The organism is Paenalcaligenes hominis (assembly GCF_041359055.1).
GTDB lineage: Bacteria > Pseudomonadota > Gammaproteobacteria > Burkholderiales > Burkholderiaceae_B > Paenalcaligenes > Paenalcaligenes hominis_A.
The window spans coordinates 1-230,686 of record NZ_JBGJKZ010000002.1; the positions used below are offsets into that span (position 1 = coordinate 1).

A 230,686-nucleotide genomic window follows, 5' to 3' on the forward strand; every position below is an offset into this window, starting at 1 on the left:
GAACAGGACAGTGAAACGCCTTTGCGCCGATGATAGTGGGCTGTGCGCCTGTGAAAGTAGGTCATCGTCAAGCTCTTATACTAAAAACCCCTGTTGGTGATCCAACAGGGGTTTTTTTTCGTCTTTTCCGTATTTTTTCCGTCTTTTCCGTCTTTTTTCTGCTTTGTGCTACGCGCTAACCGTACTGGGCTCGGGCGCAGCGTGCCGCAGCTAAGTCCCAAGCGGCACAGCCAATGGTTTTATACAGCAAGGGCGTGTGGTGCTTGCGGTGTGACTCATCTTGATGCAGGGCTTGCACAGCGGCCCAATTGACGCGGGCTTGAATTAAATCCCCGGCCTCTTGGCGGGCGGCGTCATTATTATCAACAAAAATCTGGCTACCTTGGACCGTACTGGGATGAATTTCTGCCATGTCAGGGGTATACGCACCGACAGCAATGACGAGTCGGTCAAGTAATGCACTTTCATTGTAGACGGGCTCTGAGCTACTGGTAACGGTAATGACCACATCTGAGTCGGTAGGAACTGCTTGCACGAGATGCATGTTGTTAGGGGAACCTAAGCGTTCTAGTAATGCCTGTGCTTTGCTTGGATTGCGCGCTAAAAGAGAAATAGTAGCTTGAGGGTACAGGGTTAGTAATGCGTCAGCATGACCATAGGCTTGTACCCCTGAACCGATCAGTGTGATGTGTTTTGGTTGTTGCCATAACAGCTCAATTCCCAGCATAGATAGCGCAGCAGTACGCCGCTCGGTGACCGTAGGCCCATCTAAAATAAATAATGGTGCGCCTGTATGGCCATCGTAGACGCAGACTAAACCTTGGATTACTGGCTCGCCCTGATCAGCATTATGTGGCATAACATTGACGAGTTTGTGCGCCCCTATGTCGTGAGCTGTTGCAGGCATAGAAAGCATGGTGCCACCGTTAGGGAAGGCCAATGCCTGACGTGGTGGTGTGCTAATTTTGCCTTGTGCTTTTTCTTGAGCAGTATGAATAAGAGCTTTAACTAAGGCGGGATAGGGAAGTACTGCAGCCGTTTGGGCTCGGTCTAAGGTGGCTAAATGAGCTGTCATAACATTTCCCTTGTAGAGTTATTCAATTAAGTCGGGTTTAGTACTAATCCACAACACAGTTGCGTCTTCATCGGTATGATTTAATACACGGTGTTGCATCCGGCTATCAATATAAAAACAATCGCCAGGATTTAGTACGGCGGGTTGGTAAAACTCGGTGTGCAGTTCAATTGAGCCCGTTAGCACATAGACGAACTCCTCGCCGGCATGGTGGCTCCAACCTTCGTCTTTCTCTAAGGTATGGGCTTTGATGCGACTAATAAAAGGCATCATGCGTTTATTAGCTAGTTGCGAGCACAACACTAGATGCTCGTAAAGTGGCGTTTCGTGCAGTTCCCCTTTGCCTTTACGCTCTATAGTGCGTCGGCCTGCCCCCATATGTTCTTGTGCTGGCGCAAATAGCTCAGCAACATCTAACTCAAAACCCTGAGCTAAACGTAGCAATACGTCGTAAGTGGGTGAGCTGAGTCCATTTTCTATTTTAGATAGGCTAGAAGGGGCTACCCCGCAGGCTTTGCTGGCTTGATCTAAAGTCCAATTGCGCTCTGTGCGTAAAGAGCGTAGACGTTTAGCCAATACAGATGCGCTCGATTTAAGGGTGTTAGTTGTCACTGTTATATCCTAAGAAGTCTAGGGTAATGCCGTACACGTTTGAGTTGGTTTTCTGCCCCCTAAATACGCATCACGAACTTGGGGGTTAGCTAAGAGTTCGGCACCACTACCACACATTGCGATGCGCCCATTTACCAGCACATACGCTCGATGTGCTAATGAAAGGGCGTGGTACGCATTTTGCTCAACTAAAAATATGGTTTTACCCAGACTAGTAATGTCTTTAAGAATGTCAAAAATTTGTTTTACTATCAGCGGCGCTAGACCTAAGCTAGGCTCATCAAGCAATATTGTACGAGGTCTGGACATCAAAGCACGAGCCATAGCTAGCATTTGCTGTTCGCCACCTGATAATGTGCCGGCACGTTGGTTACGTCTTTCTTTTAAGCGCGGAAAAAGGGCAAACATATCAGCTTTGTCTTCTTCCATGTGCTCCATACCAATGGGGAGGGTACCAATAAGTATGTTTTCTTCTACGGTCATACCTGAAAAGATACGGCGTCCTTCGGGTACCTGCGCAATACCGTGTTTAGCAATTTCATGAGGTTGCAACTGGTCTAGACGAATACCGTCGTACATGATTTCCCCGTGTGTGATTTTAGGGTCACCAAAAATACTCATTAATAAGGTGCTTTTGCCTGCACCATTAGCGCCGATTAGGGTTACGATTTCACCTGCATGGACTTCTAGGCTGACATCGTGCAGGACCTGAATTGACCCATAGCCGCTACAAATATGACGAATATCTAATAAAGGTGTTGTCATGTAATAATCTCCGTACCTAAATAAGCGGCAATAACGTGGGGGTCTTGACGCACCTCATCAGGTAAACCGTCTGCAATGACCTCGCCGTGGTCTAAGACAATCACGTGCTCGGATATATCCATAACCAGACTCATATCATGTTCAATAAGCAACACAGTGACTTGATACTCATCACGTAATGCATAAATTAACTCGGCTAGTTGTTCTGTTTCTGCTGGGTTTAGACCTGCAGCAGGTTCATCTAAGCAGATTAAACGAGGGTTTGTACACATAGCGCGCGCGATTTCTAAGCGGCGTTGACGGCCATACGGCAAGGAACCAGCTAATGCGTTTGCATCCGCGCTAAGGTTTAATCGCTCTAGCCATTGCATAGCGCGATCAACGCCAGCTTGTTCTTGTTCTTCAAATCGAGAGCTGGCTAACATGCCTCGGAATAAATTAGCATCCAGTTGTAGGTGTTGGGCTACCAGTAGATTTTCTAGTACTGTCATGTCTTGAAAAAGACGGATATTTTGAAAAGTCCGAGCAATGCCAGCACGAGCCACTAAATGAGAGCCACCTGTAAATGGACGAGTAAGCAGTTTGGCAATAGTATGTTGTTTTTGCCCGTTGTCATCATAAAGATGGATATTTCCTGCTGAAGCATGATAGAACCCAGTGACACAGTTAAACACAGTGGTTTTGCCGGCACCGTTAGGTCCGATAAGTGCTGTGATGGAGTTCTGGTAGACGTTAAAACTGATGTTGTTATTGGCTATGATGCCGCCAAAGCGTTGAGTTAGGCCGTCGACCTCAAGTAATATTTTTTTCATGGTTCAGAGCCTTTAAAGCTGGGGCGACGACCGCGAATTAACCCATGGGGTCGCCAGATCATCATCATAATCATGAGTAAACCAAACACCAACACACGGTAATTGGCAAAGTCACGTAATAATTCGGGCAGCAACGTCAGCACTAAGGCGGCGATAATTACGCCTAACATGGACCCCATTCCTCCTAAGACCACAATAGAAAGAATAAGTACAGACTCAAAAAAATTAAACGAAGTGGGGTTGATGAAGCCTTGGTAGGTGGCAAAAAACACACCGGCTACACCCCCTGCGACCGCACCCATCATAAACGCAGACAATTTAACGTTGACATGATTGATTCCCAGTGAGCGGCACGCAATTTCATCTTCGCGTAAAGCCTCCCACGAACGGCCAAGCGGCATATAACGCAAGCGGTTAAAAAAACGCAATGAAATGGCTACGATGACAAATAGCACCACATAAATCAGTAGCGATTTATAGTCATTGCTATAGGGAATACCAAAAAATTCGTGGAATGGTTCGCCACCTTTGGTAGCGCGGCGTGAAAACTCTAAACCAAACAGGGTGGGGCTAGGTGCTGCAGCACCATTGGGACCGCCGGTGACTTCGACCCAGCTCGTTAAAATTAAACGGATAATTTCCCCAAAGCCCAAAGTGACAATAGCTAAGTAATCACCTTGCATACGCAGCACGGGAAAACCTAAAAGAGCACCGCTTAGTGCTGCAAAAATCGGTGCAAGTAATAGCGCTGTCCAAAAGCCCATATCAAAGTATTGGTAACCTAAGGCCAGAAAGTAAGCACCCACAGCATAAAAAGCCACAAAGCCAAGGTCTAATAAACCAGCCATGCCCACTACAATATTCAAACCCAAACCGAGCAAAACATAAATTAATGCAAGTGTTAAGTTGTCTAGCCAAGTTTTAGGAAGTAGCTGGAAATAATTAAGCAAGATGGGTAGGCTGAAACCCAATATAAAAAGTAAGGGGACTAGATAACGCCAGCTGTTAACTTGATGTTTGATTTTGGGGATGCTGATACCATAGGCAAACAGCACAAATAGCAGCATTAAAATTAAGGCAGAAGCCGCGCCCAAGGGGATATAGCCTAAAAAACCAAGGCTAATCAGTACCACACAAGCACCGCTCGTAAGGGCAAGTAAACCAAGTGTTTTAGACAAGGGTGGGGCAGAGCGTGACTCAACCTGCACATTGTGAGCATTGGAACGTTTGAAGTGGTTTAGAAAACGAATACCGCCAGGTGTTTGCGCTAAAGCCGCCACTACAAATCGACCTAGGCAAACCAATAAAGCAATAGCAATGCCATTGACAGCTAGTGGTTGACGCCAAGGTAAGAACACAAAGTCATATTGCTTTAGCACCAAATTGGTAATGGGGCCAAGGACCAGTAACGTTAATACCCCTGCTATCAGCGCCTCTTTAAGCGCATGCAGCCAATTGATGGAAACGGTGTTTTGCTGGGCTTGAACTGAGGATTTATGCGTTAGCGTATTCATCAGACTTTCTCCACCGCAGGTCGGCCTAATAAGCCACTGGGTTTAAAAATGAGCACCAAGACTAAAATACTAAATGCAAAAACGTCTTTGTAATCGCTGCTGACGAGGCCAGAGAAAATGGACTCCAACACACCCAACAATAAACCGCCCAGCATTGCACCTGGCAAAGAGCCAATGCCCCCTAATACCGCTGCACTAAAGGCTTTGATGCCAATAATAAAGCCCACATAGAAATCAAATGAACCGTAATTGAGGGTGACTAAGACGCCAGCAATGGCGGCTAAGGCTGAGCCAATTACAAATACAGAAGAAATAACACGGCCCGTATTAACGCCTAACATCGTAGCCATTTTTCGGTCTTGTTGAGTGGCGCGCGATTGACGACCCATGCTGGTGTTTTGAATAATCCACGTCAATACAGCCATAGCAAGTAGGCTAGCCACAATAATAATAAGACTCATGTAGCGCACTTGAATGAACTGAGTGGCATTGCCTAAGCGAAAGCTTCCTGCGATTAAGGTAGGTACGCCTTGAACATTGGGGCCTTGTGCTAGTTGTACATAGTTTTGTAAAACCAATGACACACCAATAGCGGTAATTAAGGGAGCTAAACGAGTGGTACCGCGCAAAGGTCTATAGACGGTACGTTCAATGCTCCAACCGTACAGGCCCGTAATAAACATGGTCACAATCAGTGTAGTGATCAAAGCAAAAGGCACAGATTGAATACCAAAGTAACTAATTACCGCTAAGGTAATTGCGCTGATATAAGCACTGACCATGTAGATGTCACCATGGGCAAAGTTAATCATGCCAATAATGCCATACACCATGGTGTAGCCGACGGCAATGAGGCCATAAATGGAACCCAATGTTAGGCCGTTAATTAACTGTTGCCCTAAAATATAGCTATCCATGGGATACGCCTCCTGTTTCCGGTACTGCTAAGTGCTACGCCGAAAATCGGCGTAGCAACGAGTGCAAGATGAGTTAAGGAAGTTCGTTGTAACCGCCGTTACTGTCCCACTGATACATCACATAGTCCGGTTCTTTTAGGTCACCTTTGGCATCCCATTCTTTAGGACCTAAAACGGTATCAACGCGATTCTTTTTCAGCCATTCGGCTAGCTCTGTGCCACTGGTACTGTTTGCTCCTGCTAGAGCGGCAGCTAGGGATTGAATGCCAGCATACGCATAGAGCGTAAACCCATCGGATTTTTGACCGGCTGAGCTCAGTTCTGCAATCACGTCTTTGCTGGATTCCATATTGCGTGGGTCACGAGGAAAACCCATGTAAACGCCTTTGGCGTATTGATTGCCTCCGGCAGCGGTTACGAAAGCAGGGTCTACAATGCCATCATCGGATACATAGGGCATTTCCAAACCTTGCTCTCGGATTTGACGCACTAGGGTACCGGCTTCGGCATAAAGCCCACCAAAAAATACGGCATCTACGTTTTCACCACGAATTTTGGTAACTAAAGCGTTGTAATCCCGCTCGCCTCGGTTCACGCCATCAAAAAGCACGGTTTCGGTGCCGTGTGTTTTCGCCACGTCACGCGTGGCTTCTGCTAAACCACGACCGTAGGTGTCTTTATCGTGCACCACAGCAATACGTTTAGCGCCAAGGGTATTAGCGATAAAATCCCCAATGACGGTGGCTTGTTGATCGTCTCGACCGCAAATACGCGTCATGGTTTCCAAGCCTCGCTCGGTGACGTCGGGGTGAGTAGAGCCAGTTGCCATGGAAATAATGTCGGCGTTGTCATAAATTTCTGATGCTGGCAAGGTGCTGGATGAGCAAAAGTGCCCTAGCACTGCAGCGACTTTGTCCTGATCAACAAGGCGGTTCGCCACGGCAACGGCTTGTTTGGGTTCGCACGCATCATCGGCTTTGACCAAAATGAGCTCTTTGCCATTTATGCCTCCTGCGTCATTGATGGCTTTGGCGGCAGCGGTAGCCCCAATCCAAAGTTGATCACCAAATGCAGCATTAGGCCCAGTAAAAGGACCTGCTACGCCAATTTTTACTACCTCCTTCGCTTGCAACCCAAAAGGCAGAGTGCAAGTTAGTGCTACAGCAAGTACATGTAAACGAAATCGTTTGTGCATGTTTGTCTCCTTGTCGTAATGGAACCGTTTGAATCGCTAGAAGTTATGATGTGGATTCAAACGAGTGAGGTGCAGAGCTTAAACGATATTGAGTTCTACAATGGGTTTGCGCTCTAGGATGCGATCCCAACCAAGTCGGCTTAGATCTAAACTACGAAATTGACCATAAACAATCAGTTCGCTTAATGCCCGTCCTACTGCGGGGGCTTGCTGCATGCCATGACCACTAAAGCCATTCGCAAACAACACATTATTGATTTGAGGGTGAGCGCCGATGATGACATTTTGATCTAACGTGTTCATGTCGTAATGACCAGCCCAGCTACGAATTAAACGTAGGGCTTCAAACGCAGGTACGCGCTCGGCCAATAGCGGCCATAATAGTTCATCGAAAAGCTCGTGTTGCACATCATAGTCGGTACAGATGGGGTCTTGATCGGCGGGAGGCGAAATGCCAGCAATAAAACCATCGCCTTCAGGGCGAAAATAGGCTCCGCTTGGATCAATGGTCATGGGACAATGAGGCAATTGTGCGGGGCTTTGAAAGTAAAACACACAGCGTTTTTTTGACTCTACAGGCAGCGCTATGCCCATTTTCTGCGCTAAAGCGGTAGCGCCTGTGCCGGCTGCATTAATCAGAGCATCACACGTTATGGTTTTTTGATCATCTAAGACAACTGCGGTGATAGCAGTGTTTTTCTTGATTAGGTCAACCACTGTGCCTTGATGATAATGTGCACCTAGAGCAATAGCTTTGCGGCGCATGCCTTGCATCATGCCATAGGCATCTAGCCAACCTTCACCAGCTAAACCTAATGCCCCGGCGGTTAAGTCCGTGGTATTCATCCAGTTAAAACGTTGATGAATTTGCGCAGGCGTAAGCAGCTCTATTTCTGCACCAAGTTGAGTTTGGGTGTGATGATTTTGTTCTAGGCTATGTTTGCCTTCAGCCGTACTAGCTAAAAACAAATAGCCACCTTCGTGAAAGGCCGGATCGGGTGCGTCATCATTTACTTTCATGGTGTCAGCAAACTCACGAAGAAACTGCGTACCAAACTGGGACATTTGGATGTTTTCTGGGGTGGTGAACTGGTGACGAATAGACGCGGCCGATAAGGTAGTAGCGCAATATTGATAGCTTAGGTCTTTTTCAATGACCAAAATAGAGCCAGTGAAATGAGGGTTAGAGGCTAAAAAATAGGCTGCAGCACTACCTACTGCAGCACCACCAACCACAATAACATCATAGTGGGAGTTCAACATGAGACGCAGACTCCTGAGTGTGAAATAATTAAGGTGACCGATGCGTGTTAAGCATAAGTTGGCTTATTTACATTATTTTCATAATTCAAAATAAAAGCGCTTGGTGTTTTCCCTTGGGCAATAAATTTCTTAAAAGAAAGGTGTTAACCTTAAAGTGAAAATTAGCGTGGTAATGGAAAAACAGGATGTGAATTTATTCAGCCTATAGTGAACCCACTAAGGAGTCGGTATGCAAATTGAAGAGTTGTTGAAACGCTTAGGAGTGGACCTGAACCAGCATGTTGGATCACAGTTAGTGGTTCACTCTCCTATTGATGGTGCTCAGCTAGCCACCTTAGCAACGCAGGGTATAGAGGAGGTGGATGCTGCTGTAGAAAGAGCGCAACAGGCGTTCAATGAGTGGCGCACTGTACCTGCTCCACGTCGTGGAGAACTAATCCGGTTGTTAGGAGAAGAGCTGCGCAAAGAAAAAGACGCTCTGGGGCGATTGGTATCCATGGAGGCCGGAAAAATCCTAGCCGAAGGTCAAGGCGAAGTCCAAGAAATGATTGATATTTGTGACTTTGCAGTGGGTTTGTCGCGTCAGCTGTATGGCTTAACAATTGCTTCCGAACGTCCCGGGCATCGAATGATGGAAAGCTGGCACCCGCTGGGTGTGGTAGGGGTCATTACGGCTTTTAATTTTCCGGTGGCGGTGTGGTCATGGAATACCGCTTTAGCTATTGTGTGTGGTAACCCCGTCATTTGGAAACCATCAGAAAAAACACCTTTAACCGCTTTGGCATGCCAGGCGTTGTTCAAGCGCGCCTTAGCTCGATTTGATGATGCGCCAGCGTATCTGTCTCAGGTTCTAGTGGGAGAGCGAGATGTAGGAGAGCGACTGGTTGACCACGAGGGGGTAGCATTAATTTCTGCTACGGGCTCTACACGTATGGGGCGTGAAGTTGGCCCACGTGTGGCTGCGCGTTTTGGTCGTTCACTGCTAGAGCTAGGTGGAAATAATGCCATTATTGTGACGCCTACGGCGGATCTGAAACTCGCTGCTCGAGGGATTTTATTTGGTGCCATCGGTACTGCAGGACAACGTTGCACCACAACGCGTCGATTGATTGTGCATGAAAGCATTGCCGATGAGCTTTTAGAGCAGTTACGCAGTGCTTACCAAAGTGCGCAGGTGGGTAATCCATTGGATGCCTCTACGCTAGTAGGGCCGCTTATTGATAGTGACTCATTTGAGGCCATGCAAAACGCATTAGAGCAAGCTAAAGCACAAGGTGGCACGGTATATGGGGGCGAACGTTGTCTGGAAGACCATTACCCCCACGCTTGGTATGTGAGACCTGCCTTAGTAGAAATGCCAAGCCAAACCCAAGTCGTAAAACACGAAACCTTTGCGCCAATTTTGTATGTAATGCGTTATCGTGATTTTGACGAAGCCATTGCCATGCAAAACGATGTGCCCCAAGGCTTGTCTTCGGCTGTATTTACGAATCATGTGCGCGAAGCAGAGCTGTTTTTATCCGCCTCGGGTTCGGATTGTGGTATTGCTAACGTCAATATCGGTACCTCAGGGGCAGAAATTGGGGGGGCGTTTGGTGGTGAAAAAGAAACAGGGGGTGGTCGTGAGTCAGGCTCAGATGCGTGGAAGGTCTATATGCGCCGAGCCACCAATACCATTAACTACTCTACTGAGCTACCTCTTGCACAGGGCATTCAGTTCGGTAATTAACTAAATTGATCTTGGCCCCGTTACCCAGTGACGGGGCTTTTTTATTATAAAAAACTAATAAAAAAAGATAATTGATAGGCTGTGTTAATATGAAGTCCCATTGACTCATAGAGATTACATGTCTAAATCCACTCCTTATCAGACTCAATTACGTACTATCCAAATTCGTGGTCAAGAGCCTTTAGAAATCTATACCTTATTAGACCGCCAACAATACTACGACCCCAAAGGGGCCGCAAAACGCTTAGGCATTTGTTCGGCATCATGGCCTTTATTTGGCATGTTATGGCCGTCGGGTTTACAGCTAGCTAAAAAAATCGTGCAGCGTCCCGTGCAGCGCGATCAGAAATTATTAGAAATAGGCTGTGGTTTAGGTTTAGCTAGTTTAATGGCGCACCGTTTAGGTGCGAATGTCACTGCCAGTGACAGACACCCATTAGCCCAACATTTTTTAAGCAAAAATGTAGTTAAAAATTTTCTACCAGAGATTAACTATCGCCATGGTCAGTGGGGCTTAGACCATGCTGTAAGTCTTCAAGATACAGGCGCACCCCTGATTTCTGAGCGGTATGATTTGGTGATGGGCAGTGATTTGCTGTATGACCCAAGCAGCCCTAAGCAAGTGGCTGGATTTATTCATGAGGTAGCAGCGTTAAGCTCTGAAGTGTGGGTAGTAGACCCAAACCGAGGGTATAGAAATCAATTTAGTCGTGCTATGGCGGAGTATGGGTTTAGTTTGGCTCGTGATAAAAAAATCCAACGTCCCTTTGCTTATAGCTTAGAGGAAACACCGCAACCGTATTCTGGGCGATTCTTAATTTATAAGCGGGATCTTAGATTAAGCGAATAACTGTTGCCTAGATCGCAACAGTGTATTGCAAATGAGAACGATTGCTATTTATTGGCTCTCTTGTTACATTGACTGTACATAAAAGCAGTTTATACAGAGAGAGTTTATGACCCAAAATACCCATTCTTTAGAAGTAGAGCGAGTGCGCCACCCTATAGTGGTGCGCACCCTCACGGTGTCCGCTATTGAATCATTAAGCCCAAATTATGTACGCATGTGTTTTACAGGGCCCGAGCTCGAAGGCTTTGTTTCGATGGGCTTTGATGATCATGTCAAGTTGTTCTTTGCCGCTGCCGTGGGCCAAACCCCAGTCATTCCTCAGGTCACAGAAACAGGCGTAAGCTTTCCAGAGGGCAGTGAAAAACCACTAGCACGCGATTACACTCCAAGGCATTACGATGCTGAAACAGGGGTATTAGAAGTTGATTTTGTATTGCATCAGGACGGGCCAGCAGGTAGTTGGGCCCAGCAAGCAAAGGTAGGAGACAGTATCACCTTAGCAGGGCCACGTGGCTCCATGGTTATCCCCAAAGAGTTTGACTGGCATCTGCTTATAGGGGATGAGACCGCATTTCCTGCCATTTCACGTCGTTTAGCTGAGCTTCCAGCACAGGTGATCCCTATTGTGGTGCTAGAACTTGACCACGAGCAATTAGTAGATTTTTTACCTAAACACCCATTAATGCGTGTGCAGGTGGTGCCGCGCTCAGAACAAGGGCACTTATTGACCAAAGCCATTCGTGCTTTACAGTTGCCTACCGGGCAGGGTTATGCGTGGGCAGCCGCCGAATCTGCCGTAGTTAAACAGGTCCGAGAAGCTCTAGTGCAAACGCACGGTTTAAGCAACAAACAAATAAAAGCCTCAAGCTACTGGCGTAGTGGTGCTGCTGGTTTTCATGAAACATTAACGGACTAAACCAAAGCCATTAACTCATCGTACTTATGTACGGCTGCAGTGGGAGTATTGCCTATTTGTTAACTGTGTTTAAATGAGAGGTTTGGTTTTGTATTTACAGTAAACCTTTTGGGTTTATTTCGCATTAAGGGAAACGGGCATGCAACCGCTCAACACAGTGACACGAGTTAAACAGGGTTTGGTCTTGGGTATGGCTTTAGGGATGTGGGGGTTAACAAGCCAAGCGCAAACCACTATTGGCATAGGTACCGGTATCATGCCTAAATACGAGGGAGCCAAGCAATACACCTCGCGCTTTTATCCGGTACTCAATCACCAAAACGGTACTTTTTTCATTGCCCCTAAAGCTGAAATGCCCGCGTTAGGGTTACAAAATGCCCTCACAGACGATTGGAAAGTGGGCGTTTTTGCTAGTTATCAATGGGGGCGTAAAGCCAGTGATGCGCATAGGCTTACCGGCACCGATAAAATTGATAATTACGCAAACATAGGGGTGTTTAGCCAACACCAGCTTGGGGATTTACGTGTAGACCTAACGCTGTATCAGGCACTGAAAAAGGATTATGGGCTTGGCGTGCAGCTAGGGGCTTCGTATCCTATTTGGCAAGAGGGGTTAAGCCGTTTGCACATCGGAGCAAATCTTGCGTTTATGAATACAGATGCCATGCAAACGCATTTTGGTGTAAAGCCCCATGAAGTCGCAGCCAGTCAAGGGCAGCTACGTACCCATAATGCTTCTGGCGGTCTAAAATCCATGACAATGTATGGTTTATACAGTTATCGTTTAAGCCAGAGCCTAAGCCTAAATACGGCCGTGGGTGTAAAAAACCTGACAGGCGATGCCAGAAACAGCCCACTTACCGAGCATAAAACCAGTGTGTATGGTTCAGTGGGTGTGGGCTATTCCTTTTAAATCCCTAGCGACCTAGAGCGGGCTGGTTTTTTTCCAGCACGCTTTTTAATGCAATAGTGATCAGGGCCATGCTAGCTAATAGCAGCGCTGCGCTAAAGGCACCCACTACTTTATGATCATCGCTAAGCTGTTCTACTAATAAAGCCAACGTTAAGGTCTGTCCCCGTATTGCTCCAGAGACCACAGAGACGGCACCAAATTCTCCAATGGCACGGGCATTACATAGCACAACCCCATAAAGCAGTCCCCATTTGATTTTAGGCAGGGTCACGTGATAGAAAATTTGCCAACCCGTTGCGCCTAAAGTAAGCGCTGCATGTTCTTGATCAGAGCCTTGTTCTTGCATAAGCGGAATTAAGAGTCGAGCAATAAATGGGCTAGTCACAAATAGTGTCACCATCACTATGCCAGGCCAAGCAAACATAAGTTGAATGTCGTGGTCGGCTAACCATTGTCCAAAATAGCTTTCAGCGCCGTAGACCACCAAATAGCACAAACCTGCTACCACCGGAGAAGTGGCGTAAGGAATATCAATAAGGGTCATAAGCAACTGACGACCCTTGAAACGGTAATGCGTTACACACCAAGCTAACAGCACACCAAATGCTAAATTAATTGGTACGGTTAGAACAGCAACCAATAAGGTCAGGCGAATGGCATGCTGCATGTCTGACTGAGAGAGAGCTTGCCAAAAGCCGCTGAGCCCTTGACTAAAGGCTTGACTGAAAATAAGGACCAGAGGCAAAACTAACAAAACAAAAACCAGACTGACCGCCAAAGCAATCAGCCCTCGTTGGGTAGCAGTTAAGCGTGTTTTCATAATGGTTAGTGCTTTTTAGTAAAAAGATGGTTTTGCATGAGCTGTAAACCAAAAAGTAGCAGTAGCGAAGCAGCTAACACCACCGAGGCTATGGCGGCAGCTGAAGCATAGTCGTATTCGGCCAAACGCACGAAAATCATCAATGAAGACACTTCAGTTTGGTAAGGGGAGTTGCCCGCTATAAAGATAACAGCGCCAAATTCACCTAAACAGCGAATAAAAGCTTGAGAAGCACCCGTGATTAATCCGGGGAGTAAAATGGGTATAACAACCAGATAAAAACGTTGCCAAGCGGTAGCGCCCAAGGTGTCAGCGGCTTCCTCTAGAGAATAATCTAGGTTTTCAATTAAGGGCTGCACAGAGCGCACAATGAATGGCAGGCTTGTGAAGCTCATGGCAAGAACGATGCCATACCAGCTAAATGCAATTTTAATGCCGAAAGGGGCTAGTAATTGACCCATCCACCCGTTGGGTGCAAACAGGGTGGCTAGCGTCAACCCAGCCACAGCAGTAGGCAAAGCAAAAGGCAAGTCAATCAGGCCATCAATAAATCGCCGCCCAACAAACTCATAACGGCTTAATACCCAGGCAAGCAATAATCCTATAAGGCTAACCAGTACCGTTGACCAAAACGCCGCGCTGAGAGTAGTGCGATAACTGGCTAAAACGCGTGGATGAGTAATAGCTGCCCAATACTGGGAGGCGCTCATGTCGCTGACGTAAACAAACAGAGCCGACAGAGGCAATAAAATGACAAGGCTTATATAAAGAACACTGACTCCCAGACTTAATCCAAAGCCTGGGAGCACAGCTTTTTGCTCTATAAAACGCCAGTTAAAAGTGGTACTGGACATAATGCAAAGGGAAAATTATTGAGCCAAAAGCTGATCTAGGATGCCGTCACTACCGAAATGCTGGCTTTGAATGTCGTTCCACGAGCCTAAAACCTCATTTGGATTAATTAAGCGCACAGGAGCTAAATCCGTTTTGACGCTTTTGTCATGAATACGGTAGTTATAGCGGCTTAGTAACTCTTGAGCCGGTGTGGCGTATAAGTAATTCAGATAAGCCTTGGCTTGTTCTGTGCTTTTTTGGCGCTCAGCCACCCGTTCCACAACAGCGACAGGGAACTCGGCAAGCACACTGACAGGAGGTACAACGACCTCGAACTCGTGGTCTTTGAACTCATCGCTGTTGGCAATGTTGATGACTTCGGATTCAAAGGTTAGCAAAGCATCGCCTTGGTTGTTGTTGGCAAAAGCAACAGTAGCGCCACGGCCACCAGTAGGGAAACTTTCTACGTTATGCAGCAGTTTTTTAACAAAATCTTTGGTTTGTGCCTCATCGCCATTGAATTGTTCGTTGGCAAATAACCATGCCCCTAAGTAGCTGTAGCGGGCATTACCAGACGTTTTTGGGTTAGGGAACACGACTTTAACATCATCACGTACTAAGTCTTCCCAGCTTTTAATGTTTTTTGGGTTGCCTTTGCGTACTAAAAAAGCAATGGTGCTGTAATAAGGTGAGGCGTTGTTAGGAAATTGTTCCTGCCAATTTTTATTTACAAAACCTCGTGCTGCTAGCACATCGATATCGGGTACCTGATTGAATGTGACCACATCCGCTTTAAGACCCTGCAAAATGGCTTGAGCCTGACGTGAGGTGCCAGCGTGAGACTGTTCTACAGATAAGGTTTGTTGGTGTTCTTGCTGCCAATACTGCTCAAACAAAGGGTTGTATTCGGCAAACAGCTCGCGTGCAATATCGTAAGAAGCATTTAATAATTTGTCGTTATTTGCCGCTACAGTAAATGGTGTCAACGCAGCAGCACTAAATAAACTAATAGAGATGAGGGTTTTTTTCATTAGACTGGACTCGATGTAGTAAGGGTGAATGAGCCTATTTTCCCCACTGTCCTTATACACGTAAACGATAGTTTTTCTGTTTACTTATTCCTAATTGATCTATTTCTATATTCCATTTTAGTATAAGCGCATTCGCTCTTATGCTTTAAACTCAAATCATTCCCCATTTTTATCGATTTGCCATGTCCATTACTGTTCAACATATTTCGCGCCGTTTCGATGATTACCAAGCCCTAAGCCGTATTTCTTTAGAAATTGCTTCCGGAGAGCTGGTGGCATTATTAGGGCCATCGGGATGTGGCAAAACCACGTTGCTCCGTATTATTGCGGGGCTAGAGTCGGCTGACGATGGTCAGATTTTTCTTGATGGTACCGAGGCCACTCAAACACCAGTACGAGAACGAGGCATTGGGTTTGTTTTTCAAAACTACGCCTTATTTCCCTCTATGACAGTGGCGGATAATATTTCCTTTGGTTTGCGTGTATTGCCCAAGGCAAAACGGCCTAACAAAGCCGCCATTAAAAAAACGGTTACCGAGCTACTCGAACTGGTTCAGCTTGGTGCTTTAGCCGATCGTTACCCTGCACAGTTATCAGGGGGGCAGCGTCAACGTGTGGCATTAGCTCGAGCATTAGCCATCAAACCTAGGGTTTTATTATTAGACGAACCTTTTGGTGCCTTAGATGCCAAAGTGCGTAAAGAGCTCCGTCAGTGGTTGCGCACTTTGCATCACGAGCTAAAAATTACGAGTGTATTTGTTACGCACGATCAAGACGAAGCCGTAGAGGTAGCGGACCGTATTGTGGTCATGAACAAAGGCCATGTCGAGCAAATGGATACGCCTGCCCAGTTATTTGCGTTTCCGGCCTCACCGTTTGTGAAAGAGTTTTTAGCCGCGTAGTCGAGTTTTATACATTTAATAATTGGCGCAAGTCCTGTAATAGGTCTTGCGCTTTTTGCTGTTCGTAGGGCTGTGTTGCAAGATTTAACCAGGCCGGTTGAGGCCAAGCTGGGTCAGTATGATGCCGAGCAATAAGATGCAGATGAAGCTGAGGGACTTGATTGCCAAATGCTGCTATGTTCATTTTATTAGCGGCACTGTAACGGGCTAGTTTTTCGCTGACTTGATTGCACTCAGTTGTTAATTGATGTTGGTCTGTAGGGCTAAGCTCGTAAGTCTCGCGAATACCCGCACGGCGTGGGACTAAAATCAACCACAAATAGCTGCTATTATTATTGAGCAATACGTCGCATAGCTCGAGCTGCCCTAGAAAAAAAGTGTCTGCTTGCAGAGTGGGGTGGAGTTCGAACATAAATCACTACCCTTTAGAGATAAAAATTACAATGAGTCAGTCTAGTCTAGTGCCGTCAGCACATATAGCAAAACGTTATGCTGCTGGACAACGTCCCCAAATTCTAGACCTAAATAATTTAACGGACCCAGTGCAAACCGATAGCATCGTCTGGTTAAGTTTAATTCATCCAACTGAGGACGAGTTGTTGCAAATTTTACCGCACTTCATTGGCTCTCAGTCGCGCGTGTTGGACGAGGTAGTTGTTAAACATCGACGTCCTAAAGTGGTAGAGTACGACGCCGTTAGTTTGGTCGTTGCCATTACTTACAAAGTGGATCATGGCGTATTGCGTTTTGGTGAGACGCAGATTCTTTTTGGGGCGGGCTATATTATTAGCATTTGGAGCCATACCGCCATGACAGATGCGGAAAGTCGTGCCGAGTTTGAGGCCAAGCCCGAGCTACTTTTACGTGGTGCCGATTACATTGTGGCCGAGCTTCTAAATAGCATTACAGATAGTTATGCCAGTCAGTTGTTAACGTTAGAGCACCAAGTAGAAAAAGTAGAAGCCCAGTTTTTTGGTGGCCGCTTTCTGCATAAAGACATAGAAAAAGCGTATCGGTTACGGCGTACTTTATTGCGTATTCAAAGCAGTATCGGCCCCTTGGCAGAACTTTCCCGCCGTTTTAGTCGACAGCCTGCTTTAGTCTATGTGGGGCCATCTAGCCAAGCGTATTTTTCAGAGGTGGCTGACCGCATTGCCCGTTTATCTGAATTGATTGGCGTATTGCGAGACACTACGGCTTTTGCTTTTGAGGGGGGTATGATGATTATTCAGCTTCAGCAAAACGACATCAGCCGCAAGCTTGCTGCCTGGGCCGCTATTTTGGCTATACCGACGGCTTTAGCAGGTATTTATGGTATGAACTTTAAGTTTATGCCTGAACTGGAATGGAGCTTTGGTTACCCAATGGTGCTTGGAGTAATGGCTTTGGTGTGCAGTGGTTTGTATTACCGGTTTAAGAAGATGCAATGGCTATAACACCCTAGGGCAATACCAGCGTAGCCCTAGGAGAAAACCGCAATTTAAAACGACGAGTTTGGCCCTTTAAGAAACTCTAGCTCAGCCGCTGTGGATAAGCGTCCTAAAATAGCATTGCGGTGGGGATAGCGTCCGAACTGATCTATGATGACTTTGTGACGAACCTCGTAGTCAATAGTAATGTCGTCGGTGTATTTTTTAAATAATTCAAGGGCTTGGACGTGAATTTTTTTAGACTCTGAATGCATAAAAGGCATCAAAATAAACTGCCTTTCACGCTGACTAAGTTGTGCAAACTGCGGTTGCCGTAGGGCCTCTTGAGCTAAAGCTAAAGCCATCGGGTCTTGGGCAAAGGCACGCGGTGTGTCGCGCCAAATATTACGTGAAAACTGGTCTAGTACGATGATTTCAGCCAAACGCCCATGCAAACTATGACGCCAATGCGCACATTCACCCTGGGCAACCGCTTCGGTTGTGTGTAGAAATTGCTGAGTAATACGTTGGTCAAACTGGGGATCTTTGGTGAACCATTGCTCGGGTGTTGTGGCATGAGCCCAAAAATGTAAAACAGCTTGAGGGCTAAGGGTGGTAGACATAGCAGTCCTCGCAAGAATTATTGCACTAAAATTTTATTTAAGAAATCTTTGGTACGGGCTTGGCGTGCATCAAGATTACCAAAAAACTCACTGGTAGGGCAGTCTTCAAGAATATGCCCACCTACATCCATAAAAATGACTCTGTCACTGACGCGTCGCGCAAATCCCATTTCATGCGTTACGCACATCATAGTCATGCCTTCGTGCGCCAGACTAACCATAACATCTAAGACCTCGCCCACCATCTCTGGGTCTAGGGCTGAAGTAGGCTCGTCAAAGAGCATTACAATTGGGTCCATGCTGAGCGCACGAGCAATAGCGACCCGTTGCTGTTGGCCGCCTGAAAGCTGACCAGGAAATTTATCTTTATGCGCTGAAAGACCCACACGCTCTAGGTATTTTAGACCATGAGCATAGGCATCGTGTTTGTTGCGCCCAAGAACCCGCATTTGTGCGATGGTTAGGTTTTCTGTAACAGAGAGATGAGGGAAGAGCTCAAAGTGTTGGAACACCATGCCTACACGGCTACGTAATTTAGGCAAGTTGGTTTTGGGGTCGTGTACAGGCGTTCCTTCGATCCAGATTTCGCCTTTTTGAAAAGGCTCTAGGGCATTAATGGTTTTAATTAGGGTGGATTTACCCGAACCGGAAGGGCCTGCAACCACCACCACTTCGCCTTTATTCACTATGGTGGAACAGTTGGTGAGTACTTGAAAGTCCCCATACCATTTAGAAACATTTTTCATTTCAATCATTGTGTATTCCTTAGCTTAGCGAATGATGGCGATTTTTTTATGCAAACGTTTAACTAGCCACGAAAGTGAGTAGCAAATAATAAAATAAACCACGGCAGCACCAATGTAAGCCTCGATAGGGCGACCAAAGTTCTTGCCAGCCGTTTCGAAGCCTTTGAGTAAGTCATACGCGCCAATGGCATACACCAATGAGGTGTCTTGAAAAAGAATAATGGTTTGGGTCAAAAGCACAGGCAACATATTACGAAAGGCCTGAGGCAAAATAATTAAACGCATATTTTGCCCGTAGGTCATGCCCAGTGCTTGACCTGCAAAGACCTGTCCCCGGGGTATGGACTGAATCCCAGCTCGCATAATTTCACTAAAGTAGGCCGCCTCAAAGGCAATAAAGGTAACAATGGCAGAGGTTTCTGCCCCCACAGCCACACCTAAAATCATGGGCATTAACAGAAAAAACCACAGTATCACCATGACTAATGGGATGCTGCGCATGCCATTCACATAAATAGTGGCGGGTAACACTAACCAAGATCGACCCGATAGACGCATTAGGGCTAAAAGCGTGCCAAAAACGACCCCACCTAAGGTAGCTACTACAGTGAGCCACACGCTAAAATAAAGTCCTGTAAGCACGTAGTCGCTGAGCAGGCTCCAGTTATAGAACGTCGCATCAAATTGCATATTAGTGTCCCCCTTGGGTGCTGCTAATGAAACCAGGGATTTGTGCGCGTTTTTCAATAAATGCCATGACGCGATTAATAGCAAAAGCGGTCAAGATGTAAAGCGTGGTTACGGCTAAATAAACTTCTATCCCCCGTGACGTTTCCTCTTGGGCTTGCATGGCAAACATGGTGAGCTCGGCAATAGACACTGCAAACGCCACAGACGAATTTTTAACTACGTTCATGGATTCGCTAGTGAGTGGCGGAATAATAATACGAAAAGCCATAGGCAAGAGTACATAGCGATAACACTGTGCCGTAGTAAACCCTAGGGCCATGCCCGCATAGCGCTGTCCTTTAGGTAAGGATTCGATGCCAGAGCGGACTTGCTCGGCAATACGGGCCGAGGTAAATACGCCTAATGCGCATACGACGAGCACAAAGCCTGAGACATCACGCAAGAAAGGCACAAAAGTGGGGGCGACATGATACCAAAGGAAAATTTGTACCAAAAGGGGAATATTACGGAACAGCTCGACCCAAGCATTGCCAAGCCGAACCAAAATAGGGCTTTGGGGCAAGGTGCGTATGGCACCCACAACAAAACCTAAAATCAAAGCAATAGCTAACGATGCTAACGAGACAGAAATAGTCCAACCCCAGGCAGAAAGCATCCAATCTAAATAGGTAGTTGAACCGCCATCCCCGAAACATCCTTTAACCACTTCCATGTCTAGGTCATCTCGACAAAATACTTGCCAATCCCAAGTCATGTGATCCCCTGATAAAATGACAGTAATAATAAATAAATGGGCTAAGGGTACTCGAGCGAATCAACAACAAAACCCCTTTAAAAGGGGTTTTGTTGCAAAGTCAAAATGCGTAGCCCCTAGAATTTGTAGTCTTCCATGGGTTTGTCATTGGGGTTTGCCCAAGCGTCTTTGGTGGCTTGGGATAGCTCTAGACCAATAACTGTGCCTGCTGGAGGCGTAGGTTGTAAGAACCATTTATCCCACAAAGCATTGAGTGTGCCGTCTTCGATTTGGCGCTGAATACTTTTGTTAATAGCCGCTTTAAGCTTGTCATCATTTTTACGCAACATGCAAGCGATAGGCTCTACATTAAGTGTTTCACCCACAATTTTAAAATCAGCGGGGTTGCGAGACTTGGAGATATTAGCCGCTAGAATTGAGCCGTCCATTACGAACACATCTGCACGGCCGGTTTCAAGTAAAAGAAAACTATCGGCGTGATCTTTGCCCATAACCTCTTTGAAGTTAATGCCCTCGGCGCGTTTGTTGCGTCTTAGGGTTTGAACTGAGGTGGTACCGGTTGTAACGGCAACCGTTTTGCCATCAAGGTCGGCGATGGAGCTAATGCCTGAGTCAGCCTTGGTCGCCATGCGGACTTCTTCAACGTAGGTGGTATTTGCAAAATCAACGTCTTTTTGGCGGGCTTTATTATTGGTGGTTGAGCCGCATTCGAAATCAACGCTGCCGTTTGTCACAAGTGGAATACGGTTTTGTGATGTGACAGGTTGATATTTAATTTCTAAGTTTTCTAAACCGAGATCTTTACGTAAGTCGTCTACGATATTTTCTGCCATTTCCGTATGGAAACCGACAAACTTGCCATTTCCTAGGGTATAGCCTAAGCCTGAGGATTCTCGCACACCTAAAGTGACAGAGCCAGAATCTTTAATTTTTTGTAGTGTATCTGAAGCTTGGGCAAAAGCACTGCCCGTTGCAAGAGCAAAAACAGCAGCGGCGATGAAATGTTTTTTCATACAGATTCCTTGAGTTGAACTACCAAACGATAATTAACTACTCTTAGGGCTAACTAAGTGATTCGATTCTAGAAGCAATTAATTACAATAGCTAGTAGGTTTATACCTATATACGGCTCACTGTATGAGAAATTTCAGCTCTAAGCCATCAGACTTAGGTAAGAGATAGCTAAAGAAATTAGTTAAAACGCACCTCATCCAGATCCAGCTTTTGCACTAATTCCCGAGCTAGTTCATCAGAAATTTTGTGTTCTTTAGCCAGTTGGTAAATGCTGGCTCGGGCTGTATTAATAATTTTCAGGCGTAATAAGCGTTCAGCATAGTATTTTTTGTAATCAATACTATTGCTGTCTGTATGAAGTGCAAAACTATTACCAAAATCAGACAAGAGCTTGTTTTTGACTTCGTCGTAATAGGCTTGATCTAAGTCGTTTTTATCTAGACTGGCTATGAGTTCATCAATATGTTGTGCAGCTAAGGTTTGAGCGGTTTGAATAGCTATGTGTTTTTGTTTTTCATGAGACGCTTTGGATGCGCCAGTGGGGACTAAGTCTTTTAATAACCATGGCAGCACAATACTAGCTAAGATCAAAGAAATAATAATGACGGTCGCTGCTAAAAAAATAGCCAAATCACGCCCTGGGAATTGGGCTCCGTCTGGCAGCAATAAAGGCAGTGTTAATACGCCAGCAAGGGTTACTGCACCGCGCACACCTGCAAACGATAGGATTAGTATGTGCCGCCACTGGGTAGCGAGCGTTTCGGGTTTGCGTGCAAATAAACGCATTAAAAATAATGAGACGCTGACCCACACAAAGCGCAATGCGGTCAGGCTTAAACAGATCACAAACGCATAGACCACTAACCACCAAGGGTTGTGATGCCCTGTTTGCTGAACCACGAGCACGGCGTTATTAAAAATGCCCGGCAGTTGCTCGCCAAGCAAGACAAACATAATGCCGTTTAAGGTGAACTGTAAGGTATCCCAAAGGGCGGTGCGACGGACGCGAGTGAGCGGGGAGATACGGCCAGAAAACTCAATGGTGCTCATGGTCAAGCCTGCTGCTACTGCAGCTAAAATACCTGAACCACCAATTTTTTCAGCTACGATGTAGGCAGCAAAAGGGGTTAGGATACTTAATAGCAGCTCAGAGCCTTGTTCTTCACCAAAGCGATGAGTAAAACGCTCGCGTATGAAAGAGAGTCCCCATGTGACTGCGGCACCGGTAATAAGACCTGCTAAAGCTACCCAGACAAAGGATGAGGCCGCTTGAGTCAAAGAAAAAGCCCCTGTCATGGCGGCAAGAACAGCCATTCTAAAGGCGACTAAACCACTGGCATCATTAAATAAGGCTTCCCCCTCAAGGATAGACATAAGTCGTTGGGGTACAGGTAAGCGACGGGTGATACCCGCAACAGCTACGGGATCAGTGGGGGAAACAATAGCAGCAAGTGCAAAACTAACGGCCAAGGGCATTGTAGGGATCATCCAGTGAATTAAATACCCTAAACCAAATACCGTAATAAAAACCAGACCAAACGCCAGATGGAAAATACCGGCTTTATCGCGCATTAAGGCGTCTTTAGGAATACGCCACCCATCTAAAAAAAGCAGGGGAGGGATAAAAAGTAAAAAAAACACCTCGGGATTGAGGTTAATGCCTTCTTTAAAAACACCCGCAATCACAATACCAAACACAATCTGAATGAGGGGGAGGGGTATGCCCCAGGGTAGAACTCGTCCTATTACGCCACTAAGCAAAATGGCAACAAGCATGGTAAAAATTAACCCAACGCTTTCCATAACCCTCTCCATGTAAATGTCACGGCTGTGATTTTATTTAAGTGTCTCAAAAACAACATTAAAATTTTAAAACATAATGCTATGCTAATGGGATGGAATCCAGAGTAGGACTTGGATCTGCCGTGCTGTTTTTGAATTCAACTATCAGATGCCCCAGGAGGAGTAAGATGAATTTAATAGATTTGAAACGGTTTGGTATTAGTCTTGATTACCCCTATAAAAAACGATACGAGAACTACATAGGAGGTAAATGGGTTGCACCGGTAGCAGGAGAGTATTTTGAAAATATAACACCTATTTCTGGAGAGGTGTTTTGTGAGGTAGCACGCTCAAATGCTGATGATGTGAATGTGGCGCTTGATGCAGCCCATGCCGCATTCAAAGGCTGGGCAGACACACCTGTAGCTGAACGCTCTGCTGTGTTGTTGCGTATAGCGGATAGGATTGAGCAAAATCTAGAGCGATTAGCCGTGGCTGAAACCCTAGATAATGGCAAGCCAATTCGTGAGACCATGGCCGCAGATTTACCTCTAGCGGTAGATCACTTCCGTTACTTTGCTGGTTGCTTACGGGCACAGGAAGGTGCTATTTCAGATATAGAAAAAAATACGGTGGCTTATCACTTCCAAGAGCCGATTGGGGTGGTGGGGCAAATTATTCCTTGGAACTTCCCGTTATTAATGGCTGCGTGGAAACTGGCACCTGCATTGGCAGCGGGCTGCACCGTTGTTATGAAACCCGCCGAGCAAACGCCTGCTTCCATTATGGTGTTGATGGAAACCATAGGTGATCTTTTACCTCCAGGGGTGGTCAACATAGTTAATGGCTATGGCAAAGAGGCGGGTGCTGCCTTAGCCTCTAGCCCACGTATTGCAAAAGTGGCTTTTACGGGGTCTACGCCTGTAGGTCAACAAATCTTACGCAATGCGGCTGACACATTAATCCCTGCTACGGTAGAGCTAGGCGGTAAAAGTCCTAATATTTTCTTTGAAAACGTCATGTCGGCTGACGATGCCTTTTTTAATAAAGCCCTTGAAGGGGCTGCTATGTTTGCCTTGAACCAAGGCGAGGTATGCACCGCTCCTTCTCGTCTTTTGGTGCAGGAGTCTATCTATGAGCAATTCATAGAAAAAGTAGTAGCTCGGGTCGAACAAATTAAAAAGGGTCACCCGCTTGATAAAAACACGATGGTAGGGGCACAGGTCTCACAAGCACAACTTGATCGTATATTGGGTTATATCAACTTAGGACGTGAAGAAGGGGCCACTTGCTTAACCGGAGGGGAACGCAACCGCATGGGTGAAGGGTTAGACGAAGGCTTTTTCGTTAAACCAACCCTGTTACTTGGTAAAAATACCATGCGTGTATTCCAAGAGGAAATTTTTGGCCCTGTGGCAGCGGTTACTACCTTCAAGGACGAAGAGGAGGCCTTAGCGATTGCAAATGATACTATTTTTGGCTTAGGCGCTGGGGTCTGGAGTCGCGACGCTTCCCAAGCTTATCGCATGGGGAGGGGGATACAAGCTGGACGCGTTTGGACTAACTGCTATCATATGTACCCAGCTCATGCGGCCTTTGGCGGTTACAAGCAATCAGGCATTGGGCGTGAAACACATAAAATGGCGTTAGCTAATTATCAACAAACCAAATGCTTGCTGGTAAGTTACAGCGACGAAGCGCTGGGCTTTTTCTAATTACTTAGGCTTGGTTCTGTACCCCACTCTGTATGAGTGGGGTTTTTTTTAGGGTTTTATGCACGGACTGCGGCGGGTCGTGCCAACCAAACCAAGCCTAATAACACTACAAAAATAATAGCAGAGGCATAGAAAATATCGGTGGCGGCTAAGGTCTGAGCTTGTTGGGCAATGATGTCATCAATTAGGCCAAGAGCCTGCTGTGAGGTTAAGCCTAGCTCGTGCAGTTGATCGGTGTACCAGTCAAATGCAGGCTCTCCCGGACGTGCTAGCTCCGTCATTTGTGCATGATGCAAACTTGTTCGGTCGCTCCATAATGTAGTAGTAATAGATGTACCAAATGCGCCTGCTAATAATCGGGCAAAATTGGATAAACCCGCTGCTGCAGGGATCCGGTCTGGAGCTAAGCCGGACAGCGTGATGGTTGTTAACGGTGTAAAAAAGGTAGCCATGGCAGCCCCCTGAATAAAGGTAGGCAGCATGACGGTATAAATGCTGACATCGGTGCTGAATTGCGACCGCATATAGCTGGTTAAGGCAAATACAATAAAGGCAAAACTAATGATCCAGCGAGGGTCATATTGCGATAAAAGACGGCCCACAATAGGCGATAAAATAATCGCTAATATGCCTACAGGTGCTAACGCAATACCTGCCCAGGTTGCCGTGTAGTGCAGTGTACTTTGCAACCACAAAGGCACCAAAACCACGGCACCAAAAAACACCCCATAAGCAACAGAAATCATAATAACTCCCGAGCTAAAGTTGCGTTGTTTAAATAAACTTAAATCAACAATGGGATGGGTTGCGGTAAGCTCCCAGATCAAAAAATAAACAAAACCGACTACGGTGACCACAGCCAGAGCAATAATAAAAGGGCTTGCAAACCAATCGAGTTCTTTGCCTTTATCTAATAAGATCTGTAACGCCCCTACCCAGACTAAAAGCAGCGTCAATCCTATAATATCTATAGGCAAACGACGCCGTTCTGAGTCACGATCTTTGTAGATATGCCAACAGACCCATCCTGCTACTAGGCCAATCGGCACATTGATATAAAAAATCCAAGGCCAACTGTAGTTGTCAGAGATCCATCCCCCCAGCAAAGGACCTGCAATGGGGCCAACTAAAATAGTCATTCCCCACATGGCAAGAGCCATACCGGCCTTATCGCGAGGGTAGCTGCCTAGCATTAGAGCTTGCGATAAAGGAATCATCGGACCTGCTACAGCCCCCTGCAAGACTCTAAAAAACACCAATGATTCTAAGGACCAAGCTAAGCCGCAAAGCCACGAGGCTAAAACAAACAGCAGCATAGACAGTACAAAGAGTCGTACTTGGCCAAAACGTTGAGTTAGCCAACCGGTTAGCGGTACAGTCACAGCATTGGCTACCCCAAAAGATGTAATGACCCAGGTGCCTTGAGTCGTGCTCACGCCTAGGTCGCCCGCAATCGTGGGAATAGACACATTAGCAATCGACATATCCAGCGCATTCATAAACACGGCAATGGATAGGGCGATAGTCCCAGCGACCTTAGCTTTGCCTTCTAGGGGTGGATACGATTTGGATGTGGTGGATTTAGAGGCACTTGAACTCATGAAGCTATGTTGTCCTTAATTAATGTAAGGATGCGTTGCTCCAACTGCTCTGTATTTGAACTGACTGAAATATGTTGAGTGTGAGGGGCGGGTTTAAGTGTTTGCACGGGTGCATCCAAAGCGACCTTGGCATGCATAGATAAACCTGCTCGTAAAGGAAAGCGAGCCAATTCGTCTGGGTCTAATTGGATACGTACGGGGACGCGTTGAATAACTTTAATCCAGTTGCCGCTGGCATTTTGTGGAGGCAATAGTGAGAACACCCCGCCAGTGCCGGCTGAAATGCCCTCAATAACACCATGAAACTGTTGCTTTTTACCGTAATAGTCTGAGTACAAACTGACGGGGAGCCCGGGCTTAACATGCGTGAGCTGATTTTCCTTAAAATTCGCCTCTACCCAAAGTTGCTCTGGCGCAATCACACTAAAAAGAGGTGTGTTCACGCCTATGGGTTTACCCAGTTGAGCAGAGCGTTGTGCCAACACACCACTAATGGGCGCGCGTATAGTAGTACGCTCGATTTCTAACCAAGCTTGACGCACAGCCTGGGCCGCGCGAAGTACATCAGGATGTTGTGTAACATCGGTTTGAGCGGTCAGCGCTTGATTGGTTTTTAGCTTGGCTTGGGCAGCCTCAAGGGCAGCCTGAGCTTGTGCGACGGCAGCTTGGGCTTGAGCTTGGGCGGTACGAGCATGCAAGAGTTCCTCGCCACTTACCCCACCTGCTTTGCCTAATGTTTGACGGCGCTTTAGGTCTTGGTTAGCACGAGATAGCTCGCTTTTTGTCGCTTCTATATTGGCTTCAGCTTCAAGAATACTAGCTTTAAGCGCATCGGTTTCCGTGTAGAGGGTTTGGGTATGACGAACCACTTGAGCTAATTGAGCCTCTGCGGTTTGCAGAGCGAGCTGATAGTCTGTGTCATCGAGTTGAACGATTACATCGCCTTGTTGTACGGTTTGTGTTTCATCTGCGTACAGTGCTATTACTGTTCCTGGAACACGACTGCTGACAGGAACTAAATTGCCGTGAACATAGGCATCCTCAGTGCTTTCAAATTGCGCGGCAAAATAAAACCACCAAATGGCATAACACACACCAACAACAATAAAGAAAAATGTCGCAAAACGCAGCAACGGTTTGCGTTTAGGGTGAACGGAGGTTTCAGTTGAGCTCATGATAGGGGGTAATAGGGTGAAAAGAGGAGTTAAGCGTTGGAGTGAGGCACGAAATCAGGGTTGTGCGTTCCATTGGCAATAATGCGTTGTAAAAAATGCAAACAGAGTTGAACTTCCTCTGGGCTAAAGCCAGCGACGTGCTGATTTAAACTGTCTGCAACCAAGGGCAGAATAGCCTCACACACCTTTTCTCCGGCTGGACTAAGTTTAAGTTTCATGACACGGCGGTCTATGAGACAGCGTTCTCTATAGAGCAAGCCTTTTGCTTCAAGCCGGTCAAGAGTGCGTGTCATGGCACCCGTATCGGTGTTTTCGCGACGTGCTAACTCTCCTGCTGTTTCTAAGCCAGCATAACGAATTAAGACTAGAGGCCGCCATTGAATAGCTGTTAATCCTAGAGGCGCACTTTGCTCGTTAAGCATGCTGTTAATGCTGGCTAAGGCTTGTCTAAGTAAATAGCTGAGATTGTTATTGGCTTGCAATGAGTCAGGCGTGGGTAGGTAGTAGATAGAGGAGGGCATAGGTCTCTAAACAAAATCCAATAAATGGCTATTTTGCTCTTAAATAGCTGCTTAGGCAACTATTGTCTAGGCAATTAGGGGGACGTGGTGTTTGGGTATGAGCTCACCACCTAGGTCACGGGATGGCTTTGGATTGGGTTTAAACGTCCCACAAAAAATGGGTAGCCTCAGCAGAAAATACTCCCGTTTTGCATTTATTTTAAGACCAAGAGGGTTAACCCTAGTTACTTTTAAGGTGTAACCTGATTAAGTTTGCAGTTAACTATTTGAATCATAAAGTAGCACCTATACATAACAGGGCTGGATGTGGTGCAGGCTAAGCATTCATGCGGCCTAGCTGCAACAACAAATTATTTTATTAAAGGAGAATCCATGACTAACAAAAATAAAGCCATGGAGGCAGTACCTAAAGCCGCACACAAACGCGTGCTCCTAGCTAGCTTGACAGGCAGTTCTATCGAGTGGTTTGACTTCTTTTTATATGCCACCACGGCAGCTTTGGTCTTTAATAAGCTGTTTTTCCCTACTGATGACCCAGTAGTGAGTTTGATGTTGGCGTATTTGTCGTTCTCGCTCACTTTCTTTATCCGTCCACTAGGTGGGTTTATTTTTGCCCATATTGGCGACCGTATCGGGCGCAAAAAAACCTTAGTCATCACCTTGTCATTAATGGGAGCGGCTACGGTATTAATTGGTTTGTTGCCTACCTATGAGATGATTGGTGTTTGGGCACCCATTTTATTAATTGCATTACGCTTAATTCAAGGGATGGGTATTGGTGGCGAATGGGGTGGTGCGCTGCTGTTGGCGTACGAATACGCACCTGAAAACCGTAAAGGGTTATTTGGCAGCGTGCCACAAATGGGTGTCACCATTGGTATGTTGCTAGCGACTTTAGCTATGGCGCTCATGAGTCAATTGCCAGATGAGCAATTTATGAAGTGGGGCTGGCGTGTGCCTTTTGTGGCTAGTGCAGGGTTGGTATTACTTGGGCTGTGGATTCGTAATGGCATTGATGAAACCCCCGCATTTAAAGAGGCAAAGCGAACAGGGGATGTGTCTCGTCTCCCTTTAATTGAAACGCTTAAAACGCATAAACGCGAGGTACTCATTGCCGTAGGTGCCAAGGTAGTGGAAACCGCACCTTTTTATATTTTCTCTACCTACGTTGTCAGTTATGCCACTGGAGCATTAAGCTTTAGTCGTATTGAGGTATTAAATGCCGTCACCATTGCGACTTTAGTCACCACACTATGTATTCCATTAATGGGCTTATGGTCTGACTACATTGGTCGTAAACGTTTGTTTATTATGGGTGCCATTGTTATGGCTCTGTATGCGTTCCCCTACTTCATGCTGTTAAATAGCGATAGCTATGCGCTTTTAGTACTTGCCACAGTATTAGGTTTAGGTATTATTTGGGCCCCCATTACAGCAGTATTGGGTACTATGTTCTCTGAGATCTTTGCGACTCGAGTGCGATATACCGGTATTACCTTAGGCTATCAAATTGGTGCGGCACTGGCTGGTGGAACAGCCCCATTAATTGCAACCTGGTTAATGAGCCGTTATGACGGGTCTTGGGTTCCGGTGGCAGTTTATATTATTTTAACGGCTATTATTTCTCTATTTGCTGTAGCCACAGTACGAGAACAAACTCCTGCGAGGTAAGAATGATTGTTCTGGACCAAACTACCACCAACGAATTATTGCCATTTGAGCAGTTAGTGCCCACATTGCAGCGTGCATTCCAGGCAGACATTACTGTCCCTTTGCGCCATAACCACAGTATTGAATGTGGTGCGGAAAAAGGCATAGTGTTGATTATGCCTGCTTGGGATCAACACCAGTACATGGGGATCAAAACCGTCAATATTTTTCCTAATAATAAGGAAAAAAATTTGCCGGGTCTGCATTCCACTTACTTGTTATTCGATGGCACCACCGGTAAGCCTCTTGCCAATATCGATGGTAATGCTATTACATCTAGACGTACTGCTGCTGCCTCTGCATTAGGAGCCAGTTATTTAGCTCGTACTGATGCCAGCCGTTTGTTGGTGGTGGGTTCAGGGCAGGTTGCCGCCTATTTACCTGCGGCCTACGGAGCAGTGCGTGACTTAACTGAGGTGCTGGTATGGAATTACAACCCTGAAAGTGGTCATGTTTTAGTAAAACAACTACAGCAGCAGGGCGTGAATGCTCGGTGGGTTGATGACTTAGAGCAAGGGGTACGCTCGGCAGATATGATCAGTTGCGCAACGCTCTCCGAGCAGCCCTTAATACATGGCAGTTGGTTGCAAGCAGGTCAGCATTTGGATTTGATTGGTAGTTTTACTCCGACCATGATCGAAAGTGCTCCAGACTGCTTTAGTCATTCTTCTGTCTTTGTGGATACCGATGAGGCTCCGATGAAAGCGGGTGATTTACTCGAAGCCTTTAAAGCAGGGACGTTGCAGGCCGAAGCCATTCAAGCCACTTTATTTGATTTGTGTTCGGGGCGTCACCCTGGGCGTCGCTCTCAAGACGAAATTACTGTTTTTAAAGCCGTAGGCAATGCGCTTGAGGACTTGGCCGCGGCAGTATTGGTATACGAAAGCTACACACGCAACTAGCTCGTTTCCTTGCTGTTTGTCTAAATATGGCCTCTTTTTTTAATCAGAGGCCATTTTTTATTAGGTGCTTTGGTTGTGGCTAGGGATAATTAATAAAGACAAAATTTAAGGAGTCGTATTATGGTGGAATGGATTTTGGTTGGGGCAGCTGTTTTGCCTTTGATTGCCGCTGTCAGTGCCAAAGCGGGTGGTTCACAGTTTAATAATCATGAGCCTCGGGTTTGGTTAGAGCACCAAAGTGGTTGGCGTGCGCGTGCTCATGCGGCTCAGAAAAATACCTTTGAAGCGTTGCCACTTTTTTATGCTGCCATTTTATTTGCTCTTTACAAAGGAGTAGATACCGATGTGATTGTTCAATGGGGCTGCATTTGGTTAGGTTTTCGTTTGGCGTACATTTGGATTTATATTAAAGATTGGGCGCTGGCACGTAGCATTGTCTGGGGGTTGGCTTTTTTAGTCAGTATTTTTATTTTGTTTTTATAAAAAAAGGACTGAGGTTCAGTCCTTTTTACTCAAATGCGTGGAATGCCTCGTGGTTTAGAGCGAGGAAGGTAGTAATGTTATTGCTTGGGCTTGGAGGGGGGGTGTAGGCTAATGGTGGCATGTTCAATGGTTTCAATTGAACCTGCGTGCATTTCGATATGATCTCCCTCTAGCATCTCGTCTTGACGCTGTATCGCAGACGGGAACAGGTCCCAACATGCCATAAAAATGGCAGCAATCAGAGGCCCGATCACAAAGCCGTTTAATCCAAATAAAGACAACCCACCTAAGGTGGAAATTAAAATGATGTAATCAGGGATTTTAGTATCTTTACCGACTAGCAACGGACGCAATACGTTGTCGACCAGTCCAATGACAAGTAAACCATAAGCTGTCAAGATAATGCCTTTAACTAATAAGCCGGTACTAAAATAATAAATGGCTACTGGGGCCCAAATCAGTGACGCCCCTACAGCAGGTAGTAACGACAGCACGCCCATCAGTACGCCCCAAAATAAAGCACCCTCAACACCTAATACCCAGAAAATAATACCACCTAGCGCCCCTTGGGTGGCAGCCACGGCTATATTGCCTTTAACAGTGGCGCGAACCACGGTAGTGAATTTTTTAAACAAATGAGACTTTTGGTCTTCACTTAGTGGCACTAGCGAGCGGCAGTGTCTGGCAAGATCTGAGCCATCTTTCAAAAGAAAGAAAAGCAAATACAGCATAATCCCCAAGCTGATAAGGAACTGGAAAGTATTCGATCCAATATTGACGGCTTGTTTGGTTAGAAATTGACCTGCAGTCATCGCAAATTGGGAGAATTTAGCGCTGAGATCCTCTAAGTTTGTAATACCTACTCGTTGTAACGAGTCAGTGACAAAAGGAGGTAATGAGGCAATTATTTGCTCTAAATAATCAGCCATATCAATTTCACCGTTATCCATGCGTTTATAGAGCATGCCAATCTCTTGCGCTAAAGCGCCAGTAAGCAAAATAACGGGAATAATAACTATTAAAATAATGAAGACTAAATTCATTAATGCGGAGATCGTACGCCGGCCTTTAGTAAACACCAATAAACGCCGCTGTATGGGGGCAAAAATAATCGCTAAGATCACCCCCCAAAAAATAGCGCCATAAAATGGTAGTAAAATCCATATAAAAGCAACAGATACTATGCCTAGCAAAATAATAAAGCTACGAAAATAGAGACGGCTTTTTGTTGACATATGGACCCTTTAAGCTAAAACGATGAATGCCACGATTATATTCAAAAGCTTTGACCCTAAGGGACATATGTTTGCGACCAGAAGTACAAACAACGTAAAATAGCAACATTATTGCTATATCCTTATTCAGTCAGAAGGTCTTTTATGGTTTTGAAAGCGTTTAGAAATGGCTTGGGCAACATGATTGCTTGTGTGGAAACATTAACTCGGCCTGCCAAAAAGCAGCGTAGCGCCGAAGCACAAGCGCGAGTTGATCAAGAGGCCATGAACCTATCCTTGTATCAGTTTCATGCCTGTCCTTTTTGCATCAAAGTACGCCGTACATTACATACCTTGAATGTGCCAGTAGCGTTAAAAGAGGTGCAAAAAGATAAGGTTGCCGAAGCAGAGCTAATACAAAAAGGGGGTAAACGCCAAGTTCCCTGCCTGCGTATTATTGAAGATGATGGTCAAGAGCGTTGGCTTTATGAATCTAAAGCCATTATTGATTACCTAACAACACGCTTTGGTGATATGTAGTTTAAATTATGGCATAGTTCTAACCCCAGCATTAATGCTGGGGTTTTTTGTGTTTTAAAGAATGGCTTCGGGGGATTCGGGTAGAACCTGACCGCCATCAACAACAATGCCTTGACCTGTAATAAAACGGGCTTCTTTAGAGGCTAAAAAACAAACTGCATAACCAATGTCTTGGGGCTTGCCTAGAGCTTTGACAGGAACGGCTCGCGTCATTTGCTCTAAGTAGGCATCGCCTTGATCCGCTAAGCCTTCGGTGAGAATATTGCCAGGCATCACGGCATTAATAGTGATGCCGTATTGAGCATATTCTAAGGCGGCACTACGCATAAAACCTAGTTGTCCGGCTTTACTGGCCCCGTAGTGGCTCCAGTTTGGATAACCGGTGATGGCCCCAGTAATGGAAGAGGTGATAACAATGCGCCCGTAGCGTTGTGCTTTCATGGTGGCTACCACGGCCTGAGTCATGAAAAACGTGCTTTTTAAATTCACGGCTTGCATTTGATCCCACTGGGCCTCGGTCATTTCCTCAAGACTGGCTTGGGGGAAGATGCCTGTATTCGAGCAGAGAATATCGATGCGACCCCATTCAGCTACCACTTCTTTGACCAGCTGCTGGCAGGCGCTTTGCGATGTAACGTCTAAGGGTTTGAAGTGGCAGTTAAGCTCAGCAGCGGTGCTAGTCCCAGCTTTGGTATCAATGTCTGCAACGATAACTACTGCGCCTGCTTTAACTAGGGTAGCGGCAATCCCTTTGCCAATACCTTTGGCACCACCTGTTACTATAGCGACGTGTTGGTTTAAGTCGAATATAGTCTCTCCTTACGGTTTAATGCAAACTAGACTTGTAGTATACGTAATACCTAACTGAAACAGGGCGAGGACGGGACTTTTGTTAATCTAAATCAAGGTTCTAGACCTTCGTGGGTCTCGTCTGTGACACGGTGCGAGAGATTGGTTTTTTCTACTGATGGGTAGCGCGACGAGGCAAAGCGGACTACTAAAACGGCAATAGCCAACAGTAAAATAGCTCCGGATATATACACCACACCCATATTGGGATCATTGTGATGAGAAATATCAGAAATCATTAAACGGGTAAGAGCAGTGATTGCGACATAGATTAAAAAGCGTACTGGCATATGATTAGTTTTGAAATAAATGCCAACCATGGCTCCTAGCTCTAAATAAATAAAGAGCAGCAAGATGTCATCAATAGAAGCTTTACCTTTGAGGAAAATCTCGATGGCTGTTAGCGTACCGGCCCAGACGGTTATACCGCCGATGGCAAACAAAGCCAGATAGTGAAATGCTTCAACAAGCAAATTGCCGACCGATTCGGCGTAATCATGTAAACAGCCGCGCCATTTTTCTGCTTTGTTTTTGTGCATAATGGGACCTTAAAATAGAAATAACCCAAAAAATTTAGTCATTTCTAATAGATTAACAAATAGAAAAGATGAATTGTAATCATCCCTTAGGCACTACGCTATGGGTTTTTAATTAGAGGGAGAACAAGTAATGCGCAGAAAAACAGCAGACAAGTGTTCTATAAGCCATAAAAAAGGCTTTAGCAGTTACGCTAAAGCCTCGATTTATAAAGTCATGCTCAATACAGAGCAGACTTAGCTTACTTTTTTAAATGCTAGCGACATAAAACCTTCTAGGCTGTCGTCTTTGATTTCTAACCAAGGGCGAGGCAGCTGTGCTGCCATGGTACCAGTGATGGTCGAGGCATAAGATTTATTACGGAAGCCCATAATATCGGTTTGTTTATCTTGTAGCCATTGTTTGAATAGATCCGCTTGCTGGTGTACAGGGAAACTAGGGTAGTCGGTGACTTGAATCAGATCATCAATATAACTGGCTTGAAAATCAATGGATTTAGCATCGGTATCCAGTTGCTCGTGGCGGGCGAGCCAAGCATCTATGTCTTGACGTCGTGATGCAGCGTCGGGAAGTTGGATCTTGCCCATGATGACATCACGCACAAACCACGCTTGCGCATCAAACATATTAAATGTGAACCATTGGTCTTGCATCCCTAAATACATCAGTTTGGGGTTTGATTGAAACGCCACACCTTTATAGAGGTTGTCAGGGTATAAGCAGTTGTGAGTTTCTAGACGTAGATCATCTGGTAGGAACGGGAAATGGAACAAATAACCGGTACACATAATAATGGCATCTACATTTTGAGAGGTACCATCAGTGAAGTGAACGGTATTACCGTCTATGTGATCAAGACCCGGTTTTTCATTGATGGCATCAGGCCAGTCGTACCCAAAGGAGCCACCACGATGGCTGATGGTTATGGATTTGGCACCGTATTTATAACACTGTGAGCCAATGTCTTCGGCAGAGTAACTACCGCCTACAAGTAAAACGTCTTGGTCTTCGAATTCGAGCGCATCCCGAAAATCATGCGCATGCAGTACTCGGCCGGGGAACTGCTCCATGCCTTTGTAGTAAGGCATATTAGGGGTAGAGAAATGCCCTGTAGCTACAATTACGTAATCAAACTCTTCGGTTTCTTGCTCGCCCGTTTTGTGGTTCATCACCGTTACGGTAAAGCGTTCAGTTTGTTCATCAAAGGTCACCCAGCGTACTGGACATTCAAAACGAATGTAATTAAAAATAGCCCGTTTATCGATGCGCCCCATAATGTAGTCTTTTAATACTTCACGGGGTGGGTACGAGGGAATAGGCTGATTAAAGTGCTGATCAAAACTGTAATCAGCAAACTCTAAACACTCTTTGGGGCCATTGGACCATAAATAGCGGTACATACTGCCATGCACTGGTTCACCATTGCGGTCTAGGCCAGTACGCCAGGTGTAGTTCCACATGCCACCAATGTCGTTTTGTTTTTCGTAACAGGTAATTTCAGGTAAGTCGGTTACGCCTGCTTTGCGCAAGGCTTCAAACGCACGCAACTGTGCCAATCCACTAGGGCCTGCGCCTAGTATAGCTATCTTTGTTTTAGCCAAAATAAAACTCCGTTTCTTTGTTAGGCGCTAGCAAGGTGAGCGCTCTTTTTTTAATAGTTTTTAATGAAGAAAGGCCGTTTTTAAGTGTTCATACCTTTGGGTATTGAGCTTAAAAAATGCCCTCAAGCCCATCTTGGGTAGATGGAAAATAGATGGTCAAGAGGGTCATTGTACCATATTTTTGGAATTGGGTCTATTGGTGCTAACGGTAGGTGTTTGAAATCATTATGGATTTTTATTTTTGCTTTAAGCGTATACATACAAGCAAGGATTTTTCCTTGCCCATTAAAAAAGAAATTCTAGTAAAAAATAAAGGTTAACTGGACATTAACTAGGTCCAAAGCCGAATCCATAAACTCGTTAAATAATGTCCACCTACAGTGTTTTGATGCGTATATAACCAACTGCCCACACCAAACAATGTAAAGACTGCCACCATCATTTTTTCATTTTCTCCCGAGCGCCAAAGACCACCAAAAAAAGTAATGCGTTTATGGGGTAATACCCATGGAATACCAAGCGGGTTAGGGGCATCTGCAAAAATGTGAGCTAAAGCGCCTAGGCTGATGCCTAACAAAGCACATGCGTAGTAGGGGTCTAAATAGTGATATGCAAAATACATTAAGCCCAACCACAACGGGGGCCAATGAGTGATAGTGCGGTGGGGGATAAGCGTTTTTGTACGCACACCCCGCTTATAAATAGGAATTTCTATTAAATCGGGGAGTGTGGTAGAGCAAGCGGCGGCAAGTGCTGCAATGGCCTCTGCGCTATAGGAAAAACCTAGAGCATGGACGAATGCTGCAGCAAAAAAACCTGCGCCGACTCCGGTTAGTCGATGTCCTTTGCCCGTCATGTGTTTCTACTGCCTTAGTAATACTGGAAAAAAGACCAGTACCCTATCATAGCTGCAATCTAAACGCCAGAGGTAAAGAAATAACCCATACTATGGCACTCAAATAGCAGAGTCTAAAAGCCCTGTTTTTTTGAGCTTTAAGGTTTTTAGTTGGATGATGTCCATTGAAAGAGACTAAGGAGGATAAAGTCCCTTGACTCACTCATACTAAACAAAAGTTGAGGGTATTATGGTTGGCGTGGAAAACAAAATAATAAATTTAAACATTTATTTATTTGTCTATTTTTTGCCCTTATTTATATTTATGTAATGCGTGGTATATGTTGACACCCTCGTCTGAAACAGATGCTTTTATTATGCAAGGTAGCCGTGAATACAAACGTGCTACTTTTGCTTTATTTTGTGCAGGTTTTGCTACGTTTGCTTTGCTTTATTGTGTGCAGCCTTTGTTGCCTCAATTAGCCGCGTATTTTTCCATTACGGCAGCAAACAGTAGTCTAGCGTTATCAGTGACCACATTCAGTTTGGCAGCAGGGCTACTTATTTCAGGGGCTCTCAGTGAAAGCTGGGGGCGCAAACGCGTCATGGTAGTTGCGCTGTTAGGAGCATGCGTTTTAGGTTTAAGCACGGCATGGATAACGAATTGGCATCTATTATTACTATTGCGCACGCTACTTGGCATTATGCTGAGCGGCCTACCTGCTTTAGCAATGGCTTACATAGTGGAAGAGTTCGACCCGAGCTCGTTGTCCGTTGCTATGGGTACATACATTAGCGGCACTGCCTTAGGTGGTTTGTTAGGGCGGTTGCTTACTGGGATACTTAGCGATTGGGGTGGATGGCAGGTGGCTTTAGGTGGTATTGCTGCATTAGCGGTGGTGGCCTGTGGTTTGTTTATTTGCTTACTTCCGGCCTCAAAACATTTTGTTGCCCAACCTCTTTCATTAAAAGGGGTGGTGCAAAACTATATCCAACATATATCTCATAAAGAGCTACGCATTCTCTTTTGGTTACCCTTTTTATTAATGGGTAGTTTTGTCGCTTTGTTTAATTACATTGGCTTTTATCTGTCTCAAGCTCCTTTCACTTTATCGAGCAGTGTCATTGGTTTTTTATTCTTAGTGTATTTGTTGGGTATATGGAGCTCAAATATTGCGGGTAAGCTGGTTGCGAAACGAGGAGCACGCCCCGTATTGTTAAGCGCAATAGGCGTAATGTTTGTTGGCGCTTTGTTGTGCCTGACGTTTCAGCTCAGTGTGATTATTGTGGGGTTGGCGTTATTTACAGCCGGTTTTTTTGCTGCTCATTCTGTGGCTAGTGGACTGGTGGGGCAAACGGCTACCAAGGCTCGCGCGCAGGCGTCGGCGCTTTACCTCAGTTTTTATTATTTAGGCTCCAGTGTATTGGGGTATGCCATCGGGTGGTTTTGGTTACATGGAAACTGGTATTGGGTAGTCGGTGTTATCAGTCTGGTTTTAATGGTGTCCTATCGTCTGGCGTTACGCATTACTAAGTAGATGGCACCTCTAGTCTGATACTCACCCTATGTCTCAGCACTTCTTGGGGCCGTTTTCATATAGATACGTATTGTAGCGTTTGTATCAGTAGAGCCGACTATGATGATGCCTCTAATAACAAACTAATTGAGCAGGTTGCGCCTAGGTTTCATAGCACATCTAGAGCAAGCTGCTTAGAGAAAAGGAGTCTCGAGTGCTAGCTGCAAAAACACGAATCAAATGGAATGTCATGATGGCAATAGGCACCCTTTACGCGCTTCCCTCTTTCGCACAATCTGTGCCCAATCCTCATGCAAAAGAGGAAATTGGGACAGTGCAACAGGTTTATGATGGCGTGCTGTTGCCCGATATTCAGGCTAATACCTTTCGTAATATTGATCGGTTGTTTGCAACGCGAACAGTAAAGCACGATCCCAATCATATTTATCCTTTGCCTGAAAGTGAAAAAAAACTAACTCAAATCGAGGTTAAGGCACACGATAAAACTTACGATTTAGTGGATTACATCACCATTAATCGAGTAGCAGGGTTGTTAGTACTGAAAGATGGAAAAATCGCTTACGAAACTTATCAGTTAGGTAACACCGATCAAACCCGTTGGATGTCTATGTCAGTGGTTAAATCCATTACCGCCACATTGATTGGCGCAGCCATCCAAGACGGTCATATCAAAAGTATTGATGACCCCATCACCGATTACTTACCCGAGCTTAAACAAAGTGCTTATGATGGGGTAACGGTACGTCATTTATTGCAAATGGCCTCAGGTGTGCGGTGGAACGAAACCTATACGGATCCTAAATCCGACCGTCGTGCCATGCTTGAGGTTCAACATGCCCAAGAACCGGGCGGTGTGTTAAAACTGATGGCATCTTTACCGCGGGCGGCAGAGCCCGGCACAAAATGGAATTACAGCACAGGTGAAACTCAAGTGGCAGGCGCTTTAGTGAAAGCTGCTGTTGGCAAACCCGTAAGCGAGTATTTGTCTGAGCGTATTTGGAGCAAGCTCGGTATGGAGTCTGACGCTACATGGTGGCTTGAGTCCGATGATGGCTTAGAGGTAGGTGGCAGTGGTTTATCTGCCACTTTGCGTGACTATGGGCGTTTTGGTCAGTTTTTATTAAACGACGGCGTAATTGACGGCGAAGAAATATTGCCCAAAGGCTGGGTTAAAGAAGCCGGCTCACCTAAAGACATTAGTGGCGAGCGCATCAACTATGGGTATATGTTGTGGCCTATTCCCAATGCAGAAGGCACTGTACACGAAGGGGCTTTTGAAGCTCGCGGCATTTTTGGTCAACATGTGTATGTGAACCCAAAACACAATGTGGTCATCGCAGCGTGGGGGGCTTTGCCTAAACCACAAAATAAAGCCACTGTGCCTGATAACGACGTGTTTGCCGCTATGGTTGAAGCACTACAGTAAATAATGGTTTTACTTTAAAAAATGCGCTCCTATTTAAAAATAGTGAGCGCATTTTATTTTGTGACTACGAGTCGCTAAGCAGTATAAAAGGGCGTAAAAGTAAAAGGCTTAGCTTAGACGCTGCCGGTGTTGAAGGTCTTTAAATGCCATCCATAAAGACAAACCCATAATAAGCAAAATTGCAAAAAAACCGATGATCACTGCTGTGGTCCAAGAGGTATGGGGTTGTAGACTAAATACCAACGCTGTAATGACAGCGATACCCACAGAGGTGCCGATACGTTGTCCGGTTTGCATAATAGCCCCCGAGCTGCCGGCGTAATTAAGTGGGATCTCAGCTAGGGTTAAGGTTTGATTAGGACTAATCGTAGCGCCTTGGCCCAGACCAAAAAAACCAAGACTTAAAAGTAGCCACCAAATGCTAAGGCCCATGTAGTAATGCAACACAATAAATATAATGCTTAAAACTAACCCCAACATGGCCATACAAAGACCGCCAATAACGACTTTGCGCCCATAGCGATTAATATGTCGTCCAGACCAGTTCGAGGCCAGTGCTGAAAGCAATGCCGACGGAATACCAATCAGGCCTGCCTCAAAAGCAGTAAAGCCAATAGCTTGTTGAGTATAAATAGGAATCAACACCCACACACTGGTCATACCTAAAAAGTACAGCGCCATAATTAAACTGCCATTACGGTAACTGGTAATGGAGAAAATTTTTAAATCCACCATAGGGCTATAACCACGACGCATATACCAGTTTTCCCATTGCACCCAGAGATAAAAAAGTAAAAGACCTAATGGAATCAGCAGCCAAATTAATGACGAAGACTGCGACTCCACAAACGGAAACAGTACGCTTAGTACGCCTGTTCCCAGTAATAAAGCACCTATAGGATCTAAAGAGCTTAAACCGTGGTTTTTTTTCAATTCAGAAAAGCTGACCAAAGGACGAGGAAACCAACGCCACGCTAAAAACAAAGTCAGTATGCCTATAGGAACGTTAATTAAAAAAGTTAGCCGCCACCCGATATCAGGCCCGCCTAACTGTATAAGTAGCCCGCCTAACACAGGCCCAATGGCAACTGATACCCCGACCGTAGTTCCAAATAACCCAAAAGCACGCCCTCGTTCAGGCCCTTTGAAATACTGCTGAATCATGCCTACCCCTTGGGGGTTAAGAAGACCAGAACCAACCCCTTGCACAAAGCGCGCAATATTTAGTGAGTGCGCATCGGGAGCAAAGCCTGCGGCAATAGAAGATAAAGTAAAAATACTTACCCCCACCATAAATAAACCGCCTCTGCCGATCAGGTCTCCCGCCCGTCCTGCACTCACAAGCACTACACCAAAAGTAAGCGCGTAGCCGGATAAGATCCACTGCAAATCAGAATGACTCGCTTGCAAACCTGTTTGCACGGCAGGCAAGGCCACGTTGACCACGCTGACACTCATCAAGGACATAAAAATGGCCCCGATAATAACTATTAATAGACGCCAACGCATTGCATTAAAGGAGGAGGATGAGGAGGGAAGAGCAGAGTTTGATGCAGAGGTGTGAGGAGGGGTAGGCATAGGCGACTAGATTTTTGAAAAGTATAAGAGCTTATACAATACAACATCAGAGCTAAAAAGGCTGGGCTCCTATGCACGACAGAGGAGGCGTGGGCATATCCAGACGACCTAATGTATAGCCATAGCCGCATCCATTTTCATCGTGCTTTGCTTAACTCGGCTCGATAAAGCATGCATATGGGTGGGAGTTGTCTAGTTATTCAAAATGAAACGCAGCCAAACATGCCATTAATAAAAAAGAGCAGAGTTACTTTAGGGGTTGATGCAGTTATCTGGGTGGTGAAGCTCAGGATGATCCTCATACATTTTATGTACCAAATGTTGCATGGCTTCGATATACCATGAGTTGTCTTTTTTGCGGTGACTGAAAATGATGGGGGAACTAACATCCTCGTCACGAATTAAGCGATAGGAAATGTCTTGACGGATTCGGGCAGCGGTAGGAATGACACAAAACCCTTCGCCGGCAGACACTAAACCTAAAGCGGTCTGCAAACTGAGAACCTCTTGAATATCAGCGGGATAGATGCGTTTATCGTGCAGTGCATTTAATACATAGTCCGCAAAGCTCGGCCGAGGCTGAGATGGGTAAGTGATTAAGGTCTGGTTGCTTAAAGCGCTTAGACAAATGGGTTCTGTTTGTAAAGCAAAAGGGCTGCTTGAATCCATCGCTAAGGCGAGCCGTTCTTCTCGAAGAGTGATTCTTGCAATAGCCGGGTCATGGACTCTGACACGGCCAAAACCAATATCAATGCGCCCTGATTTTAGAGCTTCAAGCTGCTCGGTAGATGTTAGCTCTAAAAACTGTAGCCGTATATTTGGGTACGTTTTTCTAAAGCTTTGAATCAAAATTGGCAGTCCGCCATATAAAGAAGAAGCAACAAAACCAATAGTCAGGCGCTGCTGATAGCTTTGGCCTAGGCGGCTGGTGGCTAACTGCATATGCTCAATACGCAACAGTATTTGTACACTTTGCTCGTAAAAAAGTCTTCCCGCTTCGGTTAGTTGTAAAGGGCGGCTATCGCGCTCAATAAGCTGGACCCCTAACGACTGCTCAAGCAACTGAATCTGCCGACTGAGTGGAGGTTGAGTTATGTGTAATTGTTCGGCGGCTAGGGTAAAACTACGGGCCTCTGCAACTGCGACAAAATAGCGAATTTGTTTTAGATCCATGGTGTCCAGAGTACTAGTTTAGTAATGGTTATTTTAATAAAAGAGCATGGGGCTATCTTTTGGCTGATGAGAATGCCGCATCAATATGATCCCTAATTAAAGCCTTTCTACTGCTAAAGCCGTGTCTAGGGAAAACCATATGTTTTTGCTTTATTCGTTTTTATCTTTTTGATTTTATTGCATTTTTTTCTGATTATACCTTATCTGAATAAAGCTAGGTAGAGAAGGTATTGGACGCTTAAACGCCCTGGTCTTTAAATAAAAAAACAGACAAAGACATATCTTTACAAAGGGTTTAGGTGAAATGGTAACAATCGATCGGGTGGAGACACTACTGCTAGATTTGCCCACTATTCGACCTCATCAGCTTTCTATGACCACCATGCAAGGTCAAACGTTGATGATTGTGCGCATCTATTGTTCGGATGGCTCGGTTGGAATAGGTGAAGGCACGACTATTGGAGGTCTTGCGTACGGGGCAGAGTCACCTGAAGGGATGAAGCTAGCTATTGATACGTATTTTTCTCCTTTACTACTTGGGCAGCGTGCCGATGATGTGTCTCAGTTAATGCAACGTTTACAGCTAGCTATAAGAGATAACCGTTTCGCAAAAAGTGCAGTGGAAACGGCTCTTTACGATGCACTAGGACATCGTCGCAACTTACCTGTATCTGAGCTATTAGGAGGACGTGTTTGTGATCGTTTACCTGTGGCTTGGACATTAGCTTCGGGTGATACAGCCAAAGATATTGATGAGGCTGAGGCAATGTTGTCTATGCGTCGCCATCGCATATTTAAATTAAAAATTGGTAAACGTACTGTAGCTGAAGATGTAGCGCATGTCGCAGCCATAAAAAAAGCATTGGGTGATCGTGGTGCTGTTCGTGTGGACATTAATATGGCTTGGAGTGAGCTAGATGCCCGATATGGCATTCCCGCCTTGGCTGATGTGGGATGTGAGCTCGTCGAGCAACCCGTAGCAAGCGCTGCAGCGTTAAAGCGTTTATCAGGAAAATATCCTATTGCTGTGATGGCGGACGAGTCCTTAGTAGGGCCAGAATCCGCTTTTGCCTTGGCACAAGCTGAGGCCGCTGATGTGTTTGCAATCAAAATTGAACAGTCAGGTGGGCTACGTGCGGCACAAAAAGTCGCTGCGATAGCAGAAGCTGCGCACATTGAACTTTATGGTGGAACCATGCTGGAAGGCAGTATAGGAACGGTTGCCTCAGCTCATGCTTTCTCCACCTTTCATGCTTTGGAATGGGGAACGGAGCTATTTGGTCCCTTGTTATTAACCGAAGATATCGTAACAACCCCTCTGCTTTATAAGGATTTTGAGCTTCAAGTTCCACAAGGAGCAGGGTTAGGCATTGCGCTAGATGAAGAGCGGGTGCAGTTTTTTAATCGAGAGCAGCGCAAAAAAAGCGTGAGTTTAGCAGCAGTCAATTAACAGGCTGTATGTGAAAAAGCCGTTTTTTGACTATTTACATTTAAAGGGAGACATCATGAGTGTAAAGCTTTTTGACACAGAAGAAGTCCAAAATTTTCTTAATTTAGCCTGTGGGTTGAGCTACGAGGGAGGTAATCCACGAGTTAAAGAAATTATTCACCGTATCGTCACTGATTTGTACAAAGCTATAGAAGACTTAAATATTACGCCAGATGAGTATTGGGCTGGTATTGCGTATTTAAATCGACTTGGTGAACGACAAGAGGCAGGTTTATTGTCACCTGGACTTGGCTTTGACCGCTATTTAGATATGCGTATGGATGCTGAGGATGAACAGTTAGGTGTGACAGGCGGTACGCCTCGAACCATCGAGGGTCCATTGTATGTAGTGGGTGCTCCCGTCGAGCATGGCTATGCCCGTCTGGATGATGGCAGTGATAAGGACGGTCATCCTCTTATTATGCATGGCACTGTGTATGGAGCAGATGGTCAGCCTCAGCCTGGAGCCAAAGTGGAAGTATGGCATTGCAATACCAAAGGCTTCTATTCTCACTTTGATCCGACAGGTGAACAAAAGCCTTTCAACATGCGCCGCACTATTATTGCCGATGATCAGGGACAGTATAAGTTTCGCAGTATTGTGCCAATGGGCTACGGTTGCCCACCTGATGGCCCCACACAAGAACTATTAAATAACCTAGGCCGTCACGGAAACCGTCCCGCGCATATCCATTTTTTTGTTACAGCAGATAACCATCGCAAATTAACTACGCAAATCAATATTGATGGCGATCCACTTGTTAATGATGACTTCGCTTATGCAACGCGTGAAGGGTTGGTGCCACCATTGACGGAGTGTACTGATGAGGCACGTATTAACGCAGAGGGCTTAGACGGTCCATTTGCTGAAATTCAGTTTGATATACATTTGACTCCTTTGGTTGACAGTAAAGACAACCAAATTGTAGATCGTCCTCGTTTAGTTGGTGCCTAACCCCACTGAGCCGTTTGTTTTTCACAATGGTTTGTGCTTGCTGCCGTACTACGGATTGATCGTAAGTAGGCACAAACTAACGTATTGGAAAGGATAAGTCATGGATAAGCTTTATGACGTTGAGCAGCTTTTAAATACAGCAATGCAGGTCGATGAACAAGCGGGTATTTACCGCTGTCGTCGTGATGTGTTCACAGACCCAGATCTCTTTGAGCTGGAAATGAAGTATTTATTTGAAGGTGGATGGGTATATTTGGCGCATGAAAGTCAAATCCCTGAAGTGAATGATTATTTCACGACCTATATTGGACGACAGCCGATTGTAATTACCCGAGGCCGGGATCAACAGCTTAATGCCTTAATAAATGCCTGTGCCCACCGTGGAGCAACATTGTGTCGTCGTAAACGGGGAAACCGAGGCAGCTTTACCTGTCCTTTCCATGGTTGGACATTTAGTAATACGGGTAAGTTGCTTAAAGTAAAAGACGAGAAAACCACCCAGTATCCAGAGCAGTTCAATACCAATGGTTCGCATGATTTAACTCGTGTCCCTCGTTTTGAAAGCTATAAAGGGTTTTTGTTTGGCAGTCTCAATCCTGACGTGCCCTCACTTGATGACTATCTCGGAGAGACAAAGGTGATTTTAGACCAGATTGCTGATCAGTCTCCTGAGGGCATTGAGGTCATTCGAGGTAGTTCAACCTACGTATATGACGGTAACTGGAAACTGCAAATGGAAAATGGTGCAGATGGCTATCACGTCAGTAGCGTGCACTGGAACTATTTAGCAACCATGGGACGTCGTAAAGAGGGTGGTACCCAAGCAGTAGATGCCCAAGGGTGGAGTAAGAGTGTCGGCGGTGTATACGGATTTGAAAATGGACATATTTTGTTATGGACCAATACGTTGAATCCAGAGGTGCGCCCAGTGCATCAGCAACGAGAAATGCTTGAGGAGCGACTTGGTGCACAGCGTGCTGAAATGATTATTAAGCAAACGCGAAATTTGTGTCTCTATCCAAATGTTTACATTATGGATCAGTTTTCCACACAAATACGTGTAACGCGTCCTATCAGCGTAGATAAAACAGAAGTCACTATTTATTGCTTTGGTCCCAAAAATGAAAGTGCAGAAAATCGTGCGATACGACTGCGCCAATATGAGGACTTCTTTAATGTGTCTGGAATGGGGACAGCAGACGATTTAGAGGAATTCCGTGCTTGCCAAGAAGGCTATAGCGCGCTTAATGCTCCCTGGAACGATTTAAGTCGTGGTGCGCCTTTGTGGGTTAAAGGGCCGGATGAGAATGCGAAGCAATTGGGGATTAACCCTTTACTCAGTGGGGAGCGCAGTGAGGACGAAGGCTTATTTGTGTGTCAGCACGAGTTTTGGCTCAGTGTAATGAAAAACGCATTAGAGCAAGAAAAAATTCAGTTAGAGCAAAAAGATCCGCAAGTGGTGGGGGTATAAATCATGGATTATCAAACGGTTTGCACTTTTTTGTATCGGGAAGCACGTTATTTAGATGATAGAGAGTGGGATGCTTGGTTAACGTGCTATGCAGAGGAGGCTGAGTACTGGATGCCGTGTTGGGACGATGATGATCAGCTCACAGAGGATCCTCAAAGCCAGGTGTCTTTAATTTATTACGCGAATCGCAATGGCTTAGAGGATCGTGTATTTCGTATTCAAACAGAACGGTCTAGTGCTTCCACGCCTGAGCCGCGCACAAATCATATGTTAAGCAATATAGAAATACTTGAAGCACGAGATGGCGAAGTGGATGTTCGTTATAACTTCCATACGCTTAGTCACCGTTATCGCTCTACAGATCATTACTTTGGCACAATTTATGTCACTTTAATGAAAAAGGATACTGACATAAAAATCAAAAAGAAAAAAATCGTCTTAAAAAATGATTATATCCGACAAGTGATCGATATCTATCATATCTAAGTAGTAAAGAGGAGAGCGAGATGAGCAGTTACCAAATTGCTTTAAATTTTGAGGACGGAGTGACTCGATTCATTGAGTGCGGATCGCAGGAAAAGGTATTAGATGCGGCTTACCGTCATCGAATTAACTTGCCTATGGACTGCTCAGATGGCGTATGTGGCACCTGTAAATGTCATGCTGAAAGTGGTGAGTATGAGCTGATTGATGACTACATTGATGAGGCATTAACTGAAACAGAAGCCCAAGAGGGGCTAGTGTTAACTTGTCAAATGATCCCGCACTCTGACTGTGTAATTCGAGTACCAGTTGATTCCAATATGTGTAAAACCGGTATCGAGGGTTTCACAGCATCTGTAACAGAAGTTTGTCGGTATGACGATGCTGCCTTTGAGTTAACCCTAGCTGTTAATGACAAGCAGCCGTCTTTTCTACCTGGACAGTATGTCAATATTACTGTTCCGGGTAGTGAGGAGCACCGTTCTTATTCGTTTAGTTCCGCGCCCGGAGAGCAGGCCATGAGCTTTCTGATTAAACATGTTCCTAACGGTTTAATGAGCGGGTGGCTAGAGCAAGCCAAACTAGGACAAGAGTTACAGGTAGTAGGGCCTTTGGGTAGTTTTTATTTGCGCTCTGTAACTCGTCCTTTATTGTTTTTAGCGGGTGGAACCGGTTTAGCGCCGTTCCTATCTATGCTAGAGGTTTTGGCACAAAAAGGATGCGCACAACCCATTCAAATGATTTACGGGGTGACACGAGAGCAAGACTTGGTTTTGGTTGAGCAGCTCGAAGCTTATGCTGAGCGTCTAGCTAATTTTTCTTTCATCACCACAGTCGTCGATCCTGAGTCCCAGCACCCACGTAAAGGTTATGTAACACATCACTTGGAGCCCACCATGCTGTATGAAGGCGATGTAGATGTGTATTTATGTGGCCCTCCCCCAATGGTTGATGCGGTCAGTGATTACATGCGTGAGCAAAATATGACGCCAGCGCAATTTTATTACGAACGTTTTATTCCTAGCGTATAACGCACCTCCTCAGCTTTGACATCACCTCCAATCAAAGTAGAAAGATTGTGATGAGGGCTGAGGTTTTATTTCTAAGAGGAAAACATGAATCAAGAGCGCTTTCGCAATAAAGTGGTATTGGTCACAGGAGCAGCTCAAGGTATCGGACGCAGAGTGGCAGAGCGATTAGAGCAAGAGGGCGCAACCCTTGTTCTGGTTGACCGCTCTGAGCTTGTGCATGAGTTGGCTAATGAGCAAGTCGTAACCTTAACTGCAGATTTAGAAACCTATGCGGGGGCAGAGAAAGCGGCCGACACTGCATTAACCCGCTTTGGACGTATTGATGTATTAATCAATAACGTTGGGGGAACGATTTGGGCGCGTCCTTTTGAGCATTATTCTCCTGAGCAAATAGAGAAAGAAATCCAACGTTCCTTGTTTCCAGCTTTATGGTGCTGCCGTGCAGTATTACCCACTATGTTGGCACAACAACAGGGTGCAATTGTGAACGTTTCATCAATTGCTACACGTAGTGTAAATCGTGTCCCCTATGGAGCAGCCAAAGGGGGGGTCAATGCGTTGACAGCCTGCTTAGCATTTGAGACAGCAGACCGAGGAGTACGAGTTAATGCTGTTGCCCCAGGGGGTACCGAAGCCCCTCCACGAAAAATTCCACGCAATACAGAACAACCAACAGCTCAAGAGCAAGAGTGGTATCAGCAAATTGTGGATCAAACTGTACAGAGCAGCTTGATGAAACGCTATGGCAGTTTAGATGAGCAAGCAGCAGCTATTTTGTTTTTAGCTTCAGATGAAGCGTCTTATATAACAGGAACTACCTTACCCGTTGGCGGAGGAGATCAGGGCTAACTGGGAAAGAGGTACCACATAAAAAAGAGAAATAGGGTATGAGAAAAATTGACATTAACGAAGTAATAGACCAAGCGAGTTTTAATCGTTTTCATTGGTCTGTTATATGGGTCTGTGCGTTGTTACTTATTTTCGATGGGTATGACCTTTTTATTTATGGTGTGGTTTTGCCCGTTTTGATGGATGAGTGGGGACTGACTCCTGTACAAGCCGGAGCATTAGGCAGTTATGCCTTATTTGGCATGATGTTTGGCGCGTTTATTTTTGGTCCACTTGCAGACCGAATTGGACGAAAAAAAGGGGTCATTATTTGTTTTGTAATTTTTAGCTTTGCGACTTTTTTTAACGGTTTTGCAACTAGCGTTACAGAGTTTGGCATTTATCGTTTTATAGCTGGCTTAGGATGTGGTGGCCTTATGCCAAATGCGGTGGCGTTAATGAATGAGTACTCGCCTCGTCGTTCACGCGGAACTCTGGTAGCGGTGATGTTTAGCGGTTACTCATTGGGTGGGGTGCTATCGGCGGGGATGGGTATTTACATGTTGCCTCGTTTTGGTTGGCAGTCTATGTTCTTTGCAGCAGCCGTACCTTTGCTTTTGTTACCACTACTTATGTGGAAACTGCCTGAGTCAGTCGGCTTTTTACTGCGCCAAAATAAAGAAGACACTGCGCGCTGTATGTTAACTAAAGTTAATCCTCATTTGGATTTAGCTAATGTTCAGCTAACTCAGCCAGTGCAGAAAGCGGCTACCGTGCCAGTATTAGATCTATTTAAAGATGGGCGCTTACTCGGTACGTTAATGATTTGGTTAGCTTTCTTTTGTTGCCTATTAATGGTTTATGCACTTGGGTCGTGGCTACCTAAATTGATGGCGAATGCAGGTTATAGCTTGGGTTCTAGCTTGTCTTTCTTATTAGCTTTGAATTTTGGCGGAATGTTTGGTGCCATTTTAGGTGGTTGGATGGGGGACCGATTTGGTCTACCTCGTGTTATGGCCTGGTTTTTTGTATTGTCGGCCGTCTCTATTGGTTTACTCGGCTTTAAGAGCCCCATGATAGCGCTTTATGGGTTAATTATCGTGGCGGGAGCGACCACCATCGGTACACAGATTCTCTTATATGCCAATGCGGCTCAATACTATCCATTAGCAATGCGTTCATCAGGTTTAGGCTGGGCCTCAGGTATTGGTCGCACGGGGGCAATTGTAGGACCTTTTTTAGGGGGGACCCTAATGGCCATGGCATTGCCGTTAAAAATGAATTTCTTGGCCTTTGCAATACCCGGAGTGATCGCTGCGCTAGCTATCGGTGTATTCATTATTTCAGTTCAACAGCAAGCTAAAGGGCAGCGGCTAACTGCAGTTGCAACCTAAGGAGTACGACACAGTGATTGATAAAACCGTAGCCAATGTGGCAGAAGCTTTAAAAGATGTACAAGATGGTGCCACGATTCTAATCGGAGGGTTTGGGACAGCAGGTATTCCAGAAGCACTCATTGAGGGGTTGATTGAGCAGGGGGCTACCGATCTAACTGTTGTTAATAACAATGCAGGAAATGGTGATCAAGGTTTAGCCGCTTTGTTGAAAATAGGACGGGTACGAAAAATTATTTGTAGCTTTCCTCGCCAAGTTGATTCGTATGTTTTTGACGAGTTATACCGTAGTGGGAAAATTGAACTCGAACTAGTCCCCCAAGGGAACTTAGCAGAACGGTTACGAGCAGCAGGAGCCGGAATAGGTGGGTTTTTTTGTCCCACTGGCTATGGCACCCAGTTGGCAAAAGATAAAGAAACCCGTTTTATTGATGGTCGTTGGTATGTGTATGAAACCCCTATTCATGGCGATGTAGCGTTAATTAAAGCGGAAGCGGGCGACCGTTGGGGAAATCTAACGTACCGTAAAGCGGCACGGAATTTTGGTCCTGTGATGGCAACAGCGGCTAAACAAACCATTGCTAGCGTGTACGAGTTGAAAGAATTAGGGGAGCTGGATCCCGAGAGCATCGTAACCCCTGGTATTTATGTGGAAAAGTTAGTGAAAGTTCCGCGAGTTGTAACACAAGCCGGCGGTTTTTGAGTCATTTGAAGGAGATGTAGTGATGAGTTTGTATCAACCCCGTACTCGTGATGAGTTAGCTGCTCGTGTTGCACAAGATATTCATAACGGTGCTTATGTCAATTTGGGGATTGGTATGCCAACAATGGTAGCCAATCATTTGCCCGATGGATTTGAGGTTGTTTTACACAGTGAAAACGGCATTTTAGGAATGGGGCCCGCTGCAGCAAAAGGAACAGAAGACTATGACCTAGTTAACGCAGGCAAACAACCTGTAACTCTGCTTTCAGGAGGTGCTTATTTTCATCATGCCGATAGCTTTGCCATGATGCGTGGAGGTCATTTAGACATTTGTGTTCTGGGAGCATTCCAAGTTTCAGCAAAAGGGGATTTGGCTAACTGGAGTACAGGCGAACCTGGAGCGATCCCAGCGGTAGGGGGCGCTATGGATTTAGCTATAGGGGCTAAACAAACTTGGGTCATGATGAGCCTGTTAACGCGTGATGGGAAAAGCAAGTTGGTGTCTGAGTGCACTTATCCGTTAACGGGAGTTGAGTGTGTGAAACGCGTGTACACAGACTTGGCCACATTTGCCTGCTCGCCAGAAGGGTTACATGTTATTGACCGAGTTTCTAATCTTACGCATGAAGAATTAGAGCGTTTAGTAGGAATGCCGTTGCATTCGTAAAAGAGATGATTCATACATGTGTAACTAATAGGAAAAAAGATGAGTGATTCTGTTTTTATTTGTGATGCTGTGCGTAGCCCTTTTGGTAGATATGGTGGCGGGCTTGCCCCTGTGCGTCCAGATGATCTAGCAGCGGCAGTCATTAAAGAGTTAGTACAGCGACAGAAACAACTCGATGTCAGCTTAGTAGATGATGTGATTTTAGGGTGTGCAAACCAAGCGGGTGAAGATAACCGAAATGTGGCCCGCATGGCGACACTATTAGCTGGACTACCTTTAAGCGTACCGGGCAGCACAATCAACCGTTTGTGTGGTTCGGGCTTAGACGCGATTGGAACTGCTGCGCGTGCAATTAAGTCGGGTGAAACGCAACTAATGATAGCGGGCGGAGTAGAAAGCATGAGTCGGGCTCCCTTTGTTATGCCTAAAGCGACTCAAGCTTTTACACGGCAAAATAGCATTGAAGACACGACAATTGGATGGCGCTTTATTAACCCCTTAATGCGCGACATGTATGGGGTAGATACTATGCCAGCGACTGCAGAAAATGTAGCGCAGCAGTTTGCAATTAGTCGAGAAGATCAAGACCTTTTTGCTTTAAGAAGTCAGAAAAACTATGCCGCAGCTCAGGCCAGAGGCTTTTTTCAGAGCGAAATAGTTCCTATTGAGGTAGCACAACGTAAAGGTGACCCGATCATTATTAGTGCAGATGAGCACCCCCGGGAAACCTCTTTAAATGCTTTGGCGCAACTTCGTCCAATTGTGCGTACTGACGGTAGCATCACAGCGGGTAATGCCAGTGGGGTAAATGATGGTGCTGGTGCTGTGCTTTTAGCTAATGAAAAAATAGCGCACCAGTTTAATTTAACGCCTAAAGCCCGTGTTATAGCGATGGCTACATCGGGTGTTGAGCCTCGAATCATGGGAATTGGTCCTGTATCAGCAACGAAAAAAGTATTGGAAATTGCTGGTTTAACCCTTGATCAGATGGATGTGATTGAGCTTAATGAGGCTTTTGCAGCCCAAGCGTTAGCTGTAACCCGAGAGTTAGGCTTAGAGGATGATGATTTACGTGTGAATCCTAACGGAGGCGCAATTGCTATAGGTCATCCTTTAGGAGCAAGTGGTGCAAGGTTAGTGGCAACGGCGATAAACCAATTGCAGCACAATCAAGGCAGATATGCTCTCTGTACTATGTGCATAGGTGTAGGTCAAGGTATTGCGCTCGTGCTTGAGCGTGTCTAGGAGTAAAAAAATGAACCAACTTCCTTTTCAGCTGGATACGGCTCGAGGTGTATTCAGAGTCATGGTGGAAGGAGATGCGCACGCGCCAACGTTATTATTAAGTAACTCGCTTGGGACCACTTTAGAGATGTGGGATCCCCAAATTAACGCGTTAACAAAGCAGTTTCGGGTTGTTCGTTACGATACCCGTGGGCATGGAGGAAGTGATATTACCCCCGGCCCTTATAGTTTTGAGCAGTTAGGGCTTGATGCTCTTGCTGTTTTAGATGCTTTGCAGATTGAAAAAGCAAGTTTTTGTGGCGTGTCCATGGGTGGACATACGGGGCTTTGGTTAGGTATCCATGCTGCAGAGCGTTTTGAAGCCATTGTTGTATCTAACAGCGCAGCAAAAATAGGCACTGAAAAAGGGTGGGAAGAGCGTGCTGCGCTTTTAAGACAGGGCGGCCAACAATCGATGCAGGAGCTTGCACAAACAGCGCCTGAGCGTTGGTTTACCCCTCAATACATTCAGCATCATGCTGCTACTGTGCAAGAGGCTCAAGCGCAATTAGCACAGCAAAAAGCAGAAGGGTACGCTGCCTGTTGTGATGCTCTGGCGCAGTCTGACCTACGAACCGATTTACATCGTATCGCAATACCGACTTTATTTATTGCTGGTTTATTTGATCCAGTTACTACGGTTGAAGATGCAAAAAACATGCAAGCGGCCGTAATAGGGTCTGAACTAGTTGTTTTGGATGCTTCACATCTTTCAAATATTGAAGTGCCTCAAGCTTTTACTGATGGCTTGGTGTATTTCCTAAACTCTGTGCTGAACCTAGCATAGGGAAGTGAATCTTCTCGATTTTTTTCAAGGATAGAACTCCATGTTATTTCTGGTACATATGATTGTCGATATTCCTAAAGATTTGCCACAAGATGAAGTGCAAAGGATTGTGGCTAAAGAAAAGGCGTATTCCCAAGACTTGCAACGAACAGGTAAATGGCCTCATTTATGGCGTGTGGTTGGTGAGTATGCGAATTACAGTATTTTTGAAGCGGAAAGCAATGATGAGTTGCATGACATGCTAAGTCAGTTACCTTTATTTCCTTATATGACGATTAAAGTAACTCCACTGGCTAAACACCCTTCCGCAATCTAGTTACAGGCGCTCTGTAACTTTTTACGCTCAACATCTACTATAAAAAGGGGGCGGGATGCGAGACTGGTCCGTCACAGCATGGATGACAGGTTTTCTAGCTGTGCTTATTTCTTATAGTGGCCCTTTGGTTATATTTATTCAGGCGGCACAGGCTGGTGGGATGTCAGCAGAGATGTTGAGCTCTTGGATTTGGGCTATTTCTATCGGTGCGGGCATTAGCGGTATTGTTTTAAGTCTATGGTTACGCGCACCCATAATTACAGCGTGGTCGGCACCCGGTACTGCTTTATTACTGAATTTATTTCCTGCTATTTCGATGGCTGAAGTGGTTGGCGCGTATTTAAGTGCCGCGGTGATCACGACAGTCATTGGACTCAGTGGGTATTTTGAGCGAATTGTTCAATTTATTCCGCGTGGCATTGCGGCTGCAATGATGGCTGGTATTTTGCTGCAATTTGGGCTAGAGGCATTTGCTGCGATGAAAGAGCTGCCCTCCGTCGTTTTACTGATGTTTATTGTGTATTTACTAAGTCGACGGCTACTTCCAAGTTTTAGCATTATTTTAGTGGCCTTAACGGGTTTTGCCAGTGTCTATTTTTTAGGCAGTACTGAAATTGCTCCAATTCATTTGTCGCTAGCTACGCCAATTTTTACTTGGCCTGAGTTTAGCATGGCGGCCTTCTTTAGTTTTACTGTACCGTTAGTTGTAGTAAGTCTAACGGGGCAATTTTTGCCAGGCTTGGTAGTGATGCGGTTGGCCGGCTATGAGTCATCATCGCGTGCCATTGTTAGTGTGACAAGTCTGGTGTCAATCGGAGTGGCTTTTTTTGGTGGGATTTCAATCGTGTTGGCGGCAATTACCGCAGCATTATGTACAGGCAAAGAAACCCACAAAGATCCAAACAAGCGTTACGTAGCAGGTATAGCAAATGGCGTCTTTTATTTAATAGGCGGCACTATTTCAGGCACATTGGTTCTGTTGTTCGGTGTTATTCCTTCTGCTGTGATTGCCGCTTTAGCTGGCTTAGCGCTTATTGGTGCCATCCTATCAAATATCAAATTACTTAGTGCTGATTCTGCCTATGTAGAGCCAGCAGTGATTACTTTTTTAGTCACCGCTTCTAACATGAGTTTAGGTGGTATGGGGTCTGCTTTTTGGGGCATTGTGTTTGGGATGGTTTCCTATTGGGTATTAGGCCAAAAAGCTGAAAAAAAAGTTAACCCCTCTTCTTCATAGCAGGGGACTGTATCCCTAACCGATATAGTCAAAGGAGAATTAATAATGAGTAGTACAAAACAGTTGGCAGATAAAGAGGTTGTTTTAATGGTGCTGCCACAGTATGAAAATAAAGTAAAACGATTAGAGGTATTACTCCATAATGAAGCACCGGTAGTAACTGTTTTAGGTAAATATAATCACGGCAAAAGCCGCTTACTTAATGAGTTGATTGGTTTGCCTTGCTTTGCTGTTGCAGATAAAAGAGAAACCATTGCATTGCAGCGAGCGGAGCACAATGGAGTGGTATGGTTAGACGCTCCGGGTTTGGATGCTGATGTGGATCAGCAAGATGATCAGTATGCTGAGCGCGCGCTTTGGGTTGAGTCTGATATACGTTTGATGGTGCATGCTGCAAAAGAGGGGGAGCTAGATGCAAGTGAGCTTGATCTGTTCGCCCAGTTAGAGCTGGATTGTGAACAAACCCAGCGTCAGTTCGTTTTTGTATTGACTCAAATTGATCAAGTGGCAGATGAGCAGACTCTCGACCAAATTATGCATCAGCTACGCCAGCAACTAGGAAAAGTGACCATTCATCCGGTATCTGCAGAGCGTTACCGAAAAGGGCTTGATACAGAGATTTCTCTATTTGTAGAAAAAAGCGGTATTCCTGCTTTAACAGAGCATTTGGCCGCAGTGCAAAAAAAGGTAGTTAGTGCACGTCATTTTGAGCAAAAAAGCTACCTAACACAGCTGCAGAAATCATTGTCCCAAAAGCAAAAACATCATCACGGACAACTAGAGCACTATAGTGAAAAAGCGCATGCTGAAGAGATAAATTTCAGCAAGGATTTACGACGGACTCTTGAAAAAATTGCTGAGGATTTGTCGGATATTATGCAAGAGCCAGAGGTGGATCATGCATTAGATACTGATACGATTCAAGACGTTTTCAAGGTGACAGCTGGCAAATTAGAACGATCACGTTTACAAATAGCGTATTCACGGGCCTGTATACTCATTCGCAGTGTGCTGACCCAATATGGTGTAGTGCATTTACCCAAAACAGGGCAAGTGGGTGCTGCTAGCCTAAATACTGTAATGATAGCGGTGTTAGGAATCTCGGTAAAATATCGTGCAGATTTGCGTAGGCTATTCGGTAAAGAGGAAGGGCGAGATCGTTTATATCAAGATTTTAAAGTTCATTTTGACGCATCAGAGAATCGTGTACAGCTCTTTAGCGAAATTGCCCGTCAACATACCATATTAGAGCAGCTAGAGTCAGCATCGAAAGTAGTACAAAGTTGGGAGAGCAACTGATGTCGCAGGCTTATCATAGAGAGCAAAGCTGGATTGAGCACTTACAGGATGTGGATTTTTTAAATCATGACATGACTGAGCAACAAGGCAGCCTAGATTCGTGGTTAAGCGAGCTAGAGAGTGCTCTAACTGCCCATACTGTCTTGTCTTGTGGTTTAACACCGTGTCATCCGCTAGCTCAGGTATTACAAAGCCTTAAACAGCATCTGGCTGTGTATCCACAGCAATGGCACCTAGCAAGACAAGCATTAAAACCAGCATTAGACTTAGCCTATCATTTTGACAACAGCATAGTATTACTCGTTTTTGGAAAATTTAATGCGGGTAAGAGTTCTTTTTGTAATTTAATTGCGGAACGCTTTCTATTTCATAAACAGTCGGTGCGTTATTTTGTCTGGGACAATGGAGAAATCCAATATCACAGCGGTCCTTTCCAAGAAGGAAGCACCGAAACGACTGCTCAAATTCAAGGTGTAATCCTGGCGGATCGCTTAGTATTAGTAGACACACCGGGCTTGCACTCAATGACGGGCGAGAATGCACAATTAACGCAGCAGTTCTTAGAGAGCGCAGATGGAATGTTGTGGTTAAGTAGTTCCACTTCCCCTGGACAAGTGCAAGAGTTAGAAGAGCTTACCCAAGAGTTGAAACGTAATAAAACACTCCTGCCTGTTATTACCCGTAGTGATTATTTGGACGAGGTGGTGGTAGGGCAGACTATTCAGAAAGAGCTAAAAAATAAATCGGATGAAAACCGTGAGTTACAAGAAAAAGATGTGTGGGAACGAGCGCAAAATAAATTACAAACAATACAGCTCGATCCGCAATTGGTAGCTGCTCCTATTTCTATCTCTGTCTATAGTGTACGACAACAAGGAAATACAGATCAGGCGTTAGAGGAAGCAGGAATCTACCGTTTATACGACGCATTGTTAGGCATAATTAAACCTGTAATTACATATAAAAAAAATAAACCTGTAGAGGTTTTTTTTCATTACCTGGAAGAAACCGTCCTTGAGGATGTAAAAGCACTCGTACAGCGGGTAGAGGAAATACTGGCTCAGCTTAGTATCTATCGACAGGAAGCAGAGGGAACGGCTTATCAGATAGCGCAACGAGTTTGGCAACGGACTATGTCTACTGTTCCAACGTTATTAGATAAACACCTATCTCGTGAGCAGGGTGCAAGCTTATTAAAGCAAGCATTAACCCAAATGGTTTTGGACTCTTGGGTAACAGCTCTTGAAACAGATTTTTCACACTATAAGCTAGACTCTAAAGAACTCTTTTCAGAAGACCCTGTAATGATTAGTACGTCAGTCGTTCCGTGGGGAATAGAAAATTACGAAACTATTTATTTAAGTATTGAGACGCAGTTAGAACAGCGCTTAAATGACTTAGCTAAATGTGTGATTGAGCCAATTCAAGATGATTTATTGCTTATACGCCAAAGCTTGGAGAACTTGATTATTTTGCTTCAAGAAAAAACATCACAGCTAGGTGCGCTTAAAGCTACCTAGGCTATAGGGTTATATGTTTAATTACCTTGATTTTTTCTCACCCTATATAGGGAAAGCCTTATGTATTTTGATAAAAAGCTAGTTGAGAGCAATAGCTGTGCTATTAATAATTAATGATCTATAGCTAGGGATTAATCTTTCATTTGACATGGACTCAGCCTCGCATCGGGTTATACTGGCACGCGTATACTTAAAAAGAGTGTATCTCATACCGTAATCACTGTGCTCTAGGTGGAGCGCTCTTATAAACGTTTATGCAGCGATTCATTAGAAATCTTTTCGATTAAATCGGATTGCTGCTAAATCGAGGCATTTTTTAAGAGTGTGATACGTAGCTAGGGTTAATGTGACCTTGACGAGTGAAACAACGCTTACATACACTCAAAGACTATTTTGTTTCACTTAGATAAGTAAATAATAAGAGGCAACGAATGGACTCAACCATTCGTTTAATTAGGAGAGGTTTACTGATGAAAGTAAAAAAATCACTTTTACACTTCACAGCGGCTAGTGTCGTATCCATGTTTGCTGTTTTTAGCTCTGCAGAGGCAGCACGCATCGCTATTGGGCCACCAGCCAGTGAAACCAACTCGGTATCCAAAGTTATTCTAGATGCTTATGGCATCACTGATTACCAAGCTTTTCAGGAGGGTTTTGGTAACGCTGCTGATCTAGTTCAAGACGGCAACATTGACATTTCTTTTGGTATTCTTGGTGTACCTGCAGGCAGTATTGAAAGTTTAAATGCGTCAACAGGTGACGTGGTTATGCTTGGCTTGTCTGACGAGGTTATTGCAAAAGCTGAAGAGTCCAGCGGTTACAAAGGTTACAATATCTCTAAAGACGCATACGGCTTTTTAGATGCAGATGTACCCACTATCGCAGCGTTTGCTGTTATGGTCGCCAATAACGACACCATTGACGAAGAGCTAGGCTATCAGCTTGCCAAGATCATGGTGGAAAACGCCAAGGAAATTACTCACGCCCAAGGCGCACAGCTTACCTTGGAAAATGCACTTAATGGCGCAGAGGGTATTCCTATTCATCCTGGCGCAAAACGTTACTACGAGGAACAGGGTTTAACCGTCGAAGGCCCTGTGGCTGAGCTTAAAGCCAAGGCCGACAAGCGCAAGGCCGAGTTTACTCTGGGTTCAGGTAGCCAAGGCGGTACCTACTATCCATTAGGTGGTGAAATTGCCAATATTTGGAACAAGCACAGCGATGGCAATTTTACAAACGTAGAAACAGGGGCTTCTTTAGAAAACTTAGCCAGCATTGGCCGTGGTCGTATGGACGTTGGCATGACAGTGCATGTTCCTGCTCTAGACTCAGTCAATGGCACAGGTCAGTTTAACGGCCGCAAAGTAGAAAACATGTCCTTTATAGGTCATGTTTATCCCGAAGTGGTTCAAATTGTGACCCGTAAAAGTACTGGTATTAACAGCCTAGCTGATCTTGCCAAGTAATTAAAAAGCAGAAAGGACTTTTAAAGTCCTTTCTGCTTTAATAGATTTTCTCAGTGCTATAACTAAAAAGTGGTGTTTCTATGGTTGACACATATAACAAGTTAACCCCGGCTGAACAAACAGCAAAAGCTGAGCAAGACGCAAAAGCCTTATTACAAAAATACGACCGCGAAAGTAATTTTCGCGAGGAAATTGGTGTCTGGGCCTGGGTAGTAACTTTCTTAGGGATATCACTCACCGTATTCCATGTATATACCGGATACTTTGGCACATTTCCCTCGCAAAAACAGGGGGCAGTGCACTTAGGTACGGCCTTAGGTCTTATTTTTCTTTTGTTTCCCTTAAAAAAGGGACAGCAAGTCTTTCAAAAGACGGTGCCTTGGTATGACGTGCTGTTGGCTTTTTTAGCCATGTATGTCACCTATTATAAAATTATTAACTTTGATTCCCTCATTCAAAGTATCACTTGGGGTTACGATCAATATGATACGTTCCTCTCTGTGATTGGGGTGTTGTTGCTTTTAGAGGCAACACGTAGAACCGTTGGGGCACCTATTGTGATTGTAGCGGCCGCCATGATCGGCTACGCGCTGTATGGTAACTATATTCCTACCGCTACGTTATCGCACCAAGGGTATGACTTTACAGATGTCACTACTCGACTCTGGTACAGAGACAGTGGTGTGTTTGGCACGCCATTACAAATTTCGGCCAAATATATTTATTTATTCTTATTTTTTGGCGTGATTTTGGTTAATACCCGTATAGGGCAGTTTTTTAATGACTTGGCCTTTGGTCTGACAGGGCGGTTTACAGGGGGTACAGCCAAAGCTGCTGTGGTCGCAAGTGCACTCCAAGGCATGGTTTCAGGCAGTTCGGTAGGCAATACCGTTGCTTCAGGCTCCTTTACTATTCCCATGATGAAAAACTCAGGCTTTAAGCCCGAGTTTGCCGCTGGTACCGAAGCTTCGGCTTCTACGGGTGGGCAAATTATGCCACCTATTATGGGGGCGGCCGCCTTTATTATGATGGAGTATTTGGGCGTATCCTATGCTGTTATTATGGCAGCTGCGGTAATCCCTGCTACCCTTTATTTCCTTGGTATTTTTATTGGCACTCACTTTGAGGCCAAGCGCCTTGGTATTTTGGGTTTACCCAAATCAGAACTGCCCGATATAGGGCAGCAAATGAAGCAATACGGTTACATGTTGCTCCCTCTGATCGTTATTATTGGTACGGTCATGGTAGGGTACACGCCACAGCGTGCGGTGATTTATGGTATTGCTGTTGCTTTCCTAGTTAGCTACATTCGTAAAGAAACACGCTTGGGCTTTAAAAAGTTTTTTTATGTGCTCGAGCAAGGGGCGCGAGTCGCCTTACCCGTTATTGCGGCAGTTGCCACTGCTGGCATTATTGCCGGTGTAGTCAGCATGACAGGTTTGGGCGCTAAATTTGCCGCTAGCATTATTGCATTATCAGGTGGGCATTTATTCCTCGCTTTGTTCTTTACCATGATCGCATGTTTGATCTTGGGTATGGGTTTGCCGACCACAGCTAACTATGTAGTAACAGCAACTATTGCAGCGCCAGCATTAATCAACGGTTTTGATTTAACGCCTTTATCTATTCACATGTTTGTCTTTTACTTTGGTATTTTGGCAGACATCACTCCGCCTGTTTGTTTAGCAGCGTACGCAGGCGCGGGTATAGCACAGGCGAATCCATTCAAGAGCGGGGTTACTGCAGTGAAGTTAGCCATTGCGGCCTTTATTGTTCCCTATATTTTTGTATATAGCCCCATCTTGGTTATGGAAAACGTAACGGCTTTGCCGTTAATTGCTACCATTATTACCGCTATTCTTGGCATGGTGGCCGTCAGTAGCTCTATGGTTGGTTTTTATATTCGCTACTCACGGTTTTATGAACGCCTCATTCTTTTTGTGGCGGGCATCATGTTGATTATTCCAAATGTCATAGGCGCGGTAATTGGCATTCCATTAATGGTCTTAGTCTGGTTCTTGCAGAAACAGCGTGCTGATGATAGTGGTTCAGCTGCTAAGGACACGGCAGCGGTTTAATTCAACCAAACCATAGCTAAGCGCAACTTCAGGCCTCTATTTTTTCTCTAGTCATCCTAGACTAAAGACAAAAATAGAGGCCTGATTTTTTATTGCCAGAGCCTAATAAAAGTATGTGTTATCAATGTGGTTTTAGCGTCATTTCTTTCTGTGCTTGCAGGGCTTTAGGGGGCCAGCTGCTTTTAATGTAGGCTAATACAGCCCAAATTTCCTCATCCGATAATATTGAATTATAGGCTGGCATATCACTTTGATAGCCTGCAGGTGCGGTTCTGCCCGGTACCAAACCGTTTTTAATAATATCTATCAACAAGCTATCTGAATGGTGCCACGTATGTCCCGTCACATCGTGGGGTGGAGCCGGCAAGCGGCCATTAGACAGTCTTACTCGCCAGTTAGGTTGGCCTTCTAGGTTAGCTCCATGGCATGAGGCGCAGTTATTGGCATAGATTTTTTTACCCTGCATGACAAGAGTTTGATCAGATGGATCGATAAATGTAGGGGTTGACGCTGGCTTGCTGAAGAACCATAGACCTGAGATAGAAATAAAGCTAATTGCTAATCCTGCTAAAAGGTATTTTTTATTGACCATTATGCAGTGACCTCTAGGTTAGCCATCATACCTAAATCTTCATGTTCTAAAATATGACAGTGCAGCATGCGTACCCCTGGCAGGGATTGTTTGACATGAAAAATGACGGTCTCATAGGGCTTTAGGTTAATGGTGTCACGCCAAGCCTTAAAGGGTTCAGGGCTTATTTTTCCTTTTAGTTCTCGCTGCACAACTTGAAACTGTGTGCCATGTAGATGGAAAGGGTGATCCATATGCGAGTTATTAAAAACTCGCCACTCTTCCACTTCTCCGACTCGGCTACGTAAATCAATGCGTGTCATATCGAAGGTTTTACCATTTATAAAAAACATATTGTGCATCTGTTCCATCGACATGGCATGGTCATGATGATTCATTGGCGCTTCACTGAACTCTACGGTTTTATGCGCTACGGGAGTGTCTAAATTAGCGAAGGGTCGTAAAACATGAGGTAGACGGAGTGGTTCTTTTGATTCTATTGTTAGGTGCGCTAAGGTAAGATTAACGGGCTCTTCCTTTACCATCATTTTTTCACGATCATAATACCGGCTGATAAGAGTGGTGCTGTGATTGCTATTAGCAATTAACAACACTTCAATGCGTTCGGCCGGTGCTAATAAAATTTCATCTACGGGGGGCTGGGCTGTTTCTAATAGCCCTCCATCTGTACCAATCAGCTGCCATTGACAACCAGGAATCGCTAACTGCAAATACCGAGCGCTACAATTATTCCAAATACGTAATCGGGTATGTGTAGTAAGGCTTATACGTGGTTCCCGTTGCCCATTAACCAGCACAAACTGTCCTTCTCTGCCGTTCATCCAATCAAGCATCGTGTTTTCTGGGACTTGGGCTTGGTGATCCAAGCGCAAATCAGTGATCATCCAGTGCTGCTCTGGCAAGTGCGCTAAGGGATCATCAGCCGCACGCACCACCAGCGTACCAGCTAAGCCTTTAGCGACTTGGGTAGAAGTGCGCCCATGTGGATGAGGATGATACCAATAGGTTCCTGCGCTACCTTTAGGAAGAGTAAAAAGGTAACGTCGCTCTTCACCTGACGGAACACTATCTTGGGGGTTGCCGTCTTGGTCGGCAGGCACAGGTAAACCATGCCAATGTATTGTAGAGGCTTCGGGTAATTGATTTTTAAATAGGATTTCTACGGTATCGCCTTCGTTAACCGTTATTTGTGGTCCGGGTAGTTGGCCGTTATACAGCCAAAACTCGGTTGGTTGACGTCCAGCTATTGTGAGTTGGGTGGGTTTAGCTACAAGCGTGGCTTGAAAACGGTGCGGTTTTTTACTTGTGTTTTTTAATTGAGGTAATGCAGTAAGAGGCTGCTTTGAGGGCATTTGATCTAGTGCTAATAAAATGGATTGAGCATGGTTGGGCATCATAGTATGCTCACCCCCGTTGCCAAGCCCCATTTTATTGGTAGGTGAATCATGGTGCATATGAGCACGAGCTAAAGGATGGCCCATGATTAAACCTAGAGCGCTAAATTTTAAGAGGTTTCTACGATTAGACATTGTTATTACCAAGTAGTGACGCGTTATTGAGCGAGAGTGTACTGAAATAAGTATGTCGAAGAGGTGACGCAATAATGACAAATTTGTAATCCATTTTTTTCTTTGAAAAGTATGGATAATTGGCAGGAAGCAAAACGGATGCATTCCAGATAGAGGAAGAGGAAATGAAAATACTGGTTGTTGAGGATGAGATTAAAACAGGGGACTATATACGCCAAGGGCTAGAGGAGTCAGGGTTTAGGGTGGACTTAGCTCGTACAGGGCTGGATGGACAGCATTTGGCACTGACTGGCTCATATGATTTGATTGTTTTAGATGTCATGCTGCCGGATGTCAGTGGTTGGCGTATTGTTGAATCCTTGCGTGATGTAAAAGCTTCCATTCCTGTTTTGTTTCTTACCGCAAGAGACAGTGTAGAAGACCGGGTTAAAGGCCTAGAGTTAGGGGCGGATGATTATTTGGTTAAGCCGTTTGCTTTTTCTGAGTTTGTTGCACGGGTACGGACGTTGCTACGACGTGGTGCATTACCTTCGTTAGATGCTCAGCTTCAGATAGCCAACTTAGTGCTCGATATTCCCCGACGCCAAGTTTTACGTAATGGTCACCGTATTAATTTGACGAACAAGGAGTTTGCGCTATTAGAGTTGCTTATGAGGCGGCAGGGCGAAGTTCTGCCTCGATCTCTGATTGCCTCACAAATATGGGATATGAATTTTGATGGTGACAGCAATGTGATTGATGTGGCAATTCGGCGCTTACGTGTGAAGATTGATGATGATTATGAACCAAAGCTAATTCAAACCATACGAGGGATGGGATATATGTTAGATCTGCCCTACACCATAGAATAAATCATGAAAGTCTTAGGTCCTGTTTCTCTGGCTACTCGCTTGACTGCGTCGATCGGAATAATCATCACAGTTTTATTATTGTTATTTGGTTGGATGGCCCAGCGCTCAATTAACGAGCACTTTATTGAACAAGATGTTGATGAATTAAACGCAGTTGTTCAAGCGTTAACACATGCTATAAGCATGATGCCCGTAAATGAAAATCGTGAAGCCATGGCGGTTCGTTTTGCTGAGGCTGTTTCAGGGCACCATAATGTGCAATACAGTGTGTGGTTAGCTGACAATACCCCCATTTTTTCTACTTTTGTGCCGGCTTTACAAAAAGAGGTAAGTTTGGCTCAGCCTCTTGAGCAGATCGCTGTTAATACTGTTTATGTATGGCAAACCCAAACAGAGACATTTAGAGGGGGAGTCTTAAAAATCAACGCAGGTAAAAATACGCTTACTGATTTTTTTATAGTGATGGTCGCCACACAAATTGATTTTCATTTGCACTATTTGACTAGTTTTCGTAAGCAACTTGGCGCTATTACTATTGTTGGATTGGTTTTGGCTATTTTGGCTACCCGCATTGCCGTTTATCAAGGGCATGCGCCAATACGAAGAGTTAGCTATCAGTTAAGAAAAATCCGATCTGATCAACTTCATATCCGCTTAGATCTTAATACTGTACCAACGGAGTTGATTGGTTTGGCTATGTCTTTTAATGAAATGTTAGATGGAATTGAGGCAGGGTTTCAGCGTTTATCTCATTTTTCAGCGGATCTTGCACATGAAATACGCACGCCCATTACGAATATGAAAATCCAGACTGAAGTCGGATTATCTCGAGCTAGAAACATCGAGGCCTATAGAGAGATTCTGTACTCTAATCTTGAAGAATATGAACGCATGGCAAAAATGGTAAACGACATGCTGTTTTTAGCGCAAGCAGATAATAATCTTTTAAATCTAGAGCCTGTGGCATTGGATGTAAGAGCAGAAATTAGTGCATTATTTGAATACTTTGAAGCCTTTGCCGAAGAGCAAGATGTACGTCTTATGCTAGTTGGAGAGTCTATTCAGATAATAGGGGATCGCCTAATGTTCAGGCGTGCACTAAGCAATTTATTGTCTAACGCCATACGTTACACGCCTGCGGGTAAAACTGTTTCCGTACATTTAACGCAAGCGATCGAGACACTACAGATTAGTGTAAAAAACCCTGGGTTTACGATTCCTGAAGAGCATCTATCACATATTTTTGAACGCTTTTATCGCATGGACGCGTCGCGACAACGCTGCAGTGAGGGGGCTGGGCTGGGCTTAGCCATTACAAAGTCAATTATAGAAGCACACCACGGAAAGTTGACAGTGAGCTCTTCTAATCATGAGACGGTGTTTACGATTTCCTTTCCTATAAAAAAGGCTTAAATAGTGCACTAGGGGCTTTGTTATGTAGCATTTAGGTTTTTAAATCAATGGCTTGTCGTGTAGGCTTGGAAGTAAGTCTAGTGATTAAACGCAGATCAGAGCAAACCAACCTAATCCAACAACTAAACGGAAGGGGGTCAAATGTCCACACAGCCTGCTAAAAAAACCGCTACTCTTTATCGAATGGTGATGCCAAAACATATTTGCCCTTTTGGCCTTAAATCTAAAGATATATTAGAGCGCCATGGTTTTGAAATAGATGATCGCTGGTTAACTACGCGTGAGCAAACCGACCAGTTCATGGCAAAACACCACGTTAAAACCACTCCGCAAACATTCATAGACGGCAAACGTATTGGTGGCTTTGATGAGTTGGCGGTGTATTTCCACGAAAAAAAGCCTAAAGCATTACGTAGCGACACCTCTTATCAACCAGTGATTGCCATTTTCAGTATGGCATTATTTATGGCCGTCGCTTTAACTTGGTATAACTGGCAAACGTTATTTGTTCTACAGACTTTTGAGTGGTTTATTGCCCTTGCTATGTGCTTGCTTGCACTACAAAAACTCCAAGACATCGAGCAGTTTTCTACCATGTTTCTTAACTATGATGTATTAGCTCAAAAATGGGTGCGCTACAGCAAACTTTACCCCTTTGGCGAAGCGTTCGCGGGGGTGTGCATGATAGCCGGGGTTTTTATGGTGGTTGCAGTGCCAGTTGCTTTGTTTATAGGCACAGTGGGGGCTATTTCTGTAGTAAAAGCGGTCTACATTGAAAAGCGTGAATTGAAATGCGCTTGTGTTGGCGGCAACAGTAAAGTGCCTCTAGGTTTTGTCTCTTTGACCGAAAATCTCATGATGATAGGGATGGCGGTGTGGATGGCATTTAAATAGCGGTGAGTTACAGCACGCGTCGGCTTTGTTCTAAGTGATTAGGCTGCTTTCCAGTAAGCGGACTGCTTTTGGGGCTCAGACACTAGCGACGCCAATAAGCTTGTCGAGCCTGACTTGGTGGGGGTAAGTTGGATTAAATAACGACTCTACTGTAAACCGTGCTTGAGTCTATATGAACGTTTTCTTTCCAAGTGTTTGGCTTTAATAAGAATAAAAAATATTTTAATACTATCTTATAGCGCTCTTGTCACTTTGAAGGGCAAGGACTTCTACTACAGTTAGATTGGAGCCTGAACCACTCTGTTGAATTATTACTTGAGTGGGCACTCTAGCTGCCTCTTTTCTCCAGAGTTCAAGCATGTGTTATAGCTAGCGGGTTACAGCTTTCATTAACTATACATTCGCTGCATAGCTCTCTGTCTACTACTCTAATTGATGATGTGATTGGCAATTTTTTTCGCAATGTAGCCACAGGAATCACGAGTTGTACGAGTGGTTAAGGTTTTAATTTTTTTTACAGAGTTACTGTGCTCAAACAGAAGGAGTATTCAGATCTGTTTTGACCGTTTATGAAAATGTAGATTAATTATTGTATAAGCTCATCGATATAAAAAATTGATAATTAAATAAAAATATTTAAAGAGTCATCCAAATATTAAATAGGAATGGCTTTTTAAAGAAAATAGATGCAATAAGCTCCTAAGGCTCGCTTTATGACGCTAGCTTTTCTAAGAATATTTGCCTGCTAGGGTTTATACCTAATTGATAATAAAGATAAAAAAATACTCCTGTTTTATAGGGTTCTCTTAGCTACCATGCCTAAATTGTATAGTTTTAGAGTTAAATGGTCTTAGACGAAACGGCATGAGTAATATAAAAATCAACCTAGAATGCAAAAAAGTACACCTTAGTTACAAAGATTATGGAGACAAATATGAAAATCAAAACGGCTTTGCTTGTAACTGCGCTGACATTGGGAGTGAGTCATTCTGCATTGGCTGTGGTTAAGGTTGGTTTTATGCTGCCTTATAGCGGAACTTATACGGCTCTAGGTCAAGCGATTGAGAATGGTTTTAAGATGTATGTGGATGAGCAGGGGGGAAGTCTAGGTGGTGAAAAGATCGAGTTTTATCGTGTGGATGATGAGTCTAACCCTGCTAAAGCGTCTGATAACGCAAACCGCCTGATTAAACGGGATCAAGTAGATGTATTAGTTGGTACAGTCCACTCTGGTGTTGCTATGGCATTAGCAAAAGCTGCTCAAGATACAGATACTACACTGATTATTCCTAATGCTGGCGCAGATATGTTAACTGGGGCTTTGTGTGCGCCTAATGTGTTCCGTACTTCTTTTACGAATTGGCAACCAGCCTACGCCATGGGGCATGTGGCACGCGAAAAGGGCTATGAAAATGTAGTTAGCGTGACATGGAATTATGCCGCAGGTAAAGAGGCTATTAATGGTTTTAAACAAGGCTTTGAGGAAGAGGGCGGTAAAGTAGTAAAAGAGCTTTTGTTGCCTTTTCCTGATGTGGAGTTTCAATCTATCTTAACTGAAATAGCCGCTTTGAAGCCCGATGCCGTCTTTACTTTTTTTGCTGGTGGCGGAGCTGTGAAATTTGTTCAAGATTATGCTAGTTCAGGTTTAGGAAAAGAGGTTCCTTTACTTGGTAGTGGCTTTCTAACTGATGGAACACTAGAGGCTCAAGGTGAGTCCGCACAAGGATTATTAACCACGTTGCATTATGCGGATGGTTTAAATACAGAAAAAGACAAAGCTTTCCGAGAGTCATACTCAGAACGTCATCCGAATATGGTGCCCGATGTCTATGCTGTACAGGGCTATGATGCGGCACAGTTATTAGATGCTGGCTTAGCTGCTGTTAACGGAGATAAAAGTAATAAAAAAGAGCTACGTAACGCAATGCGTAATGCCACGATCGATAGTCCCAGAGGGACATTTACTTTATCTGCAGCAGGAAACCCTATTCAGGATGTCTATTTACGTGAGGTTCAGGGTAAAGAGAATATTATGGTTTCTATAGCCAGAGAGAAGTTAGAGGACCCAGCTTTAGGTTGTCGTTTGTAATTTAACGAAAAGAGGGATTTTGTGGAAATAAAAATTTTCCTCATACAAAGCTTAAATGCTGTCCAATACGGCTTGCTACTTTTTCTAGTAGCAAGCGGTTTAACACTGATATTTGGCATTATGAATATCATTAATTTGGCACATGGTAGCTTTTATATGATTGGGGCCTATATGGCCTTTGCTTTGCAGCCAGTAGTTAATAATTACCTAGGTGGAGGATTGTTTACTGTCCTATTGCTATGCACTTTATTAGCGGTGTTAATTGGTTATTTATTAGAGTGGGCTTTCTTTAGTTACTTATACCATCGAGATCACTTACAACAAGTATTAATGACTTATGGCTTAATTCTGGTTTTTGAAGAGCTTAGAAGTTTACTCGTCGGTAATGATGTGCATGGAGTCACCGTTCCAGCTTGGTTGAGCGGCACTGTCTCTTTAGGAGGGGTAATGACTTATCCCGTTTATAGGCTATTTATTTCTGCAGTTTGTCTTTTACTTGCAGGGGGTCTGTATTGGGTTTTAGTGCGGACTCGACTAGGGATGAAAATCCGAGCAGGTGCTTCAAATCGTGAAATGATAGGTGCTTTAGGGATTGATATTAATCGGCTGTTCAGGATTGTATTTGCTATGGGGGTTGCGTTAGCTGCATTTGCAGGTGCTGTGGCTGCTCCAGTAACTTCTGTGTATCCAGGGATGGGACACTCTATTCTTATTATTTGCTTTGTGGTTGTAGTGATTGGTGGGATTGGCTCGATTAAAGGGGCTTTTATTGCTGCAATGCTAGTTGGATTTGTCAGTACATTTGGACTGGTGTTTTTCCCAACTGCTTCAGGCATGTTGGTGTATGTATTGATGGCCATAGTTTTACTATTAAAGCCAGACGGTTTGTTTAAACAAGGGTAATAGGTATGGAAAGCAATACGAGCAAAAATTATATCTTTTCAGCTTTGGTCATTGGGTGCGCCTTTTTATTCCCCTTATATGCAAATAGTTACTACACAGGTTTGGCTTTAGAAATCATTATCTATGCAATATTTGCGTTAGGGCTACAGCTTTTAGTAGGTGGAGCAGGTTTGGTGAGCCTTGGACATGCCGCATTCTTTGGTTTAGCTGCTTATACAACAGTATTAGTTGCACCTGAAATGGGTCCAGCTAACCTATTTGTGGTGTTGTTTGCTTCAGTGGTAGTGACTGGAATTTTTGCTTTGGTAACAGGAGCTTTAGTGCTTCGAACCACGGGGATTTATTTTATTATGGTCACGTTGGCTTTTGCGCAAATGGCCTACTTTATATTTCATGATACTAATTTAGGTGGGGGCAGTGACGGAGCGTATCTATATTTTAGGCCAGAAGCAAGACTAGGAGACACAGTTCTTTTCAGTATTGGCAATAATCTGCATTTTTTCTATTTTTCTTTAATTTGCTTGATCATTGTCTGGTTTTCACTTTATTTAGTAATGCGATCACGGTTTGGCGCGGCTTTAACAGGTATCCGTCTTAACGAACAACGCATGAGATCTGCAGGCTTTCCCACTTACGCGTATAAGCTCGTCGCGTATGTCATGTCCGGAGTTATTGCTAGTTTAAGTGGACTGTTATACGTGGTTAAAGATGGTTATGTTAACCCTGAGATTTTGTCTTGGGAGCAATCAGGGTTAGTTTTATTAATGGTGATTCTGGGGGGGCAGTTTAGATTATGGGGGGCAATAGTAGGTGCTGCTGCGTTAATTTTGCTTCAGGAGCTATTTCAATCCCACGAGATTTTCGGGAACTTCGCATCACATTGGAACTTGAGTTATGGCCTAGCGATTATGGCGCTAGTGGCTTTTTTACCAGAGGGTATTGCTGGGATAAAAGTACGCTTCACAAAAAACAAAATAACTAGATTGTCAGAGGCACAGGATTCTATATGACTAAACAAGTTCTATTATCGACTAAAAATATTAAGCGTAATTTTGGTGGCTTACAAGCTATTAAAGGTGTTTCCCTAGATCTATGTAAGGGTAGAATCCATGCAGTGATTGGTACGAATGGTGCAGGGAAGTCCACTCTAATTAATATTATCTCTGGTGAAATTCCGCCCAGTGAGGGGGCTATTGAGCTTAACGGTCAAGACGTGACTAGCTGGACGCAGCCTAAGCGGGCTCAAGCCGGATTAGGGCGGAGCTATCAGCGAACCACTATTTTTTCGCCTTTAACTGTACATGAAAATTGCAGGCTGGCAGCTCAGGCTACACGTCAAAATGTATGGAGTTGGCTACCAGCGAAAAGGTGTAAATATAGTGTGGAGTTAGCTGATGAGTCTTTAGAGCTTGTGGGTATGTTAGACGATAGAAATTTAATCGCGGGAGAGCTTTCTCATGGGCGAAAACGTCAATTAGAAATAGCAATGAGCTTAGCAACCAAACCTTCCGTGCTGTTATTAGATGAGCCTTTGGCTGGTATGGGGGCAGAGGAAACAGAAAGGCTTTTGTGTTTATTAAATGATTTACGTTCATCAAGAGCCATGATGTTGGTTGAGCATGATATGGATGCCATTTTTAGAATAGCTGACGAAATTACTGTGATGGTGAACGGCGAAGTCATAGCCTATGGTAATCCCGAGGCTATTCGTAATAATGCTGAGGTTCAACGGGTTTATCTTGGGGAGGATGAAGAGTGAGTGCATTATTGCGAGCAGAGGACATTCATACGCATTATGGTGAAAGTCATATTTTACATGGTGTGAATATTGAAATTAGATCGGGTGAGGCAGTAGGGCTATTAGGACGGAATGGAATGGGGAAGTCCACCTTAATTCGTACTATGCTTGGTCATGTCAAAGCGACGAGTGGGAAAGTGTATGTGCGAGGCCAAGATAAAACAGGTGTAGAGCCCTTTAAAATTGCACGACTAGGTGTGGCATATGTACCGGAAGGCAGGGGAGTTTTTCCCAACCTGACGGTACAGGAGAATTTAATGGTTGCTGCTCGTCCTGGGTATAGCCAACAAATGGATTGGGATTATGAGCGCGTAATAGAGACGTTTCCGCGTTTAGCTGAACGGCTTAGTCATGGGGGGCAGCAGCTTTCAGGGGGGGAGCAGCAAATGCTTGCAATAGGCAGGGCTTTAATGACGAACCCAGATGTGCTGATTTTAGACGAGGCGACTGAGGGGCTAGCACCTATTATTGTGGCGGAGATCTGGAAAGTAATTGCTACTGTAAGCGCTACTGGAATGGCAATTTTAATTGTAGACAGGAATTATAAAAAAGTATTGGCACATACTAACCGTAGCGTAGTCTTAGAAAAGGGCTTAGTTGTTGAGGCTAATGATAGCGCTACATTGCTAGCGAATCCAGAATTGCTTACGCGCTATTTGGGTGTTTGAGCAAGGTTCGTCTTCTTAATTTGATCTGCTAGATTAATTAAGAGGACGAGCAAATTATTCCGAAAGATAAAGATAGTAACTTTATATGCAAGACTCTACTGAGCATGTCTTATATCTCGTCTTTTTGGGGCTAGAGCTTTTTCATTGGTAATCCGTAGCGCTACTGAGACCATGCTCGCGACAAATAATGATTGCCCTATATGCTCTCCGCGTCCTTAGGCATTAAAACCATTATGTATGGTTTAGCTCTGGTCGTGCCCACGCGCTATCTGAGGGACTGACAGCAATTTTATCGAGTAACGAGTTCGACCCTTTGCATTGAGCCGAAGAGGGTTACGATTTCTTTATTGCGACCCCTATGAGTCGTAGTCAAGGTCATTAATTAGTGTGCGGTAAATGGTGTGACAGAACCAGGTTTGAGCACTAAGTTCCTCTAACTGATTTTTCCAAAAAATGCCGACTTCGAAAGTAGGGATATCTATTGGTAAAGCAAGCACACGTAAGTTGTCGTGTTGCTTTGCATAGAGTTGGGCGACTCGGGTAGGCAAGCAAGCAATCAAATCACTGTCTGCAATAAGATTAGGCAATACCGCATAGTGTGGAACTTTGAGCGAGATTTTAGATTCGGATTGAATTTTATTAAGAATGTGGCTGATGTGTAAGTGGCCTGTGCTTTGAGAGATCTCTACGTGCTGCTCTTGGGCAAACTGCTCAAAACTAAGGTGTTCTTTTATGCGTGGGTGATGAGCGCTGATTAAGCAGGAGTAGTTTTCGTCCATGATTTTTTTAGACTGGAGTCGTTTTTTGAGAAAACCAAGATTGCCGACAGCAGCATCAATCCGCTCGCGTTGAAACCAGCTTTCTATTTCCTCCACTTCACTTGAAATTACCTCCAGACGAATTAAGGGGGCCTCTTTTTTGAGCGCTCTCATGATCTTAGGTAGAAAATAGACTGTGCCTAAGTCAGACAGAGCGAGCTTGAAGGTGCGGTTAGATTTGGTCGGGTCGAATTTTTTTGTAAAAGCTAAGGCATCTTCAATTTCATTAATCGATTTAAAAAAAATGGGATAGAGCTGATCTGCCACTAGGGTGGGGACCATACCTTCTCGAGTGCGCGTGAATAAAGGGTCATTCATCTGCTTTCGTAAACGAGCGAGCGCATAGCTAATTGAAGGCTGCGTTAAGTGTAGACGGCGTCCTGCTTCGCTGACGCTACCTCCTTCATAAATTGAAAGGAAAACTTTAATTAAATTTAGATCCGTTTTAGATGTCATGGCGAGAAGAAGAACTGTAGATGAGATGACTTCATAATATAGATGATATCTATATTAAAAACAAAAAAATATCGATTGGATTAATAAGACGGGGGGTGTTAATTTAAATGGAAGATAAATAATTATGGAGATAAGCAATCATGTCAGCAGCAATGCCTACCGTTCGAGAAATGGTCTATGAGTTACTGCGTGAGCAGGGCATAAACAAGATTTTTGGTAATCCTGGATCAAATGAAATCAATTTTTTAAAGGATTTTCCTGAGGATTTTGAATATATCTTGTGCTTGCATGAGGGGGTTGCGGTAGGGATGGCTGATGGTTATGCCCAAGCGTCGGGTAAAGCTTCTTTTGTGAACCTACACTCTGCATCAGGTACGGGTAATGCGATGGGAGCATTAACGAATTCGTACAATGCGCATAGTCCCGTCGTGGTTACGGCAGGACAACAAGCGCGCAGCTTGGTTTATACCGATCCTTTGTTAAAAAACACGGCAGCAAACTTATTGCCCATGCCTTTGGTTAAGGTGAGCTATGAGCCATTAAGCCCAGAGGAAGTGCCACATGTGGTAAGCCGTGCAATGCATGCCGCTATGGCTCCTGCGCGGGGACCTGTATATGTCTCTATTCCATACGATGACTGGGATAAGCCGGTGACCCGCGATTCTTTGCCTCTGCCTCACCGCTTGGTACAGCATTGTGGTGAGGCAAGTGCCGAGGTGGTAGAGCGTTTGGTGTCACAATTACAGCAAGCTAAAAACCCTGTTTTAATATTTGGTCCTGAGGTGGATCAGCAACGAGCGAATGCAATTGGGGCGCAATTAGCGGAGAAGGTACAAGCACCGGCTTGGGTGGCTCCCTCTGCTCCTCGTTGTCCCTTTCCTACTACGCATCCTTGCTTTGCGGGCATTTTGCCAGCAGGTATTGCCAGCCTTAGTCAAAAGCTAGAAGGGCATGATTTAGTATTGGTCTTTGGTGCCCCTGTATTTCGGTATCATCAAAATGACCCAGGAGCACATCTACCCAAAGACTGTGAGTTGATTCTTGTTACAGGTGATTATCAAGAGGCAGCACGAGCCCCAGTGGGTAATGCTATCGTAGCCAATGTTGGGTCGGTGCTAAAAGATTTAGTGCGCGTCTTGCCAGAAAAAAGTAGAGAAAAAGTGAATTACAATCCGGTGATTCAACGCCATACGGTGGATGATACAGCGCTTTGTAGCGAGTCAGTTTTTGATATTGTTGAGGCGCTTAAACAGGAGAATACTGTTTATTTAAATGAGGCGACGTCAACGATAGCTACTCTATGGGAACGGGGGGGAATGACGGAGCCTGGCAGTTATTATTTTGCGGCCTCTGGGGGACTTGGTTTTGCGATGCCTGCCGCATTAGGAGTGAAGTTGGCACAGCCAAATCGTCCTGTCGTGGCTTTTGTGGGTGATGGCTCAGCTCACTACAACATTACAGCACTTTGGACGGCGACTCATTACAACATTCCTGTTGTTTTTATCATTATTAATAATAAAGGCTATAAAGCCTTACAGCAGTTTGTTGAGTCTTTTAAGGTAAATGAAATCCCGGGTTTAAAAGTGGACGGGGTGGACTTTGTAAGTCTAGCTAAAGGTTATGCAGTTGAGGCATGCCAAGTTAAGACAAAGCGAGAGTTCAAAGAGGCCTTTGAAAAAGCATTACAGCATAATGGACCTTTTCTCATCGATGCCCAAGTTGAGGCGATTTAGTTCATAACGAGGGGCAGAGGATGACAAAGATCTATGAACTCAGGGATCAAGCTAAAAAACGTTTACCGCGAATGGTATTTGATTATTTAGAAGGCGGGGCTGAGGATGAGATTACATTAGGGCGTAATAAAACGGATTATGATCGCTGCCAGTTGATGCCACAACGACTGACAGATTTATCGTCTGTTCAGACTACCACTACATTATTTAACCGTTTGATCTCTTTTCCTTGTTTGGTAGCCCCGACGGGGCTAAACGGTTTGTTTTGGCCTAACGGTGATATTGCGCTAGCCCGTGCTGCAGAAAAAACAGAGGTCCCTTTTGTGCTTTCTACGGCTTCGACTAATTCGATTGAGGAAGTGGCAGCTCAAGCAGGGGGGCAGCTGTGGTTTCAGTTATATGTTATCGAACGCAGCTTAGCTAAAAGTTTGGTACAGAGGGCTTTGGCTGCTGATTACGAATGTCTGGTGTTGACAACGGATGTGGTCGTCAATGGTAAACGTGAACGTGATATCCGTAATGGATTTGGCTTGCCTTTTCGCTATACCTTGAAAACCCTTTTGGATGGGATGAGGCATCCGCGTTGGAGCTACGATTTTCTAAAGCACGGTGCACCGGGTTTGGGAAACATGAGCTCATCAGAAGCACATACTCCACAGGCTAAAGCAGCACTTTTACAGCGCTCTATGGAGTCTTCGTTTAACTGGGAAGATTTAAAAAAATTAAGAGAGCTTTGGCCTAAAAAGTTGGTTGTGAAAGGGGTGTTGAGTGCTGATGACATTAGAAAGTGTGTGGAGTGTGGTGTGGATGCGGTGATTTTATCCAACCATGGTGGCCGTCAACTGGATACCGCTATTTCCGCCTTTGAGGCATTACAACTACTGTCTTTTCCTCAGTCTATACCTATTTTAATGGATGGTGGGATACATCGAGGTAGGGATATCGCTAAAGCTGTTGCTTTAGGGGCGACGTCTGTGTTGAGTGGGAGAGCTGTTTTGTATGGTTTAGCGTCTCATGGTGAGGATGGGGCAATTGAGGCCTTACGGATTTTAAAAGATGAGTTTTGTAACAGTATGACACAGCTAGGGTGTGACTCAGTTAAGCAACTGGGCGCACAGCATGTGTATACAAGAGAAGTTTAATAAGTAGTACATATATTAATGGAGACAAACATGAAAATCGTTGATGTAAAAGCAACTGCAGTAAATATCCCCGCTACGTTTGATTTTTGTAATACACAACGTAAGGCTTCCTTAGGGGTGTGTATTGTGGAGATTACAACGGATGAGGGTCATGTCGGTGTGGGTATGACAGCCATTACGGAAGAGGAGGTCATTGCTTACTCTATCAATCAGATTATGGCCCCAGCTCTTATTGGAAAAGATCCTCTTTGCAACGATAAGATCTGGAATCAAATGTACTGGTTGATGACACCTAGGGGGCAGTCAGGCTATGCGCTGCATGCGATTGCTGCGGTGGACTTAGCGTTGTGGGATATTAAAGGGCAGGCGCTATCACAGCCTGTATGGAAGCTCTTGGGTGGGGCTCGATCCAGTGTGTTGACGTATGCGACGGTTGGTTTTGACTTTTTTGATCGAGAGCAATTGGTTGCAGTCGCTAAGGATTGGGAAAATCAAGGGTTTAGTAAATTTAAGATGGTGGTGGGACATGGTGGTCTAAAAAGAAAAGATGAGCCTAGACCATTATTAGAGTTATTACGCGAAGATGTGATGCGAGTGAAAATGTTACGGGAGGCGATTGGTGAACAGGCAGAGCTGTTTATTGACGCAAACTGTAATTTAGATCTTTATCATGCTGCTTGGCTCGCTAAACGCATTGAAGAATATGATATTTCATTTTTTGAAGAGCCTATCAAAGGTAATGATCCTCATGCATTAAGTGACTTGCGACGTCAAACTAGCATCCCGTTAGCTGGAGGGCAAAACGAGGGGCAAGCCAGTAAGTTTAAAGATCTTTTATTAAATCGTTCGTTGGATGTATTACAGCCTAACGTTGCCATTACAGGCGGTTATACACAGTGCCAGAAAATTGCAGGCATGGCTGAGGCGTTTGGTATTGGGATCGATAACGGAGGAGCGTGGCCTTTCCATAATATGCATTTACATGCCGGTTTAAGCAATGGAGGCATGGTTGAGTACCATATTTTCGCGGTGCAATGTTTAAAACAGATTTTTAATGACTTGCCAACTCCTAAAGACGGTTGGATTGAGATGCCCACTGCACCAGGCTTAGGATTTAGCTTAAATAAAGAGGCGTTAAAAGAACTAGCTAAACAACCCACCTCTCGTGGTCTAGGCAAATAAAGAATTAAACAGTAATAAATAAAATTCAGGAGACAAAAAATGAAAAAATTCACATTACGCGCTATTTTTGCAAGTCTAGCGGTTATGGTGAGCTTACCTTTAGCAGCGCAAGACGCTTTCCCTAAGAAGCCTATTCGGTTGGTGGTGCCATTTGAGGCAGGAGGAGGATCGGATGGGTTAGCGCGTGCTATTCAGTCAGAAATTGAGTCGCAAAAGCTCCTTCCTGTTCCACTTGTGGTTACGAATGCCACTGGGGCGGGTGGGGCTGTGGGCTCTAGACAGGTATTAAGAGCAACTCCAGATGGGTATACCATTTTACAAATTCATCAGGAGCTATTAGCCGCCGCAGCGTTAGGGCGTGTGGACTATACCCCATTGGACTTTGAGCCGGTGATACAGGTTAGCGAAGCGTGTTTGTTTATAGGCGTATCGGCTGACTCGCCTCTCCAGACATTCGATGATTTTCTTGAAAAAGTAAAAACGGATGGGGCGAGTTTCCGTCAAGGAGATGAGATAGGTGGAGCAACGCATTTTCCTTCAGTGCGCTTAATGAATCTAATCGATACGGAATGGGTGGTTGTTCCCACAGGAGCGACCTCTAAACGCTTTACGGCCTTAAAAGGTGGTTTTGCTGATATGGCTCTTATGTCTCCTTTATGGATAGAGCGAAGCGGAGGAGAGATCCGACCCTTGGCAGTGCTCGGAGAGGAGCGTTATGAGCAGGCTCCGGATTTACCGACAACGAAAGAGTTAGGGTATGAAGTTAAATCTTGCTTGAATCGTCGCTATTGGGCACCTAAAGGTACACCAGAGCAAAATATTGCTGTATTGGCTGATGCCATTGAAGCCGCTGCTAATTCCGAGCGTGTACAGAGTTACTTAGATCGATCTGGTGAAAAGCTAAAGATTGTACGAGGGGAGCAACTAAAGCAAGAGATTGCTGCCGAGTATGAAAGTTTTATTGAAGTAGCAGATGCTGTTAAAGGTGAGTAAGCCAATTAAAAAGCAGGGTTACTGTTTGTCTTTAGGAGATAGCGGATTATGGCTAAGTACATAAGATATCGTTATGAGTTCTTTGTTAGTCTGGTTTCCTTGGTGCTTTCCATTTTAATTTATTATGGTGTTCATAGCATTGCTAAGACTAAATTTGAACTATTAGGCTCAGCAGCTATTCCAAAGGTTATAGCGGCTGGTTTGTTTTTTTTAGCCTTAGTTAAGGTTTTTCAAACAATTAAATTATCTAACGCTGCTGTGGAATATAAAGCAGAAGAATCTAGCAATGCCTCTAGATCTTTGTTTTTGTTTTTATTGGTAGCTGCTTTTATTTTTTTTGTTTCTTATTTAAATATAAAGTTTTGGATTGCCACTTTATTTTTTATATTTATATCTACTTGTTTTTTAAAAAAACCAGATGATTTTTTAGGCGTAATAAAGATTATTGTTTTTTCTTTATTGTTTTCTTTAGGGGTAAGTTACCTTTTTACTAAGGTTTTTTACTTTGGTTTGTAAGATAAATAAAGGAATAAATAATGTTCGCCTCATATACAGAAGTGTTTTCTTTCGGAGGGCTCCTTTGGGTCCTCTTAGGCAGCGTAATAGGTATTTTTGTTGGTGCAATACCGGGGCTGTCAGGAGCGATGGTGATTGCTCTTGCTCTTCCAGCTACGTATTTTATGAATGCTTATGATGCTTTAATTTTACTTATTGCAATTTACATTGGCTCAACCACAGGAGGCTTAGTAAGCGCAACGCTCATGCGAATGCCGGGTACAGAGGCCGCAATTATGACTACCTTAGATGGTTATCCTATGGCACAACGTGGAGAGCCAGCCCGAGCTTTAGGTCTAGGGGTGGGGGCTTCATTTTTGGGCGGTATGTTAGCTTGGGTGGTATTGGCTACGTTGTCTCCGGCGTTGTCTCGATTTGCCGTACAGTTTGGGCCTTATGAAATCTTTTCTATGACGTTAGTTGCCTTAGTATTAATCGCAGCTATTTCTAAAGATGGGTTTACAAATGGTTTAATTGCAGCAGCGTTAGGTGCCTTGTTTTCATTACCAGGAATTGATCCTGTTTCAGGCTCTTTGCGATTGACTTTTGGTTTGACCTCACTAGATAACGGTTTTACGTTGTTGCCAGTGATGCTTGGGCTTTTAGTCTTGAGTCAGGTGTTTATAGAGGTGGGCGGTAAAGCCAATACAAAAACTGAAACACTATCTACCTCTGCCAAAATTGCTTTTAAGGTCAAAGACTTTAAAGACAATGGTTGGAATTTAACGCGCTCTTCAATTATTGGTACATGGATAGGTATTTTGCCCGGAATAGGAGGGACAACAGCTTCCATTGCTTCGTATGGTGTAGCAAAAGCAACATCTAAAAACTCAGATCAGTTTGGTAATGGGGCAAGTGAAGGAATTGTGGCTGCAGAGTCGGCAAATAATGCGGCAGCGGTCGGTGCATTGGTACCACTTATCACTTTGGGTATCCCTGGTTCTGTAATTACTGCTATGTTGCTAGGGGCAATGGTGATTCATGATTTAAACCCTGGTCCTTTATTATTTGTGCAAACACCTGAAATTGCGCATGTAATTATAGCTGGTGCTTTAGCTGCCAATTTGCTTGTGCTTTTGGTTATGTGGTTCTCAACCCCTCTGCTAGCCAAGCTGATGTATGTTAATAAATCTTATTTGTTGCCACCTATTGTTATTTTCTGCTTTATTGGGGCTTATTCTGTTTCATCAAACATGTTTGATGTGGTTGTCATGATGGGGTTCTCAGTTTTAGGGTATTTGCTAAATAAAGCAAAAGTTCCTATCGGTCCATTCATTATTGCATTTATTTTGACCCCTCTCGCTGAATCGAGCTTGAGATCAGGACTTGTTGTATATGGAGATAGCTTCCTTCCTTTGTTGACACGTCCTATTAGCTTGTTTTTTATAGCAATTGCTGTGCTGACATTATTTATGGTGGCTTTATCTAATTTTAAGAAAAATCGTTTAACACATTAGAGGAGAGGGTAGATATGAGTTTATTTTTTAACCCCAAAGAGTATGAAGAAAAAATCTTTTTAGGTACTTGGAGTGAAGGACAAGCGCTCATTCATGACACCATAGAGCCAGCCTCTGGAGATCTGCTGTTTAAGCTCGGCATGGGTTCACGCGAAGAGATAGATAAAGCTGTTTCAATAGCAGCAGAAACCCAGGCTGCTTGGGCTGACTTAGCTTTTGATCAACGGGCTAGAGTTATCCGACGTGCGGCAGAGCTTTTGCAGACTCATGCAGATGATTTTATTGAGTGGAATGTCAGAGAATGTGGCTCTACGTATTTAAAAGCCCAGTGGGAGTTAAATGCTACGTATGAGCAGTTAAATATGGCAGCTGCTTTGCCGATGCAACCGGATGGAATGACATTTCCTTCGAGTATGCCACAGCGTCGTAACATGTGCCGTCGTGTTCCACTGGGGGTGGTAGGTGTAATTGCGCCGTGGAACTTTCCTTTGCTGCTGAGTATGCGATCTGTAGCTCCAGCTTTAGCTTTGGGGAATACGGTGATATTGAAACCGGATATTCATAGTGGGATAACAGGGGGACTACTTATCGCACGTCTTTTTGAGGAGGCAGGTTTGCCTGAAGGGGTGTTGCATGTTGTGCCTGGTGGTGCCGACACAGGGGATGCGTTAGTTCGCCATCCTAAAAGCGCGATGATTTCATTTACAGGTTCAACGTCAGTAGGAAAATCCATTGGCAAAATTTGCGGGGAAATGTTGAAAAAGGTGGCGTTAGAGCTAGGTGGGAATAATGCTTTTGTCGTATTAGAGGATGCGGATTTAGATGCAGCAGCCTCAAATGGTGCCTGGGGATCCTATTTGCACCAAGGGCAAATATGTATGCAAGCAGGTCGTCATTTTGTCCATGAAAGCGTAGCAGAAGCCTACGTGGAAAAGCTGAGTGAGCGTGCTCGACAGCTGAAAGTCGCCGATCCTTTTAAAGATAAAACGGCAGCGATTGGTCCTTTAGTTAACATCAAGCAGCTAGAGCGTATCGAGGCTATTGTCCAATCAAGTATAGAGCGAGGTGCAAAACGCATAACGGGTGGGCGAGGCGAAGGGTTGTTTTACCATCCTACGGTACTAAGCGATGTGACGGTGGAAATGCCTGCTTTTTCTGAAGAGCTTTTTGCACCGGTAGCGCCTGTGATTACATATTCATCAGAAGATGAGTTGGTCGAATTAATTGCTCAATCACCGTATGGCTTGGCTGCAGCAATTCAATCAGCCTCTGTGAGTCGAGCTATGCATCTTGCACGACGTATTAAAGCAGGAATGATTCACATTAATGATCAGACTGTTAATAATGAGTTTCATGTGCCGTTCGGCGGAGTAGGAGACTCAGGAAATAGCGGACGTTTTGGTGGGCCTGCCAATCTAGAGATGTTTACTGAGCTGCAATGGCTAAGCGTTATGGATAGTCCAATACATTATCCATTTTGATTTATATGTGACCAACTTACGTTATTAGGAAGTAGTTTTATCTATGAGAGTAGCCCAAGGGTAGTGTAATAATTAGCCTTGGGCGTTTTTCAACGCTCAGATGTATATGTTAGGCCGGGATGACCACCAATTGACGATTATTGCGTTCGGGTATCATTATTATTTAGTTTAACGCGTCAGAGAAAATTACACGAATTAAGTGTTATTGATGGAGAGCTATTCTTAGTGCGTACAATAGGTGGAGTAGAGGATAAAATCTGGTTGGGACTCAATTTGCTGCAGAAAGCCTCAGGGGGATCTGTTATTTAGTGGCAATCGAACTGATTCAGAGAGGCGCTGAAAACCCCAGTCTATCTGTCGTAATAATTTTAATTTTTAAAGAAAGTATTGTATTTTTTTCTCTTCAGTTAAACAGTGTAGGGAGTGCTCAAGCCAAGGGTGTTTCTCTTTATAAGTTTCTATTAGCAGATCAAGCATGAGCTCTATTATTTCTGTATTATCATTGGTTCGGTAATTTAGAATAATAGGGGTGGTTAGACTTTCATCACCTAAAAGTCTATAGCAGAGGTCTGAACGCAAACCGTTTATAGAGCTTGGAGCAATACATATCCCCATATTCGCAGATACTAAACCTAACGCGGTTTGTAATTGGCTTACTTCCTGTATTTTTTTAGGTTGAAAATTGTGATCCCGTAGCATAGAAAGTACGCTGTCCCCAAAATTTGGACGATGTTCTTTGGGGAAAAGAATTACATTTTCTCTTTCTAGTTGGGTCAAAGCGATAGGTGAATCTTCAGGACCAGCTAAGGGGTGCTCTTCAGACGTGGCTACCATTAAACGCTCTTCTCTTAATACTAATCGAGAGATGTCAGGAAAATTGAGCCGTAATCTTCCAAAGCCCACATCAATAAGACCTGTTCGTAAAGCTTCTGGTTGTTGGGAAGACAATAATTCAACTAAATTAATGCTGAGATGTGGGCGTAATATACGCAACCTTTTAACTAGCGTAGGTAGGCCTCCGTAAAGCATAGACGGCACAAACCCTAAAGATAAACTATGCCGTTCATTTTTTCCTACTTGTTGTGTAGAGCGCTTCATTTGTTCGATACGACTGAGTATTTGAACGGCTTGCTCATAAAACACTTTGCCAGCTTCTGTTAATCTTAAAGGGCGACTGCTTCGCATAAAAAGTCTAACATCAAGCGCTTCTTCTAAAAGTTGAATTTGTCGACTAAGGGGAGGCTGAGAAATGTGAAGTATTTCAGCAGCTCGAGTGAAGTTCTTTTCTTGAGCAACTATTACAAAATAGCGAATTTGTCTTAGGTTCATAGTGGCTTGGTTTTGGCTCCAGTTGTGTTTTTATGAACCGATTATACCTTAACGGTATTGTTTTAATATAAAAGAAGTCTAGGTGTTATCTTTAGTTTTTTGAGAAATAATAAAATAGACGGTGTTTGGATAGTTACGTATTTTAAAAATTATTTTAGAAGCTTTAGAAATATATTAATAATTGTCATTTCTAATAATGATTTTTCTGTTATGGTGCAAGTTCATTGTCAACTGTATAAGTTGTAGCAAATGCTGAGTTTTTTGTGAGCTAAGAACACAAAAAAAGTAGCATAGAGTAAAAAGGTTAATAAAATTAACCTTTCTTACTAAAAATTTGGGCCAAAATTGATGGGGTTGGAAATAGATAGATGAGAAGTTTGAAGGTCTGCTAATAAAAATATTAAATTTTATTTTTTATTTGTTTTTGAAGCATAGCTAACCATTTTTTGAATAAGTTTAAGATATTATTCATAGGGAAAGATGAGGGAAGGTGGTTTTTTCTTAAATTTATTTGGTTAACTATGCGTGCTTTAATTTTTTATTATTTCCAGTTTAGTTGCTTTTTTGCTTCAGAGAGATCGGTGTCCATATTATGATTCCATAACCAATCGAATCGATCTGTGAGTGTTTTTGAGAGTAAATCTTCTTGTTTACCGATTAGAGGGTCTCTAAGTTCATAGAGCTCACCTGCTTCCCATGATGTGCGTTGGACACGAGAGGCTCGAGGTCTGCGAACAGCATCATATACATTAAGTATTTTTTTAAGGTCCGTATTAAGTATTTGGGGATCACCAAGAAGACGAGTTAGCAACCAAGCGTCTTCTAGTCCTTGGCCTGCACCGGCACCTTGATGAGGCAGCATGGCATGGGCAGCATCACCCACTAAGCCCACGCGCCCATAATTATAGCGACTCAATTCTTCTAGATCGTGTAATGCCCAATAGGTGGGTTTGGGAATGCATTTGAGCAGTTCTGTCACAGCATCCCCCCAGCCTAAAAAGTCTTTTAGCATTTGCTCTTGTGACACAGTGTGAGTCCAAGGTGTATCTTTAGGCCAAATAGGATTTGGGTTGTTTCGGTTGGAAACAAAGGCTACTACATTGATTAGACGCCCTTGTTTTACAGGGAATGTGAGAACATGGGCATCAAGTCCTAAGTACATTTGTGGGACTTTGATTAAGTGCTCATCTATTCCTGCTGCACGGTAAGAGTTGTATAGCTGTTCACTATCTACAAGTCCTCGATAAGCACAGGTGCCACTGAATCTGGGCATTGTTAGTGGCTCAGAGAGGTTGTGAAGTACGTAGTTACGGAGATTTGACTTAATCCCATCGGCACCAAGAAGTAAATCACATTGATAGTTTGTCCCATCTGTAAAGTTAACTGTTACTTTTTTCTCATTTTCATTGACGCTACATGCTCGCTTACTAAAACAAATGATATTTTCTGGTAACTGCTGTGCTAATAAATTTAAAAAATCAGCCCGGTGCACTGAGGATTGTCCAACACCAGGTGCAATGCTGACAGCAAGGTAGTCAGCATTGCTTCCTTTGCGCCATTCAAACCATACATCCTGCCAGGGGGCTGGGGTCTGATCTGCTATTTTTTCATAGGCTGAGCTCATGCATAAATCTTGGATTACGCGTACCGCATTTGCACCAAACGAGACACCGGCACCGACTTCACCAAGTGCAGAGGCTGATTCAAATAACTTAACCTTTAGGTGGGGAAAGCGGGAAAGCCCAAGCGCTAATGCGACCCCAGTAATACCACCGCCGATGATGCCAATTTCTATCGTTGAAGGAGAGCTATTCATAAGGGACCCTTTATCTAATATGTCATGCTTTTAAGCATAGTTATTTACAGTGCGTTATAGAATAGCTAGAAAATGATAGTAACTATTGCTCTTGTGAATAGTCTGCCTTGTAATCGTTTCATTGTGAGTTGCTTTTATGCGTTTGCGTGATCTTGATCTTAATTTACTTATAATTTTTCATCAAATAGCAGTTGATAAAAGTGTTTCGGGCGCAGCTGAAAACCTTGGTTTAAGTCAGCCAGCGGTTAGTAATGCATTAAAACGTTTGCGAAAAACATTTAGCGATGATCTATTTGTACGCACTAGTCAAGGGATGCAGCCAACACCGTATGCGACTCTGCTAATTGGTCCCATAGCGCAAACAATTGATTTATTAAATACTGCCATTAACCAACAAGACTCGTTTGATCCTCTAAAAAGCAAAAAATGCTTTTTTGTAACGATGACCGATATTGGGGATATTTATTTTCTTCCTCGACTCGTTGATATTCTGCTTAAACGATATCCAGGAATATCAGTGAAAACGCTACGAAGTCATACGGACCTTGCGACAAATCTAGCTGAGGGGAAGGTTGATTTGGCTATTGGGCTACACCCAGAACTCCAGGCAGGGTTTTATCAGAGGCGTCTTTTTCATCATCGTTATGTCTGCTTATGTCGTAAAGATCATCCGCTCAGTAAGCAGCCAATGACGCGAGAAAGCTTTTGTAGCTATGGCCATATAAAAATTACTTCGCCTAGTACCGGTCACGGAGAGATAGATGCGATTATGCAGCATGCGGGTCTAGACCGAGACATTCGTCTGGAGATTCCTCACTTTATAGCTGTTGCTCATATTTTACAAAGTACAGATTTGATTGCGACTGTTCCAGAGCGTTTTGCTAATAGTTGTTTAGGTCCTTTTGATCTAATAAGCTTACCCTTGCCTATCGATTTGCCGGAGATTGCTATTAATCTATTTTGGCATAGTAAATATCATAGAGACACTGCGAATAAATGGTTTAGACAGCTTGTATTTGATTTATTTTCTGACTAAGTTAAACAGCAGAAAATAAATTACTAAAAATAGTTATTTTGCTTAACCGAATTAGTAATTTTACGGGCTTTAATAAGAGTTTTTTAAGTAGCTCAGTTCAGGGCCAAGTCAGAGCTAGGGGCTTTAAACGTAGTGCAAAATTCTGTGGCGTGGCTGGAGATCTTACTATTTTTGCTAGGCTAAGCGTTAGGTCCTAGCATAATAGTTTTAAGTGTAACTTAACAATGCTCTTATTTTTGATATTATTCAACTATCCAAGTATAGTTGAAATGATGTTGTCTTCAAGCACTGACTAACGGAGAGCTTATGAATGCGCCTCAGGTGTTCCCTTTGAATGTTTTGTTTTTGTGTACCCATAATTCTGCGCGTAGTGTTTTGGCGGAAGATTTGCTTAATGACTTAGGGCGGGGGCGTTTTAAAGCCTACTCGGCGGGCAGTAGTCCTAGCGAAAATCAAAAAACGAACCCGTTTGCTTTACATGTGTTGCAGCATGGGGGGATATCTACTAAGGGGTTATGCAGTAAAAGACCGCGCATTGGGGGACTCAGATCCCTCTAACGTAGGCGGTTCAGAGGATGAAAAACTAGCAGCGTTTAACCAAGCGATGCTTATGATCCGATATCGGTTGGAGCTGCTCATCAGCCTTCCTAAGTAAAAGTTAGAGCGCACTTATTTACAGCAAAGTGCAAGAGATCTGTCTGGTTTATAGCTGGCTCTTTTTTGTCAGTTAACTGTATTTCTTAACTGAAAGAGTTCGTTTTAGGATTTTATCGTGCTAGTTGCTATTTTGATTTTTGTTTTGACCTTGACCTTAGTGATCTGGCAGCCCCGTGGCTTGGGTATTGGCTGGAGTGCGTTAATAGGGGCTGCGGTTGCTCTTGCTTTTGGGGTGGTGCAATGGACGGATATTCCCGTGGTTTGGGGGATTGTCTGGAACGCAACCGCAACGTTTATTGCTGTCATTATTATTAGTCTGCTCTTGGATGAGGCCGGCTTTTTTGAATGGGCGGCACTTCATGTGGCGCGCTGGGGGAAGGGGAGTGGCATTAATCTGTTTGCGTTAATTATTTTGCTGGGTGCAGCCGTCTCTGCTTTATTTGCTAATGATGGAGCCGCTTTAATTTTGACCCCTATTGTGATGGCGATGTTGATGGCAATGGGCTTTTCTGCGGCAGCAACGTTGGCTTTTGTCATGGCCGCTGGCTTTATTGCGGATACCGCCAGTTTGCCACTTGTGGTGTCTAACTTGGTCAATATTGTCTCTGCGGATTTCTTTTCTATTGGCTTTAAGGACTATGCGGTAGTCATGGTGCCAGTTAATTTGGTGTCTGTTTTAGCAAGCTTGTTTGTGTTGGTTGTGTTTTTCAAGCCAGACATTCCTACCAACTATAGCTTGGCTCAGCTACCACAGCCGATTAATGCGATTAAAGATCCGCTAACTTTTAAAGCCGGTTGGGCCGTGCTGGTGCTATTGCTGATCGGTTTTTTTGGGCTAGAGCCTTTAGGTGTGCCTGTTAGTGCCGTGGCGGCGATGGCAGCGGCGTTGTTACTGGCGGTCGCAGCACGTGGAAAAGTAATTAGCCTAAACAAAGTTTTGCGAGGTGCACCATGGCAAATTGTTGTTTTTTCATTAGGTATGTATTTGGTTGTGTATGGCTTACGTAATGCAGGCTTAACAAACCATATTGCATTGCTGCTAAATGAGTTTGCTAAAGGGGGAATATGGGGGGCAGCGTTAGGAACAGGGATACTTTCCGCGGTGTTGTCTTCTATTATGAATAATATGCCTACTGTGCTAACAACTGCGCTCTCTATAGATGCTTCGACTGCGAGTGGCTCTATTAGGGAGGCCATGATGTATGCCAATGTGATTGGTAGTGACTTAGGGCCGAAATGTACGCCTATTGGTAGTCTAGCTACCTTATTATGGTTACATGTTTTAGCGAAAAAAGGCACCGCAATTAGTTGGGGGTATTACTTTAGAGTGGGATTGATTTTAACAACACCTGTTTTGTTGATCACTTTAATGGCATTGGCTATACGTTTAGGTGCATTGTCTTAGAACAAAGGATTGCTTAGGCGTTTATGAAAGAGGATATGAAAGTGTTGCGTTTAGATTTACCCAGCCTTGATGAGTCGTTATTAGAAACCCCTGATTTAAATCGATTATTTCCCAAACAAACCACATTACACCCACCTCGTATTGTATTGCTCTATGGCTCTATTCGAGAGCGCTCATACAGCCGCTTTGTAACAGAAGAAGCAGCCAGAATATTAAATCAACTAGGTGCTGAGACTCGAATTTTTGATCCTCGGGGTTTACCGCAGCCCGATGGGGCGACAGAGGATCATCCAAAGGTTAAAGAGTTACGGGATTTAGTGCTTTGGGCAGAGGGGATGGTTTGGACATCTCCAGAGCGCCACGGGGCGATGACGAGCATTTTAAAAGCACAGATTGATTGGATTCCTTTATCCATGGGCGCTGTGCGTCCTACTCAAGGTAAAACTTTAGCGGTGATGCAGGTATCAGGTGGCTCGCAGTCTTTTAATGCCGTCAACCAAATGCGGGTTTTAGGGCGTTGGATGCGGATGATTACGATTCCTAATCAATCCTCTGTGGCTAAGGCGTATTTGGAGTTTGAAGAAGATGGCCGAATGAAGCCGTCTTCGTACTATGATCGTATTGTTGATGTAATGGAAGAGCTCATGAAATTTACGTTATTGACTCGTGTATGCGCTGACTATTTGGTTGACCGGTATAGTGAACGAAAGGAAAGCGCCGAGGAGCTGTCCAAGCGAGTGAATCAGCGTAGTATTTAGCTTCTATTCATTTTTGCAGCATTTTTCCCTGAAACTGAATGGATAAGACATGGATAAAAAAGAGGCAGTCAGTAAATTTGATGCCTTAGCTTCCGAGTTAAGGTTGGATATTGTGAAACTATTAGTACAGTTTGGTGAGGACGGCTTGGTAGCCGGGGAAATTAGCTCGCAGTTAGCTATTCCTCCAACTAACTTGTCTTTTCATTTAAAGACTCTGACGCACGCTGGTCTTGTTTATGTAGAGCAAGAAGGGCGGTTTCAGCGTTATCGTGCTAATACCTCAGCATTAGTGGATCTAGTAGGATACTTAATGGCTGAGTGCTGTGAGAAACAAACCAATCCAAAAACAGGGATGTGTTAATGGCAGCAAAACTTCGTTGAGTTGCTGCCATGACAACGCAGAGAGTCCTTGGCGGTGAAACGTAAAAAGTGCCTACATGTCCACCCTTAACAGGGTGCTTTTTTATGGGGAAAGTTTAACAAATGGGAGCAAGTAGGCGTGTTGCCCAGATCACAAAATTAGTTTGAGGGCGTAATAGGTGTAGGATGGGACATTAATTTATGTGCCTGATTGCGTTGTGGCTAAATATCAGGCCATGTTGTGAGGCATAGTAAAAACAAAAAGCCCAGCTAAATACATAGCTGGGCTTTGGAATTTTGGCTCCCCGAACAGGGCTCGAACCTGTGACCTGCGGATTAACAGTCCGTCGCTCTACCGACTGAGCTATCGGGGAATTGCTAAAAAATCTACTATAACATGTTTTTTAAAATTAAGTCAAATTATTTTAAAAAATTAATTAAATGAGACTTTTTGTTTCTTTTTTGGACTGCTTTTTATTGCTGTGTCCGCCAAAGAAATAAAACTATAACAAGGATTTTTGAAAAGTGCAACATTATCGTAGAATATTTTTTTGATTTGACGAGGTGGTTATGAACTCAGCGCGTCGTACGTTCTGGATAGGCTTTCTTTTAGCGGGTTTAGGCTCGATTTTGTTTTCGGCTAAAGCCATTGTGGCGAAATTGACTTATATGCATGGGGTAGATGCGCTAACGGTGATTGGGTTTAGGATGCTGTTGTCCTTGCCGGTGTTTTTAGTGATAGCGCTGTGGCAGGCATATAAAGCGTATCAGGGCAAGCTACCTGCCTTATCGGCCAAGCAGCGCTGGCAAGTGGTGGTGCTGGGGTTTATTGGCTATTACTTAGCTAGTCTATTGGACTTTTTGGGTCTGCAATACATTACAGCGGGTTTAGAGCGTTTGATTTTATTTTTGGCTCCGACTTTTGTTTTATTGTTCTCTGCGTTTTTTTTAAAGAAATTGATTTTGCCAAAACAGTGGGTGGCGTTGGCGCTGTCTTACTTGGGGGTAAGCTTGGTTTTTATTCAAGACTTGAGTCTAGAGGGTGATCATGTGCTGTTGGGGGCGGGCTTGGTGTTGGGGTCTGCTTTGACGTATTCGTTTTATTTGATTGGTTCGGGCGAGTTATTAAAGCAAATAGGGTCTACGCGATTGGTGGCCTATGCCATGGCAACATCGGCGGTTTACACTTTAATTCACTTCTTTATCGTACAAGGGTGGGCGGGGTTGGATCAGCCTAAAGAGGTGTACGGCTTATCATTGATTCACGCCACCTTAAATACGGTATTTCCTACTTTTATGATTATGTGGGCGGTAGAGCGTATTGGGGCACCGATGGCGGCGCAGTTAGGGTTGATTGGGCCGGTCTCTATTTTGTTTTTAGCGTATTGGTTTTTAGATGAGCCGATTACCTTGTTACAAGTAGGGGGTACGGTCTTAGTTTTAACAGGTGCTGTGGTGTTGAGCCGAAAAAAATAACAGTGCCGAAAATAAATCATTTCGTTTAGGGCATTAGTTAAAAGAGCTGATACGATTCGTGTTTTGGTGGATTGGCTCCGTTTTTTTATGGCTTTGGTGTAGATGATTGGGCGTTAGTGGTGTTATCCAGTCTAGCTGTGTAGTTATATAGCCAGACTGGTAAGCAAAGCATGCAAGTATTTTCATTTAATAAAGCCCAGCGTTGGGTGGGCTTTGGGCTTAATTGAAGTAATTCAAAGGGATTTTTAAGTACGCTACCTGGTTGGCTTCAGCTTGAGGCAGATGGCCGGCTTGAATATTGATTTGCAGTGCAGGAAGCATTAAGCGAGGTAGCCCCAGTGTGGCGTCACGCGCTTGACGTAGTTGTACAAACTGCTCTTGGGTAGTGTTATTTTTTAGGTGGATGTTGTGGGCTTTTTGATCAGCCACAGTACACGCATACTGAGGTTCTCGGTCGTTGGGTGGGTAATCGTGGCACATGAATAAAACGGTGTCATCAGGAAAGCTCAGTAGTCGCTGCATGGACTGATACAGTTTGGTGGCGCAGCCGCCGGGGAAGTCGCAGCGGGCTGTGCCTACATCGGGTAAAAACAAGGTGTCGCCCACAAAAATACCTAGACCTTTGATGTGATACGCCATATCGGCGGGGGTATGTCCAGGCACATGTAAGACTTGGACTTCGAGAGGGCCAATATGAAAAATGTCGCCGTCGTTCCACAGCACATCAAAGGGGGTACCGTCTGTGGGTTGTTGGGGGCCAAGATGGTAAATGTCTTTAAAGCAGTGCTGAACGTGTTTAATTGACGCCCCAATAGCAATTTGCCCGCCCACAACCTCTTTCAACCAAGCGGCTGCAGATAAATGATCGGCGTGAGCATGGGTTTCCAGTATCCATTGCACTTCTAGGCCGTGGGCTTGAATATAATCCACCAGTTGTTGTGCTGAGTCTGTACTGGTTTGCGCAGCAGACGGGTCATAGTCTAAGACAGGGTCAATAATGGCACAGGCAGATTGCCCAGGCTGATAGACTACGTATGAATAGGTAGAGGTCTGGGGATCAAAAAAAGCCTGAGCATGAGGTTGGGACATAGTGACTCCTGCTGTAGTTCTAAGGTTTTATAGTATATAATTTAGTATATTAAAGCCATGTAAAAAAGACAATGATGACAGATAAAGCAAATGCTCTACTTCAATTAAATGCTGTGGCCGATGAGGCGGCTAGCTTGTTAGGGTGCATGGCCAATCCCGACCGGCTTATGTTGTTGTGTATGTTGGTACAAGGCGAGCAAAATGTTTCCGAGCTACGTAACTTAACCGGCATCGAACAACCCACCTTATCACAACAGTTAACCGTGCTACGCACCGAGGGGTTGGTTCAAACACGTAAAGCGGGTAAATACGTGTATTACCGTTTAGGTAATGCAGATGTATTGCGTGTTATGCAAACTCTGTACGATATTTTTTGTGCTCCAAACACCTCGCCCCCGACCCAGCTGTAGGGTAGCGCAGCCCATACTGCTCATTTACTAAAACGCGCGGAAAGCTTCGTCGTTTAGGGCGAGGAGGATGTCAAATGGTGTGAAAGAGCTCAAAATTATGCTCTGTGTTTGATATAGCTCAGTAAATGGTCAGATTGGGTAATTACGGAGTTGTTATTTCATGGCTTTTTGCTAAAGTCTAACGTGGTGCCAGATCTTATCCATTTTGGTTTAAGCTCTGCTATGAATTCATTCAGTGCACTGCACAAGCTTTGGGCTCTTGCCCCGCCGCAGATGCGACTGTTAACGCAGGTGAACGATCTGTGTGTAGTACCTTAAACACCCTCCGGGGTGTTTTTTTTGTGCTGTTTGTTTTAGCCTAGGTGAGTTTCATTTTCGGGCAAGGGGTTCATATTACTGATTTGATCCAAAATGCCGCAGGCTTGCGCTGGGTTTTCGTGGGCGCAAGCAGCCTTGAGCTGCAAGAGTTGTTGACGTAGTTGGGTAAGCTCTTGAATACGCACATCCACATGCTGTAGATGATCAGAAATTACGGCCGTGACAGGCTCGCAGCCTGATTCGGGTTGAGTAATAAACTGCAGCAAATGTCTAATTTCCTCGTGGGTCATGTCAAGACTACGGCAATTACGGATAAAGCGTAATCGCTCTACATGCACAGGCCCATACTGACGGTAATTATTATCTAAGCGTTGGGGCTGAGGGAGTAAATCAATTTTTTCGTAATACCGAATGGTTTCTGCGCTACAGTTTGTTTGTTTTGCTAATTCACCAATCTTCATGAGGGACTCCTTTGCTTGACCTTGTAGTTACTCTAAGGTGTTTACTACTAAGCATACAGGTTTTTTTATGAAGGTGGGTGATGAAAGTGGAACGATATCAAGGTGATCAAGACGCTGCTAACGAAATAACTAGCAGCTCTTCATGTTGCGCAACGCATACCCATGATCACGAGCATAATCAAAACAACCATGCTGTTTCTAAGGCTGCCCAGCTCATACCGCAGTCCGGTCAAGAGTTAACGCGGTTTTATATTTCGCAAATGGATTGCCCTGTGGAAGAGCAGTTAATCCGCAGCAAATTAGAACCCAAAGAGGGTGTGGCGCAATTGCAATTCAATTTGATGCAGCGCCGTTTAGAGGTCGTGCATAGCCAAGGCTTAGGGGCAGAGATAGAGCGAGATTTAACCAGTTTGGGTATGGCCCCGCAGCGTTTAAATGATGAAGTCCAAGAGCCTACGCCTTCGGAGCAAAGCTCACCGTTGCCTAAGATTGTTATGGCGGTGGGGCTAGCGTTGGCTGCAGAGGTTATGACATGGCTAGATGTATCTGCGGTTTGGGTATTGCCCGTGGCGTTTGTAGCCTTATTCCTTAGTGGGCTCGGCGTGTACAAAAAAGGGTGGGTCGCCTTAAAAAATCGCAACTTAAATATTAATGCGCTAATGAGTATCGCGGTCACAGGGGCAGTGTTAATCGGAAGCTGGGCAGAGGCGGCGATGGTGATGTCCTTGTTTGCCTTGGCCGAGTTGATTGAAGCACGCTCTTTAGATCGGGTGCGTCATGCCGTGGACGGGCTCTTAAATTTGGCTCCCGAGCAAGTTGAGGTTATGGGCCCAGACGGTCAGTGGCGTATGCAGTTAGCACAACAGGTGCCGCTGGGGGCCGTGGTGCGCGTAATGCCTGGGGCGCGTATTGGTTTGGATGGTGTGGTGCAGTCTGGGCGTTCCGTAGTGAATCAGGCTCCTATTACAGGCGAGAGCGCACCCGTGGATAAACAGGCGGGTGATACCGTATTTGCTGGCTCTATTAATGGTTTTGGTGAGCTGCAATTTGCTACACAAGGTGCTTACGATGATACGTTATTGGTGCGTATTGCCTTAGCTGTACAAAATGCTCAACAAGGCAAAGCCCCTGTGCAGCGGTTTGTGGATCAGTTTTCGCGGGTTTATACCCCTATTGTGACACTGGTAGCGTTGGCCTTAGCTTTATTGGGGCCCTGGCTGTTTGGTGGGGCGTGGCTAGATTGGGTTTATAAAGCGTTGGTGTTGTTAGTGATTGCATGTCCGTGTGCATTAGTTATTTCAACACCCGTAGCTGTGGTTAGCGCTTTAACGCGCGCAGCGCGCATGGGTTTACTCATCAAAGGGGGGGTGTACCTAGAGCAAGCACGTCATTTGCGTTATTTGGCCTTAGATAAAACGGGCACCATTACACTGGGTCAACCGCAGTTACAAGACCATTGGGTCGCACCTCGGGCTGACCAAGCGCTTGAGCTTGCGTACTCTTTAGCACAGCGCTCCGATCATCCTGCATCGGTGGCCGTGGCTCAAGGGTTAACGGGGCAGGTACAGCAAGCCTTGCCTTTAGCTCAGTTTGAAGCCATTCCCGGGGCAGGGGTACAGGCGGTTTGGGACGCTACTGTCTGGCAGCTAGGAAAGTTAAGCTGGATGCCTACTGCGGCTGAATTGCCAGCAGATTTACACGATTGGGTACGCCTACAGCAGCAGCGCGGTGCTAGTCTAGTCTTTTTAGGTTCAAGTCAGCAGGTCTGGGCTGCGTTTGCGGTTTTAGATCAAATCAAACCAGACGTACCCGAGGCTTTACAGCAGTTACAAGCGCTTGGGGTGCAGGTGGAAATGTTATCGGGTGATAACAATGCTGCGGTGCAGCATGTGGCGCAACAGGTAGGATTAACGCATGCCCAAGGCGATCTACTGCCTGAAGACAAGCTGCGTATTGTTACAGCGCAAACACAGCGTGGGGTAACAGGAATGGTAGGCGATGGCATCAACGATGCGCCGGCCTTAGCTCAGGCTTCTATTGGGTTTGCGATGGGGGCCCTAGGCACGGATATGGCTATTGAAACCGCAGACGTAGCCATTATGAATGATGATTTACGCCAAATTCCTCATACCATGCGCTTATCTCAGCGTTTGCATCAGGTCTTAGTGCAAAACATTAGCGTGGCCTTGGGTATTAAAGCGGTGTTTTTGATTATGGCCTTGACTGGAAATGTCACTATGTGGATGGCGGTGTTTGCTGATGTAGGTGCCAGCTTGTTAGTGATTGTAAATAGTTTGAGGTTGCTAAAGTTGCGAGTTAGCGCTTAAATAAATAGACATAGTTTATTAATAGCACATAAAGGATAGCTAACTGTGATCGCATTGCTTGAAGCAAAGCGAGCTGGGTTGCTGGCTCGCAATCATTGGATCAGAAACTGTATTGCGGGCATTATTGTCGGGGTCGTAGCATTGCCATTGGCTATGGCATTTGCTATTGCCTCTGGGGTGAAACCAGAACAAGGTATTTATACCGCTATTATTGCGGGGCTGGCGGTGTCCTTATTTGGTGGCAGTCGCGTGCAAATTGCGGGGCCTACTGGTGCCTTCATTGTGATCCTTTCCGCTATTGTGGCGCAACACGGTATAGAGGGTTTGCAAATTGCCACGCTCATGGCGGGTGCCATCTTGTTGCTGATGGGTATTACTCGTTTAGGGGTAATTATTAAATACATACCCGTGCCGGTCATTATTGGTTTTACCGCTGGTATAGGGGTAATTATTTGGGTGGGGCAGTGGCAGTCATTTTTTGGTTTGCCAGCCCCTACTGGCATTAATTTTCATGAAAAGCTATGGCAGTTACTTAGTGCTTTTCCTCAGTTAGATGGTGCCACAACAGCTGTAGGGGTGCTGTCTTTATTTTTGGTGTTATATACCGCTCGCATCCCGTTATTGAAAAAAGTGCCAGGGCCGTTAATTGCTCTGATTGTGTTAACGGTTGTGCAAAGCATTTTTCAATTTCCTAGCGTGGCTACGATTGGCACAGCCTTTGGTGAGATTCCACGGGGCTTACCTTCTTTGCAGCTGCCGCACCTAAGCCTATCGCGCATGATCGAGCTGATTGGGCCGGCGTTTGCTATTGCTATGTTAGGTGCTATCGAGTCGTTATTGTCAGCCGTGGTGGCAGACAATATGGCCAATACACGGCATAACTCGAACCAAGAGCTAATTGGTCAGGGCTTGGCTAATTTATTAACCCCATTGTTCGGGGGCATTGCCGCCACGGGTGCCATTGCTCGTACGGCTACCAATATTCGCAATGGTGGCAACAGCCCTATTGCCGGCGTGGTGCATGTGCTTGTGTTGGTGTTGGTGTTGGTTTTGTTAGCGCCGTTGGCGGTTAACATTCCGTTGGCTACCCTAGCAGCCATATTATTCGTGGTGGCATGGAACATGAGCCAGCCACAGACAGTGATCCGGCAGTTAAAAACAGCCCCACGGGCTGATGTGGTGATTTTGCTAATCACCTTTGCTTTAACGGTGTTTGCAGATTTAGTCGTAGCAGTAAATATAGGCGTGGTGTTAGCCATGTTGCACTTTTTAAAACGTATGGCAGACAGCGTAGAGGTTCGACGTCAAACTAGCCAACAACTAAAGCGCGAGTTTGCACTAGATAATCTGCAGTTTGCGGATGATGTGGTCGTGCTTAGTGTGAATGGGCCGTTTTTCTTTGCTGCACTCGACCCCCTTGATGCTGCATTAAACGAATTAAACCCGTCTGTACGTGCTGTGATATTGCGTTTAAATCAGGTGCCTTTTGTCGATGGTACCGCACTGGGGGCATTAGACCGTTTTGTGCATAAAGCGCACACTAAACATATTAAAGTGTTTTTATCCGAGGTGAATCCGGCGGTCTACAAGACCATTACCCGTATGGGCTTAACTAAACGTTTAGGCGTAGAGCGTATTTGTGATGGCATACCTACGGTAATGGCCATCCTTGATCGTGAGGCGGGGGCTGCTGGCTCAGCACCTGCTGCAGCGCCTGCAAAAAGTCTGTAGCCTCTAAGCCCAGACGCGCTAAGCTACAAATTTTATCAGCTGCATAGCGTCTGGGTTGGTGCAAAAGCTGTTCCACTAGATTGGTTTTTAAGGTCAGGGCTTTTTCATTAATATCCATAAGAATTACGGCATGAACCAAGCCTACATGCCAAGCTGTAGGGTTACCCGGCTGGCGAGGGTGGTTGGCATAGTGGGGTGGCGGAGGTGCTAGACGCCAGATTTGGGCGGTACCCACTATTTTTTGATAGGGCCCGCGGCCTACTGCTAGATTGAATCGACCATCGCAAAACGATCCCTCTACGGCTTGTGGCGAACTTTCTATTCCGCATTGCTCAAGCGCTTGCTGCAAAATACGGCAAATAAACGGATAAGCAGACTGAGCCAAGTCGAAGGGCTTACCGTATTGACGCCAGCTTAGACTTAGATTCCAAACACCAGGGCCTTGGGGAACCACGCCGCCGCCAGACTGACGTACTTCTATAGGCCAACCAGCGTCAGCAAGTGCTTGTTGGCTAGCACTAAAGTTTGGGTTGCGCTCATAAGTACGTGGAACGACTAAGCCTTGAGAGCCTTGCCAAATCAATGCCTGAGGACCGTGTTCTAAGACACGGTCTAGCAGCAGCATATCGCTGGTATTTGCTTGTGGTGTTTCTAACTGGGTATGAATTTCAAAAGTAGTGGGGCTCATAGGCGCAGCATAAACTCATCATCGCTCATCAACGCATAACGAAGCGCATCAATCCAACTTAAAATGACGCTAAGCGGGGCAAATAAATAAAGCAGCACTAAATACATGAGTCCCCAACCCAACTGCCCTAGATAAAAACGATGGATACCTGCCCAGCCTAAAAAGAAAGCCAGAAAAATAGCTGTTTTGCGTTTAGAGAGACGTCGCGATGCAGAACGGTCTCCAGACTGATGTTTGCGACTGAGCCAGTAGCTAATAGGTAAAGTCAATATTAACGCTAGGGCCACTTTGCCCCAATTCAGATTTAAATACTGTTGGATGCTGTGAATGACGTCTTGTAAGTTATTGAATGCTAGACCAGTTAGGTAAGACAACCAGTGAATCAACTCGGTGCTAATGCGCTCACCAAAGCTTAAACTGATCAGCAGCACAATAAATACACCTACTGCTAGAGCTATGTTCTGCATACTTCGTTTTACTCCGTACAGGTTTGGCGGATGGCCTTTTGCCACTGAGCTAAGCGCTCGTCCGCTATGTCACGCGATAGTTGGGGCTCAAAAATACGATCAACGCGCCACAGGGCTTCAATTTCAGTTGAATCCGCATAGATGCCGCAACCTAATCCCGCCAAATAGGCCGCGCCCAAGGCTGTTGTTTCAATCAATGTGGGCCGGACTACAGGTAAGCCAAGTAGATCGGCTTGAAATTGCATCAACAAGTTATTTTGACTGGCACCCCCATCAACACGCAGCTCTGACAGTGCGGGTGCACCGGTTTGAGCGGCGTCCTTGATCATTGCTTCGAGTAGGGCACTGCTTTGAAAGGCTATGCTTTCCAGTGCGGCCCGAGCGATATGAGCCATGGTGGTGCCTCGGCTTAGTCCTGTAATAGTACCGCGTGCGTTGGCTTGCCAATAGGGCGCGCCTAAGCCTGTAAAAGCGGGCACAAATGTCACCCCACCTGCATCTGGTACGCTAAGTGCCAATTTTTCAATTTCAGCGCTATGGGTAAAAGCATCTAAGCCATCGCGTAACCATTGCACCACAGCGCCCCCCACAAACACGCTGCCCTCTAGGGCATAAGCTGGCGTATTATCGATTTGCGCAGCACAGGTACTGATCAGACCGTTTTGGGATTGCTCAATGGTAGACCCAGTGTGCATAAGTAAAAAACACCCTGTGCCATACGTGTTTTTTGCCATGCCCGCCTTAAAACAAGCTTGACCAAATAGAGCACTTTGTTGGTCGCCTGCGACACCGTATATAGGAATAGCATGCCCAAAGTGTTCAGCATCAGCATGGGCAAATAAGCTACTTGAAGGTTGAACCTGAGGAAGAAGATTGGCAGGTATATCAAAAAGTGCTAAAAGCTCATCATCCCATTGCTGGGTGTGAATGTTATAGAGCAAAGTGCGTGATGCATTACTGGTATCGGTGCAGTGAACTTTGCCGTTTGATAGTTGCCACAGTAACCAGCTGTCGATGGTACCAAAGGCTAGATGCCCGTCTTCAGCTAACTGGCGTAGCGCAGGCTGTTGTAGTAGCCAGGCAATTTTGGTGGCTGAAAAATACGCATCAAGGCGTAAACCTGTTTTTTTTAAAATGCTAGCCTCATGGCCTTGCTCACGTAACTGAGCACAAAGCGGCTCAGAGCGTCGGTCTTGCCACACAATTGCATTGTGTACTGGCTGACCAGTACGCCGATCCCAGAGTACGGTGGTTTCACGCTGATTGGTAATGCCGATGGCTTTGATCTGTGAAGCACTAAGATTGGCTTTTTTTAGCGCTTGTTGCGCAGTCTGCAATTGACTACGCCAAATCTCTAGAGGATCATGCTCTACCCAGCCCGACTTGGGGTAAATTTGGCTAAACTCCTGCTGTGCAGAGCTAATTGCTTGACCTGATTGGTCGAAAATAATGGCACGAGAGCTTGAAGTGCCTTGGTCTAGTGCAAGTATGTAGTTCATAACACATAAATTTATTTTTGAATGCCTAAGTTTACCTGTAGCTTGAATTAAACTATAGGCTACGTTTGTTTTTTTATTGGTTTTTCTCAATGACATCAAGAATTTCTCCCCTCCTAACTGACAGGCCGCAACTTTTAGCTGCTCTAGAGCGAACTCAACAAGTTGATATAGTGGTGATCGGAGGCGGAGCTACAGGGTTAGGTGTGGCTCTAGATGCTGCATCACGTGGTTTGTCTGTGGTGCTGCTCGAGGCCGAAGATTTTGCCAAGGGCACCTCATCACGAGCGACTAAACTGGTGCACGGTGGGGTACGCTACCTTGCTCAGGGGAATATTTCACTGGTGCGCGAAGCGTTACACGAACGTACCGCCTTATTGCGCAATGCGCCCCATTTGGCTGCACCTCTAGGTTTTGTGATGCCGTCTTATAAATGCTGGGAAACCCCTTTTTATGGGGTAGGTTTAAAGGCTTACGATGCACTGGCAGGTAAAGACGGGTTAGGTTCTACACGGTTTTTAACGAAGCGCCATGTTGAGTCTGCATTGCCAGGGGTACGTACACAGGGCTTAAAAGGTGGGGTGATGTACTGGGATGGCCAGTTTGATGATGCGCGCTTAGCATTGGCTTTGGCACGCACGGCAGCACAGCATTCAGCGCTATTAGTTAATTACTGCCCCGTATCAGAGCTGCTTTATACCAATGATCGCGTCACAGGTGTAGTTTGTCACGATGCGGAAACAAAGCAGAGCTTTCAAATTCAAGCTCAATGCGTCATTAATGCCACGGGTGTTTGGGTCGATCATTTTCGTGCTCAGGACGACGCGCACGCAGGCAAGCCCTCTCAACCTCTAGTTAGTCCTAGCCAAGGGGTGCATTTGGTAGTGGATCGCGACTTTTTACCAAGTGAACACGCGTTGCTTATACCGAAAACGGCAGATGGGCGCGTTTTATTTGCGGTGCCGTGGTTAGGTAAAGTTATCTTAGGCACAACGGATACACCACGTCATGATTTAGCCTTAGAACCCACCCCATTTGAAAGTGAAATTAACTTCATTTTGACCGAGGCAGCTAACTATTTAGCAAAAAAACCAACCCGAGCTGATGTGAAAAGCGTATGGGTAGGGCTGCGCCCCCTGGTTAAAGCCACAAACACCGAGGGCAACACCAAAAAGCTCAGCCGTGAGCACACAATTTTAAGCAGCAACTCTGGACTGGTTACCGTAACAGGCGGTAAGTGGACCACGTATAGAGCAATGGCTGACGATGTGTTGCAACATTGTGCCGAACAAGGGCTGATTGATCTTAAAACCAAACCCTCTGTTACAAAAACTTTACGTTTAGTTGGTGCTCCAAACGGAAACCATTGGCGCAATTTGCATGCACAAGCTGACGAGGCGGCTTATGGGACTGAGACCACGTGGGTCCAAAGTCTAGAGGGGGCAGACAGTGAAATTTTGCCAAGCTTAACCCAAGCCATGGTGCGTTTTGCCGTGCGTTACGAATACGCACGCACTGTAGAAGACATGCTGGCTAGACGGTCCCGTTGGTTGTTCTTAGATGCTCAAGCCGCCGCAGGGGCAGCACAAAGCGTTGCAAACATACTACAAGACGAAGGTGTTACAACTCCGCGCCTAGAGGAATTTTATGAGCTTTGTCGACACTACTCTTTAGCCTAAGCCTGATAAATTGATATATATCAGTATTTTTTAGCGAATTTACTGTTTTAATAACTAAAGCCGTGCGTTGCGTAACGGGTCTACCGTTACTGAATGTATAATCCTGTAGTTATCTGCATATAGATGACACAATTTTGTTATATTTATGTTGGCACATATATCTGTTAACATTTATTAAATAATTTAACATGTGTCATTTTGCTGCTACATATGCCAGATAAACTTTCACTGGCTTTTGTTCGCTAACTCCCTATTTACAGTTGTCGAGGGTCCACCTCAGAGAGTTGGTCGAATTTCGTTTCGAAAACATCAAGGAGGGGCGTATGCCCGTTTCAGACAATACGTTATTGGGTGATATTCAAGAGGTCAATTTATCTTACCTGCTTCTAGCTCAGCGCCTGTTACGCGAAAATTTTTCGGCTGGCATGTACCGCTTGGGCTTTGATCAGGATGTGGCAGAGACCGTCTTAAACCTGTCTCCTGCTCAGGTTATACGTTTGGCCTCATCCAATACGCTGTTGTGTGCATTTAGGCTCAATGATTATGAGTTGCTTTCAACCTTAACCCAAGATGTGCTGGGGGGTGTTTTGCAACAGGCCCATTCCACTATTTTATTATCTCAACGCGCTGTTGTTGCTGCCGAGCTGGCGGATACGCCCGCTCTAGATGGATAGTATGGCTACACGCAGTGTTTCTCAAGAAGCCAAGGATATCGAACTCGCGACCCAAATGATTCGTTTGGGTGCGCGTCTACAAGTGTTACAGGCCGAGACCGCCCTCAGTTATGACCGTCTTGCACGTTTGTACCGCGAGGTGCGTGGTTGTTCGCCACCCAAAGGCATGTTGCCTTTTTCCGTTGATTGGTTCACCACTTGGCTCCCCAATATTCATTCCACTTTGTTCTATAGCGTCTATTGCTATATGGACAAGTTAACGCCTGCGCATAAGGTTTATGCTCTTATCGAGGCGTATAAGCTCTATCTAGAACAAGCCTGCGCGGGGCGAGTCGAGGGCAGGGGCGAAGAACCTGTGCTTAGTTTTACTCGCGCTTGGATGCTCATTCGTTTTTTTGAAAGTGGCATGTTGCAACTGACTGAGTGTGAGCGATGCACGGGTCAGTTTATTGCTCATGCGCACGACCCAGAAGCTGGTTTTGTTTGTGCTATTTGCAAACCGCCGCCCCGAGCAGGAAAAACGCGCTCCAGTAAAAAGGTGCGTGCGGCTAAAGCCACTAAGAAAAGTGTTAGTGCCAAAAAAACGACCCAACCAAAAACTCAAAAAGTAATAAAGGAAAACTCAACCACAGCTAAAGCTGCAAAAATAATCGCTAAGCCTCAAGTTAAGGACTAAAAAGCCGCCTAAAGGTGGTTTTGGCTTGACATGAATCAAGCGACTATAAAAGCTGTGTCAGAGTACAGAATCAAGGCTGAGCCGTGTTTATAATTCTTGGATATTTAATTGTTTTTTTCTCGGTCTTCGGTAGTTACGTAGCACTAGGTGGATCGCTTGGGGCTTTGTATCAACCGTTTGAGTTGTTGCTGATTGGCGGGGCTGCTTTCGGGGGCTATTTTGCAGCCAGCAATGGGCGCTCCATCTCTATGCTTTTTAAAGCCATAAAGGGGGCTATGAAAAGCTCCCCCTACAACAAAGCCTTGTATATGGAGCTGATGAGCTTGTTGTTTGCGTTGCTTACTAAAGCGCGCCGTGACGGCATGATGGCGATTGAGGCTGACATCGAGGACCCAAAACAAAGTGCTATTTTTACTGCCTATCCTGCTATTTTGCGTGATAACTTGCTGATCGAGTTCATTTGTGACTATTTGCGCATTATGATCAGTGGCAATATGAGCGCCTTTGAAATCGAGGCCCTCATGGACCAGGAAATTGATAGCTTTCACGATGAGCGCTCCATTCCATCTAATGCCTTACACGTAGTGGCCGATGGGTTGCCTGCTTTTGGTATTGTGGCGGCCGTTTTAGGGGTGATTAAAGCGTTGGCTTCTGTGGATCAACCACCTGCGGTGCTTGCTGATTTAATTTCTAAAGCCATGGTGGGGACGTTTCTAGGTATTCTTTTAGCCTACGGTTTTGTGTCTCCACTTGCTAATGTAATGGACAGCCGTAATGCCGCAGCAGTCAAGGTATTGGAGTGCATTAAAGTCACGTTATTAGCCAATTTGAATGGCTACCCACCACCTGTAGCGGTTGAGTTTGGACGCAAGGTATTGTTCTCAAGTGATAGGCCTTCGTTTATTGAGCTTGAAGAGCATGTTCGTCAGTCACGTGCTAGTGCAAACAAGTAAAGCGATAGCTCATGAGTAAAGACAGTATTATTGTTGTTCGCCGTAAAGGAAGGCGTTCAGAGCGGCGTCATGCTGGAAGCTGGAAAATCGCCTACGCGGATTTTATGACCGCGATGATGGCGTTTTTTTTGGTGATGTGGATTCTATCGCTTGTGCCTCGAGAAGAACTCAAGGAAATTGCGGATTATTTTCGTATGCCCTTGATGGAGGCTATTACAGGTGGGGCGCGGTCCGAGTTTTCGCATAGTGTGATTCCTGGCGGCGATCCAAGTATTGTGCCTCAATCGCATCCTTCGGGGGGGCAAGACGGCGAGCGCCCACGCGATATGGAGCGCCTAGAAGACCTTAAATTCGAGCTTGAAGCGCTTATTCAGTCCGACCCCGAGCTAAAGCAATTTCACCCTCAGCTCTTGTTGAATATGACGGAAGATGGTTTGCAGATCCAGATTGTTGACAAGCAAAACCAGCCTATGTTTGCTATGGGCAGCGCCAGTGTGTTGCCTTATATGCGTACTATATTGCGTTCAATTAGCTTCTTGCTAAATGAAATGCCCAATCGAATCCGCATTGCGGGTCATACGGACTCGGTGCAGTATGCCACGGGTGAAAGAGAATACAGTAACTGGGAGCTTTCTGCTGATCGAGCCAATGCTGCGCGTAAAGAGTTAGTGGCTGGGGGGCTTAGTGAGGACAAGGTAAAACAGATCATTGGCTTGTCATCTACCGTCAGTTTAGTTAAAGAAGATCCCGCAGCTGCCGTGAACCGTCGTATCAGTATTACAGTGCTAAGCAAAGCGGCTGAACAGCGTATTGACGCAGAAAATGAGGCTGCCTTGACAGAGCAAGAGCTCGAGCTGCTTAGTCAGGACACACCACTGTACGAGCCGCCACAGATGAATGTGCCTACGCCTAGACCAGAGCAAGAAAGTGAGGCTGAAACAGTCACCTCACCCGAGTCCGAGGCAAATCAGAACTCTGATGCAAATTTAACGAGTTCACCGTAAATATATGTTATACATTTTGAATTCAAATTACATTTAGCAATAAAAAACACAAATACGCGATATCTATAGCTCGATTTAGGGTTGGGATAGATTGTAATGGGGTAGTTATGTTACTAAGGACGCATGTATGAGCTCCGGGGTAGATTTAAGTCAATTTTACGATACCTTTTTTGATGAGGCCGATGAACTGCTCGCCGATATGGAGGGTTTGTTGCTCGAGCTGGATATCGATGATCCAGACAGTGACATGCTGAATGCCATTTTCAGAGCGGCGCATTCTATCAAAGGGGGTGCTGCAACATTCGGTTGTTTTGGGCATCTAGCCGAAACCACGCATTTACTTGAAAATCTGTTGGATTTTGTGCGTGATGGCGAGATGGATTTACGCCAAGACTTAATAGATTTGTTTCTGGAAACCAAAGACATTCTTAGTGATCAGGTTTTGGCATACCGAAACGAGGACGATCCCGATGATGAGGCTTTTGAGCGCATTTGTGTACAACTACGCCAAATAGCAAAAGACCATGTTGAGGGTAACCTTAGCACTGCGGCTGACTCACAATCTATGGATGACTTATTAGCAGAAGCGGTAGAAAGCCAAGAGCCAAGCGTAGCACCACCCCCAGCGCCTACCCCTGCACCAGAGCCCAGTGCTAGTACTGACGGTCCTTTAGCTTTGTGTGTAAACGTCAGCAATGCCTCAGACAAAGACTTAGCTGTTTTGCGCGATGAAATGGCGCTGATGGGCGATATTTTGCACGAGCAAGCCGCCCCAAATGCGTTAACGCTTTGGTTAAATACCACAGCCTCTGCCGGCGACATTGAAGCCGTGTGTTGTTTTGTGGTGAATGAAGATCAGCTTAGCATCACTTACGAGGCTGTGCCCACAGCGGCTACCGTATCTGTGCCGCCAGCAGTCACAGCGCCAGCAGCTGTCGAACCTACACCAAGCCCTGTACCAAACCCTGTGCCTGAATCCGAGGCAAAACCATCCGTCGCCGCACCTGCTGCAGCAAAAGAAAAAGCCGCGCCTCGTGCTGCCAAATCCAATGGGTCTTCAGCACGCAGTGAATCCAGTTCACTTCGAGTTGGCGTAGAAAAAGTGGACCAAATCATTAACTTAGTAGGCGAGCTGGTCATTACTCAAGCCATGTTGGTGCAAACGGCGTCTACACTAGATCCGGTTATCCACGACAGATTGTTAAACGGTATAGAGCAACTGGAGCGCAATGCGCGTGATCTCCAAGAGGCCGTGATGTCGATCCGTATGATGCCTATGGATTACGTGTTCAGTCGCTTCCCACGGGTGGTGCGTGAAAACGCGGCCCGCATGGAAAAAGAAATTCGCCTTGTTACCAAAGGTGCTGGTACAGAACTAGACAAGAGCTTAATTGAACGCATTATTGACCCCCTAACGCATTTGGTGCGTAACAGTATTGACCACGGTATCGAGTCACCTGAGCAGCGTGTGGCTGTAGGGAAGAAAAGCGAGGGCACGCTTACGCTATCAGCCCAACATCAGGGTGGTCACATTGTGATTGAAGTCGCAGACGATGGCGGTGGGTTAAAGCGTGACAAAATTCTAAAAAAAGCCCTGGCTAACGGTTTGATTACTAATGAAAACATCTCGGACGATGAGCTTTGGCAGCTTATTTTTGCCCCCGGGTTTTCTACAGCTGAAGAAGTCACGGCTATTTCTGGTCGTGGGGTGGGCATGGATGTGGTGCGTCGCAATATCCAAAGTATGGGCGGTCATGTACAGATTTTCTCCTCGGCTGGCGAAGGCACAACCACTCGCATTGTATTGCCGTTAACCTTAGCCATCTTAGATGGTATGTCTGTACAGGTAGGCCAGGAAACCTTTATCTTGCCACTTAGTCATGTAACCGAGTCCATGCAGCCCACCGAAGAGCAGATGCGCAATATTACCGTTGGGGATCGCGTCATGTATGTACGTGGCGAGTATTTGCCCGTGGTCTCGCTAGGGGAAATTTTTGGCGTAGATGGTTATCAGACCAATCTCAATGATGCTATTGCCGTTGTGCTGCAGGCAGAGGACATGCGTTTCGCCTTGATTGTGGATCACTTAATTGGTCAGCATCAGGTTGTGGTCAAGAACCTAGAGGCCAACTACCGCAAGATTCCTGGTATTTCAGCCGCAACCATTTTAGGCGATGGTAGCGTAGCGTTAATTGTGGATGTGTTTGCTTTGCATCGTCTTACGCGTGAGCGCGGGCAAGTCAGTGCCACTACGCTAATAAATTAATAAAAATACGGAGTAATCATGAGCAAAGATTTAGTTGCCGATGTTGAGCAAAGCAATAACAAAGAATATTTGGTTTTTATCTTAGCAGAGCAAGAATACGGCATTGATATTCTTAAAGTACAAGAAATCCGTGGTTATGAAGCCCAAACCGTAACGCGTATAGCTAATGTGCCTTCTTTTATTAAAGGGGTGACTAACTTACGTGGGGTGATCGTTCCTATTGTTGATTTACGAATCAAGTTCAATTTAGATCAGGTCTCTTACGATCATCAAACTGTAGTGGTGATTTTGAACCTTGAGTCTCGTATTGTGGGCGTGGTGGTAGATGGCGTGTCAGACGTATTGAATCTACAAAATAGCCAAATTAGCGATGCGCCCCAGTTCGGCAGCTCAGTGCTGTCCACAGAATACTTAACCGGCATTGGTACAGTCGATGAACGTATGTTGATATTAGTTGATATTGAAAAACTAATGACTAGCGAGGAAATGGCTTTGGTAGATAGTGCCACGCTATAGGTTTGCATTATCTTTCACAAACACACTGATTAAGCATCAAATAGCGGGGACAGCATGAACTTAGCAAATTTGAAGGTTAGAACCAGTTTAATTCTTGTTCTTTTGTTTTTTATTTTTGCCTTAATCGGTGGGGCTGCATTAGGGATTTTGTCGCTAAAGCAAAATAATTATGCTTTGCAGCAAATTATGCAACATCAACGCGCTATGGTTATGTTGAATGCGGCCATTGATTCCTATAAAGACGGTCAAAACTACCTGGGTCGTGCTCTAGCTAGCTATGCACAAAATATTGGTGCTAATGATTACACCACGTCTAGCTCATGGGTAGAGGACGGTGCCGGTACAGCCAAAACCTTAGATATCAGCACCACGCATTTGTTAGAACAAGCCCGTGCCCAGTTCAATGGTTCAGAGCAACGCTTTGAGCGCTACAAAGAGCTAGGGCAAGCAATTCCCGATTTAGGTGAAGATTTTGGGCGCATTGTGGTGGCTTATGATGAACTCATGGCCGACGGTGTGCCTCCTTTGTTTGATTATCTGCTTAAAGGGGATACCACTGGCTTTAACCATCATTTAATGGGGGTGACACATCAGTTGGAAAATGAGGTCACTTCATTAGTCATGCAGCTTTCTATTCAGCAGCAAGACGTGGTTGAAGGTCATGCTTCACGCGAAGAAAAACAATATGGCTTTGTGTTGAAGCTTGTGGGGCTGGGCATGGTGGCGGCAGTCCTAATCTCGGCGCTGGCGTATTGGTTCCTTAATCGCATGGTGTTGTCACCATTACGTCGAATTGACGGTCATTTTGCACAAATTGCTCAAGGCAACCTAACAGACCCTATTACGGTAAACTCCACGAACGAGCTGGGGGTAGTGTTCCAAGGGTTGCATGCTATGCAAGCTGAATTACGTCGTATGGTTTTAAGCGTACGCGAAGGGGTGGACTCCATCCGTTTGCATGCTACGGAAATCCACGCGGGTACCGATGATCTTAGTAGCCGGTCTACTCAACAAGCAGCAGCGTTGCAGCAAACCGCAGCCAGTATGGATGAGTTAGCCAGCACAGTACGTCAAAATACCGACAATGCGCAACAAGCGAGTGGCGTGGCAGAGCAAAGCGCCAAAGTCGCCCAAGAGGGGGGCGGGGCGGTGAGCTCAGTGGTGCGCACGATGGAAGATATTTCTGCGGGCTCGGCCAAGATCTCGGATATTGTGAATGTTATTGATAGCATTGCTTTCCAAACAAATATTTTAGCTTTGAATGCTGCCGTAGAAGCAGCACGCGCCGGTGAACAAGGTCGAGGCTTTGCCGTCGTCGCCGGAGAGGTTCGCTCTTTAGCTCAACGTAGTGCTCAGGCAGCACGTGAAATCAATGAGCTAATTACGCAGTCTCAAACGCAGGTAGAAAAAGGTGTCTTACAAGTGGACCAGGCTGGTAAGGTGGTAGGAGAAGTAGTACAGGCCGTTTCAGGCGTTTCTGTTTTGATGAGTGAGATTTCAGATGCTTCCCACGAACAATCGATGGGCATTGATCAAGTAAACCGAGCTGTTATTGAAATGGATGCGGTGGTGCAACAAAATGCACAGCTAGTAGAAAATACAGCTTTGTCTGTAGAGGCGCTCGAGGACGAGGCCAGACGATTGACGCAGTTAGTGGCGGCCTTTAGAGTGCATGACCATGACGTCGTCGCATCGGCCCAGCCCCTTGCCCTTGAAGACGAGTCGGCTGGCTATGATGCTGCAGATTCAACCCCTTATTTACTGGAGAGCTAATTAATAGCTGTTATATGACGCAGTTAACTGAATCACCCATTGCGTTTGCATTGCCAGGCATGCCGACAATGACGGCGGCGGATTTTGAGCGAGCTGCTCGTTTAATTAAATTGAGATCAGGTATTGTTTTAGGTAGTCACAAAGAAGACATGGTGGCTCGCAATCTAGGTTTATGTACAAAACGATTAGGCCTAGATCGAGTGAGCGATTACTTAGATCATCTGGATAAGCACCCCGAGTCCACCGAATGGGATAAATACATTTCCATTTTTACGATTAACCATACCGCATTTTTTCGAGAGCAGCACCATTTCGATATACTAGGTCGTTTTGTTAAAGAACTAAAAAAGCCTATTTCTATTTGGAGTAGTACGTGCTCTACAGGTGAGGAGGCGTACTCCATTGCAATTACTGTACACGAGGCGTTAGGTGCCTTAGATAATGGTGTGCAGATATTGGCTACAGATATCGATGCCGAGGCGGTAGAGCGGGCTCAAAAGGGGGTGTTTACGCTTGATCGAGTGCAACCTGTTCCACAACCGTTATTAAAAAAATACTTTTATCGTGGTACAGGAGCGCATGAGGGTAGGGCAAAGGTGAAGCCCAAACTACAGCAAGCTGTCGAGTTTGGTGTTGCAAATCTGGTCTCCGAGTCTGGTTGGCCTCATGGGCGTCAGTTTGATGCTGTTTTTTGCAGAAACACCATGATTTATTTTGATAAGCCAACACAAACAAAACTGTTAAGTCGTTTTGCCCAGTCCATGAAGCCCGGCGGCTTGCTGTTTGTCGGGCACTCAGAGAATTTCTCTCAAATGACAAACGATTTTAAATTACAAGGCCAAACCGTCTACGTGCGTGTTTAGCCACATACCGATTGATTGATTTTTTAGTATTGTCATGAAGAAAATACGTGTTTTGTGTGTGGATGATTCGGCATTAGTGCGCAGTCTAATGGTGGAAATCATTAATAGCCATGATGACATGGAGGTAGTTGCTGTTGCTCCAGACCCCATTGTGGCTCGAGATCTAATAAAACAATACAATCCCGATGTGTTGACCTTGGATGTGGAAATGCCGCGCATGGATGGGTTGGATTTTCTCGAACGTCTTATGCGTTTGCGGCCAATGCCGGTGGTTATGGTTTCGTCGTTAACAGAGCGAAACTCAGATATTACATTGCGTGCGCTAGAGCTAGGCGCGGTGGATTTTGTTACCAAGCCACGATTGGGCTTGCGTGATGGTTTAATTGAATATTCCGACATTATCGCGGAAAAAATTCGAGCAGCGGCTATGTCCAGACCACGTCGTCGGGTCGCTCTAGAGGATCAGCCCACCACCCCGCGCCGCGTCTTAACTCAAGGTTTTTCCACTACGGAAAAATTGATTATGATTGGTGCCTCTACCGGCGGCACCGAAGCCATTCGCCAAGTGTTAGAGCCTTTGCCTGCGAATAGCCCAGCCATCATGATTACCCAGCATATGCCGGCTGGGTTTACGCGTTCATTTGTGCAGCGGCTTGACTCGTTATGTCAGGTTCAGGTGCACGAGGCGGAGCATGGGCAACGCGTGTTGCCAGGGCATGTGTATTTGGCCCCCGGCGGTATTGCGCATATGAAGTTGGCGCGTTCAGGGGCGAACTATGTGGTAGAGCTAGAGGACAGCGAGCCCGTAAATAGGCATCGTCCTTCCGTTGACGTACTGTTTAACTCGGCAGCAGAAATAGCGGGAAAAAATGCGATAGGCGTTATTTTGACCGGTATGGGTAAAGACGGCGCCCAAGGCATGCTAGCCATGAAAAAAGCAGGGGCAATGACTTTTGCCCAAGATGAAGCCAGTTGCGTGGTGTTTGGTATGCCGCGCGAAGCCTTGGCGATTGGGGCTGCAGACCATGCAGTGCCTTTGTCAGAGATGAGTGAGCGAATTCTCGCCAGCGCTGGGTCTTTCGGTCATCGCGTATAAGGCGCGAGACTCAGTGTCTATTATTTGTTATTGGAGAGTACCTGAATGACCAATAAAAATCTAAAGATTTTAGTCGTGGATGATTTTCCCACAATGCGTCGTATTATTCGTAACCTATTAAAAGATTTAGGTTATGAAAACGTAGACGAGGCCGAAGATGGGGTAATGGCCTTAGAAAAATTACGAAATGGCAGTTTTGACTTTGTGGTCTCAGACTGGAATATGCCTAATTTAGACGGCTTGGAAATGCTGAAACAGATTCGTGCCGATGGAAATTTGAGCTCTTTGCCCGTACTGATGGTTACAGCCGAAGCCAAAAAAGAAAATATTATTGCGGCGGCTCAAGCAGGTGCTAGCGGTTATGTGGTGAAGCCATTTACTGCAGCTACGCTTGAAGAGAAGCTCAATAAGATTTTTGAGAAAATGGGCGCTTAATCAGTAAAAGGAGGGAAACGCATGACTGTTTCTGATCAGATTCCGGGGGATACGCGAATCCAGCAGCCATCAATGGATGTGGTGCAGCGTATAGCTCGTTTAACTCGAATGCTGCGCGAAAGCATGCGCGAGCTAGGGCTTGACTATGCAATTAAAGAAGCGGCTCAGTCGATCCCTGATGCGCGTGATCGTTTGCGTTACGTAGGGCGTATGACAGAGCAAGCAGCAAACCGTGTCTTGAATGCTGCCGAGCAAGCTCAACCCTTGCAAGATGAACTCACCGCAGATGCTAAATCGCTGCAAGAGCGCTGGAACCAACTGGATCAAGGGGTCTGTAATGAAACACAAGCGGACTTGATCGCAGACACTCGGCAGTTTATTTTAGATATTCCAAATAAAACGCAGCAAACCCAAGATAATTTAATGGAAATTATCATGGCCCAAGATTTTCAAGATCTAACCGGGCAGGTCATTAAAGGGATGCTTAGCGTAATCGGTACGCTTGAAACGGAGCTGGTGCAGGTGCTGATGGATAGTGTGCCGGCCGAAAAGCGTGAAGATGCAGAAAGTTTATTAAACGGCCCAGTAATAGATACCACCTCCGATAGTGTGGTCAGTGACCAAGATGAGGTAGATGATCTGCTTTCTAGCCTAGGCTTTTAAGCCGAGTTTGAACAACGCGGTTTTTACGCCGTTACTCCATGATTTAGTTCAGATGCTTTGTTTTAGAATAATTAAAATTAAGCAGTCTTGTGCGCTTTTAAAGCTCAGCTACTGCTGAGCTTTTTAATTCATCGACAAAAGACATGGCTGAAGAAAGTGATGTAGAAAAAACCGAACCGGCGTCGCCCCGGCGGTTAGAGAAAGCAAAAGAAGAAGGGCAAGCGCCTCGGTCCCGAGAACTCAACACCTTTATGCTGTTGATGGTGGGGGTATCTACGCTTTGGTTGATTAGCCAAAATTTATATAGCGCGCTAAGCGGAGTGATTCGATCCAGTATGTGGTTCGAGCCAGCGTTAGCGCATGATGACAGCGTGATGGTTACCAATGCGGCTTTATCGGCTTGGAATGCATTGCTGGTCATGTTGCCCTTATTAGGGGCGCTGTTTGTAATTGCTATTGCCTCATCGGTGTTATTAGGCGGCTTAATTTTTAGTGCTAAACCATTGCAGCCCAAGCTAGAAAAGCTGAACCCATTAAAAGGGGTTAAGCGCATGTTCTCAGCGCAAACTGGCATTGAGCTCTTTAAAGCTTTGGGTAAAGCCACCTTGATTGGCACCGTGTCAGTAGTGGTTATGTGGCATTTCAGAGATGAAATGTTGGGGCTGATGCAGCTGTCTGCTACCGAAGCCATGGCAAAGGGGTTAAAATTAGTTGCTTTATGTTGCTTATTGATTGTTTCAAGTTTGATTTTAATTGTAGCTATTGATGTGCCTTGGCAGATTTACTCGCACCACAAAAAGTTACGCATGTCTAAGCAAGACCTCAAAGAAGAACATAAGCAAAGTGATGGTGACCCCCATATCAAAGGTCGTATTCGAGCCCAGCAACGAGAAATGGCGCAGCGGCGCATGATGGCAGCTGTACCGCACGCAGATGTGGTGATTACCAACCCCACGCATTATGCGGTGGCGTTGAAATACACCGAAGGCGAAGGCGGTGCGCCCAAAGTGATAGCCAAAGGCAAAGACCTCATTGCACAGCGCATTAAAACGCTTGCTACAGAGTCCAGAGTGCCTTTATTTGAAGCCCCTCCCTTGGCGCGTATTTTGCACAAACATGTAGAGTTAGACCGTGAAATTCCCGTCGAGTTGTATTCTGCAGTAGCTGAAATTTTAGCGTGGGTTTTTCAGTTACGAGCGTGGGAACAAGGTCAGGGGTTTATGCCTGCCACACCGACTCACCTAACAATTCCTGAGGGCATGGATCCCCTTGACACCAGCGCAGCTGGTAGACCCTAAGTATGAACAATTTAATTGCATTTTTTCGGACATCAGGCGGTGAGCAGGCCAAGCTACTAGTTGGGCCAGTACTGATTTTGATGATCTTGTCCATGATGGTGCTGCCTTTGCCGCCCTTTATCTTGGACTTGCTCTTTACCTTTAATATTGCGCTTTCCATTATGGTGCTTTTGGTGGCTATGTTTACCAAAAAAGCCTTGGATTTTGCTGCTTTTCCTTCCATTTTATTGTTTACTACCTTGTTGCGCTTGGGCTTAAACGTGGCCTCAACGCGGGTGGTATTACTAAAAGGCCACGAAGGCCCCGCCGCTGCTGGGCACGTGATTGAAGCCTTTGGTCAGTTCTTAGTGGGTGGGAATTTTGCCGTCGGTCTAATCGTGTTCATGATTTTAATTATTATTAACTTCATGGTGATTACTAAAGGAGCAGGGCGTATTGCAGAGGTAGGCGCACGGTTTACGCTAGATGCCATGCCTGGCAAACAAATGGCTATTGATGCTGATTTAAATGCTGGCCTAATTGGCGAAGACGAGGCCCGCCGTCGTCGCACCGAGGTCTCCCAAGAAGCCGATTTTTATGGTTCTATGGACGGGGCCAGTAAGTTTGTACGTGGTGATGCCATTGCAGGCCTGTTGATTATGGTGATTAACGTGGTGGGCGGCTTGATTGTGGGTGTGGGTCAGCACGATTTGTCGTTTGCAGAAGCCGGCCATGTGTATACCTTGTTAACGATTGGTGATGGCCTGGTAGCACAAATTCCTGCATTGATTATTTCCACGGCAGCGGGGGTAGTGGTGTCGCGTGTTGCTACCACCGATGATAACGATGTGGGCTCACAAATGATGGGGCAGTTATTTACTAACCCAAATGTGATGTTTTTAACCGCAGGCATTTTAGGCATTATGGGCTTAATTCCTAATATGCCTCACGTGGCGTTTTTGGCTTTGTCCGCTATGCTAGCAGGCTTGGGTTGGCATACATTGAAGCGTCAACAACTAGGCCCTGTACAAGCTGACTTATCCAGTCCTGATGCCGTGGCCGAGGCTGCCGAAGCGGCGGCGGCCGAGGCCAGTTGGGATGATGTGTCTTTGGTTGATCCTTTAGGGCTAGAGGTAGGTTATAGATTGATTTCTCTGGTTGATCATGCACAAAACGGCGAGTTGCTCCATCGTATCCGCAGTCTCAGAAAAAAATATGCCCAAGATATCGGTTTTTTACCGCCAGTTGTGCATATACGCGATAACTTAGAATTAAAACCCAATGACTACCGCATTCTGTTGCATGGTGTAGAGGTCGGGCAGGGCAGCGCCTTGCCAACCCAGTGGTTGGCTATTGATCCAGGTGGTGTTTCCATGAAACTGCCAGGTTCACCTACTACAGACCCTGCTTTTGGTTTGCCGGCGTATTGGATTGATGTGAGTTTGCGCGAGCAAGCCCAAATTGCAGGTTACACCGTGGTCGATGCCAGCACCGTCATTGCTACGCATTTGAATCACTTATTACATCGTTTTGGTTCACAGTTGTTGGGTCGCCAAGAAGTGCAGCAGCTACTAGACCGCGTGGCGCGTGATTTGCCTCGTTTGGTGGAAGACTTGGTGCCCAAGGTCGTCACATTGGGTCTATTGCACCGCGTGTTGCGTGGTTTGCTCGAGGAAGAGGTGCCCATTCGTGACATGCGGACTATTCTCGAGTCATTGGCAGAAAATGCGCCGCGTTTACAGCAACAAATTCAGTCGGGGGTTCAACTGGATGAAGGGGCTGAGCTACTATTATTAGTGCGTATTGCATTAGGGCGCGCTATTACTCAACAGTGGTTTCCAGGCGATACTGAAATGCGTGTTATTGGTTTAGAGGGGCGTTTAGAAAACGTATTAACGCAGGCTTTAACCACAAGTGGAGCGTTGGAGCCAGGTTTGGCGGAAAGCGTGCTGACGCAAGCACAACAGGCGGTGCAGCAACAAGAGTCCATGGGAGACGCGGCCGTATTGGTGGTCAGTCCCGCTTTGCGTGTACCTTTATCGCGCTTTTTACGTCAGCATATTCCCCAGCTGGGTGTTTTATCTACCCAGGAAATTCCTGAAGAGCGCGTGATGCGCGTGACAGCTGTCATAGGTAGTTAACAATGAATATCAGTCGATTTTTTGGTTCTACTAGTCGAGAAGCCATGCGCCAGGTGCGTTTAGCTTTAGGGCCGGATGCGCTTATTGTGTCCAATAAGCGAGTTAATGGTGGGGTAGAGATTTTAGCTACCGATGGCACCGCCGAAGCCGAGGCACTGCCCGCTGCAGCCCCCGTCACCCCAGCCGCAGCAAAATCCATGTATGAAAGCATGCGTGCCGAGCCAGCCGCCACTGCAGCCTCACCAGTCGAGCATCCGACTAAAGTGCCGCCGCTACGTCAACCGGCTCCTGCTCCCGCAAACGAGTTAATGACGGCCATTAGTTCTTTAAAAGGCTCGCTTGAGGGGCGTATTGAAGAGCTTTTATGGAGCAACGAGCTGCGAGCCAACTCGAACCAATTAACCTTATTTCAAAATTTGTTGGCGTTTGGTTTTAGCACCGCATTATTGCGCGCCATGTTAAAGCGGCTGCCTGCCAATTTGTCATTACGGGCAGCGATGCAGTGGGTACGCAAAGAGCTAGACAATCACTTGCCTGTCTTAAAAAATGAAAACCATTTATGGCAGCCGGGTTTGGCTTTAGCCTTAGTTGGGCCTACAGGTGTAGGCAAGACCACTACTTTGGCAAAGTTGGCGGCTCGTGCTGTACGGCAATTTGGTGCAGAGCAAGTGGTGTTGATCACCACAGATACCTATAGGGTTGGTGCGGACACACAGCTTAAAATTTATGCTGATTTATTGCATGTCCCCATTCATGTAGTCCGAAATGCGCAGGAACTACGTCAAATTATGTTAGGATTGCGCGCTGACCAGGTAATTCTGATCGATAATGTGGGGGTTAGCCAGCGCGACAAATACGTTCAGGATCAAGCGGCTATGTTGGCTAGTGCCGGGCGTCGTATTCAACGGCTTTTGGTGCTCAATGCGGCTAGTCATGGTGATACCTTAGACGAAGTGGCGCGCACGTACAGTAAAGATGGCGGCACACCATTGGCGGGCTGTGTGATCAGTAAAGTCGATGAGGCCAGCCGTTTAGGTGCGGCGTTAGACGTGGCGCTACGTTATCAGCTACCTATTCATTACGTCTCAGATGGTCAGCGTGTGCCTGAGAACCTACGTTTTTTAAATGCATCGCAGTTAGTCGATATGGCGCTAGCAAAAAGTCCCAATAGTCGGGTTTTATTTGCTCCAACCACGGCCGATTTAGCGGCGCTGGTGACCGCCTCCGACGTACAAGAACAAGCCCAACATCAACATGCTGCCAATCAAGATCACATGATTAAACAAGTATTAGCTCTGAGTAGTCTCGCCGATGAAAATGTCGATGTGTTAAGACAAATCGTAAGTATGATGGATCAGCACGCTATGAGCGCGGCTGCTTTTGATTTTTGGCGTGAAACCAAACAAAATCAAACCTGGCCAGATTTAGCGCAGTGGGCTCAAAATCAATTGCGTACGGCTGTGTTAGAGGCTAGCGAGCAGGCACCCGAGGCCCCAGTTTTGGTACACCATATTAAACAACGCTTAACGGGTGCTCAGTCTCAGTTGTATGCATCCGTTGTGGGCGCAAACACAGGCCAACTCTTAGCCTTGTCTTTGTTGCAGCTAAGCGATAAAAAGACATGGTATACCAACAGCGGAGAGCATAAATCTGCGCCGCAAGCCTCCCGCTTTGAATTAGCGCATGCTATGCAATGGGTCCAAGACCACACACCCCCTGCCCAATTAGTGCATTGGGTCGAAGAACACAACAATCAATTGTGGGGGCAATGGGCGCAACATCACACCAATGTAATGGCTTTGGTCGCACCTGCTACCCGCTGCTGGCACATAGATGGGCATACCACGCCAGCGGCTATCAGTAAAAACATAGAGCTTTATGCGTTAAATTACCCCAAAATGGCTTTGCCGTATCAACTATTGGCGGGTATGTCAGGCACAGCAGTTAGCTTCTGGTATGCCCAAGCCCCAATCGAATTACGCACTCGTGGTGGCAAAACACAGCATTTAACTCTATTTATTTTGCAGGCGTTGGATGCGCAAACACTAAAAGAAGTGAAAACTTTTTATAGTTTTTGTTTGCTAGACCGCCATTTGCAGCCCACCCCCGAGCAATTGGCAAAGTGGGTGTTGCAGCATGCTGAAACGAAAAATCTTTTGCGGGCGGTGGGGCGTGCTTATCACAATAGGCCTTTGCAAAATCACAGCAAGCAGCATCAACTTCCTGCTGCTCATGCTTTAGAGCTGGCCGCTTTATTTGGGGCGACGGCGTGGGAACTAGAGCAGTATAAGGAATTGGCCTCGGTGCGACGTGTGCTGGAGCAGCTAATTGGCCCTAATGCTTTAAACCAAAGTCAAATTCCGTCATCGTTATTAAAGTTGTGGAATTTAAAAGACTTGCTGCAAACACAAAACCAATAGTGTCAAGAAACGACCGGCCCTAGGCTTGGATATAACCACGTCTAGCGGCTAAGCCCGTTTGTTTTTTGCCCTGAGCGTCGTATACGTCTTGGTTGGGCGGGGTGGCGGCCTGACCAAAAGCGGAAAGTGCTTCGGTAGTGTAGTTTAAATAGGCCTGAATCAATACGCCATTTTTTTCATTAAGCGTTTTGGCGTGTTCGGCCAAAGTTAATAATGTGTCGACTGCCTTGGCGATGGCTGGGTCAAGCTGGCGGGCTTGTGTTAGACCGGCGCGCCCGTTGGGAAGATTGAGCTGCTGTAATAGTCGTTCACGCTGCTGAGCGGCGTTATCTAAACGTTCAGCGTATTGGTTTTTAATTTCAGTTAAATCAAAGAGCTCATCATTGCTATAGCTGCTTAATAACGTCTCGTGTTCTTTTTCTAAAGTGAAAATGAAATGCTCGATGAGTTCGAGTTCAGATTGAATTAGAGTTAGTAAAGCAGAAGAGGTCATAGAGAGAAATTATTTTAAAAGGTCGCGCGCAGTATGAATGAGACGATCGGCAATGCGAGAGGTATCGATTTCAAGTGTGCCATTAGCGAGTGCAGTACGCAATGCATTAACGCGATCTAGATCAATATCGTTGTGATCAGAATGCAACTGTTGCAGTTGGCGTGCAGCAGGGCTGAAGTCTACCGAAGCACTGCGCGATGGGTTGGTGGGCTCTGTTTTGGTTTGAGTGCTGGACTTTGACGTGGTGGCGCGGTCGCTGACTGCAGGGCGGTAATCGTTAGGTGTAATTTTCATGATGGGCTCCGGTCTAATTTTTCTCTATGTGAGTCATTAACGGCGAACGGATAAATTAGTTTAGGGGGCTAATTGCAAGCAAACGTATTGACTTACATCAAAACCTGAACGGTTTGTGCATCGAGCACGGTGCCGGTAATGATTTGACCCGAGCTGACCCGGACTTGGATTTGAGTGCCAGGTGAACCGCTTTGGAGGGCTTGGCCCTCGCCAGAAGCCACAAAACCTGCGCCACGCGCAAGAGTACGAACCGTTTGTCCACGTTGAATGGACTGAGGATCGCGCAAAGCGCTGCTGCGGATCACGCTACCAGCATTAATACGCTGAGTGGCTATGTAGCCAATAGCTAGACTTGGATCAATGATGGTATTTGGCGCTAAGCGTAGAATATCGCCTTCACGACCAATTAAGTCATCCATGCCCAGTGTATCACCGACCTGTAATGTGCGGTTGCTCACGTAGTAAAAACCTTGGATGGTGATTTGTGCCTGCACATGAAGGCTCCAAGGCTGTGGTGCTAGACAGCGCACCGTTATGGTTTGTCTGGAGCGTAGTCTGGGCCCCGAGGACAAGGTGGGTTGTAATTGTTCGCATTGCGTCTGATTGCGAATAGTAGGTGGGCTAATATGCACACTGGCAAGCCCAGGGTAAGCCGCGGCCTGCTCGAGTAAAAATTGCTCTGCGACTTCGACCACCTCGTCTGGGTTTTGTAGGCTTTGAGCACATACCAAGCTAGGTAAAACCAGAGCAGCAATAAAAAAAGGAAGACGTTGTAGAGTCATGGGGGTTATATAAGTCGAGGCCTTAGCCCATTCAATAATGAAACTGGAGCGCTTTTAGTCGCTTGTTTCATAGTTTAACCGTAATGACTAAGGGTTACTATCACAGTTACTGTGTCATAAAGTCACAATTTTTCACTTTTTCTCATTGCGAGCTGGCAGTGATACATCGTTATGGTTGATCGTCTTTCCCAACATTTTGCGTTCCATCAAACTGCGTTGGCCTTACGCCAACAGCGTCAAGAAATTCTTGCGTCGAATATTGCTAACGCCGACACGCCTAACTACAAAGCGCGTGAAATGGATTTTAATGCGGCTTTAAAGCAAGCGATGGGTGGTACTACGCAGCCTTTGCCTCCTACTCAACTTGCTTTAACCTCCAGTCGTCATATTGCTGGGGCTGCTATGCCGCCACCTTTACAGTCCAATGTGCTCTATCGCCAGCCGCTACAGCCGGCCTTAGATGGTAATACGGTAGATATGGATGTGGAACGCATGGCGTTTGCCGATAACACCATGCAATATCAGACCAGCTTGAATCTTTTGTCACAGCGTATCAAAGGCTTAATAGCTGCAGTTCAACAATAATGGATAACCCATGAGTAGTTTTTCTATATTTCAAATTGCAGGCTCCGCACTGACAGCACAATCACAACGTTTGAACGTGTCAGCAAGCAATATAGCCAACGCCGACAGTGCGGTGGGCCCCGATGGTCAGCCCTATAAAGCCCGCCACGTGGTCTTTCAAATGACGCCTTTAAACAACCCCGCAGCCCAGACGGCAGGGGTGGGTGGGGTGCGCGTATCCCAAGTAAGCCAAGACAATTCTCCAGGGCGTTTGCAGTATGACCCCAAACACCCACTTGCAAACGAAGAGGGCTATGTGTTGATGCCAAATGTGGACGTGGTAGCGGAAACGGTAAATATGATTTCTGCTTCACGCTCGTATCAGGCCAACATCGAGGTGGTGAACTCCACCAAAAACCTAATGATGCGCACTCTGACTTTAGGACAATAATCATGAGCACCGTAGACTCCGTTCAAAATCCCGCCGGCGCAGCGTTGGCTTCAGCCCGAGGTCGGGTCGATTTAATGGGCGATACCCAAGACCGTTTTTTAACCATGCTGATTACGCAGCTGCGTAACCAAGATCCACTTAATCCCATGGAAAACGAGCAAATTACGAGTCAATTAGCTCAGCTATCCACAGTTCAAGGCATTCAGCAGCTCAACGATACGTTATTAGCTTTGTCTGGTCAGATGGATGTGTCTCAATCAATGCAAGCCGCCAATTTAATTGGCAAGCCTGTATTGGTACCAGGGTCAAAAATCTCATTGGGTTCTGATCCCGCTAATCCCGAGGTCAAAGTGGCGACTCCATTTGGGGTGGACCTGATGGGTACGGCTGACAAGGTCACGGTCAATATTCTCGATAACAGCGGTAGTGTGGTGCGTGAAATCGAGCTCGATATTCAGGAGGCCGGTGTGTACTCCTTCGAGTGGGATGGTCGTGACAATACCGGACAGGTACTTCCCGATGGGGCATACAACGTAGAGGTAAAAGCATCTTTGGCAGACGCACCCGTTAGCGCCGAGGCGCTGCGTTATGGTGTGGTCGATAGCGTCGCTTACACCACCAAAGGCTTGCGCTTAGATTTAGGTCTAGCAGGGGATTACTCGCTGCTAGATATTCGCAAAATAATGTAATTTTTGGCAGGCAGGCCAACAGTATCCGGCTGCCGCACTATTCGGACTGAAAGAGGAAAACTATGGGTTTTGGACAAGGTTTAAGCGGACTCAATGCCGCTTCCCAAAATTTAGATGTCATTGGTAATAACATTGCTAACTCCAGCACAGTAGGCTTTAAAGCCTCCACTATTGCCTTTGCCGACGTATACGCAAGTTCACGTGTGGGCTTGGGGGTTCAGGTAGCAAATATTAATCAACGGTTTACGACAGGCAATATTAGCGTTTCGGGTAATCAGTTGGATATGGCTATTGATGGTGCCAAGGGGTTATTTCGTCTTGTAGATAACAATGGCGCTGTGTATTACTCGCGCAATGGTCAATTCACCGCAAATAAAAACTTTGATGTGGTGAATGCGCAGGGGCAAAAACTAACAGGGTTTAAAGCAAATCCAGACGGCACCATTACAAACGAGCTGACTACTATTAAAGTACCTGTGGGCAACATTGCTCCCCAAGCCACGACGACGGTGTCGTTACGCACTAACTTAGACTCACGCTCAGAGGAAATTCAAGGTGTAAGCGATGGGTATTCGGCGATTACAAACCCCGATGGCACCACCTCTTATCGTCCTACTTTTGATGTTACCAAGCCTGAAAATCACACGCACACTTTACCCATGACCGTGTACGATTCCTTAGGTAATCCGCATCAGTTAAATCAGTATTTTGTCAAAGTGGCAGAAAATGATGGCAATAGTGAGTGGGAGGTGTATTACGCATTAGATGGTGAGCTTTTGCATGGTACAGATGGCAATGCCAGCCTAGAAGACCCAACCGCTAGCTCGAAGTTGATTAAAAAGACCCTTAGCTTTGATGCGGCGGGTCGATTGGTAAATGCTGACAATCCCGACTTACCACCCCAAGATTTTAATTTAACGGTTTCAGGCATGGGTGGCGCATCGCCTGCTGATCCGTTGGCGATCGAGATCAGCTATAACGGCTCTACCCAATTCGGTGGTGAGTTCAGCCCTTCTTTTGCTCAAAATGGCTTCACAACTGGCGAATATTCCAGTATGTCCATTGCTTCCGATGGCACTATTGTTGCTAACTACACCAACGGTGAAAGTCAAATCATGGGTGCTCTGGCATTGGCCGATTTTAATAATATGAACGGTTTACAAGCCGTGGGTGGTAACGCTTGGGTAGAAACGGGGGCGTCTGGTCAGCCTGTTTTAGGCCAACCCGGAACCAATGGTTTTGCCAGTGTTAAAGGCCAAGCAGTCGAAGAATCTAACGTCGACATGAGCCAAGAACTAGTCAATATGATCATTGCGCAGCGTACTTATCAAGCCAATGCGCAAACCATCAAAACCCAAGACCAAATTTTACAAACCCTAATTACGCTACGTTAATTAGGGCACTAAATTACGGATACTCAGCATGGATCGCATTGTTTATACCGCTATGAATGGTGCCCAGCGCTTGCTTGAGCAGCAAGCTACGGTCACTAACAACATGGCTAACATTAATACCACTGGCTTCAGAGAACAGCTTGCTATTCAGCGTGCTGTACCGTTGCAAGGGGGCGCTCTGTTTCCCACTCGGGTAGGCAATGCAACCGTTACACCAGCGTCTAGCCATACTCAGGGTGCATTAGCAGAAACCGGTCATGCCTTAGACGCGGCGATACGGGGCGATGGCTGGTTTGCGGTTATGACACCCGCCGGTGAAGCCTATACACGTGCAGGCGATTTTGCAGTTAACCAAGATAACCTGTTGGTTAACCAACAAGGCTACCCTGTGTTGTCCGCCGATAACGCTCCCATTGAAGTGCCTGACCAAGGCGCAATTACTTTTTCCACCGACGGTCAAATTACCGCCTTAGGAGCAGGTGATAACCCTCGCGACATTCAGGTAATTGGTCAGTTGAAACTTGTGAACCCAGAAAATGATCAATTAGTACGTGGTGATGATGGCTGGTTCCGCTTGGCAGACGGTGCCGTGGCTCAACCTAGCCCCGAGGTCACCATAGCCCCAGGTTTTTTGGAAAAAAGTAATGTGAATCCTGCTGAGGTAATGGTGGCGCTTATCAACAATACACGCCAGTTTGAAATGCAAATGAAAGTCATTTCAGATGCGAGTCAGCGTGAAGAAAAAGCAAACAGCATCCTTTCTACTAACGGTTAATTAACCCGCTCCTTTTATCTTTAGGTTTTATTATGATTCGTTCACTTTGGATAGCTAAGACGGGTTTAGAAGCCCAGCAGACAAATTTGGATGTGATTTCCAATAACTTGGCTAACGTTAATACCGCAGGCTTTAAACGCAGTCGTCCTGTGTTTGAAGACCTAATGTATCAAACACTGCGCCAGCCCGGAGCTCAAGTCGGTGCGGCAAACCAACTGCCTACAGGGCTACAAATTGGTACGGGGGTACGCACCGTCGCTACCGAGCGCATTCATAGCCAAGGCGGGTTAAACAACACGGGTCACTCGTTAGATGTAGCCATCCAAGGCCGGGGTTACTTTCAGGTTGAGATGCCAGATGGAACCTTTGCCTATACCCGCAATGGTCAGTTGCAGCTTGATCAAAATGGTCAGCTTGTGACGGCTGGTGGTTATCCTATTCAGCCTCCTATCAACATCCCAGATAACGCATTGCAAATTGAAATTTCACGTGATGGCACGGTGTCAGTGACACAGCCAGGCGCAATTGGTGCCAGCATAGAGGTAGGTCAGTTGCAACTCACCACTTTTGTAAACACCAGTGGTTTGCAAAGCGTAGGTGAAAACCTATATGTGGAAACGGATGCGTCTGGTGCGGCTAACTTTTTACAACCCGGCATGGACGGGGCAGGGCTAGTCTTACAGGAATACACCGAGACCTCTAACGTCAACGTGGCCGAGGAGCTTGTGAATATGATCACAGCACAGCGCGCCTACGAAATGAACAGTAAAGCCGTGCAAACGTCCGATCAAATGTTAGGTCGTTTAACGCAGATCTAATACAGCTCAAGGTAAGTCATGATGGGGTTCACGTTCAGTAGGTTGAGTGTCATAACACTCGCGGCATTGATTAGCGCTTGTGCTATGGTTCCACCCGAACCAGTTGTGGTTGGGCCGCTGAGCGCGCCGCCGCCGGCACCTTTGCCACCACAGGCGGTAGCAAATGGTGCTATTTATCAGCCTACTGCATACGGTAACTATCCTTTGTTCGAGGATAGAAGACCGCGCAATGTGGGGGACATTGTCACTATTGTGATCCAAGAAAAAACGAACGCTGCTAAAAGTGTATCCACCAACACCGATCGCAATAGCGAGGCGGGAATGAATATCGGTCTTTCACCTGGTATTTTGCCTAGCGAACTCGGCACTCGGCAAAATTTTGAAGCCACAGGCTCGAACAGCGCTAAAGGCTCGGGAACCAGTCGCGCAGACAACATGTTTTCAGGCACGTTAACCACCACCGTGATTGGGGTCATGCCCAATGGCAATCTTCAAGTCGCGGGCGAAAAGCAAATTGCTATCAACCGTGGTAGTGAATACATGCGCTTTTCTGGTGTGGTGGACCCACGTTCTATCTCTGGCTCAGGCACCGTCGTTTCCACTCAGGTTGCGGATGCACGCATTGAGTTTCGCAGCAAAGGCGTGATGGACGAGGTGCAAACTATGGGTTGGCTGCAGCGTTTCTTCTTAAATATCTCCCCTTTCTAATTATGAAAAAACAAGCAGTCTCTTTACGTTTTTCTGCATGTGCCGCCATCGCTAAAACGCTATTGGCCGCGCTCTTGGTCTGGCAGCCTTTGACGGCTCATGCAGAACGCATCAAAGATTTAGCCTCTATCCAAGGGGTACGAGAAAACCAGCTCATTGGCTATGGCTTAGTGGTGGGTTTAGATGGCAGCGGTGATCAAGTGCGCCAAGCCCCATTTACGCAACAAAGCTTAACCAATATGCTGTCACAACTAGGGGTGACCATTCCTCAGGGCAGCAATATGCAGCTTAAAAACGTAGCCGCCGTAATGGTAACGGCACGTTTACCCGCTTTTGCACGCCCAGGCCAAGCCGTGGATGTGGTGGTGTCCTCAATGGGAAATGCCAAAAGCCTACGGGGTGGTACCTTGCTAATGACTCCTCTAAAGGGGGCAAATGGTCAGGTCTATGCTATTGCCCAAGGTAACTTATTAGTGGGTGGTGCAGGTGCCGAAGCAGGGGGTTCCAGTGTGCAGGTCAACCAATTAAATGGCGGTACTATCCCAAGCGGTGCCATTGTAGAGCAAAGTGTGCCCACGACATTTATTTACGATGGGGCATTAACGCTAGAGCTCAACAGTACCGATTTTGGCACGGCGCAAAACATGGTGGCAGCGATCAATCAACGCTTCGGTGGCAATACTGCAACAGCATTAGATGGGCGCGTAATACGTGTTCAAGCACCACTTGAGCCCCAAGCCCAAGCCGCTTTTCTGTCACAGATAGAGAACCTAAATGTACAAGTACCTCCGGCGCGAGCACGGGTTGTGGTGAATGCACGTACCGGATCGGTGGTAATGAACCGCACGGTAACCATTGACGAGGCCGCTATTGCGTATGGCAATCTGTCCGTGGTGATTAGTTCGCAAACGGGCGTTAGTCAGCCTGATACCCCCTTTGCAGGTGGGCAGACGGTGGTTACAGACCGCACAGATATTGAAATGCGCACAGAGGAAGGCAGTTTGCAGCGCATTACCACCAGTGCGAATTTGGCGGATGTGGTGCGGGCTTTGAATGCTTTAGGTGCTACGCCTCAAGATCTGCTGTCTATTTTACAAAATCTAAAAAGCGCAGGCGCTTTGCGCGCCGATTTGGAAATTATTTAAGCAAGGTATTTAGACGTGTCGGCTCATTTTTTTCCTCGCCCAGGTTCTGCACCTCAAGTTTCTATTTTCGATACAGGCCAGTTAGCTTCGTTACGTAAAGCGGTGACGGGGGCACAGGTTGATAGTGAAGCCCAAGAAAAAGTGGCGCATCAATTTGAAGCCTTGATGATTCAACAGCTATTAAAACAAGCGCGTCAAACCGCAAGCGGCAATGGCTTGTTTGATAGCGAGGCCGTGCGCATGTCGCAAAGTATTGGCGATGAGCAGTTAGCCTTGAACTTATCAAACCCTGGTTTTGGTTTTGCTCAAGCCTTAATTGATCAAATGAAGCAAGCCCAAGGCTTGCAAAGCCAAGCTTTGCCGGCCCGCACCTTGCCCGAGGCAGCCTCGACGCGTTTACCGCAGTTGCGTTCTCATGTGGGCGAAGCAGGGCGCATTATTGATGCGCCTTCGTTGACGGCGCTGATTAAAAAGTTGAATGGGCCTAAGTCCGTGGATGCCATTGCTTCGGCGATTCAAGGGGCACCTAAACACATTAGCTCTTTTGTCAGCAAAATGCGTGAAGCGGTGCGTGTTGCCGCAGCCGAGTCTGGACTGCCAGAAAAACTCATTATGAGCCAAGCCGCTTTAGAGTCTGGCTGGGGTAAACGCGAAATTCTGTTTGAAGACGGCTCAACCAGTCATAATTTATTTGGTATCAAAGCGACATCCGGCTGGAAGGGCAAGGTGGCGCATGTGATGACCACCGAATTTATTGATGGCAAAAAAGTAAAAGTGAAGCAGCCTTTTCGGGCCTATGATTCGTACCAAGATTCTGTGGCTGATTACGCCCGATTATTGAGCCAAAACGAACGCTATGCTTCGGTGCGTGAGGCAGGTTCAGCAGAAGAGGCGGCCAAACGGGTTCAAGCCTCTGGTTATGCAACAGATCCCAATTATGCGGATAAGTTAATTTCCATTATGGCGTATTTCGATTCCAGCGCTGTGCGCTAAAGATTACCCACAACGGGTCGTTAATAAAGTGAATAAGCTATTGAGTGAGTGTGGCAGTAGGTTGCTACACAAATAAAACGGATACTTTTATGAATTTATATGGCCTAGGTCTTTCAGCGCTAAATGCCGCCCAAGTTAATCTCATGACGACTGGGCATAATATTAATAATGCCGCTGTAGAGGGATACAACCGTCAGTCGGTGCTACAGCAAACAACCGGTGCACAAGCTACTGGGGCCGGCTATATAGGCCGTGGTGTGCAGGCGGTCACCGTGCAACGTGCGTACGACAGCTTTTTGCACAATCAGCTGGTGAAATCCCAAAGCCAAGGGGCAGCATTGGTAGCCTATGGCAACGAGATTGCCCAGCTAAATAATTTATTCTCTGATCGTACTGCCGGCGTAAGCCCTGCCATTCAAAAATTCTTTGAAAGCGTTCAGGCGGTAGCGTCTGCGCCTGCAGATCCGGCCGCTCGTCAAGAAATGCTAGGGCGTTCTGATAGCTTGGTGACTCAATTTAAAGAAGCCAACCGCTTTATTGATAACCAGCGTCATGACATTAATACCCAGCTCAGTACGGTAGTTTCTCAGATCAATAGCTATGTCAGCCGTATTCATGACATGAACGAGCAAATTACTAAAGCCCGTGCTTCAGTAGGTGGTGCACATGCGCCAAACGATTTATTAGACCAGCGTGATCAATTAGTAGCCGAACTAAATCAACTGGTTGATGTAAAAGTCTACGAGCAGGACGGTAACTTCAATCTGGCCTTAGGCTCAGGCCAAGTCTTATTAGGTGGGCCTACTCAGTTTCCGTTGGTGGCGGTACCATCACAAGCTGATCCTACCCGTCATGTGGTGGCCTATACCTATGGTTATACCAATGGTCAGCCAGACCTAGCTGAAATTGATGATGCCAGTTTTTCTGGTGGGCAGTTAGCCGGGTTGTTGCAATACCGTATAGACACCTTAGACCCAGCCCAAAATGCGTTAGGGCGTCTTGCTGTGGCAATTTCCACTGAGTTTAATGCAATTCACAACACAGGCTATGACCTAACAGGGGCCAAAGGCGGCGATTATTTTTCCGTACAAATTGGTCAACCAATGGCTTCAGATAAAAACAAAAGCACGGCCAGTTTACGCGTAGAGCTAGACTCAGCAAACGCATTAACCGGCCAAGACTATGAGTTTTTGATGGATGGCTCCGAGCTGAAATACCGCACGTTGCCAAATGGTCAGTTTAGTGCTCTACCCGCTGCCAATGACGAGGGTGAGGTCATTATCGATGGCTTGAAAATTGATCAAAGCGCCATGGCAGGGGCTAGCGATGGCGACTTATGGCGCTTAAACCCAACTCGAAATTCAGCCGATAGTTTTGCGGTCGAGATCCAGCAGCCGGGTGATATTGCTGCAGCCGGCCAAGATGCCGACGGCAATCCATTGGGTTCAGCAGACGGCAGCATAGCGCTTAAATTAGCCGAATTGCAAAACAGTAAAACCATGGGCAAGGGCAGTTTAAGCTTTAACGATGCTTTTTCTCAGCTAGTAAACCGAGTGGCAGTGAATGGTCAACAAAACACCACAGCAGCCAAAGCACAAAAAAACTTAATCGAACAAAACTATTCAGCACAACAAGCCCTATCCGGCGTGAATCTCGATGAAGAATACTTAAAGCTTAACCAGTATGCGGATCAGTATCGGGCGGCCTCACGTTTGATTGATGTTGGCACCAATTTATTTGATACGCTTTTAAGCTTGCGTGCCTAGAGTGATTGAGTAAAGGAACACCAGAATGCGTATTAGTACAGCCTCTTATTTTCAAACCGGTCTCAATTCTTTAAATCGTCAGCAAAGCGAATTAATGCACGTTTTCCAACAAGTCAGTAGTGGAAAACGCATGATTACACCGGCCGATGACCCACTCGCGGCGGCGCAAAGCTTAACATTGGCGCAAGCCAGTTCCATGAACAGTCGCTTTGCTGAAAACCGCCAAGTTGCTGTGCGCAACTTGGGCGAGGAGGAAAACGTACTGATGTCATTGATCCCACAGGTAAATGGTGCTAAAACGCGTTTGCTTGAGGCAGCCAATGGCACCTTGTCTAACTCCGATCGCGAAGCATTAGCTACTGTGTTCGAGGAAATGCGTGACTCTATTGCTAATCTTACGAATGCTCAGGATGCTAGCGGTCAATACATTTTCAGTGGTTCCCAGGGCACTGTACAGCCGTTTAGTAAAAATGCAGACGGTAGCTACACCTATGTGGGCGACCGCTCCGATCGTAATGTTCAGGTGGATCAAACCCGCCAGTTATCCAGCAGTGATCATGGGGTGGATGTATTTCTACGTGCCACACCAGGCAGCCTTGTGTTTTTAACATCGGGCCACTCGGCTAACAGCGGCACCGGTGAAATAGGTGGTGTGTCCATAGCGGATTCCAGCAAAGCAACTCAAGTACAAAGCATCGACATTGCTGTTACAGCAGGTACTACGCCCGATAGCCCTAATCTTATTATTACCACTCAGGTTCTGAACGAGGCTGGCGAGTTAGAGGAAGTAGTAAAAACCGTCGAGTACGAGGCGGATGCAACCACGTTGGACTTGGGCAATGGCTTAACGGTGGCGCTGAATGGCACACCTAAAGCAGGCGATAGCTTCTCGTTAACGAATTCTCAAAGTCAGTACGGCAACGACGAGTTAAACCTGCTCAACACCTTAAATGATGTGGTCAATGCATTGCGCTTAGATGTTGATGGCAACCCAGCGAATAAAGCCACTATGCAAAATGTTTTGAATCGCGCTATGCAACACACCGATTTAGCCTACGACAATATTTTAACCATACGGGCATCCGTTGGTGCACGTATGAATGAAGTGGAAGCGTTGTCGCATGTAGGCTCTATGCAAGCGCTGCATTTGTCTTCAGAGATTTCTCGTATCGAGGACTTGGACTATTACTCGGCCTCAACCCAACTGGAAATGCGCACCTCTGCCTTAGAGGCCGCCGCTATTGCGTTTAAAAAAATACAAAGTACTAACCTATTTGCATTGAATGCGCGCGGGTAAACTTCTTTATTCTCTATTGGTGATGATTCATGTTGAATAACCTCAAGCTAAGAAACCTCTTTGCTCTATTAATGGTGCTAATCGTAGCAACGACTACGCTAATCGTTGCCGTGGCTATCACACAAATGCAAGCGGTATTAAGTCAGCTCCAAACTGCAGCCGTATCTAAAGGGGTGCTAGGGGCAGTGCAGGCCAGCTACACCACCACATTGGCAGTCGCTGGCATAGCACTCGTTGTGGTGGTGGTATTCAGCGTAGCAGCGTTTTTGTTAATTAACGGCCGTGTACTGAAGCCGTTAAATTTTCTAGCGGCCCATTTTGAAGCCATTGCTAATGGCGACTTAACACAACGCATTGCACGTAAAAGCAACAACGAAGTCGGTCAGGTGTTTGGTAGCTTGCAGCGCATGCAAGAGAGTTTGATTAAAACCTTTGGTCATATCCGTTTGAGTGCAGCCCAACTACACGCAGGTAACGAAGGCATTGCAGAGGGCAACTCAAGCCTAACGGAACGTATCGAAGAGCAGGCCGCTGCTTTACAACAAACGGCTACCAGTATGGAGCAGTTATCCAGCACAGTGCGACAAAACGCGGACAATGCACATCAGGCCAATCAATTAGCTGTTACCGCCTCTAATGTGGCGCAGCGTGGTGGTCAGGCGGTGGGCGAAGTGGTGAGCACCATGCAAGGCATTTCCGCGAGTTCTAGCAAAATTGCCGACATTGTGGGCGTTATTGATAGTATTGCTTTCCAGACAAATATTCTGGCTTTGAACGCAGCGGTTGAAGCGGCGCGTGCAGGTGAGCAAGGTCGAGGCTTTGCGGTGGTGGCCTCAGAGGTTCGCGCTTTAGCTCAACGCAGTGCGCAAGCAGCACGTGAAATTACCGGCTTAATCGATGACTCGGTGTCCAAAGTGAACGAAGGTTCAGGTCAGGTTGAGCGTGCCGGAGCCACCATGCAAGAAATTGTGGATTCGGTGAAACGCGTTACAGACATCATGGGTGAAATTAGCGCGGCTACCATTGAGCAATCCAGTGGCATTGATCAGGTCAATTTAGCCATCAGTTCCATGGACAGTAGCACCACTTACAATGCCGAGCGCGTTGAGGAAACCGCACGCTCAGCAGTAGAAATGAGTAAGCAGTCTCAAGCCCTATACGATGCATTAAATGCGTATCAATTACCTGAATCCTATGTAATTGATATTGATGCACAAGTAAAAAACCAGCGTGCTCACATTCAGAAAAAAACGCAACTTCAAAGTCCTGCTAAATCCTTAGCAGATCAACGTCCTACATCGCCTAAAGTGTTGAATGGTGCGGCAAGTGCATTAACGACCTCTGTGAAAAAGAATCAAAATCCGGCTGAAATTCCAGGTATGAACGCCAGTTCGGGCACAGGTAAAGACGCAAAACTCTTACGCCCCGATCTAAGCGGCACAAAGAAACCTCAGTCCGAGGAAGACGATTGGGTGGAGTTCTAAACCATCATGCCATTTTTTATGCGTTGTTTGCTTATAGGGTTGATCAGCCTGCTTAGTGCTTGTACTACTACAGGCAACTACTTTCATTTAAGTGGGATTCATCAATTGCAAGTAGGGCAAACAACGCAGCAGCAAGCCATAGCGCTATTGCAAGCAGAGCCAGTGAATTATTATCATCAATCGAATGGCACTTATTTGGCTCTTTGGCGCTTTACGCGATCAATGCTAACAGATGCTATTTACATTGACCGCGAGCTGTTATTGGAGTTTGATGCCAATCAACGGTTGCTGGCTATAAAAAAACAACCGCCTGTTTATGATTCAGAACGACAGGCCGTCTATTCGGGCTCACAACATTAATCATTATTCTTATAAAGCGTCTTTTAAAAAAGACGTTTTTTTTATGTGTTGTGTGCAATTAGAAATAAGAAATAAAACCATCAGGATAATTACTGAAATTAAGTCTCAGTAACAGTATCAACACATTATGGTGTTTGTGTTAAATTCGGTAATAATCTTAAATAAGTGTAAAAATCAGTGGGGGACCTATGTTTAAAAAAGTCATTGCCATGTTAAATCGACTTCGAATTAGTACCTTGTTAATGACCGTTATGGGCTTGTCCCTACTCGTTGTTGTGGTGCTGGGTGGTACGGCTTATCATTTTCTTAATCAAAATGGTGCAATGGTACAAGAGCTTCGCGTACAGAATCAGCGCCAGGTACAAATCATGGAGCTCAATGCGGTTACCGCCGAGGCTCGTGCCACCTTAATGCTGGTGGCACATCAAATGCGCGAGGCGGGTTACAGGGGCGACTCCGACCTGCTTGGTTATGCCGATCAGGAACTAGAAAAGGTCAAATACAGCATTGACTTAGCCGATTTTGAATACAAACGTTTTAGCAGTATACGTGCTGCCACAGATGAAGAGGCCGCGTTACTGGAAAAGGTAAATAGCCATTATGTGCGCTATATGGACGAGGTGTTGTTTAGCTTAATTGACGCCCTCGAGGAACGCAATTACACCCACTTTTATGAAATTAATGAAAATATTGGTTATGTGCGCGCCGAGGAATTCCAAACCACACTGCGCGCTCTTAGTTCTTATATCCAAGAGCAAACCAATACTTTTATCCAACAGGCCGAAGACCGAACACAGTTAGCCATTCTCATTATTATCAGCAGTGTTGTATTGGGGTTGTTGTTTACACTGCTTATTCGTTATGTGATTCAACACAGCATTATTCGACCTGTACGCGATTTAGGGGTGTTATTTGACCATATTGCAAATGGTGATCTCAGCCGTCAGGCTCGCTTTGATGGCGATAACGAGATTGGCTTTCTGTATGCTTCGTCGCAGCGTATGCAAAACAGCTTGCAGGCCATGGTGTTACAGGTGCGCCAAAGCGCCATGCAAATCCACAATAGTGCGCTTGAACTCTTTAGCGGCAACACAGAGCTCAATTCGCGTATGGAGCAATCAGCCAGTGCCCTACAGCAAACTGCTAGTACCATGAGCGAAATTGCCATGACCGTGCGGCACAATACAGACAATGCCAATGAAGCCGATCGTGTTACAAAAAAAGCAGCCGATGTGGCAGAGAAAGGGGGCGTAGCGGTGCGTACCGTGGTGGATACCATGGAAGACATCCATAAAAGCTCAGACCAAATTACAGATTTTGTTAACGTTATTGATAGCATTGCGTTTCAAACGAATATCTTGGCTTTAAACGCTGCAGTCGAAGCCGCTCGCGCTGGGGAACAGGGGCGCGGTTTTGCGGTGGTGGCTTCCGAGGTTCGTGCCTTAGCGCAACGTAGTGCTCAGGCCGCGCGCGAGGTCAAAGACTTAATCGATGGTTCAACACAGCAAATCAAAGCGGGCTCCGATCAAGCCGCCAATGCTGGTCAGGTTATTACTCAAGTTGTTCAAGCGATTAACTCGGCCTCCACCCTTATGACTGACATCAGTCAGGCCTCAGATGAGCAAAGCGATGGCGTTAACCAAGTCAATATTGCTGTTACTCAAATGGACAGTGTAGTGCAGCAAAACTCTGTGTTGGTGGCACAGCTTACTGACTTGGCAGGCTCGTTGCAGGATCAGGCTCAGCATCTCACGGCGGCAGTGGCGCAGTTCACTGTGACCGAAACCGAAGAGCACTCCCACTTTGTGAACCACAGCACAGCTACTACACCGGTGGGCTCGCAGTTAGCCTATCAAACCGACTAAGTTGACGGTTTCCTGGTTCTAAACGCCAAGGTTTTTCGCGCATTTTGTTAAATAAAAAAGGCACTAGCATAAATAGGAACGGTCCCAGAACCGTGTTGGATAGCTATCCAGCGTAGTGGGGCAATTCAATGCTAGTGCTTTTTTTGTGCTTTTATTGGTAGCTGTAGACTTCTACGTAGGTGGTAATTTTGATCAGCCCGTGTAATTAATTTGTACTCAATGCCTGCATGAACCGCATCATGGTTTCATAGCCAGACTCAAATAGCTGCATTAAAAAAGGTGCTGTTTGGGGGATGACCAGAGTCAATACCACCAAACCTGTCATCAAGGTAATAGGAAAGCCCACTGCAAAAATCGTAATTTGTTGGGCGGTACGGTTTAGAATCCCAAAGGCTAAGTTCATGGTGAGCAAAATAATAATTAACGGCAAAGCCAACAACATTCCCGATAAAAATAGCTCGCCACTCCACTCTAAAATAACACCCCAACCATTAATATCTAAACTACCTGTAGCAATAGGCAATACCTCAAAGGTGCGTATAAACGCATGCAACATGACTAGATGCCCATCCACCGTTAAAAAACACAGCATGGCTACAATATTCAAAATGCGGGACACGACCGCGGTTTGAGCACCCGTGCCGGGATCAAAAAAGGAAGCAAATGACAGGCCCATTTGAAAGCCAATGAATTCACCGGCCAAGATCACTACGGCAAAAGCAATACGCATAATAAAACCTAGCGCAAAGCCAATTAAAACCTGCTGCGCCGCAAGCCACAGTGCTGGCCATGATCCGGTAGGTAAATCAGGCATGGGCAAACCCGGGGCGATAACCAAGGTAATTAAAATGGCGGCCCCAATTTTGACATGCAAACTAATGCTGGATTCACTAAAAAGAGGAGCCGTCATGAATAGGCCCAGCACTCTAAAAAGCGGCCACAGAAAAGCGTTAATCCAAAGATAGAGTTGGTCTAAGGTGAAATCAACCATCGCCTAGAGGCTTACATTGCTAGACTGGGGATTTGATTGAACAGGCTTTGCATGTAATCCACCATGGTGGTGATCATCCACGGCCCAATTAAAATTACCACGATCACAATGCCGGCAATTTTAGGAATAAAGGTTAAGGTCATTTCATTGATTTGGGTGGCCGCTTGGAAAATACTGACCAGCAAACCTAGGATCAATGCCGTTAATAAAAAAGGACCGGCTAGGGTTAGTGCCATTTTTAACGCAAGATGCGTCATGCTCATGACGGTTTCTGGAGTCATTGGGTATACCTATTGGTAAAAGCTGCGTGCTAACGAGCCCAACAGCAGATGCCAGCCATCGGCCAACACAAACAGCATGAGCTTAAAAGGCAAAGAAATCGTGATGGGAGGCACCATCATCATCCCTAAAGCCATCAATGTGCTGGCGACAACCAAATCAATAATTAAAAACGGAATAAAAATGGTGAAGCCAATTTGAAACGCTGTTTTTAGCTCGCTGGTAATAAAAGCAGGCATTAGTACGCGCAGAGGTAGCTCATTGGGGCTTTGTATTTCGCCTATATTGGCCATTTCTGCAAATAGCTGCAAATCGGTTTCACGGGTTTGATGTAGCATAAAGGTTTTAAATGGCTCTGCCCCCACGGCTAATGCATCCTGAAAAGAAATCTCGTTTTGCACTAAAGGTTGATAGGCGAGCTCGTACACCTGATCAAACACCGGTGACATAGCAAAAAAAGTCAAAAACAATGCAATACCAATAAGCACCGGGTTAGGAGGGGAGTTGTTCGTGCCCATGGCATTGCGCAACAAGCCCAGCACAATAATGATACGGGTGAAGCCGGTCATCATCATCAGCATGGAAGGCAAAAAGGACATCATGGTAAGCATGACCAAAGTCTCTATATTTAGAGACCAGGTTTGGCTACCGTCCGAGTTGGTGTTGCTCTGGATGGAGGGCAGTTGAATGAACTGTTGGGCTTCGGTTGCAAAGGGAGCCAAGAGCAACACGAGTGCGGTCAAACAATAAAAAAGATTAAGACGCGTTGTTTTCACTTGAGGACTGCTGTTGTTGAGCCGTTACGGCCTGATCCAAAGTGGTTTGGAATTCGTCCTGAGCCGGCAGTATATGTAACAGGTTGACTTGGTGAGGGCTCACACCTAGCACCAGTTTTTTTTGCTCGACTTCGACTACGACCACACTGGTTTTATTACCGAGTGGGTGCGAGGCAATGAATTTAATGACCTGTGAGTTAGAGCGCATGAAACCACTGCGGCGTGCGAGCCACGCCACCAGCAATATCAAAAGTACGACTACCACTAAACTAAGCGATAGTCGTAGAAGATCGGCCTGAGTCATTAACGACGATTGTTTAGACGATGAATGCGGTCAGAAGGGGTGACAATATCGGTAATACGAATGCCGTATTTGTCCTCTACTACCACGACTTCGCCTTGGGCAATAAGGTAGCCATTAACGAATACATCTAAGGGCTCACCGGCCAAGCCATCAAGCTCTACCACCGAACCTTGGCCCAATTGCAAAATATTTTTTAGGGTAAGGCGAGTACGGCCTAGCTCAACAGAAAGCTGAACGGGGATATCCATAATCATATCGATATCGCTGCGACCAGCATCGCTAGTTGGTTTGTTGAGCGGCTGAAACACGTGCGGCGCAGCAGTTTCCGCTGTGTGAGACTCGCTGGTCTCGTTTGCACTGGCTTCACTTGCTGTGGTTTGCTCTGCTAGAGCGCTAGCCCAGTCATCATCGCTGACGCTGCCTAGGCCATCGGCCTGAGTGCCTGAGTCAGCTGCGGATTGTTCACCTGCTTGTTGCTCCGCCATGGCGGCGGCCCAATCGGCTTCGAAGTTAGCGCTTTCTTGGTTGTCGTTCGCGTTATTTGGATCTGTCATGGCGTTTAGTCTTAAGAAAATCAGGTTCTGGTTGGGTCAAGAATTGTTGAATACGTACCGCATATTTATTGTTTAGGCTGCCGTAGGTGCCTTTCAATAGGGGAACGCCATCGACATTCGCTGTTACGTGCTCTGGTATGGCGATGGGCAATACGTCGTTGACTTTTAATTTGAGCAAGTCACGTACTGACATATTGATCTTAGCAAAATCCACACTGAGTTCGACTTCGGCACTGCGCACTTGGCGTGTGAGCTGTTGAGTCCAACGTTGATCAATGGCGTCGCCGCTTGTGTCTTGTAATGGGCGTGTAAGCAAGTCACGTACCGGCTCAATCATGGAATAAGGGAGACAAATATTTAAATTGCCGCCTTGGGCACCGAATTCAATATTGAACGAGGTCACCACCACCAAGTCATTGCCCGAGCAAATGTTAGCAAACTTAGTGTGCATTTCCGAGCGAATGTATTCCGATTCGATTTTATAGACGGGTTCCCATGCGCTGCAGTAACTGTCTAGGGTTAGGTCCAACAAGCGCAAAATAATACGCAATTCGGTAGTGGTGAAGTCACGCCCTTCGATGCGAGTGTTGTAACGACCATGGCCTCCAAATAGGCTGTCAATAATTAAAAACACCAAATTGGGGTCAAAAGTAAACAACCCAATGCCACGCAAAGGTTTAAACGTGACCATGTTCAAATTGCTAGGAACAGGCAGATTTCGCTCAAAATCGCTGTATTTTTGCACACGAATTGAACCCACCGTAATGTCCGCATTGCGTCGCATAAAGCTGAGCAAAGTACTGCGTAAACGCCGTGCAAAACGTTCGTTAATGAGCTCAAGGGTTTGCATCCGGTGCCGAATTACACGATCGGGCGAGGCCAAATCATAGGCTCGCACCCCACCTGGCAAGTCCGAGGTTTGGGTGTTTTGTTGGGACTCTTCGCCTGTAACCCCCGCTAGGAGCGCATCGACTTCGTCTTGAGATAGAAAGCTTTGATACGACATTATTGAATCACAAAGGCGGTGAATAGAACATGAGTAATATCAGGGCCCGACGATTTTGCATCATAAGGCTGGCTCATGGCATGTTTTAACGAGGCAACTAACTGCTCGCGCCCCTCGGGTGTTTGAATGTATTGCGGGTGTTGAGCCGAAAGAATCTGTAAAACCTGATCTCGCACCATAGGCATGTATTCACCAATTAAGGCGCTGGATTTTTCATCTGCTACGCGTAAGGTGATGGCAACATGCAAAATTCGGGAACGACTACCGCCTTCGGAAATGGTAACTGTAAAAGGGTCAAGCCGTACAAAAATAGGTTTTTCAGGAGGGAGTGCAGGGGCTGATTCCTTTTGGGGCTCGGGGGCGACAGTGTCGGACGGCTCGGTATCAATGGCTTTGCTTTGGGGAATAAAGCTAAACAGTGAGGCACCGGCAGGCCAAGTGTAATAAAGCGTTGCGCCCACACTTGCTGCAATAATAATGAGTACCAATAGCACAATCCGCAAAAGGCGTTTGAATTTTGAAGGTTTACGTTTAGGGCGAGCAGAGTTGTCTGCGGCTGCTGGCTGTTCAAGAGCTTGACGTTTACGGGCGTTAGAGGAGCTTGTGGCCATGAGTGTTAACTGCTTGTATTAAGTAACTAAATGTTAGGCAAATGTATCGATTATAGCATCCGAGGCAGCACGCTGCGTTGAGTTGTGTGCTTCAGAAGCCAAGCCAGTATCCGTCGTTGTTGTGTGAGCAGATAGACTAAATGGATGGCTTGATGCCTTGTTTTCTGAGGAAGGCTCGTGCTGCGCTTGACTGCCAAAGCCGTGGTCACTGACATTGGCTTCGCCAAGGCTAAGACCAGAATTAGCTAACTGCTGTTGGAGTTGAGGCAGGGCTTGTTCTACGGTTAAGCGGGTCTGAGCGTGCGCGGCATAAATAGTGGCATTCGCTATGTTATCGGTAATGGACAACACAATGCGCAATGGGCCGAGTTCCGGCGGGTCTAAGCGAATTTCGGCATTTTGTGGGCCTGCCTGCTGAGCATGCTGAGTAAGGGTGACCATGACGCGACCTAAGTCTTGGCTCCATTGAGTATGCGTTAATGGCGTAGCTACCTGTGCACTATAGGTAGGTGTGGCATTTAATGCGTGTGTTGCAGAGCTGCTGCCAGTGGCGCTAGCAAGTTGCAAGTGAAACTCAGCCCCCGTTTGTAAGCTAGGTGGACGAGCAAGATCCTGCGCACCCACCGAGGTGGTTAAATCTGTACCTATAGGCAAACGGGCAGAAAACGTGTTGGAGTTAAGCGGTTGTTTTGCTTGATCCATTAGAGCCGTTAGGCCATTTTTGGCATCGCCATGAGACGCAATTAAACTGGCGTTTGTGCTGGATTTGGTCAAATTTTTGGAAGCCAACGCATCAGGAGCACCGTTTGCCGTACGCAACTGAAAGGATTCCTGCGCAATAAACAAGGTGTTTTGAATAAAAGTAAGTGCATCTTGTTGTTCTTCAGCAGTAGCCGAGGGCTTGGTGTGAGTTGATTGCGCAGCAGTCAAGGACGAGGCCAAGCCGTTTAGTTTGCCTAAGGTTGCCGTATCGAAGCCTTTTTCTTTAAGAAAGGCGTTTAGGTCTTTACCTGTAGAAGACATGGCGTGCCATTCATTGAGCAGAGCTTTTGGATTCAGTCCGGCAGCCTGTAGAGTTTCGATTAGGGCTTGAGCATCTAGACCAGCCGCCGCCAACCAATGTTCGAGGTCGGCATCAATTTGATCGGCCTGTTGACCTAACACACGGGCAAAAGAAGAGGGAGATTGGGCAGTTTTTGCACCTGACAAAACACTAGCCCCGCCTTTGCTGGAGCCGTCCAATCCTGATAACAGCATTGAGTTCATTCTTTTTTAACCCATTTAATTAAATTGCCTGAGCCTATAGAGCATAGCAGCAGAGAGCTCATCGTTTTCTCGTTGTTCTAGCCGCGCTTGATGTTCCGCCTGAGCTTGATCGCGACGGTTTTGTAGCGTTTGGTAGGCGTTTAAGCGCTGCTTGGCAGCCATCCATTGTTGCTGCTGCTGCGTAATTTTCAATTCGAGGTGTTCCAGTAGACTATTTTGCTGTGTAATGGCCTGATCTAAAGTGCCAATAAAGCGGTAAAAATTATGGTAGTTCGACATCGTGACGCCCGATTGACTGGCTTGAAGCAGTCGATCGGAGTAATCCAAGCGGTATTGTTGCAAAGTGCTTAGTTGCTCAGAGGCTTGGTTGCGTTCGCTGTTTAGCCGTTGCAGGTAGTCGGTTTGCTGTTCCACTTCGTTTTCAGCCAGATGGATCAGCGTATGCATGGATGTATTAGGCATTGCTATTCACTCCTAAAATGGCTTGTAGCTCATCTAAGGCTTTCTCAAAGCTCACTGGATGATCGACGTCTTGGCGTAAAAAGTTTTCTAGCCAAGGATAGCGCTCGATAGCGTTATCAATGGTGGGATCATTGCCACGTTGATATGCACCCACTGCAATCAAATCGCGGTTGCGCTGATAGATGGATAGGATCTGTTTGAATTGGTGCACCAGTTTGATGTGCTCGGGGCTGACTACGGCAGACATTACGCGTGAAATCGACGCCTCTACATCAATGGCGGGGTAGTGACCGCTGTCGGCTAAGCGTCGTGATAGCACCACATGACCATCTAAAATGGCGCGTGCGGAGTCTGCAATAGGGTCTTGTTGGTCATCGCCTTCAGTCAAAACGGTATAAAAAGCGGTAATAGAACCTGCCGCTGCCCCATTATCTGACTGTGCGCCATTACCAGCCCGTTCGACCAAAGCCGGAAGTTTATTAAAAACGGAAGGAGGGTAACCTTTGGTAGCTGGGGGCTCGCCTACGGCTAGGGCAATTTCACGTTGTGCCATGGCATAACGGGTTAAAGAGTCCATGATCAGCAATACATGCTGGCCCTGATCGCGGAAATACTCGGCGATACGAGTCGCATAAACGGCACCTTGCAAACGTAGCAAAGGCGATACGTCTGCTGGCGCGGCAACCACCACGGAACGTGCTAAACCTTGCGCCCCTAAGTTGTGCTCAATGAATTCTTTGACCTCACGGCCACGTTCCCCAATTAGCCCTACTACAATCACATCGGCTTCGGTGTAGCGTGCCATCATGCCCAGCAGTACGCTTTTTCCAACCCCAGAGCCTGCAAACAAACCCATACGTTGGCCGCGCCCAATAGAAAGCAAGCCATTAATGGCGCGCACACCCACGTCCATGGTTTGGGTAATGGGGGTACGGGCTAATGGGTTAATAAAGGTGGCATTTAGGCTGGCTTTGTCACTGTGATCTAATGAGCCTAAGCCATCAAGGGCTTGACCGGCGGCATCCACCACGCGTCCTAACAAATGCGCGCCTACTGGTAGTTGTTGTGCTAAAGCGGGTGGGGGCGGAGGCTCAATAGCGGCGTCTGGGTTTAAGCGCAGCGGGCTTTCAGTAATGGGTTCAATAGGTAGAACCAGAGCGCCAGGCCGTAAGCCCATAATTTCCTGATGCGGCATCAAATACAGTGTTTCTGCCTCAAAGCCTACTACTTCGGCATGAGCCCAATGATCTAATTGTTGCGACACCTGTATACGACACGCTGCGCCTAAAGGTAGTTGCAACCCCGTGGCCTCAAGCACGAGGCCTGTGGCTTTAGTAATGCGTCCGCTGCGCGCAATGGGTTCGCTACTTTGGGCGCGTAATTGAGCGCTAGCGAGCTGAGCGCGCCACTGGGCAGCAGGGCGAGGGGTAGTACTCATGATGCCGTAGATGGAGTATCTATAGGGCCTAGGCGGGCGACAACGCGCCGCCAACGGTTTTGCAAGGTGGCGTTGACCTCACCCAAAGCCGTTTTAATAATCAGACCACCGGCGCTAATGGACGCATCGGCTTTGATGCGCCAGTGCGGATGGTGGGCCAAATCTTCGGCCAGATGCGTAAGAATTAGGGCATGATCACTGGGGTGTACCAACACTGTCAGGCTTTGTTCAGTGTGCTCCTCGTCTTTAAGCAAGCGGGCCACTAGGGTTGCTACGTGTTCGGGGTGCTGGCGCAGCTCGTCTTGAAGCACTTGTTGCGCTATGTCTACTGCTAACTGTAATAGAGCTTGACCTACTTCTTCGTGCAGCTCAGCCAGTGCTGTGCTGGATTGGCCTACCAACAGCGCCAGTTGAGTGCACTCAGCTGCTGATTGTTGACTACCGGCCTGATAGCCCTCGTTGTGGCCTTGTTGCACAGCAGCGGCATGTCCTGCTTCAAAACCCTCTGTATGGCCTTGGGCTTTGCCTTCTTGTAAGCCTTTATCGAAACCCGCGGCATAGCCCTCAGCATGCCCTTGTTGGCGTGCGAGCTCTTTCAGTTCGGCCACCTCGGCCAAAATGGCCTCCATGTCGAGGGTTGGCTCGGGCTCGGCTTGGGTTTGGGCAGGCTGGCGCTCGGCATCCAAGGAGTCAATTTCCCAAGGACGCCAATCCAGATCTGCATACGGAGAGGGGGAGTCGTATTTAGACATACTCGTCGCCCGCTGGGCCGTTTAGATTGATTTGACCTTCTTCGGCTAAGCGACGCGCCACTTCCACAATGGCTTTTTGTTCCTCTTCCACTTTGGACATGCGTACCGGGCCTTGAGCAGCAATGTCTTCGCGCAACATATTAGCGGCACGGTTCGACATATTGCGGAAGAATTTCTCGCGTAGCTCGTCGGTAGTACCTTTAAGGGCAATGGTAAGCGCGGTGGTTTCCACCTCTTTGAGAATAAGCTGAATTGCTATATCTTCCACATCTAAGAGGTTATCAAACACAAACATTTCTTCCACGATGCGATCGGTAAGGTCGGCATCCATGGTTTTAAGGCTGGTGATAATGGCCTCTTCGTGCGCCGTAGACATGTAGTTGATGATTTCGGCCGCTGTACGTGGCCCGCCCATTTTGCTGCGTTTGGCGCTTTGGCCTGCAAGCAATGAGTTCAATTCCTCAGTGAGCTCTTGGAGCGCATTGGGCTGAACCCCACCAAAGGTAGCAATACGCAACACCACATCATCGCGTAAGCGTTCATTTAGCTCAATTAGCACGTCGGCAGCACGGTCACGTTCTAGGTGCACCAAAATGGTTGCAATAATTTGTGGGTGCTCATCTGCAATCAGCTCGGCCACACTGGTGGCGTCGAGCCAGTTCAACGCGTCAATGCCGGAACCTGTGCCGCGCTCGGCATCCAAGATATCTTCGATAATGCCCGCGGCACGGTCTGTGCCTAGCGCTTTGTTTAATACAGAACGGATGTACTCGTTAGAGTCCAAGGTCACTGACATAAATTGGTCAGCCTCTTGGCGAAAGTCCTCAAGGACCTGATCCATGTCGTTGCGCGTTAGTTGAGTCAAGCTGGCCATGGCTGAACCTAGCTCTTGTACCTCTTTGGGGTTCAAGTACTTAAAGACTTCAGCGGCCGCATCTTCTCCGAGAGCCATCATTAAAATGGCACTGTCGCGCAGTTTATCCTCATTAGTTGTCATCTTTATCTTCTTTATTCATCCAAGCGCGTAATACCATGGCAACAGCACGAGGGTCTTTTTCTGCCATAAGTCGAGCGGTACCAATATTGTCTTCGTAGCGGTTGATTTCTGCTGCACGCTCTTTGGCTGCTTTTTGACGCTCAACGTTTTCTTCGGCCTCTAGGCGCATGGTTTGCGCTTGAAGACGCGCTTGAATTAGCCCCTGAATAATGGGGTTAATCACAATACGCCAGAAGGCAAAGAACAAGATGGCGATGACAAGGTATTTAAACAAGGTCATAGCAGCCTCGATGTAGGTGTTGTTTTTCCAGAAAGGCACACTGTGATCTTCTGGCTCGCTAAAGCGACTGTTTACGACGCTAATACTGTCACCGCGCTCGGCGGAATAGCCAACGGCTTGCATCACTAACGAGCGGATGCTTTCTAGCTCCTCGTCGGACAGAGCTTGGTATTCCTTATCTACATAACGATGATTAATCACCACGGCGATGGATAAGCGTTTTAGTTCGCCTACCGCCCCTTTTACATGGCTGATGGTGCGATCCACTTCGTAGTTGGTGGTGACATCTGTACGCGCGTTGCCCGATGGGGAGATAAGCTTGGCCTGTGCCTCTAGTTGGGACAGACGCGTATCCAATTCAGTAGAAGCAACGGGCTCTTCTGTTTCGTCTGCGGCATCAGGTGCGGTGGCATTTTCATCCACAATCGGGGCTACCGGATCAAGTGGCGGTTGGTTTGTTAATGCACCGGGTACCCCTTGGGGGTTCGTGTTGGTGTTGTTGAGCGCCACGCTACTTTGCTCGCTGCGTACTGCGGCTTCACCCGGTTTTTGGTTAGGTCTATAAACTTCGGACGTTTGTTCGCGAGCAGAAAAATCGATGTCAGCGCTGACTTGGGCGCGCACATTGCCTGTACCCAATAGAGGGTTGAGCAAGGTCATAATACGCTGTACCGCGCGGTGTTCAATATCGGTGGTGAAATCACGCTGCGCACTGTTTGACCCTGCTTGTCCGCTTGGTGCTGTGAGTAAACGACCGTCTTGATCCACCACCGATACGTTGTCAGCAGATAATGACGGCACACTGGACGAAACCAACCACTGAATAGCAGAGACCTGGCTTTCAGATAGGGTGCGCCCAGCATACAGGGTTAATAACACCGATGCGGTGGGGGCTTGGCGATCACGTACAAACAAAGTTTCTCGGGGTATAGCTAGATGCACCCGAGCGTCTTGGACGGCATGCACGGCCCCAATTGAGCTGGCGAGCTCGCCCTCGAGCGCACGTTGATAGGTGACCTGTTCGGTGAACTGGCTGGCCCCAAAACGTGCTTGATCCAGTAGCTCAAAGCCCACATTGCCCCCTCGGGGTAGGCCCTGACCAGCTAGCTGCATACGGACTTCGTGTACACGGTCTTTGGGGATAAGAATCGCACTGCCATTATCAGAAAACTGATAGGGCACATTCATTTGACCAAGTGCTGTAACGATGGCACCCCCGTCTCTGTCATCCAAATTGGAAAACAGCACACTATAGTCTGGCGAGCGAGACCAAAGAGCAGCCACAAGCACTAAAGCAACCACGCCCGCCGCACCGGCAATTTGTGCGGTGCGGGGGAGATTGCGTAAAAAATCTAAGCCGGGGACTCGGTTAATGGTTGAGGAGGCCTGGCTCATTTAGGGTCTCGCAAAGTCATGTTTTGATACCATGGTGGCATGGAATGTAGTGAAACGTAAGAAATAATCAGATACACAATTAGGCAAAAAAGAGGCAGCGCAATTTTTATTAAACTGGCATGCTCGAGACGGTTTTATAGGCCTCGACCAGACGATTGCGCATTTGTAATGTGGTTTGAAAAGCCAAGCTGGCTTTTTGCGTATCGATCATGACGTCGTTTAACGAGACACCGGTTGTGCCTGACACAAAGGCTTCAGCCTGCATGTTGGCATGATTTTGGGTGGCGGCTAATTTATTTAGACTGCGTTGCAGTTCCACTGCAAAGCTTTGGTTTGAGCCTACAGGTCCAGCGTTAACAGACCGAGTCTGATTGGCGGCCACGTCGGCCACACTGCGCATTTGAGATAACACAGCGTCGATGGCAGAAAGAGAAGATGGGGTCATATCGCTAATTCGTAGAAAATCAGTAACCTAGTTTAAGCATAGGTTTGCTCTACGACATAATGTACAGTCAGATGTGTCTACCTAAGCCGTTTATTAAACGTCAAAAACCAAGGCTTTTTACGCCTTATCATTTTTTAACAGTTGGATTAGGTGTGGTGGAAAGAGATGCAGGGCCAAGTAAATGTTCAAACTCGGGGTCATTCGAGTCCAAAGCATAAAGCCAAGCCAACAATTCTGCAATCACTAGATACAATTCTGGGGGAATATGTTGATCTAAATCTAATTGCATCAGCAAGCCCACCAGTTCACGCGATTCATGCACATACAAATCATGCTCTTGGGCGGTAGCAATAATGGCATCGGCCACGTGACCATAACCTTTGGCGACCACGCGCGGGGCTTGATCGAGCGACGGGTCGTAACGCAACGCGACGGCATGGTTAGGAGGGGTAGGTTTAGTCATACGCGTGTGAATAATCGTCTGGGGTCGCGTATAACGGGTCTTCACGCAACACGTGAAGTTGTTGAATAGCAATGCCCTGGGCTTCGAGCCTATCTACCAAAGGGGCCAAGTGCTGTTTTAGCGTTTCACTGGCATTGGGGGCTTCAATTTGAATGCGCACCGTTTGGTTGTGAATATGCAGCCGTGCTTGAACAGTGCCCAAGGTGGGCAGCTCTAATTTCAAACGGCTTTGCCACGGGGTGTCGTCCTCGTCGTGCAACGTATTAGTAGCCTGCTCGTCCTCGTCCTCACGACGACGCTGGATTTCTAAATCCATGGGTACCCCAGGCCAGGCTTCGCCACGCCAGTTAAAAGTTTGATTGGCGAGCACCTCGAGTTGCTGGCGCACTAATTGTTGCGTGGATGGGTCAATGCCGGATTGTTGCAGGCTGGTTGCCGGTGCGTCTTTGGCTGCTGCTGACATGGTTTGGGATTGACTCGCAGCGCTCAGCGTTTTGGTCTGTGCTTGTGGCTGGTTTTGCAAGCTTTCGGGAGTGATTAAACCTTTTACGAGCTGGGCCAGTTTTGACTCGTAAAACAAGCCACTTTCAGACACCGTTTGTTGTAAGGCGTGTGCCATGGTGTGGCTAACTTGTTGCGCTGCACTGGGTGTGCTTGCCAACGAACTAAGAAGCTGAGCTAATGGGTTCGAGCCAGTCTGCGGGGTATGGGGGGCTAAGGGGCTAGTGGTAGCCAGCCCGCTGCCGGTGGTTGCAGCAGTACCAGCATGCGCAGTGGTTTGGGTGCTCGAAGCCGAAGGATGCAGAAACTGTGCTGAGAGCAAAGGGCGTTGTCCTTGCACGGGTTGATAGGCGTATTGGGTTAATAGCGCCAAAATGGTGCGCGCCGTTTTACCTAAAGTGGTAGGTGCGGATGGTGTAAAGCGATGATCCGTGTATTTTTGAAGTTGGTTTTCCAGCCGCGCATCGCTGCGCCCGTGGAGGCGCGATGTGTTTTGCTGATTGGCTTTGTCTACTGTTTCGCGCGTAGAGCGTGCGGTAGAGGTATCACTGTGGATGAGGCGCTGAATGGACTGCGTATGGCGTAGCGCATCTGGGTGAGCACCGGTTCGGTGCTGGGTGGTTTGGCTAATACCCAGCGCCGAATCCAAGCGCTGCACTAATAAATTGCCCAGCGTCGATGGACCGATGCTCATGCGCTATAGGTGGGCGAACAGTAAGCATTCACCACCGACTGCTGGCGTTTCATGTCGCCCAAAATGTGTCCTAAACGACGTAGCTCAGGTTCCGCCAAAAGCCGAATTTCGGCATCGTCCTCGAGGATTTTAGTTAGCAAATCTCGTCGAGCATGGCGCTCTGCTTGGTTGAGTTCAGTTAAGGCCTTTAGATGCTCTACTGCTTGTATGTATTCTTGGCTAAGAGCAATGACTTGCCCCCATTGCTGTCGACGTGCCTCGTCAAGCATACGATGGCTGAGATCGGCAATGACTTGGTATTGTTGCAGGGTGACAGAGGGTGAGCTGGGCATATAGGTATACCTTTACAAATAAAATCCACTATTTCTTAGTGGCCTCTCGCCATGTTTCCAATAGCGAGGTCAGCATGGACTCAGCGATGTCCAAGCGCGCTTTGTCGCTGTGGAGATTCGCTTGCATTAGGTGATAGAGGATAAGGTCGTAAGCATGTAACAGATGCTCTGCGACCTCGCCGCCTTTTTCTTTGTCGAGCGCCGACTTGAGACCGGTATCAACAATATCGATGGCTTTGGAAATAGCCTGACCGCGTTCGGCGATTTGGTTGTTTTCGAGATGAATTTTGGCCTTGATCACGGCAACCCGAGCGCCATCTAGCAATAGCGTGATCAGTTCCTCGGGGCTAGCACTGAGGACTTGAGTTTCTAAGCCGATATTGGAATACGACTGAGCGGTAGGGCGGCCACCTGGGCCGCGGCGTAAAGCAGAATAAGTCATTACTTGTTATCACTACTGTTCATGTTGCCTAACATAGAAAGCTGCTGGGTCAGGTAGTTGCTGATGCCACTCATTTGGTTCATCATTACATCGAGTTGACTAAATTGGCGACGATAGTTTTCCATTTTGGCATCAATACGTTCGGACGTGGCCTCGTATTGTTTTTCTAGGTCTTTAATTGTTCGGTTTAGCCCGTCGGTGGCGTTTTGGATAAAACCATTGGACTTGATGTATTCGTTGGCGACCTTGTCCACATTTTGGCCTACGCCATTGGCACCGCTTAAAAACTCGGTTACATCGCCTAGGTGATCGCGCACTGCTTCGGTAAGCTTTTCCTCGTCAATTTCTAATTTGCCTGTTTTGTAATCGCTGGTGATACCTAGGTCGGCTAGGCTGTGAATATCGCCCACACCGGACGCGCTGTTTAATGCGCTGCGTACTTGGTTTTCTACACGACGTACTAAAGAGTCACCCGTTAACGCACTGCTGCTTTCGTTTTCCACATCAAACGAGGTTTGTGCTTTGATGGTGTCTAGTAGGCTGTTGTAGGCTTTTACGAAGTCCTTGACGGCATCAATTGCCACGGAGTCATCGCGCGTGATGTCAATTTTGACTGCTTCACCATCTGCTGGCAAGGTCTTCAGGTCTAGCGTGACGCCCTCGACTACGTCTTTAAGGGTATTGCTTTGGCTGGTGATCTGAATGCCGTTAATGGTGGCTTGGGCATTGGTGGCGGCAGTGGTTTCCTGGTAGTTGCTTGTAGAGTCTGCGGCGTCATACGCCAAAATACCATTGAGGTCGTCGTTGCCGGTGACCTTGATTTCCTTAATGCTGGCCTCGGTGCCAGTGTCTTTGGCCGTTAACATTAGGCGATAAGGAGAATCGGAGCCGTCATTGACCAGCGTGGCTTGTACCCCTAGATCGGGATTAGCATTGATGGTTTTCATCAGACCCTCGAGCGAGGTGTCATCGCCCAAATCAATGGTGACAGGGTCTTCGCCGTTGTTGAGTTCAATACTGAGCTGCCCACCTGTGCCAATTTTGTCAGTGCGACTGGCTTGGCCGGCTAGAGCAAGAGACTGTTGCGTGGCTAGTTTAATATCCGTCAGCGTATACGAGCCTGCTACCGCATTTTTTTCAACCTTGACCCCAATTGCCTCGTTGGAGGAAGTGCCTTTTAGGGCACCGTATTTTTCTGTTTTGGTTAACGCCTGAGAGGCTTTTTGGAGGTCGGTCAGTGACCCCTTGATAATGCCATAACCCGATAGGCGCGCCTCGGAAATGACCTGACGCTGCTGGATTAACACCAAAGGTTGATTCTCGCTTTTGCGAATATCACTGAGAAGTTGGTCTAGAGGTAAGCCTGAACCTACCCCTATGGAAGAAATAGCCATGATTTAATGCTCCTGTCCTTCATAGTATGCCTTAATTACGGCTGGATTAAAGGCAATGAGTATGCAGAGAACTGACGGTTGTTTGCGTTTATTCGCTTGCATACTAAGATAATACGTTAGGCTTTGGTGTTAATGCCATTACCTTGAAATTGGGCGATCATTTTGGAAATGTGTAATACCGCCTCGGAGGGCACAGCCCGAATGACCTCGCCAGACTCGTTGTCAACCAATGACACCACCAAACGTTGGGTATCGGGGTCTATGTCGAAACGCACCCCCGTCGTCCATGGTTTTAAGCTGTTGTTCAGCTGCTCTAGGGCTTTGTCTAACGAGCTTTGAGGGGGATCAATAATATCGCCCATGGGTTTGCGCAAAGGCCAAGTTTGTGGCGGTTTGGGGTGTTTTTGCCCTTGGGCTTGAGTTTCGACCTGATTGCTAGCGTTGACGTGTGCATCCACGTTAATGGCTTGTGTTTCCTGTTGACTATCAAGCTGAGCAGCCACAGAAACAGTGGCGGCAAGCTGAGATGCTATGGGGTTTACCATGGTAGGCTCCTGGTCAAATGAGAGCTGGGCCATCGTGCCCAATACACTATTTACTCAGTTAACGGCAGCGTCTAAAAAGAATTTAGCATAGTGAGGCAAGACCTAAGCTAAGCGTGAAACTAGGCGCTGTTTTGCATTATTAAGCCCACGGGTTTCAGGCATAATAGTGTAAGGGATCTTATTTTGCGTTTTTCTATGTTCAAGTCTGAAGAAAATTTAATTGCTCATTATGCGCCAATGGTGCGCCGCCAGGCTTTGCAAATGCTGGCACGGCTGCCCGCTAGCGTAGAGCTAGACGATTTAATGCAGGCTGGCATGATGGGGCTATTAGATGCCGTGCGGCGCTACCAACAAATGGCCGATGCGCAGTTTGAAACCTATGCCATCACACGTATTCGTGGCTCGATGCTAGACGAGCTACGCAGCCAAGACTGGCTGCCGCGTAGCGTACGCTCAAAATCCCGCCAAATTGAAACCGCGGTGGCCCAGTTGCGGCAACGCCTATTAGCCGAACCCACTGATCAAGACATTGCTAACGAGCTAGAACTGTCTTTAGACGAGTATTACGTGCTGCTTGAAGACGCAGCCGGGGTACAAATTTTGTCGTACGAAGACCTAGTGCATCGTGGCGAAGACCGCGATGGCGACGCCTTAGATTTTTTACAGGCAGAAACCGAAACCCACGACAATCCATTACAGCTGTTGATGTCCAAAGAATTGCGCCACGTAATTATCGAGGCGCTGGATTTGCTACCTGAGCGGGAAAAACTGCTCTTTGCCTTGCAGTTCCAAGAGGATCTAAACCAAAAAGAAATTGCAGCGGTTATGGATATCACCGAAGGGCGGGTATCGCAGCTTCGCTCTCAGGCTATTGCCCGTATTCGTAGTCACCTAAAGGCTTCTAGCTGGCAGCAGCGCCCCAACGACATACCTGATCACCATTTGCTTTAATCCTATAAACCGCTTTCACGCAGCAGTTGTAAAATTAGCTGCGGCATTTGGTTGGCTTGCGCCATAATAGACGCTGTAATTTGTTGTTGAATCTGGGCGCGCACCATGTTGGAGACCTCTAAGGCGTAGTCGGTATCCTCAATACGGGAACGCGCTGCGGCCAAATTTAACGAGGTGGTTTGATTTACCCGGATCACAGATTCAAAGCGGTTTTGAATTGCCCCTAAATGACTGCGTAAACCATCAATGCGATTCAAGGCTTCACTCAAAACGGCTAAAGGACTAGCGGTAGGAGGCTGTCCGTTAGGTGGGCTTAGAGTAAAACCCTCCAGCCCCAGCGCCTGCAAATCCATAGCACGCAGCTCAATAGCGATGGTTTGACCATCGTTAGCACCGACTTGAATAAGCATGTCTTGGGCACCAGCGCCCAGTAGATTTATCCCATTGAACTCGGTTTGATCGGCAATGCGTTGAATTTCCTCAAGGCGCTGTTGGATTTCGTTCTGAATATAAAGACGATCGGTTTCTGTATAGGATTCACTTAACGCCTGTACGGTTAGCTCGCGGATACGCTGTACATTGTGGTTGATTTCATTTAGCGCGCCTTCAGCCGTTTGTGCCACTGAAATGCCATCGTTAGCGTTACGAGACGCCTGATTCAAACCACGAATGGTAGCACCCATGCGATTGGCTATGGCAAAGCCTGCCGGGTCGTCCTTGGCGCTGTTGATGCGTTTGCCCGAAGACAAACGCTCTATAGCCAGACCCAGTGCGCTTTGCGATTGCGCAAAGTGCTGCTGTGCCAACAAAGCATAGGGGTTGTGATGAATGGATAGCATGTATTATTTACGGCAGATGCTCTGAATGCTTTAGATTCTGATCCAGAGGCTACTGTGCTAAGAGCTAAACAACTCTGCCCACTGTTTACCCGCTAAAATCAGCCTTGCTTCTAGGGAGCGGTTCAGTTGTGTTAAAAACGTATCAAAGCTGATACATGTGATCATTTGCTGATTAATATCAGACTAAAGCGTTAAATAGTTGTTACAATCTTAAATCAAATATCTAGAGCTAAGGGCTAAAGCTGATTATGGCAACTCCACAAAAAGAAATTGACGAGCGCACGAATTTAACTGGTTCAAACATGTTTGAGCTGTTGTTGTTTCATCTGGGTTCCAACAACCAGACCGAGCAGGCCGAACTTTTCGGCATCAATGTATTTAAAGTCCGTGAAATAGTCATTATCCCCGAGATCACTGCCATTGCGGGGGCACCTGCTTACTCTAAAGGGGTAGTGCGCTTGCGTGATCAAGTCATCCCCGTGTTTGACCTGCCCGCTATTGTGGGCTGCAAGCCCGCCAAAGAGCCCACGCTCATGATCGTTACCGAATACGCCCGCAGCGTTCAAGCCTTTATTGTGGATTCGGTCGAAGACATAGTGCGCTTGGAATGGAGCCAAGTCATCTCTGCCGAAGCCAGCGAAGTCGGTGAAAGCCTAGTCACCAGCATTGCCCACCTTAACGACGAGCGTATGGGCTCTAAACTGGTCCAAGTCCTAGACGTAGAGGAAATCCTACAAAAAATTTCCCCCGTCAAAGCCAAACACAAAGATCAGCTCAAAGTGGTACAAAACCAAACTCAGGTTAGCATCAAACCGGGCACCATTGTGTTGGCGGCCGATGACTCGGGCGTAGCACGTGCACTTATGGCACAAACCCTCACCACCTTGGGCTTGCCATTCGAGATGATGAAATCCGGCCAAGAAGCCTGGAACCGTCTCATAGCACTAGACCAACAAGCCAAAACCGAAGGCAAAACCATTTACGACAAAGTGTGCTTAATGCTGTCAGACTTGGAAATGCCCGAAATGGACGGCTTTACCCTAACACGCAACATCAAAAACGACCCCCGTTTCAACCAACTGCCCGTGGTCATCCATTCCTCCTTATCTGGCTCCACCAACGCAGAGCTCGTGCGCCGCGCTGGGGCAGATGGCTATGTGGTGAAATTCGCTACCGATGAGCTTGCTAAGGCTCTTGCTACGGCTTTACAAAAAGCACCCTAGATTTAAGGGCTCCTTTTTCTGGAAACTGCGGTATTCATGAGTTTACTAGGCAGTGCTCGTTGCACTGCCTTATGCTGCGCTGAATTGCTTGCTCAGGAATATCATCGCCTTCGTTGTGGAGATCGATTGTAGGCTCTATAGGGGATTGTGTCTTTGTTAGCAATACACAGTTCCACCTTTACGCCTTTGCGTCACAGCAATTATTCCCTACACTAAAACAAATACATATCGGGGGAATACGATGATAGAGCTTCGACCATTTAGCTCCTTAGGGGGCGCAAACCACGGCTGGCTAGATGCCAAACACCACTTTTCTTTTGCACAATACCGCGACCCACAGCGCGATCACTGGGGCGCACTGCGCGTTTGGAACGACGACACCATCCAACCTCAGTCTGGTTTTCCACCCCACGCGCACGCCGACATGGAAATCATCACCTATGTACGCGAAGGAGCCATTACTCATACAGACAGTCTGGGTAACAAAGGGCGTACCGAGGCTGGCGACGTACAAGTTATGAGCGCCGGCAGCGGTATTGTGCACTCCGAGTACAACCTCGAAGACACCGTGACGCGACTCTTTCAGATATGGATATTTCCAGACGAAAAAGGCAACCCACCCGCATGGGGTACCAAACCTTTTCCTAAAGACGACCGCTCAGGCCAGTTTGTAGCCCTAGCCAGTGGCTTTGCTCAAGATAAAGACGCACTAACCATACGCACTCAAGCCCGCGTCTTAGGCGCTACTTTAAGTGCCGGACAACACACCACCTATGAGTTTCTCAACCCGAATCACTATGGGTATTTGGTGGCGGCTAAAGGACGTTATGTGGTCAATGGTTTAACGGTAGAGCAGGGGGATGGGGTGGCTATTCATCAAGAAAAGGCACTGCATATTGAAGCGTTGGAGGAGTGTGAGTTGGTGTTAGTGGAAGCTGAAATGTAAAAGCAGACAGCGCGTGTTTATAGCTAATTTATACAAGACCCGCCAAGGCTATGCGCGAAAGCGTATCCTCAAACCGGCGGGTTACTCATTTCTGGGCCAGTGAATCGTCAGTCAACAGATTGTCATCCTCCGGTCACGTGGTATGCGTGTCGAAATTTGCAGCAGCGCTATGCGGTGAAATGCTTCAGGGCCAAGGGTTCGGCTCTGGGGATAAAGAGAGGGGGAATATGAGCTATCGCTTGGTGAGATAGCAACTGAAATTTCCTTTTTTCAACTATATGTACATGGATATACACGTTTTTCTTTGATGATCGTGTATCAAGATTAAGTTTCCATAGGAAAGCTGCGAGATTTGGTATTTTTTCATCTACACTTTTATATACACGCACCCTGACGATGAAGTAAACCATTGCCATGAACGTCTGGCTTATGAGTGAAATACCTGCTTATATTCGCTCTTTTTCATGAAAAATCGACAAGACTGTTTTTAACACTAACGTATTAGCGTTAACCTCACAAAACAACCTTAACAAATCCCAAAGTGCACTAGGCACAGCGATCGAGCGTTTGTCCTCTGGCCTACGCATTAACAGCGCCAAAGACGACGCTGCTGGTCAAGCCATTGCCAACCGCTTTACTGCGAATATTAAAGGCTTGACACAAGCCGCTCGTAACGCGAACGATGGTATTTCTATTGCACAAACCACAGAAGGTGCGTTAAATGAAATCAACAACAACTTACAACGTGTGCGTGAGTTGACAGTTCAGGCCTATAACGGCACTAACTCTGGCGATGATTTAGTTTCTATTAATAACGAAATTGTTGCTCGTGTTCAAGAAATCAACCGTATCTCTAAAGAAACTCAATTTAACGGCGTCAACGTATTGAATACTGCAGATAATGAAATCAATATTCAGGTTGGTGCGAAAGACAGCGAAGTTATTACTATTAAACTTGCGGAAATCAACTCCAAAACTCTTTTCGAGGGTACGGATGGTTTAGCAGATATTACTGATGCCTCTGTCGGGGCCACAGCGAGTGTTGGTATTCTTGATGATAGTTATGCAGAAGCTACAGATGACGATGCTACAGTAGCTGCGGTTGAGGATGGTTTACTAAAAGTAATCGATAAGGCCATTTCCATGGTGGACACTGCTCGAAGCGACCTAGGTGCCATCCAGAACCGCTTTGAGTCTACTGTAACGAATCTGAATAACACTATAACCAACCTCTCCGCTGCCCGCAGCCGCATTGAAGACGCCGACTACGCCGTCGAAGTTTCCAACATGACACGCGCGCAAATCTTGCAACAAGCCGGTACCTCCGTGTTGGCTCAGGCGAACCAAGTACCACAAGGTGTGTTGTCACTCTTGCGTTAATTTTTTACTGGAGAGCGCCACACGGTGCTCTTTGATAAAAAGAAAATTGCCTTTTGAGCTTACCGCCAATAGCAGGATGGCCTAGTTCATAAAGTGATTAAGGGCTGAGTCCGGTACTGCACCGGACTCAGCCTTTTTTCAGTTTAGTGCGTTCATGATTGTGGCGGTTAAGATAACCGTGAATGGCTGCTTTACCTCGCTTCTTGGCTTTTTCCAGCCCCTAGATCATGAGTTAAAACTAAAGGCGTCGATTCATTTTTGCGCCATAATCTCCCTATTGCATAAACCCATCATTGGTAATAAGTACAGCCTTTCTTTCGCCAAGTTAGGCTCCGTCATGTCTGTAGCTCACTTTTAATTAGACTGAATAATTGTAGATTGATGTTGTGGTAAATGAGGCACCATACAACTCTCCTGTCCTCGATGAGAGCGGTATTTTTAATTTTTGTGATAGATTTCAAACTTAATTGCTGCATAAGTCGCTGCATTGCTTATGACCCATCTTGTCGCCAGACTAGCGTGGGGTCGCCGCAACAAAGCGGCAGCCGTATCATCTCTTATGCTGGTGGTGTGCAGTGCATTAATTTTTGACTTTAATGAGACTATTGGATCAGCTAGAGTCTGTTTGGCTGCAGGATAATAAAAGGTACTGCGTGAGAGCTGAGCGATGTTCAGCAGCCATACTTAATGGGCAGATATACCCCAGCTTAATAATTAAACACGTTTTTTTCTCACGCTGATGTGCAACGTGAATCGTTGTTAACTTGGGTTCAGCACTATATTTAATCATTAAAAAAACCCCAAAAAGTCTGGATGAATATCCAACTTCTTGGGGTCTGCTCACAAAGAGAGGGCGGCTTTTGCCTTGCACAAGGACGGTTCCCCGTCCTTTAAGCCAAGTCTTAACGCAAGAGTGACAACACACCTTGTGGTACTTGGTTGGCCTGAGCCAACACGGAGGTACCGGCTTGCTGCAAGATTTGCGCGCGTGTCATGTTGGAGACTTCGACAGCGTAGTCGGCGTCTTCAATACGGCTACGGGCGGCAGACAGGTTGGTGACGGTGTTGCTTAGGTTAGCAATGGTGGACTCGAAGCGGTTTTGAACGGCACCGAGCTCCGAGCGTAGTGCGTCGACCATGGAGAGCGCATCATCTAAGGTCTTCAATGGATCATCAGTTGCCTTCTCGGCAGCAGCGGCAGCCTCGGAAATAATCTTCACATTGCCGGCTTCAGTACGGGAGATGAAGGCAGTTACCTCAGTACCACCCTGGTTGAATGTGATTTTACTGCCATCAGCATTAGCTGTGTAAGTTGCACCACCTAATTTTAGCTCGCTGCCTGATTTTTCGGCACCCTGCAAGTCCAAATCAGCCATCTTAGCAAGACGATTAGCAGAGGTATCGCTCAACGTGAGAGAGCCATCAATCTCGGATCTGTAGATGTCCTTGCTAATGCTTAGCTCTTCGTCATCGCTGTTAGCTCCAGTAAGAGTTAATGTAACCTTTTCGCCATCAATCATTGCGTACGCAGAACCTTGCGCTGAGATTGCTGGGTTAGAACCATCTGCATTTACTCCACGAACAAAAGCTGTATCAACAGTGAACTCAACACCATTTAGCTCAAAGGTATCACCTTTTTCTAGACCAATCGCGGTATCAATATCATTGGTGGCGTTACCAAAGTCACCAATTGAGGCATTAGCAACTGTTTTATTTGTCGTTAAGCTTCCATCAGTCGCATCAACATAGATATTTTCTTGTGTTGTATCACTGCCAACAGTGACAGCCGTTGTGATTTTCCCGCTGTCCAAATCTACACGAACTGCTTCACCAGCATCGGCGCCTGCTACGGTTGCTCCTTCATACTTATCAAAGCCGGTAGCACCTTGCGCGCGCAAATCACCTATAGTAGCTTGACGAGCACCGTCAATGCTGAACTCTTTCAAGCCAAGTGACTGAGCATCAATTTTTTTCAAATTGACGGAAATCGTTTGGTTGTCATTTGCACCAACCTGGATTTTCAGTGCATTATCGCTAGCTAAAACTTTTACGCCGTTAAACTGCGTTTGTTCGGAAACGCGATCAATCTCAGCTAGACGTTGCCCGATTTCGTCCTGAATAGACTTGAGATCGGAGTCAGAGTTAGAACCATTAGCCGCCTGAACACTTAACTCGCGAATACGCTGTAAGTTGTTGTTGATTTCATTCAGCGCGCCTTCTGTGGTCTGTGCAACGGAAATCCCATCGTTGGCGTTACGAGTCGCTTGCGTTAGACCCTTGATGTTGGCAGTAAAACGGTTCGCAATGGCTTGCCCTGCGGCATCGTCTTTGGCGCTGTTAATGCGTAGGCCAGAGGACAAGCGCTCAATGGCTGTACCCAAAGCGTTTTGGGATTTAGAGAGGTTGTTTTGTGAGGTTAACGCTAATACGTTAGTGTTAATAACAGACATGTTGACTCCTTAGAGAATGTCGTGGGTAATTTGTTGAGTTGTTTCTAGTAACGACAGGAGTTAAATAAACTTTAGGCTGTCGTTGAACCTGTTACAAAATGAGTGTGGTAGTCGGAAAAACAGATTGCTGTTGATCTCTGGTTTGAGTTACGGCAACGTCATAGGAAAGTTTAGAGCGCGGCTCAACAAAACTTAGTGTTCTCGTTCTGTCACACGTAACAGCTGCTCTCGCCGTGGGGATAAGGGGCCGAACTCATCGGTAATGCTCTGTATAGTGGTGCCGTGTGCTAATGCGTCCCAAATATCAGCCCAGTCCTGCATCAAAATGCGTCTAGAGCTGACGTATTTGGTGTGGTCGTAAGGGGCTCTGGAGCCATCTCGTTTGCGATGAGCGAGCTGTAAGTCCACCCGATTTTCAGGGTAGCTTAGTAGTCCAAACAGGGTTGTGGCCGTGGATCTAAACCCATGTGCAGAAAAACGCCCCTGAAAACCCAAGGCATTAATGGCATGGTTCAAGGTAGTCGACCCCATCATGCGCTCAGGTTGACGCGCATTGGGAAATAAATAGGGTTGTTGCCCTGTTTTTTGTTGTAATTGTTGTAAAAGCTGAAGGCTTTGTGTGGACAAGGGCACCAAATGCGGGCGGCGCATTTTCATATTTTGCGCAGGAATAGACCAAAGCGCATTTTTAAAATCAATTTGATCCCACGTAGCACGCCGTAGCTCGATAGTGCGCACAAAGGTTAACGCTAGTAAACGTAAAGCCACTCGAGTTAGCTCATGACCTTGCTCCCATTGCGTTAGGGCCCTGTCAAACGCCGCAATCTCTTGCCATGATAATGACGGGTTGTGGCGGGTAGCTGGGGGCTTGATAAAACGGCGTAATAAGGCGGCGGGGTCTTGGTCACACAGACCGTGCTGGGCCCCATAACAAAAAACTTGGCTTAGCCATAACCGCACCGCCAAGGCCGCATGTGGACCACGTTCTGCCACGGCAGAAATCAAAGTGCGTAAATGCGCTACAGAAATAGAGTTAATGGGTAACTGACCAATTACCGGTAATATATCCCGCTGCAAATAAGCAGTAACCTGAGCTTTATAGCTAGAGCTCCAGTCGGAGTTGTTTTGTAACCAGCTTTGAGCTACCCGCGCAAAGGTTTGTTGACTTTGTGCTATTTGCAACAGTAAGCGTGACTTTTTCTGAGCTAAAGGGTGCATGCCCTGTTTAACTAACTGCTGCGCCCAACTGCGTTCCTGGCGCGCATCGTCTAAAGATACCTCGGGAAATTTACCTATGGAATACACATAGGACGTACCACCTAGTCGATAGCGATAGCGCCATAGTTTATTGCCCGCTGGTGTGACATAGAGATAAAGACTCCCCCCATCTCTTAACGTATAAGTGCTAGATCGACTTTTGGCCGCATGCACCTCGCGCAGGCTTAGTAAATGAATAGCCATAACTTGGGAATAGAAAACAGATTGCTAAAAAAACCTAAATCTACATAAAACTATACACAAGAGCCTGCCGTATCACAGTTCGTAGCTTTACTAACTAAACACTGTTATATGCACATTTTAGTTAGTAGAGTATGAGTAGGGTTGAGTTTAAAGCCATGTAGGAGAGCACATCAGAGATACGAAACCCGACGCTGAAATGGTAACTCCCCCACCAGACCGTAGTGCTAAAAAGTGAGCATTCGTCTGGCCTGTACGGTATTTAGTATTAGCCAGAGCTGTTCTTACTACCAGCCAAAGCATGCTCAAAAAATAACGTGATTGCGGATGGGTTAATTCGGTTAACCACGGCGCAGCGTAACGAAGTGAAGCAAGCAGCACTCCTAGCGAACCCACAACTACCACAGCCCCGCTATCTACCTCTAAATCATCCGCCTCAAATCATCCACTTCAAATAATCCCTAAGCCCCCAACGCCGCAATCGCATGATGCATATTTTGGTTTTGCTGCCCGAGGTCACTCACGGTACGATGGAGGGTGGCGACTAGGGTGTGGTTTTGTTGACTCAGGTCTTCTAGGTTTTTTAAAGCGGTTTGCAGCTCATTCAGGCCGTGCTCTTGGTTGAGGTTACTTTGATTGATGGTCTGTATAGTGCGTTGAACGTTTTGGATGGCGTGCAGGATATGCTGCATGCTGTGGCCGGCTTGTTCCGCTTGTTGTACACCTGTTTGGATTTGGTGTTGGTTGTCTTCCAGCAGGCTTTTGATTTCTTGGGCCGCCTGGGTGCTGCGTAGGGCCAAGTTGCGTACTTCGTTGGCGACTACGGCAAAGCCGCGGCCGGCTTCGCCTGCACGGGCGGATTCCACGGCGGCGTTTAATGCCAAAATATTCGTCTGAAACGCAATGCCCTCGATGACCGTGGTGATGTCTGCGATTTGCCGTGATTTCTGATGCAGATCTTGCATGGTGTGCACCACGGCCTGTACGTCTTGGCCGCCTTGGTTCGCGGCCTGTTGGGTAGAGGTCGCTAATGTGCTGGCTTCTTGGGCTTGGTCCACACTGGTGGCAACCAGTTGGCTAAGTGCTAGGCTGCGTTCTTGGGTTTGGTGCAGAGCGCTAAGCTGTTCATTGGTGCGTTGGGCTAGGTGGTCACTGCTTTGATATAGTTCTGCTGCCACGCGGCGCGACGCATGAACGGCGCGCGAGCTATCTGTAATCACACTGCGTAAACTGCCGCGCATGTGCTCTAAAAAGAAATACAGTTGGCGCGATTCAAACACGGTGCGGCGGTAGTCAACGCGGGTGTTTAGGTTGCCAATGGCTATTTGCTGCGCGATGTGAGTGCTTTCTGCTAGGGTGTGTAGCAGTTTCTGGGTGATGTTCCAGCCATACGCCAATAAGGCAATTAATGCCAGACCTAATCCAGCAAGAATGCCGGGTGTGGTGCTGTAGTGGGTGCCTGCGTAATACGCTCCCATAACCAGAGCGCTAAATAAACTAGTAAAGCGCAGCAAATGGGAGCGGTAATTATTCCCAAAAAACAAATGCCGTGCTTGTTTTAGTCGTTCAGCAAGGGGGCGATTTTTTACAACAGTGTCGTGGTTGGGGTTTTCTTTAAAGGGGGCGTAGCGTTGTTCGGCTGCGCGGATTTGTTGTTCTGAGGCGCGCACCCGTATCGATGCAAACCCCGTGTGTTGGCCGTCTTCAATAATGGGAATAATACGTGCATGTACCCAATAAAAGGCTCCGTTTTTACAGCGATTTTTAATAATGCCTTGCCATTGTTGGCCTTTGTTGATGCGTTGCCACATGTCTCTGTACACGCTGGGAGGCATGTGGGGATGACGCACGATGTTGTGTGATTGGCCTACTAGCTCATCTACGCTAAAGCCACTGATTTGTTCAAACAGTGGGTTGACGTAGGTAATACGACCTTTTAAATCGGTTTTAGAAATTAAGTAGTGGTTTTTAGGAACTTCAACTTGCTCTGGGGTAATAGGTGTATTTATGCGCATCGTTCTCTAAAGGTTCGTAATAAGTTGATTACATTGTCTCTCTCTATTGTAACGATACGTAATGTTGGTGGGAGTGCAACTGGACTTTAGTGGCAAGTTACGGCAGGGGCGGTTGATGCGGGTCAAAAAAATCCCTCTTTTGTGATTAAAAGAGGGATTACCTGTATTGCTGCTGGTTAAAAGGGATGTTTTAGCTAGGCTGGGTGCTTGCAGTTAAAAGTGCAGGGTGGCGAGTTGCTTGTGGTTGCGCTGGGCTATGGGTGGCGTTGGTGTTTAAGACGCGGATCGCTTGGTCTAGGTCTTGTGCATGAGCAGACAGTTGATCTACGGTACGGCCTAGCTCGCTGACTAGCTGGTTGTTTTGTTGGGTGACACCGTCCATTTGTTCCATGGCGCGATGAATTTGTTGTAGGCCTGTGGCTTGCTCGGTAGAGGCGCTGGCAATATCGTGAATAATTTGATTGACCTGATCGACTGCATCGACCACATCGTGCATGGTGGTGCCGGCTTGTTCGGCTTGGCGTGCGCCCGATGCCACGTGCTCAACCGATGCATCAATTAGGGTTTTAATTTCACTAGCGGCTTGGGCAGAGCGTTGTGCTAGGCTGCGCACCTCGCCAGCCACTACAGCAAAGCCTCGGCCTGCTTCGCCAGCGCGGGCTGATTCCACAGCAGCGTTAAGCGCTAAAATATTTGTTTGAAAGGCTATGCCATCAATGACGTTAATAATGTCAGCGATTTGTTTTGAGCGTTGGTGTATGTCTTGCATGGCAGCCACCAGTTGGTTGACAACTTGGCCGCCTTGTTGAGCAATGTGCATGCTGCGTTCGGCCAGATGCGAGGCTTCCTGCGCGTTGTCTGCGTTTTGTTGTACGGTGGTGGTTAGTTCTTCCATGCTGGCAGCGGTTTGTTCTAGAAAAACAGCTTGGTCTTGAGTGCGGGTGGCAAGCAGCTCATTGTTTTGATGCAGGTGGTGGGCAACATGCAGCGAGGCCTGAATGCCTTGATGGGTGTCCCCTGCAATGGCGCTAAGCCCTTTGCGCATGATGGATAGAATAAAAAATAGTTTTTGGCTGTGGCCGCTGTGTTGGGTTTCTAAGTGGTCGGTATCCACCATTAAATTGCCCGCGGCAATTTGCTGTGCCACTTGGGATGCTTTAATCAGAGGCGAGGTGGCTTGTTTGGCTAAGCGCCAGCCCAATACGCAAATAATAATACCCAAGACACCTGTTAAGCTCATTAGCCACGTGGCATCCCAGCGTGTGACTAGGTCATTGTCGATAAAGGCCAAATAAAAACAGAATGCCAAGCTAAGTAAGCTTAATAGCACCAAACGAAAAGTGGCTGCCGCCAAGGTGTTTTGGAAAGGGGCGCTTAACTGTTCAAGGTGTTTGCGCCACCCTGTGCGCACTAACTGGCCTTGGCGCAGCGTATAGCCATGTAGAGCCTTTTGGTTGAGCTTGTCGTAAGCGGCGCTGGTTTCCTGTACTTGCTGTTCGGTAGGCCGCACGCGTACCGAGGAATAACCTGTGATGTGGTCGTTTTCTATAATGGGGCACACCAGTGCCTGAACCCAATAAAAACCGCCGTCTTTGCGGCGGTTTTTGACCAAGCCCAGCCAGGGTTTGCCATCTTTTAGCGTCTGCCATAAGTCGGCAAACGCCTCGGGTGGCATGTCGGGGTGGCGTACTACATTGTGGGCTTTGCCTATTAGTTCGTCCTGATCAAAGCCGCTGATCTCTATAAAGGCTGGGTTGGCGTAGGTGATGCGACCTTTTAAGTCGGTTTTGGAGATTAGGTACTGGTCGGGTTGGACTTTTATTTCGGTATTATTGATTGGAAAATTTTTTCGCATTATGAACCCCCACAACACATTTTTAATAATCTTTGGTTATATTTACGTCTAGGCGTACTGACAGGTAAAAGGTTACAAGCTGAGGTTACCAATATATCACTAGAGGGTTCTGTTTATTACTGTTTGTGTTTAATGGTAGCGAAAAATGCGAAAATGAATGAATTGGTTACATGTTGGGTGGGGTTAACTGTTGCCCAAGGGTGAAGACGTGGCAGGGCAACAGGTGGTTTATTTAGTGGGGTAGAGCGGCTACTGAACGGGTGGGCAGGGCTTTGGCTTTTTCTATATCGACCAAGCGTGGTGAGTGCCCTGTGTTAAGCACCCGTATGGCTTGGTCTAGTATTTCAGCTTGAAATGCCAGTTCGCCTACGGTGGTACCTAGGTTGTTGACCAAGGCCGAGTTTTGTTGGGTGAAGTCATCGATTTGGGATACCGCAACATGAATTTGGTGTAGGCCAGTGGCCTGTTCCTCGGAAGCCACCGAGATTTCACCGATGATGTCATTGACTTGTTGTACCGCATTGACAATGTCTTGCATGGTGTTGCCTGCGTGTTCAGCTTGTTGGGCACCGGTATCCATGCATGAAACAGACTCCTCGATTAAGACTTTGATTTCACCCGCAGCTTGGGACGAGCGCTGTGCTAAGCTGCGTACCTCGCCCGCCACCACGGCAAAACCACGACCTGCTTCGCCTGCGCGAGCTGACTCCACCGCGGCGTTTAAGGCCAAGATATTGGTCTGAAACGCAATGCCTTCGATCAGTTCCACAATATCGGCGATTTTCTTTGAGCTAAGATGAATAAGCTGCATGGTATCCACCAACTGCTGCACAGCCGAGCCCCCTTGTTGAGCGATACCCATGCTTTGTTGCGCAAGTTGCGTGGCTTGACGGGCGTTTTCTGCGTTTTGTTGCACCGTGATGGTGAGCTCTTCCATGCTGGCTGCGGTTTGTTGTAAGGAGTCGGCCTGATTTTGGGTGCGAGTAGAAAGCAAGGTGTTGTTGCTGTTAATTTCGCGAGCAACGTCTTGGGAGGCTTGGATGCCCGTGTGGGTGTCAGTCGCTATTGCTGTTAGCCCTTTGCGCATTAAGTCTAGGCAGAAATAGAGTTTACCGGTTTCATGGTGGCCCTCGTGGTTAGCGGTATCGATGTCAAGCAAGAGGTTGCCAGCGGCAATTTGTTGAGCCATGAGGGCAGCGTTTTCTACGGGTTTGGTCATGCCTTTGGCGATTTTAAAGCCGTAGGCGTACACCACGGCAAGCAGTGCTGCTAGCCCACCCAATGCCCAAGGTATATGTTCGCTAGGGATGCCACCGGTGAATGCAAAATACGCCATGGTCAGGGTTGCGGCAGCATTGAGACTGACCATGCGCAGCATGCTAAAAGAAAACGTGCGTTTAAAAGGTAGTTTGACCCACGACATCACCCGACGCCAGCCTGTAGGCACCACATTGCCCTCGTGCAGCGTGTAGCCATGTAAGGTGCTGTTATTTATTTTTTCGTATAAGGCTTCGGCTGCTTTGATTTGCTCGTCGGTGGGGCGCACCCGTACCGATGCATACCCAGTGACGTTATCACTTTCTATAATGGGGCAGACTAAAGCATGCACCCAATAAAAGCCCCCGTCTTTGCGACGGTTTTTGACTATACCTGTCCATGGTTTGCCTGCCTGGAGCGTATCCCACATGTCTTTAAACACAGAAGGGGGGATGTGGGGATGACGTACTATGTTATGTGCTTTTCCCAAAAGCTCTTCGCGCTCGAAGCCGCTAATTTCTACAAAAGCCGGGTTCGCATAGGTGATGCGCCCTTTTAGGTCGGTTTTAGAGATCAAATATTGATCGTGGCGAAGCGTATGCTCAATCGTAGTAATAGGGAAATTTTTTCTCATGCTGCTCTTGGGGCTAAGGTCAAAGTAGGTGGAAGGTCTGTGATCAAATTATGCCATTTGTAGCAAAGGTTAGCTAATCTTAACAATAGTAACAGCGCTTGTGGTGTTTTTATCTATTCGGTTGGTTGAATTGTAAAATAAATGCAATGGGCGTCTTATGATTTTGCGCAAACGATATGCACGCCGCGTATATAATGCCAAGGCTATATTTTATTAAGTGAGTTGTATGACAATGCATGACGCCATGTTATCGGCAGAGTTAGTTGCGGTGTTGGTCGCGGTAACCGGAGAGCAGCCGCGTGTGTTAACCACCCATTGCGCACGTGCTTTGCCTGCAGGTCCGTTGCAGCATTCGCACCGGTCGTTACAAAATGGCTTGCGCCAATGGGTAGAGGAGCAAACCCACCACAAGTTGGGTTATGTGGAACAGCTCTATACCTTTGCCGACAAAGGGCGTTTTTACGCCTCGGGCGAGCGCGTGATTTCTGTTAGTTATTTAGCACTCACTATCGAGGATGTGGCTGCCCAGGAAAGCGGGGTGGGCTGGCAGGACTGGTACCGTTATTTTCCTTGGGAGGATTGGCGCGATGGGATGCCTACTAGCTTAGATGCGGTGATCTTACCTGCATTGCGTGCGTGGGCTGCTTCTGATCCCGAGCTTGAGACCACACGTTGGCAACGTCTGGTGTATGCGTTTGGTCTAGACGGTTTTATGTGGAGCGAGGACATGGTGCTGCAGCGCTACGAGCTGCTGTACGAGGCTGGTTTGGTGCCCGAGGCAACGCGTGAGCCACTCAGCGACGAGTTGGACGCCGCTGATCCGGTCTATGGTTTAGCCATGCGCTATGATCACCGTCGTATTTTAGCGACGGGTATGGCTCGTTTGCGCGCCAAAATTAAATACCGTCCGGTTATGTTCGAGCTGATGCCCGAGTCCTTTACCTTGCTGCAATTACAAAAAACCGTCGAAGCCATTGCAGGGCGGGCGCTACATAAGCAAAATTTTCGTCGTCTGGTCGAGCAACAAAATCTAGTCGAAGAGACTGGGTTATCAACGGTTGGCACGGCGGGACGCCCAGCTAAACTGTTTCACTTTAAAAAAGATGTGATTGCCGAGCGTGCCATTGCAGGCACGACTTTACCTTTAGCTCGTCAAGCCCGTTAAGACCTATTACAAAAATATATCTTATATAAGACTGCTAAATGCTTTATACTCAAAATAAGTATAAATAAAGGCGCGTGTTTCTTCGCTCTTTTATTTGCCTAATTAATACTCCATTTGAGCATAAAGGATCCAGCGCCGTGCAACAGTTCGCTTTACCCACACTTATTTTGCAGCCATTAGTGGAACAAACCTTACGTGAAGATTTAGGTCGAGCCGGTGATTTAACCAGTGCTGCCATTATTCCAGAGGACGTGACGACAGAACTGTTCATGGTGGCGCGGGAAGCTGGGGTTGTAGCAGGTTTAGAGTTGGCTCGATTGGCCTTTCAGGCATTGGATGCCGATGCGTACTTTGAGGTGCTGCAAGCCGACGGTACTGCAGTACAAGCAGGCACACGCTTGGCTCGTATCCGAGGTAAAGCACATGCTTTATTAAGCGCAGAGCGTACCGCCTTGAATTTTGTGTGTCACCTAAGTGGTATAGCCACCGCCACCGCGGACTTGGTGGCACGTGTACAGCCCCATGCATGCCGTATTACCTGCACACGCAAAACCACCCCCTTATTACGCGCCGTAGAAAAATACGCCGTGCGTTTAGGCGGTGGTATGAATCACCGCTTTGGTTTGGATGATGCAGTGCTAATTAAAGATAACCACGTCGCAATTGCAGGCAGTTTAAGCACAGCCGTAGAGCGAGCGCGAGCCGGAGTGGGGCAGTTGGTAAAAATTCAAGTTGAGGTCGATACCCTAACGCAACTAGACGAAGCGTTAGCGTTGGGTGTGGATCTGGTGTTGCTGGACAACATGGATCTGGCTACCTTGCGTGAAGCGGTACAGCGTTGCCAAGGTAAAGCTTTGACGGAAGCTAGCGGTGGCATCACCCCTGACACTATTGCCGCGGTAGCAGCCACTGGGGTGAACACCATTGCCGTAGGTTGGATTACACACAGTGCCCCCATTTTAGATGTGGGTCTTGATGTGGTGCCTTAGGAGGCCATCATGAAAAAACGCGTTATTTATTGGGTATCCCTGCTTTTTCTGACAGGTTTAATCGTGCTGGCCTCGGTAAGCCAAGCTCTGCACACCAAAACCACTGATGCTTTCCCGCAGCGGCCCGTGACCATCGTTGTGACCTTTCCCCCCGGAGGAGGCACCGACTTACTCGCACGACGCCTTGGTGCAGAGCTGGAGCAATACTGGCAACGCCCAGTGATAGTAGAAAACCGTCCCGGTGCCAGCGGCGTAGTAGGCGCTCGTCATGTGGTAGATAACGCCACCGACGGCCATATGCTGCTGATGGTAAACAGCTCATATGCTATTAACCCTAGTGTGTTTAACGAGTTGGGCTTTGATCCCATACAAGATTTAACCGGCATCATGAACGTAGCCTGGGTACCGTCGGTATGGGTTACGGCCCCAACCAGCTCGGTCACTGTAGATCAGCTGGGTGCGATCGACAGTAAACAGCTTAGCTACGCATCGTGCGGCAACGGCACCCCGCAGCACTTAGCTGGCGAGCTATTCCAACAAAAAACCAAAACCAAACTATTGCACGTGGCGTATCGTGGATGCGGTCCCGCATTAACCGATGTGATGTCCGGCCAAGTCGACACCGCCATCGTCACAGTATCCAGCGCAATGGGACTGATCGAAGCCGGTCAGTTGCGCCCCTTGGCCGTGACCTCTGAGCAGCGCAGCCCCGTGTTGCCCAACGTGCCCAGCCTTCAAGAAAGCAAAGGCTTTGCGTTTGACATCAACCAATGGCACGGACTGTTAGCATCTAGCCACACCCCGGCCGAGGAGTTAGAGCAATTACACGCCGCACTGGATCAGGTTATGCAAAATAAAAATATCCAAGACAATTTAAAAACTTTGGGTTATACTTCGTCTCGTACTTCAGCACGGGAATTTAATCAGATCATAGCCACGGACTTACAGCGCTTTCAGCAGCTTATCCAAGACGCCCAGATCCATATCAATTAAATTCAAAATTAGTAAAAAAACTTGCACTAATTTTAAAACCGCGCTATATTACAGGTCTTGGCTCATTAGCTCAGCAGGTTAGAGCGACGGAATCATAATCCGCAGGTCCCCTGTTCGAATCAGGGATGAGCCACCAAGAATACTTAAAAGCCCCTCGTTGAAAAACGCGGGGCTTTTTTCATTGTGCGTAAGACAAAGCCACCTTAACGGGTGGCTTTTTTTGTTTTCTTGCTCTGCATTTTATCGGGTTGGACCCACCTTATCGTCCCGACGGCTTCTGACATAGTGCTCAGTCATGGTGACGGAAGTGTGGCCGAGTTGTCGCTGAGCTTGTCGAGTGTCACATACTAAAACGTCTTGTCAGGAAAGGGCATGTCATGGAAATCAAATGGCATGTCAGGGGGTATGTGTACGGCACGGGTGCCGTCCTCTTTGTGACTTTGTGAGTACGATCTGTAACTACAAGGGATCCGTGGCGTATATCGCCGAATAGGCAGTGTTAGTCTGGGCGCTCGAATCAAAACATTCAGCTGTCACAGTAGGGGTTTAGAATATGAGATGCCATGATAGGATTTTTGTGCAATAGGTACATAATGGTATTTTTAACTATTACTAGCTATTGACGGCTTAGGGTTAATTTTGTGTGTGACAACTTTGGTAAGGAGTATGACGTTGACTGAAATAGGTGTGGCTCATCAAATAACAGATGCTAAGACGCTTGAGGCTATTTATGGCTTGCCCTCTAAATCCTCAATTAAAAAAGAGGTCAACTACATACACCCGTATTACAAAGCGCTGGTGGAGGTGTCACCATTTGCTGTGCTAGCTACTAACGGTCCTGACGGGCTGGATGCATCTCCTAGAGGTGACCAAGCAGGGTTTGTGCACGTTTATGATGATAAAACGCTATTGCTTCCAGACCGCCGCGGCAATAACCGCATTGATAGTCTGCGCAATATTATTCATGACCCTAGAGTGGCGCTAATTTTTTTGATACCTGGCGTAGGTGAAACATTACGAGTAAATGGTAAGGCTAAAATAACTACCGATCCAGGGTTAATGCAGCGGTTTGTTGTTAACGGCAAAGCCCCTTTGTCGGTGTTGACTATCAAAGTAGAACGTGTTTTTTTTCAGTGCTCTAGGGCGGTCGTCAGGTCTCAACTCTGGGATAGTGATCTGCACATTGACCGAAGCTCATTACCAAGCACGGGGGCTATATTAGAGGCACTAAGCCATGCGGAAATAGATGGTGCAGCGTACGATGCAGACTTACCTGAACGAGTAATGAGAACTCTTTACTGACAGGGCTTCCCATTCCCTCTGAGGATGCCTGATAGTTATGCCGAGCAGATCCGGTTTACTTGTGAAAAGACTTTGTGATGCATGGTGTTTACGGGGGCGGTTTGAAATCGGTTCGTAGATGGTGGTGTCGTATTAGTCATTACGTTAATTGTTCATAGGAGGTTGATATGTCTGTCTTTTTAGCTAATTTGGCAGATCGAGTGTTCTCAAAGTTGACTCCTAGCTTAAACCGAAAAGAACAAGAATGTGGGGCACTTCTTTATCATGAAAACGGTTCTGTATCCCTTAATTTAGAAAATAAAGATGTACAAAAAAGAATTACTCAACAATTAGAGGTTCTGTCTCAGTTCAAAATCAAAAGCCACGATGATCAAACTCAGAGCTTAGGTGAAAAGGATCGTTAAAGGTGTGGCGTGCTGCTTATACTCTGCTATTAGCAACCCCAAGAGTGGTATAGGAAAAGCGTATCCTGAACCTTGATCGTGCCGACTCGATCGGCGTTTTCTTCGAAACCGCACGCCGCGCACTAGGTCAAAATGCCCAATCAAGAATAAAAACAACATCAACCGACTGTTAAATCTATAGCTATTTCTTGCATAGTGCAGGGCAAGGCGGTTTTTTATTGGGCAACACTTTGAGCGCTGAAAAAAATGTAGACGTTTAGCACCCATGTAAAGCCCTCAAACGATTTGGCGTGAGTGCCATCAGAAAGACTCAAACTGAATCGAAACGAGCTAGGGCTCAGAGGTGTTTGAGCTGTTTTTTTGGTGTGCTGTAAGAAAGGATAGCTAGTTGGATAAACCCGTTAAGTGTAATTACTTTATTTGGTTTCGCGTTTCTTTGAAAATACGGCTTCTTGTTTTAATTCTGCAACTGAGATTTCTACAATTTTCCCATTTTTCTTTATGACGATACCGGTGTTGGTTTTGATGGCGTCTTCACGAGCTAGATTTGCGGTGCGTCTAAACGCATCAAAAGTCTGAAAGATGAAGGAGTCTTTTGATTGTTTTAGTACAGTCGCTCTCATTGGTATTCTTTCCAGTCCGGTAATAACGGCGTGTGTTCCGCGTTATCATATAGGGTGTATGTCTCATAGTAGCTTAACCAATGAAGGTACTTTATAGGGTACTTCGCCATAACAACCTAAAGCGAGTAAAATACATTTACAACCTAAAGCGAGTATTTCATAATAACAACCTAAAGCGAGTAAAAATGAGTTCTACTCCCACACCGCCCATTACGCTACTAACCACCAATCATTTAGCCTTGATGTTGCGCTCCTTACGCAAACGTAAAGGCTGGACACAGGCTGACTTGGCCAAAAGGCTTAACGTCTCTCAGCAAGCGGTGTCTAGAATGGAGGTGAACGCGGACAACTTATCTTGGGCGCGGTTGCATCATGTGTTGAACGTTTTAGACGCCAAAGTATCAGTAGTAACTGATGAGTATCTAGAGGCCACACGGCCACAGACGGAGTGGTGATGAGCGCTTTAGCTATCTGGATGAATGGGTTTTATGTGGGAGAATGGCAGCGCGCAGGGCGTTTGCCTGCGGTATTGCGTTATGACGACGTCTGGGTAAAGAGCACCGCAGGGCGTCCTTTATCCTTGTCTTTGCCCTTTACATCAACTGAAGCGCAAATTTCCGGTGATGTGGTTACACATTATTTTGAAAACTTACTACCAGACAACCCAACGATTCTAAGCAAGATGGCAGCACGGTTTCGAGCCACTTCAACTGATGCCTTTAGTTTATTGGAGAAAATTGGTAGGGATGCGGCAGGGGCAGTACAGTTATTGCCTGTAGGGCTTGAGCCATCGAATGTCTTTCAAGTCGATGCCCGCCCGCTTTCTGAGGCTCAGGTGGCCGACTATCTTCGTCGAACATTACGTACGGGCTCTGACGCCTTATTTGAAAGTGAGTTTCGTTTTTCGCTTGCTGGAGCGCAGGAGAAAACAGCCCTCCTATTTCACGAGGGCCAATGGTGCTTACCAGAAAATGCGACCCCAACCACGCACATTATTAAACTGCCTTTAGGCCTAGTCGGTAACCATCGCTATGACCTCAGCCATTCGGTTGAAAATGAATGGCTCTGTATGCACCTACTCAAAGAGCTGGGTTTACCTGTGGCGAATGTAGAGATGGCTTTGTTTGAAGACCAGAAGGTGCTGGTAGTGGAGCGTTTTGACCGTCGTTGGAATGACAAGGGGTGGTGGATGCGAATCCCTCATGAGGATATATTACAAGCACATGGTTTACCGTCTCATCTTAAATATGAGTCGGATGGTGGGCCCGGCATTGAGTCCATTATGAGACTCTTAGAGTCCTCCAGTCATTCCCAAGCAGACCAGAAGACCTTTTTTAAAAGTTTGCTGGTTTTTTGGTTAATGGCTGCCATTGACGGACATGCGAAGAATTTCAGCCTTGAGATTGGCCCAAGAGGCGCATTTCGCTTAGCTCCTCTTTATGATGTGCTCTCTGCCTGGCCTTGGGAGGGAAAAGGCGCTCAACAACTTCACTTTCGGGATATGAAGATGGCAATGGCCTTGAGAACAAAGAATACGCATTACCATCTATTCACTATTTATCGACGCCACTGGTTGGAGATAGGAACGAAGTATTTAGGAGAGGCGCTTACAGAGCAGCTACTAGAAGACGTGCCGACTCAATTAAAGAAGTCGTTAGACAGACTGGGACAGCGGTTACCTAATGATTTTCCAGTGGCGCTGTTTGAAAGAGTTTGTCACGGAATCGACCGGCAAATAGTACGGCTGAAAAGTAACAAATGATAGCACCGCCAACAAAAGCTGCCAATGAAACGTTGATATATTTGCCGTTGTATTACTGCGCGTTTACATAAAACCGCCTAACCGCGGCCTTTTTATTGTTTGTTATCTTGTTCAGCTAGATGATGTTTTTTCACCGCTAACGCTTGTTGCTTTAGTTCGGCTGCCGAGATTTCTACAATTTTCCCATTTTTCTTTATGACGATACCGGTGTTGGTTTTGATGGCGTCTTCACGAGCGAGTTGGGCGGCACGAATCAAAGCATCAGAAACGGCTGCTTTAAATTGGGCGAAGTTGTTAAACGGTAGACTCATGGGTTTTCTCCGTTAGCTAACAAGATCATTTGGTCGCTAGAGTTATCATACAACATCCAAGAGTTAACCGCTTTTTTGTAGTCACTATGAAATAGCTTCAGTCCGGATTTAAAGCGTCTTTGAATAACAGGGGTAGGGATGTGGTGACCACCTTGAGCAACACGGTTAGCGATTCGTTGGAAACAAGTCTTTACTTCTTCCAGCATGATTTTTCCGGCCCGCACGGTGACAAGCTCCGGCTCAAAGGGTGCTTAGCCTTTTGGTAACAGTACGTTAGAGAGGCAGGCGGTGAGTATAAATGGAAAAGTGATACATGCAGTTCACATTAAGCATGGCAAAGCGATACAGAAATCGATAGATTGGAGATGGGCAGATAGCACCCGCTCAAAATAGCCCGCACATGCGGGGCTTTTTTGCATCTAGGCACCAGCCATTTCATGTTCAGCAGCAGAAGCTAAGAAAGCAGATCGGCTTTGGCCACGTTGTTTGGCAGCGGCATCGATACGGTGAACCAATCCTTCTGGCAAGCTAATGTTAAGACGGACAGAGCGAGATCGAACTTTGTTTAGGTCGATGTCTACCATCATCCAGAATCCGCCGTCTTGGTAGTCCTCATGGTTTAGCCATGTATCGGGGGTACTAGCAACAGGGATAGGATCAGTATCCGCGCCGAAATGAGCCTCAACGGCTTCTTGGGCTGCTTTTGGTAAATCTTTAATTTCATCTGCAGCAGTAAAACAGCCGGGAATATCAGGGAAGGTAGCGCTATAGGCGTAGCCCTCTTCAGCGTAAACGTAAATAGGGTAAAACATAGTGAAGTCCTCCTAGCCTACTAGAGGCCTGCTTGTTTAAAAATGCTGCGAACGGTAGGTTTGGGCAAATCCTTTTTTGGGTGTGGAATGGTGACCTTGCCTTTTTTGGTTGGGTGCTTGAACTGATGGTGTGAGCCTACGGTATGTACTAAATACCAGCCATCTGCCTTAATTTGCTTAATGATCTCTGCGCTGTTTATTGTCTAATAACACACAACAATACACAACAACGCACAATAATTTTGTTTAAATTAACGCTCTTGCGTGATTGTTTATTGGAGTGCGGCTTTATAAAGTAATAAGCATAGACGTTTACAACGGCCGTGTAGAGCCCAAGGCTGTACTGCCTTTAAAGCGTCTTCTACCACGCTTGAATTGATGACTATGGGGAGTAAAATTTTTGGTGTGGCTGAGGTCTTAAATTCAGTCTACGGTGAAAGATCGGTGAAAGATGTTTATTTTGATCAAATGACAATTAGTATAAAAGTCATAAAAACATATTAGAGAGACAATCTATGCTGAGTTTAGGTAATGGTAGTAATCCTTTTAAAAGTCTGGCAACTACCGTATTGCTTACGGCTTCGTTGACTGTTGGTGGTAATGTGTTTGCCGAAAACAAAAAAATAGCCTATTTAGGACCAGAGGGGGCTTGGTCACATCAAGCTAGTGCCGATTTGTATGGGGCAGACCAAGAGCTGTTGGGGATGACTCGAGAGGAATGGATTTCTGCGTTTAATAATCGAGAGATTGATGTCCTTATACTTCCTGTGACCACTTCTGTGGTCGGTGTTACGCCTTATATGGATGATGTGTTAGAGCTAAAGGGTGCAGTGATTATGGGTGAGTATCCTAAAATGCTCTCTTATGATTTACTTGCTAAGCCTGGTGCAAAGTTTGAGGATATTAAGCGTGTTTTAGCTCATCCGGTCGCTCATTCTGAGGTCAAGCCTTGGATGGATAAGGAAATGCCCAACGCGGAGCGAATTAATGCTGCCTCAGGTGGGGCTGCCGCCAAAGAGGTCTCAGAGGGGGACTCATTAGAAGTTGCCTCTATGGGGCCTAAGATAGCTAGTCAGGTGTATGAGCTTGTCTCATTGCGAGATCACATTGAAGAAGGGCCTCATAATGTAACTCGTTGGTGGATTTTGGGGTTTGAGCCTACACCGCCCACAGGCAATGACAAGACAACTTTGCTAGCCGAGGTCAAGGATGACCAGTTTTCAGCGTTGATGAAAGGGATGCTGGAGAGTGATGTCACTATTCTCACTATTTATGAGCGCCCTGATTTAAAGACCATTGATGGTCATCGGTATTTAATCGAGGTAGAGGGGCATGCCCAAGTCGGAGCACTGAAGAGTTATCTTGATACTAATAAAGAGATTCGAGTGTTAGGTTCTTACCCTAAAAAAACCTGATACGAGCCAACACGCCCAAGCGTATTGCTAGTTTATTCAAGATTTTAGCTTGGGCGTATTGGCACGCTCTGGGTTCTGTTCATTTATTATTTATTGCTAAGCCAACCACCTTATCACTATGCATTTACATGAGCGTATTAAAAAACAGGAAGCCATCTTGAATCAGGCCCACGAGTTATCAGAGGCTTTAAAACAAGTGGTGGCGAATTGGGAGGCGCTGCAGCCCCAGTTTGCAGAGTTGATGGCGTATTATGGCAGTACTCAATGGTATGAAGATAGACAAGCGTATGAGGAGGGCAAGCTAGCTGGCGTAGCTTGCGGAGTACTCAGCGAGGATGCGGTTTACAACGTCTATATGCAGCAACGAGAGGTGGCTTTTCAGGCCATGCGCACAGCGCTGGCCTATATAGAGAATAATTAATTAGAAACGCTAAACCCCACGTCTATTTCCCCACAGCAAAGCATGCAGCTGGGGGAGGACACGAACGTTTTTTAATTGTTGTGATTGCATAACTTGCTCGACCAGCTCACTGTATTTACGCAATAAGTAACTAGCCATGGTGTGTTCATCTGGATCATCGGTTTTGTCATTACCGACTTGTAAAAACAAAGGCAATTCAGGGTAACGCTTATGAATGTCCGTAGCATAATGCAGATCCGTTTCATTGAAGATGACGATTTTCAGGGAAACATTGCGGCCACGGAGTTTATCGATAATAAGGCTTAAAAGGGCGAAATCTGTGTCCATGCCACTGGATGGAGGTTTGGGTGACAATGTGATTTCGTCCATCAGTAACAACGCATCATTCCATTTAGAGCCTTGCGTCTCGATGGCTACCGTAAAACCATGGGTTTGCAGTAAAGCTACCAAGGCAGACAGCTCTTTATGCAAAGCTGGGTTACCACCACTAATCGTAATATGATCGACTTGGTCATTGTGTAATTGTTGCAGTGTTGCCAAAATTGCTTCAGCACTCATGGCTGTGGCTTTTGTTGAACCGTCCCAAGTGAATTTGGAGTCACACCAGCTGCATTGGTAATCACAGCCTGCTAGCCGTACAAAGCATGTTTTGCGTCCAATGACCATGCCTTCTCCTTGGACCGTAGGGCCAAAGATTTCTAACACAGGAAGGCTCATGCAAAATCCTTGGTGTGGGGGATATAACGCACATAGCTGGTGGGCGTTTCTCGAACGAGGACTTGAATGCAGCGGGGTTTATTAGGGGTTTGATCCAAATAGGTTTGGATGCGTCGCCAAGTGGCCTCTGCCACTATTTCCGTAGAGGGCGGCAGGTCTTTAAAATCAGCATGGTCGTTTAACAAGCTATGGTCATACACGCCATGTACAAGCTTTTTTAGGGTTTGAAAATTAACTAAAAAACCGCACTCATCAAGCTCTTCTCCGACAATGGTGATGTTCGCAAAATACGTATGACCATGAAGGCGCTGACAGATGCCGGCATTCTCATTGGGAAGAAAGTGCGCTGCTGCAAAGTGCATGTCTTTGTTCAGCTCGTAACGGTAGTCATGGGCGGGGGTAGGGTAAAACTGTTGCAACATTTATTTCCCCTGACGTTCGTTAAGGTATGCGGTTAGGCCGTTATGGCGTAACTCACACGCTGGGCAAGTGCCACAACCCGTTGCAGGAATGCCTTCGTAGCAGGTTAAGGTTTTTTCTTGTACATACTCAAAAGCATTAAGCTCATCGGACAAAGCCCACACTTCTTTTTTATTCAGCCACATCAAGGGTGTGTGGATTTCAAATGCGGCATCCATTGCCAAATTGAGGGTGAGGTTGAGCGATTTGACAAAGTTGTCACGGCAATCAGGATAACCGCTAAAGTCAGTTTCACTGACGCCCACAATAATATGCTTGGCCTCTCGTTGGTAGGCGACTAGAGCGGCGATAGAGAAAAATAGATGATTACGACCAGGCACAAAGGTGGAAGGGACTTCGCCCTCATTGGCTTCAATGCTCTGATCGGGGTTGGTCAAGGCGTTTTTGGTTAAACCGGCAAACAGATCAAGTTTAAATGGTAACCACTCTACCCCTAAATCGGCTGCGATAGCTTGAGCGTGTGTGATTTCGTTGTGATGACGTTGGCCGTAGTCAAAGGTCAGTGCAATGACCTCTTTAAATTGTTGCTTTGCCCAGAATAGACAAGTCGTGCTGTCTTGCCCGCCGCTAAAAACGACGATGGCTCGATGAGGATGCATCTTGGTTTTCCTTAGTTTTTTATAGAGGGTTTCGCTATAACCTCTGTTTTATAGATAGATAGCATGTGTTTAGCGAAGGCTATCTATGTTCGAAATCCATTATTTCGAGTTGGCAATCATACCATTGGTTGTGTTGTTAAAACAAAGCGGAGTGCTCAGATCGCAGTCCCGCTTCACGTGCTTTTTGTTCAAACGGGCAAAGCAGGAGTGCGTATGAGGTTTTTACGTGGTGCATTTTTAATAAATGCGTGAGTAAGGGTAAATAGTAGATTGACACAGACAAGTCTCTTTCATTAGAGTCGAATAGCGTTATGCAAATAATGAGACAAAAAATATCAATAAAAGAAACTTGAGGTGACTAGTGAGACGAATACGTTTAACCGCATTATCAATGGTCTTATGGGCGACGACCGGTGCTGTGTATGCTGCTAAAGGGCCCGATACGATTTATTTTGGGGGGCCTATTATTACGATGAATGATCAAGCCTTGTTTGCCGAGGCGGTAGCAGTGAAAGATGGAAAAATCATTGCGGTAGATCGTTTACGTACTATTGAGGCGTTGGCGGATGAGCAAACCAAGCGAGTTGACCTTCAAGGCAAGACCATGTTGCCGGGGTTTATCGATGCACATAGCCATTTTCTTGCGACCGGAGCTCAAGCGCTAACTAAAGTGGATTTGAACCCGCCTCCTATGGGAGATGTGCAAAGTATTAACGAGCTAGTGGATAAATTAAAAGCGCGGGTGGAGCAAACGGACGCAAAAGACCTAGTGAGTGGTTCTGGTTACGATGACACGCTTATAAAGGAAAAACGTCATCCCACTAAAGCGGATTTAGATCGTGTCTCTACTCAAATTCCTATTATTGTTAGCCATATCTCTGGTCATATTTCGGTAGGTAACTCTAAAGCACTGGAGTTAGCTGGAATTACCGGAGAAACACCTAATCCAGATGGCGGGCGTATAGATAAGGATAAAAAAGGTGAGCCCACGGGGATAATGGAAGGCAATGCCGGGGCATTAATTACGCAATTGATTCCAGACCGCTCAGAGTCCGACTGGGTAGCTGCCATAGCCAAAGGATCAGAAATATGGGCAGCAGCGGGTTTTACTACTGCTTCTGATAACCTTGTTAGCCCTAAACAAATAGAATATTTCAAAGCAGCTTTAGCTGAAAATAAACAAACAGTACGTGTTAATTTTTGGCCCAGAACGCGCAGTGTAGAAGCGGTGCGTGCTTTCCCTGCTGTGCAATCAGGCACTGACCTTAGTGCTGGGGCCCGTATGCTAGTACAAGGTCCGGTTAAATTCACTATCGATGGTTCTCCCCAGGGTTATACTGCGCATTTTACTGAGCCTTACACCACACAACGACCTCAGGATGATGGGCATTACAAAGGTTTTTCGTATTGGGATGATAGGGATGAGATTTTTGACATCATCGAGCAATTACATCGTGATGGCTACCAACTAACCATTCATGGTAACGGTGATCAGGGTATTCAGGATGTGATTGATGCGTATGCAGCTGCTCAACGCGCTTACCCTCGCAAGGATGCACGTCACGGTATTATTCACGCTCAATTCAGTCGCCCAGACCAACTGACACAGATGGCCGCGCTAGACATTTCACCAAGCTTTTTTATTGGGCATACCTTTTATTGGGGCGATCGTCATAAAAACATCTTTTTTGGGGAAAATCGTGCTCACCATATGAGTCCATTAAAAGGGGCGTTGGATAATGGGGTGCTTTTTTCTACACATACTGATACTTACGTTACCCCAATTGACGGTATTCAAATGCTCTGGTCATCCGTAAATCGGATGTCTACAGGGGGCGATATTATTGGGGCAGATCAGCGTATTAATCCTTATGAAGCGCTAAAAGCCATTACCATCAATGTGGCGTGGCAGTTCTTTGAAGAAGACATCAAAGGCAGTATTGAACCAGGAAAACTCGCTGACTTTGTTATTTTGTCTGCCAACCCTCTGTCGGTAGGCCATAAGGACCCTATGGCGATTAAAGACATTTCTGTATTAGAAACCATTGTAGGTGGAAAGACCGTGTTTAAAGGAGACTCAAAGAGCATAGTCGCTAAACATTTTGCGCAATAAGCCAAGAGCCTACGACGATAGCGTTTATACGTAATCGTTAGGTGGTTCAATTAAAAAGCTTCGTTGATAATAAATAGACCGCCAACTTATTGGGGGATGTTTATATCAACGAGGCTTTTTCGTTGGCTAGGTATCTTAGGTAGTTCATAACAAAAAGCACCACAGCCTCTACTTACCGTTACAGTGTCATAAGTTTGTTACATTCATTATGCTTTACCATGGTAAGGCGCTTACGTGCACAGCAGCCAATGCATCGCAAAAACTTCGTAAGCTTTGGAAAAAGGTAGTCGTTTTGAATACTCTTTGAACAGGAGCTCCTAATGAGCACCAGGTCTGCTTTCCTTATCGTTTGTGGATGTCTGCCAAAGGTTCGGGTGTTATGAAGGCGCATCTCCATCAATCCAGTGCGGCTTGTGATGCCAAAAAGCCTACAGCGCGTGTACTGTTATTAACGTCTACCTTAGGCTCAGGCCATTTACGAGCTACGCAGGCCGTTGAGCAAGCGTTGCGAGAGCGCTGTCCAAGTGTAGTGGTACAGACCCTTGATTTTTGGACGTTGCTTGATGCATCTACAGCACAAAGCTTGCGCCAAACCTATCTGTGGTTAGCACAGGAACGACCCGATTTATATGAACAGCTCTATCAGTTAGACCAGCATACGTGGCGCAATATTATTGAACGTCATGAACCATTGCCAGCGGTTTTAGTGGCGGGTATAGAGTGGCTGGCGGCTAGTGTTGACGTAGCGCCCCCGTTGGCATCTGCCGGTACGGCTCATTTAACGGATCGGGCTGTATTTCGTTTGTTTCGTTTGTTGCTCACTAAGCGCGTTCGTACCATACCGGAAAATGGTGTTCGGGTGCGGCTTGCTTCTTTTTTAATTAGGTGGAACTGGGCACGCATTGCACGACGGTTATATGCGCAGTTGAAAGCATTTTCTCCTGATGTGGTTGTCGCAACGCAAATGATTCCTGCTGCCTTGTTCTCCTCAATCAAAATACATTATGAGCTTGATGTGCCGGCACTTGGTGTTTTGACGGACTTCGGCATGCATGATATTTGGCTTCAGCCCGGTCTTAATAGCTATTGCCTGCCGCATGAGTCAATCAAAACAAAGTTGCAGGCTAACTCAGGTGTAGCGCCCCGTGCTGCATTCGGCATTCCGCTTATGCCTAGCTTTAATCACTTGCCTAGTCAGCGCCAAGCACGTATGCAGCTAAAGCTGGACTCTGATGTTCCGTTGGTGCTTGTTCTAGGGGGAGGGCTAGGGCTGGGTATAGAAACGGTAGTTGCCCATTTGTTGACAGGCACGAAAGTGCATGTGCTTGCCTTGGCAGGCCATAATGCGGCGGCTCTTGCCAAATTAAATACGCTAGCTGCCCACTACCCAGATCGACTTAGGGTTTGGGGGTGGACCGAATGCATTGAGGTCTTTCTGCGTGCTGCTGATGTGGTGGTAGGCAAGCCAGGAGGGCTGACGGTAGCCGAGGTATTGGCATGTGGACGCCCCTTATTGGTAACATGTTGTTTGCGAGGCCAAGAAAGTTTTAATGTGCGTTTTCTTGAAGAGCACAAGGTAGGCCGTCTTGTGCAGGAGGACGCGTTGTGTCTAGCCGTAGAAGATCTTTTTGCAGATCCTGTTGCATTAGCTGAAATACAGGATCGTGCTTGGGCATTAGGTCGACGCGATGGAGCCGCTGGGGTCGCAGAAGCAGCACTTATGGCCGCCCAATCTCGCACCCCGCAAAAACCACATACACCACGTATGGAGTGGTTGCGACAGATTGCACAACGTTGTCTTGGCAAGGTGGACAAGATGTATCACCGTTGGCATGGGTTGCAGCCCATTGGTGAAGTTCTTTACGTGGGTCGCACTCGGTATCGCGGTCCGGCCATCACATTTGCGGATGGTACTCAGCTTAAAGCGGGTGATTTCATGGGCACACTGCATTTAAATAATGCGCGGTTTCCTAGTCTAGAGGCAGATACATCCATTCAAGCCGCATTTCGCTTTACGCGACTTATGCTTGCGTCTATGCGTATTTTGGCAGAACAAGGACGGCACGATCCTCTTTTATCTGAGTTAAGGGTTTACAACGCAGTCAGTTGGCTAGGGCCACATGGTGCACAAGTGGGTTTTCATACTCAACCGGTGCCACCCGGACTGCGTAAATACCTAAGCAGCTTGTATTTTCGTTTGTTAGTATGGACTTTTGCGCCAGCCCAACAAACTCGCGCTTCGGCAAGTCCCGAGCCAACTATTTACTGGCTCACGCGGGAGCAACTACTACAGCGTTTTGGCAAAACAGCCATCAACACTCATAAAGGAGTAGGGGAATGAAAGCGAGTTCATCTACGGTGGCACAGCTGCCTGCCGCTGGTTCTGTGTACCTGACCTTTGATGACGGGCCGGATGAACAGTGGACGCCACGTATTCTCGATCTTTTGGCTGAGCAGAACGCTCAAGCCACTTTTTTTGTTGTGGGGCGCTTTGCGTTAGAACACCCCGAGCTGGTACGGCGTATTGCAGAACAAGGGCATGCGATAGGAAATCACACTTGGAGTCATCGCCATCCTTGGGCGGTGTCAGCAGCCGTGGCGCGTCAAGAGATTCGGGCTGGCACCAGCGCCATTGCTGATATCATTGGCAAAGTCCCCATTTTTTTTCGACCGCCGCATGGCCGTCTGCGTCGTTGTATGCTTGAAGAAATAGAGCGTCAAGGTCAGACCCTTGTGCTTTGGGATCGCAGTGCTGTGGATTGGGGGCCATTGGGTTTAGCCGCTAAAATTTTACGTAGATTGGATGCGGTACAAGACGGAGATATTGTGTTAATGCATGACGGTGGCCGTGGCATTAACCGTCCCGATGAGTTAGTTAAAGTGTTACCCACCTTTCTGGCTCGTCTTGGGCCGCACTCATATTATAAAAAAACGGCGCTAGAAAAAGAGTAGTACGTGAAAATAATGTGACTTTTATAAAGTCCACTGCAGGTTTTTTTACAAAGACAGATGCCACTAACTTTGTACTAGTTAAGTGAGCTGTTGCCCGCCTATTTGTCATGGTGGTGCAAGCCTTGCTTTGAAATGCCACTGCATAACAGGGGTTGGGATACGGTTGCTGTTCAGGGCTAGAGGGGATGGGGGCTATTCATTCTTTATATAGGCTATGATCTTTATTAAGAAAGACCAACCAAGGAGGGGAGCGTGTCGCAGACTAAATTTGTTCAAGAGCGCTATGTGTTGAAGTTGGCAAAACCACTGTTAAAAAAGCTATATGGTCAGTTCGAGGTGGATTTTAGCCAAAGCGACAGGCCGGATGCCGCGATTTGGGTGACCAGACCACGCAAACAAGTGGAGTACACAGGCCGTGCTTTTTCTGTTGGGATTGAAATTACTACGGTAGACCAAGAGGAGCCGTTAGCCTATATCAACGGCGCTCACCCAGTTAGCACTGAGGAAACAGAAAGCAGTATAAATATTGTGATACCCAAGACCTATGTGTACGACGGGGCGTTAAAAAAGCAAAATAAATACGAAGAGTACGCGCAGGGGAATACCTTTAAAGAAATTATCCTAGTGTGTTTTAGCCAAGTTTTAGGGGTTAACGACCCATTTTTTAAGCAGTGCGTGGCGGGCTGGACAGCGTACTTATTAACTAAGGTGGCTTTTCCCTTTGAAAAGGTCTTGTTTGTGGATATAAAAGAGGGAATCGCCGTACAGGTGTATGATTCACGGCGTCCAGTTTGGCAGCCACCCACTGCCAAGTGCGAGACTCAAGTGGTGTGTGGCGTGACGGATTTCCATCGTTTTATCGATACCATGCAAATATAAGCCAGTTTCACCCCGTTTTTGCTAATAAAGCACCCCAGCACCACATCATGCTGGGGTGTTTTATTAGGGGGATTGGCTCAGCTTGGTCCATAAAATAAGCCAGCTTGCCAAAACCAAAATGCGCGGAAAGCCTCGTCGTTTAGGGCGAGGATCATGTCAAGAGTTTAGTCATGGCTGCTTTTGAATTAAGTATTTGGCCCGTGCTTTTTCTCTAGGACCGCTGGGGTATCGTCTTGGGGTTTAAACGTACCTTCTGCTGTGCCCTTTGGGTTGGGATTGCCATCAAACTGGGTGGCTTTTTCGCCTTTTATGTCGTCCTTGTCATATGGGGTTTCAGAGTTTTTATTGGGTAAATCAATCTCGGGCTTTTTGTGGGGGGTGGGGTCACGCTGTGGAGTATCGTTTGGCTGCTTAGGCACGGGTTGATTGGTATCAGGAATTTCTGTTCGATCTTGTGTCATGATGTGCTCCTAGTTTGAGTTATACATGGGTAGCAGATTATGTGCCTAACCCCATGAAATGTTTAGTCATTGTGGGCACAGCAATAGGCCACGCAGTGGTGGCAATGTCTTAATAATTAGAAAAATGCGAGGTGTTGTGTAACTTGCTTACGAACAAGCAAAACCATAAACCACTGGTACTAAATACATATTGTGTGTCTTTTTGCATCATGAAAAGACCCTTAAAGGCTTTTTTGCTATGAAAAGAGTGGGTGGTTTTTGAGTCCATGTAGGCACAGTGCCTGACCAATAGGTAAAAAAACATATTGCTAAATGGCAGTGTTGCCAAAGCGCTTTTAACTTTTTACCGACTGTACAGCGATTTTCCCCAGAGGGAGTCTCAAGCTAAGCCTAAGCCGTCTTAGTATGACGGATACTAGAGTTTCAAATCGTTTCAACCTGAAGCGCTTTTTTCTAATCAAATCAAAGTATTGTAAAAATATAACGAGAAAAAACTGTATTTCAGCAGTCCATGTTTTTCACTTTTTGAAGGAGTTCATCATGAACGAAGATATCGCGAAAGGAAATTGGAAACAGTTCAAGGGCAAAGTTAAAGAGCAGTGGGGCAAGCTAACCGATGATGACATTGATGTGATTGCTGGTAAGCGCGACCAACTTCTCGGTAAATTGCAAGAGCGCCAAGGCTTAGCCCAAGACGAAGCTGAAAGACAAGTGTCAGAGTGGGAGGCTCGACACAATTACAAATGGTAGGTTTGATTGGTGTTAGAAAACAGGCCTTTTTAGGCCTGTTTAAACACATGCTCTTGGGGTAAGAAAGCAGCGATTTTATAAATCAGAACTCTTACTCCAGTTGTTAGTTTTATGAGCTCTACGTGGGTGTTGTTTTTTATGGTGAGTGAGATGTAAATAAACAAAGGGAGCTGTTATGCAACGAACCGTAGCTATTACTGAGCCTGTACCAGGTCATCCTTCATACCTCAACCCAGTCCACGGGTTAAACCAATCCGCTGTGTCGTGGGCAGCTATTATTGCAGGGGCTGTGATTGCAGCCGCATTAACGGTGACACTTCTTATAGGGGGAACGGGCTTAGGCTTTTTAGCTGCTTCTCCTTGGCAAAACGAGGGCGCTTCCGGTGAAACCATTGCGATTGGGACCATTGTTTGGCTTTTTGTGACCCAAGTGATTGCTTATGGTATTGCAGGTTATGTAGCGGGGCGTCTGCGCACCAAATGGGCTGATACGCATGTTGATGAAATTTATTTTAGAGACACCGCACATGGTTTTTTAGTGTGGGCACTGAGCTCTATTGTAGGGGTTGTGTTGCTTAGTTCTGCTACGGCTTCCATCGTTTCAGGTACAGCAAAAGTAGGTGCTTCGGCTGCTGGGGCCACAGTGGGTGCAGTGGGGGCGGCAGCGGCTCCAGCGCTTCAAGATAGCGACACGTTTTCGTTGGATTACTTTACCGATACCTTATTACGGCCTCAAGACCCTCAACTGCGTTATGAGCAGTCAAGTCCACGCGATGAGGTTACCACTATCTTGAGTCGTGGCATGATGCAAGGACAGCTGTCTGCCGAGGACCAGGATTATTTGGTTAAAGTGGTGGCAGATCGCGCTGGGGTAAGCGAGGACGAGGCCAAAACGCGCATCCTACAGGTAACAGAGCGTGCCCAAAAAGCGGTGGATGAGCTTGAGCTTAAAGCCAAAGAAGCCGCTGACACTACCCGTAAGGCTGCAGCGACCTTTGCGTTATGGTCCTTTGTATCCTTGTTATTAGGTGCGTTTGTAGCCAGTTTTGCCGCTACCATTGGTGGTAGAACGCGCGATAAGGTCTAACTGTTTCCTCTTAGGCAATTCATAGCCACAAATAAAAAGCTGCTGATTTATCAGCAGCTTTTTCCCTAGTGAAAATTAAGATTGGGGCACGCGCTCCCACAATCGATCAGACACTTTGCTTAATAAGGCGTTGGCGTCAGTGACCTCAACGGTAAACGCATCAGTTTGAAGTTGCTGGTTTTCTAATAAAAACAAGCCGCCATCTGTATATGCAATAGCTTTGCAGTGGTTATACGCATCGGAAACAAAGTCTTGGACAGGTTTACGTTTAGCTAAACGCTTGGCTTCCTTAGGAGTCATAATTAACGCTACCGCATCAAATAATACCGATGGAGCACCCTCGATTTTTTCATCGGCTTTTAAATGACTGCCATCGTTTAGGGTGACGCCTCCTACTTTTTCTGCCAGCACTTTATGCATCACCTTTGCTTTATCTAGGGCGTGTTGCAATTGCTGAACGGTTTTTTGATCGGCCCCTTCACTCACTAGCAGAGCCACACAGCGTCCAGCAGCAGAGCCGCCATGTTTTAAAATAGATAAGGCATCAGAAGGGGGCATGTCAATGGGTTCTTTGGCGGCAGGGACGGGTTCGGGCAGAGCTAGACCTAAACCATCGGCCACCGCTTGGGCCAATTCCGTGTCCACATTCAGGAGTTGCCCAAGCATACGTAATCGCACATGCTCTAGCTGTACTTTAGACAGCTCAAACACAAAGCCGGCAATAATATGTGCTTGTTCGGTAGGGGTTTGGGAGCGATAAAACAGCCGCGGTTGGGAAAAGTGGTCGGCAAACGTGTCAGCCCGAACCCGTAACTTTTCGGTAGGCGCTATATCGTGTTGTGCCACTGTGGTGAAACCTTGGTCAGATGGACGTGGGCCCGTATCTTCACCGACTTCATCTAAACTATTTGGCTCATAGGTGGCACGCCCTTTGAACACATGAGTTTGCATCATGCCATCACGCTGAAAGTTATGCATGGGGCACTTAGGTGCATTAATAGGTATTTGGTGAAAGTTAGTTGTGCCTAGACGAGATTTTTGGGTATCCATATAGGAAAAAAGTCGCCCTTGTAATAGGGGGTCGTTGGAAAAATCAATACCTGGCACAACGTTAGTGGGCAGGAAAGCCACCTGTTCCGTTTCCGCAAAAAAGTTGTCGGGGTAACGATCCAGCACCATACGACCAATGACTTTGACTGGGATGTCTTCTTCAGGAATGATTTTGGTGGCATCGAGCACATCGTAAGGCTGCTTATCGGCCCATGCTGTGTCGAAAACTTGAATGCCCAGTTCCCATTCAGGAAAGTGACCCGCTTGAATGGCTTCGTACATATCACGACGTAGGTAATCAGGATCTGCCCCTGAGATCTTGACCGCTTCATCCCACAGAGTGGATTGCAAACCTTGTTTTGGTTTCCAGTGAAACTTAACAAAATGCGTTTCGTTTTTCTCGTTGACGAGCATAAACGTATGCACCCCAAACCCTTCCATGGTGCGAAAGGATCGCGGCAGAGCACGGTCAGACATTAGCCACATTACCGTATGAGTGGATTCGGGCATGAGGGAAACAAAATCCCAAAAGGTGTCATGGGCAGAGGCGGCTTGGGGAAAGCCTCGATCCGCCTCGGGCTTTACGGCATGAATTAAATCAGGAAACTTCATAGCATCCTGAATAAAAAACACGGGCATATTGTTGCCCACTAAATCCCAGTTGCCTTCGTTAGTGTAAAGTTTGACAGCAAAACCACGTACATCTCTTGGGGTGTCTTTAGAGCCCTTAGAGCCAGCAACCGTAGAGAATCGACAAAACACAGGAATACGTTCGCCTTTTTTCTGAAATAAAGAGGCTTTGCTTAATTCGGGAATAGGGTGGGTACATTCAAAGTAGCCATGTACGCCTGTACCCCGCGCGTGCACAATACGTTCTGGGATACGCTCGTGATCGAAATGAAAGATTTTTTCTCGTAAGACAAAATCCTCAAGAAGTGTGGGGCCACGTGTGCCCAACTTTAATGAGTTTTGGTTATCGGAAATAGGTACGCCGTGATTGGTGGTTAATGGACAGCCTCCTCGCTGTTGGGTTTCACCACCGGAACCTTGGGGAAGTGCATTGTGGGAAGAATTTGACGTATGCTTAGTCATAAAGAGCTCCATCTGAAAAGAACTTTTATAAAATGCAACGGGGCCAACAAAATGCTTTTATTTTTAATCACTTATCAGTGTAGTGGAGGCTACAGACCCGCATAGGTAAGCGTCTGATAAAGAAAGTTACTAAATCACGATTAAGCAGTAATGAACGAATGAATTAACACATACGAGGTGAATCATGACCAAACTATTTCAGGTAGGCGATCACGTTAGTTGGAATTCAGAAGCAGGGCGTGTGAGTGGCGTAATTATTAAGATACACACCAGCAACTTCCCGTACAAAGGCTATACACATCATGCCTCCGAGGAGGAGCCGCAGTATGAAATTAAAAGTGACAAAACAGATCACATTGCGGCCCACAAAGGTAGCGCATTACGCAAACTAAAAAAATAAATTCTAGACGCGTTAGGGCTTGTTGCCTAACAACAAACTACGCATCCGCGGCGTCGTGCTGCTGCCACCATAATCGTGCGTAATAGCCGTCTAAAGCCAGTAGCTCGCTATGGGTGCCGCTTTCCACCAACATGCCTTGATCCATAACAAGAATTTGATCCGCATCGCGTATGGTCGATAAACGGTGGGCGATGACCAAGGTCGTTCGTTGTTGGCTAACGGCATCAATGGCTGCCATGATGGCTTGTTCAGAAACAGAGTCCAGCGAAGAAGTGGCCTCATCCAATATCAACAGGGGCGGGTTTTTAAGTAAAACTCGAGCGATGGCAACACGTTGTTTTTCACCACCAGACAGTTTTAGACCGCGTTCACCGACTTGGGTGTGGTAGCCATTAGGCAGATGCTGTATGAATTCTTCGAGGTGAGCTAGCTTAATCGCGTGTTCGACCTGGGCAGTAGTGGCTTGGGGGCACCCGTAGATTAAGTTGTTATAAAGACTATCGTTAAATAACACGGTGTCTTGGGGCACAATACCTATGGCAGTGCGTAAACTGTCCTGAGTAATGGTGCGAATGTCTTGTCCATCAATACAAATAGCGCCGCTATCTACATCATAAAATCGAAATAAAAGACGCGCTAAGGTAGATTTACCTGCCCCACTAGTACCTACTACTGCTACTGTATGGCCGGCGGGGATACTGAAACTGATGCCTTTTAAAATAGCCCTGTCGCTACGGTAACCAAAGCGCACATTTTGAAAACGGATGTCTCCGGCTTTAATCACTAAAGGCTGCGCATTTGGCGCGTCTTTAAGCTCAGGTTCGGTTTCTAACAGCCCAAACAGACGCTCTACATTAACTAAGGATTGGCGGATTTCTCGGTACACAAAGCCCAAGGCGTTTAAAGGCACAAACAGTTGAATGAGGTAGGCATTAACCATAGTGAAGTCGCCTAAGCTCATGGTGCCATTTGCGACTTCACGTACTGCCATACTCATCATGACTATCAGCGATACGCTAATAATAAAAGCTTGGCCCGTGTTTAAGGCTGCCATGGATAGGCGATTTTTTAGTCGCGCTTTTTCCCAAAGCTGTAGGCCTTCGTCATAATGATTGGCTTCAAAGCTTTCGTTATTGAAATACTTCACCGTCTCGTAGTTCAATAAGCTATCGATGGCACGAGAGTTAGACTGGTTATCGCGCTCGTTCGCCTCGCGCACAAATGGGGTACGCCACTCTGTTACCACAATAGAAAACAATACATACAAGCCAATCGCGGCCGCAATTACCAACACATAATGGATATTAAAGGCCACGAATAAAACACCAGCGACCAGAACAATTTCAAGTAAAGTAGGAACAATATTAAAGAGTGCAAACCGTAATAAAAAGCTGATTCCAGTGGTGCCACGCTCTATGTCGCGGGCTAGTCCGCCTGTTTTTCTATCTAAATGAAAAGCCAGGTGCAGTTGATGTAAATGGTTAAAAACACGTAAAGACACACGGCGCATAGCACGCTCTGCTACGCGCGCAAAAACAGCATCGCGCAGCTCATTAAAAAAAGTGCTACCAAAACGCAAAGCGCCATAGGCTACCACCAACGTTAAGGGCACCCAGAGCACCAGCTCGGTCCCCGAGCGATGGTCTAAGTAATCAACAATATATTTCAGTGCAATAGGTGTAGAAACAGTGGCGACTTTAGCCAAAATCAACATGGTCATAGCAAAAAAGACACGACCACGGTATTCAGCCAGATAAGGCCAGAGCCCAGCAATAATTGCCCAGTTTGACTTCTTAGGCGTAGGGGAAGATTCATGAACAGAAGGGGGCACGCAAACTCCAAAAAGCCATCAAATAAAAACGCAAAGTGTACCGCATCCCTTGCTAAAGGTCTTGGCGCTTGGGTTTGAGTGGAGGTTGAGTAGCGGCTCTATAGACGTTGGCCTGCGGAACACCTAAGACTGCGTTTTTGTTTTCAGTGTTTTCGCTGCTGCATGAGTTAGAGCCGTACACAGAGTAGAGTAAGCGATTTAACCCACCCCATTATTTTGATCGTAAACCTCTGGAATAATTTGGTTGTGTAGTTTTGAGGTTTTTAGACTGGCTTTGTTTTCGGTGTTAGGGTCAGTCCAAAAATTAATATTGAATTGAGCATCGTCACTAAGCTCGACGCGATGCCAATACTGTGGGGGGCTTACCGCAAACTCGCCAGCTTGAATCACACGAGTTTGTTCGGGGGTGCTACTGGCTTCGTTGGCAAAACCATAGAAAATCACCGTGCCTTGCATCACGCAAATTTGTCCATATACGCCCGCAGCCGTGTTGTGATGGGTTAATAAGGCTTTAGGCACGTTGTCTTTAGTGAAAAAGTGGGTGGAGCGTTTAATTTTCCAATGGCTAGGAATGACAATGTGGCTCATGGTGACTCCTTGGCAGATAAACAAGAGCTACTAAACATTCATAAAAGAACCCCTGTCGCAGTGCAAGTGCCCGTGAAGGGCACCTGACAAGACTTAGTTTTGTAGCGTTGCATCTAAACTGATATTAGCGTTAAGTAATTTAGAAATAGGGCAGCCCACTTTGGCTTTGTTGGCAATTTCATCAAACTGAGTTTGAGTGATGCCAGGAATGCGCGCTGTCATTTTTAAATGCACCGCTGTCACAGCAAAACCGTCGTCTTGCTTTTCTAATGTGACAGTGGCTTGGGTATCGATGCTATCTGGAGTGAAATTTTCTTCGCCCAAAAGCATAGAAAATGCCATAGAAAAACACCCGGCATGTGCAGCACCAATGAGTTCTTCGGGGTTTGTGCCGGGTTGGTCCTCGAAGCGTGTATTAAAGCCATAAGGCGTTTTGTTTAAAGCACCGCTTTCGGTAGAAATAGTGCCTTTGCCTTGTTTTAGATTGCCAGCCCAATGGGCAGATGCGGTTTTTTTGATCATACCTTCCTCTTGAGTCATTAAATAGCACTAGCCAAATGACTAGCGTGTGAGTAAATGCTGCTGTACTGAAAGATACTTGATAAATTCATTCTAACGTAGGAAGGTGAGCCAAGGCTAATCTAAATTTCCCCCTTTTTTGTGCGCTATAAAAAAAGCAGATCCGTTATGGAATCTGCTTTAAATCAAAGGGGGATAACAGGAATACGCAAAACAATAGCAACACTTAGGTGGTTGGCTTGGTATGACTAGGCAAAGTAAAAATCTGGTCAAACAACAACGTAAATAAAAAGGTGTAAATCAAAAAGAACACCATCAATGCAGCCACCATAGTAAAAGCGGTCCATAAATTGACCTGATACCACACCATGTACAAAGGCAAGGTGAAGATCAGTAAACCAGTTTCAAAACCGACTGCGTGAACGGTACGTATGCCCACTGTGCGCCGCATAATTTGATTACGTCGTTCCCATGATTCAAATAATGTGTTGTATACGTAGTTCCATACCACCGCAATCACAGAAACGATGGTGGCCGCAGGAAGGGATTCTTGGGCATCACCACCGCCGATAGACATGAGGACTAAGGTGGAAAAAAGAATTGCAAAGATTTCAAAGAGGGTAACGTACGTAATACGTCGTTTTAACGGGGTTAAGGTAATCAATTTAAACTCCATTGAGCCTTTATGCGGCTCTAATTAAGAGAGCCGGCACGTCCCGGTAAAAAAGAAGATCAAACCCATCTATAGGTTGCAGAGCCACGGTTTACGCCTGCATCAAAAAGTATAGTAAGTCCATTTCGTCTTGTCAAAACCGCTTAAATCCCTGATGGGATTCGCTTTGTTTTTTATTTTTGTAAGTTGATGTAGCAAGATTTGTAATATTAATATCCCTCATTTGGCCGATTTTTTTTTATTTTTTGGTGGTGTATATATGGTGAATCCAAGTCCGTTTCCTTTTAAAAGTCGCGGTGGCTTAATGCGAATTTTTCGAGCTTTTATTTATTCTCTACAAGGCTTAAAAGCCGCATGGCAGCACGAGGCGGCATTTAGACAAGAATGTGTTTTAGCTGTGATTTTGTTTCCTACGGCTTTTTGGTTAGGACGCACACCAGTCGAGGTGTTTTTACTTTGTTTATGTTTGCTTTTGGTGCTGGTTACCGAGCTAATAAATAGCGCTATAGAAGCACTTGCGGACAGCCTGAGTACTGAACACCATCCATTGTTAGGTCGGGCTAAAGACATAGGTAGTGCAGCGGTTTTTCTGACTCTATGCATGGTTATAGGGTGGTGGGGGTGGGTAATAGTAGACCGTTTTTTTTAATTGTTTAGTTTGACTTAGAAAAGGCAACAACAAAAATAAATGCCGCGATTTAGCACTTATTAATTTTAGCCTTAATGATAGAAATGTAGGCCCTGTGGGCTGACTCATAACGAACCTAAGTTGTATGCCGTTTTTGTTACATATTAAAAAGTGTAGTTACTGTAGCAGACGCCTTTTTTAAATTTTGTAATGTGAGTGTAGAAAAGGCTGGCTTCTAAATGTAATTACTCTGCTTCATTGTGAAGGGAGAACATGACAATTAACCCCAACAACTACTTAGTAAGCTGCGGGTTAGGCTTAGCCGCGGTGCCCCAAGAGTACAAACAGGTGCGCTCAGGGTCTGTGTATTGGACTGGTGTTTCTAGCCAAACAGAGGCCGAGTGGTTAGCTGGGAAAACAATAGCTACTGCTCCACCCAAGACCCGCATGCTTCTTTTAGCCGACTCACGGTTGGATGAAATGCTAGCGTATAACTCAATGGATTCCTCCGAACCCATAGAGATTCGCAGTTATCAGGTACGTGGTCATTCTCCTGATGACATGTTGGTGCTGACAAAACAACTAGATCGTGCCGCCCAACCTAAAGCACGGCTGATTATTTTGGTTATGCCTATTACAAAACCCAAGGATTGGCTGCTTAATGCCGAGTCAATACTAACAAAATGGCGTAATTGGGTAGAAAAAAACCAATGTGTAATGGTGGTAGTGGGGTATGGGGCCGAGGTGGCCTCCTTAACTCAACGTTTAACGCCTTATAGTAAATTTCTTGCGGGGCTCGCTTTTTTACAAAAAAATGCACAGCTAGAAATGGAGTATCTAGTTTGGCACTGGCGTAATGAGCTTGGGGTATTTGGACAAGCTCTATTTCAGCTTAATGGGCAAGCCGAGCATTTGCTAGCTACTGATTTACCTCAAACCGCTCAGTCCTTAGCAGCCACACACCCAACGGTTTTCTTACAAAATAGCATTGCAAACCCGTTAGCATTGGTGGGGCGCGAACACTATGAGTGGGTAGCATCGTGGGCGGCATTAGTAGAAAAAGGGCTGAGCGAGCCTAACTCTGCTTTAGTGTTTGCGTTAGAGCACCATCAAGACTTAGAGGAATTAGCGCGTACGTTGTATTACCTACGGCAACAGCGTCAACAAAGCGTGCGTTTAGTGGTAGTGGAAACAGGAGCCCAAGCATTAAGGCGTTCGGAGGTTGAGCTACTGACATTAAGTGGATGTTCTTTAGTTATTCCTAAAGTTGATTTGGCACGGTTTTTTAATTTATTAGAAATACTGCATGCGCAGCCCGATTATTTCCAACTCACTCATGATTTAGACCAAGCTCTGCAGGCTGTACAAGCCCAAGCCATACGAGGTGAGCTTGCGATCCCAGATTTTGTGGCGTATCTAGAAAACGTGTATGGCTTATCCGATGCTCAAGAGCAGCACGGCAGCTTAGTGTTATTGACGCCAGTTGACAGCTTATCTACCTGGCAGTTGTTAGCTCAAATTCAAATGCAGCGCGAGGGAGATGTGGTCTGTGCCACAGCGAAGTGTGTCTATGTGTTTTTATTTGAATGTGAGCCTGCTTTGGTAAATGTCGCTTTAGAGCGGTTACTACGATTACCTCCTGCAGAAGTAGTGATCAAGCACCAGATATTGTTCTTAGCCAGTGATGTGCAACAGGCGTTAGAAAAGCTAAGGCGTGAGTCCGATGAGACCATTGCGATGCCAACGACCACGTTACCGATGACACGCTTGCATCAGGTGTTTCAGCCCGTTCTTAAACCAATTCGCAATACTTAACGCACAGCTATTTCAGTAGTTATGACTTTTTTCTAGGGGCAGTAGCAGGCTTTTTGTTGTTCTTGTCTGGGGATGCTTAGGAGCATGAGCGCTTATTAAATGCTCATTCGGATCATCAAGTGGCACAAAACGTATAAACGGCAATATGTATTTTGCCAAGATTGAGCAAAAACGTATGGATATTAAAACAAGTTATCACCCTAACATTGCCACCAAACGGCCTTTTTTAGTGTGGCGTGGTCTAGGGGCGTGGAATTTCTATTTTATAGCCAAATTTGGGTTGTATTGGGGTGGTTATATTAACTTTCACTTGCTCTATAACAGTTTGTTTGCAGCAGCGCTGCTGGTGCCTTTGGGCCCGCTTTGGTTGCATCGTTTGCGAGCGATAGTAGCCATACCGGCAGGGGTAGCTTTACTGTATTACGACTCTTGGTTGCCACCAATTCGCCGGCTTGTAGAGCAACCTGAGGTACTTGAGTTTTCCAATGCGTATTTAATGGAATTAGTAGGACGCTTTATTAATTGGGATTGGGTGGCTTTTGCTTTTGTGCTGTTAGTGGCTTATTTATTTTTAGCACAATGGCTGCGTGTCACCACCTTTACTGTATTAGCTTTGGTAGGTATTGCGTTCACGCAATGGGGGGGCGTGATATTGCCTCAATTACAGTGGACCCAGGTAGTGCATAGCGCTGCCGCCCCAACTACTGATACACAAATAACCAATGCAGCGCCTGTTTCTAATAAAACCAACTCTACTTCTATCAATGCGCTTTTAAACGCCAAGCTTGAGCAGTTTTACCAATTTGAAAAACAGCGACAGGTGAATTTTGAGTCATTGGCGGCAGATATACCCTTCGATCTGCTGCTTTTAAATATTTGCTCGCTCTCTTGGAGCGACCTTGAGTCCGTGGGTTTAAACCAGCATCCGCTTTTTAAAAAAATGGATGTGATGTTTGAGAACTTTAACTCAGCAACTTCCTATAGTGGTCCAGCGGTTTCCCGCTTAATGCGTGCGAATTGTGGTCAGTCAGCGCATACGGATTTATACGAGCCTGCGGACAAGCAGTGCTCTTTATTTTCAAGCTTAGCCGCTTTGGGGTTTGATACTGAAGCGGTCTTAAATCACAACGGTCAATTCCAAAATTTCATTGAAGACATTACTAGTGAAGGGGCATTTGCTGAGCCCTTAGTGCCGACCCAACTCAGTCCAGTGCTACGCGGCTTTGATCACTCACCAATTTGGAGTGACTACGAGACGTTAAACCTGTGGCTAGACAGGCAAAAGGACAAGGCTAAAACTCAGCCAGCGGCGCTGCTCTATAACAGCATTACTTTGCATGATGGTAATCGTGAGGCGACTGCAGATGGAGGTGGTCGGAGTGCGCCTTACGCTAGCCGTGCTCAACGCTTATTAGATGAGCTCGACAGTTTTATGGATCAGCTGGAGCGTAGTGGACGAAAGGCCATAGTGGTATTTATTCCTGAGCATGGCGCAGCGCTTCAAGGCGACAAAATGCAAATTTCAGGCCTGCGAGAAATACCTACAACAAGCATTACGCATGTACCTGTAGGTGTACGCCTTATTGGCGAAAAAAGCACTGGAGCTAATCCGACCGTACAAATTCAAGAGCCCACCAGTTTTTTAGCTGTTGCCGAGTTAGTTTCACGGCTTATGGAGCAGTCCGTTTTTGATGAGGAGCACATTGATTGGCAAAAACTGACTACAGACCTGCAGCAAACGGCAGTGGTTTCTGAAAATGAGGGCACGGTAGTGATGCAGTCCGAGGGCGTCTCATACGTGCGTTTAGATGGCAAAAATTGGTTGAGGTATCAGCAATGAGTGAGCAGTCCAAACCCCTAATTCAAACTGACGATGGTATTCAAGCATTAGCTCAGTACTTGCATACCGACGATTTCCATTACGAAGACATGATGGCGCAAGAAGCATGGCAACACGCTTTAAAACAGTGGCCTTTATTGGCGGAGTGGCATGCTTGGTCACAAGAGGAGTCCACATGAAGCGCTCTATTATTGTTCTTTCTGGGCTACGGGGTGGTACAGGGACGACCAGTGTCACCGCCATGTTGGCAGATAGTTTGCGTCGTTTAAAACAATCCGTGCTGGTCATTGATTTGAATGAGTCTGATCTATTGCGCTTGCACTTTAATATTCCTTGTGCCGCGCCTCATGGTTGGGCCGCGGTGGCTGATACTCCTCTAGCATGGATGGATCAGACCTACCAGGTTGATCCGTTGCTTTGGGTGCTTCCCTATGGACGCCATGCCTTAGCCCAGCGTGATCTAGATGAGCAGGTTCTACGGCATTGGGTAGCGGCGTTGCCTCAGCAATTACGAACAGTAGAAGGGCTGCCGCAATGGGTTTTATTCGATCTTCCTGCGCATAAAACGGGCTTTGATACGTTATACGAAGCAAGCACCTTGCATTTGCTAGTGGTTGAGCCAGATATGGCTGCGCATATTTTGTTAGGTCAATATGCGTGGCTGAATCAAACCCATATTTTGGTTAATGCTCATAATCCGACTTTTGCTGCTAATGAAGCCGTATTAGTTGACTGGCAGCAACGCTACCGCTCTCGTTTAGTCCCGGTGAATTTACATGTGGATGCACATATAAACGAGGCCTTAGGGCATAAAATGCCAGCGACTACGTATTTTCCTGAGAGTTCAGCTGCCCAAAGTATGCAAAGCGTAGCAACGTGGTGTTTAACGCATCATAGTTAAGGAAAGGGTGATGATTAAGTACTTAGCACGCTGCTTTATTTCTGAGCCCCTTTATCAAGCTGGACGACAGGGTTACGTTCGATGCCGTTATCAGCGTCAAATGGGTGCGCTGACTACCTCGTTTTTTTTATTATTGTTGGGCTTGAGCTATATTTTCTTACGCTTAGAGGGGCCGGCTTGGCAAAGCGTTAAGACGCGTTATGCTCCTTGGTTTACGCACTTGCAGCAGCGGCCTTATCAACCCGCAGACCCAGTACGTTATGTTTTACAAACAATGTGGTTGTGCTTATGGCGCTTGCCGTATCAGTCGCGTATACGGATTAGCCCAGTCCATGGGTTGCGTGCTGTGTATGGGGCTATTAATGTGCGTCGTGATCAGTTTTTTGTTTGGCTAAAACAAAGAGCTCAGCCTTTTTTGCCGACAAAAGTTTCGCCAAACTCGGAACGTAGTGCTTTGCAATCCAGAATGGTTTGGTCTCAAAAGCTAGCGTGGGGCATTGTCCTCAGCGTAGTGTTTATTCTTGCATTACTGCTCATCACACAGCCTTTTAATCTTTTATCTCAGTTAGTGTTTGTGGTGCTGTTGTGGTGCACGGCGTTAGTGATTCGGGACGTATCAGGTCGGTTTTCTACCTTAATGCTGATTGTGTTGTCTTTGATGGTGTCGGGCCGATATATTTGGTGGCGTTATACCTCTACCTTGAACTGGAGCGACAGCAAAGACATTTTTTTTGGTTTGATTTTATTGGCTGCAGAAACCTATTCTTGGACGGTATTGCTTTTAGGGTATATACAAACGGCTTGGCCTTTACCGCGTCAAGTTGCATCGCTACCCAAAAATACAGCGCAGTGGCCCACAGTGGATTTAATGATTCCAACGTACAACGAGGAGTTAAGTGTGGTGAGGCCTACTGTTTATGCTGCTTTAGGCATGGACTGGCCCAAAGACAAGCTACGCATTCATTTGTTAGACGATGGCCGACGTCCTGCTTTTAAAGAGTTTGCTGACCAAGTTGGCATTAACTACCTCACTCGTCCTGATGGCCGCCATGCCAAAGCGGGAAATTTAAATCACGCCTTAACCAAAACAGACGGGGATTTAATTGCTATTTTTGATTGTGATCATGTGCCATCCCGCGCTTTTTTACAATTAACGGTGGGGTGGTTTTTACGAGATAAAAAATTGGCATTGGTGCAAACGCCGCATCATTTTTTCTCGCCCGATCCGTTTGAGCGAAACTTAAATCATTTTGGCACCAAACCTAATGAAAATAGCTTGTTTTATGGGCTAATTCAGACTGGAAACGATTTATGGAATGCGGCTTTTTTCTGTGGCTCCTGTGCTCTATTACGGCGTAGCGCAGTAGAAAGCATAGGTGGGTTTGCCGTAGAAACGGTTACCGAGGACGCGCACACAGCGTTGCGCTTACACCGTAAAGGCTTTAACTCTGCTTATGTGCGTATTCCTCTGGCTGCAGGTTTAGCAACCGAAAGCTTATCGGCACATATAGGTCAACGCATTCGATGGGCGCGCGGTATGGTGCAGATTTTCCGCACCGATAATCCGTTGTTTGGTAAAGGGTTAACCTTTTTCCAACGCATTTGCTATACCAATGCCATGTTGCATTTTCTAGCAGGTATCCCGCGTCTTATTTACCTGACGGCTCCCTTATCGTTCTTAGTGTTTCATGCCTATATTATTTATGCGCCTGCGCTGGTCATTATGTTGTACGTGTTGCCACATATGATGCACGCTGCGTTAACGAACTCTGTTATGCAAGGCACTTATAGGCGATCTTTTTGGGGTGAAATCTATGAAACCGTTTTGTCTTGGTATATCGCCTGGCCTACTACCGTAGCGTTGTTTGCGCCTAGCAAAGGAACATTTAATGTGACAGCCAAGGGCGGGCTAGTCAATAAAAGTTATTTTGATTGGAAAATCGCCTTGCCCTATATGGTGTTGGTCTTGCTCAATCTTATTGGGGTGGGGTTCGGAATTTTGCGGTTTGTGCACGGGCCTGATAATGAAAAAATAACCGTCATAGTTACCTTGCTGTGGGTGCTTTACAACCTGATTGTGCTGGGAGGGGCAGTAGCCGTAGCTGCTGAAAGCCGTCAGGTACGACAAAGTCATCGGGTAGCAGCCTCTATGCCTGTGCATGTGATGGCAGCAGATGGCAGAGCATATGCCGCCACCATGAAAGATTACTCCGACTCGGGTGTAGCGTTACGTTTAAATGGGCCTGTCTCGTTTGTAGTGGGTGAGACCGTGTCGTTGTTGTTGCCTCAAGGGGCGCGTGAGTGTGTTTTTCCTGCCGTCGTGGTCAGACGCACTGACACGGCGTTGGGCTTGTATTTAAACGATTTAACTTTGCAGCAGCAAATTGATTTTGTGCAATGTACTTTTGCACGTTTAGATGCATGGATTACCGCTGGTCAATCATTCACTTTGGATCGACCTATGTCCAGTTTTGGTGATGTGATCAAACTGAGCTTAGTGGGCTATCAGCGATTGGCTGTTTATATGCCATTTCCCTTCAGTTGGGTTTTAAAAGGGGTAGCAAATGCATTCTTATGGCTGGGATCTTTTGTTCCTCGCGCGCATCCGGTAAATAGATATGAAAAATAAATTATATAAAAGCAGTATGGCGCTAATTACAGCACTGTGTGCCAGTTACGGGGTAGTGGCTCAGGATTACATAGAGTCGGTGCCTTTATTAATAAAACCACCTGCAGAACCACCCGTGCATACGGCTATGCGCCACGATGTTTTTGGCTTGCATCAGTTAGCCCAGGGGAATAGTTTTAAACTTTTTGGTATGCGCAACGCGCAAGACCTAGAGTTCACCTTGCGACGAGACCAAGTAGTCAATAGTGCAGAGCTGGACTTGGTCTTCACCCCCTCACCGACGTTATTGCCAACGCTTTCCCACCTAAGGGTGTATTTAAATGATGAACTCATGGGGGTGGTTAATGTAGAAAACGAACTTTTAGGCCAAAAAATTGCCCGTAAAGTGCCATTGGATCCGTTGCTAATGACACGCTTTAATCGGGTTCGTTTAGAGTTTGTTGGGCACTATACGGATGTGTGTGAAGACTTGGCCCATAGCTCTTTGTGGTTAGATATTAGTCGAGAGACACGGATCACTGTTAACCAAGAGCAATTGCCTTTAGCCAATGACCTAGCTTTTTTCCCCGAACCGTTTTTTGATTCGGGCGATATGGACAAGCAAACCATTCCGTTCGTGTTTGCACAAGCGCCTAACAGCACTGAGCTACAAGCTAGCGCTATCTTAGCTTCTTATTTTGGCAAAGAGGCGCAGTGGCGAGACTTGAGTTTTCCTGTGTCGTATAACACCTTGCCACAGCATCATGCCGTGGTGTTTGCCACCAATGACTCCAGGCCTGATTTTATTAAAAACTACCCAGCCGTCACCGAGCCTACTGTAGAGCTGATGGCTGCCCCCAATGATGACACTTATAAAATACTATTGATTTTGGGGCGGGATGAAGCCGATTTAGTCACGGCGGCCTCCGCATTAGCGATTGGAAATTCGCTGTTTAGAGGTCGTAGCGTAAGTATTGATTCCGTCATTGAGGAAGTACCACGTCAACCGTATGACGCGCCGAATTGGGTTGCGACCAATCGGCCAGTGCGTTTTTCTGAGTTAAGTTCTTATCCTGAGCAGTTAGAGGTATCGGGTCTGATGCCTAAACCTATCGATTTAACGATTAACTTACCGCCTGACTTGTTTGTCTGGGGCAATAACGGCATACCCATGGAGCTGAATTATCGTTATGTTGCACCTAGGTCTAGTGATGAATCACGCCTGACGCTCAGTTTAAATAACCAATACATTGCTAGTTATTTACTTAAATCCTCAGATGAGCAAGGAGCATTTACTCAGTTACGTTTGCCGTTACGCGGTAATGAAACCTCTTTAGAAGATGAAAAAATCTTGTTGCCTGCACTCAAAATTGGTTCCAATAACACCATCCATTTTGATTTTTCTTATGCCAGTACTTTAGGCAGTGCACAGCAGGGCACGTGTCAGACCCTGTTACCCATTGATATTCGTGCGGCCATTGATGAGCACTCTGTCTTGGATTTTTCTGGGTATTCGCATTATATTGCCATGCCTAATTTACGGGTCTTTGCCAGTAGTGCTTTTCCTTTTAGCCGGATGGCCGATCTCTCTGAAACCATTGCAGTAGTCCCTGAAAAACCGTCTGCGCTGCAAGTTAGTGCTTTTTTGGAAACCCTCAGTCATATGGGGGCGCAGATCGGGTACCCAGCACTGAAACTGCGTGTGATGTCAGATTGGGAACAGGCAAGCCAACAGGATGCGGATATCTTACTGCTCGGCGATTTACCAGAAGCCATCAAGGTGCGGCCCGATGCTAACTTGCTTATGCAAGACACAGAAAACGGGTTGCGCCAGTCCACTACGAATTACAGCGATAAAAAACGTAAAGAGAACCTGATGCTGTTAGAAAAAGCCGAGGCCGAGGCACAGTCATTGGTGCGTATCCGTGCTTTAGCACCCATGGCTGCACTGGTTGGCTTGCAGTCGGAGCACTTTCCTCAACGCAGTATTGTGGGCTTATTAGCTACTACGGATGAGGACGTGCAGCTTTTACGCGAAGCGTTGGCTTCTTCAGGCAAACGAGCGGTAATGGATGGGTCGGTGGTGTTGATACGGGACTCTGGCGTAGCCGCTCAACATGTAGGGTCTACCTATTATGTCGGTCATTTGGAATGGTGGAAAAAGCTTTGGTACTACTTATCTGATAAACCCTTGCTACTTAGCGGCATCGCTTTTGTGCTCGTCTTAGTAGTTGCCTTGATTTTATGGAGGCTATTACGTCAAGTAGCGCGCAAGCGCTTAGATCAGGATGATTAAGCGCTTAGTGTTAGCAGGCGTGCTATGTGGCAGCAGCTGGCTGCAGGCCCAGCCAAGTGCTTCTTGTGCCGTCTCGTGGCCGGCTTGGGAGCACTTTCAGCAGCAAATGATTAGTGCTGAAGGGCGTGTGATTGATTTTTCTGATGCGCGGCATATTACGACCTCAGAAGGACAAAGTTATGCGTTGTTTTTTGCCTTAATTCAAAACGATAAAACCTTGTTCAGGCGTTTGGTTAAATGGACTGAGGACAACTTAGCGCGTGGCGACTTAGCGGCTTATTTGCCCGCATGGTTATGGGGGCGAACCGAGGCTGAACAATGGGGCGTACTGGATCACAACTCCGCTTCAGATTCTGATTTATGGATCGCTTATACCTTGCTCGAAGCTGGGCGTTTGTGGCAAGAGCGTCACTATACCGTTTTAGGTCATTTGTTATTGCAGCGTATTGCCAATGAGGAAATTGTAGAGCTTCCTGCGTTTGGGCCAGTATTATTGCCCGGAAAATTCGGATTTAATAAGGAAGGCACATGGCGTTTAAATCCAAGCTATGTGCCACCCCAATTGGTATGGCGCGCGCAGCACGCTTTACCACAGAGTGTATGGAAAGAGCTTGCCCAGCGTTTGCCCGATTTTCTTATCCACACAGCGCCATTGGGTGTGGCACCGGATTGGGTGACTTGGCAAGATCACCACTGGACGTATGCTTCTGAGGCCGAACAAATAGGAAGCTATGACGCAATTCGAGTGTATTTATGGATAGGGACCTTAGCGTCTAGCCCGCAAGCTGAGCTATTACAACAACATTTTAAACAGGCTTTACCATATTTAGATTATCAGGGGCTGCCAGCAGAGCGAGTTCAAGTTAGTGACGGCGCAGCCACAGGACCTGGGCCTATTGGCTTTTCTGCTGCGTTGTTGCCCTTATTTAAATCTACTGATTTTGGTGCCGCCCAAGCTGCGCGTTTAAAAGACGTACAGTGGGATCAACTGGGTTACTACAATTTCATGTTGTATTTATTTGGTCAAGGGTGGGAAGAACAGCGTTATGTTTTTGATGCCGAAGGGCATGTGATTCCATACTGGGTGGACTGTCAATGCGTCAATATACATTAGTGCCTTTACTGGCAGGCTTATTAGTCAGTGTGGAGTTAGCTCGGCCGGTGTGGGCTGTTCCTGTTAGTGCTGCTGAGCAGCAGTTAATTCATCAAATTAAACAAGGTGAGGCGCTATTTAGGGATGACATTGTTAACGATGCCGTTCAGCGTTTATATCGCGTTAGCCCCCAACACCCCCAAGGGCTTTTGGCCGAATTGCGATTGGCGCTTCGCTTAGATCAGCTTGAGCAAGCTCAAGCTAAACTTGCTCAGTTGCAGCAGTCAGCACCCAGCTCAGAGGAGTACGCTGATGCTAATTTACTGATGAGGCTGACTGACCCCAAACAGGAAGTCGAGCTGGCACAAGCACGTTTATTAGCGCGCGCTGGGCAGTATGTTGAGGCGCGAGAACGCTATGATCGATTGCTTCAAGGCCGATACCCTACGCCAGAGCTAGCACAAGAATACTGGCAGATACGGGTAGGCCAAACAGCAGATTACACGACCGCTATTAAAGCCTTAGAGCGCTCACTGCAGAAGTTTCCACGTCATGTGGGTTTGTTACGTAGTTTAGTGAGTTATTCTTTTGCAGAAAATAACCCCGACGCTGCCTTGCATTATTTGCATCAACTGGCAGAAAGAAGTACGGAGCGACAGTGGGCTGCTAATCGGGAGTATGAGTACCTAAGCCGCTTAGCTCTGAGTGATCACAGCCAAGTCTTATGGCAGAGTTTTTTGCAGCGCTATAGCGATTTACCTACTTTTCAAACACGAGCGCAAGAGATAATTGCTACCCAACAAGTCCGGCTGGATGATCCGGCTTGGCGTGCTGGTCAAGCGGGGCTGGTCTCGATTGAGGCTGAACAAAATCCAACAAAGGCGTTGACGCAGTTGCAACAGGCTTTAGGCAAGTACCCCAAGGATGTAGAGCTAATAGGGGCAGTTGGTTTGGCGTATTTAAGGTTAGGCAATCGTCCTCAAGCGCTGCACTACTTTGAGCGTGCCATAACGACTGAGCAAGAAGCTGATCGTAAATCACGCTGGGTCAGTTTAGCCAATGCGACTAGGTTGTGGTTAGTGCTGAGTGATGCCGCAGAAGCAGCCGATCACGAGCAATGGACCAAAGCCCAACAGCTTTATCAGCAGGCTTATCAACGTGAGCCCACTAATATTTTTGCTTTATTGGGGCTAGGGCGTACGCACTTAGCTCAAGGCAATAATGAACACGCTTGGCACTACTATCAAAAAGCCATTCGTTTAGAGCCGTTTAATGAGTCCGTACAGCGGGGCGTGGTGGCCTATGCCGATCAGTTTGCTCCAACGCAAAGTATAGAGATACTTAAACAGTTGCCAGCTACAATGCAAAAACAACCCGTGCTGCGCCAAGCATTACGCCATTATGAATTAGCGCTTTTGGATGAGCGTATTACCCAGGCTCAACAGGCCGAACAGTGGGAACACGCCATTGTTTTGATGCGTCAGGGACAGCAAATGGACTTGGCTAATGCATGGCGTAGTTATGCCTTAGCCGTGGCGCTACGCGATCAGGGGCGTCCAGAAGAAGCGCTGGGCGCATTCAGGGAGCATCACTTATTACATAAAGGCGAGGTCGCCACTCAGTATGCCTACGCACTGTTGTTAACCTCATTAGATCAAGGCCAGCGTGCGCTAAAAGCATTGCGCGAGGTAGAGCTGGCCTTGTGGACTGAACCCATGCATGAACTAGAGCAACGGGTGCAGCAAGCCTTAACGTTGGCCGAGGCGCAACATCGGTATGAGCAAGGCGATACAGCGCAAGCCATTGCGTTATTAGAGCAGCAGCAACCACCCTATAGTGGTGCCTTGTTACAATTAGCAGAGTGGTACTATGAAACGGGGGCGTTTGAGCGCTCCATTCAGGCATACCAAACGGTGCAAACGATGGAGCCTTTATCAGCGAGTAGCTATAGGGCTTTGGCCCGTTCGTGGCAAGCGGCAGCTAAGCCCCCTCAAGATGCCTTGAATTGGTATGCCCAAGGTATGGTCGCGGCCAACTTGTTGCCCGCAGAGGCTTTGCAACCGGAGCGTGATGATGTGGCTTTTACACGCGCTATGCGCTTAGAGGACAATGACGACTGGCTAGCGCGGGGTTTACGCACTGAAGCCGATGCCCTCTATCAACAACAAAACCCCACCATTCGTATTCATAATGACCATTGGTGGCGTCGTGACGGTACGCCGGGCATTTCAGAGCTCACAGCGAATACCACCATTGTGCAAGCAAACTACCCCATTAAACATGGCAGTGCTTTTATTAGGGCCGATCATGTGCGTATGGATGCGGGCCGACTCGGGCCTGATGCCGATGGTGTTTATCGCGGGGAATTAGGCACTTGCGCTTCAGGCACAACCGCTGCGTGTAAAGACGGTTTTAAACAACGAGCTCAAGGCACTAGTGTTGCAATTGGTTGGGCGAGCAAAGACCTAAGCTTTGATTTAGGCACCACTCCTTTAGGTTTCCCTGTTTCTAGTTGGAGCGGTGGTCTGAGCTATTCTGGGAGCTGGCGTTCTACAGGGTGGCGCATCACGGCATCGCGACGTCCTATGTCTAATTCTGTGTTGTCTTTTGCAGGCATTAAAGACATAGGTACTGGAGTGAAATGGGGCGGCGTTATGGCTACCGGCGCTGCATTAAGTCTAAGCTGGGATCAGGGCGAAGCCAATGGTGTCTGGGCTGATTTAAGTCATCATGTGCTTAAAGGTAAAAATGTACAAACCAATCAACGTAGCCGCGCGATGGGTGGATATTATCGTCGTTTGATTAATAAAAATAACGAGTTATTGTCAGTGGGTGTGAATGCTATGCACTGGCGCTACCAAAAAGGCTTGGGTGGCTATGGCTTCACAGAAGGAGGCTATTACAGCCCTAAACAGTACAACTCCATTTCTTTGCCCGTGCGTTATGCAAAACGGACTGCAAATTGGTCTTTTGTCATTGAAGGTGGGGCGTCTTTATCTAGTGCTAAAAATCATCAAGGTGAAACCAGTCGTGGTTTAGGTTACACCCTCAGTGGTGGGGTAGAGCGTCGTTTAAATAAACATTGGGTGCTGGGGGCTGGTTTGGACTTGCAACACAGCAAAGATTACGCACCTAGCCGTGGCATGCTGTATTTACGTTATACCTTTGAGCCGTGGCAAGGTAGTTTGCCTTTAGGCTTAGATGCCTTAACGCCTTACGCTGATTTCAAATAATTATTTATTGTTTTTGAACAGGTTGCTGTAATAAGCACCGCAGCAGCAGGATGTATTCAGTGGATGAGGCATTTGTTAAGATCTAGGTTTGGACCATTTTTAGTGATAAGAACGATGACAAGTGATAAATACCAGAAAGGGTTGAATAAACTCAAAGAGCTTACTGTGCCCACGCCAGACAACGAAACTGGTCACATGGATATTGGTGCCGGTTTTAAAGACGTAGCACCTGACTTAGAGCGTTGGGTGGTGGAGTTTGCTTTTGGTGATGTTTATGATCGACCTGGCTTAGACAACAAGCAAAAAGTGCTAACCACTATTTCTGCTTTGGTTGCCCAAGGCACACCTCAAATCGGTATGCACGTAGTAACGGGTTTAAATGTAGGTCTGAGCCCCAAGGAAATCGTAGGCTGTATTATGCATTTAATTCCTTATGTGGGCTTTCCCCGTGCTTTAAATGCACTACGAGTGGCTCAAGAGGTGTTTGCAGAGCAGGGTGTACGGGTAGAGCCTGCTTAGCTTTTGGGGGTGCAGTCAATCCGCTCGCAGTAGGAAACCACCTAAGCGACTCAGGCGCGGCTTAAAGCAGCCCCTGAGCGCTGCAGGGGTCTCCATTATTTATGCAGACGAGGAGGTTGAGCCCAGTTGATGCAACCATGCGCCTAGGGCAATGCAGGCTAAGCTCAGCATTGAGCTATAGGCCAAGGTGGAAATACCGCTTAGACCTTGGCCTATGGTGCATCCCACTGCAAATACACCTCCTATTCCCATCAGTGCACCGCCCACAATCGCGCGTGCTAACTGTGCTGTATTAGTAAAACCTTCCCATTGAAAACGGCCACGTACTAAAGCGCTACCTAGCGACCCTAGGACTAAGCCTAGCACCACTAACAAAGCAAATTTTGCCTCCATTCCTGTAGCCAACATGCTGTATTGGATGCTTTGGCCTACAGGCACCACAAAACTGAGCGAGCTTAAAGGTTGGGGGTCAAACGGGTCTGCACCCCACCAGCCCGTGCTTAGCCAGCCTAAAGTGATTAATAAACCTATCACAGCAGCGCCAATCAAATCACGGTTTCGAGTAGGTGTAGCCGGGGCACGCCAGACATATCCCAATAAAAGCACAACAAGCAAAGCTATCCATAGCCATGACCAAGGCAAAAGACTGAGACTGTTTTGCTTGAGTTGCACAGCAGTGGCTGCGCTTACAGCATGACGTAAAGGCGCAATGAGTCCGGTCAGTGTCATCAGTGCTGTAATGCCCAAACTGCCTAAAACCACTAGCGATCGTAAATTGCCTTGACCAAGCAGAACTAGGGCACGTGCACCACAGCCATTTGCTAAAGCCATTCCATACCCAAACAAGACACCACCTAACGGCAGTAACAACCAGGAAAAGGTAGGGCTGCGATAAGTGGACTGGCTTAGATCAACCCAGCCCAAGGCTGCACTAAGCTGCGTACCTAGTATGGCTACACTCAATGCCAAAGCAAAACTAGGCAACTGAACGCCTTCTCGGTGACTCCAGCGTTGTTTAAGACCACGGTAAAAACAAAACCCCGTGATCTGTGCTGTTACGCCAAAAACCAAACCAATACTAAGTCCTAATAGCAGAGATAAAGAATGCGGCGTATCCACTTTATTGAGCCTTAGCTAAGGGAGAGTTCCAAATGTCTTGGGTGATAGCTTTATACCAGGCTGCACCGTAGTCGGCTTCTTTTTGCCTAAATTCAGCAGAAGCATCTAAAGGGCTTACTCCCCCTGATGTTTCTATTACCTGCGTTTCATCGGCTACATAGGCGTTCGCCACTGAAATGCCATGCTGCGGAGCAATCAAGCTGTAGCATGTATTGGCATAAAAAGCCTGCACTGGATCTAGACCGAGCAAGTCATTGACCATAGCCGTGGCAGCTATCTTGGCTTGGGCATTCGCCGAAAATCCGGATTTGGGCATGGGTGAAGCAATGCTGGCATCTCCTACCACATACACATCAGCCACTTGTTGGGATTCAAAGCTGCTTGCATGAATGGGGGCCCACCCACTGTTATCTGTTACGCCGGCTTGTATGGCAATCGCTCCGGCTTGTTGGGGCGGAATTACATTAAGCACATCGGCCTGATGCACGGTGCCAAACTCGGTTTCGACTTGCAGCTGAGTGGCATCAACACGGATCACTTTACCGTCTTGAGAAAAAGGAACCCATTCGATCATTGACCCATAATGTTGCTCCCAACCTTGTTGAAATAAAGCTTGCTTAGAAAACGCATCTTTTGCGTCTAAGATCAGTATTTTAGAGCGAGGTTTATGCTGTTTAAAATAGTGAGCAATCATACTGACGCGTTCGTAGGGCCCAGGAGGGCAACGAAAAGGGTTTTCTGGTGCTACTAAAATAAACAGACCGCCATCGGGCATGGCTTCAAGCTGCTTTTTTAGCAGTTGGGTTTGGGGGCCAGTCTTCCAAGCATGCGGAGCCCGTAAGCTAGCGGCTTCGTCATAGCCTTCTAAGGCATTCCATTTCATGTCAATACCAGGGGCTAAAAGCAGCTTGTCGTAACTTACCGCCGCGTGCTTGGCCAAATGTACGCTTTTTCGCTCGGTATCTACGGCTGTGGCTACGTCTGAGATAATACGAATGCCTTGAGCCTCTAGGTTAGAAAAATCATGACCTATTTCGTCAAATGTTTTTAAACCACCTAGGTATAAATTACTAAACGGACAGGTGTAGTAGTGTGCGTGCGGCTCAATGAGGCTAACCTCGGCCTGAGGTAAGCGCTGTTTGATATAGCGGGCAGCCGTCGCACCACCAAAACCACCACCCACAATAACAATACGGTAATTAGGGCTTTGGGCTAAGCTAGGTGCAGAGATTAAAGCAGCCCCTGCCACAGCACTGCAGCCAAGCCCTTGTAACCATTGACGTCGTTTAGGATTCGTAATGGAACTCATGGCGCTACTCCTGCTTTAGTGGCTGGGTCTATTTCAGAAAAATAGTGTGCTAAGGCACTCAGTTGTTCATCACTCAAATCTGCTACCAAACGGTTCATTACCGTGGTATGAGCGGGAGGGTTGTTTTTGAATGCGTGCAGCTGTTGGCGTAAATGGGCCTCAGGCTGGCCGGCTAGCGAGGGAATGGCTGTGGTGGAGCGACCAGCGGGGCCGTGGCAGTTAGCACAGGCAGCCGCCAATACGCTCACATCAAATGTACGCGCTGTTGACTGCGCTGAGGCAGCTGTAGCGAACGCAAACACCATGATTCCCACCACTTTGTATGCCAAAGTAGTATATGGTTTCATAAGAATAGGTAGTAAAAGTAAAGCAGTTAAACGGTGTGTTGGATGGTTTGCAGTCCATTTAGGCGCTTAGAGTGAGTTCCGTGCTGCCTTGTATGATCTCACCGTCGTCGTCTTCCCATGTGAGTAGTAATTCGCCAGAGGCAAATGCTATAAAAGTGAACTCTATGTAGGGATTTTGCGAAATAGCGGTTTCAGGAAACCAACTAAAAAGCAACTCGTCATTTAGGTGCGCTTTAAAGGTATGGATGATATTGCGTGAAATAGCACTACCATCGGCATTTTGCCTAAAACCACTTTCCATACGGTGTTCAATTAATGCTCGCACACGCACAATTTCGCCTTGTTTGGGTGAGGCATTACTAATCCAAATACGGGGTTTACTCATGGGTTGCCTCCTTACATGCCGCAGCCACCCGCCGTAACGGTAATGGCTTGTTGAGCAACTAAGTATTGTCCATCACTCATTCGAGCAAGAGCTTGTATGGTTTGTGACTCGATAAGGCGTAATCGCACAGCCACTTCAGTCGTTCCCCCCGCAGGTGTAAATTGAAAGCGGCAGGCTAAGGGTTTGGGGTTGCGTTCGGCCAAGATGATGAGCTCTTCGCAATACAAATCACGAGAAATGGGCAAATCAAATATGACTTTGACAGGCACCGCAGCAGGGTTGTCCCCTAAAGTAGGCAGTTGTAGCTTGAGCCCAGTCTTGTTTGGGGTGGCTCCCTGTAAAAAGGCATCCACTTGGGCTTTCACCTCGGCGGGACTAGCGGCTTGTAAAAGCTGCTGCACTACATTGTTTGCATGCAAGCGGGTAGGCAAAGCCAAGGTCGCAAAACCCACTACGGCTAAGCTCAGCACTTGGCGGCGTTGTGTAAAATGAGGGCTAGAAAATTTAGAGGAAGTCATCAAAGCGGCTCTTGATCCAGTTGAAGTCGTCTTTAACTAGATCGCCGGTACGTACATCCATATCGATTTGGGTTTGGAGGACTTTACCGTTGGGATCTAGCTCGTATTCAAATTTCACCGAAATTTCCTCTTGGGGATCGGCGTTGACCATCATGTAGCAGAGGTTATCAGGTAAGACAGGTACTACCTCTTTGTCTGCAACACGTTCAGCGATATTTTGAGATACGATTTTTGCAATAGCATGAGCCACATGAGCACTTTTTGGATAGTGACCAAACTGGTCTGAAATAAAGCCCATGGAGTCACCCACCACATAGACATTATCATCGCCATTTGCGGTGAAGTAGCGGGGGTGAATATCAGCCCAACCGGTAGGCTTACCATCTGGACCTACGCCAATTAAGTCGGCGTATCGCACCATATCTGCGGCTTGATGGGGCGGCATAAGTACAGCATCATCAAAATCAAAATCGCCCGCAGCTGTTTTAATGTGCTTGTTAAATGGGTCGACTTCTTTCACCACAGCGTTAGGCACATGGGTAATGATGTCTGGGTATAGTTCTTCGAAAGCCGATCTATAGCCCTCGCCAATAGGTGCAATATTGGGCTTGGGGTCTAAGATAATAATTTTGCCTGGGATTTTATTTTTCTTTATATGCCATGCCATTAAACAGGCACGTTCATAGGGCGATGGTGGACAACGATGTGGAGGTGGCGGTAGTGTCATCACAATCGTGCCACCTTTAAAATTTTTAAGTTTGTTTTTTAAAGCAAACATTTCCGCATTAGGAATATACGCATTAGGGAAATGTTTGCGGGTGTATTCGGCCGCCACTGTGTCATTGCCAAACCATGCCTCGTAAGCATTTCGAATACCACCCGACAAAATTAAAAAATCATAATCCAGCATGCCATGGGTAGTGCGTACAATTTTCTTGTCGCGCTCGATGGCATTGACCTCGGTATTAATTAGGGTGTAGCCGTATTTGTTGGCGGGATCTAGCATATCGTGATTAACAAAATCGGTGTTCACGATATCAATAAGCCACTTGTTGCTCATGGGCCCGGACCAGAAGGTGGGATTACGTTCGAGTAAAACCACGTCTGCTGTGGGAATGAGTTGTTTTAAATAGCGGGCTGCTGTCATACCACCCCAGCCACCCCCGCAAATTACAATACGTGGGCCAGTGCCATTGCGACTGACAAGCTGAGTTTGGGAATGAATGGCCAAGGGTGCGGCCAAAGAAGAATGGGGTAGAGTTAACGAGCCTAAGGCTATAGTAGGCGTCGCTAACATAAAATGTCTGCGATTCATGAGATCTCCTCGTAGTCATGCCATGACATACGCCAATAAATGGATAATCAAAACTTGATTAGCCGCCAGTATAGCCAAAATAAAAATAAGATCAAATACCGATTAACTATAACTCTACGCCTTAGTAATACTTTAGGTTTTAGGAGGAAACCAGCGGTACCAAGCGCCATAAACCCAACAAGCGGCACAAAAAGAAAAAGCCCACTCTAAGCTAGTAAAAATCAGCAAAGCAGTTACGGGCACTTGCCACATTGAGCTACCCATCGCGTACGCAATAAGTGCTACGGTCGAAGCCAAGGCTAAGACCTTGTTGGCAAACATCTTGGCACCCGCATTCTCTTTACGTCCTGCCCAGCCTAAACGCTCAAAACCGTAATTCCAAAGACGATGTGCCGGGCATGTTTGTGGTCCCATAAAACCGCGCACTAAACCCTGCACTAAAAGAATAATCATTAGCCAAGGGCTATATAACAGCGCTAAACCACTTATTACAAAGCTAACAAAGGCCTCCCAACGGGCCACATTTGACCAAACAGGGGGAACATCAAACCGTAACATGTGTTTTCCTATATAAAAATTAATATTCATTAATATATAATATAATTTAATATATTAAAAGAGTGAACAGCTTGTGCATGGCATGAATTGAAAGGTACGCAGCAGGTGTATTCAAGAGCCAAGCGGCACGTTATGCTAAGTTAGGTCTCGATTCATTAAGAGTTAAGAGGAGACAGTCATGTCAGATTTAGTTACACGTCTAGAGACCATGTTGAACTCTGGCCAAGATAATTTATTACTACGGTTTGGCTTAGGTAAAGCCTATGCAGAGCAACATTCTTATGACAAAGCCATTATGCACCTAGAGCGGGCGCTTGAATTGGATCCCAACCATTCCAGCTCTGGGTTTTGGCTAGGACGCAGTCATTTTGAGGCCGGAAACATGAGCAAAGCCCAAGAGGTATTGGCAACCGCACGGGCTACTGCTCAAACACGCGGGGACAATCAAACCATTAAAATGATTGATGTTTTCCTACGTCGAATCAATAAACAACAGAATATATGACAGTTATTAAAACGGTTGCGCTTTTTGCCGTCACTGCCATAGCAGAAATTGTGGGCTGTTATTTGCCGTATCTTTGGTTGAAAGAAAAAGGCAGCCCGTGGTTATTACTCCCCACTGTAATTAGCTTGGCATTGTTTATTTGGCTGCTTAGTTTGCACCCGGCTGCTAGTGGTCGTGTGTATGCGGCGTATGGTGGTGTTTATGTCGTAACGGCTTTGCTTTGGTTACGCGTGGTCGATGGGGCCAGTTGGTCTTGGTTTGATCTAGTAGGAGCAGGATTAAGTTTATTGGGTATGGTTATCATCGTTTTAGGGTGGTCACAGCACTAATAGACACATTAGTTTGCATTTGCTTACGCTGGTGGGTCTATAGCTCTTGGTATGGTGTCAGTAACTGTCTGATTTCAGGCATGACTCAAAGACCCATTTATCAGGAGATATGTGATGAGCAAACAGAACAGCGTTCTTGATGTACAAGCTATTCGTGCAGCGGCTAAAAAACATGTTGAAGATGGAGCCGTTGCTTCGGGATACCAAGGTGATAGAGAAAAAATTATTTCTATGTTAAATGAGGCCTTGGCCACAGAGTGGGTCTGTGTGCTGCGCTATATGCGCCATTACTTTACTGCGACCGGTATCCATAACGAGTCCATCAAAGCCGAGTTTCTCGAGCACGCTCAGCAAGAACAAGGCCATGCTGATCGTATCGCAGAGCGTATTGTGCAGCTAAATGGTGAACCCGATTTGGACCCAGCCACTTTAACTCAACGCAGCCATGCAGAATATGACACCAGTACGGATATTAAAGACATGATTCGTGCAAACCTTATTGCAGAGCGCATTGCTATAGAGTCTTATCGACAAATGCTAGTAGAGATTGGGGACTCTGACCCCACAACGCGTCAAATGTTAATTGAAATCATGGCCTCTGAAGAAGAGCATGCGGATGACATGAGTGATTTGTTAGGTTTATAAACCAATAGTGGTATTGAGCGCTGTGTTTAAAAGCACAGTGCTCATTTTTTTTTGAATAGATAGTCGCGATCGGAATAGGTACAAACCCATTCCGGTCTATACATAACCAACGCCGTTAAGCTCATGCCGTTAATTAAGCCTTCGGGAAACATAACCAATGGCAAAATGCTGAGGTAGTCTTGCACAATGATTGTCCAGCTGTGCATACCAGTAAAATAAGCATACAACGCAAAAGCCAACATAGACACCGCTAAGGTCAATGCAGCATTAAAAAACCCAGCGATGAAGGTATAAATAAAAAGATGTCTATAAAGATAGCTATACGTCAGCAGAAAAACAAAATACGTAAAACAGACAGGCCCTATCACGCCAAGTAAAAGGTTAACCCCAAAACTGTGCCATGCGTTTATGCCTAATAAGGTCACCAAAACTAAGGCCACCGTGCCGCATACAATAGCTAAGCGCCACCCTAAACACAAAGTCAGAGTAGTTAAGGCTAAAAAATGAATGTTCAGCCCAGGCTGGATGCCCGTTTGCAGCATCCAAATAGAAGCCAAAATTAATGTGGCGATTAGGCTTAATTGAATCCGGTCGGAGTCGGTGCGTAACGCTTGCCAATTGGTGCGGCGTACAGCAATGGCTATGACTAGGAGCGCAAGTACTAAGCTCATGATAAGACTCAAAAAGAAAGCAATATCTCTACGTTAGCATTGCTGTATCTAGAGGGCTAGCACTAAATCGGATGGGTTTAGGCTTGATTAGCAGCTATCAGTTGATCCCCATAACGTACCCAGATTTGATTTTGAATGCGTTGTGCTACGTTTTCTTGCTGTGCGACTGGCACCATATAACGAATTTCTACCCAATGTTGCTTGGTATCAACAGGGTGCCAAAAGACTTCGATTTTGTTTGATGGGGTTTCTAACAATGCAATTGAGCCTAGTCGCTGAAAGTGCATTAATGAGTCTTGTGACCACGGCTCACATACATCGGCAGCGATCTGAGACGCGAGCTGGGTAAATTCCTCGCGCGGGGTGGCGTAGGGCACAGCTAAACGTACACTTCCAATTACATAGGTATTTAAGCTGGAGTTATTACTAATAACAGCGGTTAACAATACGCTATTAGGCAAAATAATGGTTTTGCCTGTGATTTGATGAGAGCCATTGGTTTCCGATAGGGTTAAATTTAATAAATCCACATCCACCACTAAACCTTGTACACCGCTTAGCTCAACATGATCGCCCACATTAAAAGGTCTGGATAGAGCAAATAGTGTGTAGCCTGTGATACACATGATGAGCTCTTTGGTAGACAATACCAATGCCATGGCAAAAGCCGACAAAGACAAAGCAATGCCTACAATTTTTGTGGCCCAAATCATAATAACCAAACAAACGGCCGTTAAGATAATAACGTTTTTAATCAATACCAGTTGTTGGCGGCCTTGGGAGCCACGATTCAAAACCCGTGCTGGAGCTGTCTGATAGCGTACGTTCAGATGATTAAAAAAAATGGCAGCCACAATGACGGCGATTGAGCTTAATAAACGCGCAAATTCCCCACCAAAAAAATCGTTGATACTGGCTAAAATACTCAAAATCTAGTCCTAGATAAGCAAAGCATTAATTATACGCCTTACTTAAAGCGCTAGGTTTGAGCATGTAGATTTTGTCTAGGTACAGCAGCCTAAAACAGGAGCTTAGTACCTTCTGCCCAACAGCTTTGTTATAGTGGTAAGATGGGCTTAATGAGCAAGCCTACGAGCTTGATTTTTTAGTTAAAGAAAAGACTAGTTTTCTTAAATGGAATTCAGGTTGAGGTAGCGGTTTATGTGCTACCTTCTTTTATTTGTATTTCCAACGTGTCTAAGGGTTACTGATGAGCAAGACATCACTTGATAAAAGCAAAATTCGAATTCTCCTTCTAGAGGGTGTGCATCAAAATGCCATTAAAACATTCAATGCAGCGGGCTACACCAACATTGAATCCATCTCTAGCGCCTTACCTGAAAGTGAGCTCAAGGCAAAAATTGCCGATGCGCATTTTGTAGGGATTCGATCTCGCACTCAGTTAACCAAAGACGTGTTTGATGTGGCTGAAAAATTAGTGGCCGTTGGGTGCTTTTGTATTGGTACGAATCAAGTCGACCTTAACGCAGCACGCGAGCGCGGTATTGTGGTTTTTAATGCACCACACTCTAATACACGCTCTGTGGCCGAGCTCGTGCTTGCCGAGGCCATTATGCTTTTGCGTGGTGTACCACAAAAAAGTCGCGCAGCCCATGCCGGAGAATGGCTAAAAACCGCAACAGGTTCGTTCGAGGCGCGTGGCAAAAAAATGGGAATTATTGGCTACGGCAATATCGGCACCCAACTTTCTGTGCTGGCCGAAGCGCTCGGCATGCATGTGTTGTATTACGATGTGGTAGCGAAACTGCCGTTGGGTAACGCACGCCAAGTCGACACTCTAACTGAACTCTTAGCTGAAAGCGATGTGGTATCTTTGCATGTACCCGAGCTTCCTTCTACTTACATGATGATGGGCGAAAAAGAGCTCAACGCCATGAAACCAGGTGCCATTTTAATTAACGCTGCTCGCGGTACAGTGGTTGATATAGATGCTTTAAAAGCAGCCATTGATACCAAACATCTTGCTGGTGCTGCTATTGATGTGTTCCCCGTCGAGCCCCGCTCTAACAAGGACGAGTTCATCAGCCCATTGCGTGGTTTAGACAACGTTATACTCACACCGCACGTCGGCGGCTCCACTCAGGAAGCTCAGGCAAACATTGGTATTGAGGTTGCCCAAAAATTGGTGAAATACAGCGATAACGGTACCTCTGTGTCGTCGGTTAACTTTCCCGAGTTGGCACTGCCTTCGCATCCTGATAAACATCGCATATTGCATGTGCATAAAAATCAACCTGGTATGCTGGGAGCAATTAATAAAGTCTTTGCCGACAACAGCATTAACGTCAGTGGGCAGTTTCTGCAAACGGACGAGGCGGTGGGCTATGTGGTTATCGATGTCGATGCCGATCACTCGCAGCTAGCTTATCAGACTCTAAAGGAAATTCCTGGTACTATGCGCTGCCGTGTTTTGTACTAGTTATTAATCCCAAGTCTGCCCAAACCCTAGGTGATGCCCTAGGGTTTTTTCTGCAAAAAGGAATCCAAACCATGCATTTGGTGACAGAGGCAGCAAATTGGCTCTGGTTACAACAAACGGTAGATACACCGGCCTTAGCGCGTCATTTAGGCTTAAATCTCGCTACGATTGAAAAAATACTGCGTCAGCTCGAGGATCAAGCGGTAGTGCAACGTAGTTCATCTGGCTGGAAGGTCACGCCTATGCCTACTCATTTTTTTCAAAAAAAAGGGCACAGCTTGGCACGAACCTTGACTATGTATGAACGCCCTCGTACGGCAAGCCAAGTGGTAGGTGTGATACCGCCACATGTTGCATTTTTAACGCACCCTCAACGTGGTAGTTGGTGGCTGGTCTGCAATCACCAAGGTCGTATTGGTTACATAAATACCGATGCATTGCGTTTAATGCAACTTGATTAGTAGCAGTGCAAAATCCTATATCTGCCTTTTAGGTTGTTACTAAGTCAAGCCAACGGGTTATTTTTGCTTCAGTTATGAGCTGTAGGCTTGGATTGTCAAGGGTTAGGTGCTAATCTTAGTTGTTTTCATAATATAAAAAATGCTTTTTTTGCCAGAAAACACAAAAAAAAATAGCGCAATTGGTTTTTTGCGCCGTAAAATAAATTTTCGCCGTTTATATATTTAAAGCATTTGCTTAGGTTGAAATATCGTGTCAGAAATTGAATCCACTCGTTTAGAGGAAGACCTTTTAGGTCAAGTCGAAGTCCCATCTAGCGCCTATTATGGCGTTCAAACCTTGCGTGCTATGCACAACTTTACGTTGTCTGATGTGCCGCTGTCTGCTTACCCTGATTTTATCGTGGCATTAGTCATGGTTAAACAAGCCGCTGCTGAGGCTAACCACAAGTTAGGCTATTTAAACGATCGCAAATATCAAGCTATTACGACTGCTTGCCAGCGTATTATTCAGGGTGAATACCACGATCAGTTTGTGGTTGATATGATCCAAGGTGGGGCAGGTACCTCTACCAACATGAATGCTAACGAAGTCATTGCGAACATTGCTTTAGAAAGTCTAGGTTGTGCCAAAGGGGATTACCACGAGGTTCACCCCAACAATGATGTGAACATGGCACAATCTACCAATGACGCTTACCCAACAGCTATTCGCTTAGGTCTGTTGTTAGGTCATAAACAGTTGCTTACTAGCTTAGAGCAACTGATTGATTCATTTAAAGCCAAAGCAGCCGAATTTAACCACATCTTGAAAATGGGTCGTACCCAACTTCAAGACGCGGTACCCATGACTTTAGGACAAGAGTTCAACGCTTTTGCCACAAATCTCGAAGAAGACCTAGCGCGTTTACGTACACTCGTGCCCGAGATTATGTGTGAAATGAACCTAGGTGGTACAGCAATCGGTACAGGCATCAATGCCGACCCTAACTACCAAGCTCTTGCCATCCGTGCTTTGGCTCAGGTTAGCGGGCAGCCTATCAAGGCCGCTTCAGATTTAGTTGAAGCCACCTCCGATATGGGTGATTTTATTTTGCATTCTGGCATGTTGAAACGCACAGCCATGAAGCTCTCTAAAATCTGTAACGACTTGCGTTTACTTTCGAGTGGGCCCCGTACAGGAATTAACGAGATCAATTTGCCACCACGTCAGCCAGGCAGCTCGATCATGCCAGGTAAAGTTAATCCAGTTATACCTGAAGCGGTTAATCAGGTTGCATTTCAAGTTGCAGGTAACGATTTAGCCATTACCATGGCTGCCGAAGCGGGTCAGTTGCAATTAAACGTCATGGAGCCACTCATTGCCTACAAAATGTTTGAGTCTGTGCGTTTATTGCAGCGCTCAATGGATATGCTGCGCGAGCTCTGTATTGATGGTATTACGGCCAATGAAGAGCACTGCGTATTTTTAGTCGAGCATTCTATAGGTTTAGTTACTGCATTAAACCCTTATATTGGATACCAGAACTCGTCCCGTATTGCTAAAAAAGCGTTAGCTACCGGACGCGGTATTCTAGAGCTAGTGCGCGAAGAACAGCTATTAGACGAAGAGATGCTGGCAGACATTTTGACCCCTCAAAATATGATTGCACCTCGCTTGAGCTCAGTGAAAAACTAAGCAAAGCATATAGGAACGGCATTAAGGCATGGCTAACCCCCATGCCTTTTTGTTTATTTGTACTAAAAAGGCACCAAGAAGGTGCCTGTTTGAAGTCTGGGTCTTAGTTAGGAAGATCGGTTTTGGACAAGCCTGATAGGGCTGCGCTTAAACTGTAAAGTGGCGCAAAAGAGTTGGCGCTAGCCATGGGCCACGAGGCACGGAAAACCGTTTGCCTGTATTCGCCGCGTAGCAGTTCGCCTTTTTCCAAGTCGGGAAAGAGGGCGGAAAGCACTCGGACCTCGCCGTTTTCTAAGCGACGTGCAATATGGTGAGGACGAAGCTCAGAAGGGTGATGTAGACCGGCGGCGCGTAAAAGCTCGGCTAAGGCTTTTAATGTGTTGTTGTGATAGCTTGCTACACGTAATGATTTATCTGAAACCACTAGCGCTTTTTGGCGTAAGGGGTCTTGGGTAGTTACACCGGTAGGGCATTTGCCTGTGTGACAGGTTAGGGCCTGAATGCAGCCTATAGCAAACATAAAACCGCGGGCACTATTACACCAATCGGCACCTAGGGCCATAATACGTGCCATATCAAAAGCACTGATGATCTTACCTGAAGCGCCTATTTTAATTTGCTCTCGTAAACCAATACCCACTAGGGTGTTGTGAACTAAACGTAAGCCTTCGACTAGAGGAACACCGACGTGGTTCATAAACTCTACGGGCGAGGCTCCTGTACCGCCTTCGGCACCATCTACAACAATAAAGTCTGGTGTGATTTGAGTCTCGAGCATGGCTTTGGCAATTGCAAACCATTCCCACGGGTGCCCAATTGTGAGCTTAAAGCCTACCGGCTTGCCACCGGACAAGTCACGTAGTTGCTTCACAAACTGAAGCAGCTCTATAGGTGTAGTGAAAGCGCTGTGCTGGGGGGGAGAGATGCAATCTTGCCAAACAGGCACATCGCGTGCTGCCGCAATTTCAGGGGTAACCTTAGCGCCAGGCAAAATACCACCCTGACCAGGCTTTGCGCCCTGTGAGAGTTTAATTTCAATCATTTTGATTTGGTCTTGACGCGCACGCTCGGCAAAACGTTCTGGAGAGAAATTGCCGTGTTCGTCTCTACAACCAAAATAGCCTGATCCTATATTCCAAATTAAATCGCCACCGTACTTGGTGTGGTAGCGACTAATACCGCCCTCGCCGGTATCGTGAGCAAAGTTGCCCAACACAGCACCGCGGTTCAAAGCCATGACCGCATTGGCTGATAATGCGCCAAAGCTCATAGCAGAAATATTAAACACGGATAGAGCATACGGTTGGGTGCAGTCTGGACCGCCTACGGTCACTTTAAAGTTGACGTCTTTGATTTGGCTAGGGATCATGGAGTGATTGATCCACTCGTAGCCTGGGCTATAGACGTCCTGTTGGGTACCAAACGGCTGCTTGTCTTCTTGTTGTTTGGCGCGTTGATAGACCAAGGAGCGGGCTGCACGGGAAAAGGGCAGTTGCTGGTCATCGCTTTCCATAAAATACTGTCGTATTTCTGGACGGATGAACTCGAAAAGAAAACGTAAGTTACCTATGACAGGGTAGTTGCGTCGAATAGCATGTCTGGTTTGGGTTAGGTCTATTAGACCTAAAAAGCTAAGGGCTAAAAAAGGAACCGCTAAAATCCACCACGCCGCACTCTTTTGAAGTGCGAGTAGGCTGAATACTGCAGCAGCCAGGATAACAACATAAAATGCAGTATAGCGTGTCAACAAGCGTTGCATGAAAGACTCCAAGTGGGTCAGTGAAAGTCCAAGTTCAAAATATATTAATCATAGGCTATTCTGGCATTTATATACATCTATCGCTCATCACATAGAAAAGAAAATTTTATGGCTCTTCAAAGTATTTACGATATTGACTTTATTCAATTATATAAAACCCATAAAAAACGCGCAGCTCGCCCTAAATCGTCGCCGGATCAATGGAATCAAAAAGCCCAAGCTGTTGAAATAGGGCAACTTGAGACACCCTATACGCGTGCCTTTATCGGGGCGATGGATTTAACGCCCACCGATACCTTATTAGACGTGGGTAGCGGTTCAGGCGCTATTGCTGTGTTAGCAGCAGCTCATGTAAATCATGTGTATGCCTTGGACTTCAGTCAGGGCATGTTAGATAAACTGATGCATAATGCACACCATTATGATGCGCATAATATAACTACATTATGTAAAGATTGGGATCAGTGTTGGGCAGACGTTCCACAGTGCGACATTGTTGTGGCTTCACGATCCACCTTAGTCGATGATATGGCTGGCGCTTTACGTAAATTAGAATCCAAAGCCAAACGCCATATATATTTAACCTATCCAGCACATATTAAATTTGGTACTGCACAAGAAATCGATAGTGCGCAAACGCCCGAGCTTGCCACGCCCAGTTATGTGTATGTGCTAACTATTTTGCACCAATTAGGGCGACGCGCTCAGGTACGGTTTATTAGCAACACATCTAGCAACCTTGGCAAAACCAAAGACGTGGATTGGGCTTTGATTGACTGGGAGGTTTAAAGCAGCCATTCAATAGGTAGCTTAGAAACAAACTGCAGCCACCACCGGCTAAAAAAACTTGTTCCAGGTTCAGCCTTATAAATTTGAGGTACGCTGTGTGCGTCCTCACGCTCGATCCAATACACCTTATTTTTATCGTTGAGCGCGACCTGATAACTTTCATAAGGGATTTGGTTATCAAAAAGAGCAGAAATGTCTTTGGCTAAAGTCGGGCTATGAATCACAAAGCCTAGCTCTGTATTTAAATTGGCTGAGCGCGGGTCAAAGTTAAATGACCCAATAAAAACCCGTTTGTTATCTATAGAAAAAGTTTTAGCGTGCAGACTTGAACCCGAGCTACCAAAGGGAGTTTTGCCTATTTTGTGTAAATTGCCAGACGAGTTGCTTTTTAGTTCATACAGCTCAATACCTGCTTCTAAAATGCTTTTACGTCTTTTCATGTAGCCCGCATGGACGGCCCCGACGTCGGTGGCTTCATACGAGTTGGTTAAAATGCGAATAGTTAAATTTGGGTTGTCTGCCAATACGGAAAAGTTTTGTACCCCTGTTTTGGTAGGTACAAAATAAGGCGAGATTAAATCTAAGGTGAATTCGGGTGTGCCAACGGCATATTGTAGCTGATAGGTTAAAAGCTGCTCAGGACTCGCCTGACCCAAGGCCTTTGCTGGGTCATCGCTAACCATTTCTGTTTTTACCCACTCAACGTCTAATTTGCGTTCAATCAAGTTTTGAATCAGATCGGTTTGGCGCAGTACTTGCAAATATTCTTTGGCTCTAGCTGGGTTGCTTTGAATGAAAGCATTGAGATCAAGCTGGTCTAGAGTTTGATGGCTGCGTAAGGACACGATTTGATTTATAGGGTAGGCCAGAGGGCTTTCCCAATACTTATCAAAATCGACAGAAACATCGTCTACGACTTTGCCTATAGCAATAACATCTAAATCGGCAAAGAGTACTTGGTCTGTGGCCCCAAAATACTCGTCACCGATATTTCTACCTCCAACAATAGTTACCGTGTTATCTACAGTAAATGATTTGTTGTGCATACGATGATTTAAACGAACAAAATCAAATAGATAGCCTAAGCGCTTGAAAGTACGAAAAGGAAAGGGGTTGAAAACACGAATCTCAACATTTTCATGTTGATGCAGTAAAGCAAGTTGCGTATCTAGTTTGTCTATGCCGTTATCATCAAGCAGCAAACGCACCCGTACTCCACGATTGGCGGCTTCATATAAGCTGTTTAATAACATATATCCGGTGGTATCAGCGCGCCAAATGTAATACTGCACGTCAATGGTTTTTTCTGCAAAACGGGCCAGTACGGCACGTGCTGCAAATGCGTCATGAGGATCAGTTAGTGCACGAATACCACTCAATTGGGGATTTTGTTGTGCTAGAGGTTTTAACGCTGTGCCTATAGCAGTATGAAAAGATTCTTCCGTGCTAAGAGCCGTAGAGTGAGTTCTGTCTTGGAGGGGAGTTAAACTGCAAGCTGTTAATACCAATAGCGAAATGCTAAGCAGCAAAATGAGCTTGAGGAAGGAATAGGAGGCTGAGCGAGAACGCATCATAATAAACGGCAAATTAAAGCACACAATAAACTGATCATACCTTATCCCTTTAGTCAGAACCTGAGGAATCTCTCAGGCAAATGCCAATAAGTAACAAAATACGGGAATAAGCCTTGACATCCTCCCCCGCCTAAAGGCCGGGGATTCCTACAGCGCTCAAGGGAGGCGTTGAGCCGTCCCAGAGTCGCTGCGGTGGGTTCCTGCTGCTGGCGGCATTACTACACCGCTCACTTCACAGGCGAACCGGACGTGTCCCGCCCTTAACACATTGATCGCGCCGACCACATCGGCGTTTTCCTCGACACCACACTCAACACATCGGAACTGCGCTTGCGTAGGGCGATTTGCTTGGCTGCAATGCCCACATTCAGGGCAGGTCTGACTGGTGTAGTGCGGGGGCACGGCAACGAGCCAACCTCCTGCCCACGCCAGTTTGTAGTCTAGCTGACGGCGGAACTCGAACCAGCCTTGATCCAAGATGGCTTTATTCAGACCGGACTTGGCCCGAACGTTTCGCCCCGGTTGCTCGGTTGTGCCTGCTGCCGACTTGCTCATGTGGCGTACCTTTAAGTCCTCGATACACACCATCGCGTGGTTTTGGCTGATAGCGGTCGTGGCTTTATGTAGGTAGTCGCGGCGGGCGTTACCGATGCGGGAGTGAATACGCTGGACGCGGGCTTTCGCCTTCTTCCAGTTGTGGCTGAATTTGATTTTGCGGCTGACGGCTTGCTGCGCTTTACGCAGGGCGGTTTCGTGCCGCTTGAAACTATTGAGCGGTGCATAGTACGTGCCGTCCGATAGCGTGGCAAACCGCGCCACACCCAGATCGATGCCAACCGCTGACGTGGCCTGCGGAACCGGTTGCTTCACGTCACGTTCGGTCTGGATGCTGATGAACCATCTGCCTGCCTTATGACTCACGGTGACGTTTTTCACCGTGCCCAGTACCTCGCGACTGTTGCGGTAGCGTACCCAGCCAAGTTTCGGCAGAAAGATACGACTGTTTTCCTGATCAAGTTTGCAGCCTTGCGGGTAGCGGAAACGGTCTGACTGGCCTTTTTTCTTGAAGCGGGGAAACGCGGCGCGTTTGGCAAAGAAATTTTTGTAGGCACGCTCGAGGTCTTTAAGCGTTTGTTGCAAACATTGACTTGGTGCGTGTTTCAGCCACTCTGTTTCCTTATCCTTCTTCCAAGCGGGCAGGAAATTAGCCAGAACGGTATAACTGAATTTCGTCGTGCTGTCGGCGGCATAACGCTCTTTTTGCCACGCCAACGCCCTATTGAATACGAAACGACACGCACCAGCAAAGCGGCGCATATCGCGTTGCTGAGCGCTGTTAGGCTTGAGTTCGTATCGATAGGCTTGCCATCGTTTCATACGAAGAATTATACTTGGCCTATGAAGAAAAACAACGACATTCGACGCGGTAGACACTGGTTTTTAACCTGCACGCTCACTTGGTCTTTGTGACAAAGTACCGCCGTGATGTGTTCACTAAAGACGTGCCGGATGATTCGCAAAAAGCAGTATCCGAGCATTCACAACAAACTATGGGGTGGTGCCCTCTGGTCGCCTAGCTACTTTGCCGCAAGCTGTGGCGGTGCGCCTGTCGAGATCGTCCGACAATACATTGAGCCACAACAGACGCCAAGCTGATACGAAGACGCTAGCGCGTCCGCGCTATTCCTCTCCGCCCTGACCGGCGGGGGTTTCCGCGCGATTTGATAAAAAAGACCCCAAAGGGCTGGATGGGTGTCCAACTTATTGGGGTCCGTTTATTTCAAGCGGGTTTTTTATTTAAGAACAGGCTTCTATTTGTAGCGATTGATAATGCGTTGTTTGCATTGCTCAACTAAGTGCGGCTCTATTTTTTCCAAAAGGCTGAGGCTAGTGTCTGGATGAATGCTTGACCAGGAACCATATGCCCTAGGGCTAAATAACGAAGCGGTATTGGGGTTAAATGAAGCCACTAACCGTTTTTTGGTTTGGTGGTAAATTTGAACCAGCGCTGAACCAGGAACTGTAGTTGTAGTAAATCGTTCACCATCAATAGTAAATTCATTAGCCATAATTTCCTTTTTAGCTCTTTGGCAGAATGCCCGGGGCGAGCAAGTCGGTATAAATAACCCCATAAAAAAATGCCCGCTAGAAGCGGGCTGCGATCACCCAGTATTGCATTAATAATGCCACATTATGTATCCACCTTGTACGGGTAACAGGTTGGCATGAACAGTGCGTTCAACTCTAAATGTGTATCTATCTTAACGTTGATGGACAAGGATATCAACCCCTTATTTTAAAACACTGGTTGATAATCTAAATAATAACGATTATCATTACCGTTTTTATTGGGGGTGTAATGAAGAAAAAAAACCAATTAAAGTCGACTCCATGGGTGCTTAGCCTAAGCGCAATGACCATGTTGAGCTCAGTAGCTTGGGCAATTGAGATCCCCGTGCTGCCGTCTGTTAAAGTCGAATCGTTGCTGCAAACCGAGTTACCAGAGGGTAGCTCCGTCATTACTCAGCAAGAGCTAAAAAATAACGCTGTTACTCGTTGGGAAGATCTAAATCGAATTGAGCCGGGTCTGCACTTTAATGCACGTAATGGCAGTGTGAACTTGCGTGGTATGGATAAAGACCGCGTGGATGTGCGCTTGGATGGGATTCGGCTGCCATGGTTAGATGACGGAGCGCGTGGTGTCACTGGTGGGTTAGCGAGTCTAAGCTTTCAAAGTGTATCCAGTGTGCAAGTATTACGCGGAGCGGCATCTCATCAGACGGGGCAGCTCGCAGGTGGGGTCAATGTGTTGAGTCTAACCCCTAGAGATGTATTAGACGGCAAATCTTTTGGTTTTATTGTCTCTACCGATTATGACAGTGCTGATACTAGCCGTGGGGCGGCAGTGGCGGTAGCGGGAGAACTTAAAGAAAGTACACGTTGGTTAGTACAAACCGGTCAGCGCCGTGGACATGAGTTAAAAAATTACGGTGGTCAAGGTGGACTGGGGACAAGTCGTATAGAGGCTAATCCAGAAACAACGCGTCAGCATGATGTTTTGCTAAAGCTAGAACATGATTTGCAACCGGGGCATGTATTACAACTGTCAGCAGAAAGTTTTAGAAAAAAAAGTACTTTAGACAATTTACGTGAGCAGGGACCAGGCACCAGTTTTGAAGTGGGGCAGAATCAAACATACAGCACCACGCAACGTGATCGCATTGTGGCTGGGTATGACTTTACAGCCCCCGATCCTAAAGCCAAGCTAGCATCAGGTTTTGTGAAGGCTTATTGGCAAAAACAACGTCTAAGTGCAGAGCAAGAGGCATGGCGCTTGCGTGATGAACGAGCTTCAGCCATTCCGGGAGATCCATTTGGTTATGGCTACCCGTATGGCGCTTTTGGTCGTCATAATGAGGTGCAGGAAAAAAACTATGGGGTGCTAGCTGGTCTTGCAGGGGTGTTTGCTGCAGATCAACCCATTGAGCATCAGTGGCAATTGGGTATGGATGCGTACCGCAGCGACAGTGAGCAGTATTCCGGTGGTTATGATAACTGCCCCCCTAATCTAGCCCAACGACCCGCACCGATGGGGCCACGTTCTTGCGATTTACTTCATACAAATCAAGCCGATCGGCCTGAAGTCAAAGGGCGAGTATTAGCACTGTGGGCGGTGGACCGGTTGGTATGGGATGATGGCAAATACGCCATTAGCCCTAGCCTACGTTTTGATTCTTATCAGTACAACCCTAAGAGCAGTGCTGCCTACAATGACAACCCCAACTCTACAGTAACCACAGCCGGTAAAGCATCAGGTAGTTACGTATCACCGTCGATAGGCTTTGAGTATCAAGCTACTGAGACATTGGGTCTGTATGCGCATTATGGCTTGGGATACAAGGCCCCCAACGCTGCGCAGCTCTACACCAACTATGGGGCTCCGGGTACCTATTTACGCGTAGGCAACCCACATTTAAAAGCAGAAACCAGTCGCGGCTGGGAGCTAGGAGCACAGTGGGGGGACCAAGACCTAGGGGCAAAATTTAGTGTTTATCAGAATCACTATAAAAACTTTATTGAAGATCAAGTTAATATCACCGCAGATTCTGAGGCTTGGAACCCGGCGTGGGATGGTCTTTACCCAATGGGGGTAAGCACTGCTATTAATCGCTCTAGAGTGCGTATTTCAGGGATTGAGCTAAGTGCTCAAGCACGTTGGCAACAACATTGGTATTCCCGCGCAGGTCTTGCTTGGGCTCGCGGCAAAGACACCACATTGAACCAATCAATTAATGCTATTGCACCTTTGAAAATGGTTGCGGCATTAGGGTACGACTCTCATAGCTGGGGCGGAGAGCTAAGCTTGGTTGCGGCTTTAAAGCGCAACAAAGTGGCTAACCCCGAAGCCTCAGGCTCTACACCTGCTGATTTTAAAGCACCTGGTTATGGTGTAATGAACTTAGCAGCATGGTGGCAGCCTCCAGCGCAAAAAGGTTTGCGTTTACAGGCTGGCATTTATAACTTATTTGATAAGCAGTATTGGGAAGCGTTAAATGTGCCGCAGACTGGGGGGCGTAGTAGTGCACCTGTAGCTAGCTACACAGAACCAGGGCGTACGTTTAAATTGAATCTGACATATCACTATTAAATAATAGCGATTCTCATTTGTGTTTTTATTATTATTTGGAATGAATTATGTATTATCACGATCAGATCACAGCTACGCAGCTGCAATACAACATGGCTGTTGCGAGTAAACCAGGTCGTATCCGCGACATTGCCAAGCAAATAGGCTTAACAGAGTTAGAGCTAGTTGCTGCCCAGTGTGGAGAGATTCAGGCCCGCCACCTAAAGGCTTCAGCCCAAGAGATTTTGTTGCGCGTGGGGGAGCTAGGCAGTGTGATGGCCTTAACACGTAATAACGACTGCGTGCACGAGCGTCATGGGCGCTATGAGAACATCAAGGCAGGGGAAAAGTCGGGCATAGTCTTAGGCCCCGATATTGACTTACGTTTGTTTTTTTCTACATGGGGCACTGTCTGGGCTGTAGAAGATAAAGGTCGAAAATCCTTGCAGTTTTTTGATGTGTATGGGCATGCTTTGCATAAAGTGTTTTGTACTGAACAGACGGATCAAGCCGCCTACGATGCTTTAGTCAGTGCGTATGCAGAGCCAATCGGTAGCTATTGGCCCGAAATTAAAACGGCTACGCCAAAAGAAGATCAGACTTTGACTCAGGCTCCGGCAGGATTAAGAGAACACTGGTTAGGCTTAAAAGACACCCACGCTTTTCACTCTATGTTGATGCAGTTTAATGTGTCGCGACTAACAGCCTTGCGTGATGTGGGGCATGATTTAGCACAGCCTGTAGCCAACAGCACCGCAGAACGCATGCTAGAGCAAGCTGCTGCCTCAGGTTTATCGATTATGTGTTTTGTATCCAATGCAGGCATTGTGCAAATTCATACGGGGCCGATTCAGCAGTTACGCCGTACAGGCCCATGGTTCAATGTTCTTGATCCAAGCTTTAATTTGCATTTGAATACAGAGGCCATTACACAAAGCTGGGTCGTCAATAAACCCACAGTCGATGGGTGTGTTACCTCATTAGAATGCTATAGCGCGCAAGGTGAGCTCATCGTGCAGTTTTTTGGTGCGCGCAAACCCGGTCAGGCGGAATTAGCCGAATGGCGACAGCTGCTTGAGTCTTTTTGCGATTCCCCTTTAGCTGCCTAATTATGAATAGACGCCAATGCATCTCTTCGCTGCTTGCTTTGACGTTGCCCATTATGACAGGAGTAACGCGTTCTGTTTGGTCACAGGAGACTCAGTCAGAACGTGTACTTAGTCTGGGTGGCACCGTGACTGAAATTATTTATGAGCTAGGGCAAGGCTCTTTATTGATAGGAAGCGATATTTCAAGTTTGTACCCCCCTCAGGTTGCTGACTTGCCGCAGGTGGGCTACTACCGCAGTTTATCTCTAGAGGGGGTGCTAAGCCTAAAGCCTAGCTTAATTCTAGCTTCAGAGCAGGCTGGGCCTAAACGTGTGCTGGATCAGCTGAGCGCTTTGGGCGTACGTGTTGAGTCCATTCCCGACGATGCCACCTTGGCCTCTTTGTATCAACGCATTGAGCGTATCGGGCAAATTTTGCAGGTGCCCGATAAGGCGCAACAGTTACAGCATCACGTTCAATCCAATATTGAACAAATACAGCAGCAAGTTCGCCTCAATCCTATACGAAAACTAAAGAAAGTTGCTGTGCTCATGCAGCGTAGTCACCAAATTCAATGGGCCGGTCAATCAACCGTAGCGCAGTTACTACTGGATCAACTGGGTTTAGATAACTTAGGTAAAGACCATATTGGCTATAAACCGGTTTCTCATGAAAGTTTGATTGCGGCACAGCCTGAGTTGATTGTGTTAAGTCAGCACTCGTTAAGTGGATACCGTTCAGTAGCACAATTTTTAGAGCAAACAGGGCTTAACTTAACACCAGCAGGGCACCATCACAGTGTGGTAGTTATGGATGACTTGCTCTTGTTGGGTCTAGGGCCACGTTTTTCACAGGCTCTTTCGCATTTGTATACTGCGCATCAGCAGTTTGTGCAATCGTGAGTCGGCTGATGAGTAAGACCTATCCGATTCGACCTCTAACTTTGACCTTGCTGCTAGTCATTGGCTTGGTTATGGCATTAATTACTGCCAGTACTAGCGGTGCATTGCGCATTTCTTGGGCTCAATGGCTTAACGTACTTTGGCCTACTCATTCGGCTTCCACCGATTTAATCACTCAAGTCTTTTGGCAAATTCGTTTGCCTCGAGTGCTATTTAGCGCATTGGTGGGTGCCGCTTTGGCTGTAGCGGGTGCGGTGATGCAAGCTTTATTTAGAAACCCTTTGGCTGAACCAGGTCTGATAGGAATTTCATCTGGAGCGTCAATGGGGGCAGTAATGGCTATTGTGCTCACCTCAAGCGGTTTTTTAGGCATTGCTACTGCTGCTTTTGTTGGAAGCTTGATTGCTATGGTGCTGGCTTATGTAATTGGCAGGCGCTTTACAGGGGTAGCAGGCTTGTTATTAGCCGGCATTGCTATTAATACCATCACCGGCAGTGTAATTGGTCTTTTTACCTACAGTGCAAATGACAACCAATTACGCGATCTGACCTTTTGGAGCATGGGAAGCCTAGCTGGAGGCAGTTGGTACATTGTGGGCTGGTTGGTCTTACCTGTACTTGGGCTCATAGTGTATCTATGCAAACAATGGCGTTTGTTTAATGCTTTGCTGCTTGGTGAGCGTGAAGCCTGGCATTTGGGCTATGACTTACAGCGCTGGCGGTGGGTGTTGTTGGTAGCTATTGCTCTTTTGGTAGGGCCTTTGGTGGCTGTAACAGGAGGCATCGGTTTTGTCGGTTTAGTGGTACCGCATTTTATTCGTCTTTTGGTTGGATCCCAGCATCAGTATGTGTTGCCATTGTCTGTGTTAGTGGGGGCTATTTTATTAACATTAGCGGATGCGTTGGCTCGTGTCATTGTGAGTCCAGCCGAGCTTCCCATTGGTTTAGTGACTAGTTTATTGGGTGGGCCTTTTTTCTTATGGTTAATTGTGCGTTCCCAAGGAGGCAAGCATGATTGAGCTACGCGATGTAGCGATTTATAGACAACAACGTTGTCTGTTGCAACACCTCACTTTTTCTATTCAGTCTAACGAGCTTTTATGTATATTGGGGCCTAACGGAGTAGGGAAGTCTTCATTGCTAAAAGCAT

The 230,686-nt window shown here is 46.4% G+C and carries 217 protein-coding genes, 2 tRNA genes, 3 pseudogenes and 1 riboswitch (1 of these 223 cut by a window edge); of the genes and pseudogenes, 127 read left to right on the forward strand and 95 right to left on the reverse strand.

The window, feature by feature from the left end; genetic code table 11:
• Positions 1 to 175: 175 nt before the first annotated feature.
• The 8 genes from ACBP46_RS03840 to ACBP46_RS03875 form a co-directional block, all read right to left on the reverse strand.
• Positions 176 to 1,075: a delta(1)-pyrroline-2-carboxylate reductase family protein gene (locus tag ACBP46_RS03840; protein WP_371015422.1), complete on the reverse strand. Its 900-nt coding sequence runs from the start codon at positions 1,073 to 1,075 to the stop codon at positions 176 to 178.
• A gap of 18 nt (positions 1,076 to 1,093) precedes the next feature.
• On the reverse strand, positions 1,094 to 1,687 hold the full coding sequence (locus ACBP46_RS03845) for a helix-turn-helix domain-containing protein (protein WP_371015423.1): 594 nt from the start codon (positions 1,685 to 1,687) through the stop codon (positions 1,094 to 1,096).
• Between the two features lie 18 nt (positions 1,688 to 1,705).
• Positions 1,706 to 2,452 (reverse strand): ABC transporter ATP-binding protein, encoded by a 747-nt coding sequence (locus ACBP46_RS03850; protein ID WP_371015424.1) that lies wholly within the window; start codon positions 2,450 to 2,452, stop codon positions 1,706 to 1,708.
• Positions 2,449 to 3,264 (reverse strand): ABC transporter ATP-binding protein, encoded by an 816-nt coding sequence (locus ACBP46_RS03855; protein WP_371015425.1) that lies wholly within the window; start codon positions 3,262 to 3,264, stop codon positions 2,449 to 2,451. The genes ACBP46_RS03850 and ACBP46_RS03855 overlap by 4 nt, the downstream gene beginning before the upstream one ends.
• The gene (gene livM / locus ACBP46_RS03860) at positions 3,261 to 4,778 is read right to left on the reverse strand and encodes a high-affinity branched-chain amino acid ABC transporter permease LivM (protein ID WP_371015426.1); all 1,518 of its coding nucleotides are present in this window, start codon (positions 4,776 to 4,778) and stop codon (positions 3,261 to 3,263) included. Before livM ends, ACBP46_RS03855 begins: the two co-directional genes overlap by 4 nt.
• Positions 4,778 to 5,695, reverse strand: a complete 918-nt coding sequence (locus tag ACBP46_RS03865) for a branched-chain amino acid ABC transporter permease (RefSeq protein WP_371015427.1) — start codon at positions 5,693 to 5,695, stop codon at positions 4,778 to 4,780. The genes livM and ACBP46_RS03865 overlap by 1 nt, the downstream gene beginning before the upstream one ends.
• 73 nt (positions 5,696 to 5,768) lie before the next feature.
• The gene (locus ACBP46_RS03870; RefSeq protein ID WP_371015428.1) at positions 5,769 to 6,890 is read right to left on the reverse strand and encodes a branched-chain amino acid ABC transporter substrate-binding protein; all 1,122 of its coding nucleotides are present in this window, start codon (positions 6,888 to 6,890) and stop codon (positions 5,769 to 5,771) included.
• A 78-nt stretch (positions 6,891 to 6,968) separates the two neighbouring features.
• Positions 6,969 to 8,153 (reverse strand): NAD(P)/FAD-dependent oxidoreductase, encoded by a 1,185-nt coding sequence (locus ACBP46_RS03875; protein WP_371015429.1) that lies wholly within the window; start codon positions 8,151 to 8,153, stop codon positions 6,969 to 6,971.
• A gap of 229 nt (positions 8,154 to 8,382) precedes the next feature.
• Between ACBP46_RS03875 and amaB the strand changes: the two genes are divergently transcribed.
• The 4 genes from amaB to ACBP46_RS03895 all read left to right on the forward strand — a co-directional run bounded on the left by amaB (position 8,383) and on the right by ACBP46_RS03895 (position 12,561).
• Positions 8,383 to 9,882 carry an L-piperidine-6-carboxylate dehydrogenase gene (amaB, locus tag ACBP46_RS03880; protein ID WP_371015430.1) on the forward strand — a complete coding sequence of 500 codons (1,500 nt, stop codon included), beginning with the start codon at positions 8,383 to 8,385 and terminating at the stop codon, positions 9,880 to 9,882.
• Positions 9,883 to 10,000: 118 nt separating this feature from the next.
• Positions 10,001 to 10,732 (forward strand): class I SAM-dependent methyltransferase, encoded by a 732-nt coding sequence (locus ACBP46_RS03885; RefSeq protein WP_371015431.1) that lies wholly within the window; start codon positions 10,001 to 10,003, stop codon positions 10,730 to 10,732.
• A 106-nt stretch (positions 10,733 to 10,838) separates the two neighbouring features.
• A complete protein-coding gene (locus ACBP46_RS03890) occupies positions 10,839 to 11,648 on the forward strand; it encodes a siderophore-interacting protein (protein ID WP_371015432.1) in 810 nt (269 codons plus the stop codon).
• Positions 11,649 to 11,787: 139 nt separating this feature from the next.
• Positions 11,788 to 12,561: a MipA/OmpV family protein gene (locus ACBP46_RS03895; RefSeq protein ID WP_371015433.1), complete on the forward strand. Its 774-nt coding sequence runs from the start codon at positions 11,788 to 11,790 to the stop codon at positions 12,559 to 12,561.
• Between the two features lie 4 nt (positions 12,562 to 12,565).
• Here the strand turns inward: ACBP46_RS03895 and cysW are convergent, their stop codons facing one another.
• Genes cysW through cysP form a run of 3 tightly spaced genes read right to left on the reverse strand, consistent with a single transcriptional unit; the run spans position 12,566 to position 15,246 of the window.
• Entirely contained in the window at positions 12,566 to 13,381 is an 816-nt protein-coding gene (gene cysW, locus ACBP46_RS03900) for a sulfate ABC transporter permease subunit CysW (protein WP_371015434.1), read from the reverse strand.
• A 5-nt stretch (positions 13,382 to 13,386) separates the two neighbouring features.
• The gene (gene cysT / locus ACBP46_RS03905; RefSeq protein WP_371015435.1) at positions 13,387 to 14,235 is read right to left on the reverse strand and encodes a sulfate ABC transporter permease subunit CysT; all 849 of its coding nucleotides are present in this window, start codon (positions 14,233 to 14,235) and stop codon (positions 13,387 to 13,389) included.
• A gap of 15 nt (positions 14,236 to 14,250) precedes the next feature.
• Positions 14,251 to 15,246: a thiosulfate ABC transporter substrate-binding protein CysP gene (gene cysP, locus ACBP46_RS03910; RefSeq protein WP_371015436.1), complete on the reverse strand. Its 996-nt coding sequence runs from the start codon at positions 15,244 to 15,246 to the stop codon at positions 14,251 to 14,253.
• 182 nt (positions 15,247 to 15,428) lie between these two features.
• Between cysP and ACBP46_RS03915 the strand changes: the two are divergent.
• Positions 15,429 to 16,139, forward strand: a pseudogene (locus ACBP46_RS03915) (sulfate/molybdate ABC transporter ATP-binding protein); the annotation flags it as partial.
• A gap of 16 nt (positions 16,140 to 16,155) precedes the next feature.
• On the opposite strand, the gene ACBP46_RS03920 reads toward ACBP46_RS03915, so the two are convergent.
• Complete coding sequence (locus ACBP46_RS03920) at positions 16,156 to 16,560, reverse strand: HIT domain-containing protein (RefSeq protein ID WP_371015437.1); 405 nt, start codon at positions 16,558 to 16,560, stop codon at positions 16,156 to 16,158.
• A gap of 31 nt (positions 16,561 to 16,591) precedes the next feature.
• On the opposite strand from ACBP46_RS03920, the gene ACBP46_RS03925 reads away from it, so the two are divergent.
• Positions 16,592 to 17,584 carry a CorA family divalent cation transporter gene (locus ACBP46_RS03925; RefSeq protein WP_371015438.1) on the forward strand — a complete coding sequence of 331 codons (993 nt, stop codon included), beginning with the start codon at positions 16,592 to 16,594 and terminating at the stop codon, positions 17,582 to 17,584.
• A gap of 44 nt (positions 17,585 to 17,628) precedes the next feature.
• Here the strand turns inward: ACBP46_RS03925 and ACBP46_RS03930 are convergent, their stop codons facing one another.
• The 6 genes from ACBP46_RS03930 to ACBP46_RS03955 form a co-directional block, all read right to left on the reverse strand.
• Complete coding sequence (locus ACBP46_RS03930; protein WP_371015439.1) at positions 17,629 to 18,180, reverse strand: DUF924 family protein; 552 nt, start codon at positions 18,178 to 18,180, stop codon at positions 17,629 to 17,631.
• A gap of 17 nt (positions 18,181 to 18,197) precedes the next feature.
• Complete coding sequence (locus tag ACBP46_RS03935; RefSeq protein ID WP_371015440.1) at positions 18,198 to 18,935, reverse strand: amino acid ABC transporter ATP-binding protein; 738 nt, start codon at positions 18,933 to 18,935, stop codon at positions 18,198 to 18,200.
• 15 nt (positions 18,936 to 18,950) lie between these two features.
• Positions 18,951 to 19,616 carry an amino acid ABC transporter permease gene (locus ACBP46_RS03940; RefSeq protein WP_371015441.1) on the reverse strand — a complete coding sequence of 222 codons (666 nt, stop codon included), beginning with the start codon at positions 19,614 to 19,616 and terminating at the stop codon, positions 18,951 to 18,953.
• 1 nt (position 19,617) lies between these two features.
• On the reverse strand, positions 19,618 to 20,370 hold the full coding sequence (locus ACBP46_RS03945) for an amino acid ABC transporter permease (protein ID WP_371015442.1): 753 nt from the start codon (positions 20,368 to 20,370) through the stop codon (positions 19,618 to 19,620).
• Positions 20,371 to 20,486: 116 nt separating this feature from the next.
• Complete coding sequence (locus tag ACBP46_RS03950) at positions 20,487 to 21,383, reverse strand: amino acid ABC transporter substrate-binding protein (RefSeq protein WP_371015443.1); 897 nt, start codon at positions 21,381 to 21,383, stop codon at positions 20,487 to 20,489.
• 178 nt (positions 21,384 to 21,561) lie between these two features.
• Positions 21,562 to 23,187 (reverse strand): Na+/H+ antiporter, encoded by a 1,626-nt coding sequence (locus ACBP46_RS03955; protein ID WP_371015444.1) that lies wholly within the window; start codon positions 23,185 to 23,187, stop codon positions 21,562 to 21,564.
• 167 nt (positions 23,188 to 23,354) lie between these two features.
• Here ACBP46_RS03955 and ACBP46_RS03960 point away from each other — a divergent pair, with 167 nt between their 5' ends.
• A complete protein-coding gene (locus tag ACBP46_RS03960) occupies positions 23,355 to 24,881 on the forward strand; it encodes an aldehyde dehydrogenase family protein (RefSeq protein ID WP_371015445.1) in 1,527 nt (508 codons plus the stop codon).
• 56 nt (positions 24,882 to 24,937) lie between these two features.
• On the opposite strand, the gene ACBP46_RS03965 is transcribed toward ACBP46_RS03960, so the two are convergent.
• The 3 genes from ACBP46_RS03965 to ACBP46_RS03975 are packed head-to-tail and all read right to left on the reverse strand — an operon-like array spanning position 24,938 to position 28,178.
• Positions 24,938 to 26,482, reverse strand: coding sequence for a DHA2 family efflux MFS transporter permease subunit (locus ACBP46_RS03965; protein ID WP_371015446.1), 1,545 nt, complete (start codon positions 26,480 to 26,482; stop codon positions 24,938 to 24,940).
• Positions 26,479 to 27,657: an HlyD family efflux transporter periplasmic adaptor subunit gene (locus ACBP46_RS03970; protein WP_371015447.1), complete on the reverse strand. Its 1,179-nt coding sequence runs from the start codon at positions 27,655 to 27,657 to the stop codon at positions 26,479 to 26,481. Before ACBP46_RS03970 ends, ACBP46_RS03965 begins: the two co-directional genes overlap by 4 nt.
• Before the next feature lie 29 nt (positions 27,658 to 27,686).
• Complete coding sequence (locus tag ACBP46_RS03975) at positions 27,687 to 28,178, reverse strand: MarR family winged helix-turn-helix transcriptional regulator (protein ID WP_371015448.1); 492 nt, start codon at positions 28,176 to 28,178, stop codon at positions 27,687 to 27,689.
• 372 nt (positions 28,179 to 28,550) lie between these two features.
• On the opposite strand from ACBP46_RS03975, the gene ACBP46_RS03980 reads away from it, so the two are divergent.
• From ACBP46_RS03980 to ACBP46_RS03990, 3 genes are all read left to right on the forward strand, one after another.
• Entirely contained in the window at positions 28,551 to 29,849 is a 1,299-nt protein-coding gene (locus ACBP46_RS03980; RefSeq protein ID WP_371015449.1) for an MFS transporter, read from the forward strand.
• Between the two features lie 2 nt (positions 29,850 to 29,851).
• Positions 29,852 to 30,790 (forward strand): ornithine cyclodeaminase family protein, encoded by a 939-nt coding sequence (locus ACBP46_RS03985; RefSeq protein WP_371015450.1) that lies wholly within the window; start codon positions 29,852 to 29,854, stop codon positions 30,788 to 30,790.
• Between the two features lie 120 nt (positions 30,791 to 30,910).
• Positions 30,911 to 31,273 carry an MAPEG family protein gene (locus ACBP46_RS03990; RefSeq protein ID WP_371015451.1) on the forward strand — a complete coding sequence of 121 codons (363 nt, stop codon included), beginning with the start codon at positions 30,911 to 30,913 and terminating at the stop codon, positions 31,271 to 31,273.
• A 77-nt stretch (positions 31,274 to 31,350) separates the two neighbouring features.
• On the opposite strand, the gene ACBP46_RS03995 is transcribed toward ACBP46_RS03990, so the two are convergent.
• Positions 31,351 to 32,508 carry an AI-2E family transporter gene (locus ACBP46_RS03995; protein WP_371015452.1) on the reverse strand — a complete coding sequence of 386 codons (1,158 nt, stop codon included), beginning with the start codon at positions 32,506 to 32,508 and terminating at the stop codon, positions 31,351 to 31,353.
• A 144-nt stretch (positions 32,509 to 32,652) separates the two neighbouring features.
• Between ACBP46_RS03995 and ACBP46_RS04000 the strand changes: the two genes are divergently transcribed.
• Positions 32,653 to 33,027, forward strand: coding sequence for a glutathione S-transferase N-terminal domain-containing protein (locus ACBP46_RS04000; RefSeq protein WP_371015453.1), 375 nt, complete (start codon positions 32,653 to 32,655; stop codon positions 33,025 to 33,027).
• A 54-nt stretch (positions 33,028 to 33,081) separates the two neighbouring features.
• Here the strand turns inward: ACBP46_RS04000 and fabG are convergent, their stop codons facing one another.
• The 4 genes from fabG to ACBP46_RS04020 form a co-directional block, all read right to left on the reverse strand.
• Positions 33,082 to 33,837, reverse strand: coding sequence for a 3-oxoacyl-ACP reductase FabG (gene fabG / locus ACBP46_RS04005; RefSeq protein WP_371016047.1), 756 nt, complete (start codon positions 33,835 to 33,837; stop codon positions 33,082 to 33,084).
• Positions 33,838 to 33,929: 92 nt separating this feature from the next.
• The gene (locus ACBP46_RS04010) at positions 33,930 to 34,415 is read right to left on the reverse strand and encodes a phosphate-starvation-inducible protein PsiE (protein WP_371015454.1); all 486 of its coding nucleotides are present in this window, start codon (positions 34,413 to 34,415) and stop codon (positions 33,930 to 33,932) included.
• A 234-nt stretch (positions 34,416 to 34,649) separates the two neighbouring features.
• A complete protein-coding gene (locus ACBP46_RS04015) occupies positions 34,650 to 36,014 on the reverse strand; it encodes a flavin-containing monooxygenase (protein ID WP_371015455.1) in 1,365 nt (454 codons plus the stop codon).
• A gap of 331 nt (positions 36,015 to 36,345) precedes the next feature.
• Positions 36,346 to 36,870 carry a metal-dependent hydrolase gene (locus ACBP46_RS04020; RefSeq protein ID WP_371015456.1) on the reverse strand — a complete coding sequence of 175 codons (525 nt, stop codon included), beginning with the start codon at positions 36,868 to 36,870 and terminating at the stop codon, positions 36,346 to 36,348.
• Between the two features lie 320 nt (positions 36,871 to 37,190).
• Here ACBP46_RS04020 and ACBP46_RS04025 point away from each other — a divergent pair, with 320 nt between their 5' ends.
• Together ACBP46_RS04025 and ACBP46_RS04030 are read left to right on the forward strand one after the other, a co-directional pair.
• Positions 37,191 to 38,387 carry an MFS transporter gene (locus ACBP46_RS04025; protein ID WP_371015457.1) on the forward strand — a complete coding sequence of 399 codons (1,197 nt, stop codon included), beginning with the start codon at positions 37,191 to 37,193 and terminating at the stop codon, positions 38,385 to 38,387.
• A 193-nt stretch (positions 38,388 to 38,580) separates the two neighbouring features.
• Positions 38,581 to 39,813: a serine hydrolase domain-containing protein gene (locus tag ACBP46_RS04030; protein ID WP_371015458.1), complete on the forward strand. Its 1,233-nt coding sequence runs from the start codon at positions 38,581 to 38,583 to the stop codon at positions 39,811 to 39,813.
• A 108-nt stretch (positions 39,814 to 39,921) separates the two neighbouring features.
• On the opposite strand, the gene ACBP46_RS04035 is transcribed toward ACBP46_RS04030, so the two are convergent.
• On the reverse strand, positions 39,922 to 41,391 hold the full coding sequence (locus ACBP46_RS04035) for an MFS transporter (RefSeq protein ID WP_371015459.1): 1,470 nt from the start codon (positions 41,389 to 41,391) through the stop codon (positions 39,922 to 39,924).
• A 252-nt stretch (positions 41,392 to 41,643) separates the two neighbouring features.
• A complete protein-coding gene (locus tag ACBP46_RS04040; protein WP_371015460.1) occupies positions 41,644 to 42,564 on the reverse strand; it encodes a LysR family transcriptional regulator in 921 nt (306 codons plus the stop codon).
• Positions 42,565 to 42,868: 304 nt separating this feature from the next.
• On the opposite strand from ACBP46_RS04040, the gene ACBP46_RS04045 reads away from it, so the two are divergent.
• The 17 genes from ACBP46_RS04045 (at position 42,869) to ACBP46_RS04125 (ending at position 61,572) form a co-directional block, all read left to right on the forward strand.
• Positions 42,869 to 44,014 carry a muconate/chloromuconate family cycloisomerase gene (locus ACBP46_RS04045; RefSeq protein WP_371015461.1) on the forward strand — a complete coding sequence of 382 codons (1,146 nt, stop codon included), beginning with the start codon at positions 42,869 to 42,871 and terminating at the stop codon, positions 44,012 to 44,014.
• 55 nt (positions 44,015 to 44,069) lie between these two features.
• Positions 44,070 to 45,008, forward strand: coding sequence for a catechol 1,2-dioxygenase (gene catA, locus ACBP46_RS04050; protein ID WP_371015462.1), 939 nt, complete (start codon positions 44,070 to 44,072; stop codon positions 45,006 to 45,008).
• Positions 45,009 to 45,108: 100 nt separating this feature from the next.
• Positions 45,109 to 46,479 carry a Rieske 2Fe-2S domain-containing protein gene (locus tag ACBP46_RS04055; RefSeq protein WP_371015463.1) on the forward strand — a complete coding sequence of 457 codons (1,371 nt, stop codon included), beginning with the start codon at positions 45,109 to 45,111 and terminating at the stop codon, positions 46,477 to 46,479.
• A 3-nt stretch (positions 46,480 to 46,482) separates the two neighbouring features.
• The gene (gene benB / locus ACBP46_RS04060) at positions 46,483 to 46,965 is read left to right on the forward strand and encodes a benzoate 1,2-dioxygenase small subunit (RefSeq protein ID WP_167661939.1); all 483 of its coding nucleotides are present in this window, start codon (positions 46,483 to 46,485) and stop codon (positions 46,963 to 46,965) included.
• A 20-nt stretch (positions 46,966 to 46,985) separates the two neighbouring features.
• Entirely contained in the window at positions 46,986 to 47,993 is a 1,008-nt protein-coding gene (benC, locus tag ACBP46_RS04065) for a benzoate 1,2-dioxygenase electron transfer component BenC (protein WP_371015464.1), read from the forward strand.
• Between the two features lie 84 nt (positions 47,994 to 48,077).
• A complete protein-coding gene (locus ACBP46_RS04070; RefSeq protein WP_371015465.1) occupies positions 48,078 to 48,842 on the forward strand; it encodes a 1,6-dihydroxycyclohexa-2,4-diene-1-carboxylate dehydrogenase in 765 nt (254 codons plus the stop codon).
• A gap of 38 nt (positions 48,843 to 48,880) precedes the next feature.
• Positions 48,881 to 50,215 carry an MFS transporter gene (locus ACBP46_RS04075; RefSeq protein WP_371015466.1) on the forward strand — a complete coding sequence of 445 codons (1,335 nt, stop codon included), beginning with the start codon at positions 48,881 to 48,883 and terminating at the stop codon, positions 50,213 to 50,215.
• A 13-nt stretch (positions 50,216 to 50,228) separates the two neighbouring features.
• On the forward strand, positions 50,229 to 50,918 hold the full coding sequence (locus tag ACBP46_RS04080; protein ID WP_371015467.1) for a 3-oxoacid CoA-transferase subunit A: 690 nt from the start codon (positions 50,229 to 50,231) through the stop codon (positions 50,916 to 50,918).
• Between the two features lie 22 nt (positions 50,919 to 50,940).
• Positions 50,941 to 51,585 (forward strand): 3-oxoacid CoA-transferase subunit B, encoded by a 645-nt coding sequence (locus ACBP46_RS04085; protein ID WP_371015468.1) that lies wholly within the window; start codon positions 50,941 to 50,943, stop codon positions 51,583 to 51,585.
• Between the two features lie 39 nt (positions 51,586 to 51,624).
• The gene (pcaF, locus tag ACBP46_RS04090; RefSeq protein WP_371015469.1) at positions 51,625 to 52,830 is read left to right on the forward strand and encodes a 3-oxoadipyl-CoA thiolase; all 1,206 of its coding nucleotides are present in this window, start codon (positions 51,625 to 51,627) and stop codon (positions 52,828 to 52,830) included.
• 10 nt (positions 52,831 to 52,840) lie between these two features.
• Positions 52,841 to 53,656, forward strand: a complete 816-nt coding sequence (gene pcaD, locus ACBP46_RS04095; RefSeq protein ID WP_371015470.1) for a 3-oxoadipate enol-lactonase — start codon at positions 52,841 to 52,843, stop codon at positions 53,654 to 53,656.
• Positions 53,657 to 53,696: 40 nt separating this feature from the next.
• On the forward strand, positions 53,697 to 53,972 hold the full coding sequence (catC, locus tag ACBP46_RS04100; protein ID WP_371015472.1) for a muconolactone Delta-isomerase: 276 nt from the start codon (positions 53,697 to 53,699) through the stop codon (positions 53,970 to 53,972).
• 55 nt (positions 53,973 to 54,027) lie between these two features.
• Positions 54,028 to 55,209 carry a benzoate/H(+) symporter BenE family transporter gene (locus ACBP46_RS04105; protein WP_371015473.1) on the forward strand — a complete coding sequence of 394 codons (1,182 nt, stop codon included), beginning with the start codon at positions 54,028 to 54,030 and terminating at the stop codon, positions 55,207 to 55,209.
• 45 nt (positions 55,210 to 55,254) lie between these two features.
• A complete protein-coding gene (locus ACBP46_RS04110; protein WP_371015474.1) occupies positions 55,255 to 56,508 on the forward strand; it encodes a GTPase in 1,254 nt (417 codons plus the stop codon).
• Positions 56,508 to 58,028 (forward strand): dynamin family protein, encoded by a 1,521-nt coding sequence (locus tag ACBP46_RS04115; RefSeq protein ID WP_371015475.1) that lies wholly within the window; start codon positions 56,508 to 56,510, stop codon positions 58,026 to 58,028. Before ACBP46_RS04110 ends, ACBP46_RS04115 begins: the two co-directional genes overlap by 1 nt.
• A gap of 470 nt (positions 58,029 to 58,498) precedes the next feature.
• A complete protein-coding gene (locus ACBP46_RS04120) occupies positions 58,499 to 59,494 on the forward strand; it encodes a TAXI family TRAP transporter solute-binding subunit (RefSeq protein ID WP_371015476.1) in 996 nt (331 codons plus the stop codon).
• 80 nt (positions 59,495 to 59,574) lie between these two features.
• Positions 59,575 to 61,572, forward strand: a complete 1,998-nt coding sequence (locus ACBP46_RS04125) for a TRAP transporter permease (RefSeq protein WP_371015477.1) — start codon at positions 59,575 to 59,577, stop codon at positions 61,570 to 61,572.
• A gap of 121 nt (positions 61,573 to 61,693) precedes the next feature.
• Here the strand turns inward: ACBP46_RS04125 and ACBP46_RS04130 are convergent, their stop codons facing one another.
• Positions 61,694 to 62,164, reverse strand: coding sequence for a c-type cytochrome (locus ACBP46_RS04130; RefSeq protein ID WP_371015478.1), 471 nt, complete (start codon positions 62,162 to 62,164; stop codon positions 61,694 to 61,696).
• Entirely contained in the window at positions 62,164 to 63,693 is a 1,530-nt protein-coding gene (locus tag ACBP46_RS04135) for a multicopper oxidase family protein (protein ID WP_371015479.1), read from the reverse strand. Before ACBP46_RS04135 ends, ACBP46_RS04130 begins: the two co-directional genes overlap by 1 nt.
• Before the next feature lie 164 nt (positions 63,694 to 63,857).
• On the opposite strand from ACBP46_RS04135, the gene ACBP46_RS04140 reads away from it, so the two are divergent.
• The 8 genes from ACBP46_RS04140 (at position 63,858) to ACBP46_RS04175 (ending at position 72,309) form a co-directional block, all read left to right on the forward strand.
• Positions 63,858 to 64,544 (forward strand): heavy metal response regulator transcription factor, encoded by a 687-nt coding sequence (locus tag ACBP46_RS04140; protein ID WP_371015480.1) that lies wholly within the window; start codon positions 63,858 to 63,860, stop codon positions 64,542 to 64,544.
• A 3-nt stretch (positions 64,545 to 64,547) separates the two neighbouring features.
• Entirely contained in the window at positions 64,548 to 65,957 is a 1,410-nt protein-coding gene (locus ACBP46_RS04145; RefSeq protein ID WP_371015481.1) for a Cu(+)/Ag(+) sensor histidine kinase, read from the forward strand.
• 141 nt (positions 65,958 to 66,098) lie between these two features.
• Positions 66,099 to 66,851 carry a MauE/DoxX family redox-associated membrane protein gene (locus tag ACBP46_RS04150; RefSeq protein WP_371015482.1) on the forward strand — a complete coding sequence of 251 codons (753 nt, stop codon included), beginning with the start codon at positions 66,099 to 66,101 and terminating at the stop codon, positions 66,849 to 66,851.
• Positions 66,852 to 67,773: 922 nt separating this feature from the next.
• Positions 67,774 to 68,940 carry an ABC transporter substrate-binding protein gene (locus ACBP46_RS04155; RefSeq protein ID WP_371015483.1) on the forward strand — a complete coding sequence of 389 codons (1,167 nt, stop codon included), beginning with the start codon at positions 67,774 to 67,776 and terminating at the stop codon, positions 68,938 to 68,940.
• Between the two features lie 21 nt (positions 68,941 to 68,961).
• Positions 68,962 to 69,843, forward strand: a complete 882-nt coding sequence (locus ACBP46_RS04160; protein WP_371015484.1) for a branched-chain amino acid ABC transporter permease — start codon at positions 68,962 to 68,964, stop codon at positions 69,841 to 69,843.
• A gap of 5 nt (positions 69,844 to 69,848) precedes the next feature.
• Positions 69,849 to 70,853: a branched-chain amino acid ABC transporter permease gene (locus ACBP46_RS04165; RefSeq protein ID WP_371015485.1), complete on the forward strand. Its 1,005-nt coding sequence runs from the start codon at positions 69,849 to 69,851 to the stop codon at positions 70,851 to 70,853.
• Positions 70,850 to 71,602, forward strand: coding sequence for an ABC transporter ATP-binding protein (locus tag ACBP46_RS04170; RefSeq protein WP_371015486.1), 753 nt, complete (start codon positions 70,850 to 70,852; stop codon positions 71,600 to 71,602). The genes ACBP46_RS04165 and ACBP46_RS04170 overlap by 4 nt, the downstream gene beginning before the upstream one ends.
• Positions 71,599 to 72,309: an ABC transporter ATP-binding protein gene (locus ACBP46_RS04175; protein WP_371015487.1), complete on the forward strand. Its 711-nt coding sequence runs from the start codon at positions 71,599 to 71,601 to the stop codon at positions 72,307 to 72,309. Before ACBP46_RS04170 ends, ACBP46_RS04175 begins: the two co-directional genes overlap by 4 nt.
• Before the next feature lie 356 nt (positions 72,310 to 72,665).
• Here ACBP46_RS04175 and ACBP46_RS04180 read toward each other — a convergent pair whose 3' ends face one another.
• Positions 72,666 to 73,583 (reverse strand): LysR family transcriptional regulator, encoded by a 918-nt coding sequence (locus tag ACBP46_RS04180; RefSeq protein WP_371015488.1) that lies wholly within the window; start codon positions 73,581 to 73,583, stop codon positions 72,666 to 72,668.
• Positions 73,584 to 73,723: 140 nt separating this feature from the next.
• Here ACBP46_RS04180 and mdlC point away from each other — a divergent pair, with 140 nt between their 5' ends.
• Genes mdlC through ACBP46_RS04215 form a run of 7 tightly spaced genes read left to right on the forward strand, consistent with a single transcriptional unit; the run spans position 73,724 to position 82,126 of the window.
• Positions 73,724 to 75,316 carry a benzoylformate decarboxylase gene (mdlC, locus tag ACBP46_RS04185; protein WP_371015489.1) on the forward strand — a complete coding sequence of 531 codons (1,593 nt, stop codon included), beginning with the start codon at positions 73,724 to 73,726 and terminating at the stop codon, positions 75,314 to 75,316.
• Positions 75,317 to 75,336: 20 nt separating this feature from the next.
• A complete protein-coding gene (locus ACBP46_RS04190) occupies positions 75,337 to 76,458 on the forward strand; it encodes an alpha-hydroxy-acid oxidizing protein (RefSeq protein WP_371015490.1) in 1,122 nt (373 codons plus the stop codon).
• 30 nt (positions 76,459 to 76,488) lie between these two features.
• Positions 76,489 to 77,640 (forward strand): mandelate racemase/muconate lactonizing enzyme family protein, encoded by a 1,152-nt coding sequence (locus ACBP46_RS04195; RefSeq protein ID WP_371015491.1) that lies wholly within the window; start codon positions 76,489 to 76,491, stop codon positions 77,638 to 77,640.
• Between the two features lie 39 nt (positions 77,641 to 77,679).
• Entirely contained in the window at positions 77,680 to 78,633 is a 954-nt protein-coding gene (locus ACBP46_RS04200) for a Bug family tripartite tricarboxylate transporter substrate binding protein (RefSeq protein ID WP_371015492.1), read from the forward strand.
• Between the two features lie 48 nt (positions 78,634 to 78,681).
• On the forward strand, positions 78,682 to 79,149 hold the full coding sequence (locus tag ACBP46_RS04205; RefSeq protein ID WP_371015493.1) for a tripartite tricarboxylate transporter TctB family protein: 468 nt from the start codon (positions 78,682 to 78,684) through the stop codon (positions 79,147 to 79,149).
• Positions 79,150 to 79,169: 20 nt separating this feature from the next.
• Positions 79,170 to 80,645, forward strand: coding sequence for a tripartite tricarboxylate transporter permease (locus ACBP46_RS04210; RefSeq protein ID WP_371015494.1), 1,476 nt, complete (start codon positions 79,170 to 79,172; stop codon positions 80,643 to 80,645).
• Positions 80,646 to 80,659: 14 nt separating this feature from the next.
• On the forward strand, positions 80,660 to 82,126 hold the full coding sequence (locus ACBP46_RS04215) for an aldehyde dehydrogenase family protein (protein ID WP_371015495.1): 1,467 nt from the start codon (positions 80,660 to 80,662) through the stop codon (positions 82,124 to 82,126).
• A 375-nt stretch (positions 82,127 to 82,501) separates the two neighbouring features.
• On the opposite strand, the gene ACBP46_RS04220 is transcribed toward ACBP46_RS04215, so the two are convergent.
• Both ACBP46_RS04220 and salA read right to left on the reverse strand, forming a co-directional pair.
• A complete protein-coding gene (locus ACBP46_RS04220; protein WP_371015496.1) occupies positions 82,502 to 83,455 on the reverse strand; it encodes a LysR family transcriptional regulator in 954 nt (317 codons plus the stop codon).
• A 541-nt stretch (positions 83,456 to 83,996) separates the two neighbouring features.
• Positions 83,997 to 85,271, reverse strand: a complete 1,275-nt coding sequence (gene salA, locus ACBP46_RS04225; protein ID WP_371015497.1) for a salicylate 1-monooxygenase — start codon at positions 85,269 to 85,271, stop codon at positions 83,997 to 83,999.
• Between the two features lie 136 nt (positions 85,272 to 85,407).
• Here salA and ACBP46_RS04230 point away from each other — a divergent pair, with 136 nt between their 5' ends.
• The 5 genes and pseudogenes from ACBP46_RS04230 (at position 85,408) to ACBP46_RS04250 (ending at position 89,488) form a co-directional block, all read left to right on the forward strand.
• Entirely contained in the window at positions 85,408 to 86,307 is a 900-nt protein-coding gene (locus tag ACBP46_RS04230; protein WP_371015498.1) for a LysR family transcriptional regulator, read from the forward strand.
• Positions 86,308 to 86,613: 306 nt separating this feature from the next.
• Positions 86,614 to 86,962: pseudogene (locus ACBP46_RS04235) on the forward strand (arsenate reductase/protein-tyrosine-phosphatase family protein).
• 117 nt (positions 86,963 to 87,079) lie between these two features.
• Positions 87,080 to 88,369: an arsenic transporter gene (locus tag ACBP46_RS04240; RefSeq protein WP_371015499.1), complete on the forward strand. Its 1,290-nt coding sequence runs from the start codon at positions 87,080 to 87,082 to the stop codon at positions 88,367 to 88,369.
• 23 nt (positions 88,370 to 88,392) lie between these two features.
• A complete protein-coding gene (gene arsH, locus ACBP46_RS04245; protein WP_371015500.1) occupies positions 88,393 to 89,127 on the forward strand; it encodes an arsenical resistance protein ArsH in 735 nt (244 codons plus the stop codon).
• Positions 89,128 to 89,176: 49 nt separating this feature from the next.
• Positions 89,177 to 89,488: an ArsR/SmtB family transcription factor gene (locus ACBP46_RS04250; RefSeq protein WP_371015501.1), complete on the forward strand. Its 312-nt coding sequence runs from the start codon at positions 89,177 to 89,179 to the stop codon at positions 89,486 to 89,488.
• 297 nt (positions 89,489 to 89,785) lie between these two features.
• On the opposite strand, the gene ACBP46_RS04255 is transcribed toward ACBP46_RS04250, so the two are convergent.
• Positions 89,786 to 89,861, reverse strand: a tRNA-Asn gene (locus ACBP46_RS04255).
• Positions 89,862 to 90,057: 196 nt separating this feature from the next.
• Here ACBP46_RS04255 and ACBP46_RS04260 point away from each other — a divergent pair.
• The gene (locus ACBP46_RS04260) at positions 90,058 to 90,963 is read left to right on the forward strand and encodes a DMT family transporter (protein WP_371015502.1); all 906 of its coding nucleotides are present in this window, start codon (positions 90,058 to 90,060) and stop codon (positions 90,961 to 90,963) included.
• Between the two features lie 219 nt (positions 90,964 to 91,182).
• Here the strand turns inward: ACBP46_RS04260 and ACBP46_RS04265 are convergent, their stop codons facing one another.
• Positions 91,183 to 92,052, reverse strand: a complete 870-nt coding sequence (locus ACBP46_RS04265; RefSeq protein WP_371015503.1) for an MBL fold metallo-hydrolase — start codon at positions 92,050 to 92,052, stop codon at positions 91,183 to 91,185.
• A gap of 71 nt (positions 92,053 to 92,123) precedes the next feature.
• Between ACBP46_RS04265 and ACBP46_RS04270 the strand changes: the two genes are divergently transcribed.
• Entirely contained in the window at positions 92,124 to 92,462 is a 339-nt protein-coding gene (locus ACBP46_RS04270; RefSeq protein ID WP_371015504.1) for a metalloregulator ArsR/SmtB family transcription factor, read from the forward strand.
• 353 nt (positions 92,463 to 92,815) lie between these two features.
• Here the strand turns inward: ACBP46_RS04270 and cadR are convergent, their stop codons facing one another.
• The gene (gene cadR, locus ACBP46_RS04275) at positions 92,816 to 93,241 is read right to left on the reverse strand and encodes a Cd(II)/Pb(II)-responsive transcriptional regulator (RefSeq protein WP_371015505.1); all 426 of its coding nucleotides are present in this window, start codon (positions 93,239 to 93,241) and stop codon (positions 92,816 to 92,818) included.
• A gap of 80 nt (positions 93,242 to 93,321) precedes the next feature.
• Between cadR and ACBP46_RS04280 the strand changes: the two genes are divergently transcribed.
• Together ACBP46_RS04280 and ACBP46_RS04285 are read left to right on the forward strand one after the other, a co-directional pair.
• Positions 93,322 to 95,568 carry a heavy metal translocating P-type ATPase gene (locus tag ACBP46_RS04280; RefSeq protein WP_371015506.1) on the forward strand — a complete coding sequence of 749 codons (2,247 nt, stop codon included), beginning with the start codon at positions 93,322 to 93,324 and terminating at the stop codon, positions 95,566 to 95,568.
• A gap of 45 nt (positions 95,569 to 95,613) precedes the next feature.
• The gene (locus ACBP46_RS04285) at positions 95,614 to 97,299 is read left to right on the forward strand and encodes a SulP family inorganic anion transporter (RefSeq protein WP_371015507.1); all 1,686 of its coding nucleotides are present in this window, start codon (positions 95,614 to 95,616) and stop codon (positions 97,297 to 97,299) included.
• On the opposite strand, the gene ACBP46_RS04290 is transcribed toward ACBP46_RS04285, so the two are convergent.
• The 3 genes from ACBP46_RS04290 to glpK are packed head-to-tail and all read right to left on the reverse strand — an operon-like array spanning position 97,220 to position 99,953.
• Positions 97,220 to 97,987 carry a lipoyl protein ligase domain-containing protein gene (locus ACBP46_RS04290; RefSeq protein ID WP_371015508.1) on the reverse strand — a complete coding sequence of 256 codons (768 nt, stop codon included), beginning with the start codon at positions 97,985 to 97,987 and terminating at the stop codon, positions 97,220 to 97,222. The genes ACBP46_RS04285 and ACBP46_RS04290 overlap by 80 nt on opposite strands.
• Positions 97,984 to 98,454: a TM2 domain-containing protein gene (locus ACBP46_RS04295; protein WP_371015509.1), complete on the reverse strand. Its 471-nt coding sequence runs from the start codon at positions 98,452 to 98,454 to the stop codon at positions 97,984 to 97,986. The genes ACBP46_RS04290 and ACBP46_RS04295 overlap by 4 nt, the downstream gene beginning before the upstream one ends.
• An 8-nt stretch (positions 98,455 to 98,462) precedes the next feature.
• Positions 98,463 to 99,953, reverse strand: coding sequence for a glycerol kinase GlpK (gene glpK, locus ACBP46_RS04300; protein WP_371015510.1), 1,491 nt, complete (start codon positions 99,951 to 99,953; stop codon positions 98,463 to 98,465).
• Between the two features lie 89 nt (positions 99,954 to 100,042).
• Between glpK and ACBP46_RS04305 the strand changes: the two genes are divergently transcribed.
• The 15 genes from ACBP46_RS04305 to flhF all read left to right on the forward strand — a co-directional run bounded on the left by ACBP46_RS04305 (position 100,043) and on the right by flhF (position 118,386).
• Positions 100,043 to 101,629: a glycerol-3-phosphate dehydrogenase/oxidase gene (locus ACBP46_RS04305; protein WP_371015511.1), complete on the forward strand. Its 1,587-nt coding sequence runs from the start codon at positions 100,043 to 100,045 to the stop codon at positions 101,627 to 101,629.
• Positions 101,630 to 101,952: 323 nt separating this feature from the next.
• The gene (flhD, locus tag ACBP46_RS04310; RefSeq protein ID WP_371015512.1) at positions 101,953 to 102,303 is read left to right on the forward strand and encodes a flagellar transcriptional regulator FlhD; all 351 of its coding nucleotides are present in this window, start codon (positions 101,953 to 101,955) and stop codon (positions 102,301 to 102,303) included.
• 1 nt (position 102,304) lies between these two features.
• The gene (gene flhC / locus ACBP46_RS04315; RefSeq protein WP_371015513.1) at positions 102,305 to 102,979 is read left to right on the forward strand and encodes a flagellar transcriptional regulator FlhC; all 675 of its coding nucleotides are present in this window, start codon (positions 102,305 to 102,307) and stop codon (positions 102,977 to 102,979) included.
• Between the two features lie 83 nt (positions 102,980 to 103,062).
• Positions 103,063 to 103,932, forward strand: coding sequence for a flagellar motor stator protein MotA (gene motA, locus ACBP46_RS04320; RefSeq protein WP_371015514.1), 870 nt, complete (start codon positions 103,063 to 103,065; stop codon positions 103,930 to 103,932).
• Between the two features lie 11 nt (positions 103,933 to 103,943).
• Positions 103,944 to 104,936 carry a flagellar motor protein MotB gene (motB, locus tag ACBP46_RS04325; RefSeq protein ID WP_371015515.1) on the forward strand — a complete coding sequence of 331 codons (993 nt, stop codon included), beginning with the start codon at positions 103,944 to 103,946 and terminating at the stop codon, positions 104,934 to 104,936.
• Positions 104,937 to 105,063: 127 nt separating this feature from the next.
• Positions 105,064 to 107,202, forward strand: a complete 2,139-nt coding sequence (gene cheA, locus ACBP46_RS04330) for a chemotaxis protein CheA (protein ID WP_371015516.1) — start codon at positions 105,064 to 105,066, stop codon at positions 107,200 to 107,202.
• 18 nt (positions 107,203 to 107,220) lie between these two features.
• Complete coding sequence (locus ACBP46_RS04335) at positions 107,221 to 107,718, forward strand: chemotaxis protein CheW (protein WP_371015517.1); 498 nt, start codon at positions 107,221 to 107,223, stop codon at positions 107,716 to 107,718.
• 54 nt (positions 107,719 to 107,772) lie between these two features.
• On the forward strand, positions 107,773 to 109,491 hold the full coding sequence (locus ACBP46_RS04340) for a methyl-accepting chemotaxis protein (RefSeq protein WP_371015518.1): 1,719 nt from the start codon (positions 107,773 to 107,775) through the stop codon (positions 109,489 to 109,491).
• Positions 109,492 to 109,505: 14 nt separating this feature from the next.
• Positions 109,506 to 110,354 (forward strand): CheR family methyltransferase, encoded by an 849-nt coding sequence (locus ACBP46_RS04345; RefSeq protein ID WP_371015519.1) that lies wholly within the window; start codon positions 109,506 to 109,508, stop codon positions 110,352 to 110,354.
• Between the two features lie 34 nt (positions 110,355 to 110,388).
• Complete coding sequence (locus ACBP46_RS04350) at positions 110,389 to 111,450, forward strand: protein-glutamate methylesterase/protein-glutamine glutaminase (protein WP_371015520.1); 1,062 nt, start codon at positions 110,389 to 110,391, stop codon at positions 111,448 to 111,450.
• Positions 111,451 to 111,495: 45 nt separating this feature from the next.
• Complete coding sequence (gene cheY, locus ACBP46_RS04355; protein WP_371015521.1) at positions 111,496 to 111,885, forward strand: chemotaxis response regulator CheY; 390 nt, start codon at positions 111,496 to 111,498, stop codon at positions 111,883 to 111,885.
• Between the two features lie 21 nt (positions 111,886 to 111,906).
• Positions 111,907 to 112,548 (forward strand): protein phosphatase CheZ, encoded by a 642-nt coding sequence (gene cheZ / locus ACBP46_RS04360; RefSeq protein ID WP_371015522.1) that lies wholly within the window; start codon positions 111,907 to 111,909, stop codon positions 112,546 to 112,548.
• A 143-nt stretch (positions 112,549 to 112,691) separates the two neighbouring features.
• A complete protein-coding gene (gene flhB / locus ACBP46_RS04365) occupies positions 112,692 to 113,846 on the forward strand; it encodes a flagellar biosynthesis protein FlhB (protein ID WP_371015523.1) in 1,155 nt (384 codons plus the stop codon).
• A gap of 2 nt (positions 113,847 to 113,848) precedes the next feature.
• The gene (gene flhA / locus ACBP46_RS04370) at positions 113,849 to 115,966 is read left to right on the forward strand and encodes a flagellar biosynthesis protein FlhA (RefSeq protein WP_371015524.1); all 2,118 of its coding nucleotides are present in this window, start codon (positions 113,849 to 113,851) and stop codon (positions 115,964 to 115,966) included.
• Positions 115,967 to 115,968: 2 nt separating this feature from the next.
• Complete coding sequence (flhF, locus tag ACBP46_RS04375; protein ID WP_371015525.1) at positions 115,969 to 118,386, forward strand: flagellar biosynthesis protein FlhF; 2,418 nt, start codon at positions 115,969 to 115,971, stop codon at positions 118,384 to 118,386.
• Between the two features lie 19 nt (positions 118,387 to 118,405).
• On the opposite strand, the gene ACBP46_RS04380 is transcribed toward flhF, so the two are convergent.
• The 3 genes from ACBP46_RS04380 to flgA all read right to left on the reverse strand — a co-directional run bounded on the left by ACBP46_RS04380 (position 118,406) and on the right by flgA (position 119,955).
• Positions 118,406 to 118,879 (reverse strand): flagella synthesis protein FlgN, encoded by a 474-nt coding sequence (locus ACBP46_RS04380; RefSeq protein ID WP_371015526.1) that lies wholly within the window; start codon positions 118,877 to 118,879, stop codon positions 118,406 to 118,408.
• A 9-nt stretch (positions 118,880 to 118,888) separates the two neighbouring features.
• On the reverse strand, positions 118,889 to 119,173 hold the full coding sequence (gene flgM, locus ACBP46_RS04385; RefSeq protein WP_371015527.1) for a flagellar biosynthesis anti-sigma factor FlgM: 285 nt from the start codon (positions 119,171 to 119,173) through the stop codon (positions 118,889 to 118,891).
• Between the two features lie 92 nt (positions 119,174 to 119,265).
• Positions 119,266 to 119,955: a flagellar basal body P-ring formation chaperone FlgA gene (gene flgA / locus ACBP46_RS04390; protein WP_371015528.1), complete on the reverse strand. Its 690-nt coding sequence runs from the start codon at positions 119,953 to 119,955 to the stop codon at positions 119,266 to 119,268.
• 171 nt (positions 119,956 to 120,126) lie between these two features.
• On the opposite strand from flgA, the gene flgB reads away from it, so the two are divergent.
• The 14 genes from flgB (at position 120,127) to ACBP46_RS04460 (ending at position 134,264) form a co-directional block, all read left to right on the forward strand.
• Positions 120,127 to 120,540, forward strand: a complete 414-nt coding sequence (gene flgB, locus ACBP46_RS04395; RefSeq protein ID WP_371015529.1) for a flagellar basal body rod protein FlgB — start codon at positions 120,127 to 120,129, stop codon at positions 120,538 to 120,540.
• Positions 120,541 to 120,550: 10 nt separating this feature from the next.
• On the forward strand, positions 120,551 to 120,970 hold the full coding sequence (gene flgC / locus ACBP46_RS04400; protein ID WP_371015530.1) for a flagellar basal body rod protein FlgC: 420 nt from the start codon (positions 120,551 to 120,553) through the stop codon (positions 120,968 to 120,970).
• Positions 120,971 to 120,972: 2 nt separating this feature from the next.
• Positions 120,973 to 121,659 (forward strand): flagellar hook capping FlgD N-terminal domain-containing protein, encoded by a 687-nt coding sequence (locus tag ACBP46_RS04405; protein ID WP_371015531.1) that lies wholly within the window; start codon positions 120,973 to 120,975, stop codon positions 121,657 to 121,659.
• Positions 121,660 to 121,721: 62 nt separating this feature from the next.
• Positions 121,722 to 123,053, forward strand: a complete 1,332-nt coding sequence (flgE, locus tag ACBP46_RS04410) for a flagellar hook protein FlgE (protein WP_371015532.1) — start codon at positions 121,722 to 121,724, stop codon at positions 123,051 to 123,053.
• A gap of 28 nt (positions 123,054 to 123,081) precedes the next feature.
• On the forward strand, positions 123,082 to 123,828 hold the full coding sequence (locus tag ACBP46_RS04415) for a flagellar basal body rod protein FlgF (RefSeq protein ID WP_371015533.1): 747 nt from the start codon (positions 123,082 to 123,084) through the stop codon (positions 123,826 to 123,828).
• 32 nt (positions 123,829 to 123,860) lie between these two features.
• Entirely contained in the window at positions 123,861 to 124,646 is a 786-nt protein-coding gene (gene flgG / locus ACBP46_RS04420; protein WP_371015534.1) for a flagellar basal-body rod protein FlgG, read from the forward strand.
• 18 nt (positions 124,647 to 124,664) lie between these two features.
• The gene (locus ACBP46_RS04425; RefSeq protein WP_371015535.1) at positions 124,665 to 125,354 is read left to right on the forward strand and encodes a flagellar basal body L-ring protein FlgH; all 690 of its coding nucleotides are present in this window, start codon (positions 124,665 to 124,667) and stop codon (positions 125,352 to 125,354) included.
• Positions 125,355 to 125,356: 2 nt separating this feature from the next.
• Entirely contained in the window at positions 125,357 to 126,499 is a 1,143-nt protein-coding gene (locus ACBP46_RS04430) for a flagellar basal body P-ring protein FlgI (RefSeq protein WP_371015536.1), read from the forward strand.
• Between the two features lie 15 nt (positions 126,500 to 126,514).
• On the forward strand, positions 126,515 to 127,492 hold the full coding sequence (gene flgJ / locus ACBP46_RS04435; protein WP_371015537.1) for a flagellar assembly peptidoglycan hydrolase FlgJ: 978 nt from the start codon (positions 126,515 to 126,517) through the stop codon (positions 127,490 to 127,492).
• 89 nt (positions 127,493 to 127,581) lie between these two features.
• Positions 127,582 to 129,258 carry a flagellar hook-associated protein FlgK gene (flgK, locus tag ACBP46_RS04440; protein WP_371015538.1) on the forward strand — a complete coding sequence of 559 codons (1,677 nt, stop codon included), beginning with the start codon at positions 127,582 to 127,584 and terminating at the stop codon, positions 129,256 to 129,258.
• Positions 129,259 to 129,283: 25 nt separating this feature from the next.
• Positions 129,284 to 130,555, forward strand: coding sequence for a flagellar hook-associated protein FlgL (gene flgL, locus ACBP46_RS04445; protein ID WP_371015539.1), 1,272 nt, complete (start codon positions 129,284 to 129,286; stop codon positions 130,553 to 130,555).
• A 29-nt stretch (positions 130,556 to 130,584) separates the two neighbouring features.
• Complete coding sequence (locus ACBP46_RS04450; RefSeq protein WP_371015540.1) at positions 130,585 to 132,039, forward strand: methyl-accepting chemotaxis protein; 1,455 nt, start codon at positions 130,585 to 130,587, stop codon at positions 132,037 to 132,039.
• Positions 132,040 to 132,045: 6 nt separating this feature from the next.
• Complete coding sequence (locus ACBP46_RS04455; protein ID WP_371015541.1) at positions 132,046 to 132,399, forward strand: hypothetical protein; 354 nt, start codon at positions 132,046 to 132,048, stop codon at positions 132,397 to 132,399.
• A 188-nt stretch (positions 132,400 to 132,587) separates the two neighbouring features.
• Complete coding sequence (locus tag ACBP46_RS04460) at positions 132,588 to 134,264, forward strand: methyl-accepting chemotaxis protein (RefSeq protein WP_371015542.1); 1,677 nt, start codon at positions 132,588 to 132,590, stop codon at positions 134,262 to 134,264.
• A 205-nt stretch (positions 134,265 to 134,469) separates the two neighbouring features.
• On the opposite strand, the gene fliR is transcribed toward ACBP46_RS04460, so the two are convergent.
• From fliR to ACBP46_RS04560, 20 genes are all read right to left on the reverse strand, one after another.
• Positions 134,470 to 135,255 carry a flagellar biosynthetic protein FliR gene (fliR, locus tag ACBP46_RS04465; RefSeq protein WP_371015543.1) on the reverse strand — a complete coding sequence of 262 codons (786 nt, stop codon included), beginning with the start codon at positions 135,253 to 135,255 and terminating at the stop codon, positions 134,470 to 134,472.
• Positions 135,256 to 135,266: 11 nt separating this feature from the next.
• Positions 135,267 to 135,536, reverse strand: coding sequence for a flagellar biosynthesis protein FliQ (fliQ, locus tag ACBP46_RS04470; protein WP_371015544.1), 270 nt, complete (start codon positions 135,534 to 135,536; stop codon positions 135,267 to 135,269).
• Positions 135,537 to 135,545: 9 nt separating this feature from the next.
• Positions 135,546 to 136,310, reverse strand: coding sequence for a flagellar type III secretion system pore protein FliP (gene fliP / locus ACBP46_RS04475; RefSeq protein ID WP_371015545.1), 765 nt, complete (start codon positions 136,308 to 136,310; stop codon positions 135,546 to 135,548).
• Complete coding sequence (gene fliO / locus ACBP46_RS04480; protein ID WP_371015546.1) at positions 136,291 to 136,614, reverse strand: flagellar biosynthetic protein FliO; 324 nt, start codon at positions 136,612 to 136,614, stop codon at positions 136,291 to 136,293. Before fliO ends, fliP begins: the two co-directional genes overlap by 20 nt.
• Entirely contained in the window at positions 136,614 to 137,168 is a 555-nt protein-coding gene (fliN, locus tag ACBP46_RS04485) for a flagellar motor switch protein FliN (protein WP_371015547.1), read from the reverse strand. The genes fliO and fliN overlap by 1 nt, the downstream gene beginning before the upstream one ends.
• On the reverse strand, positions 137,152 to 138,174 hold the full coding sequence (fliM, locus tag ACBP46_RS04490; RefSeq protein WP_371015548.1) for a flagellar motor switch protein FliM: 1,023 nt from the start codon (positions 138,172 to 138,174) through the stop codon (positions 137,152 to 137,154). Before fliM ends, fliN begins: the two co-directional genes overlap by 17 nt.
• Entirely contained in the window at positions 138,174 to 138,785 is a 612-nt protein-coding gene (locus ACBP46_RS04495; RefSeq protein WP_371015549.1) for a flagellar basal body-associated FliL family protein, read from the reverse strand. The genes fliM and ACBP46_RS04495 overlap by 1 nt, the downstream gene beginning before the upstream one ends.
• Positions 138,786 to 138,818: 33 nt before the next feature.
• Complete coding sequence (locus ACBP46_RS04500) at positions 138,819 to 140,051, reverse strand: flagellar hook-length control protein FliK (protein ID WP_371015550.1); 1,233 nt, start codon at positions 140,049 to 140,051, stop codon at positions 138,819 to 138,821.
• A 15-nt stretch (positions 140,052 to 140,066) separates the two neighbouring features.
• Positions 140,067 to 140,513 (reverse strand): flagellar export protein FliJ, encoded by a 447-nt coding sequence (gene fliJ / locus ACBP46_RS04505; RefSeq protein ID WP_371015551.1) that lies wholly within the window; start codon positions 140,511 to 140,513, stop codon positions 140,067 to 140,069.
• A complete protein-coding gene (gene fliI / locus ACBP46_RS04510) occupies positions 140,506 to 141,951 on the reverse strand; it encodes a flagellar protein export ATPase FliI (RefSeq protein WP_371015552.1) in 1,446 nt (481 codons plus the stop codon). Before fliI ends, fliJ begins: the two co-directional genes overlap by 8 nt.
• Positions 141,948 to 142,703 (reverse strand): flagellar assembly protein FliH, encoded by a 756-nt coding sequence (locus ACBP46_RS04515; protein WP_371015553.1) that lies wholly within the window; start codon positions 142,701 to 142,703, stop codon positions 141,948 to 141,950. The genes fliI and ACBP46_RS04515 overlap by 4 nt, the downstream gene beginning before the upstream one ends.
• Positions 142,696 to 143,700, reverse strand: coding sequence for a flagellar motor switch protein FliG (gene fliG, locus ACBP46_RS04520; protein ID WP_371015554.1), 1,005 nt, complete (start codon positions 143,698 to 143,700; stop codon positions 142,696 to 142,698). Before fliG ends, ACBP46_RS04515 begins: the two co-directional genes overlap by 8 nt.
• On the reverse strand, positions 143,690 to 145,375 hold the full coding sequence (gene fliF / locus ACBP46_RS04525) for a flagellar basal-body MS-ring/collar protein FliF (protein ID WP_371015555.1): 1,686 nt from the start codon (positions 145,373 to 145,375) through the stop codon (positions 143,690 to 143,692). The genes fliG and fliF overlap by 11 nt, the downstream gene beginning before the upstream one ends.
• 109 nt (positions 145,376 to 145,484) lie before the next feature.
• Positions 145,485 to 145,820 carry a flagellar hook-basal body complex protein FliE gene (gene fliE, locus ACBP46_RS04530; protein WP_371015556.1) on the reverse strand — a complete coding sequence of 112 codons (336 nt, stop codon included), beginning with the start codon at positions 145,818 to 145,820 and terminating at the stop codon, positions 145,485 to 145,487.
• 127 nt (positions 145,821 to 145,947) lie between these two features.
• On the reverse strand, positions 145,948 to 146,283 hold the full coding sequence (locus ACBP46_RS04535; protein WP_371015557.1) for an EscU/YscU/HrcU family type III secretion system export apparatus switch protein: 336 nt from the start codon (positions 146,281 to 146,283) through the stop codon (positions 145,948 to 145,950).
• Positions 146,276 to 147,478 carry a flagellar hook-length control protein FliK gene (gene fliK, locus ACBP46_RS04540; protein WP_371015558.1) on the reverse strand — a complete coding sequence of 401 codons (1,203 nt, stop codon included), beginning with the start codon at positions 147,476 to 147,478 and terminating at the stop codon, positions 146,276 to 146,278. Before fliK ends, ACBP46_RS04535 begins: the two co-directional genes overlap by 8 nt.
• Positions 147,475 to 147,810, reverse strand: coding sequence for a flagellar protein FliT (locus tag ACBP46_RS04545; RefSeq protein WP_371015559.1), 336 nt, complete (start codon positions 147,808 to 147,810; stop codon positions 147,475 to 147,477). Before ACBP46_RS04545 ends, fliK begins: the two co-directional genes overlap by 4 nt.
• 28 nt (positions 147,811 to 147,838) lie before the next feature.
• The gene (fliS, locus tag ACBP46_RS04550; protein ID WP_371015560.1) at positions 147,839 to 148,252 is read right to left on the reverse strand and encodes a flagellar export chaperone FliS; all 414 of its coding nucleotides are present in this window, start codon (positions 148,250 to 148,252) and stop codon (positions 147,839 to 147,841) included.
• Positions 148,252 to 149,646 (reverse strand): flagellar filament capping protein FliD, encoded by a 1,395-nt coding sequence (fliD, locus tag ACBP46_RS04555; RefSeq protein ID WP_371015561.1) that lies wholly within the window; start codon positions 149,644 to 149,646, stop codon positions 148,252 to 148,254. The genes fliS and fliD overlap by 1 nt, the downstream gene beginning before the upstream one ends.
• Before the next feature lie 116 nt (positions 149,647 to 149,762).
• Complete coding sequence (locus tag ACBP46_RS04560; RefSeq protein ID WP_371015562.1) at positions 149,763 to 150,191, reverse strand: flagellar protein FlaG; 429 nt, start codon at positions 150,189 to 150,191, stop codon at positions 149,763 to 149,765.
• A 195-nt stretch (positions 150,192 to 150,386) separates the two neighbouring features.
• Between ACBP46_RS04560 and ACBP46_RS04565 the strand changes: the two genes are divergently transcribed.
• Positions 150,387 to 151,142, forward strand: a complete 756-nt coding sequence (locus ACBP46_RS04565; RefSeq protein ID WP_371015563.1) for an RNA polymerase sigma factor FliA — start codon at positions 150,387 to 150,389, stop codon at positions 151,140 to 151,142.
• Between the two features lie 2 nt (positions 151,143 to 151,144).
• On the opposite strand, the gene ACBP46_RS04570 is transcribed toward ACBP46_RS04565, so the two are convergent.
• Positions 151,145 to 151,981 (reverse strand): flagellin N-terminal helical domain-containing protein, encoded by an 837-nt coding sequence (locus ACBP46_RS04570; protein ID WP_371015564.1) that lies wholly within the window; start codon positions 151,979 to 151,981, stop codon positions 151,145 to 151,147.
• 248 nt (positions 151,982 to 152,229) lie between these two features.
• Here ACBP46_RS04570 and ACBP46_RS04575 point away from each other — a divergent pair, with 248 nt between their 5' ends.
• From ACBP46_RS04575 to ACBP46_RS04585, 3 genes are all read left to right on the forward strand, one after another.
• Positions 152,230 to 153,204, forward strand: coding sequence for a chemotaxis protein (locus tag ACBP46_RS04575; protein WP_371015565.1), 975 nt, complete (start codon positions 152,230 to 152,232; stop codon positions 153,202 to 153,204).
• Between the two features lie 241 nt (positions 153,205 to 153,445).
• Positions 153,446 to 154,150, forward strand: coding sequence for a pirin family protein (locus ACBP46_RS04580; RefSeq protein ID WP_371015566.1), 705 nt, complete (start codon positions 153,446 to 153,448; stop codon positions 154,148 to 154,150).
• Between the two features lie 471 nt (positions 154,151 to 154,621).
• Positions 154,622 to 155,530, forward strand: coding sequence for a flagellin N-terminal helical domain-containing protein (locus ACBP46_RS04585; protein WP_371016048.1), 909 nt, complete (start codon positions 154,622 to 154,624; stop codon positions 155,528 to 155,530).
• 902 nt (positions 155,531 to 156,432) lie between these two features.
• Here the strand turns inward: ACBP46_RS04585 and ACBP46_RS04590 are convergent.
• The 5 genes from ACBP46_RS04590 to ACBP46_RS04610 all read right to left on the reverse strand — a co-directional run bounded on the left by ACBP46_RS04590 (position 156,433) and on the right by ACBP46_RS04610 (position 165,199).
• Complete coding sequence (locus ACBP46_RS04590; RefSeq protein ID WP_371015567.1) at positions 156,433 to 157,980, reverse strand: flagellin N-terminal helical domain-containing protein; 1,548 nt, start codon at positions 157,978 to 157,980, stop codon at positions 156,433 to 156,435.
• A gap of 192 nt (positions 157,981 to 158,172) precedes the next feature.
• Entirely contained in the window at positions 158,173 to 159,441 is a 1,269-nt protein-coding gene (locus ACBP46_RS04595; protein ID WP_371015568.1) for a tyrosine-type recombinase/integrase, read from the reverse strand.
• Positions 159,442 to 159,899: 458 nt separating this feature from the next.
• Entirely contained in the window at positions 159,900 to 161,453 is a 1,554-nt protein-coding gene (locus ACBP46_RS04600) for a methyl-accepting chemotaxis protein (protein ID WP_371015569.1), read from the reverse strand.
• A 190-nt stretch (positions 161,454 to 161,643) separates the two neighbouring features.
• Positions 161,644 to 163,308 carry a methyl-accepting chemotaxis protein gene (locus tag ACBP46_RS04605; RefSeq protein WP_371015570.1) on the reverse strand — a complete coding sequence of 555 codons (1,665 nt, stop codon included), beginning with the start codon at positions 163,306 to 163,308 and terminating at the stop codon, positions 161,644 to 161,646.
• Between the two features lie 232 nt (positions 163,309 to 163,540).
• Positions 163,541 to 165,199, reverse strand: coding sequence for a methyl-accepting chemotaxis protein (locus tag ACBP46_RS04610; protein ID WP_371015571.1), 1,659 nt, complete (start codon positions 165,197 to 165,199; stop codon positions 163,541 to 163,543).
• A gap of 226 nt (positions 165,200 to 165,425) precedes the next feature.
• Here ACBP46_RS04610 and ACBP46_RS04615 point away from each other — a divergent pair, with 226 nt between their 5' ends.
• The 6 genes from ACBP46_RS04615 to ACBP46_RS04640 all read left to right on the forward strand — a co-directional run bounded on the left by ACBP46_RS04615 (position 165,426) and on the right by ACBP46_RS04640 (position 170,052).
• On the forward strand, positions 165,426 to 166,364 hold the full coding sequence (locus ACBP46_RS04615) for an NUDIX hydrolase (RefSeq protein ID WP_371015572.1): 939 nt from the start codon (positions 165,426 to 165,428) through the stop codon (positions 166,362 to 166,364).
• 137 nt (positions 166,365 to 166,501) lie between these two features.
• Complete coding sequence (nadC, locus tag ACBP46_RS04620) at positions 166,502 to 167,353, forward strand: carboxylating nicotinate-nucleotide diphosphorylase (RefSeq protein WP_371015573.1); 852 nt, start codon at positions 166,502 to 166,504, stop codon at positions 167,351 to 167,353.
• A 9-nt stretch (positions 167,354 to 167,362) separates the two neighbouring features.
• Positions 167,363 to 168,346, forward strand: coding sequence for a tripartite tricarboxylate transporter substrate binding protein (locus ACBP46_RS04625; protein WP_371015574.1), 984 nt, complete (start codon positions 167,363 to 167,365; stop codon positions 168,344 to 168,346).
• Between the two features lie 59 nt (positions 168,347 to 168,405).
• Positions 168,406 to 168,482: transfer RNA gene (locus tag ACBP46_RS04630), tRNA-Met, on the forward strand.
• Between the two features lie 530 nt (positions 168,483 to 169,012).
• Positions 169,013 to 169,648 carry a pyridoxamine 5'-phosphate oxidase family protein gene (locus tag ACBP46_RS04635; RefSeq protein WP_371015575.1) on the forward strand — a complete coding sequence of 212 codons (636 nt, stop codon included), beginning with the start codon at positions 169,013 to 169,015 and terminating at the stop codon, positions 169,646 to 169,648.
• A gap of 167 nt (positions 169,649 to 169,815) precedes the next feature.
• On the forward strand, positions 169,816 to 170,052 hold the full coding sequence (locus ACBP46_RS04640; RefSeq protein ID WP_371015576.1) for a hypothetical protein: 237 nt from the start codon (positions 169,816 to 169,818) through the stop codon (positions 170,050 to 170,052).
• 416 nt (positions 170,053 to 170,468) lie between these two features.
• Here the strand turns inward: ACBP46_RS04640 and ACBP46_RS04645 are convergent, their stop codons facing one another.
• Entirely contained in the window at positions 170,469 to 170,675 is a 207-nt protein-coding gene (locus tag ACBP46_RS04645) for a hypothetical protein (RefSeq protein WP_371015577.1), read from the reverse strand.
• A gap of 185 nt (positions 170,676 to 170,860) precedes the next feature.
• On the opposite strand from ACBP46_RS04645, the gene ACBP46_RS04650 reads away from it, so the two are divergent.
• Entirely contained in the window at positions 170,861 to 171,130 is a 270-nt protein-coding gene (locus ACBP46_RS04650; protein WP_371015578.1) for a helix-turn-helix domain-containing protein, read from the forward strand.
• A complete protein-coding gene (locus tag ACBP46_RS04655; protein WP_371015579.1) occupies positions 171,130 to 172,437 on the forward strand; it encodes a type II toxin-antitoxin system HipA family toxin in 1,308 nt (435 codons plus the stop codon). Before ACBP46_RS04650 ends, ACBP46_RS04655 begins: the two co-directional genes overlap by 1 nt.
• Before the next feature lie 92 nt (positions 172,438 to 172,529).
• On the opposite strand, the gene ACBP46_RS04660 is transcribed toward ACBP46_RS04655, so the two are convergent.
• The 4 genes from ACBP46_RS04660 to ACBP46_RS04675 form a co-directional block, all read right to left on the reverse strand.
• On the reverse strand, positions 172,530 to 172,748 hold the full coding sequence (locus tag ACBP46_RS04660; RefSeq protein ID WP_371015580.1) for a hypothetical protein: 219 nt from the start codon (positions 172,746 to 172,748) through the stop codon (positions 172,530 to 172,532).
• On the reverse strand, positions 172,745 to 172,954 hold the full coding sequence (locus ACBP46_RS04665; protein ID WP_371015581.1) for a hypothetical protein: 210 nt from the start codon (positions 172,952 to 172,954) through the stop codon (positions 172,745 to 172,747). The genes ACBP46_RS04660 and ACBP46_RS04665 overlap by 4 nt, the downstream gene beginning before the upstream one ends.
• A 213-nt stretch (positions 172,955 to 173,167) precedes the next feature.
• Positions 173,168 to 173,560, reverse strand: a complete 393-nt coding sequence (locus ACBP46_RS04670; protein WP_371015582.1) for a type II toxin-antitoxin system HicB family antitoxin — start codon at positions 173,558 to 173,560, stop codon at positions 173,168 to 173,170.
• A gap of 20 nt (positions 173,561 to 173,580) precedes the next feature.
• Entirely contained in the window at positions 173,581 to 173,760 is a 180-nt protein-coding gene (locus ACBP46_RS04675; protein WP_371016049.1) for a type II toxin-antitoxin system HicA family toxin, read from the reverse strand.
• 315 nt (positions 173,761 to 174,075) lie between these two features.
• Between ACBP46_RS04675 and ACBP46_RS04680 the strand changes: the two genes are divergently transcribed.
• Entirely contained in the window at positions 174,076 to 174,975 is a 900-nt protein-coding gene (locus ACBP46_RS04680; protein WP_371015583.1) for a prephenate dehydratase, read from the forward strand.
• Positions 174,976 to 175,093: 118 nt separating this feature from the next.
• A complete protein-coding gene (locus ACBP46_RS04685) occupies positions 175,094 to 175,396 on the forward strand; it encodes a DUF4298 domain-containing protein (protein ID WP_371015584.1) in 303 nt (100 codons plus the stop codon).
• Between the two features lie 9 nt (positions 175,397 to 175,405).
• On the opposite strand, the gene queE is transcribed toward ACBP46_RS04685, so the two are convergent.
• The 3 genes from queE to queC are packed head-to-tail and all read right to left on the reverse strand — an operon-like array spanning position 175,406 to position 177,192.
• Positions 175,406 to 176,113: a 7-carboxy-7-deazaguanine synthase QueE gene (gene queE / locus ACBP46_RS04690; RefSeq protein ID WP_371015585.1), complete on the reverse strand. Its 708-nt coding sequence runs from the start codon at positions 176,111 to 176,113 to the stop codon at positions 175,406 to 175,408.
• Positions 176,110 to 176,535: a 6-pyruvoyl trahydropterin synthase family protein gene (locus tag ACBP46_RS04695; protein ID WP_371015586.1), complete on the reverse strand. Its 426-nt coding sequence runs from the start codon at positions 176,533 to 176,535 to the stop codon at positions 176,110 to 176,112. The genes queE and ACBP46_RS04695 overlap by 4 nt, the downstream gene beginning before the upstream one ends.
• The gene (queC, locus tag ACBP46_RS04700; RefSeq protein ID WP_371015587.1) at positions 176,536 to 177,192 is read right to left on the reverse strand and encodes a 7-cyano-7-deazaguanine synthase QueC; all 657 of its coding nucleotides are present in this window, start codon (positions 177,190 to 177,192) and stop codon (positions 176,536 to 176,538) included.
• A gap of 361 nt (positions 177,193 to 177,553) precedes the next feature.
• Here queC and ACBP46_RS04705 point away from each other — a divergent pair, with 361 nt between their 5' ends.
• The 4 genes from ACBP46_RS04705 to ACBP46_RS04720 all read left to right on the forward strand — a co-directional run bounded on the left by ACBP46_RS04705 (position 177,554) and on the right by ACBP46_RS04720 (position 183,136).
• Complete coding sequence (locus ACBP46_RS04705; protein ID WP_371015588.1) at positions 177,554 to 179,305, forward strand: amidohydrolase; 1,752 nt, start codon at positions 177,554 to 177,556, stop codon at positions 179,303 to 179,305.
• A gap of 379 nt (positions 179,306 to 179,684) precedes the next feature.
• A complete protein-coding gene (locus ACBP46_RS04710; protein WP_371015589.1) occupies positions 179,685 to 181,646 on the forward strand; it encodes a YkoP family protein in 1,962 nt (653 codons plus the stop codon).
• Positions 181,643 to 182,257, forward strand: a complete 615-nt coding sequence (locus ACBP46_RS04715; protein WP_371015591.1) for a polysaccharide deacetylase family protein — start codon at positions 181,643 to 181,645, stop codon at positions 182,255 to 182,257. The genes ACBP46_RS04710 and ACBP46_RS04715 overlap by 4 nt, the downstream gene beginning before the upstream one ends.
• A gap of 252 nt (positions 182,258 to 182,509) precedes the next feature.
• Complete coding sequence (locus ACBP46_RS04720; RefSeq protein ID WP_371015592.1) at positions 182,510 to 183,136, forward strand: hypothetical protein; 627 nt, start codon at positions 182,510 to 182,512, stop codon at positions 183,134 to 183,136.
• 185 nt (positions 183,137 to 183,321) lie between these two features.
• Here ACBP46_RS04720 and ACBP46_RS04725 read toward each other — a convergent pair whose 3' ends face one another.
• Positions 183,322 to 183,597 (reverse strand): hypothetical protein, encoded by a 276-nt coding sequence (locus tag ACBP46_RS04725; RefSeq protein ID WP_371015593.1) that lies wholly within the window; start codon positions 183,595 to 183,597, stop codon positions 183,322 to 183,324.
• A gap of 540 nt (positions 183,598 to 184,137) precedes the next feature.
• Between ACBP46_RS04725 and ACBP46_RS04730 the strand changes: the two genes are divergently transcribed.
• On the forward strand, positions 184,138 to 184,347 hold the full coding sequence (locus ACBP46_RS04730; RefSeq protein ID WP_371015594.1) for a CsbD family protein: 210 nt from the start codon (positions 184,138 to 184,140) through the stop codon (positions 184,345 to 184,347).
• Positions 184,348 to 184,522: 175 nt separating this feature from the next.
• Entirely contained in the window at positions 184,523 to 185,434 is a 912-nt protein-coding gene (locus ACBP46_RS04735; protein ID WP_371015595.1) for a hypothetical protein, read from the forward strand.
• Between the two features lie 75 nt (positions 185,435 to 185,509).
• Here ACBP46_RS04735 and ACBP46_RS04740 read toward each other — a convergent pair whose 3' ends face one another.
• A complete protein-coding gene (locus ACBP46_RS04740; RefSeq protein WP_371015596.1) occupies positions 185,510 to 187,576 on the reverse strand; it encodes a catalase in 2,067 nt (688 codons plus the stop codon).
• A 184-nt stretch (positions 187,577 to 187,760) separates the two neighbouring features.
• On the opposite strand from ACBP46_RS04740, the gene ACBP46_RS04745 reads away from it, so the two are divergent.
• Positions 187,761 to 187,976, forward strand: a complete 216-nt coding sequence (locus ACBP46_RS04745) for a DUF2945 domain-containing protein (RefSeq protein WP_371015597.1) — start codon at positions 187,761 to 187,763, stop codon at positions 187,974 to 187,976.
• Positions 187,977 to 188,013: 37 nt separating this feature from the next.
• Here ACBP46_RS04745 and ACBP46_RS04750 read toward each other — a convergent pair whose 3' ends face one another.
• The 4 genes from ACBP46_RS04750 to ACBP46_RS04765 all read right to left on the reverse strand — a co-directional run bounded on the left by ACBP46_RS04750 (position 188,014) and on the right by ACBP46_RS04765 (position 191,578).
• Positions 188,014 to 189,807, reverse strand: a complete 1,794-nt coding sequence (locus tag ACBP46_RS04750) for an ABCB family ABC transporter ATP-binding protein/permease (protein WP_371015598.1) — start codon at positions 189,805 to 189,807, stop codon at positions 188,014 to 188,016.
• 198 nt (positions 189,808 to 190,005) lie between these two features.
• A complete protein-coding gene (locus tag ACBP46_RS04755) occupies positions 190,006 to 190,395 on the reverse strand; it encodes a DUF1971 domain-containing protein (protein WP_371015599.1) in 390 nt (129 codons plus the stop codon).
• Positions 190,396 to 190,488: 93 nt separating this feature from the next.
• Positions 190,489 to 190,914, reverse strand: a complete 426-nt coding sequence (locus ACBP46_RS04760) for an OsmC family protein (RefSeq protein WP_442512687.1) — start codon at positions 190,912 to 190,914, stop codon at positions 190,489 to 190,491.
• A 226-nt stretch (positions 190,915 to 191,140) separates the two neighbouring features.
• Entirely contained in the window at positions 191,141 to 191,578 is a 438-nt protein-coding gene (locus ACBP46_RS04765; RefSeq protein ID WP_371015601.1) for a PACE efflux transporter, read from the reverse strand.
• A 268-nt stretch (positions 191,579 to 191,846) separates the two neighbouring features.
• Here ACBP46_RS04765 and ACBP46_RS04770 point away from each other — a divergent pair, with 268 nt between their 5' ends.
• The 10 genes from ACBP46_RS04770 (at position 191,847) to ACBP46_RS04815 (ending at position 206,520) form a co-directional block, all read left to right on the forward strand.
• Positions 191,847 to 192,236 carry a diacylglycerol kinase gene (locus ACBP46_RS04770; protein ID WP_371015602.1) on the forward strand — a complete coding sequence of 130 codons (390 nt, stop codon included), beginning with the start codon at positions 191,847 to 191,849 and terminating at the stop codon, positions 192,234 to 192,236.
• A gap of 252 nt (positions 192,237 to 192,488) precedes the next feature.
• On the forward strand, positions 192,489 to 194,030 hold the full coding sequence (locus ACBP46_RS04775) for a BcsE family c-di-GMP-binding protein (RefSeq protein ID WP_371015603.1): 1,542 nt from the start codon (positions 192,489 to 192,491) through the stop codon (positions 194,028 to 194,030).
• A 175-nt stretch (positions 194,031 to 194,205) separates the two neighbouring features.
• Entirely contained in the window at positions 194,206 to 195,870 is a 1,665-nt protein-coding gene (gene bcsG, locus ACBP46_RS04780) for a cellulose biosynthesis protein BcsG (RefSeq protein WP_371015604.1), read from the forward strand.
• On the forward strand, positions 195,867 to 196,049 hold the full coding sequence (gene bcsR, locus ACBP46_RS04785) for a BcsR/BcsP family cellulose biosynthesis protein (protein WP_371015605.1): 183 nt from the start codon (positions 195,867 to 195,869) through the stop codon (positions 196,047 to 196,049). Before bcsG ends, bcsR begins: the two co-directional genes overlap by 4 nt.
• Positions 196,046 to 196,771: a cellulose biosynthesis protein BcsQ gene (gene bcsQ, locus ACBP46_RS04790; RefSeq protein ID WP_371015606.1), complete on the forward strand. Its 726-nt coding sequence runs from the start codon at positions 196,046 to 196,048 to the stop codon at positions 196,769 to 196,771. Before bcsR ends, bcsQ begins: the two co-directional genes overlap by 4 nt.
• Before the next feature lie 10 nt (positions 196,772 to 196,781).
• Positions 196,782 to 199,400, forward strand: a complete 2,619-nt coding sequence (bcsA, locus tag ACBP46_RS04795; protein WP_371015607.1) for a UDP-forming cellulose synthase catalytic subunit — start codon at positions 196,782 to 196,784, stop codon at positions 199,398 to 199,400.
• On the forward strand, positions 199,390 to 201,675 hold the full coding sequence (gene bcsB, locus ACBP46_RS04800) for a cellulose biosynthesis cyclic di-GMP-binding regulatory protein BcsB (RefSeq protein ID WP_371015608.1): 2,286 nt from the start codon (positions 199,390 to 199,392) through the stop codon (positions 201,673 to 201,675). The genes bcsA and bcsB overlap by 11 nt, the downstream gene beginning before the upstream one ends.
• Positions 201,668 to 202,789, forward strand: a complete 1,122-nt coding sequence (gene bcsZ / locus ACBP46_RS04805) for a cellulose synthase complex periplasmic endoglucanase BcsZ (RefSeq protein WP_371015609.1) — start codon at positions 201,668 to 201,670, stop codon at positions 202,787 to 202,789. The genes bcsB and bcsZ overlap by 8 nt, the downstream gene beginning before the upstream one ends.
• Positions 202,771 to 206,001, forward strand: a complete 3,231-nt coding sequence (locus ACBP46_RS04810) for a cellulose synthase subunit BcsC-related outer membrane protein (protein ID WP_371015610.1) — start codon at positions 202,771 to 202,773, stop codon at positions 205,999 to 206,001. The genes bcsZ and ACBP46_RS04810 overlap by 19 nt, the downstream gene beginning before the upstream one ends.
• A gap of 114 nt (positions 206,002 to 206,115) precedes the next feature.
• Positions 206,116 to 206,520: a carboxymuconolactone decarboxylase family protein gene (locus tag ACBP46_RS04815; RefSeq protein ID WP_371015611.1), complete on the forward strand. Its 405-nt coding sequence runs from the start codon at positions 206,116 to 206,118 to the stop codon at positions 206,518 to 206,520.
• Positions 206,521 to 206,619: 99 nt separating this feature from the next.
• Here the strand turns inward: ACBP46_RS04815 and ACBP46_RS04820 are convergent, their stop codons facing one another.
• From ACBP46_RS04820 to ACBP46_RS04850, 7 genes are all read right to left on the reverse strand, one after another.
• On the reverse strand, positions 206,620 to 207,639 hold the full coding sequence (locus tag ACBP46_RS04820; RefSeq protein WP_371015612.1) for a YeeE/YedE family protein: 1,020 nt from the start codon (positions 207,637 to 207,639) through the stop codon (positions 206,620 to 206,622).
• A gap of 1 nt (position 207,640) precedes the next feature.
• Positions 207,641 to 208,948, reverse strand: a complete 1,308-nt coding sequence (locus ACBP46_RS04825; protein ID WP_371015613.1) for an NAD(P)/FAD-dependent oxidoreductase — start codon at positions 208,946 to 208,948, stop codon at positions 207,641 to 207,643.
• A complete protein-coding gene (locus ACBP46_RS04830) occupies positions 208,945 to 209,295 on the reverse strand; it encodes a c-type cytochrome (RefSeq protein ID WP_371015614.1) in 351 nt (116 codons plus the stop codon). Before ACBP46_RS04830 ends, ACBP46_RS04825 begins: the two co-directional genes overlap by 4 nt.
• 58 nt (positions 209,296 to 209,353) lie before the next feature.
• Positions 209,354 to 209,680 carry a thiosulfate oxidation carrier complex protein SoxZ gene (soxZ, locus tag ACBP46_RS04835; RefSeq protein ID WP_371015615.1) on the reverse strand — a complete coding sequence of 109 codons (327 nt, stop codon included), beginning with the start codon at positions 209,678 to 209,680 and terminating at the stop codon, positions 209,354 to 209,356.
• An 11-nt stretch (positions 209,681 to 209,691) separates the two neighbouring features.
• Positions 209,692 to 210,198, reverse strand: a complete 507-nt coding sequence (locus ACBP46_RS04840; RefSeq protein WP_371015616.1) for a thiosulfate oxidation carrier protein SoxY — start codon at positions 210,196 to 210,198, stop codon at positions 209,692 to 209,694.
• The gene (locus ACBP46_RS04845; protein ID WP_371015617.1) at positions 210,185 to 211,513 is read right to left on the reverse strand and encodes an FAD-dependent oxidoreductase; all 1,329 of its coding nucleotides are present in this window, start codon (positions 211,511 to 211,513) and stop codon (positions 210,185 to 210,187) included. Before ACBP46_RS04845 ends, ACBP46_RS04840 begins: the two co-directional genes overlap by 14 nt.
• A 132-nt stretch (positions 211,514 to 211,645) precedes the next feature.
• The gene (locus ACBP46_RS04850; RefSeq protein ID WP_371015618.1) at positions 211,646 to 212,071 is read right to left on the reverse strand and encodes a DUF4395 family protein; all 426 of its coding nucleotides are present in this window, start codon (positions 212,069 to 212,071) and stop codon (positions 211,646 to 211,648) included.
• 178 nt (positions 212,072 to 212,249) lie between these two features.
• Here ACBP46_RS04850 and ACBP46_RS04855 point away from each other — a divergent pair, with 178 nt between their 5' ends.
• The 3 genes from ACBP46_RS04855 (at position 212,250) to ACBP46_RS04865 (ending at position 213,550) form a co-directional block, all read left to right on the forward strand.
• Complete coding sequence (locus ACBP46_RS04855) at positions 212,250 to 212,576, forward strand: tetratricopeptide repeat protein (protein ID WP_371015619.1); 327 nt, start codon at positions 212,250 to 212,252, stop codon at positions 212,574 to 212,576.
• Positions 212,573 to 212,905, forward strand: coding sequence for a YnfA family protein (locus ACBP46_RS04860; RefSeq protein WP_371015620.1), 333 nt, complete (start codon positions 212,573 to 212,575; stop codon positions 212,903 to 212,905). Before ACBP46_RS04855 ends, ACBP46_RS04860 begins: the two co-directional genes overlap by 4 nt.
• Positions 212,906 to 213,019: 114 nt before the next feature.
• Positions 213,020 to 213,550 carry a ferritin-like domain-containing protein gene (locus ACBP46_RS04865; protein ID WP_371015621.1) on the forward strand — a complete coding sequence of 177 codons (531 nt, stop codon included), beginning with the start codon at positions 213,020 to 213,022 and terminating at the stop codon, positions 213,548 to 213,550.
• A gap of 41 nt (positions 213,551 to 213,591) precedes the next feature.
• Here ACBP46_RS04865 and ACBP46_RS04870 read toward each other — a convergent pair whose 3' ends face one another.
• Together ACBP46_RS04870 and ACBP46_RS04875 are read right to left on the reverse strand one after the other, a co-directional pair.
• A complete protein-coding gene (locus ACBP46_RS04870; RefSeq protein WP_371015622.1) occupies positions 213,592 to 214,221 on the reverse strand; it encodes an energy-coupling factor ABC transporter permease in 630 nt (209 codons plus the stop codon).
• A 77-nt stretch (positions 214,222 to 214,298) separates the two neighbouring features.
• Positions 214,299 to 215,150: a mechanosensitive ion channel family protein gene (locus ACBP46_RS04875; protein ID WP_371015623.1), complete on the reverse strand. Its 852-nt coding sequence runs from the start codon at positions 215,148 to 215,150 to the stop codon at positions 214,299 to 214,301.
• A gap of 281 nt (positions 215,151 to 215,431) precedes the next feature.
• On the opposite strand from ACBP46_RS04875, the gene serA reads away from it, so the two are divergent.
• From serA to ACBP46_RS04890, 3 genes are all read left to right on the forward strand, one after another.
• The gene (serA, locus tag ACBP46_RS04880; RefSeq protein WP_371015624.1) at positions 215,432 to 216,661 is read left to right on the forward strand and encodes a phosphoglycerate dehydrogenase; all 1,230 of its coding nucleotides are present in this window, start codon (positions 215,432 to 215,434) and stop codon (positions 216,659 to 216,661) included.
• Between the two features lie 71 nt (positions 216,662 to 216,732).
• The gene (locus tag ACBP46_RS04885; RefSeq protein ID WP_371015625.1) at positions 216,733 to 217,122 is read left to right on the forward strand and encodes an SH3 domain-containing protein; all 390 of its coding nucleotides are present in this window, start codon (positions 216,733 to 216,735) and stop codon (positions 217,120 to 217,122) included.
• Between the two features lie 250 nt (positions 217,123 to 217,372).
• Positions 217,373 to 218,797 carry an aspartate ammonia-lyase gene (locus ACBP46_RS04890; protein ID WP_371015626.1) on the forward strand — a complete coding sequence of 475 codons (1,425 nt, stop codon included), beginning with the start codon at positions 217,373 to 217,375 and terminating at the stop codon, positions 218,795 to 218,797.
• 103 nt (positions 218,798 to 218,900) lie between these two features.
• Here ACBP46_RS04890 and ACBP46_RS04895 read toward each other — a convergent pair whose 3' ends face one another.
• Positions 218,901 to 220,556 (reverse strand): FMN-binding glutamate synthase family protein, encoded by a 1,656-nt coding sequence (locus tag ACBP46_RS04895; protein ID WP_371015627.1) that lies wholly within the window; start codon positions 220,554 to 220,556, stop codon positions 218,901 to 218,903.
• A 108-nt stretch (positions 220,557 to 220,664) separates the two neighbouring features.
• Between ACBP46_RS04895 and ACBP46_RS04900 the strand changes: the two genes are divergently transcribed.
• Positions 220,665 to 221,345 carry a class I SAM-dependent methyltransferase gene (locus ACBP46_RS04900; RefSeq protein WP_371015628.1) on the forward strand — a complete coding sequence of 227 codons (681 nt, stop codon included), beginning with the start codon at positions 220,665 to 220,667 and terminating at the stop codon, positions 221,343 to 221,345.
• Here ACBP46_RS04900 and ACBP46_RS04905 read toward each other — a convergent pair.
• Positions 221,342 to 222,916 (reverse strand): phospholipase D family protein, encoded by a 1,575-nt coding sequence (locus ACBP46_RS04905; protein WP_371016050.1) that lies wholly within the window; start codon positions 222,914 to 222,916, stop codon positions 221,342 to 221,344. The genes ACBP46_RS04900 and ACBP46_RS04905 overlap by 4 nt on opposite strands.
• A gap of 159 nt (positions 222,917 to 223,075) precedes the next feature.
• Entirely contained in the window at positions 223,076 to 224,296 is a 1,221-nt protein-coding gene (locus ACBP46_RS04910) for an RNA-guided endonuclease InsQ/TnpB family protein (protein WP_371015629.1), read from the reverse strand.
• Between the two features lie 21 nt (positions 224,297 to 224,317).
• Here ACBP46_RS04910 and ACBP46_RS04915 point away from each other — a divergent pair.
• A pseudogene (locus ACBP46_RS04915) lies at positions 224,318 to 224,575 on the forward strand (transposase).
• A gap of 155 nt (positions 224,576 to 224,730) precedes the next feature.
• Here the strand turns inward: ACBP46_RS04915 and ACBP46_RS04920 are convergent.
• Positions 224,731 to 224,988 carry a hypothetical protein gene (locus ACBP46_RS04920; protein WP_371015630.1) on the reverse strand — a complete coding sequence of 86 codons (258 nt, stop codon included), beginning with the start codon at positions 224,986 to 224,988 and terminating at the stop codon, positions 224,731 to 224,733.
• 89 nt (positions 224,989 to 225,077) lie between these two features.
• Positions 225,078 to 225,176, reverse strand: a riboswitch (SAM-I-IV-variant riboswitch).
• A gap of 102 nt (positions 225,177 to 225,278) precedes the next feature.
• Between ACBP46_RS04920 and ACBP46_RS04925 the strand changes: the two genes are divergently transcribed.
• The 5 genes in view from ACBP46_RS04925 to ACBP46_RS04945 are tightly spaced (at most 47 nt apart) and all read left to right on the forward strand, a layout consistent with a single transcriptional unit that may run on beyond the window.
• Entirely contained in the window at positions 225,279 to 227,567 is a 2,289-nt protein-coding gene (locus ACBP46_RS04925; RefSeq protein WP_371015631.1) for a TonB-dependent hemoglobin/transferrin/lactoferrin family receptor, read from the forward strand.
• A gap of 47 nt (positions 227,568 to 227,614) precedes the next feature.
• Positions 227,615 to 228,655 carry a hemin-degrading factor gene (locus ACBP46_RS04930; RefSeq protein ID WP_371015632.1) on the forward strand — a complete coding sequence of 347 codons (1,041 nt, stop codon included), beginning with the start codon at positions 227,615 to 227,617 and terminating at the stop codon, positions 228,653 to 228,655.
• Positions 228,656 to 228,657: 2 nt separating this feature from the next.
• Positions 228,658 to 229,536: a heme/hemin ABC transporter substrate-binding protein gene (locus ACBP46_RS04935; protein WP_371015633.1), complete on the forward strand. Its 879-nt coding sequence runs from the start codon at positions 228,658 to 228,660 to the stop codon at positions 229,534 to 229,536.
• A gap of 8 nt (positions 229,537 to 229,544) precedes the next feature.
• Entirely contained in the window at positions 229,545 to 230,555 is a 1,011-nt protein-coding gene (locus ACBP46_RS04940; protein WP_371015634.1) for a FecCD family ABC transporter permease, read from the forward strand.
• On the forward strand, positions 230,548 to 230,686 hold the 5' end (the start) of the coding sequence (locus tag ACBP46_RS04945; protein WP_371015635.1) for an ATP-binding cassette domain-containing protein. 653 nt of this gene lie beyond the right edge of the window; 139 of the gene's 792 nt are visible here — the first part of the coding sequence; it begins with the start codon at positions 230,548 to 230,550; the stop codon falls past the right edge of the window. The genes ACBP46_RS04940 and ACBP46_RS04945 overlap by 8 nt, the downstream gene beginning before the upstream one ends.

Bases quoted from the DNA above. Each gene is read 5' to 3' on its own strand.
- arsH (WP_371015500.1), top strand. From the start codon at position 88,393: ATGAAAGAGGATATGAAAGTGTTGCGTTTAGATTTACCCAGCCTTGAT.
- ACBP46_RS04140 (WP_371015480.1), top strand. From the start codon at position 63,858: ATGAAAATACTGGTTGTTGAGGATGAGATTAAAACAGGGGACTATATA.
- ACBP46_RS04725 (WP_371015593.1), bottom strand. From the start codon at position 183,597: ATGACACAAGATCGAACAGAAATTCCTGATACCAATCAACCCGTGCCT.
- ACBP46_RS04045 (WP_371015461.1), top strand. From the start codon at position 42,869: ATGGTAACAATCGATCGGGTGGAGACACTACTGCTAGATTTGCCCACT.
- ACBP46_RS04340 (WP_371015518.1), top strand. From the start codon at position 107,773: ATGAACTTAGCAAATTTGAAGGTTAGAACCAGTTTAATTCTTGTTCTT.
- ACBP46_RS04200 (WP_371015492.1), top strand. From the start codon at position 77,680: ATGAAAAAATTCACATTACGCGCTATTTTTGCAAGTCTAGCGGTTATG.
- ACBP46_RS04195 (WP_371015491.1), top strand. From the start codon at position 76,489: ATGAAAATCGTTGATGTAAAAGCAACTGCAGTAAATATCCCCGCTACG.
- ACBP46_RS04295 (WP_371015509.1), bottom strand. From the start codon at position 98,454: ATGCAGAACATAGCTCTAGCAGTAGGTGTATTTATTGTGCTGCTGATC.
- ACBP46_RS04120 (WP_371015476.1), top strand. From the start codon at position 58,499: ATGAAAGTAAAAAAATCACTTTTACACTTCACAGCGGCTAGTGTCGTA.
- ACBP46_RS03870 (WP_371015428.1), bottom strand. From the start codon at position 6,890: ATGCACAAACGATTTCGTTTACATGTACTTGCTGTAGCACTAACTTGC.
- ACBP46_RS03865 (WP_371015427.1), bottom strand. From the start codon at position 5,695: ATGGATAGCTATATTTTAGGGCAACAGTTAATTAACGGCCTAACATTG.
- ACBP46_RS04865 (WP_371015621.1), top strand. From the start codon at position 213,020: ATGAGCAAACAGAACAGCGTTCTTGATGTACAAGCTATTCGTGCAGCG.
- benC (WP_371015464.1), top strand. From the start codon at position 46,986: ATGAGCAGTTACCAAATTGCTTTAAATTTTGAGGACGGAGTGACTCGA.
- ACBP46_RS04845 (WP_371015617.1), bottom strand. From the start codon at position 211,513: ATGAATCGCAGACATTTTATGTTAGCGACGCCTACTATAGCCTTAGGC.
- flgM (WP_371015527.1), bottom strand. From the start codon at position 119,173: ATGAAAATTACACCTAACGATTACCGCCCTGCAGTCAGCGACCGCGCC.
- flgK (WP_371015538.1), top strand. From the start codon at position 127,582: ATGAATTTATATGGCCTAGGTCTTTCAGCGCTAAATGCCGCCCAAGTT.
- ACBP46_RS04535 (WP_371015557.1), bottom strand. From the start codon at position 146,283: ATGACTAAACCTACCCCTCCTAACCATGCCGTCGCGTTGCGTTACGAC.
- fliD (WP_371015561.1), bottom strand. From the start codon at position 149,646: ATGGCTATTTCTTCCATAGGGGTAGGTTCAGGCTTACCTCTAGACCAA.
- catA (WP_371015462.1), top strand. From the start codon at position 44,070: ATGAGTGTAAAGCTTTTTGACACAGAAGAAGTCCAAAATTTTCTTAAT.
- ACBP46_RS04935 (WP_371015633.1), top strand. From the start codon at position 228,658: ATGAATAGACGCCAATGCATCTCTTCGCTGCTTGCTTTGACGTTGCCC.
- ACBP46_RS03970 (WP_371015447.1), bottom strand. From the start codon at position 27,657: ATGAGCTCAACTGAAACCTCCGTTCACCCTAAACGCAAACCGTTGCTG.
- ACBP46_RS04130 (WP_371015478.1), bottom strand. From the start codon at position 62,164: ATGGTCAATAAAAAATACCTTTTAGCAGGATTAGCAATTAGCTTTATT.
- ACBP46_RS04545 (WP_371015559.1), bottom strand. From the start codon at position 147,810: ATGCCCAGCTCACCCTCTGTCACCCTGCAACAATACCAAGTCATTGCC.
- ACBP46_RS04940 (WP_371015634.1), top strand. From the start codon at position 229,545: ATGAGTAAGACCTATCCGATTCGACCTCTAACTTTGACCTTGCTGCTA.
- ACBP46_RS04415 (WP_371015533.1), top strand. From the start codon at position 123,082: ATGGATCGCATTGTTTATACCGCTATGAATGGTGCCCAGCGCTTGCTT.
- ACBP46_RS03960 (WP_371015445.1), top strand. From the start codon at position 23,355: ATGAATTTAATAGATTTGAAACGGTTTGGTATTAGTCTTGATTACCCC.
- ACBP46_RS04610 (WP_371015571.1), bottom strand. From the start codon at position 165,199: ATGAGAAAAAATTTCCCTATTACTACGATTGAGCATACGCTTCGCCAC.
- ACBP46_RS04925 (WP_371015631.1), top strand. From the start codon at position 225,279: ATGAAGAAAAAAAACCAATTAAAGTCGACTCCATGGGTGCTTAGCCTA.
- ACBP46_RS04930 (WP_371015632.1), top strand. From the start codon at position 227,615: ATGTATTATCACGATCAGATCACAGCTACGCAGCTGCAATACAACATG.
- ACBP46_RS04645 (WP_371015577.1), bottom strand. From the start codon at position 170,675: ATGAGAGCGACTGTACTAAAACAATCAAAAGACTCCTTCATCTTTCAG.
- ACBP46_RS04565 (WP_371015563.1), top strand. From the start codon at position 150,387: ATGTTCAAGTCTGAAGAAAATTTAATTGCTCATTATGCGCCAATGGTG.
- catC (WP_371015472.1), top strand. From the start codon at position 53,697: ATGTTATTTCTGGTACATATGATTGTCGATATTCCTAAAGATTTGCCA.
- ACBP46_RS04010 (WP_371015454.1), bottom strand. From the start codon at position 34,415: ATGCACAAAAACAAAGCAGAAAAATGGCGCGGCTGTTTACATGATTAC.
- pcaF (WP_371015469.1), top strand. From the start codon at position 51,625: ATGAGTGATTCTGTTTTTATTTGTGATGCTGTGCGTAGCCCTTTTGGT.
- ACBP46_RS04260 (WP_371015502.1), top strand. From the start codon at position 90,058: ATGAACTCAGCGCGTCGTACGTTCTGGATAGGCTTTCTTTTAGCGGGT.
- ACBP46_RS03935 (WP_371015440.1), bottom strand. From the start codon at position 18,935: ATGATTGAAATGAAAAATGTTTCTAAATGGTATGGGGACTTTCAAGTA.
- ACBP46_RS04640 (WP_371015576.1), top strand. From the start codon at position 169,816: ATGTCTGTCTTTTTAGCTAATTTGGCAGATCGAGTGTTCTCAAAGTTG.
- ACBP46_RS04070 (WP_371015465.1), top strand. From the start codon at position 48,078: ATGAATCAAGAGCGCTTTCGCAATAAAGTGGTATTGGTCACAGGAGCA.
- ACBP46_RS04515 (WP_371015553.1), bottom strand. From the start codon at position 142,703: ATGTCTAAATACGACTCCCCCTCTCCGTATGCAGATCTGGATTGGCGT.
- ACBP46_RS04590 (WP_371015567.1), bottom strand. From the start codon at position 157,980: ATGTCTGTTATTAACACTAACGTATTAGCGTTAACCTCACAAAACAAC.
- cadR (WP_371015505.1), bottom strand. From the start codon at position 93,241: ATGAAGATTGGTGAATTAGCAAAACAAACAAACTGTAGCGCAGAAACC.
- queC (WP_371015587.1), bottom strand. From the start codon at position 177,192: ATGCATCCTCATCGAGCCATCGTCGTTTTTAGCGGCGGGCAAGACAGC.
- ACBP46_RS04280 (WP_371015506.1), top strand. From the start codon at position 93,322: ATGAAAGTGGAACGATATCAAGGTGATCAAGACGCTGCTAACGAAATA.
- mdlC (WP_371015489.1), top strand. From the start codon at position 73,724: ATGTCAGCAGCAATGCCTACCGTTCGAGAAATGGTCTATGAGTTACTG.
- ACBP46_RS04305 (WP_371015511.1), top strand. From the start codon at position 100,043: ATGACATCAAGAATTTCTCCCCTCCTAACTGACAGGCCGCAACTTTTA.
- ACBP46_RS04770 (WP_371015602.1), top strand. From the start codon at position 191,847: ATGGTGAATCCAAGTCCGTTTCCTTTTAAAAGTCGCGGTGGCTTAATG.
- ACBP46_RS04885 (WP_371015625.1), top strand. From the start codon at position 216,733: ATGCATTTGGTGACAGAGGCAGCAAATTGGCTCTGGTTACAACAAACG.
- soxZ (WP_371015615.1), bottom strand. From the start codon at position 209,680: ATGAGTAAACCCCGTATTTGGATTAGTAATGCCTCACCCAAACAAGGC.
- ACBP46_RS04335 (WP_371015517.1), top strand. From the start codon at position 107,221: ATGAGCAAAGATTTAGTTGCCGATGTTGAGCAAAGCAATAACAAAGAA.
- ACBP46_RS04905 (WP_371016050.1), bottom strand. From the start codon at position 222,916: ATGCGTTCTCGCTCAGCCTCCTATTCCTTCCTCAAGCTCATTTTGCTG.
- ACBP46_RS04215 (WP_371015495.1), top strand. From the start codon at position 80,660: ATGAGTTTATTTTTTAACCCCAAAGAGTATGAAGAAAAAATCTTTTTA.
- ACBP46_RS04450 (WP_371015540.1), top strand. From the start codon at position 130,585: ATGTTGAATAACCTCAAGCTAAGAAACCTCTTTGCTCTATTAATGGTG.
- ACBP46_RS04740 (WP_371015596.1), bottom strand. From the start codon at position 187,576: ATGACTAAGCATACGTCAAATTCTTCCCACAATGCACTTCCCCAAGGT.
- ACBP46_RS04155 (WP_371015483.1), top strand. From the start codon at position 67,774: ATGGAGACAAATATGAAAATCAAAACGGCTTTGCTTGTAACTGCGCTG.
- ACBP46_RS04580 (WP_371015566.1), top strand. From the start codon at position 153,446: ATGATAGAGCTTCGACCATTTAGCTCCTTAGGGGGCGCAAACCACGGC.
- flgB (WP_371015529.1), top strand. From the start codon at position 120,127: ATGGTTGATCGTCTTTCCCAACATTTTGCGTTCCATCAAACTGCGTTG.
- bcsQ (WP_371015606.1), top strand. From the start codon at position 196,046: ATGAAGCGCTCTATTATTGTTCTTTCTGGGCTACGGGGTGGTACAGGG.
- ACBP46_RS04840 (WP_371015616.1), bottom strand. From the start codon at position 210,198: ATGACTTCCTCTAAATTTTCTAGCCCTCATTTTACACAACGCCGCCAA.
- ACBP46_RS04575 (WP_371015565.1), top strand. From the start codon at position 152,230: ATGGCAACTCCACAAAAAGAAATTGACGAGCGCACGAATTTAACTGGT.
- ACBP46_RS04170 (WP_371015486.1), top strand. From the start codon at position 70,850: ATGACTAAACAAGTTCTATTATCGACTAAAAATATTAAGCGTAATTTT.
- ACBP46_RS03890 (WP_371015432.1), top strand. From the start codon at position 10,839: ATGACCCAAAATACCCATTCTTTAGAAGTAGAGCGAGTGCGCCACCCT.
- fliG (WP_371015554.1), bottom strand. From the start codon at position 143,700: ATGACAACTAATGAGGATAAACTGCGCGACAGTGCCATTTTAATGATG.
- ACBP46_RS03930 (WP_371015439.1), bottom strand. From the start codon at position 18,180: ATGTCTACCACCCTTAGCCCTCAAGCTGTTTTACATTTTTGGGCTCAT.
- fliK (WP_371015558.1), bottom strand. From the start codon at position 147,478: ATGAGCATCGGTCCATCGACGCTGGGCAATTTATTAGTGCAGCGCTTG.
- ACBP46_RS04755 (WP_371015599.1), bottom strand. From the start codon at position 190,395: ATGAGCCACATTGTCATTCCTAGCCATTGGAAAATTAAACGCTCCACC.
- flhC (WP_371015513.1), top strand. From the start codon at position 102,305: ATGGCTACACGCAGTGTTTCTCAAGAAGCCAAGGATATCGAACTCGCG.
- ACBP46_RS04115 (WP_371015475.1), top strand. From the start codon at position 56,508: ATGTCGCAGGCTTATCATAGAGAGCAAAGCTGGATTGAGCACTTACAG.
- ACBP46_RS03990 (WP_371015451.1), top strand. From the start codon at position 30,911: ATGGTGGAATGGATTTTGGTTGGGGCAGCTGTTTTGCCTTTGATTGCC.
- ACBP46_RS04110 (WP_371015474.1), top strand. From the start codon at position 55,255: ATGAGTAGTACAAAACAGTTGGCAGATAAAGAGGTTGTTTTAATGGTG.
- ACBP46_RS04615 (WP_371015572.1), top strand. From the start codon at position 165,426: ATGACAATGCATGACGCCATGTTATCGGCAGAGTTAGTTGCGGTGTTG.
- ACBP46_RS03850 (WP_371015424.1), bottom strand. From the start codon at position 2,452: ATGACAACACCTTTATTAGATATTCGTCATATTTGTAGCGGCTATGGG.
- salA (WP_371015497.1), bottom strand. From the start codon at position 85,271: ATGAATAGCTCTCCTTCAACGATAGAAATTGGCATCATCGGCGGTGGT.
- ACBP46_RS04685 (WP_371015584.1), top strand. From the start codon at position 175,094: ATGCATTTACATGAGCGTATTAAAAAACAGGAAGCCATCTTGAATCAG.
- ACBP46_RS03980 (WP_371015449.1), top strand. From the start codon at position 28,551: ATGACTAACAAAAATAAAGCCATGGAGGCAGTACCTAAAGCCGCACAC.
- ACBP46_RS03985 (WP_371015450.1), top strand. From the start codon at position 29,852: ATGATTGTTCTGGACCAAACTACCACCAACGAATTATTGCCATTTGAG.
- ACBP46_RS04920 (WP_371015630.1), bottom strand. From the start codon at position 224,988: ATGGCTAATGAATTTACTATTGATGGTGAACGATTTACTACAACTACA.
- fliI (WP_371015552.1), bottom strand. From the start codon at position 141,951: ATGAGTACTACCCCTCGCCCTGCTGCCCAGTGGCGCGCTCAGCTCGCT.
- ACBP46_RS03950 (WP_371015443.1), bottom strand. From the start codon at position 21,383: ATGAAAAAACATTTCATCGCCGCTGCTGTTTTTGCTCTTGCAACGGGC.
- ACBP46_RS04460 (WP_371015542.1), top strand. From the start codon at position 132,588: ATGTTTAAAAAAGTCATTGCCATGTTAAATCGACTTCGAATTAGTACC.
- ACBP46_RS04825 (WP_371015613.1), bottom strand. From the start codon at position 208,948: ATGAGTTCCATTACGAATCCTAAACGACGTCAATGGTTACAAGGGCTT.
- ACBP46_RS03940 (WP_371015441.1), bottom strand. From the start codon at position 19,616: ATGCAATTTGATGCGACGTTCTATAACTGGAGCCTGCTCAGCGACTAC.
- fliJ (WP_371015551.1), bottom strand. From the start codon at position 140,513: ATGCCTAATACATCCATGCATACGCTGATCCATCTGGCTGAAAACGAA.
- ACBP46_RS04815 (WP_371015611.1), top strand. From the start codon at position 206,116: ATGACAAGTGATAAATACCAGAAAGGGTTGAATAAACTCAAAGAGCTT.
- ACBP46_RS04350 (WP_371015520.1), top strand. From the start codon at position 110,389: ATGAAGAAAATACGTGTTTTGTGTGTGGATGATTCGGCATTAGTGCGC.
- ACBP46_RS04405 (WP_371015531.1), top strand. From the start codon at position 120,973: ATGAGCACCGTAGACTCCGTTCAAAATCCCGCCGGCGCAGCGTTGGCT.
- ACBP46_RS04900 (WP_371015628.1), top strand. From the start codon at position 220,665: ATGGCTCTTCAAAGTATTTACGATATTGACTTTATTCAATTATATAAA.
- ACBP46_RS04775 (WP_371015603.1), top strand. From the start codon at position 192,489: ATGACAATTAACCCCAACAACTACTTAGTAAGCTGCGGGTTAGGCTTA.
- livM (WP_371015426.1), bottom strand. From the start codon at position 4,778: ATGAATACGCTAACGCATAAATCCTCAGTTCAAGCCCAGCAAAACACC.
- ACBP46_RS04040 (WP_371015460.1), bottom strand. From the start codon at position 42,564: ATGGATCTAAAACAAATTCGCTATTTTGTCGCAGTTGCAGAGGCCCGT.
- ACBP46_RS04455 (WP_371015541.1), top strand. From the start codon at position 132,046: ATGCCATTTTTTATGCGTTGTTTGCTTATAGGGTTGATCAGCCTGCTT.
- ACBP46_RS04135 (WP_371015479.1), bottom strand. From the start codon at position 63,693: ATGTCTAATCGTAGAAACCTCTTAAAATTTAGCGCTCTAGGTTTAATC.
- ACBP46_RS04165 (WP_371015485.1), top strand. From the start codon at position 69,849: ATGGAAAGCAATACGAGCAAAAATTATATCTTTTCAGCTTTGGTCATT.
- ACBP46_RS04345 (WP_371015519.1), top strand. From the start codon at position 109,506: ATGACGCAGTTAACTGAATCACCCATTGCGTTTGCATTGCCAGGCATG.
- ACBP46_RS04020 (WP_371015456.1), bottom strand. From the start codon at position 36,870: ATGACGGGCAAAGGACATCGACTAACCGGAGTCGGCGCAGGTTTTTTT.
- ACBP46_RS04075 (WP_371015466.1), top strand. From the start codon at position 48,881: ATGAGAAAAATTGACATTAACGAAGTAATAGACCAAGCGAGTTTTAAT.
- ACBP46_RS03945 (WP_371015442.1), bottom strand. From the start codon at position 20,370: ATGACTTGGGATTGGCAAGTATTTTGTCGAGATGACCTAGACATGGAA.
- fliM (WP_371015548.1), bottom strand. From the start codon at position 138,174: ATGTCGTATCAAAGCTTTCTATCTCAAGACGAAGTCGATGCGCTCCTA.
- fliN (WP_371015547.1), bottom strand. From the start codon at position 137,168: ATGACAGATCCAAATAACGCGAACGACAACCAAGAAAGCGCTAACTTC.
- ACBP46_RS04910 (WP_371015629.1), bottom strand. From the start codon at position 224,296: ATGAAACGATGGCAAGCCTATCGATACGAACTCAAGCCTAACAGCGCT.
- ACBP46_RS04180 (WP_371015488.1), bottom strand. From the start codon at position 73,583: ATGACATCTAAAACGGATCTAAATTTAATTAAAGTTTTCCTTTCAATT.
- fliR (WP_371015543.1), bottom strand. From the start codon at position 135,255: ATGGTTGATTTCACCTTAGACCAACTCTATCTTTGGATTAACGCTTTT.
- ACBP46_RS03965 (WP_371015446.1), bottom strand. From the start codon at position 26,482: ATGAGTTCAAGTGCCTCTAAATCCACCACATCCAAATCGTATCCACCC.
- ACBP46_RS04380 (WP_371015526.1), bottom strand. From the start codon at position 118,879: ATGACCTCTTCTGCTTTACTAACTCTAATTCAATCTGAACTCGAACTC.
- flhB (WP_371015523.1), top strand. From the start codon at position 112,692: ATGGCTGAAGAAAGTGATGTAGAAAAAACCGAACCGGCGTCGCCCCGG.
- ACBP46_RS04895 (WP_371015627.1), bottom strand. From the start codon at position 220,556: ATGCAACGCTTGTTGACACGCTATACTGCATTTTATGTTGTTATCCTG.
- fliE (WP_371015556.1), bottom strand. From the start codon at position 145,820: ATGACCCCATCTTCTCTTTCTGCCATCGACGCTGTGTTATCTCAAATG.
- ACBP46_RS03925 (WP_371015438.1), top strand. From the start codon at position 16,592: ATGAGTCAGTCTAGTCTAGTGCCGTCAGCACATATAGCAAAACGTTAT.
- ACBP46_RS04735 (WP_371015595.1), top strand. From the start codon at position 184,523: ATGCAACGAACCGTAGCTATTACTGAGCCTGTACCAGGTCATCCTTCA.
- ACBP46_RS04085 (WP_371015468.1), top strand. From the start codon at position 50,941: ATGAGTTTGTATCAACCCCGTACTCGTGATGAGTTAGCTGCTCGTGTT.
- ACBP46_RS04025 (WP_371015457.1), top strand. From the start codon at position 37,191: ATGTTGACACCCTCGTCTGAAACAGATGCTTTTATTATGCAAGGTAGC.
- ACBP46_RS04230 (WP_371015498.1), top strand. From the start codon at position 85,408: ATGCGTTTGCGTGATCTTGATCTTAATTTACTTATAATTTTTCATCAA.
- ACBP46_RS03975 (WP_371015448.1), bottom strand. From the start codon at position 28,178: ATGCCCTCCTCTATCTACTACCTACCCACGCCTGACTCATTGCAAGCC.
- ACBP46_RS03885 (WP_371015431.1), top strand. From the start codon at position 10,001: ATGTCTAAATCCACTCCTTATCAGACTCAATTACGTACTATCCAAATT.
- ACBP46_RS04600 (WP_371015569.1), bottom strand. From the start codon at position 161,453: ATGCGCATAAATACACCTATTACCCCAGAGCAAGTTGAAGTTCCTAAA.
- ACBP46_RS04710 (WP_371015589.1), top strand. From the start codon at position 179,685: ATGAAGGCGCATCTCCATCAATCCAGTGCGGCTTGTGATGCCAAAAAG.
- fliQ (WP_371015544.1), bottom strand. From the start codon at position 135,536: ATGACTCCAGAAACCGTCATGAGCATGACGCATCTTGCGTTAAAAATG.
- ACBP46_RS04605 (WP_371015570.1), bottom strand. From the start codon at position 163,308: ATGCGAAAAAATTTTCCAATCAATAATACCGAAATAAAAGTCCAACCC.
- serA (WP_371015624.1), top strand. From the start codon at position 215,432: ATGAGCAAGACATCACTTGATAAAAGCAAAATTCGAATTCTCCTTCTA.
- ACBP46_RS03955 (WP_371015444.1), bottom strand. From the start codon at position 23,187: ATGGAAAGCGTTGGGTTAATTTTTACCATGCTTGTTGCCATTTTGCTT.
- bcsZ (WP_371015609.1), top strand. From the start codon at position 201,668: ATGATTAAGCGCTTAGTGTTAGCAGGCGTGCTATGTGGCAGCAGCTGG.
- ACBP46_RS04560 (WP_371015562.1), bottom strand. From the start codon at position 150,191: ATGGTAAACCCCATAGCATCTCAGCTTGCCGCCACTGTTTCTGTGGCT.
- ACBP46_RS04855 (WP_371015619.1), top strand. From the start codon at position 212,250: ATGTCAGATTTAGTTACACGTCTAGAGACCATGTTGAACTCTGGCCAA.
- bcsB (WP_371015608.1), top strand. From the start codon at position 199,390: ATGAAAAATAAATTATATAAAAGCAGTATGGCGCTAATTACAGCACTG.
- flgG (WP_371015534.1), top strand. From the start codon at position 123,861: ATGATTCGTTCACTTTGGATAGCTAAGACGGGTTTAGAAGCCCAGCAG.
- flgA (WP_371015528.1), bottom strand. From the start codon at position 119,955: ATGACTCTACAACGTCTTCCTTTTTTTATTGCTGCTCTGGTTTTACCT.
- flgE (WP_371015532.1), top strand. From the start codon at position 121,722: ATGGGTTTTGGACAAGGTTTAAGCGGACTCAATGCCGCTTCCCAAAAT.
- cysT (WP_371015435.1), bottom strand. From the start codon at position 14,235: ATGTCCAGTACCACTTTTAACTGGCGTTTTATAGAGCAAAAAGCTGTG.
- flgL (WP_371015539.1), top strand. From the start codon at position 129,284: ATGCGTATTAGTACAGCCTCTTATTTTCAAACCGGTCTCAATTCTTTA.
- ACBP46_RS04265 (WP_371015503.1), bottom strand. From the start codon at position 92,052: ATGTCCCAACCTCATGCTCAGGCTTTTTTTGATCCCCAGACCTCTACC.
- ACBP46_RS03840 (WP_371015422.1), bottom strand. From the start codon at position 1,075: ATGACAGCTCATTTAGCCACCTTAGACCGAGCCCAAACGGCTGCAGTA.
- ACBP46_RS04595 (WP_371015568.1), bottom strand. From the start codon at position 159,441: ATGGCTATTCATTTACTAAGCCTGCGCGAGGTGCATGCGGCCAAAAGT.
- ACBP46_RS04695 (WP_371015586.1), bottom strand. From the start codon at position 176,535: ATGTTGCAACAGTTTTACCCTACCCCCGCCCATGACTACCGTTACGAG.
- ACBP46_RS04745 (WP_371015597.1), top strand. From the start codon at position 187,761: ATGACCAAACTATTTCAGGTAGGCGATCACGTTAGTTGGAATTCAGAA.
- ACBP46_RS04625 (WP_371015574.1), top strand. From the start codon at position 167,363: ATGAAAAAACGCGTTATTTATTGGGTATCCCTGCTTTTTCTGACAGGT.
- glpK (WP_371015510.1), bottom strand. From the start codon at position 99,953: ATGAACTACATACTTGCACTAGACCAAGGCACTTCAAGCTCTCGTGCC.
- ACBP46_RS04290 (WP_371015508.1), bottom strand. From the start codon at position 97,987: ATGAGCCCCACTACTTTTGAAATTCATACCCAGTTAGAAACACCACAA.
- bcsG (WP_371015604.1), top strand. From the start codon at position 194,206: ATGGATATTAAAACAAGTTATCACCCTAACATTGCCACCAAACGGCCT.
- ACBP46_RS04870 (WP_371015622.1), bottom strand. From the start codon at position 214,221: ATGAGCTTAGTACTTGCGCTCCTAGTCATAGCCATTGCTGTACGCCGC.
- cheA (WP_371015516.1), top strand. From the start codon at position 105,064: ATGAGCTCCGGGGTAGATTTAAGTCAATTTTACGATACCTTTTTTGAT.
- ACBP46_RS04570 (WP_371015564.1), bottom strand. From the start codon at position 151,981: ATGCTATCCATTCATCACAACCCCTATGCTTTGTTGGCACAGCAGCAC.
- flhD (WP_371015512.1), top strand. From the start codon at position 101,953: ATGCCCGTTTCAGACAATACGTTATTGGGTGATATTCAAGAGGTCAAT.
- fliF (WP_371015555.1), bottom strand. From the start codon at position 145,375: ATGAGCCAGGCCTCCTCAACCATTAACCGAGTCCCCGGCTTAGATTTT.
- ACBP46_RS04850 (WP_371015618.1), bottom strand. From the start codon at position 212,071: ATGTTACGGTTTGATGTTCCCCCTGTTTGGTCAAATGTGGCCCGTTGG.
- fliS (WP_371015560.1), bottom strand. From the start codon at position 148,252: ATGACTTATTCTGCTTTACGCCGCGGCCCAGGTGGCCGCCCTACCGCT.
- ACBP46_RS04205 (WP_371015493.1), top strand. From the start codon at position 78,682: ATGGCTAAGTACATAAGATATCGTTATGAGTTCTTTGTTAGTCTGGTT.
- ACBP46_RS03920 (WP_371015437.1), bottom strand. From the start codon at position 16,560: ATGTTCGAACTCCACCCCACTCTGCAAGCAGACACTTTTTTTCTAGGG.
- bcsA (WP_371015607.1), top strand. From the start codon at position 196,782: ATGATTAAGTACTTAGCACGCTGCTTTATTTCTGAGCCCCTTTATCAA.
- ACBP46_RS04125 (WP_371015477.1), top strand. From the start codon at position 59,575: ATGGTTGACACATATAACAAGTTAACCCCGGCTGAACAAACAGCAAAA.
- fliO (WP_371015546.1), bottom strand. From the start codon at position 136,614: ATGACTCAGGCCGATCTTCTACGACTATCGCTTAGTTTAGTGGTAGTC.
- ACBP46_RS04250 (WP_371015501.1), top strand. From the start codon at position 89,177: ATGGATAAAAAAGAGGCAGTCAGTAAATTTGATGCCTTAGCTTCCGAG.
- ACBP46_RS04680 (WP_371015583.1), top strand. From the start codon at position 174,076: ATGCTGAGTTTAGGTAATGGTAGTAATCCTTTTAAAAGTCTGGCAACT.
- ACBP46_RS04830 (WP_371015614.1), bottom strand. From the start codon at position 209,295: ATGAAACCATATACTACTTTGGCATACAAAGTGGTGGGAATCATGGTG.
- ACBP46_RS04495 (WP_371015549.1), bottom strand. From the start codon at position 138,785: ATGGCCACAAGCTCCTCTAACGCCCGTAAACGTCAAGCTCTTGAACAG.
- ACBP46_RS04190 (WP_371015490.1), top strand. From the start codon at position 75,337: ATGACAAAGATCTATGAACTCAGGGATCAAGCTAAAAAACGTTTACCG.
- ACBP46_RS04730 (WP_371015594.1), top strand. From the start codon at position 184,138: ATGAACGAAGATATCGCGAAAGGAAATTGGAAACAGTTCAAGGGCAAA.
- ACBP46_RS04270 (WP_371015504.1), top strand. From the start codon at position 92,124: ATGATGACAGATAAAGCAAATGCTCTACTTCAATTAAATGCTGTGGCC.
- ACBP46_RS04670 (WP_371015582.1), bottom strand. From the start codon at position 173,560: ATGTTTTACCCTATTTACGTTTACGCTGAAGAGGGCTACGCCTATAGC.
- ACBP46_RS04150 (WP_371015482.1), top strand. From the start codon at position 66,099: ATGTCCACACAGCCTGCTAAAAAAACCGCTACTCTTTATCGAATGGTG.
- queE (WP_371015585.1), bottom strand. From the start codon at position 176,113: ATGAGCCTTCCTGTGTTAGAAATCTTTGGCCCTACGGTCCAAGGAGAA.
- ACBP46_RS04055 (WP_371015463.1), top strand. From the start codon at position 45,109: ATGGATAAGCTTTATGACGTTGAGCAGCTTTTAAATACAGCAATGCAG.
- ACBP46_RS04655 (WP_371015579.1), top strand. From the start codon at position 171,130: ATGAGCGCTTTAGCTATCTGGATGAATGGGTTTTATGTGGGAGAATGG.
- ACBP46_RS04210 (WP_371015494.1), top strand. From the start codon at position 79,170: ATGTTCGCCTCATATACAGAAGTGTTTTCTTTCGGAGGGCTCCTTTGG.
- benB (WP_167661939.1), top strand. From the start codon at position 46,483: ATGGATTATCAAACGGTTTGCACTTTTTTGTATCGGGAAGCACGTTAT.
- cheY (WP_371015521.1), top strand. From the start codon at position 111,496: ATGACCAATAAAAATCTAAAGATTTTAGTCGTGGATGATTTTCCCACA.
- ACBP46_RS04665 (WP_371015581.1), bottom strand. From the start codon at position 172,954: ATGCTGGAAGAAGTAAAGACTTGTTTCCAACGAATCGCTAACCGTGTT.
- ACBP46_RS04220 (WP_371015496.1), bottom strand. From the start codon at position 83,455: ATGAACCTAAGACAAATTCGCTATTTTGTAATAGTTGCTCAAGAAAAG.
- ACBP46_RS04715 (WP_371015591.1), top strand. From the start codon at position 181,643: ATGAAAGCGAGTTCATCTACGGTGGCACAGCTGCCTGCCGCTGGTTCT.
- ACBP46_RS04000 (WP_371015453.1), top strand. From the start codon at position 32,653: ATGGTTTTGAAAGCGTTTAGAAATGGCTTGGGCAACATGATTGCTTGT.
- ACBP46_RS04650 (WP_371015578.1), top strand. From the start codon at position 170,861: ATGAGTTCTACTCCCACACCGCCCATTACGCTACTAACCACCAATCAT.
- bcsR (WP_371015605.1), top strand. From the start codon at position 195,867: ATGAGTGAGCAGTCCAAACCCCTAATTCAAACTGACGATGGTATTCAA.
- motB (WP_371015515.1), top strand. From the start codon at position 103,944: ATGAGTAAAGACAGTATTATTGTTGTTCGCCGTAAAGGAAGGCGTTCA.
- ACBP46_RS03875 (WP_371015429.1), bottom strand. From the start codon at position 8,153: ATGTTGAACTCCCACTATGATGTTATTGTGGTTGGTGGTGCTGCAGTA.
- ACBP46_RS03895 (WP_371015433.1), top strand. From the start codon at position 11,788: ATGCAACCGCTCAACACAGTGACACGAGTTAAACAGGGTTTGGTCTTG.
- pcaD (WP_371015470.1), top strand. From the start codon at position 52,841: ATGAACCAACTTCCTTTTCAGCTGGATACGGCTCGAGGTGTATTCAGA.
- ACBP46_RS04635 (WP_371015575.1), top strand. From the start codon at position 169,013: ATGACGTTGACTGAAATAGGTGTGGCTCATCAAATAACAGATGCTAAG.
- cysW (WP_371015434.1), bottom strand. From the start codon at position 13,381: ATGAAAACACGCTTAACTGCTACCCAACGAGGGCTGATTGCTTTGGCG.
- ACBP46_RS04860 (WP_371015620.1), top strand. From the start codon at position 212,573: ATGACAGTTATTAAAACGGTTGCGCTTTTTGCCGTCACTGCCATAGCA.
- ACBP46_RS03855 (WP_371015425.1), bottom strand. From the start codon at position 3,264: ATGAAAAAAATATTACTTGAGGTCGACGGCCTAACTCAACGCTTTGGC.
- flhF (WP_371015525.1), top strand. From the start codon at position 115,969: ATGAATATCAGTCGATTTTTTGGTTCTACTAGTCGAGAAGCCATGCGC.
- amaB (WP_371015430.1), top strand. From the start codon at position 8,383: ATGCAAATTGAAGAGTTGTTGAAACGCTTAGGAGTGGACCTGAACCAG.
- cysP (WP_371015436.1), bottom strand. From the start codon at position 15,246: ATGAAAAAAACCCTCATCTCTATTAGTTTATTTAGTGCTGCTGCGTTG.
- ACBP46_RS03995 (WP_371015452.1), bottom strand. From the start codon at position 32,508: ATGTCAACAAAAAGCCGTCTCTATTTTCGTAGCTTTATTATTTTGCTA.
- cheZ (WP_371015522.1), top strand. From the start codon at position 111,907: ATGACTGTTTCTGATCAGATTCCGGGGGATACGCGAATCCAGCAGCCA.
- flhA (WP_371015524.1), top strand. From the start codon at position 113,849: ATGAACAATTTAATTGCATTTTTTCGGACATCAGGCGGTGAGCAGGCC.
- ACBP46_RS04425 (WP_371015535.1), top strand. From the start codon at position 124,665: ATGATGGGGTTCACGTTCAGTAGGTTGAGTGTCATAACACTCGCGGCA.
- ACBP46_RS04145 (WP_371015481.1), top strand. From the start codon at position 64,548: ATGAAAGTCTTAGGTCCTGTTTCTCTGGCTACTCGCTTGACTGCGTCG.
- ACBP46_RS04105 (WP_371015473.1), top strand. From the start codon at position 54,028: ATGCGAGACTGGTCCGTCACAGCATGGATGACAGGTTTTCTAGCTGTG.
- ACBP46_RS04810 (WP_371015610.1), top strand. From the start codon at position 202,771: ATGCGTCAATATACATTAGTGCCTTTACTGGCAGGCTTATTAGTCAGT.
- ACBP46_RS04500 (WP_371015550.1), bottom strand. From the start codon at position 140,051: ATGAACTCAATGCTGTTATCAGGATTGGACGGCTCCAGCAAAGGCGGG.
- ACBP46_RS04660 (WP_371015580.1), bottom strand. From the start codon at position 172,748: ATGAGTCTACCGTTTAACAACTTCGCCCAATTTAAAGCAGCCGTTTCT.
- flgC (WP_371015530.1), top strand. From the start codon at position 120,551: ATGAGTAGTTTTTCTATATTTCAAATTGCAGGCTCCGCACTGACAGCA.
- ACBP46_RS04430 (WP_371015536.1), top strand. From the start codon at position 125,357: ATGAAAAAACAAGCAGTCTCTTTACGTTTTTCTGCATGTGCCGCCATC.
- ACBP46_RS04035 (WP_371015459.1), bottom strand. From the start codon at position 41,391: ATGCCTACCCCTCCTCACACCTCTGCATCAAACTCTGCTCTTCCCTCC.